Consider the following 224,921-nt stretch of genomic DNA (forward strand, 5'->3'; position numbering starts at 1 on the left):
GGCGACAAGGCAGGTTTCCAGCATGTCAGATCGCCTGTTTACGTTGTAGCCGCTGTTGGACCAAACCGGCGATCCGGGCGGTATCAGGCGCCAGCGGCAGACCTTTCCTTCTCGCCTCCGCCAGCGCCTCGGCCGCTTGCATCAATGGCGCGTCCTGCGCGCAACGCGCCACGCCGCCTACGAATTGCGCGACATAGTCCAACACTTTTTCGTTTGCATGTTCATTCAGCACATCTGCCACATGCGCCATGTCGTCCTGATAGGCCAGGTGGTCGGGGTAGATCTCTTCGTCTTTGAGAATTCGGGGGCCAATTGGTTGCCGATCCTCCGGTAGCCGGGACAGAATGGCCTGCTGAAAACCGGCAAGCGAAGTGATCGGTTTGGCCAGAAAGCCGTCAGCGCCGGCTGCAACGGCCACGTCTTCGGCAAAATCGTCGCCTGAGACTGCCAGGATCACACCGACACGGGGCGTTGCTGTCGACAGCTCTTCGATCAGATCGGCGCCGGATCCATCCGGCAGGCCGAGGTCGACAATTATCGCCGAAGGCCGATAGAGCTGCAGATGACGGCGCGCTGACTTCAGGCAGTCTGCCCGCCGGATGCGGGCGCCGCTGCGCAGGCATAACAGGCGCATGGCTTCGCATGCATAGCGGCTGTCTTCGACCACCAGTATCGTCAGGCCAAGAAGCGGCCTGTTCGAGGTTGCAATGCGATGCGGGGCGGAAAAGGGATCCGAATCTTCCATGGGCTGACTCCTCTCTGCGATGGGGTCACGCTAGGCTGCGACGGCTAACGACAGGTTAATGGGCTCAATGGCGCACTTGCCCTTTTTCGGGCCTGCCCTCATAAACCGGCGCTAACGAGGATTGAGGAGAAATGCCATGATTGGCCGTCTGAACCATGTTGCCATCGCCGTTCCTGATCTGCAGGCGGCGGCAGACCAGTATCGTTCCGCGCTGGGCGCGAAAGTCGGAGCGCCACAGGACGAGCCCGATCACGGCGTGACGGTCATCTTCATCGAGCTCCCGAACACCAAGATCGAGCTGCTTTACCCTCTGGGCGAAAACAGCCCCATTCAGGGTTTTCTCGACAAGAACCCGTCCGGCGGCATCCACCATGTTTGCTATGAGGTCGAAGACATCCTTGCAGCCCGCGATCATCTGAAGGAAACCGGCGCGCGTGTTCTTGGCTCGGGCGAGCCCAAGATCGGGGCGCATGGCAAGCCGGTGCTGTTCCTGCACCCCAAGGATTTTAACGGCTGTCTCGTGGAACTCGAGCAGGTCTGAGCTATGTTCTGACGCCCGGTCCCTGACTGCGGGCGCGGGAAAAAGGAGCCCCCATGTCGATTACTTCTGCGCTGGTTCTCTACGCGGTCATCTGGTTCATGACCTTCTTTGTCGTGTTGCCGATCCGTATCAAAACGCAGGGCGATCTGGGTGAGATTGTTCCGGGAACACATGCAGGCGCCCCGGAGCATCATCACCTGAAAAAAAAGGCCATCATTACGACCGCGGTGGCCTGCGTTCTGTGGGCGATCATCGCGGGGATCATTGTTTCGGGCTGGATCAGTGTGCACGATTTCGACTGGATGAACCGGCTCGATCCGGCGAGCTGATCCGGGCGGGACCCGCTCCCGCCCGCATGTCAGCTTGACCTACATGTCAGCCCCGCTTGTCGAGCTTGTGGTAGATATGTGTGAAAGTCGCCGCACCAAGGATCGGGATCAGCAGGTTCACCAACGGCACTGACAGCGGCACGGCCATCAAGGTGCCTGCCATCCAGATCGTTCCGGAATGCCTGCGGCGTAGCACCTGTGCGTTTTCCCGGCCAACCCGCCGCATAGCGGCAAGCGTGAAGTATTCCCGCCCGAGCAGGAACCCGTTCATGGCCCAGAAGATGAACAGCGACATCGGCGGGAACATGACATAGAGCACAAAAGCGGCGAGGTTGGCGGCGATTAGCACGCCCAGAAACCCAAGCGAATCCCACAAGGCGTCGAGTATCGGAATGCCCTCCACCGGAGGGAGCTGAGGATAGTGTTTGTCTTCGACCGCCTGTGCGACCTCGTCAAGGAACATCGATGTAATTGCCGATGCAACCGGCACCATCAGGAACACCGACAGCACCATCATGAAAATGAAGGAGGACACCGAAAGCAGATCGTTCAGCCACGTGACCGGGCCCAGCACGGGCAGAGTGGTTTCTTCGCCCACGAAAAACTGTATCAACCAGAGAAAGCCGGCATAGGCGGCGACAAGCAGGGCGAATGTAAGCCCTACGCCGAGCATGAGCACCTTGCGAAATCGGGGGTCGCCGATCTGCCCGATCGCGAGCAGGAAGGAATTTACGATCATTCGCTCACCCAATCGGTTAACGCATCAAGATCGGGTCGCGGCCGTTCGGGCGGCTTCGGGCCTTCGGTCGCGATATGGATCAGGCCAGCCAGCCGCTCGTTGGGCGCCAGCCCCAGAGCAGAGGAACAAAACTCCCGGTCATGGGCAATCCATCCGGACAGCCAGTTGGCACCCCAGCCCGAAGCCAGCGCCGCATTCAGCAGCGCAAGGCAAACCGCTCCGGCGGAATAGCTTTGCTCGATGGCGGGGATTTTTTCCGACGGCTTCTGCACCTCGACGACGGCCACGGCCAGATGCCCCTGATCGAACTGGCTGCGGCCCTTGGTGATATCCTCGGCGGATTTGCCAAGCACCTTGCCCCGTTTTTCGGTCAGCGCGGCCAAACGCGGCATTGCGCCGGCTTCCAGCACGATGAAACGCCACGGCTCCAGCTTGCCGTGATCAGGGCTGCGAGCGGCAGCGGTCAGGATCGGCAGTAATTCGGCACGGGTAGGCGCCGGTGCAATCAGCGTTTTGGCCGGACGCGAGCGGCGCGACAGCAGGAATTCGAGCGCGGCTTCGTTGCGGGGCGGGCGTGCGGACATATGTGAAACCCTTTTACATCACGTTTGACTTCCTATCTCGGGCAGAGCGGCGGGGTTTTCAAGGGCAAACACCCATCGCCCGAGCAAGATCTGCTTAACGCTCCACCTGGACTTGAGCAGGATTATTGGAATCAGGGGGCACTTGTTCAACGAGCCGCAAAGACGGGCAAAGGTCAGGATTGGTTCCCAGCAACAGGACGTTGGGTCTTGCCTATGCAGAATCCTGACCGTTTTTTCCGCTGGAAACCTCGCGCAGTTGATAGACCCCTTCGGGCAAGTCCAGAGCGGCAGCAAGATCCCGCAACTGCTCAGGGGAAAAGGTGATCTTCATCACCCTGTCGGTTCGCGGATCGTGCTGCTCCAGCGTTACGCATTCCGCGAAACTGTTGATGACGACATCCTCCTGCAAGGGTGCCGAGCCCTCGTCCATCAGCGTAATCACCGTGGCGTCGAATTCGTGTTCGATGGTAAACATGAAAAAACTCTTACGCCGCTTTGCCGGTATTGCAAGTGCTTGGCGGAAGTCACGCATTCGGGACTGGCGGACGCAGGCCGCTATGCTAGGTTCAGCATCGGTCTTGCAGCAACCCTCCTGTCGGAAAGGTCTAAAACATGCGCCGGATGTTCCTAATGATGGCCTTGTCCGCGCCGTTTCTCGCCGGGTGCGGTCTACCTGCGCCGACGGTGCAGTCGGACTCGGCCTCCGGAGGGCTTTCCGGGGTGACGCCTGCTGCTCAGGAGGCGGCCCGCAACTTCACCGAGGTGTCCCGCGCCGTTGGTGGCGCCGCAACTCAGGAATGCCGGCGTCGCACCACAGACACCAACTGCAGTTTCCTGATTCAGGTCGACCCTGATCCCCGCGCGCCCGCAAATGCCTTTCAGACGATAGATGACAGCGGCCGGCCGGTTATCATCTTTACCGCGGCAATGGTTGTCACGGCGCGCAATATTGATGAGCTGGCCTTTGTGATGGGCCATGAAACCGCGCATCACATTGCGGACCATCTAGACCGGCAGGCCGTCAATGCCGCAGCCAGCGCGGCCGTGTTCGCCGGGCTGGCCGAACTGACCGGTGGCAGCGCACGGGATGTGTCCAAGGCCGAGGAACTGGGGGCCGTCGTCGGCGCGCGCAGTTTCTCGAAAGAATTCGAGCTCGAAGCCGACCGGTTGGGAACGGTGATCACGCACCGGGCAGGATATGATCCGTTGAAGGGCGCGCAGTTTTTTGCCCGTATACCGGATCCGGGAAATCGGTTCCTTGGAACGCACCCACCCAATGCCGCGCGAATGGAGGTTGTCCGCCAGACCGCCCGCGAACTCGGGTTGTCGCCATGACGGCCCCAATCCTGCAAAAGATGGGCGTCATTCTGACCGATCGGGCATCTCGCTACGCAGTCACCGGCGCAACTGTGCAAAGTCGAGAGGAAATTGATGCAACCTTGTCTGCATTGAAGCAGGACCGGGCTTATGCAAAAGCGACGCACAATACATGGGCCGCGATCCTTCCCACCGGAGCGCTCAAGGCAGATGACGGGGAGGGCGGGGCCGCGATGGTCATCCTGCGGATGTTGGAGCGAGCCGGGCTAGAAAACCATCTTATTGTCGTAACCCGTTGGTATGGTGGAAAAAAATTGGGAGGCGACCGGTTTCGGAGGGTGCAGGATTGCGTGCGCGCCTACCTCGAGGAGTATGACCTGGAGGCTGATTGACATGCATCAAGGCTCGATTCGCCGGTCTTGCTAGACTGCCGGGCATGTCTGGAGAACCGGGAGGATCCAACGATGCCTGATCGCGCCACGCTCAAGCGCCATGCACATTTGCTGGAAAGGATGGCCTCGACCTTGAAGGTCGATTTGCAGGAAGAAGCGATCGCGGGCCGGGTTTCAATTGATGGAATATCAGACGCTGTCCTTCGGTGCACAGAGTGTCCGGACCCTGGGCATTGCGTTGTCTGGCTTTCGGAGCATGAAGCTGGTTCCACGGACACACCCGGGTTCTGTCGGAACCGGGACCTTTTGCGCGGATTGCGCGGCTGAAAGGGAATGTGTTGAGGATGCTGGGAAATCTGATGAAGCATGTCCGGTTGGTTTCCGGAATGGCGCGAGTGACCGGAACCGATCTGGTTGGCGCCGCCCGAAAGGGCGAACTCACCCAGGAGGATTGGGCAAAGATGGTGCAGTCTTGTCGCCGTTGCGACTGGGCGGATCGATGCGAGCAGTGGCTGACCGAAATCGATACTACGCCCTGTGCGCCGGATACCTGCGCCAATCGAGCCCGGTTCGAGGCCCTGCGCGCAGATCAAAAAGAACGCTCGGAGGCAAAATAATGGGGCAAACAGTGCGTCTTGGCGAAATTGAGCGCCATTTCTGGCTGACACGGTCGGTGGCGCGGACGATGGGAATCAGCTTGTCCGAGGCAATGGCCGACGGGCGGCTGACCGAGCAGGGTTATGCCGAAATGGTCACCCGCTGCCGGGCAGGTGGGTGCCACAAGCAATGCGAGCTTTGGCTGGCCTGTCAGGCCAACAGTTCAAAGGCCGCCCCGTCACATTGCATGAACGAGAGTATCCTGAACCGCCTGCGCCGCTGATCCCGGTTACAGCTTGGCGTGACTACCGTCGCAAAGCGGTTGCTTGTCGCTGTTTTTGCACCCGCAAAAAAAGACCTTCTTCGAGGCTTCGGCGGTGTATTTGACCGGATTAAACCCCGTATCCTTGTGGCTGCCATCGCAGAAGGGTTGCTTCGACGATTTCCCGCAGGCGCACCAGAAATAAGTCTTGCCCTCTGTGACTTCGACCGGGAAGGGCGCTTTCTGGGCGATCTTGGGTGTTTCGGTCATCTGTCTCTCCGTGATTTATGGGGGTCTCGCTCACTAGATAGGGCGCTCCTCAAAAAGAATAGTGTAATCCCGGTATGCAGGGAACATCCCTTGTCAGATCGGGGCCAGTTTCCTGTCAGGTGCAGGAACTCGCGGATTCGCTCCGCTCTTCGCGCAGCAACCCGGAAATGTTGGCTTCGAGTATGCCATAGCCGACATTGCCATACAGCTTCTGACGCCCCTCGTTCATCAGATAGGTCGGGCTGCCCTGAACACCCAGCGATTGACCCAGTTCATAGTCGGCGGCAAGCCGGGCAATCGCCTCGCCTGTTTCGATTTTCTTGAGAACCTTGTCGAAACTCAGGCCGATCTTATCGCAGACCTGCCTTTGCACCGCCCAGTTTGAAATATCCTGAGCGTCCGCAAAGAACGCCGCCCGAAGCTCCATCGCCGCCCTTACGGATAGCTGATCGGTGAAGTGGGAAGGCCAGGACGCACCCTGCGGCTCTTGTTCCATCAACTCGATCGCCTTGATGAACAGATGCGGGCTGGCAGATGACCTTGGGCGTACATCGGTCCAGACGGAAGGATTGACGGTCAGGCCGTCGAACTTGGCCGCCACATCCTGCACATGTGCGCCATACCCTTCAAAACCACCGCGGTCGCGCCATGCCTTGCTGATCTTCGTTTGCGTGTCGGGAAACACGGAACAGAAATGAACATCGACGACGACATTGTCGCCGAACGTCTCGATCAACTGATACAGATTACGTTGCCCGGCATAGGCCCAGATACACAGAACGTCGGAAAAATGTGCAATGCGGACCTGTGACATGAACCTTCATCCTCAACAAAACGCGGTGCTGAGGTTTCGGTATCGAAAAGCCAGCTTTTGGGCAATGTGACATGAATGAAGATATGACTGCCCAGACAAAACTGCGAGGTCGGACAGCTAGCTTATCCCTGTTTCAGGCGTCCCCAAAGGTCATACTCGCCGGCTTCATCCACCTCGACGGTCACGATATCTCCCGCCCGAAGATCCTCGAAGCCCTCGTCAATGAACAGGTTTCCGTCAATTTCCGGGGCATCGGCTTTGGTTCGGCAGGTTGCGGCTTCTTCGTCGACCCCATCGACAATTACCTCGATGGTTCGCCCAACCTTGGCAGCAAGCTTTGCCTCCGAGATCGCCTGTGCCTTTTCCATGAACCGCTCCCAACGCTCCTGCTTGATTTCGGCCGGTACATGATCGGGGAGATCATTCGAGCGTGCGCCTTCGACGTTTTCGTATTGAAAACAGCCGATGCGGTCGAGTTGCGCCTCATCCATCCAATCAAGCAGCGTCTGGAACTCGGTTTCCGTTTCTCCGGGATATCCAACGATAAAGGTCGAGCGCAGCGTGATATCCGGGCAGATCTCGCGCCATGCCGCGATCTCGTCGAGTGTTCTGGCTGCGGCTGCCGGACGGGCCATCCGTTTCAGCGTATCAGGATGCGCGTGCTGAAACGGGATATCCAGATAGGGCAGGACGTTGCAGCCCGCGTCGGCCATCAGCGGGATCAGCTCCCGCACATGCGGGTACGGGTAAACATAGTGCAGTCGCACCCACGCATCGAATTGACCCAGTTCTCGCGCCAGATCGGTGATGTGGGCACGCACCTCCCGATCTTTCCAAGGTGACAGATCGTATTTTCGGTCCAGTCCATAGGCCGAGGTGTCCTGACTGATGACCAGCAACTCTTTCACGCCATTGTCGACCAGCTTTTCGGCCTCGCGCAGAATGGCGTGAGCCGGTCGGGACGCCAGTTTTCCGCGCATGTCAGGAATGATGCAGAATTTGCAGCGGTGGTTACAGCCTTCGGAAATCTTCAGATAGCTATAGTGCCGAGGGGTCAGCTTGACCCTGGACGCAGGCAGAAGATCCACAAAGGGATCGGGCCAAGGCGGAACGGCCTCATGCACCGCGTCCAGCACTTGCTCGTACTGGTGGGGGCCGGTCACGGCGAGAATGCGGGGATGATGCTCGCGGATGTAATCCGGCTCGGCACCCAGACAGCCGGTGACAATAACCTTGCCGTTCTCGACCAGTGCTTCTCCGATCGCTTCCAGCGATTCAGCCTTGGCGCTGTCAAGAAACCCGCAGGTGTTCACGATCACTGCATCCGCGCCTGAATAGTCGGGCGAGATGCCATAGCCCTCGGCCCTCAGCCGAGTCAGGATGCGCTCGCTGTCCACAAGCGCCTTTGGGCAACCCAATGAGACCATGCCAATGTTGGGCTGGCCGTCACGGCGGCTATCCTGAATTCGGGCGCCGGGCGCCAGATCGGGGCGGAGATCGGGGGGATTGGTGCTCATGGCCGCGCATATAGTGGCATGGGCGGGCATCTGCAAAGGTTTTGAATCGTTGCACGCCACCGCGACCGGGCTCATACCGAAGGAAAAGGGGCAGGCGGAGCATTTCAATGGCGTGGATCGTTCGGATCTTGGTGATCGTTTTGGCGGCCGTGATTCTGGCGCTGGGCGCCTTTATCTTCCTGCCCGGTGAACGCATTGCCCGGATTGCCGCGGATCAGATCGAGCTGCGAACCGGGCGGGACTTGCAGATCAGCGGTGATCTGCGGGTCACGATCTGGCCGGTACTCGGTGTGCAGACGGGGCCGATCGTGCTGGGGAATGCGAAATGGGCGTCTGAGGCGCCGATGCTGCAGGCCGAGGCGCTGTCGATCGGAATATCCACCTCGGACCTGTTGCGCGGGCAACTGAGGGTCCGGCAGATCCTGGCGCAAGCACCCATTTTGCGGTTGGAGCAGAACAAGGGCAGGCAGAACTGGCAGTTCGGAACCGGAATGGCGGAGGTCAAGGGAGAGGCCGCCGGAACAGATGTGCGGAACCCTCCCGGATCAGGGATTGCGCTTGAAGTACTGGAACTACAGGACGCCCGGCTGATCTATGTGGTGGACGGTAGCACTAGACTGGACCAAGGCGGAGTAGACCTGGAGGCCAGTTGGCAGGGCCGTGCCGGTCCTCTCGAGTTTCGCGCAGTTCTGTCGCCAAACGGTGTGCCGGTCGCGATCGACGGAACACTGTCTGACGTCCCGGCCTTTCTCAACGGTGCCGTTGCCCCCGTTTCGGCGAATGCGTCGCTTCCGGACGCCGAGCTTGTCTTTGATGGGCGTGCCAGCCCATCGGGCGAGGGGGCCGGCCATGTGCGGTTGACCGTAAGGGACAGTGCGCCTTTGTTAAAGGCTGCTGGGCATGCGGGGGTGTTGCCGGTCAATTTTGGAAAGTCCGGTGAACTGACTGCAATGGCCACTTACACAGCCGACAGTCGGCTTTCCTTACGTAACACCCTTTTGCGCATCGATGACAACACCCTGCGCGGTGCCATTGACTTCACAGCCGGACAAGTGCCGCAGGTCATGGCAGAGCTGAGCGCCTCGGTGCTGACCGTTCCGCAAAATGCCAGCGACAAGTCTGCCGCCGGGGCTGAAACTGCTGGCGATACCGGATGGAGCGAGGCCCCGATCGATGCCTCACCGCTATCGCTGGCCGAGGGCGTGGTAGGGCTTCGTTTTGAGCGCATCGAGGCTCCCGGGGTGTCTGTTGGTCCGGGTCGCCTTCTGCTCACGCTCGAACGTTCGCGAGCCGTGTTGCAGATGGATCCGCTTGCCGTCTTCGGGGGCACTATACGGGGGCAGCTTGTGGCGAACAATCGGAGCGGTTTTTCCGTCGGCGGCAATATCAGCGCGGAAGGGATCGAGCTGCGGGACGCACTGTCTTTCCTTGCCGGGGTCGACCGTTTGTCGGCTTCGGCGGCGGGCAACCTTCGATTTCTCGGTGTGGGCCAGACCGAAGCTCAGATCATGCGATCGCTGTCGGGCGAGGGGCGGTTGCAGACCGGACAGGGCGAGATCGCTGGATTGGACCTTGATCGATTGATTTCAGGTGATCCGCGAACCGGAGGAACCACCGTTTTCAATAGCCTGACTGGGACATTCACGATGGCAGGCGGGAAGTTGGATAATCAGGACCTTTTGTTGCGTTTGGATAATTTTGAAACCCGTGGATCGGGTGTACTGGGGGTTGGAATGCGTGATTTAGACTACCTGATAACGCCAATTTCCTTGCGGGCGAACGCTGGAAAGGGCCTTTCGGTCCCGGTTCGGATACGTGGCCCGTGGTCTGACTTATCCTATGAGCCAGACCTGCAGCAATTGCTGGAAACAGAACTCGAATTGGATGTCGAAGCGGAAGCCAAGGCACAAATAAGGCGGAAACTCGAGGAGGAACTCGACCGTCCGCTGGAAGAAGGCGAGGATATCGGGGACGCCATCAAGGACAGATTGGAAGAAGAAGCCAAGAAAGGATTTCTAAAGCTGCTCGGGGTGGACTAGCGCGCGCCGACACTGGCTCAATGCGCTGCCGATCTGCTGTGAGATTTCCATCCACAAGGGCACGAGATCCGGCAAGAATTCAACGGTCTGTGAGACGGTCCGCATGTGGATAAAGGGCGCGGGACACTGCCGCGCCCGTGGGTCATTTTGGTCAGTCAGATCTTTTGGTCGTAATCCCCGACGGCGGGTTCCGTGCGGATGACTGCGTCGATCTCGGCAAAGATATCCTTCATCTCCTGTTCGCTGGTGCTGCTTTCGCAGACCACCACGAGGTTGGGGGTATTTGACGAGGCGCGCACAAGTCCCCATGACCCGTTGTCGAGGATGACGCGGGCACCATTCACGGTGACAACTTCCTTGATGGCCCGCCCGGCCAATTTCTCTCCGGCATCAGCCTTGGCAACCAGCTTTGCGACCAGTCGGTCCAACACATCATATTTCTCAGTGTCCGAGCAATAGGGAGACATGGTGGGGGTAGACCATGTCTTGGGCAGAGCCTTGCGCAGATCAGACATTTTCTTGTCCGGGTTGCGGTCCATCAACTTGCAAATCTCAACGGCAACCCGCAGGCCGCAATCATACCCGCGGCCAATAGGCTCGGCCATGAAGTAGTGACCCGACTTTTCGAAACCTGCCAACGCCCCGATCTCTTTGACCCGCCGTTTCATGTGGCTATGGCCGGTTTTCCAATAGTCTGCCTTGATGTCATACTTTTGCAGTTCCGGGTCCGAAGCGAAAAGGCCAGTGGACTTTACATCAGCGACGAAAGTGGCGCCGGGATGCAGCCGAGCCAGATCGCGGGCAAGAATGACGCCAACCTTGTCGGCAAAAATCTCTTCGCCTTCGTCGTCAACGACCCCGCAGCGATCGCCGTCGCCATCAAAGCCCAGCGCCAGATCGGCGCCGCTGGCCTTAACGCTGTCCGACATATCGTGCAGCATGTGCATATCTTCGGGGTTCGGGTTATAGTTCGGAAAGGTATAGTCGAGCTCATTGTGGCTGGGCACGACCTCGACGCCCAGACGTTCGAACAACTCGGGTGCAAACGCGGAAGCAGTTCCATTTCCGGTGGCACAAACAACCTTGAGCGGACGGGTCATGCGGAAATCGCCGACCAGATCGTCAAGATAGGCTTCCCTGACCCCATCGACAAACTCATAAGAACCACCCGGATGTTCGTCGAAATCGCCGTTCAGGACGATATCGCGCAACTCGGCCATTTCGTCGGGACCGTGCGTCAGGGGGCGTTCGAACCCCATCTTTACGCCTGTCCAACCGTTTGGATTGTGCGAGGCGGTGACCATCGCAACGGCCGGCACATCCAGATGAAACTGCGAGAAATAGGCCATCGGGCTCAGCGCAGGGCCAATGTCCTTGACGGCGATACCGGCACGCATCAGGCCCAGCATCAACGCGTTCTTGATCGCCAGAGAATAATCCCTGTAGTCGTTTCCCACGGCGATTTCCGGTTTCAGCCGACGCCGCTGCATCTGGGTGCCCAAGCCAAGACCCAGAGCCGTCATGCCGGGCAGGTTAATTTCGTCCGGGTATTTCCAGCGCGCATCATACTCGCGGAAACCGGTGGGCGTGATCATCGGATCGCGCAAAAAGCTCCAGCTGTTCTGGGTCACCGTCGCGGCGGGTTTGGTCATGATAAATCTCTGGCTTGCTATTGGAATGAATGTCGAAATGCACCGCTTGGTTCGTGCGTGATCATGTGTCGACCAAATGCCCGCCCCCAAGTCAAGGGGAGATACCCGGCCAGTGACACATGTTCAGACCGGCACGCGGCCACCCGGTGGGCGCCGGTGCTTCAGGAACTGACCTGCTCTTTCAGGATCGACGCGGTGAGCGAGATCATAAGATAGATCCCGGCGAAGATCAGAAAGGCAAGTATCGTGTTCTCGAACTTTCTGGGATAACTCGCCTCCTGGCTCGGGACTGGCCGCACGGATGTGGTCAGATAACGGACCTGACGGTTGGCCTCCATCCGGGTCTGTTCGACCTGTTGCAGCGCCGATTGCAGCATCATGTCACGCGTTGCCAGATCGGCCTGCGCCATCTGGATACGGACTGCCAGTTGCGCCAGCGAATTTTCGCCCTTTGAGGCATCGACCATCTTTTCGTTGAGCTCGGTCAGTAATGTGTTCAATCGGCGGATATCGCCCTGTGTGCCTTCTACTTTGGCGCGGTTGGGGCGTGAGTTGTCGAGAAGGGCGGCAAGCGCCAGTTGCTTTTCCTGGATCTGCAGCTCGACATTGTTGATCTGGCTTCTCAATCCGGCGATCACGCCTTCGGGGTCGAGGATCGCTCCCTTTTGCTGCAGTTGCACCAACGCTTCCTGGGCGTTGCGTCTTTCCTGCTGGGCCTGATCGAACCCGTCCAGCGCATCCCGCATCTGGTCGCCGCGCTTTTGCTGCGAAAGGTTGTTCACCCGCTCTTCGGCATAGGAAATCAGGTTCTCGGAAAAATCGGTGGCCACGTTCGGGTCGGCGGCGGTTACCTCCATGCGGATCACGCCTTCGGTCGGATCATATCCGATCTTCACATGTTTGGAATAGGTGCGATACGCTTCCTCGTTGGTGGGGTTCTCGCCCAACCGTTGAATCGGGTCGATCCATTCCTGCGTGAAATGCGTCTTGAAACCCACGTCGCGGTCAAGCCGCAGCATCGCGTCCTTGGATTGCAGGAAGGACTGCACCGCAATCGAATCCTGACTGGTGGCGAATTGTGTGCCCGAAAGCAATCCGCCCAGTCCCGAGCCGCCGGCATTGTCGGCCTGCAGGATCAGAAACTCGGACTTTGACGAATACATCGGTGTGGCGACGACATAGAAATACCATCCGACGATCAGCGTTGGCAGCATCACGAAGAAGGCCAGCCGTGTCATCAACAGCATCAGTTTCTTGCGGCGGCGTCGTGCGATATCCTGCTGGATTTCGCTGATCTCGCGGTTCCGGCGTTCCATCGGGTTCATCTCGGTCGACGGCAGTGTGTTCTTGCCGGTGGGAACCGTCTGAGGCAGCTGCACGCGCTGCTGTGAATCGTCGCCCTTTGCATGAACGTCTGCAAACGCGTCCCGGGCGCCGTCGTGCTGATCGGCACCGCCCTGCGGCACGACAAGCTCCAGCATGTTGGCGCGTTGAAACGGATCTATCCCGCGTTCGCGCAACAGGCGCACCGCATCAAAATCCGAGGTGGCCGGCAGGTTCTGCCGTTGTGCCACGCGCCGGGCCATACGCAATTGACGTCCTGTCAGTCCTTCACGGCGAATGGCGTCGATCGCCTCATCGACCGAGGTTTCGCGTGCCGAGGAAACCTGTCCCTGCATCTGCCGCGCTGCAGCCTGTCCCGAGGCTGGGCGACGGGGTGCAGCCTGCGGGGCCATGGTTGGTTCGGGGTGCGGTTGCGCTCCGGCCTGTGGTGCTTCTGCTGCGCTTTCCGGTCGGCGCGTACGAGTCGCTGCCTGCGCCGCCGCAGCTTCGCCTTGCGCCGGATTCATCGGTGCGCTGCGCCGAATGCGGAATTTCTTAGCCTTGGGTTTCGTAGTCATAGAGCTGTTTCGCTTCTTCCAAGGTGTCATACATGTAAAGCTGGCCGTCCAGAAGGACGGCGGCCGAGCGCGCGAATTTCTCCAAGGTCTCGGGTTGATGCGAGACAATGATGATGGTGGTGGTTCTCAGCCGTTCCTCGAGGATCGCACCGGCGCGTTTGTTGAACTGAACATCGGTGGTGCCGGGCATGCCTTCGTCGATCAGGTAGATGTCGAAATCCAGCGCCAGCATCAATGCGAACGAGAACCGGGCCCGCATTCCTGACGAATAGGTGCCGAGCGGCTGGTCGAAATACTCACCCAGATCACAAAGCCACCGGCAATAGGCTTCGACATAGTCGGGATCAAGCCCATAGAGCTTGGCGATATAACGGGCATTTTCCATTGCCGACACACGGCTGACAACACCGCCCATGAAGCCAAGCGGAAAGGAAATGTTGCAGCCCCGGCGGATCTCACCCTCATCGGGTTTTTCCAGTCCGGCCATCATCCGAATGAGAGTGGTTTTCCCGGTGCCGTTCGGAGCCAGAATGCCAAGCGAATTGCCGAGCTCGACGCGAAATGAAACCCGATCGAGGATTACCTTGCGCTGCGTGCCGGTCCAGAAAGATTTGCTGACATTCTCGAATTCTAGCATTCTGTTTCCCGGCTCACATCCCGGATGGCCCCGGGTGGCCGTCGTCCTGTTTCCTTGCTGCCCGCCGCGTCGGCGACACTGATGGTGCCCGCATGGCTGCTATCTGCCCGTTTTTGCGGTGCATTTTTACCGCCTTTGTGCCGTCTCTCTCCTTACGGAAGATGTCTTAACGGCTTACCCTTCGAATTAGGCCACATTATGTCGGAATATGAAACAAAATATCAATCGGAAACCGGGGAAAGGATGATGCCCTGCAGGTCGATTGCCCGCGTTGGCTTGTTTCCAAGGGCATTCGGACCGGGCTGTGAAAACGGCGGCATTGCGCTACTGTTTCCCTCAGCGCGACGGATGGCCACCCGGGTCGGGCGCTGCCGGAATATGACACGCGGGGACGCGAGGGGAGATGAACGGTCAATCTGATGCTAGGGGCCTCGCGGCTGAAATCGCCCGGTGCAAGATCTGTGCGACCCGTTTTGCGGCGACAAAGACTGCGCATGCTCCGCGACCAGTCGTCTGGTACAGGCCGGGTGTTCGGATACTCGTCGCAGGGCAGGCACCAGGGCTTCGCGTGCATGAAAGCGGCAGGCCCTTCGATGATCGGTCCGGCGATCGGCTGCGGGATTGGCTGGGCATGGATAAGGCCGAATTCTATGACCGCGATCGGGTGGGGGTCCTGCCGACCGCCTTTTGCTTTCCCGGCTACAACGCGGCAGGATCCGACTTACCTCCGCCACCGGTGTGCTGGAAGACATGGCACGCCCGAGTGCTTGAGGAGATCGGCCCGGTCCCCTTGCGGGTGATCGTCGGAGGCTATGCGATAAAGAAGCATCTGGGGGATTCCCGCCCGGTCACCGAGGCTGTGGCCGACTGGAATGCGCGGCCAAATGGGACATTTGTTTTGCCGCACCCGTCTTGGCGCAATACCGGTTGGTTGAAGCGAAACCCGTGGTTTGGTGATGAAATCCTTCCAGCGCTGCGCGAGGCGGTGAGACAGGTGCTGGCGGATTGACCTCTCCGGGCTTGTAAACCGGGCAATTGCGCCCTAACCCGCTGGGTCAAGGCCGCACTGCTTGAGGAAGCCCCATGACCGAAACGACCGCGCTTGATACTGCTCATGCAGCGATGCAGAACGCGCCGGACAACGACGCCGCGCGCCTGCGCTTCTTCGAGAGACTGGCCGATTGCGAATTGTTCCTCATGCTGAGCCACGAAGCGAAGGGAGAGAACCTGTCGCCTGAACTCTTCGAGTTGGCAGACGGGCGCTTTGTTCTTGCCTTTGATCGCGAAGAGAGGCTGGCGCAGTTTGCAGGAAACCCCGCGCCTTATGCAGCGCTTTCGGGGCGTGTGTTGGCTGGAATGCTGGCAGGGCAGGGGATCGGTTTGGGACTCAACCTCGAGGTGGCACCCAGTTCCATCCTGATCCCGTCCGAGGCCTTGTCATGGTTGCAGGAAACACTCGGACACGGGCCACAGGAAATTGAGGCAACCCTTGCTGAAGTCACCGCCCCGCGAGGACTGCCGGAGGTTCTGTTGGCTGCACTGGATACCAAGCTGGCCACAGCGACGGGGTTGGCGGCGGGGGCCTACCTTGTCGGGGTGAGCTACCGCGACGGCGGGCAGGGGCACATGTTGGGGTTTGTCGATACAGTCGAAGGGGCAGAGGGGGCGCTGGCCAAGGCTGCATCGGAGGCGCTCACCTTTACCGGGATCGAGGCCGGCGCGATGGATGTTGGTTTTTTCGCCGCCAAGGACCCAGTTGCCGCAAAGCTGGCAAAAGTTGGCGTTCGGTTCGATCTGCCACAACCCGAGGTCCGGGCTTTTGGCCCCAAGGCACCGGGGACGGACCCGGATGCGCCTCCGAAATTGAAGTAGGCTTGTATCGGACGGGCAGGAAGTTGCCCGTCCGGGACGGCGGAAAGTTTACTCTGCCGCAGGTTCCAGCTTGTCCTGTGTGCGGGTCTCGAAATCGCTGGCATCGTGCCGTTCGCGCAGCTGAAACTGCAATTCCCCAAAGGCCCGATTGACCATGCGCCCTCGGCTTACTGCCGGGCGTGCGTCGATCGCTTCTGCCCAGCGCAACACGTTCTTGTAGCTTGTCACGTCGAGGAACTCGGCGGCGTTGTAGAGACGCCCCAGAACCAACTGCCCATACCAAGGCCAGATCGCGATATCGGCGATGGTGTAGTCCTCGCCCGCAATGTAGGTCTTGTTCGCCAGTTCGCGGTCCAGAACGTCAAGCTGGCGCTTGGCCTCCATGGCAAAGCGGTTGATGGGATATTCCCATTTTTCAGGCGCATAGGCGTAGAAATGCCCGAATCCACCGCCCAGATAGGGCGCGCTGCCCATCTGCCAGAACAGCCAGTTCAGAGTCTCGGTTCGGGCCGGTCCCTCCTTGGGAAGGAATTCTCCGAACTTCTCGGCCAGGTGCATCAGGATTGATGCGCTTTCAAAGACACGCAAAGGTTCCTGCCCTGAACGGTCCATCAGGGCCGGGATTTTGGAGTTCGGATTGATGTCGACAAAATCCGATCCGAATTGGTCACCCTCGCCGATGTTGATCAGCCATGCGTCATACTCGGCACCCTCGTGACCCTTTTCCAGCAGTTCCTCGAACATCACGGTAACCTTGACACCGTTCGGCGTGGCCAGCGAGTAAAGCTGGAAGGGATGCTTGCCTACAGGCAGTTCCTTGTCATGCGTCGCCCCCGCAATGGGTCGGTTGATCGAGGCAAACTGACCACCGCTTTCCTGTTCCCATGTCCAGACTTTTGGCGGGGTGTATGTTGGTTGATCGCTCATGTCGCGCGGCTTCCTTCAATCCTTGGGGGTCGGGCAATTTCACCCAATTCGAGCTAATATCGCGCGGATCAAAGTCCAATCGCGGCTCATGCACAAGCCCTGTGCGGGTATGCTGAAACATTTCTGCCGGTTTCCATCACGAAATCGCGACCACAGTAACAGCCCGGTGAGCCCCCCTTCGCAAGATCGATGCGATGCATATTCTCGACAATTAGCAGCGGCCGGGTCTTTTCTGCATCCGGTCCTCGAAACGGTAACCTATGACACATCAGTGAGGATCCTCGAATATGAAACGTTTTGCCCTGGCCTTTGCCACTGCTGCCGCCCTTGGTTTACCTGCGTTTGCTGGTGAACAGTTCGTCGACCAGACCGGGTATGCGGCGTCAGGTTACGATGTCGTGGCTTATCGCAATCTTCCACAATCCAAGGTCGGTTCGCCGCAACCCGAAGGCATAAAAGGCAATAGCTCGATCACCGCTGACTACAACGGCGCAACCTGGGCGTTTTCGTCCGAAGAGAATCGCGACAAGTTCCTGAGCAATCCAGCCCACTTTGCCCCGCAATTCGACGGTCACTGTGCTTATGGCGTATCCAAGGGCGGGAAGGTCCCCGGGAACCCGAACTTGTGGCGCATTGTGGACGACAAGCTGTATCTAAACATCACCAAGAACGTCGTCAGCTTCTGGGAGGAGGATATTCCCGGAAACATCAATCTCGCCGATGGCAACTGGTCGGGAATCGAGGGCAACCCGGCATCTGAAAACCCGATCCCCAAGTTTACTTCGGAGGCGCCTGTCAAGAACTGAGGCCCCGAGATATCAAACTGGCGCCCGATCGATCCGGGTTCTCGAAACGATGACTGCATGGCAATGATCTGCCATGCAGCTTGCTTTGAAAGCCGTATTGGAGTTTCCTAAGCGGTGCTAGACTTTCGGCGGAGAGGGGCCGTGGAGAAGAACAACTTGATGGTTGGGTGCTCCTCCGGGTTGGCGTGATCCCTTCTCAAGTTCAGTTGTTCAAAGGTTTTTCCGTGATGCCCCGAGCTTCGAAAATTTCCCTAAAATCGATCTCTGGAGCTTGCGTTGCCGCAGTAATGGCAACCAGCGGCCCCGCCAATTCCCAGGACTCAACCGTTGTCTCCGACCGGGAGCCGATCGTCGTTTATGACGAGTCGGAACTAAACCCCAGAGAACCCTCCTATGAATGGGAGGGGCCGGCTCTTTTGAGGGATATTCGCGTGATCGATGGTTTGGGCAACGCGCCGGTCGAGGCGCAGGATGTTCTGGTTGCAGATGGAAAGATTGCCGGTGTCGGTCCAACTGGCAGTTTGGATTTACCCGAAGGCACCAGGATTTTGGAGGGCACTGACCTGACCGTCATGCCCGGGCTAATTGACAGCCACCACCATCTGGTTGGAGGTTGGCGCGGCGGCAACGACAATGGTTACAGGCAGGTCGAAATCAAATGGGCGCTGCTCGCAGATCTGTATAACGGTCTGACACATGTATTCGATATCGGAAACATCCCGGATATCGCAGACGACACCCGCGATATGGTTGAGGCCGGTCTGTGGATGGGACCAGATGTAACAATCTCAAGCTGGTATTACGAAACTGCCCCTGTCGGAGCAGTCGGAGCCAACATGCTTCTGACCCGCCCCGACTATGGCCTTATTTCCGCCGAACTGGCCAAAATGAAAGAGATCTATGATGTCGAAATGATCAAGTGCCATGTTGGGATGAACACCCAGATTCTCCGCCTGCTGGTCAAGGCGGCGCATGATCAGGACATGCGGGTCGTTTGCGATCTATGGCACAACAACGGAAATCCATGGATCGCGGCGCAGACGCATCTGGACGGATACGCCCACAATACGTTTACCGCGTTGGAGCCGACCTTGAGAGATGCCGAAATCTTGCGGGACGAAGGGGTTTTTGTTCTTACAACCACTGTTCTGATGGACCTGTTCACGCGAGAGCGGATCAAGTTGGGGGGAATGGACTATACCGAGGGTAACCCCCTGATCGAGAATGTGACCCCACCGCATTATCTCGAAGCCCACAACGATCCCGAGCAACTGAACGGGACGATGGATCGGTATCATGGCCTGACCGACGCAATTTTGAGCGACGTGGCCGACAACGAAGAGATCCGGCGACGGGCGGTCCGGTTCATTCAGGTGGCGGTTGAGGCCGGAACCATGATCGGATTGGGAACCGACGCACCGTACCCGACGGTTTGGCCGGGGGAGTCCATGCATCGGGAAATGGAAATCTGGGTGAATGAGGCCGGGATCGACCCGGTTCGCACCATCCGTGCTGCCACGGGGGACAACGCCAAGATCCTGAAAATCGACGACCGCACGGGTGCCGTTCTTCCGGGATTGGAGGGGGATCTGCTGGTGGTGCGGGGCAATCCTGCTGAAAACATCTCGGACACGCGAAACATCGTGCATGTCTTTACCAATGGAAAACTTGTCGACCGCGAGTCCCTGACCCGGCAGTGGCGGAATTGATCTGTTCAATTTGACTGGGTTAATCTGTTTGACCGGGTCAATCTGACTGACAATCGGGAACCAACCGCGCAGCGTTGATAATTCGGCAGAGCTCGAACCCACAGGCACTTCGGCAGTTGATCGCAACAGAAAAGGCCGCGCTATCAACGCGGCCAAGCTTGCAAAAATGGTGTCCGCCCCTCAGCGCCGCCTGTCGCGGCGTGCGCTCATCGGCTGGAACGCAACGCCCACATGGGCTTCGCAATAAGGTTTGCCCTGCTGAACCGGCAGCCCGCAGAACCAGAAATCTTCGGTGGCCGGATCGCCAACCGGCCATTTGCAGGTCCGTTCCGTAAGCTCCATGAGGTTGAGCTTTTTGGCCTTCTTTTCGACTTCGTTGACCTTGGCCAGAGCCTCTGGGCTGATCTCGTTTGCCGACGGCTGTGGCGGCAACGGCTGACCTGCGGGAATAATCTGTTTACGTGCCGGAATCGGCGTTGGCTTGGCCTCTGCTGCCGGAGCAGCCTGTGCCGTCGGGCGTGCCGGTTCGGTCTTGGGCTTCGCCTTGGCCTCTGCTTTGGGCGCGGCGGCAGGCTTTTCTTTCGGCTCCGACTTGGTCGAGCCGCCGCCGGAGGCCCGGTTGGAAAGGCCCAGACGGTGCACCTTGCCGATCACCGCGTTGCGGGTCACTCCGCCAAGCTCCTTGGCGATCTGGCTGGCCGATTGGCCTTCGCCCCACATTTTCTTGAGCAGTTCGACGCGCTCGTCAGTCCAGGACATGGCTTGCCTTTCAAAGCTGAAAAGCGGCCCCACAAGCGGCCGCCTTCGGAAATTTCTATCGGGCTCCTATTCTAATCACTGCGGGCCGAGTTACAAGCCGTGTCCGTCTCGGAACGCCAAGTGCAACTGTCAGGACCTGCGCGACTTCGCTGCCGACGGATCTTGCCCAAGGCAGAGATATCAAAAATGCCCGGCTCGCGGCACCGGCGGGACCCGGGCAGCAGCGCATCAAGCGGCGTGCGGGCAATGGGCGCGACATGTATGACCGCTGTCGCCTGAAATGGTCAGATTGAATGTTCTCTTTGCGCAATTGGGGTTTTCAAGGGCCGAATCCTTCGCTATGGGCTGTGCTCATGGTCAAACAGGCTCATATCCCTGCGCTCCGACGCCGACGCCGTTCCGCCTGATCGCGGACCTTTTGATCCCTGGTGTCTCCCCTCGTTCGTGGAACCACACCGAAACCAAGCAAACCAGTTGACGACCTGCCCACCCGTGTCCCAAACCGTGATTCACCCAGTTGTTTCACCCGATGGGCACCAAGAGATGAAAAAGGATGATCCGATGATCCCGTCCGTTCTGCCGACTTATAACCGCGCGCCGCTCAATTTCGTGAAAGGCGAAGGTGCCTGGCTGATCGAGGCGGATGGCCGACGCTTTCTGGATCTCGGTGCCGGGATCGCGGTGAATGCGTTGGGCCATGCCCATCCGGACTTGGTCAAGGCTCTGACCGATCAGGCGAACGCGCTTTGGCACGTGTCGAACCTCTATCAGATTCCACAACAGCAGGCGCTTGCTGACAAACTGGTGGAGCATTCATTTGCTGACACTGTGTTCTTCACGAACTCAGGCACTGAATCCTGCGAACTCGCCGTCAAGATGGCCCGCAAGTACTTTTACGATAACGGCCAGCCGGAGCGTGTGGATATCATTACATTTGACGGCTCGTTCCACGGCCGGTCTTCGGCGGGCATCGCTGCGGCCGGGTCCGAAAAGATGACCAAGGGTTTTGGCCCGATGTTGCCGGGTTTTGTTCATCTGACCTTTGGCGATCTGGATGGTGTGACCGATGCAATCACCGAGCGGACGGCTGCGATTCTGATCGAACCCGTGCAGGGTGAAGGCGGTATCCGCCCGGTGCCTGACGCCGAGTTGAAGGCGCTGCGCCAGATCTGCGATGACCACGGCCTGCTGTTGATCCTCGACGAAGTGCAGTGCGGAGTCGGTCGTACCGGCCGGCTGTTTGCACATGAGTGGGCCGGCATCACTCCGGATATCATGATGGTCGCCAAAGGGATCGGAGGCGGCTTCCCGTTGGGTGCAGTGCTCGCCACCGAAAAGGCGGCCAGCGGCATGACGGCCGGAACACATGGGTCAACCTATGGCGGCAACCCGTTGGGCTGTGCCGTGGGATGCGCTGTGATCGACCGCGTCGCCGACCCTGCCTTTCTTGCCGAGGTCAATCGCAAGGCGGGACTGCTCCGCCAGAAGCTCGAAGGCTTGGTCGCCGCCCATCCTGACATCTTCGAAGAAGTTCGCGGAACGGGTCTGATGCTTGGCCTCAAGTGCAAGCCAGCCAACACCGATTTGGTCGGCGCCGGTTATGACAACATGGTCATAACCGTTCCTGCTGCCGACAACGTGATCCGGCTGCTGCCACCTCTGACGTTGAGCGATGAGGACATCGCCGAGGCGTTGACGCGCCTCGATAAAGCTGCGGTACAGGTTTCGAAGCAACTCGAAACCGCCTGATCCTTTTCTTGTTCAAGAGTTCCGGGGCCGGCGTGGACCGCTTGAGCCCCGGCAATCAAAAGCGATATAGACATGAACCATTTTCTAGATATCCACAAAACCGAAGCTGACGAGCTGCGGTTCATGATCGATCAGGCCGGTGCAATGAAAAAGGCACGCCTCGGTCGTCCAAAGGCGGCGCTGGATGACGACCAGCCGCTCTCGGGTCGGATGGTCGCGCTGATTTTCGAGAAACCGTCAACCCGAACCCGCGTTTCCTTTGATGTAGGAGTGCGGCAGATGGGCGGTCAGACCATGCTGTTGTCAGGCAAGGACATGCAGTTGGGACATGGTGAAACCATCGCCGATACCGCCCGGGTTCTCAGCCGGTATGTGGACATGATCATGATCCGGACATTCGACGAAACCATCCTGACCGAGATGGCCGAATTTGCCGATGTGCCTGTCATAAACGGGCTGACAGATCGCACCCATCCTTGCCAGATCATGGCGGACGTCCTGACCTTCGAAGAGCATCGCGGCCCGATCAAGGGCAAGAAGGTGGTGTGGACAGGCGACGGTAACAATGTCTGTGCATCATTCCTGCACGCGGCCGGGCAGTTCGGTTTCGATTTCATATTCACTGGGCCGGCGCAGTTTGATCCGGAAGAGGAGTTTCTTGGTTACGCCCGTTCCAGGGGCTCCAAAGTGGTTGTCGAACGCGACGCCTTCAAAGCCGTCGAAGGTGCTGATCTGGTGGTCGCCGACACCTGGGTTTCGATGCACGATGCGCAATCGGCAAAGGAGCGTCGCCACAACCTTTTGCGCCCTTATCAGGTCAATGCCGAACTGATGTCGCACGCCAAACCGGACGCGCTTTTCATGCATTGTCTGCCCGCACATCGTGAAGAGGAAGCAACCTCCGAGGTGATGGACGGGCCGCACTCGGTCATCTTCGATGAAGCCGAGAACCGCCTGCACGCGCAAAAGGCAGTAATGCGCTGGTGCCTCGGGGTCTGAGGCTGCCCTGCCGTCACCCCAACCGGTCGGGCCTTGCCCCTTTCGCAATCCGGCTCCAAGCTGTGTCAAAGAACCAGCGGAGGGGCCATGAAGATCACCATTGCCGGAGCAGGCGCCATAGGGTGTTTCACCGGCGCACTTCTATCGTCCCGGCACTCGGTTACCCTGCTGGGCCGTCCCTATGTTCTAGATCCGGTTCGGCAGAACGGGCTGCATGTAACCGACTTTGGCGGTCTGGATGAACATGTCCCTGCCGATCAGATTGCGACATCGACCTGCGCGGACAGTCTTGCAGGAGCCGATCTTGTCATCGTGACAGTCAAATCCGGTGGCACCGCTTCCATCGCCGAAGACATCGCCGGCCATGTCTCGCCTGATACGCCAGTGTTGTCATGGCAGAATGGCCTGAAGCCGGTTCAGGACCTGCGCAGCAAACTGCCACGTCACGATGTTCGCGCGGGCATGGTTCCATTCAACGTGGTCCCGAAAGGTGCGGGCCACTACCATCGGGCGACCTCGGGCGAGATTGTTATCGAGAACGGTTCCGGGGAATTGCCCGGCGCGCTTGATGTGCCTCATCTACCGGTTCTTGGCAGCGACCGGATCGCGGCGGTGCAATGGGGCAAACTGGTGGTCAACCTCAACAACGCGCTCAATGCCCTGTCTGGTATGACACTCAAACGCCAGCTGCTTGACCGGAACTGGCGGCGAGTGATGGCGAACCAGATGGCTGAAGCGCTGCGGATACTCAAAACGGCTGGTATCGAAGTTGCCTCGACAACACCGCTTCCTGCGTGGGCAAACCCCTATATGCTGCGGCTGCCCACGCCACTGTTTTCGCGCATTGCGGCACGAATGATTACGATCGACCCCGAAGCGCGCACGTCGATGGCGTATGATCTGGAAGCCGGGCGGAAAACCGAGGTCGCCGATTTGCAAGGCGAAATTCTTACCTTGGCGCAGCGTCACAGCTGCCAGGCGCCGATCTGTTCTCAGGTAATGCAGGCCGTCAGAGATGCCGAAGGAAAGGGGCCGGGCTGTCCGGGTTTGAAACCCGAGATCTTCGACGCCTCTTGAACCTGTTGGGGCTCTGCTACACTTTGGCCTGAAACCGGGGCGGTCAGCCCCGTTTGAACCAACGAGCGAGATTGGATGACCGGATCCGGGGCAGATATTGGTATTTTCGGGCTTGGCACGATGGGCAGCGCATTGGCGCTGAACTTTGCGGGTCAAGGGTTCACTGTCGCAGTGGCCAACCGCGAAAAAGATCTGGTTTCGGAGTTTCTGAACAGATCAGGCGAGTTGAAGGACAGGGTAGTTTCAGCCGACACCCCGGCCGATCTGGTCCAGGCCCTGACACCGCCGCGGGTGGTGCTTTTGATGATCCCGTCAGGTGCGCCGGTCGAACAGATGATCGCGGTCTTTGAGCCGCTGCTGGAAAAGGGCGATGTCCTGATTGATGCTGGGAACTCCGATTTCCATGATACCAACCGGCGCGCCCGGGCATTTGCTGACAAGGGGCTGGAGTATGTTGGGCTCGGTGTCTCGGGCGGAGAAGAAGGCGCACTGACCGGGCCTTCGATGATGTTCGGAGGCAGCGAAGAAGCATGGACGCGCCTGGGCCCGTTGCTCGAAAAGATCTCGGCCAAATTTGATGGCGACCCTTGTGTCGCGCGCATGGGCCCTGATGGCGCAGGCCATTTCGTCAAGACCATGCACAACGGCATCGAATATGCCGACATGCAGATGATCGCAGAGGCCTATGGTCTGCTACGTGACGGAACCGGATTGGCAGCACCTGAGATTGGCGCGTTGTTCCGGGAATGGGAGGCGGGCCCGCTGGCTTCGTATCTGGTGGAGGCCACAGCGCAGGTTCTTTTGACCACGGATCCCGAATCCGGCAACCCTTTGGTAGATCGGATCGAGGATCGTGCCGGGCAGAAAGGAACCGGGCGCTGGTCGGTTATCGCAGCCCTGCATCTTGGGCAATCGGCATCGACCATCGAGGCTGCGGTTGCAGCCCGTGCTTGGTCTTCGGACAAATCAGGGCGGTTGGCGGCCGAAAGAGTTTTGCCCGGCCCGGATCCCGCAGGTTCCGAATTCCGGGTGCGGCCGATAGATTTGGCAGAGGCGCTCTACGCCGGGCGGATATTGGCGCATGCACAAGGGTTTGAGGTCTTGCAGGCGGCAAGTGCCGAATTCGGATGGTCGCTGAACCTCGCCCGGATTGCCGAGATATGGCGTGCGGGCTGCATCATTCGATCCCGTTACCTTGATGTTCTGGCCACGGCACTGAAAGAACCGGTGCCCGAGGGCGGCCTGCTGCTGACCCCCGGCCTGAGGGCTGAACTGGCCCTTCATCTGCCCGCGCTGCGCCGGGTTGTGACCGCAGCCATGACGGCGGGTCTGCCTGTGCCGGCCCTCGCTGCTGCGGTCGGGTGGTATGACAGTCTGCGCCGGGGGAGGGGAAGCACCAATCTCATTCAGGCCCAGCGTGACGCGTTCGGCCGTCATGGTTTTGAACGGATCGACCGATCCGGGCTGACGCATGGCATTTGGACCGGCGAATAGAATTCAGGAAAGGAACCTGCCATGAAAACCGCACTGGTAACGGGCGCCGCGCGCGGCATCGGGTTGGCTACTGCCCGTGGACTGCTGGACCGGGGGTGGCGGGTTGCAATGCTGGACCGGGACATTCCCGCGCTTCGTGATGCGGTAAAGGGGCTGGACAACGCGGTTTCGGTTGAGGCCGATGTTTCGATCCCCGGAGATGTGAATGCGGTTCGATCGCAGCTCGATACCCAATTCGGGCAGCTTGATGGGTTGGTGAACAACGCCGGTGTTGCCGATTTCGGCCCGATCCGCGACACCTCGTTTGAGCGATGGCGCACCGTCATGGCAACCAACCTTGATGGCCCATTTCTGATGACCCAGGCGCTCACTGATCTTCTGGCGCGGGAGGGTGGCGGATCGGTGGTTAACATCACGTCGATTTCCGGGCTGCGGGCCAGCACGTTGCGGGTGGCATACGGCACATCCAAAGCCGCGCTGGCGCAACTGACATTGCAGCAGGCCGTGGAGCTCGGGGAGTTGGGAATTCGTGTCAACGCAGTTGCGCCCGGCCCGGTCGACACAAAGCTGGCGCTGGCCGTGCACACGCCCGAGATCCGGGCTGCCTATCACGATGCCCTGCCGTTGAACCGCTATGGCAGCGAGAAAGAAATTGCAGCTGCGGTTTTGTTCCTGCTGAACGACGAGGCGAGCTTTGTCACCGGGCAGATCCTCGCAGCGGACGGCGGGTTCCAGGCAACGGGGATCGGTCTTCCGGCCCTGCGAGACTGACCGCCAAGAGGCTGTTTTCCCTCACTTTCGCCGTTTTGCCCTCAATGTCGGATCTTCCTGCGTCGGATCTTCGGGCCAGGGGTGTTTGGGATATTGCGCGCGCATGTCCTTGCGCACGTCTGCATAGGATCCCGCCCAGAAACCGGGCAGGTCGCGGGTAATCTGGATTGGTCGCTGCGCCGGCGAAAGCAAGGTGATTTTCAACGCCACACCGCCCACCTGCGGGTGGCGGGACACACCGAACATCTCTTGCAGGCGCACTGAAATGGACGGAACCTCATCTTCATAGTCGATCGGGATCTTTCGACCCAAAGGTGTCACGAAGTGCGGCGGCGCTCTGCGGTCCAGTTCTTGCGTTTGCGACCAATCCAGCCTTGCGCGCAATGCAGGGAGAAGATCGAAGCTTTTCCAATCACTGGCGCTGCGCAGGCCGGAGAGGTGCGGCAACAGCCAGTTCTCGATATCTGACATCAATCCCTCCGGCGAGAAATCCGGCAGGTCCATACCATCGGCCCGCGACAGCTCTACCCGAGCGGCAAGGCGGCGCGCGGCGGCAGAGAAGGTGAGGCCCAGATCCCGGACACCGTCCAGCATGGCCCATGCAACCATGTCCTCGGGCGCGTCCTTCCAGATCCGGTCCTGCAGGGTTATGGCGCCAAGCCGTTCCTGCCTGCGAGCAGCAACCCGGCGATCCCGCTTTGACCAGATGCAGGTCTCCACCCATTCTAGCTGGTCTTGAAATAGATCCCGCAATTCCGCTTCGGAAATCTGTGCGGCCAATCGCACTTTTGCTTCGCGTGGGTTTCCGTCCGTATCGACAGCCACCAGATACGGCGCGTTTGCCAGCGTGTCATGCGCATCCAGCACGGCCCCCTTGCCGCCAGACAATACAAACCGCGGTGTATCGCCCTTGCGGCGTTGTCCCACGCGGTCGGGATAGGCCAGAGCCGCCATGGTGGCGGGCGCCATGCGCCCATTCGAGGCAGGTGCGGATTTGCGCAGGCGCGCGGTTTCCGTCCTGATCCGGTCCAAAGCGCCAGGGTGGATCTGGTAGGGCCGTTCTTTTCGGAACGCGCGGGCATCCCGCAAAGCTTCCATCCTCAAGGCAAGATCGCTTGGCGCCCCCCTGAGCGGGTCGCGTTCACCCAGCAAAGCCGCCAGAGGCGCGGCCTGCTCACCTGCGGTGGTCAACATATGGGCCAGTCTTGGGTGCAGCGGAAGCCGCGCCAACTCCCGGCCGTGACCGGTGATCCGGTCCTGTTTGTTCAGCGCTCCGAGCAGCCGCAACAGTTTTCGGGCCTCGGACAGAGCGCCTTCGGGCGGCTGTGTAAGGAACGGGAGGTCTTGGGCTTCGGCACCCCATTGCGCCAGTTCGAGCGCCAGCCCGGTCAGATCAGCTGCTTCGATTTCAGCCGGTGGAAATGCAACAAGCGCGCCTTCTTCGCCCTTTGACCACAGCCTGTAACTGACCCCCTGGGCCACACGGCCCGCGCGGCCGCTGCGCTGGGTCGCTTCGGCGCGGGTCACTTTCTCGGTGACAAGCCGGGACATACCCGAACCCGGGTCAAACCGGGCGCGTCTTGCCTGCCCCATGTCGATCACCACACGGATGTCCTGAATGGTCAGCGATGTTTCGGCAATCGACGTTGCCAGAACAACCTTGCGGCTATGCGTTTCGGGTGCAATGGCGGCGCGTTGCTCGGCAAAGGGCAGGGCACCGAACAATGGGCGCAATTGGCAACGGCCGGGCAAGCGGGCATGCAGCGCCTTTTCGGCGCGACGAATTTCGCCTTCGCCCGGAAGGAAGACAAGAATGCCTCCCTCTGTCTCCTGTTCCGCTTTCACGACGAGATCCACCAGCGCATCCAGTTTCCGCGCCTGTGAAGGCAGCGGACGGTCAAGCCAGCGGATCTCTACCGGATAACTCCGGCCCTGCGAACTGACCAGAGGGGCTTGCATCACCCGGCTCACGGGTTCGGCATCCAGTGTGGCCGACATGGCCAGCAGGACAAGATCATCGCGCAAGGCACCGGCGACCTCGAGGCTCAGCGCCAGTCCAAGATCGGCATTCAGTGAGCGTTCATGGATCTCGTCAAAGATCACGGCCCCGATACCGGGAAGATCCGGGTCGGATTGCAGCATCCGTGTCAGGATGCCTTCGGTCACCACCTCTATCCGTGTGGCGCCAGAGACTTTGGTCTCACCCCGCATCCGATAGCCGACCTGTTGGCCCACGGGTTCACCAAGTGTTTGCGCCATGCGCTCTGCGGCGGCCCGCGCGGCCAGCCGACGCGGCTCGAGCATGAGAATGCGGCCGGACACGAGGCACGACTCGAGCATGGCCAGCGGCACACGCGTTGTCTTGCCGGCGCCGGGCGGAGCTTGCAAAACGGCGCGACCGCTTGAGCGCAGCGCCTCAAGCAATTCAGGCAGAGCATCTTCTATCGGCAGGCGGGTCATTGTCAGCCTTATCGATCAAGCAGCAGCAGAGATCTAGCGCCGCACAAGCGTCACCGTCCCGCGCGAGGACCGCACCACAGCACGGTCCATTCGCATGGCGTCTTGCACCGGGGCGTATGTGACTTCGAAGGTGAATTCACGGCCGTCATTCAGTTGTCGTTCGGAATAGCCACCCAATCGGACAAACTTGCCGGAGCAGATAACCTGATCGTCTTCCTTCCGCCTGTCCTTCATCATCAGTCGGGTCCGCCGGGCGCCGTCAAATACGATGCGGTCGATGTTGCAGAGTTCCAGAGTATTCTGGTCGCGTGCAGCCATGAACATCGCGGTCAGCGGGTCCACTGTTCCGCCTTGCTTTTGCGGGTCAAGCACCTCGCGTTCCTCGTCGCCCAACGATCCGCCTGTCAGCCGCGGCACACCAGCGGTGTAGTCCAGACGGGCCGATGATTGCCGCCGCCCGGTATCGAGCTCTTCGGCGTAGAAAACCGGTGTGAACTGCCCATCCTGTCGTGCGCCGCCCGAGCTGAGATCGAAATGCACTCTGCCGACAAGATCGACGATACCAGTCGTTCTAAAGCGGGCCGTTGCGGAATAGCGGTCAACAGAATTCGTGCCGCCAATCTGGAATTCACCCAGCTTGATGCCAAAGATCTTAACGTCGAACAGAGCCTCCGTCGTCCGTTCGGCAGCGGCGGGAAACGCTCCGATCGCGAACAACGCCAAGGGCCACAACAACCGACGCATTCCTGCGCTCCTTTCACCACTGGACAACCCGGACAGCTCTACGGCAAGTATCGCAAAATGCCAAAGGGTAAGACGATGGACATCTCAGAACTCGGTGACAAGATCCTGAACGGCGACCGTCGGGCTCTGGCGCGGGCGATCACACTGGTAGAAAGCAAGCGCGCAGACCACCGCGGGCAGGCCACAGCGTTGATCGAGTATCTGTCCCGGGCCGGTCGACAGGCGCTGCGGATCGGGTTGTCGGGTACTCCCGGAGTGGGAAAATCCACCTTCATTGAGAGTTTCGGCATGGTTCTGGTCAAACAGGGGCTTCGGGTTGCCGTTTTGGCCGTCGATCCAAGTTCGGCTCGGTCGGGTGGTTCTATTCTTGGCGACAAAACCCGGATGGAGCGCCTGTCCCGGGAGCGAAATGCCTTCATTCGTCCGTCACCCAGCCAGACGCATCTGGGCGGCGTTGCCCGTCGAACTCGCGAAGCGGTCGCGCTGTGCGAGGCGGCGGGGTTCGACGTCGTGCTGATCGAAACCGTTGGGGTGGGGCAATCCGAAACCGTTGTAGCAGAGATGTCGGACCTGTTCCTGCTGCTGATTGCCCCGGCCGGGGGCGACGAACTGCAAGGCGTCAAACGGGGCATTATGGAGATGGCTGACCTGATTCTCGTCAACAAGGCAGACGGGGATCTGAAACCGGCAGCAACCCGGACCTGTGCCGATTACGCCGGTGCGCTCAGGCTGTTGCGCAAACGGCCGCAGGACCCGCAGGGGTATCCCAAGGCGATGATGGTTTCCGCGCTTGTCGAGGATGGGCTGGAGGCCGCATGGGACGAGATCCTGACCTTGGCAAACTGGCGAAAAGAGAATGGCCATTGGCAATCCAACCGCGCCACACAGGCCCGATACTGGTTCGATCAGGAAGTCAGGCAGGCGCTGCTGGCCCGGCTGAACTCGTCCGGGGCGCGGGCCGAAATGGAGCGGTTCGGTGAGGATGTGGCTCACGGTCGCCTGAGCCCGGCAGCTGCCGCAGAACAAATGCTCAACCGCCTCTCGGATGTCTGAGACCTCGGCCATCCTGCATAATTCCTGACCGATATTATCGCGCCTGCCGGCCTGAAGGACGCCGTAGAACGGAAAGGCAAATGGGATTCCGGCCTGCGCCACCGAATTCCGGTTGTTGCGGCGGCAAAAGGCAAAGAATTCGTGCCACCCGTCTTGACCCTTCCAGCGATTCCTCCTAAACGCATCCAACCAGTTTTCGGGCGCGTCCACCGGCCGCGCCCCTTGTGATTTGGCAGATAGCTCCGAAGCCTGCCACCAGATACGAAGGAAGAAGCCCATGTCGCGCCGTTGCGAACTGACCGGAAAAGGCCCGATGACTGGCAACAATGTCAGCCACGCCAACAACAAAACCAAGCGTCGTTTTCTGCCGAATTTGAACGATGTTACGCTGCAGTCGGAAACACTGGGCCGTGGCGTCAAGCTGCGCATCTCGGCCGCCGCTCTGCGTTCCGTCGACCACCGCGGTGGTCTCGACGCGTTCCTGGCCAAAGCCAAGGACGAAGAGCTGTCGGCAAACGCGCTGAAAGTCAAAAAAGAGATCGCCAAGGCACAGGCCGCTGCGGCCTGATTCGCACAGCGGATCCGGGACGGTAATCCGACCCACTGGCATCTTTTGGAAACCCCGCCATTGACGCGGGGTTTTTTCATGTCCGTTGCCGTTTTGGACTGACAGGTCGAATTGGTCGCAACCCGATCGGATTGCGGAGGCCGGCGGCAGAGGCCTATATCAGTTCTGATGCATTCGATGCTGCGCATAACGCTGGGCCTTTTCCTTGGCCTCTCGGTCAGCCTGACCGGGCTGGCGGTTGCGTCTACACGTGGTCTGGACCAGTCGCTCGGACAGGTGGAGCTGTGCACCGGCAGCGGGCCTGTCATTGTCTATCTCGACGAAGATGGTCAACCGGCGGCACCGCCGCACTACTGCCCCGAGTTTGCATTGAACCTGCTGGCGGCGCTGGATGTGCCGACGATAACCACCGAAGCGGTTTCAGCCCGTTTGATTCCCGTGGTTATTCCGGTCGTTCTGAGCCTGACCGGAAGGGATGTGATCCGCGCCTCCGCCCGTGGTCCGCCCCAGCCTGTCTGATCAACCTACCTCGAAAAAACTCAGACAGAAAATAGGAGAGACACGATGTCTTTCAAACACAGTTTTGCCGCCGCGATTGCTTGCGTATTCCTTGCGACCTCGGCCATTGCTGGCGATGCGTCAATCATGATCGACGATCCTTACGCCCGCGCCTCGACGAAAATGTCGACATCCGGAGCGGCCTTCATGACGGTCATGAACCACGGCTCGGAAGATGACCGTTTGGTGTCCGTCCGTTCCGAAGTTGCCGACCGGACCGAGTTGCATACCCATCTCGAAGATGCGAACGGCGTTATGAAGATGGTCCATGTAGAGGAAGGGTTTTCCATTCCCGCAGGCGGCAGTCATGCCTTAGCGCGCGGTGGTGACCACGTGATGTTCATGGGATTGCGCCAGCCGTTCGCGCAGGGAGATCAAATTCCGGTAACCCTGATTTTTGAAAAGGCGGGTGAAATCACCATCGACATCCCGGTGGATCTTGAACGCAAGCCGATGCATGGCGGCGGTCATATGAAACACGGTGCCCAGAAAACTGACGGCTAATCCTTTCAGAGGGTGGAGGCCGGGCGGATTGCCCGGCCTGCTCCGTCACAATGGTTTGGGAAACTACCTCGTGCCCATAAGATCGCTTACCCAGCGGGGAACAGTCTCGGTGGCTGGTCCGAAACGTGTTTCATCGAACGCAGACACCACATCGGAGGGTTCAAGGTTGAGCTCGAACGTTTGGGCGCCAACAGCGAGCGCCTCATGCACGAAGGCCGCGGCCGGATAGACTTGCCCCGACGTCCCGATGGCGGCAAAAAGCTCGCACTCGGCAAGGTGCACATAGATCTGATCCATGAAATACGGCATCTCCCCGAACCAGACAACATCGGGTCTAGCGGTCGGCTCCTGGCAGGCAGGGCAGGGCTGTCCCACGCGCATTTCTTCCGGCGCCTGCCATCGGTGACGGCAGGCAGAACACAGCGCTCCTGCAAGGGTGCCGTGCATATGCAGTACATCTTCGGCCCCACCGGCCTCGTGCAAACCGTCAACATTCTGCGTCACAATCACAACCTCATCGGGCCATTCCCGCTGAAGCAGTGCTAGTGCCATGTGGGCCGCGTTTGGGCTTGCTTTGGCTGCATGCGTCCGCCGGGTGTTGTAAAAACCCTGAACCAGTTCGGGGTTGCGGGCAAAGCCTTCGGGCGTTGCCACGTCCTCGATCCGGTGCTGAGACCACAATCCGCCTTCGTCACGGAACGTGCCCAATCCGCTTTCGGCGGAAATTCCTGCGCCGGTCAGTATGACGATCTTTCCCATCGCTGTTCCCTTGGCTACACCGGCGGGCAAAGGAGCCATTGATGACCCAACCTGCCAACTGCCGAATCCTGTTTGTCTGTCTTGGTAATATCTGCCGCTCGCCCACTGCCGAAGGAGTTTTTCGCTCGGCGGTGCCAGAAGCCGATGCCGACAGTGCCGGTACTGCCGGCTGGCATGTGGGAAACCCGCCTTATGGCCCAATGCAGGCGGCAGCACAGGCCCGAGGCTATGACTTGTCCGAATTGCGCGCACGTACGGTTCAGGCCCGGGATTTCTCGGAGTTTGATCTGATCCTGGCGATGGATGAGAACAACCTGGCCGATCTGGAGCGGCTGCGCCCGTCGCCCGATGGGGCACCGGTCAGACTGCTGACCGAATTCGGATCGGGCCTCTCCGATCATGTTCCTGATCCCTACTACACCCGGGATTTCGACGCGGCGCTCGACATTATCGAAGACGCGGTCTCAGGGTTGAAGCAGGCGCTTGAGCGCGGATTAGTTTAAGAAAACTCAAAACTCGAAATTTCTTGGTTCCGATCCGAACAGGCCACAGCTGACCAAACCTGGCCCTCGCACCTGGTCAGGAGTCGATGATCCGCAGATCGCGTTGCAGCCACGGCAGCCGGGCAAGGGCGGGGTCGATCATCTGTGACTGCACCAGACGCCGCATAGTGTCTGCGACATCTCGCGGTACAGTGTCCGACCAGTCGGCACCCGCGAACAGCGAGATTGTGCGCGAAAAGGTGGCAAAGGGCACCGGAAAGGCGTCGATCTGGTCGTGGAACCGACCCGAACGCATATAGCCGAGCGGCGTTGTCAACGCCCAGCCGATGCGGCGCGCGACCATTGCGGTCAACGCGAGATGAGATCCGATTTCGAACCGTTCTTCGAAACTTAACTTGTGCCGGGCCAGTTGCGCCTCGATCAGTTGGCTGATCAACTGCTCCCTGTGGTAACGCAAAAGCGGCAGTCCGGAGAGGGCTTCCATGATGTTGTCGCCCTTTTGAATAGCGCCTTTTGGCGCAATCAGGATGAACGGGTCACGCACCAGAGGATACTCGATGACACCTTCGATCATTTCGCCAGAACTTGCCGCCACTGCGATATGAAAGGCGCGTTCCCGCATGGCCGAAGTGATTTCGAGACTGGGGGCGGTGATGAATTTGAACCGGCATTTGGTCAGGCTGTCGGCAAGTATCGTTACCAGTCTTGGGGTGAGGTCATTGTCGAAATCGTCGATCAGGCCGATGGTCAGGGAACTCAGATGGGTCAGATCCATCACGGTCAACTCACTCTGTGCCAGCCGTAGTTCACTGAGCACCGACTCGGCCCGCGCCAGATACGATCGGCCGGCTGGCGTCAGCCGCATTGGTCGTTTGCCGTGGTCCACCAGATCGATCCCAAGGGCGCGTTCAAGATTGCGGAGCTGTTGGCTGACCGCTGGTTGGCTCAAACCCGTGAGATCCGAGGTCTGAGCCACGGATCCGGTCTTGGCAAGCGCTTCGAACACTTCCAGACCCCGCAATGTAACGCCCTTAATCAGCATCGGGCATCCTTCCGATGTTTTTCATTTATTGAAACTGTCATGCCCTTGGGTCAAGGCCTGATCCGTCAGGAGTTAGACCATGAACACCATCATAGCTGATCTCGAAACCGTTAGGTCACCGTAGGTCGCGCCGGCCCTTACACCAGTGCGGCAACGAAATGCCAAAGACATGGGCCGGGCACTGTTGGATGATGGCGGTGCGGCTGAAGTTCAAACGACAAGCCCTACCCGAACTGGGCCGGACCACTCCCGAGATTGCACAATACCTTGTCATGGGGAGAATTGACCGCACTGCCGGTATTCGGCTGCGGAATTGTCTGACCGAACGGCAAGGCTCGGTCAGACATGTGGTTGGCGAATGAGCCAGTGCGATGAAAATGCGTGCCAATGCCGCGCGCGAAGGCTCTTGCCGCCTGGACGCTTGCCGCGGCTCAGCTACAGGCTTCGCGGGCGCGTTCTCCGAACGCTTTGTAACGCAGCCACAGCTGCTCATCGCTGCGGCGGTCCGACATCCGGACCTTTTGTGCCTCATGCGGTTCCGAGAACCACTTGGCCACCTTGCGCTGTTCGGATTTGCTCAGGCTGGCATCGGCGACCCGCCCGATGCAGCGGCACAGCTGCGGCGTCGCAGCGGTGCGGTTAGACTGACGACAGGCCCGATCAACGGCGCCCGCCTCGACCGACATCGGAAGGGCGGTGGCCAGAACGGAACTGCACAGAAGGAACGAAAAGAAGTGTTTCATCTGATGCCTCAATGCTTGCCTTGGCAGGAATGCCATCGAATTTCCGGAATCTGCCGTCCCGGTATTTTCGCCGGCACTATGACGCAAAGAGTTCTGTCGATCAATCTTTTCGCTTTGGTTTCAAATTGGACCGGGGCTTTAGGCAACGCCTACTTTGGCTTGTTCGAGCATGTCGGCCTGCAGCGTACCGGTCAGATCGTCGCCGGAAGCCAACAGCGATCGCAACAGAACTCTGGCTTCGTGCCGTCGGAGACTGCGGCGCGCCAAAGGTCCAGGCCGCAAGTTGAGCGTTGCCAGGTCCGGAAAAAACAACGCTCCGGCGGCGGTGCCATAGTCCGGCGGGTGCAATGTTTCGGCGGCGCAACCGTTGGCAAGGATGATGGCGTGGCTTTCCAGCGCAATGTGATGATAACTCAAAGCGCCGCCGGGAATGACGCGTGCCAGCGATGTTTCGGCAAGATGAATTGCCGGGACGAATACTTCTGCGGTTCCGAAAAGCAGTTCGGCAATCGGGGAAGTCAGCAGGATCCGGTGTTGCTGGGAAACCCGCAAGGTGCGGTTTGCGCCCAGCACACCCGGTCTGATTTCGACCGGTGCGAACCGCCCGGCGGCGATGACATCACGGCCGCCGGTCCAGCGGATGTCGACAAGACCGTCATCAAGGGTCATCACCCGGTCGCCTGCCCGAAGGTTTTCGATAGGCCGAAGGCCCGTATCCGTTTCGACCAATGTGCCGGCGGCATAACAGATCGGCGTGGCGTAACTCGCCTGTTCAAAGTCCGGGCCTTCCTGCGCCGAAAGCACCGTCAGCGGCACGCCAACTGGTGGGAAACCGCCGGGACCGCCGATAAATGCAAGTCCCTCGATCGTTGCGTAGGACGGCGAGGAATTCCGAACATTGAAGCCAACAACCTGCCAGTTGTTGACACCGTCCGACAGGATCAGCCCGAATTCAGCCTCGACCACCGTTCCGTCCGCAAAGTTCTGGCCGTCGATACTTTGCGCACCGTTCAGTCGTTGCGACGAATCGTTGTCGCGAAAATCGGTGTCGTCGTCGGTGATTTGAACCTCGCCCCATGCTCCGGAGTTCAGCGTGATGGTTTCGCCGATCAGATGCGAACCATCGCCTTGTGTCACGCCGTCAAGGATCGCGTCACCGGAAATCGTCATCTGGGATTCGCCCAGAACGAATATCGAATAATCAGCCATCAGCCGCCTTGCCTCAGAGCGAACCGGGGGGGCCGGTCAGCCGAACAGCGAAGATCGCAGCCAATTGCGCCGAATCTATGGAAGTCCTTGGCCCTGATTTCGACATATCCGGCGTTTCTGGTGGTGTGTCTTCCCGGCTTGACGCTTGCTGCGTTCCCAGCCATATCCCTGCCATGACTGACCTCGCCCATATCCGCAATTTCTCCATCGTCGCCCATATCGACCATGGCAAATCCACGCTCGCCGACCGGCTCATCCAAGAGACCGGGACGGTGAAGGATCGCGATATGAAGGAACAGCTGCTTGACAGTATGGATATCGAGCGCGAGCGGGGCATCACCATCAAGGCCAACACCGTTCGCATCGACTACACTGCCGATGATGGCGAGGAATACGTGCTGAACCTGATCGACACACCCGGTCATGTCGACTTTGCCTATGAGGTTTCCCGGTCCATGCGCGCGGTCGAAGGAAGTCTGCTTGTTGTGGACAGCACGCAAGGGGTAGAGGCGCAGACGCTGGCGAATGTCTATCAGGCCATCGACGCCGACCATGAAATCGTGCCGGTGCTCAACAAGATCGATCTTCCGGCATCGGACTGTGACCGCGTCGCCGAACAGATTGAGGATGTGATCGGCATCGACGCGACCGAAGCGATTCAGGTCAGCGCCAAAACGGGGCAGGGCATCCACGAAACGCTGGAAGCGATCGTTCAGCAACTTCCGGCTCCGCAGGGCAACCTCGACGCACCGCTCAAGGCAATGCTGGTGGACTCGTGGTATGACGCCTATCTCGGCGTGATCGTTCTGGTTCGCATCATGGATGGCACTCTGAAAAAGGGCATGCGGGTCAAGTTCATGTCGAACGGAACCCTGCACCACGTCGATCGCGTCGGCGTCTTCCGGCCAGAGATGCAAATGATCGACAGCCTCGGCCCGGGTGAGATCGGCTTTCTCACCGCTTCGATCAAACAGGTCCGCGACACCCGTGTGGGTGATACCATCACCAATGACAGAAATGGCTCGGAGACGGCACTGGACGGCTTCAAACCCGCGCAGCCGGTGGTTTTCTGCGGGCTATTCCCAGTGGACAGCGCCGAATTCGAAGATCTGCGGGATGCGATCGAGAAACTGGCCCTGAACGACGCGTCCTTTTCATTTGAGATGGAGACATCTGCCGCGCTGGGCTTTGGATTCCGCTGCGGGTTCCTCGGGTTGCTGCATCTCGAAGTGATCCGCGACCGGATCGAACGCGAATACGATATCGAGCTGATTACCACCGCGCCCTCGGTGATCTATCACGTCTATATGAAAGACGGTGAGATGATCGAGCTGCACAATCCAGCTGATATGCCCGATCCGTCCAAGATCGACCACATGGAAGAGCCGCGGATCAAGGCCACCATTCTTGTACCGGACGAATATCTCGGTGATGTGCTGAAACTTTGTCAGGATCGCCGTGGCATACAGGAAGATCTGACCTATGCCGGCTCGCGCGCGATGGTGGTTTATGACCTGCCGCTGAACGAAGTGGTGTTCGACTTCTACGACCGCCTGAAATCGGTGACCAAGGGCTATGCGTCCTTCGACTACCAGATGACTGGCTATCGTGAGGACAATCTGGTCAAGATGTCGGTTCTTGTGAATGACGAACCGGTCGACGCGCTTTCGACAATGGTTCACCGCGACCGGGCCGAGCAGCGTGGCCGGGCTATGTGCGAAAAGCTCAAGGATCTGATCCCGCGTCACATGTTCAAAATTCCGATACAGGCAGCGATCGGTGGCAAGGTCATCGCCCGCGAAACCCTGTCGGCGCTGCGCAAGGACGTGACGGCCAAATGCTACGGGGGCGACGCCACCCGGAAGAAGAAGCTGCTCGAAAAGCAGAAGGCGGGTAAAAAGAAAATGCGCCAATTCGGGAAGGTGGACATCCCGCAAGAGGCGTTCATTTCAGCGCTCAAGATGGACAGCTGACACCACCCGACTTCCGAAATTCAGGAGTTCCGGCCGCTGATTCTGCGTTCGCCGGTTTGGTTTTGACGGGTTTTTGCATGGTGTGACGGCGCACCGGCGGAATTCTGTTTATCCCCAGCCAACCTCGTGCAATGCGAAGCTAATCGGACACTTATCCACAGAAAATCCCCAAGCAATTCCAGTGACTTACCCACAAGAAATTGCTTCACTGCCGTCTTTTTTTCTTGCGCGACTCGGTGTCTTTGAGCCAGCCTGACTACAACGCAAGGGGTCGAATGACCCGGCGCGGGACGCGAAGGTCTCTTGGGGCTGGAGCGAGGAAGGGGAGGCAACGAACCAACCTCGTGACGATGGCACCGGGACGCTGGCCGAAACGTCGAAGCCCTTCGGGGTGACGGTGGGAAGGTGGTGCACAAAGCCTTGGCGTGGGCCGGTGGCAGGGTCCATCCGAAAGGATGTCTCAGGTGACCGGTAGGGGGGACGGATCCATTGGATCTGATCCCGCAGCAAAGGTTCTTTGAACCGGAGCAAACCGAATGTGTGTGTCCTTCGGGATATAGACATTCATTGAAGGCGTCAGGATTGTGGCCCCAAGCCACACTGCGAGGACCGCGTCTGAGCACCTGACGTCTTCATTCATTTCTACTTCTATCGAAATACCCCCGAATAGAAACGGGGCCGGTTTGCCAATCGGCAATCCGGCCCCGCGCGTCAGTTCTGCATACCGCGTCTATGCACCTGTTTTGGTGGATATCTGCAGGCGGCACAAAAATCAACAATATGTTGTGCGCTCCACCACATGTCGGCGGTGATGTGGCCAAAACCGCGGCTCAGATCGCCGGGTTTTCGCCGATTTGAAACATCATGCTAATGTTGACCTCTTTCATTTGAGGAGATTTTTCATGGACCCCCAACTTCGCGTTCAATACCTCACCGGGCGGCTCGACAACTATTACTCGATTATGCGAACGACCGTTTTCGCACTCGCCGGGCTCGCCGCGATCATATCCTTTGCACCAGGCAAGGCCGGGATGATGCTTGCGGCTCTGGTCGTAGCTACCACGGCCTTCGGGATTCTCGCGGGAAGTGCTTCATTGAACGACATCGACTGCTTGCGGCAGGATATCGATGAAACAACAGCTCAGACCAACTATGGCCGAAGTGCTATGTCACGCAATGTTGGGGCCCTGAAGCTTGCATCCAACCTGCTGATAGGTTTGGCGGGTCTGGCCGAGGTGATGACAATCTTCTTCTGACGCCGGGGAGGCGACATTGGAGGGGGAGGCTGCCCCTCAGAACTTCCTCTGAATGTCCCGGGCGACGTCTTCGATCGTGTCGCCGGCTTTCGAGATGTCGCGGCCTGCACCCTTTGCCGTCTCGCAGGCGGCGAGGGTGGTCAGGGTCAGGGCGATCAGGATCGCGCGGGTCATGGGATAGCTCCGTTGCTGCTCGACGGCCCTCTTACCAGAGCGTCACGGCAGCGGCCAGAGCCGCTCAGTTCCTTTGCGAAATCATGCCGGTGAGCATGGTCAGCAGGAACAGGACGGATGCGACACAGACAATGGTTGGGCCGGTTGGCGTGTCCAGCCAAAACGCCGCCCACAACCCTCCGAGCGCGGCCAGCGATCCGATGCCCGCAGCGCCGAGCGCCATTGCCTCGGGGGTGCGGGCCAGTGGGCGGGTGGCTGCTGCCGGAATGACCAGCAATGACGCGATCAGCAGGATCCCGACGACTTTGATGGCGACGGCGACGACCAGCGCCAGCGTGAGGGTCAGGGCAAAGGACTCGCGGCGTGGATCAAGCCCGCTCGCACGGGCGAGGTCAGGGTTTAGCGTCACTGTCAGCAAGGCCGACCATCGCCAGCCAACGATAGCCAGAACCAGTGCTGTCCCACCCCAGATCGTGCCAAGATCGGCTTTGTTCACTGCGAGAATGTCGCCGAAGAGAAAGGCCATCAGATCAAGCCGCACGTCAGATAGCAACGCCACGGCCACCAGCCCGGCAGCCAGTGCAGTGTGGGCAAGCACGCCCAGAACCGTGTCCATCGCATAGCCGCGGCCGGAAAGCGCAGAAACGGCTGTTGCCATAGCCAGAGCGGCGGCCAGAATCGCAGGTAAAACAGGCAGCGAAAAAGCCAGGGCGATAGCGACACCAAGGATGGCGGCATGGGCCGTAGCCTCTCCGAAATAGGCCATTCGGCGCCAGACGACAAAACAGCCGAGCGGTGCGGCTGCCAGCGCCACGCCGAGCCCGGCGAGTGCTGCGCGGACCATGAAATCGTCGAGCATCCCCTCAGGCATCCTGTGTCTCCGCACCATGAGGATGATCGTGAGGATGGTCGTGATAATGATCGTGGTCGCAACCGTCATGGGAATGGGCATGCTGGTGACGGTAAAGCGCCAGTGCCCCTTTGGTCCCCGATCCGAACAGGGCGCGGTATTCGGGCGCACTGGCTACAATTTCCGGTGTGCCCTGACAGCAGATATGTCCGTTCAGGCACAACACTCGATCCGAGGCGGCCATGACGACGTGAAGGTCGTGGCTCACCATCACCACCGCGCAACCCAGTTCCTGCCGAACCGTTTCGATCCTGCGATAGAACGCGGCTGCGCCCGGCTGATCCAGACCTTGGGTTGCCTCGTCCAGCAACAGCAGCTGGGGGCGTTCAAGCAGCGCGCGCGCCAGAAGAACCCGTTGGAACTGTCCGCCGGACAGATCTGCAAGCTGCCGAGATCCAAGATCCGGCACGCCAGCCTGCTCGAGCGCGTTGAAAGCGTCGGTTTCCGAAACCCGGCGGGGCAGGCCAAGGAACCGCTGCACGGTCATCGGCAGAGAGGCATCCACCGCCAGTTTCTGGGGTACGTATCCGATGCGAAGCCCTTTGCTGCGGTTCACGCTTCCCTGTTCCGGCGTCACCGCCCCGATCAACGTGCGCAGAAAGGTTGACTTGCCCGACCCGTTCGGGCCCACCACCGTCACGATCTCGGCGGGGTGGATATCGACACTGACGTCATGCAGCACAGGCGTGCGGTCAAGCCGGACGGCAAGATCCCGAACCGCGATCAGCGGCGCATTCATGTCTCGGCTCCCGCACAGGCAGGGCACAACCCCTCTGCCTCAACCACGATTCTTTCAATGGTAAACCCGGTCTCGGCGGCAGCCGTGCCAAGCCGACCCTGTTCGAGTTCGGTGATGGCCTCGGCGACCAGTCGGCAGTTGCGACAGACAAGGAAAGCCGGCACATGGGCATCCTGAGGATGGGCGCAGGCCGTGTAGGCGTTGAGCCGTTCGATCCGGTGCGCAAAGCCATTCTGAACAAGGAAATCCAAGGCACGGTAGGCAACGGGGGGCTGCGATCCCAATCCATCGGCAGCCAGCAGTTCGAGTATGTCATAGGCCCCTATAGCCCGATGTTCCCGCAACAAGATCTCCAACACCCGACGACGAACCGGGGTGAATTGCAGTTTGCGGTTCGTACAGTGAGCCTCGGCCAGTTCCAAAGCGCTGTGGATACAGCTGGCGTGATCGTGCTGGTCGAATCCGATGGTGGTTACTGGATTTGTCACAGGGCGCAGTTCCGTGGTTCAGATTGTGTATTGATATGTTATAACATCCCGACTATCACCCGGCGGCATCTGTTACAAGATAACATTATCCTGCGTGAATGAGGTCTCCATGTTGCGCCGCCACCTGACTGCCCTGCTTCTAACGTTCGTTGGAGCGGCCCCGGCCGTTGCAGATGTACCGCGTGTGGCTGTCGATATTCCTCCGGTTCACGGGCTGGTTTCGATGGTGATGGACGGTGTCGGCGAGCCGGACTTGCTGATGCGCCCCGGAGCCTCGCCACATGGATACGCCATGCGACCGTCAGAGGCCCGTGCCTTGCAACGCGCTGACGCAGTTGTCTGGATCGGGCCAGAGCTTACGCCTTGGCTGGAACGGCCAATGTCTTCGCTCGCAGGTGGTGCAGTCGATCTGCCCCTTTTGAATCATCCTGTCACCCGGGTGTTGGATATCCGGGACGCTCTGGAAGCGGGCCCGCCATCCGAAAATGAAGGTCATGGTGATCATGATGGTCACAGCCTTGACGACCATGACCATGATCACCACGACCATGGCAGCCTAGATCCGCATGCATGGCTTGATCCAGCCAACGCAAAGGCATGGTTGCCGTTGGTCGCAGAATTGCTTTCCGGTCTGGACCCGGAAAATGCCGACGTCTATGCCGAAAACGCGCGGCGCGCTGTTGCGCAACTGGAGATGATTTCCCGTGACACCGAGCTTCTGCTGGCCTCGATGCAGACCAGGAAATACGTAGGGTTTCACGATTCTCTGCATTACTTCGAAGCCCGTTATGGTCTTCAAACCGCCGGAACATTGGCCCTGAGTGACGCGCAGGATCCCAGTCCGGCACGCATGGCCCGGATGAAGACCGAGCTTGCTGGCTCGGGGATTTCATGCGCCTTCTCCGAGCCGCAGTTTGATCCCGGTCTTTTGGAAGTGGCTTTGGAAACGGCCGAGATTCCGATTGTCGAGATAGATCCGGTCGGCAGGGATTTCGCGCTGGGGTCTGACTTTTACCCGGAATTGATCCGCTCGGTAGCTGCCAGCTTTGCCCGGTGTGCCGACGCTAAATGAAAGCCATGCAAGCTGCTGCAATCCAAGGGTTACAGGGGCGCGATCAGACGGCGATCTTGCCGCCGCCACGTTTGGTCACAACCACGATCGACGGGCGCGGAGGCATGTCGTCCCGGAAATCTGGCCAGCGGGTGGCCGGATCTTCGAATGTCGAGGCGCGTTCGAAGCCTTTGAGTGCGCGCGTTCCATCTGTGCCGGGATGTTGAACCGCAAGAAACAGGGTTTCACCGTCTGGCGCGAAGCGCGGGCCGCATAGCTCGGCACCAACCGGGCACCGAAAAAACAGTTTGGCGTGTCCGCGCAACGCACCTTCGGTCTCGACACTGTAGAGACCGTCTGACTTTCCGGTCTTGTTCCACCTGCTGCCCTGATCGGTCGCCACCCAGAGCCTTCCATCGGCGTCGATTTCGCAATTGTCGGGCGAGGCGAACCAACCGTCGTGGCTGGTTTCGGGGTTCCACATCGCCCCGACATCGGCAGCGGCAGGATCCCCGCATTTAACAAGGATCGACCATGTGCCGCGCAACGCCGCGTGGTCGCCATCCTGCTCGCTGATTGCGATGATATGGCCAAAACGGGATTTTGCCCGGGGATTGGCGGCGTCGACCTGCCCGGGCTTGCGGCGGGAATTGTTGGTCAGCATGACAAAGGCGGTGCCATCGCCGCGTGGCTGGACATCTTCGGGCCGATCCATGGGTGTAGCCCCCAGCGCGTCGGCCGCCAGCCGCGAGTCGATCAGGACATCGGCCTGACTCTCGAACCCGTTTTTTGGTGTCAGCGGCCCATGGCCATGAACAAGCGGCAGCCAGTGCAGTGACCCGTCTGCATCGAACCGTGCCGCATACAGGATACCGTCGCTGAGTAGTCTGGAATTGGCAGAGCGGTCCTCGGACACTGTGCCGTTGGACACATATTTGTAGACATAGTCAAACCGGGCATCATCACCCATGTAAACGACCAGCTGCCCGGTCCGGGCAATCGTGGTTTCAGCGCCTTCATGCCGGAACCGGCCCAGTGCGGTATGCTTTACCGGCGGCGCATCCGGGTTTCGCGGGTCGACTTCAACAACCCATCCGAACCGATTGGATTCGTTCGGCTCTCGATCAATGTTGAACCTGTCGTGGAACCGGCCCCACGCATACCAGCCTCCCGGGATGCCATAGCGTTTCTTGGAAGCCGAATCAGCATGTCCTGACAGGTCGGGCCTGCCCTCGGCATCTCTTGTGTCGGTCCAGAAATAACCGTGGAAATTCTCTTCTGCCATCAGCCAGGTGTCCCAGGGGGTCATCCCGCCCGCGCAGTTGTTGAGCGTTCCGACAACAGAGCGGCCTGATGAATCTTCGCTGGTTGTCATCCGTGCATGCCCTGCCGCCGGACCGTCGATGTCCATCCGCGTTGTCAGAGGCGTGATCCGACGATTCATCCGGCTTGAACGAACCACAGACCATTTGCCATCCGTGGCGCGCGCAACCTCGACAACACTGCCGCCATGGGCGGCCATTTCAATGTCGGCAAGCGCGGGACTCATGCCGGCGAAATTGTCCTTGTCCTGCCTGCCAAGGCCGGGGAACATCATCTCTTCGTTGGTGTATTCGTGATTCACGCAAAGCAGACCACGGCTGCCGTCTTCGTTCAGAGGTGTGAAGCCGACAAAGTCGTTGTTGTACCCGAATTGCCCCAGCTGGGCTTCGACGGTTTGGTTCATCACGTCGAACTCAGGTGCATCAGCAAAAATCGGGTCGCCCCAACGCAGAAGGATGTTGGCGTCGTAGCCGTCAGCCACGTGATGCGTTTCGTCGTTGCCCGCACCCAGCTCGTCAAACCGGAAGCGCGACTCGCTACTACCCGAAGCACAAGCCGGTTGCGGTAAAACGGCCGCGGAGCCGAACAATGCCGCCGAGGCCGATACGCCCAGCACCCCGCGCAACAGGTCGCGACGTCCGAAGCGGTCTTGAATCACGTCCCCGATGGTATTCAATGGGCCGGGGTTGAGCGGAATGTCGTCAAAGGCTTCGTAGGCCTCCGCTTTGTTGCCGATGTCGGGGTCGTTGATGATGTCCTTGCGATCCATGAGGAGTGGTCTGCCCGGTGGTTGATGGATGTCGGATATGTCTAGCGGTCGCGCAGGACCTGTCGAGGTGAATTGGGAAAGCCGGAGGTTTTACTCGGCGATCCGAAAGCCTTCGATCAACTGACGCAAGCCGAAGGCGGCCCCGGCAAAGATCGACAGGAAGGTAACTGGCGCACTGATCGCAAGCAGGCTGAAGGCGGACATGCCTTGCCCGACGGTGCATCCCATCGCCAGAACCGCGCCGACCCCCATGATGCCCGCGCCCAGAATCTGGCGTCGCAGTTCGCGGGGATCCTCACAGGCCTCCCACCGGAAATGGCCTTTGATCAGCGATCCGATGAACGCACCGCACCAGACACCGGCAATCGAGCCCACGGCAAAAGAGATCGGGCGGAGGCTTCCGGTCATGGAATAGAGAATCGTTTCACCCACCGGCGCCGAAAAACTGTGCGACACCACTGGCAAGGCTTCGAACCCGTTATCCGCCACCCATTGGGTTCCTGCCCAGCCCGAGATGATCGCCATCCCCACGACGACGGACCAGAAAACAGCGCTGAAATCGCGACGCAGCTCGCGCGACCAAAGCGCGGCCGCGACGAAGAAAAGGCCCACCGCGACCCCGATTGTTGAAACCGACAACCCGGTCAACACCGCAGCATGATGGGCCAGGCCGGGTGGAACCTCCGACGTTACTTCGACCTGTTCAAAGAAGAAGTTCCGAACCGGGGCCAGCGGTCCGCTGAGCACTACATAGGTCGAGACACCCATCACCAGCACGATCACGAAGGAGCGCAGGTCGCCTCCGCCCAGCCGTGCAATGGCGCCGTAGCCGCAATTTCCGGACAGTGCCATTCCATATCCAAACATCAGCCCGCCAACAATTGAGGCCATCGGCATCCAGCGGATCGACAGATAGAAACTCTGTCCCGGGTCGAGCAGGCCGAAACCGATCAGCGAAAAAGACCCGATCACAGCGGTTCCAATCGCCAGCGCCCACATGCGCAATCGGGTGTCCGAACCGCCATAGAGAAGATCTTCGATCGCGCCGAGCGTGCAGAACCGTCCCAGCCGGGCGGCAAGACCGAGCAATATGCCACCGATCAGGCCGATTGCGGCCACGGTCTGATGATCTGTCAGAAACTCTGGCATGCCACTTCCCCCGCCGGCCTCCGGAACTCATTCACGATGCTGCATACGGGGCAGGTGGTCAAGCCGAGAGGCAGGCGGAGCCAATCAGGGTGGCCGCAAGATCCGTGTTGAAGAGTTGTAGCCCTAGTCGTTCTTTGCCTCGTCCTGTGCGCAGAACAGGTCGTAGACAACCTCGAGAATACGGCGCGGACGTTCGTCGGCGAGACTGTAGTAGATTGCCTTGCCATCTCGGCGCGGCACGACAAGACCTTCCAGACGCAGGCGCGACAGTTGTTGCGATACCGCGGCTTGCCGGGCTGAAAGCAACTCTTCCAACTCTGTCACCGACTTCTCTCCGGTCACAAGATGACACAGGATCATCAATCTGCCCTCGTGGCTGATCGCCTTGAGGAAGTTCGATGCCGTGGTGGCGTTGGTGACCATCTTGTCCAGTTCGTCCTCGGACATGTCTGTCGAAAACTGAGGAAGTCCCATCTGTCCTGCTTTCCCTGACCCGGACCTGTTCCGGGAGTCATTGAGTCTTGTGTCTTGTTGGCGGTCGGCCACCGATCGCCGTTTATATCATAGATATTTTCAGTTCCACCGCTTCGCGGGGAGAAACCCGCCCGTCGATGTAGGCCTGCATCACTCGTACCCTATCCGCCCGTCGCCTCGAATTGCTCGAATTCGGTCGTGTCTTCGAGCAGCTGTTCCAGCAACGGCCAAAAGAAATCCTCACCCGGATATCCTTCGAGCCGTCCGATTTCCTGCTCGTTCTCGACCACTAAGAACGTCGGGGTGAAAACCACCCGCCGCGAAACCTCGAGATCCGGGGGCATGGCTCGCAGGTCGACTCGCCGCAAGGGGGCAAACCGACCCTCACGCGTCTTCGGATAGGCCGGCGCGATCTCTTCGTTCCAGCGGGCGCACCATTCGCAACCAGTCTGTTCGACCATCACCAGCTCTGCCGCAGCCACAGGCAAGGCGAGGGCAATTGCCAGAAGTGGCGAGAGCAGAGTTTTCAGGACCGGCATAGGGAATCCGTTGACGTTTGGTTGACACACAACATAATTTGAATGTGTGAATGATTCAAGCCGCAGGCCGAAACCCGACTGCGGAGCGACACGTGAAAAGGCGCAATCATGCTCGAGATTTCTCTGCTTGGGGCCGGTTTCGCCGGTTTGTTGAGTTTTTTCACGCCCTGCGTTCTGCCCATGGTCCCGTTCTATCTGTGCTACCTCGGCGGGCTCAGCATGGCTGAGTTGCGTGCAGACGGCGGAATAGCGCCGGGAGCCCAGCGGCGTCTGCTCGGCTCGGCGGTCCTGTTTGCGGCCGGTGTCACCACCGTGTTCATGCTGCTTGGCATGGGGGCGACGGCGCTTGGTCAGTTGTTCGGGCAGTATCTGCAGCCCTTGTCCTATGTCGCTGCAGCGATTCTGCTACTTTTCGGGCTGCATTTTCTGGGCGTGGTCAGGGTTCCGCTGCTCTATCGCGAGGCGCGTTTGGAAAGCAGCGCCGAGGCCTCCTCGGCTTTGGGGGCCTACCTTATGGGATTGGCCTTCGGCTTTGGTTGGACCCCCTGCGTCGGACCGGCGCTGGCCGCTATCCTGATGATCGCCAGCGGCATGGGAGATATCTGGCGCGGGGCCGTGCTGTTGTTTGTCTATGGGGTGGGCATGACCGCCCCGTTTGTGATTGCGGCCCTGTTTGCCCGACCATTCCTGGCGTTTGTTCAGCGTCACCGAGCAGCCTTTGCATGGGTCGAGAAGGGCATGGGGGTGATGCTGATCGTGTTTGCCGTTCTCATCGCAACCGGCGGTGTGAACCTGATTGCGGATGCCATGATCCGCTGGGTGCCGGGGTTTGCAAATCTCGGCTGAAGATAAGGGGAGGAGAACATGAAACGGATTGCAATAAGGGCTTTGTCTCTTTGTTTCGCCATCGCTTTTGGGGCATGTGCGACTGCAGCCGAACTGGGGGATGACGGGCTCCACAAAGCCGATTGGATGCGAGACACGTTCAAGGACATTCAGGAGGATTTTGCCGAGGCGCAGGCAGAAGGCAAGCGCCTGATGCTGATCGTTGAGCAACGAGGCTGCCTGTATTGTCGGGACATGCATGAGAACACATTTACCGACCCGAGGGTAAAAGCGATGCTTGAGGAGATCTATTTCCCGGTTCAGATCAATCTGCACGGCGATACCGAACTCGTGGACGCCGACGGCGAAGCGCTTTCGGAAAAGGCGGCGGCCCGGAAATGGGGGGTGTTGTTCACGCCCACAATGATCTTTTTTCCGACCGAACTGGACGAGAGCAAACCTGCGGTGCAACAGGCCGTTGCGGTCATGCCCGGAGCATTTGCAGCCGGAACGACCTTGGACATGCTGACCTGGGTTGCCGAGAAACGCTACCTCGACCAGTCGGAAGAAGACTTCCAGCGTTATCACGCCCGGATGATTCGTGAGCGGAACGACGGGGATACGCGCTAATCGGCGATCCTGATCTTCGGCGAGGACGTGAAACTTTCGGAAAACTGACGCTACCTGCGACAAAAGATTATAATAATTCACATTCGTGAATTTGTTGTTGCGTTAATGCGGTCCGGTAGCCTACGGTATGCAAAGCCAACTCGCCGCGCTGCGCGTGGCAGCCAATGGGAGGATCCATGAAACTAACTATTCTGACAGTGGCCGCCGCGCTGGTCGGCGGGGCTGCAACCGCCGCCGAGGTCAGCCCCAAGGACATCAAGTTCACCGAAGACGGTGCCGTTGAAATGTCGCTTTCCGGTCAGGCCGGCGATGCAGCCAACGGTGCTATGGTCGTCGGATCCAAAAAACACGGCAACTGCATTGCCTGCCATCAGGTATCGGCGCTTGCGGACGTACCGTTCCACGGCGAAGTCGGACCGTCGCTGGATGGTGCCGGTGATCGCTGGACCGAAGCCGAACTGCGCGGTCTGCTGGCGAACCCGAAAGTGGTGTTCGAGGGCACTGTAATGCCTGCCTTTTACAAGGTGGACGGCTTTAATCGCCCTGGCGACGCTTACACAGGCGAGGCGGCCAAGGGGCCTCTCGACCCGCTGTTGAGCGCTCAGGAAATCGAAGATGTGGTCGCGTTCCTCGCGACATTGAAAGAGTAACACGCCCGGTCCGGACAAGCCTGGCCGAATTGAATTGTAAAGGAGAAAGAGAATGGATTTCTCACGTCGTGACACCCTGGGCCTTGCCCTCGGCGCAGCGGCCCTGACCGTGCTGCCCCTGCGGGTGAACGCTGCGACCGATGACATGATCGCCGAATTCACCGGCGGTGCCGACATGGCCGAGGGCGGTGTGACCCTGACTGCCCCTGAAATCGCCGAGAATGGCAATACGGTTCCGATCGAAGTGGCCGCCCCCGGCGCCTCGGCGATCATGCTGCTGGCCACCGGCAATCCGACACCGGGCGTTGCCACGTTCAACTTTGGCGAACTGGCCGCCGTGCAGGCCGCGTCGACCCGGATCCGTCTGGCGGGCACACAGGATGTTGTGGCCATCGCCAAACTCGCCGACGGAAGTTTTGCCAAGGCCAGCTCGACCGTGAAAGTGACCATCGGGGGCTGCGGCGGCTGATTGCCGCCCTGACCACGACCCGAGACCAAGGAGAATTCAGACATGGCATCCGGAGTTAAACCCCGCGTCAAAGTCCCGAAAACCGCCGCTGCCGGCGAGGCGATCACGATCAAAACCCTGATCAGTCACAAGATGGAAAGCGGCCAGCGCAAGGACAAAGAAGGCAACCTGATCCCGCGCTCGATCATCAACCGCTTCACCTGCGAGTTCAACGGCAAGACCGTTCTCGATGTGACGATGGAACCGGCGATTTCGACCAACCCGTACTTCCAGTTCGAGGCCACTGTGCCCGAGGCAGGTGACTTTGTTTTCACCTGGTACGACGACGACGGTTCGGTCTACGACGCCAAGAAATCGGTCGCGATTGCCTGACCCCGAAAGGCAGACCTCGTGCCTTGTTCCGGCCTTCGGGCCGGGGTGGGGCCAACCACCCAAGGGAGGAAATGGGATGAATTACAAGGCAATGACCGCAATTGCCATTTTGGCTGCGGCGCCTCTTTCGGCGATGGCTGGCGCTGATGACGACAAGTTGGTTGTCAATGACGAGATCGAGATGGTTACCAAGACCGCCGCGCCGGCGCATCTGGCGGATGCAGTCGATGAGGTGATGTCGGGCTGGCATTTTCGCTCGGACGAAACACAGGCCCTGCAGATGGATGATTTCGATAACCCGGCCATGGTTTTTGTCGATCAGGCCATGGAGCAGTGGGAAGCCGTTGAGGGCGAGGCCGGCAAGTCGTGCGCTTCATGCCACGACAGCGTCGAGGACAGCATGAAGGGCGTCCGTGCCGTCTATCCCAAGTGGAATGACGAGCGTGAGCAGGTCTATACGATGGCCATGCAGATCAACGATTGCCGCGAGAACGGCATGAAGGCCAAAAAGTGGAAGTATACCGGTGGTGACATGGCTTCGATGGAAGCCCTGATCTCGGTGCAGTCTCGCGGCATGCCTGTGAACGTGGCGATCGACGGCCCGGCCGAGGCCACGTGGGAAGATGGCAAGGAGCTCTACTACACACGCACCGGTCAGCTGGATCTCAGCTGCGCATCTTGCCACGAAGAAAACTATGGCAACATGATCCGCGCTGACCATCTGAGCCAAGGGCAGATCAACGGGTTTCCGACCTATCGGTTGAAGAACGCCAAGATCAACACAGTCCACGCACGCTTCAAGGGTTGTGTCCGCGATACACGCGCCGAGACGTTCAAGCCCGGAAGCCCGGATTTCGTAGCGCTTGAACTGTATGTTGCCTCGCGCGGCAATGGCCTGTCGGTCGAAGGACCTTCTGTCCGCAACTAAACTTGAAACCCCGTGCCGCAACCGGCTCGGGGTTTCCTGCATAGATAAAATTCAAACATGCGAATATGTCGCATCTTAAATCGGGAAAGCTGATCCAGATGATCTCGCGTCGTGATTTTCTACAGGTCTCCATGGCAGCCTCGGCCCTTGTCGGGGCGTCGGGCTTCGGCAACTGGGCGCGGCTCGCTGCGCAACAATCGCTAACGCAGGATCAGCTGCTAGAGTTCGACACGTTCGGCAACATCAGCCTGATCCACATCACTGACATTCACGCCCAGCTCAAGCCGATTTTCTTTCGCGAACCCGAAGTGAACCTGGGGGTTGGTCCCGCAAAGGGGCAGATGCCCCATGTCACCGGCGCGGATTTCCGCAAGGCTTACGGGATCGCCGACGGGTCGCCCTCGCATTACGCGCTGACGTATGATGACTTCTCGTCGCTGGCCAGGGGTTATGGCCGGGTCGGCGGGCTGGATCGTGTGGCCACCATAATCAACGCCATCCGCGCGGATCGTCCGGATGCGCTGCTGTTTGACGGCGGAGACACATGGCACGGCTCTTACACATGCCATCACACCCAAGGCCAGGACATGGTCAACGTGATGAACGCTCTGAAGCCGGACGCGATGACTTTCCATTGGGAGTTCACGCTGGGATCGGACCGGGTGAACGAGATCGTCGAGGGGCTCCCCTTTGCGGCGCTGGGCCAGAACATCTTTGACGCCGAGTGGGACGAGCCAGCCGAACTGTTCAAACCCTACAAATTCTTTGACAGAGGCGGGGCCAAAGTGGCCGTGATCGGTCAGGCTTTCCCTTACATGCCCATCGCCAATCCGCGCTGGATGTTCCCGGAATACAGCTTTGGCATCCGCGACGAGAACATGCAGGCGATGGTGGACGAAGTCCGTGACATGGGGGCCGATGTCGTTGTCGTTCTGTCCCACAACGGATTCGACGTGGACAAGAAGATGGCCGGAGTTGTCAGCGGTATCGACGTGATCCTGTCGGGCCATACCCATGACGCGCTGCCCGAACCGGTGCTGGTGGGCCAGACCCATATCATTGCTTCCGGCAGCAATGGCAAATTCGTTTCCCGTGTCGATCTGGACGTGCGCGACGGCAAGATGATGGGTCTCAAGCACAAGTTGATCCCGATCTTTTCGGACGTGATCGCACCTGACCCGATGATCACCAAACTGATCGACGAGCAGCGCGCACCCTATGCGGACCAGTTGAAAGAGGTGATCGGCCGCACTGACGAAAACGCGCTGCTCTATCGTCGTGGCAATTTTAACGGCACATGGGACGATCTGATCTGCGATGCCCTGATTTCCGAGCGCGAGGCGGACATTGCCATGTCGCCCGGCGTGCGCTGGGGGCCGTCGATCCTGCCGGGGCAGGACATCACCCGCGAGGATATCTGGAACGTTACCTCGATGAGCTATGGCGAAGCCTACCGCACGGAAATGACCGGTGAATTCATCAAGGTGATCCTCGAGGATGTGGCAGACAACATCTTCAATCCCGATCCTTACTACCAGCAGGGCGGTGACATGGTGCGCATCGGCGGCATGGGCTACCGCATCGACATCAACAAGCCCGCGGGTGAGCGGATTTCGGAGATGACATTGCTCAAATCCGGCGAGGCCATTGATCCGGCCAAGACCTACATGGTTGCGGGTTGGGCCAGCGTTAACGAAGGCACCGAAGGCCCGCCGATCTGGGATGTGGTGGAAAGCCATATTCGCAAACAGGGTACCGTCACCCTTGATCCGAACAACTCGGTCAACGTTGTGGGTGCCTGAGCGCCTGCGGCTGCGGACCGAAGTAACATTTGAACCGTTAATTCACGCCAGTGAAAGCAAGAATTTCAGGAGGCAAAACCGAGATGAGTGAGAACTCGAAGAAAATTGCCCCGTCGCGCAGGCAGTTTCTGACCGGCGCTGCGGCTGCGGGGGCAGGGGCCGTCGCCGCGGGGGCAGCTAGGGCGGCGGGACCGGACCCGCTGATTACAGAACTGCAGGACTGGGCCTCGGGCACCGGCGAAGGTGTTGACGCGACCCCCTATGGCCTTCCCATCGAGTTTGAAAAGGATGTCGTGCGGCGCAACGTGGAATGGCTGACGGCTGACACGATCAGCTCGATCAACTTTACGCCGATCCACGCACTGGATGGAACGATAACGCCGCAAGGTTGCGCCTTTGAGCGGCACCATTCCGGAGCCATCGAGCTGCGCAAAGAAGATTATCGGCTGATGATCAACGGGCTGGTGGATACGCCTCTGGTGTTTACCTATGCCGATCTCGAACGCTTCCCGCGCGAAAATCACGTTTACTTCTGCGAATGTGCCGCAAATTCGGGCATGGAATGGGCCGGTGCGCAGCTCAACGGCGCACAATTCACCCACGGCATGATCCACAACATGGAATACTCAGGGGTTTCCCTACGCACCTTGCTGGAAGAGGCCGGGCTGGGCGCTGCGGGCGACTTCAAGGACAAGTGGGTCTATGTCGAAGGCGCCGATGCTTCTTCGAATGGCCGCTCGATCCCAATGGAAAAGGCGCTGGATGATGTGCTGGTCGCTTTCAAGGCCAATGGCGAGGCCTTGCGCATGGAGCACGGTTATCCTGTGCGCCTCGTGGTGCCGGGTTGGGAAGGCAACATGTGGATCAAGTGGCTGCGCCGGATCGAAGTGACCGATCAGGCGATTGAAAGCCGCGAGGAGACCTCGAAATACACCGACACGCTGGAAAACGGCGTTAGCCGGAAATGGACGTGGGAGATGGACGCGAAATCCGTCGTCACCTCGCCCAGCCCGCAATCGCCAATCACTCATGGTCCCGGCCCACTGGTTATCACCGGACTTGCGTGGTCGGGCCGGGGTTCGATAACGGGTGTCGATGTTTCAATCGATGGCGGTAAGACGTGGCAAGAAGCGCGTCTGGGCGCACCCGGGACAGATAAGGCGCTGACGCGGTTTTACCTCGATATCAACTGGGACGGGTCCGAGATGCTGCTGCAAAGCCGTGCCCGCGACAGTTCCGGTTACGTGCAGCCAACCAAAGCGCAGCTGCGCGAAGTGCGCGGATTGAACTCGATCTACCACAACAACTCGATCCAGACCTGGTGGGTGAAGGCCAGCGGAGAGGCGGAAAATGTCGAAGTATCGTAACCTGATAACCGCATCCGGGCTGGCAATGCTGATGGCCGTGCCTGCCTTTGCCGAGAAGTATGGCCTTGGCCGTCCGGCTCTGCCCGAGGAAATTGCAGCGTGGGATGTGGATGTCGCCCCCGATGGAGCCGGCCTTCCGGATGGTTCGGGCGATGTGTTCACCGGTGAGGAAGTCTTTGCCGAGAAATGCGCCATCTGCCACGGCGATTTCGCCGAAGGCGTGGACAATTGGCCCAAGCTGGCCGGTGGCATGGGCACGCTGGACCATGACGACCCGCTAAAAACGGTGGGGTCCTACTGGCCCTATCTGTCAACCACTTGGGACTACGTGAACCGCTCGATGCCCTTTGGCGCGGCGCAGACACTATCGGCCGACGAAGTTTATGCGATCGTTGCCTATATCCTCTATTCCAACGATCTGGTGGATGATGAGTTCGAGTTGTCGAAGGAAACCTTCTTCGATGTCGAGATGCCCAATGCCGAGGGGTTCATCATTGATGACCGAACCACCAGCGAGGCGCATTTCTGGACCGACGCGCCCTGCATGGAGAACTGCAAGGAAAGCGTCGAGATCACCATGCGCGCAATGGTTCTGGATGTGACGCCGGAAGAAACCAATGAAGCAGCCGCGGCAGCACCGGCGGACGAGGCCAAAGCCGAGGAGCCGGTTTCAGAACCGGCGGCAGAAGCGGCGCCCGTGCAGGAGGCCGCTCTTGACCCGGAATTGGTGGCCAAGGGTGAGAAGACCTTCAAGAAGTGCAAGGCCTGCCATCAGGTGGGGGACGGGGCCAAAAACAAGACCGGCCCGATCCTCAATGGGATTGTCGGTGCCCCCGTTGGGCAGGTCGGTGGCTTCAAATACTCCAAGCCGATGAAGGCTGCTGCCGAAGGTGGGTTGGTCTGGGACGAGGCTGAACTGGCGGCCTTTCTTACCAAGCCAAAGGCATACATGAAGGGCACCAAGATGTCCTTTGCCGGTCTCAAGAAAGACGGGGATGTCGAAGCCGTCATCGCCTATCTGAAGTCCTATGCGCAGTAGGGTTTCCCGCATCGTTGGATCCGCGGGGTTGGCACTGGCTGCGTTTTGCGCGCCGGCCGCCGCCGAGGAGCATGCGGCGAGCATTGGCGACATCGAGCGTGGCGAAAGGGTGTTTCAGCAGAAATGCGGAAGCTGCCACGCAATCGGGGACGGTGCCGCCCATGGCACCGAGCCGGGCACCGGGCCGCATCTGAACAATATCTTTGACCGCACGATCGCCCAGTTCGACGATTTCACCTATTCCGAGGGGATCTATCGAGCTCGGCGCGATGGCATGGTCTGGGATCTAGAGCATCTCGATGCCTACCTGACAAATCCCAAGTTGTTGGTCTCTGGCACCAACATGGATTTTCGCGGGATGGATGACCCAGTAGAACGCGGCGATGTTCTGGCCTATCTACGCGGATTTTCATCCAACCCGCAGGACATTCCCGAAGCGGCGCCAACGGCGTTGAAGCAGGATGTGGAACTTGATGCCGATATTTTAGCCATCGTCGGTGACCCGGAATACGGCGAGTACTTGTCGACCGAATGCGTCACCTGTCACCAGACCAGTGGGGACTACGACGGAATTCCGGCAATTACAGGCTGGTATGCAGAAGACTTCGTCCTCGCGATGCATGCGTACAAGCGGAAGATCCGGGTGCATCCGGTCATGCAGATGATGGCGGGGCGGCTGTCAGACGAGGAAATTGCTGCTTTGGCAGCCTATTTTGGCGCGCTGGAGTGATCCCTGAGGCGCGAGACACTTTTCTTTGGGAGGAACACAATATGACAATGAACAGACGTGGATTTCTGGGCGTCACGGTCGGTACGGCTGCGGCACTGTCGGCCCCGATGGTGCTGGGTGCGGGTAAACCTCGCGTCGTGGTGATCGGCGGCGGCGCCGGAGGGGCCACAGCAGCTCGCCACATCGCCAAGGGTTCAAAGGGCGCAATCGACGTTACGCTCGTCGAGCCAACCCGGACCTACTACACCTGCTTTTTCTCAAACCTCTATATCGGTGGCTTCCGAGAACTGAATTCGATTGCTCACAGCTATGGCAAGCTGGCATCGGAATACGGAATCAATGTGGTGCATGACTGGGCGGTGGGGATTGACCGTGATGCCCGGACAGTCACCCTCGCAGGCGGTGCGATGCTGCCTTATGATCGACTGATCCTGTCGCCCGGCATTGACTTTGTCGAAGGCGCGGTCGAGGGCTGGGATGTTTCGGCGCAGAACAAGATGCCCCATGCTTACAAGGCCGGGTCGCAGTCCGAGCTGCTCAAGGCGCAGATCGAGGCCATGCCCGAAGGTGGAACCTTTGCCATGGTTGCCCCGCCGAACCCGTTCCGCTGCCCGCCCGGCCCGTACGAGAGGGTCTCGATGGTGGCGCATGTGCTGAAACAGAAGAACCCGACCGCCAAGATCATCGTAGCCGATCCCAAGCCCAAATTCTCCAAGATGGCCCTGTTCCAGGAGGGTTGGGGCACGCATTACGACGGAATGATCGACTGGATTGGTCCGGATTTTGGTGGCGACGTGGTTTCGGTTGACCCCGAAGCGATGACTGTCACGATCGACGGAGAAGAAACCAAGGTCGATGCCTGCAACGTGATCCCGGCGATGAAGGCAGGCCGGATCTGCGAACTGGCGGGCATCACCGACGGCAACTGGGCACCGGTCGACGGGCGCACCATGCAGAGTCGGATGGACGAGAACATCCACGTATTGGGTGACGCCAGCGCGCAGGGCGACATGCCGAAATCTGGATTCTCGGCCAATTCGCAGGCCAAGGTGGCAGCAATGGCGGTGCGGTCGGCCCTGACCGGATCAAAGATGTTCCCGGCCAAGTTCTCCAACACCTGCTGGTCGCTTATCGGTACCGAAGACGGCGTGAAAGTCGGGGCGACCTACGAGGCAACTGAGGAGAAGATCGCCAAGGTCGACGGTTTCATCAGCCAGACCGGCGAAAACGCCGAACTGCGGGCCGCCACCTACGAGGAGAGCATCGGCTGGTATGCCGGAATTACCAGCGACATGTTCGGCTAATCCGCCCTTAGCCCCTTAGCCTGTTGCCTCGGCGGGACAACAGGCAATCCGTCCCTGACCCGATAATGCGTTTTCATATGCTGTTGCTTTCGGGTCAGGGGCAATTCCTGACGTTCAAAGAACTGTGCGATCCGCCAAAACGCGTCCGGCTCTAAGACCAAGCCTTGCGGAACGAGTGGGGAGAATCCCCGTATTTTGCCTTGAATTGCCGTGACAGATTGCTTGTCGTCGCAAAACCTGTCGCCGCAGCAATTTCAATCACCGACATCTTTGTTTCATTGAGATAGGTGAAAGCACGGGACAGACGCAGATCCATATAGCAGGCCATTGGCCCCTGACCGAGATACCGCTGAAAAAGCCGCTCCAGCTGTCTCCGCGATATATTTAGCCGATCGCAGATTTCCTTTATGGACAGTGGTTCCTCGATTTCCGACTCCATCAGCTCGATCGCCTTCAGCAGAACTGGATTTCTGCTGCCGATTGCCACGGAATGCTGTGATCGCTGCGGCGACCGGTTTCCGGACCTCATGTGGATGCACATATCTGCGACCATGATCGCAAGTTCGGGGCCGTGACGCTGTTCGATCAATGCAAGCATCATGTCGATCGACGCGTTTCCACCGCCGCAGGTGGTTATCCGCCCGTCACGCTCGTAGATGGCCGGAGAGGGGCTCAGATCCGGGAACAGTTCCAGAAAACCCGGCTGGTTTTCCCAGTGCAGCGTGAACTTTCGCCCCATCAGCAAGCCGGCTTTCGCCAAGGCAAAAGAACCGGTGCAAATGCCACCAAGGTCACGGCCGAACCGGGCTTCGCGTCTGAGCCAGTTCAGGATCGCAGAGCTGCAGGTGTCTTCCGGCTCGACCCCGGCGCACACAAATCCAAAGGTATCTGCGGGCAGGGGGGCAAGAGGTCCGTCCGGCGTAATACGCAACCCGTTGGAACACATCACCGGTTCGCCGTCCTCGGTCATTGTGTGCCAAGTAAAGAGCGGCTTCTTGGTCAGCTGGTTTGCAATCCGAAGCGGTTCGATCGCCGCCGCCAAGGCCAGCATCGTCGTCTTTGGAAGCAACACGAAGTAGAATCCGAGCGGCGGGCCGTCGTAGTCGAAGCTCAGGTTAGCGGAAGCGCCTTTCTGAATGAACGGATCTCGAATCATGGCAAAGCTTTTACGGCGCTCGTTGGTTGCGGCCGGGTCGGGACGGCGTGACAAGGGAGTCCCCAGAATGCCCCGGAGGTAAGGCATGGTCAATATTCCCCCAATTGCAGAGCGCCCGCCAGCGGGCCCGGGTTGGGCGATAGTTTCGCGTCGGCAGGATAATCCGCATTGCGGCCCTTGCAGCCCCTCAGAGCCGACACTAAGACTCAGGTAACCCATCTTCGGGTATCGTCCCGATCCATCGCAAAGAGCAGGCAGGATTTCCAATGTTCGATCCAGTTGATACCTACATGAACACCCTCGTCCCAATGGTGGTCGAACAGACCAGCCGGGGGGAGCGTGCCTATGACATCTTCTCGCGCCTGCTGAAGGAGCGGATCATCTTCATCAACGGTCCGATCCACGACGGGATGAGCCATCTGGTGGTCGCCCAGTTGTTGCACCTTGAGGCAGAGAATCCGAAAAAAGAGATCTCGATCTATATCAATTCACCCGGCGGCGTGGTGACCAGCGGTTTGTCGATCTACGACACAATGCAGTATATCAAGCCGAAATGTTCCACACTTGTGATCGGTCAGGCGGCCTCGATGGGATCGCTGCTGCTGGTCGGCGGCGAAAAGGGAATGCGCTTTTCACTGCCCAACAGCCGGATCATGGTGCACCAACCTTCGGGCGGATATCAGGGCCAGGCGAGCGACATCATGATTCACGCAGCCGAGACCCAGAAACTGAAAGACCGGCTGTACGATATCTACGTAAAGCACACCGGACAAAGCAAGAAAGCGGTTGAAAAGGCGTTGGATCGCGACAATTTCATGAGTCCGGAAGAGGCCAAGGAATGGGGCCATATCGACGAAATCGTCGAAAGCCGGGCCATTGGCGGAGAAGCCGAAGAATAAGTGGCAAGGCTGCCGAGAACCGGTGCCCGGCCCGGATTGAACACCCCGGCCGGACACACTTTTGCGATTGTAGAGGTCAAAGCGCTGGCCTAAGCTGTCCCGAACTGGTGGCAGAGAACTTGCGAAGAACTTTTGCGACCCTCCTTGGTGACACGGAGCAGGTTACGAGGCCCGAAAGGTAGATCATGGCGACGAATTCAGGCGGTGACAGCAAAAACACGCTTTATTGCAGCTTTTGCGGCAAGAGCCAGCATGAGGTGCGCAAGCTTATCGCGGGACCAACCGTGTTCATTTGCGATGAGTGCGTCGAGCTGTGCATGGACATTATCCGCGAAGAGACAAAGGCCAGCGGCCTGAAGTCGAGCGACGGTGTTCCGACCCCCAAGGATATCTGCGAGGTGCTTGACGACTATGTGATCGGGCAGGCGATGGCCAAGCGGGTGCTGTCGGTGGCGGTTCATAACCATTACAAGCGGCTGAACCACGCCCAGAAGGCCGGTGGTGAAATAGAACTGGCGAAATCAAACATCCTGCTGATCGGCCCCACCGGTTGCGGTAAGACGCTGTTGGCGCAGACGCTTGCCAGGATTCTGGACGTGCCCTTTACGATGGCGGATGCCACGACCCTGACCGAAGCGGGCTATGTGGGCGAGGACGTCGAAAACATCATTCTCAAGCTGCTTCAGGCAAGCGAATACAATGTCGAACGCGCGCAGCGCGGGATCGTCTATATCGACGAGGTCGACAAGATCACCCGCAAATCCGAGAATCCCTCAATCACCCGCGATGTGTCCGGTGAGGGGGTCCAGCAGGCTCTGCTGAAGCTGATGGAAGGTACGGTTGCATCTGTTCCACCGCAGGGCGGGCGGAAACACCCGCAGCAGGAGTTCCTGCAAGTGGACACCACCAACATCCTGTTCATCTGCGGCGGTGCCTTTGCCGGCCTCGACAAGATCATCGCGCAAAGGGGCAAGGGCTCGGCGATGGGGTTCGGGGCAGATGTCCGTGACAATGACGAACGCGGCGTTGGCGAGATTTTCCAGGAGCTGGAGCCGGAAGATCTGCTGAAGTTTGGCCTGATCCCGGAATTTGTCGGCCGCCTGCCGGTTTTGGCAACGTTGGAAGATCTCGATGAGGATGCGCTGGTTACCATTCTGACCCAGCCGAAGAACGCGTTGGTCAAGCAGTACCAACGCCTGTTCGAACTGGAAGAGACCGAGCTCGACTTCACCGATGATGCGCTGAAGGCCATCGCCAGAAAGGCCATCGACCGCAAGACTGGCGCCCGAGGGCTGCGCTCGATCATGGAGGATATCCTGTTGGATACCATGTTCGAACTGCCGGGTATGGACGATGTCTCCAAAGTGGTCGTGAACGAAGAAGCGGTGAATTCTGACGCGCAACCCCTTATGATCTATGCGGATTCCAACAAGGAACCTGCATCGGTCGGGTAAGGCAAAGCGGACACCCGCGAGGCCGAAACCCTGCGAAGCCTTCTGGAAAATTTAAGAACGGCGCGGTGTAACCCGCGCCGTTTTGCGATTGATCGTTCAGAGACCGGATTCGCCTGCGCTTGCTCCGAGTGATACAAGCGATCTGTTTTCAAACAGAAGGAAAATTGGTTTATGTGGCTATGGCTGCATGAGCGGAGGAAGCATGAAATGCGAATAACCCGGATACCCTCGGGGGGAGAGTTTGAGCAAAAGGTCGGATACGTGAGAACGGTTGTGGCCGGTGGCTTCGTTCATGTCGCAGGCACGGTTGGGCAAGGCGACGGTGTTGTAGAGCAATGTCATTCCGCCCTGTCGATCATCCGGACCGCTCTGGAAAAGGCCGGCGCTTCATTCGCCGATGTAGTGCGGGTGACATATATTTTGCCGGACCGCCACGAGTTCGAACCTTGCTGGCCGATCCTCAGGGAAACGTTCGGGGACAACCCGCCTGTAACGACGATGATCGAATGCGGATTGATCGACCCCAAGTACCGGATCGAGATCGAAGTGACGGCGCTTGCTCCCGATTGACCGGGATGTGCGAATTTGACGTGCAGGCTTGCTCTGGACCTCGGGGCGCACATGGTCCATATCTGCCAGTGACGAATTGCCGGAGAAATCTCATGGGACTCCTGAACACGCTTTTGCGGGCGGTTACCTGGTGGAACGGGTCAACGCTCAACACCGCGATCTACACGTCGCGCAAGGGGATCAGGGTCGGCGAGGATGATCAGGGCAACGTGTTCTACCGCAATGCCGATGACAGTCAGCGCTGGGTGATCTTCAATGGTGAAGCCGAGGCAAGCAGGATCGATGCCAACTGGCATGGTTGGCTGCACCGCACATGGGACGAACCGCCTACTGACAAGCCAATGGCGCACAAGGACTGGGAACAGCCGCATCAGGAAAACCTGACCGGGACCGCGCTGGCCTATGCTCCTGCCGGGTCCCTGCGACGAGCGGATCCGATTGAGCGTCGCGACTACGAGGCATGGAGCCCCGAGTAAGGGCAGAAATGATACGGCGAGGAAGATGAGCAACCATACCACCACCGAAGTTCTGGTCGGCGGCGCGGTTCTGGCCGCGGCGATCGGATTTGCCGTCTATGCAGGGCAGTCGACGGGGTTTGCACGATCGACTGACGGCTATGAACTTGCAGCGTCTTTCCGATCGCTCGAGGGCGTTAGCGTCGGCACGGATGTGCGCCTTGCTGGCGTCAAGATCGGAACCGTTACCGGTGTTGACCTGAACCCGGAAACTTTTCGCGCGGATACAACCTTTTCTGTAGCAGACGGGATCGTGATTCCAGATGACAGCGCGGCGGTCATCTCTTCCGAAGGCCTTCTGGGCGGCAATTTCCTGGAAATCATGCCAGGCGGATCGCCGTTCAATCTCGACGAAGGTGAAGTGATCGAAGACACTCAGGGCGCTGTGAGCCTGATCTCGCTGCTGGTCAAGTTTGTCGCCGGTGACGGGAGCGGCGAGTGATCCGTATTCTCGTCGCATTGCTGGTATTCTGTGCGGGGCCGCTAGCGGCTCAGGACAAGGTCGCATCCGGCAATGGTGCGGTGTTGCGGGGTCTCGACAAGGTCAACGGCAAGACAATTGACCTTCAGGTGAACTCTGGCAGCACGGTTGAGATTTTTGGTCTCGACGTGGCTCTGGGCGACTGCAGGTATCCGGCCGAGAACCCCACCGGCGACGCGTTTGCCTATCTCACCATCTGGAACAGAGGTCAGGCCGAGGCGCTTTTTGACGGTTGGATGATCGCAACGTCGCCTGCGCTCAATGCGTTGGACCACGCACGTTATGACGTCTGGGTGCTGCGCTGTATGACGTCCTGAGGTTTCGGAACAGGCGGGGCCGTGAACGCGGCCGTGTTGTCCAGCGCCTCTTTCAACAGGCGATGATAGGTGCCGCGGGGGATCTCGATACCGCCTAGCGATGCAAGGTGCGGCGTCAGGAACTGAGTGTCAAACAGGGTAAAGCCTGCCTGAACCAGCCGATCTACCAGAAAGGCCAGCGCGATTTTTGATGCATCCGTTCTGCGAGAGAACATGCTTTCACCAAAAAAGGCGCTGCCCAATGTCACTCCGTAGACCCCGCCGACCAGACGGTCGCTTTCCCATACCTCCAGTGAGTGGGCATGCCCTCTTTCGAACAGAGCGACATAGAGACGGCGGATTTCGTCGCTGATCCATGTTTCGGCCCGGTCAGCGCAGCCGTCAACTACGCCTTCGAAATCCCGGTCAATGCTGACTAAATAACCGCTGCGTCGCATGCGACGCGAAAGCGATTTCGATATGTGGAACCCGTCGAGCGGCAGGATGCCGCGCCGCTTGGGATCTACCCAGAAAATTTCGGGATCGTCACGGTGTTCTGCCATCGGGAAAATACCGATGGAATACGCGTGCAAAAGAAGTTCGGGCGTCAGGCTCATGGCCTGTAACCCGGTTCTTGACGGTAGAGGGCCGGGCTGTGCACCCGGCCCGATCCGTTACTCGGGCATGTTTGCCTCAAGCCAGCGCTCCAACCAGTGGATGTTGTAGTTGCCACTGTGCAGGTCCTCTTCCTGCAAGAGCGTGTGAAAGAGCGGAACCGTGGTGTCGATGCCGTCAATGATCAGCTCTGAGAGAGCGCGGTTCAGACGGGCCAGTGCCTCGTCCCGGTCGCGGCCCTGCACAACGAGTTTGGCGATCAGGGAATCGTAATATGGCGGTATCGAATATCCGTCATAGAGCGCGGAATCCATCCGTACACCCAGGCCACCCGGTGCATGAAAGGCCGTAATCTTGCCCGGGCAGGGCGAAAAGTTCGGCAGTCGCTCTGCGTTGATACGAACTTCGATGGCATGGCCGTTGATTTGCAGGTCATCCTGAGTGAAGGACATCGGAAGTCCGGCGGCCACACGGATCTGTTCGCGGACGAGATCGACGCCAAAGATGCCTTCGGTCACCGGATGCTCGACCTGCAGCCGGGTGTTCATCTCGATGAAGTAGAATTTTCCGTTTTCATAAAGAAACTCGATCGTGCCAGCGCCGATATAGTTGATCTTGGCCACGGCATCGGCGCAGGTCTTGCCGATTCTTGCGCGCTCTTCTGCGGAAATGCAGGGGCCGGGGGCCTCTTCGAACACCTTCTGGTGCCGCCTTTGCAAAGAGCAGTCGCGCTCGCCCAGATGCACGGCCTTCCCTTTTCCGTCGCCGAACACCTGTATCTCGATGTGGCGCGGGGTCGTGAGGTACTTTTCAATGTAGACCTCATCATTGCCAAAGGCGGCCTTGCCTTCGGCACGTGCGGTCATAAAGGCGCTTTCCATGTCAGCAGCGGTTTGCGCGACTTTCATACCGCGTCCGCCACCACCGGCGGTGGCCTTGATGATGACCGGGTATCCGATCTCTTCACCGATTTTCTTGGCCGTTTCCAGATCCGGCACACCCCCGTCAGAACCAGGTACGCAGGGTACGCCAAGATCTTTCATTGTATCCTTGGCAGTGATCTTGTCGCCCATGATACGGATGTGTTCGGCTGTCGGCCCGATGAAAGTGATGCCGTGGTCCTCGACGATCTGCACGAAATTGGCGTTTTCCGACAGAAAGCCATAGCCCGGGTGGATCGCCTGCGCCCCGGTGATCTCGCAGGCCGAGATGATGGCCGGGATCGACAGGTAGCTTTGCGGGCTGGGAGGGGGACCGATGCAGACGGATTCGTCGGCCATACGCACATGCATGGCATCCGAATCCGCGGTTGAGTGCACCGCCACTGTGGCGATCCCCATTTCACGGGCGGCGCGGATCACGCGCAACGCGATCTCGCCTCGGTTGGCAATCAGGATCTTGTCAAACATCGGTGTGTCCTTACTCGATGATGACCAGAGGTGTTCCGAATTCCACCGCAGAACCGTCTTCGACGAGGATCCGCTTTACCGTACCGGATTTCGGCGCGTGAATGTGGTTCATGGTCTTCATGGCCTCAACGATCAGCAAGGTATCGCCTTCGTTGACCTGTGCGCCGACACTGATAAAGGCCGGTGCCTCAGGCTCGGGCTGAAGGTAGATCGTGCCCACCATAGGTGAGGTCACCGCGCCGGGATGGCTGGCAGGATCTTCGCCCGCCGAAGGCGCTGGCTCAGCGGCTGGCGCGGCAGCGGGCGCTCCTGCCGGAGCGGGTGCCGGTGCCGCCGCAGCGACGGGAACTTGAATCGGAGCCGCTGCGACTGCAGCAGCCGGGTTCACACGGCTGACCCGGACGTTCAGGCTGTCTTCTTCGCCATATTCGCGCTTAACCTGCAATTCTGTCAGTTCGTTGTCGCGCAGCAATTCGGCCAGCGCCTTGATGAAGGCCACATCCGCTTCGTGTTTGGTCTCTGTCATGAATGTCCTCGACGGTTCCGCTCGGCCCGTCATTCCTGCGGACCTTGTGAGTTATTCTGCGATTTACCCGGCGTTATAGGCCAAGGCGCAGGCCATGAAAAGCGCCCATGATGACCCTGCGCAGGGCGCTATATGGGAAATGTTCCGAAGATTGCGAGATGTCAGAGCGGCATGCCCGAAAGTTTTGCAACCAGTTCCGGCAATTTGCGGGCGCCGAATTTCTCCAATAACCGGGCCCGGTGCGCTTCGACGGTGCGATGGCTCAGCCCCAGTTCTTGCCCGACCTCCTTGGCCGATAGCCCGCGACAGGACAGAATGGCCACATCACGTTCGCGCGGTGTCAGCTCGACCAGCGGTCTGTCTTCGGAGATGTCGGTAAAGCTCCAGATGCCGTGCCGGAAGGGATCATCCGGGGTCAGGGATTTGCCCCGGGCGCGGCACCAGAAAAGGTTCCCGTCGCGTCGTCGCATGATCCGTTCATCAGCGTAGTATCCGGTCTCACGCATGGCTTCGAGCCCTCGCGCTCCGATCCGTTCCCAATCGGCCAGTGAGGGGTAGAGTTCCAGAAGGGGCATGTCCCGATAGTCGCTTTCATCGCCGCCGAACATCACCGCAAATTGCAGATTGCATCGGCGAATAATGCGGTTTTCAAGTTCGACCAGACCAATGGGTGCGTATTCGAATGCGGGGTCACTCATGTGTCCATCGTGCCGGGTATTTCCGAGGATTAAAAGGAGTATCTGTTTCCTAGGAAATTGCGGATCATGGTCGACCGGCAATTGCGTTCCCTGAAGTGTTCAGCGTGGTTGCCCGGATAGGCGCCGATGAGGTCAACGGGTTTAGAAATCCAGTTGCATGCGGATTGGTTCTTTGTCCTTGGCCAAGGCTCCGGGGACCTTGCTGCCGTCCAATGCGCTGTGGGCGAGCATCCATATTGTTGCTCGCATTCTAAGGTCTTCACCCTCAAAGCCCATGTCCGCAAAGATCGCTTTGATCGCCTCGAACCGGGTTCTGTCAACGCGCCCCACGATCTCGGCGACGCCAGAATCCTGTGCGACCCAGCTTCAAAAGGCGACGTCATACCGGGTCAGGTTTTGGCTGTGAACGGCCGACATGATCCAGAACAGCCGCTCACGCGGTGACTCGGTGCTGGCTTCGAGCTGCCTTTTCATCCTCAGGGTATAGTGCTCTTCCCAGAACTCCAGCAGAGCATCCACGAATTCTGCCCTGCTTTTGAATTGATGATAGAAACTGCCCTTTGTTACGCCCAGTTCGGCGGCCAGTTTTTCGACTCGGATCAACGCCTGACCATCGCGGGCAAGAACGTCCAATGCTGCAGTCAGCCAGGCGGCGCGGTCAAACCTTCCGTCTCGATCGGATTTCATGATGTGTGGCCAATCTCAGCAATTGTTCACAGAGCAGAACAATACCAAAAGGTATGCTACATACCGTTTGGTACGGAGAGGGGAGACAAAGGGAGTTCCTGATGATCAAAGTTCCTGCAAAACGTATAGTTGCCGCTCTTGGCCTGTTTTCGGGGCTCGCGTCACTGGCACTGCCTGCCGACGAAGTTTTTGCTCAATAAACCGCAAAAGTGTCGCCGACAATGGTTCGGGATCGCCCGAGAGAGGTGTATTATCCGAACACCGAAGATCTGCACCAAGACGAAATGCGCGTCATTGCATGCGGCACGGGCATGCCGACCACCAGGGCGGCACAGGCTGCGGCCTGTTTCCTCGTAGAACTTGGAAACGGAGACAAGTTCCTGCTCGATATCGGATCGGGGTCCGCGGAACGGATATCTTCGCTACAGATCCCGTATAACTACCTCGACAAGGTCTTTGTCGGACACCTGCACACAGATCATTTCGGCGCTCTTCACGACCTGTTCATTGGCGGTGCGCAGATGGGTCGGACCGTTCCGCTGCGGGTTTGGGGGCCAAGCGGCCCAGTTGAGGAGCTTGGAGCCAAGTATGCACTTGAAAACATGCGTAGAATGCTGACATGGGATCTGGCGGCACGGGCTGGCAACGTCGATTTTCGTGGATACAAGCTCGACATTTCCGAGTTCGATTCCAGGGGTGAAAACCAAGTTGTCTATGAGGACAACGGGGTCGTCATCCGCTCCTTTCCGGCCTTTCACTCAATTGACGGTTCAATCAGCTATTCGATGGAATGGAACGGCCTTAAATTCGTCTACAGCTCGGATACCTATCCGAACAAATGGTTCAAGGAATATGCAAAGGATGCCGATGTTGCGATCCACGAGTGCTTTATTGCTGTTCCCGAGCTTGTCACAAAAATGCGGTTCACGTCCGAATCCGCGCTGCAAGTCGGAACGCAGGTTCACACGGCGCCCGAGGCCTTTGGCAAAGTCATGAGCGACATCAAGCCCCGGACGGCGATCGCCTATCATTTCTTCAACGATTTCGACACTTCTACTGGGGTCTGTGAACGTATTCGCAAGACTTATGATGGCCCGCTCAGCCTTGCCAATGACCATATGGTCTGGAACGTGACAAAGGACGAGATCACCGTGCGCATGGCCGCAACGGAAGAGGCGACATGGTCGCCGGCACTGGCTCAGCCAGCGCAGGCGCCGGACCAGCAGGACAAAGTTACCTTTTCCGAGAACTCTGGGGTGCCACAGGAGAACCTGTTCTTTTCGGAATTCGTGACGAACGGTCTGGACGATGTCGACGACGTTCTGCGGCCGATCTACGAGGAAGCCTCGGAAGTTCTGGGAAAGGACTTCCCATATCTCGGCGACCAAAAATATGTATTTAGGAAACAGCCAATCACGCGGACGACCCGCAGTTTAATGACTGAGTTTGTCGAAAAGGGTGGCACCCGGGCTCAGTGCTCGGGCGTCGTTTTTGTAGAGCAATCCTAAGAAACGAGCGCCCAATGCCGCACCGGTTCAGGAAATGCGGGGGTGCAGTCGTCAGGAGAAGCCGCCAACGGTCGTCCGGCAGGTTGGGTACCGGACGATGAGCCTAGCTTAACAACCGCGCATATTCTTCCCGCAGTTGCTTTTTTTGCACCTTGCCCATCGTATTTCGTGGCAAGGCGTCGACGACAAGAACGCGCTTGGGCTGCTTGAAGCGTGCCAGCTTGCCGGTCAGCCCGGTCGTGATCGTATCGGGGTCCAGCCTGGCGCCTTTTTCGGGGACGACGACGGCGACAACGGCCTCGCCAAAGTCCGCGTGGGGAACTCCGATTACAGCGCTCTCGTCGACGCCCGGCAATTCGTCGATTTCCAGCTCGACTTCTTTGGGATACACGTTGTAGCCGCCACTGATGATCAGGTCCTTGCCGCGTCCGACGATATGCACATAACCGTCCTCGTCGACGCGTCCGAGATCTCCGGTGATGAAAAAACCGTTCTCCCGCAGTTCTTCGGCTGTCTTCTCGGGCATCTGCCAATATCCGGCAAAGACGTTCGGTCCGCGAACCTCCAGCATGCCAATTTCGCCATCGGGCAGCTTGGCGCCGGTTTCAGGGTCGGTGACGATCAACTCAACGCCCGGCAGGGGGAACCCGACCGTGCCTGCGCGGCGCTCTCCGTCATAGGGGTTTGACGTGTTCATGTTGGTTTCGGTCATGCCGTAGCGCTCGAGAATTGCATGCCCCGTGACAGCGTTCCAGCGGTCGTGGGTTTCGGCCAGCAAGGGTGCCGATCCGGAAACGAATAGCCGCATGCCTTTCGCGGCTTCGGCCAGATCATCCTGTTCCAGCAGCCGGACGTAGAACGTCGGAACCCCCATCATCGAGGTCGCCTTGGGCATGTAGTCAAGGATCGTTGCGGCATCGAAGCCGGCCAGAAAAATGCACGAAGACCCGGCCATCAACGAAATGTTGGTGGCCACGAACAGACCGTGGGTGTGAAAGATCGGCAAGGCGTGAATCAGCACGTCGTCTTTGGTGAACTGCCAGTAGTCCTTGAGTGTTTCCGAATTCGAGGCCAGAGCCTTGTGGGTCAGCATCGCCCCTTTAGACCGCCCGGTCGTGCCCGAGGTATAAAGGATTGCCGCCAGATCTTCGGGCGCCCGCACGACCGGGTCGAACTCCGGCTCGGCGCCGTCCCTCAGATTGGGCAGGCTGCCGCTTTCGTCGGAGCCAATTGTCAGAATCTCCGCAACCCCGGCATCCGCCGCGATCGATTTCAATTCGTCGAGCTTTTCCGGATCGCAGACCAGAACATGCGGCTTGGCATCCTTGAGGAAATAGCTGAGTTCCGGACCGGTATACGCGGTGTTCAAAGGCAGGAAAACGCCCCCGGCCAAGACCGTTCCCACGTAGAGCTCAAGCATGGCCTGTGTTTTCGGGGCCTGCACTGCCACCCTGTCGCCCGGCTTCAGTCCGGCTTGGGCAAGAACGCTTGCCACACGCTCGGCATTGGCAAAAAAGGCTCCGTAGCTGACCGTTTCTCCGGTTTGATGGTTGCGCAGAAACGGCGCATCCTCACGCCCGAGGCTGGCCTTCCGCAGGCGATTGGCAAGATAGTTGGCGGAATACATCGGAACGAGCCCTCTTTACTGGCGGTGTAAGTCCATACTTTGCTGCTTATGACCAGTTCCAAACGAGTCGCCTAGACCCGAGAGCGGATCTTGCGAGCTACCGGCCAAGACCGGCACAACCCAGCAGATAGGCGAAGGTTCGGACCGAAGCTCAGGTCCGGGGTTCGAACACAAATATGTTGCCGGTTCGGACGCTGTCGAACATCTCGCGCTGGTGGGCATAGTAGCGATCACGTGCGTCAGGTGCTCCGCCGGTTCCAAAGGTGATCAGAAGGTGAAGAACCATGTCGTCGCCAAGGTTGTCGGTAGTCCGGTGCGGCGCCATTCCGTCGATCAGCAAAACGTCACCGGCACGGGCACGCAACGGAACCCGGGGCAAGGCGTGATAGTCCGCGACGTTGAGATCGTCGCCCTGCGTCTTGAGCCCATTGGCTTCAGAGGGCAGCGATGCAAACTCGAACCCACCGTTCTCAGGACTGGAATCGGACAGGAAAATCCCGACAGACAAGAAACGTTCACCAAACGCGTCCCACCGGGCCGCGTCCTGATGCGGTGCATAGCCCTTGCTGCGCGGATACCGGATGTTGAGCTTGTCCTTGAACAGGCGGGTCGGTGCACCGAGGCACTGATCCGCGTGGCCTTGCAGTCGCGCTCGCAAACCTTCTGGCAGGACCGCTTCGGCCACCCGCTCGACGCGGGCCAGACGCGGCACGTCATTACCCTGCCGGTCAAAAAAATACTGGCTGTCGGGCAGGGCACCCGGCTGTTCAAACAGGGATTGCGTGGCGCGGCGCAATTTCTGCAACTCTGCGTCCTCCACATAACCCGACGCCAGCCCCCAGCCCCGTTGACTTACATCCTCCAGCGCCTGCATCAAAACCCGGCTTTCGAGGGCAGCCACGAGGCCGCATCCAGACCATAGGCTTCACGCAGCATCAGCTCGGCGGATTCAATTGTGTTTTCGACCCATCCATGCCGTTCAGCAACGCTGTCACCACAGCAGTACAGAGCCTGATCGATATGCCCCTGCGTGAAGGGAAGCCGCAGATGGCGGGCGTCGTTGTGGATATCCCGCCCGCTTTTCCATGCGCTCCAACCAGCACCTTCGACCCGCCACTCGTGATACAACGCCAGCTCCGGAAGCGGCATTTCCGAGGGCAGATTGTCCTGATGGATCACCTTGAGAATGCGGTGACAGGCGGCAACCATGCGTTTCGGAGCGCCGAATTCCTTTTGCTGATCCAGCGGGACACCGCGGAACATTTCGGCATTGGGGCTGAGAAAGCTGGTCCAGTAATCCACGTTGATGCTGTCGGTCAACGCCCCGTTGATCAGCCCCTTGCCCCCTTTGATCGCGCCTTTGTAATAGATCGCCCGGGATGGCATGTCGGTACTCGCATAGCCATTCATTGGGTCGTTGCTTCCCAGATCTTTCATGTGCTGCCACCAAGGCTCGGGGTACACCATGTAAAGCTTGCCGGCGGGAATTTTGGCGATCCCTTTGCGCCGGTCGGCGAAATTCTGGGTCATGCCGGGATCGAAACCTTCCAGCTCCACGCTGCCATCGAAGCAGCAAACGGGCGCGCTCATGACCACTGAATGTGCGTATTTGATGTGTGTGCGCCCCCGGGCATCCTCAAAGGCCAGCTCTGTCAGCTTCAGATCGCGCCGCCGCCTGATGCGGACCAGTCGCATTTGCATGTGCCGCTTTGCACCGGCTCTCTGAGCCTCGTCCAATAGCGTCTTTGGCAACTGGTCGAATCCGCCTTCGAGGCTCCAGAATCCCGGGCTTGCCATGCCCATCAAAGCCCCCAAAAGAAGGTTCTCCATCAATTCAACAAAGTTGAAACTGAGCGCCGAAGTATTGTCATACCCCGCATTTCGGAACAATTCATAAGCTTCCTGCCCCAAAACACCGATGACCATCGACCAGAAATCCAGCTCATAGGCCCGAACGGATGACGTTCCGAATTCGTCCTTGAAAGCCTGTGGAACCTGAACCTTGGCGTTCTCCATCGCGTGGATCACGGCGCCAATCGCGTTAAAAATCTCCTCGTTTACGACTTTCAGGGCATTTTCCGGGGTCAGTTCTCCACCCGTGTCGGATGTAAGTTCTTTGATCCGTTTGCCGTAGCACGTCATCAGAGCGCCAAAGGCCTGACCGACTTCGGGCGAGATCACCGTCAGCAAATGGTTGGCAACGGTTTCGAAGGGATCTGTCACCTTGCCGTTCTTTGGAAAGTAGTCGTCCCCGACAAAATACCGCACCTCGGGCAACGCTCTGTCGCCACCTTTGCCCGGAAAGGACTTCAGGTCTTTCAGGGCTTCGGGTTTCATAAGCCGGTTGCGTAGGAACAACCGGTCTTGAGTGTTGAAAGGCTTGTGCGGGATGGTTTTGAGTCGCAGTTCGCGGACGATGCCCGCAACATGGGCATGGGCGGGCGAAAACGCTTCGCCGCCCAGTTCGACCATTGTGTCCGCCTCATCCCATTGGTGGCTGAACAGCCTGCCGCCAACCCGTTTGTTAGCTTCGAAAACCTCCACGGATTTCTTGGTGTCCCGTGTCAGGCGGTAGGCACTGTAGGCACCAGACACACCGGCGCCGATGATGGCCACATCTATGGGTCTTGAACTGTCAGGCATCGTATCTCTCCCATTTTTCGAGTTTGTCGGGCAAAGGGCCAGTCAGGGCGATCTCGCCCACCGGTCCGACATGCCGCGGATCGTATCCAGTGAGTTTGGCAAAGGCCCGGCTGTCGCCGCCGCCGAGAATGCAGCTTCCGAGCCCAGAGGCCGTTGCGGCCAAGTGCAGCGTCTGCAACAGGACGCCGGAATTCTTGAGCACGAGGGCATAGGCGGTGTCGCCGTATTTTGACCCTAGCCGATCGAAATGAGCAGCCAGGGTAACAAGACCGGCGGGGGCTTTGTCGACACCCATTGAAACGGCAGCGTCTTGCAGCAACGGCTCAGGGTCGCCGGCAATAGGATGAAGCGCATGTGTCGTGGCATCATAGGCCGATAAGGCCGGAAGGTTATCCGTGGGGTGAGACAATGCGAGAACCGAAGTAAACAGCGGGGAACTGCCAGCGGTGGGATAAGGGAAATGGCGATGCTTTCCCGAGGCAGTTGTTTCCTTCGCTGCAAGGCCCATCAGTGATCCCAGGGCATCGGCGCTCAAATGGTTTTCATCTCTGACACGACGCAGGCTATTTCGGCGAGACAGCAACGCGGCGAATTTCGGGCTCTCACCCTGGGGCGGGGCGGGCAGTGCAACCGGTGTTCCGGCCGCATGCGGCGGGTGTGGCAAATCGAGCTCCCTGTCAGGTGAACTCTGGCCTATGGCGCCGACCGGTCCCGGCGCACTGCCACGGCGGCTCAACCCGTGCAGGCGCAGCCCTGCGCTCGTCAGAGGGCCGGGTTCCGGCAACTGCTCGGGTGGCAGCATCAGAGCGGCACGCCGAAGCATATGGGCCAACCCGATCTGCATGTCGCCTTTGGGGATCCAATCCTTTGGTGTGTTCAATATGTGGCGCAGGATATCCGGCTCGGGCACGATTACGACCCCCGAAGCCAGCGGCGATGACAGGGTCCAGCCGCGCGGGCCGGGCGCCATCGTGCAATACTCGACCAGTGACAGCGCCTCGGCAGCGATACTCGGTTCGGGACAGGGTGCCAGCCCCGAGCCCGGGGCAACGCGAAGCTCGGCGATCCTTGTATTGTCCTGCCAGAGCCCCTCAACGAGCAATCCCGCCGCTTCGAGCCGTGTCAGCAAAGCCTGGGTCTGGGGACCTCCTTCAGTCCCAACTGCCGAAATTGCTTTGGCAAAAAGCTGCGGGGCGGCGATCCAGTTCCACAATCCGCTAAGCACGACCGGTGTAACCAGGCTCGCGTTGTCGATGACCAGGCGGCGATGTTCGGCCTCGATCAGGAACCCACCCTCGGTGGGAGAGATCCTCAACGCGTGGATCAGCCGCAGCCGTGTTTCGGGGGATATGTCGGGATCAAACGTCATCTCGTCACGGAATGAAACAAGGGTTTTCAGAGGTGGACAAGCGGCGCCAACCCAGGGCGTCTGGAACGGTGTCCAGTCGACCCGGCGCAAAACGGGGCCTGAAGTGTCGCAGGCCTGGAACGATCATGCGAACAACGCGCAGGGGCACATCTGGACGGCTCTGATCCAGGCACCACACTTGCAGGCCGCGCGCGTCAAGGGCACCGGTCAGCTGCCGTAATGCCGTTTCCGCATCCGGACTTGGCGGCGGCGCAAGAGGGGCAAACGCGGTGGCAGCAGCGCCGGCGCCGGGCCGTAAAAAGGTGAAATCGTCCCCTGTGGGCGCGGACGCTTCGGGAAGCAGCGGCAACCCGTCCCAAGGGTTGCCGCCGATCATCTGGGCCAGCTGATCAGGCAGGGCTTGCAGCAGCTCGGTCAGGGAGCGGGACAGTGCCACGTCACGGGAAGGATGTGCGCCAAATCCCATGAGGACGGGGCCGATGTCACCTATGGGCCAAGCCACGGCTGCGGCCACAGGAACCCCGAGATCGTGGGTTAGGTCCCGAAAAGAGAGGTCATATCCCAATCCGGCAAGCACCTGCTCGACCTCGTCGGCCCAAGGATCCCGAAGCATTGAAACGGCAATTTCGGGCAGGTTGGCTCGGGACCACCACCAGATGCCGACCGCGTCGCGTTCGACCAGTTCCAGCAACCCCTGAAGCCGGGCGTCGGTCATTTTCTGGCCGGCTGCACAGCCATTTGAGTCTGCCCAACCAACCACAGCGCAGCCTTCGTCGGGTCGAAACTGGTGCCAGCAGAGCGCCGCTGGTGCCCAGCCAAATCTGCCCGCATCCTCGCCGGTCAGGGCCTCGATCCGGCTCCATTCAATCACGTCCTCTGCACGCCTGGGTGGTGGGACCCGAGCCGAGGCTGCTCCGAGCGCTTGCCATTTCATGTGATCGGCCTGTTGCGCGCTGCTGTAGAGCATCCACGCTTCTGGCAAGATTACCGGCCCATCGAGTGCCTCTGCAGGACAGGTGGCGTGCACATCTTGGGCGCGCGCCAGCCCGGCATAGCGTTCCATGGCTTCGGCTATCGCTCCGACACGAGTGCTGTTCGAGTCGCGGCCCTTGCCGGCCGACCGTCCCTGGCGGTTCCCAATCGTTGCGGCCAGATCCGGAGAACTGAGCGGAAAGGCGTGCCGGGCCCGAACGGTTTGGTTGAGCATTTTTGCTTGGGGGGACGTGGGCAAAGGCCGCAAGTCGCGCACAATACCGCTGACCGGATCCACGAATTGTTCCAGATCGGGCAGCAGGTCCCGTGCGGCGATCGGACGGTATCCGCCTTCACGAATGGAGGCCAGCATTGGTAGATCGGGTCCGAGACCGGCTGCTGGTGTGTTGCACACAGGGCAGCCACCCCGCGCCCGCGCCCGCGCCTGCGTCGTACTTCCATCCGACCTCTTTCGCAGCAGGATCGCCCCAGCCGGAAGCTGAGGCAGCCGTTGCAATGCATCGGCCAGAAACTGCATATCGGCAGATTGCTCGTTTTCAGGCAAACGCGCGGTTTGCAGACTGTATGCCGACGGATGCGCGTCCAGAAATCGACCAAGATCGTCATGTTCGGTGGCGATATGTGACAGGCAATCCAGACAGGGATCTGTCGCAAAACCGTTGAAAAGGGGCCCGACGGCTACGCCTTCGGTGTCAATATGCACAGGGCACCAGGGCGTGGCCGGCAGAGAAAGGCCTGAAAGCGCGCTGAGCGGTGTTGAAACCACAAACATTGCCTCATCTGACGGCCTTTGGTTTGAGCCCCAAAGCGAGAATTCTGCCCGCTCAATTCTCTCTGTGAAACCAAGGGCAGGGTCCGGCACACTTGCCTGATCCGCTTCGTTCTCGCATATCAATCCGCCTTCGCGGAGATCCGTAAGCGCGGAGACAAGCGTCACCGGCGGATGTGTTTGGCAGAGATGAAAGAACAGCTCGTCCGCAGTTGCCGGCGCAGAATGAAGATAGCGGGCGCAATCTATTGCAAGCGAGCCCGGAAAGGCATGCAGCCCATCGGGAAAACGGGTCAGCAGCCCCTCTCCGGGCAACACCCAGATGTCCGCCTCGGGTGGAAGCCCAAGGCGATAGATATCAACGGCGCTTGCGTCCATAAAGAAAAACGGGGCGGGTATCGCCCGCCCCGGTCACCTCAGCAGCAATACATTGGGTGAATTGTCGCCTTTCCTTCGGCGATATCCTTTGCATGCTCGTCCGACATGTTGGACGGCTTGTCCGGGAAGCTGAACTTGGCGTCAGGATCCAGCCCAAGGCTTGCAGCATGTTCGCGCACAGCAGAGCGCGGGTCTTTTTCATAAGCGGCCCGGAAGCCGGGGTCGGACCAGGCTTTTGCGAAAATGCGGCCCCAGTCCTGTTCGGTCAATGCAGTCATTGTATTCACTCCCTGTTGAAAATGGCGTGTGCCAATTGCGTTCTGCCCGTCAATTGCCCAGAGAAAGTCTTCTTTTTGTTTTTGGCTGGTCCCGCTCACACCTTTGCGGGATTTCAAGAGCGTCCATCACGAACCCGTTTCTGTCAAGTGTTTCAACTCGCTGCTGGTTGCGAACCTGAATCCAGTTGTCTCATACGGCGAGCCGCCTCCTGAAACAGACCCGAAGCCGCAGCGTCGCCGGGATTGTCACGGAGCACGCTGCTGAAACTGACACATGCGTTGACCCAATCGCCGCCTTCGAACATCCGAACACCCTGCTCAAAGAGTTCCAGTGCTTCGATTTTTGCCAACCGAACCTGTTCGGGTTCGGCATCAACCAGTTCGTGGATCCGCGTCAGGCTCTGGCGGCCGAGTGTTTCGACCTCACCCAGATACCTGCATTTGTGGGTCGTTCCATGCCGCTTTCCGGTATCATCCAAAGCCTCGTCTGAAATCAGCACCTTTGCCCCGAAACGCTTGGTCAGTTTCTCCAGCCGGAATGCCACGTTTACCGCATCCGAAAGGGCGTCGATCTGCATTCGATTTCCATCGCCCACGACCCCAAACATGATCTCTCCGCAATGGATGGCAATGCCGGCGTTCAGCGGGTCGCCTTCCTGAGGATCCCAGCCCCGCTTTTCCAGCCATCTCTGGAACGTGACGGCAGCGCTCATTGCCGTATCCGACCCGTCCGGGAAAAGGGCCAGAACTCCGTCACCCATGTATTTCAGGACAAATCCACCATGTTCGCGGACCGCCGAAGAGAAACCGCCAAGAAAGGCATTGATCCGGGCGAATGTCTGGCGTGGATCAAGGGTTTCCGCCGCCGAAGAAGACCCTCTCAGGTCTGAGACCATGACAGTCATCCGGCTGGCGCGCGCGTCGGTCAGCTGCACTTCTTCGATGCTGGAGCGATTGAAAAGGCGGGCAAGTTCGGCCGGAACAAACCGATCGGCTGCTTCCAGCAAGTTCGATTGCCGGTCGTAAAGCAACGCGTTGTCCCATGAAATTGCGGCTTGAGCGCAAAGCGCGTCGAGCAGATTCAGGCGCAGGCCAGAAAAGGCATCAGCGACCCCATCGTTTTCCAGATAGACCAGACCAAGGACCCGGCCGCCATTGATCAGGGGGACAATAGCCAGAGATTTCGGAGCCCTTTGGGCAAAGAACGGATCACTCGACAGCCGCGTGTCCGAGGCGACGTCGCTGGTCGAAATTGCCTGCTGCGACCTGGTTACTAGCCGCAACGCGGACAGCGGCGCCATGTCGGACTGGCACAAGCGGGCACTGCCGACATCTGGTTCGCTGGCAAATACCGGCCCCTGATCTCCGGCCTTGAGCTGGGCGATCAGTCGGAAATCGCTTCCGTCAGGTGCCACAACCAGTGCCGAGCTGGCTCCGGCTGTTTCTACCACACCGGCAAGCAGGGCGCGCAGCAACTGCGAAACTCGAACCTCCTGCGAAATCGCGCGTGTGGATTTGAGGAGGGCGCCGAGATCCAGTTGCTCGTCGCGCATCGATAGAGACAAGCTTTCCTGGGCGCCTTCCTTGATCGCCGAGAAGCGGTCAAGCTCCTCGTGATGGGCAGCGGACAGGTCCGCAACCTTGGCTTCGGCGCCGTAATGGACCCACGCACGCCAAGCATCCCGGATGAAATGGGCATATCGGCGCTGCCGACCGCGGGCTCTGCTGACTTCGGCGATACGTTCCAGAATCATTGCGGCATCGCGCGTGAACGATTGCTGTGTGGCGTGATCTGCTGCAGCCTCCATCCCTTCAAGCCACGCCGCGTCATCGCCTTCAGCCAATGCGAGTTCCGCGGATACGACCAGCATGTGATGGCGATAGTTCATCGGTGCCTGCTCAGCCCAATAGGACGTGAGGGCAGTGCCATGCATAAGGATTGCGTGATCCTCGTCGGACAGGGCGACCCCTTCAGCTGCGGGCACGGCAATCATGGCAAAATGTGCAAAGAACGCGGGCTGCGCAGGCGTGCTGGTTATGCCGTCCAGAACCGGGTAGGCCATGCGCCCCTGTTGCAGGGCAGCGTCACGCTGCCCATGGATGTGGGCCAGCAGCATTTGTGCGATATGGAGTTGCGCCATCCCGTTGGCATCATGCCGCTGGCGATAGGTTTCCAGCAGGCTCTCGCCGTCGGTATAGGGTCCGGACAGCTTGTCGGGGTGTTCGGGGCGTTGGCGCAGCCCCGAGAGGGTTTGTCGATACAGGCCGATCAGGTCGGGCATGATGCCGATCTTCAGGTCCTTGCAGAATGCGTCCGCCTGAGCAAAGGCCTCATCGGCCTGCTCCATGCGTTCACCGATCCAGAACAGCTGAAAGGCGTGATCGAAAGAGGCCAGGCCTGCCATGTTGGTATCGCCACAGGCGACGCCTGCGCGTCGGGCTTCTTCGAGCCCGGCCAGCGTATCACGAATCGGATCCCTGCGGTGACGGACAAAGGCGTTGAAGATGGTGTCGACCCTCGGGCGCAACCGGTCCAGCTCGTGGGTTTCGATCAAGCCCCGAGCCAGCATCGAAAACCCATAACCCATTTCGACCTGATTCATGGGTCCGCAGCAAACAAGGCCAAAATCGTTGAAGCCAACGGCCGAGTGTTCGGTGAAGCCGTCAGTGATAGCCCGGGCAGTCAGGCGCGCGGCGACCACGGCAAACATCAGCGGGTTGACGCTGAAAGAGGGGAACAGGGTCGCATCGAGAACCTGTTGAACTGCGACCCGGGCCGGGTCGGACGCCGCAGGCAATTCGGACAGTGTGTCGATGCCTCGTCCGCCAAGAGCGGCAAAGATGCCGCCGACCTCGGCTTCGATCTCGGCCGGGCCGGGCGTGTCGGGCAGGGGGTCTTCCAGTTCTGCCAGCGCAGAGCGCCCGATTTCGATGGCCTGATGGGACCGGTTCTGGCCGACCTGCGAAAACAATCGCAGTGCATGGATGCCGGCGCGGGCTTTGGGCTCTGGGCAATGGTCAAGGAAGGTCTCGAAATGTCCATCGGCATTCTCGAACGCGCCGACCAGCATGGCTGCGGCACCGGCCCCACCTGTTATTTCCAGCGCGCCGCCCGGATCGGCTGCCCAGTCGGTCTCGTCCAAAAGCGCGACGGCCGAGGAAAAATGCTCGTGGCTGCGGCGCAGGTCGCCGGCTGCCAGCGCAGTGCCGCCTGCTGCGGCGTTGAGGTTGCGGGTCATCGAACGCGTGTCGGGATCGGCCTCGGAAGTCAGGGCGCTGGACAGGTGGCGCGCGATATCAAAAAGGATTTCGCCCTTGGGTTCACCACCCGCTTGGTGAAGCAAGTCCTGCGCCAACCGACCGTGGGCGGCCTGACGCACCTCGTGCGGTGCCAATTCCCGCGCCGCATTCCACACTCTTTCATGCACGAATCGCAGGCCCGGATTTTTCTTGCCGTCCCCGGAGGAAAACACCGGCACCAGCCAGCCCATCGCAACTGCCCGTTCCAACGCGTCGGACAATCCACCTGGCTCGACACCAGATGCGGCCTCAGCCTGAGCCATCGTGAACGTGCGGCCAACGCAGGCCGTTGCACCAATCGCGGCCCGTTCGAGTTCCGTCAGGGACTGCCCGCGGGACAGCAGAAGGTCTACGACGTTTTCGCCTGCGTCACCGGCCCTGATTGCGACAAGATCCCATTGCCACTCACCCTTTTGGGGATCGAAGCGGATGATATCCTGATCTACCAGAGCCCCAAGAAACTGGCCGACCGAAAGGGGCACGCCGCCCACTTTAGAAACAAGAGCCTGAGCGAGCGGAAGGGTTTGACGGTTCGGTTGGCGGAAAGTTTCCGACAGGATTTCGGCAACCGCTTCGGCGGAAAGTTCGCCGAGCCGCAAAGTCTGATCGGCGATGATCACGGAGGGTGCGGCCCCGGTAGCCTGTGCATCGGCGTCCGCCTCGGGCATCCGTTCCCGGCGGGTCAGCAGCAACAGCAGATGCTCTGGTCCCTCCGGCCGGGGTAAGCCATTCAGCAGGTTGAGGGTTCCGAAATCGGCGGCATGGACGTCCTCGGCCACCAGCACCAGTGGATGGGCCTGTGATGCCCCCAACCGCAGAAAGCGACGTAGTGCCAAACCCAGCCGTTCGGCATTTTCGCGGGGCTGCAACTGGGTGGCAGGCGCGCTTTCACCGACAAGCGCGGCAAGCTCCGGCCCCAGTCCTGCAAGAACCGAGAGCATTTCGCCCATGCCGTCGCGCAGGATCCGGCTCCAATCTTCGAGTGCGCCATAGCGACCGGTCAGCAATAGCTCGGCCAGCGCCGAAGCAGCCTCGATCAAGCCGCCTTCGGCATCGCCGTGGGCGTCAGCGTCAACATTGCAGACCACGAACAACCCGTCGCTCCGGTCAACATAGCTGCGCAGGGATTCCACCAGGGTCGATTTTCCAACGCCGGCGCGACCTGAGATTTCAAGCGTCATCCCGGAAGGTTTGCCTGTTCGAATCGCATCGAAGGCAAGCCGAAGTTTTTCGCGCTCGGCGTCGCGACCGCGTTGTGTCATCGAGACAGAGAGCCTGCGCGGTATGTCGGACGCGCCCAATTCATACGCTTCGGGAATCGGGGCGCCTTCGACCAGCGCAAGGCAGTATTCGAGGTCTGCCAACAAACCCGACACTGTCTGGTAACGCTGTTCGGGTTGTTTGGCCATCAGGCGGTTCACCACCGATACAAGCGCGTCCGGAACCGTCGGCAACAGGTCCCGCAGAGGCCGTGGTTGCAGGGCCAGATGTGCATAGACCTTCTGCAGCAGATCGCCGGGCGGGAAGGGCAGTTCGCCGGTCAGCATCTCGAAGAGCATGATGCCAAGCGAGTAGAGATCCGCCCGGTGATCTGCGCCCAACGACAGTCGACCCGTCATTTCCGGAGCGATGTAGTCCGGCGACCCTCGCAGGCCTTTGCCCTCGCGCGGTGGCAGGCCGCCGCGCTCGGAAAATCCAAAGTCGATCAGAACCACGTCGTTTGGTGTCTCGCCCACCAGCACGTTATGCGGATTGATGTCTCCGTGCATGATCCCGGCCTCGTGCACTGCCTCGAGCGCACGGGCAAGAGCGATACAGATGCGCAAGGCCTCCGCCATGCTGGGCGGGTTCTGCGAGATCCGTTCACCTAGGATCTGGCCGCCATGATCCTGAAGGACAAGTGCTGGGCAGTTGTTGTCCCATGTCAGTTCCAACGCCTTGACCACGCGCGGCGAGTCGATCTCGCGGATCAGGCGGTATTCTCGTCGCAATGCTTCGACCATGTCAGGAGACACGGCTTCGCGCTGCAGGATTTTAAGGATGACCGACTGATCCCCTTGCTTTCCGCGACGCGTTACAACCGGCCCGCGTTTCTTGAGAGTCTCGGACAGGGTGTATGTGGCAAATTTCATCGTTTCCCTAAAATGCACCGCCGGTGTGGTCAGCTCGCATCCCTGTTTTAAGTTCTTCCTGCGTCGCCCAAACCCTGAGTTTCAGGACAACCCGACCAAGGCGGAAATCAGTTTGTCGGCACGCGGCACTCCCCATCCGGTGCATGCATCAAACCCGTGTTCCGCTTCGTAGCCGGGGCCGTCGGGCGCAACCTTGTTGTTACCAATACGAATAGACTCGAACACGTCACCCTTGTTCCTTGCTACATCATACAAACGTGAATTGAGAAAACCCAAGCGTTTCTTGCCCTTGCGAACGCGCATCTGGTTGGCCATCGTGATCAGGGCCGCGTAAAACGGTGCGACCGCGCTGGTGCCACCGAAGTATTTCTTTGGCGCTCCCGGGATCTCGAAATCCCAATCCTGCATTGCTGCAAGAGCTGAGACATCCGGCAGGATCCGCCCGGTGCCTCCTGCTTGATTGGCTGAGGTGACTTTCAATTGGGCCTGCCAGTCTGGCAGATCGAATTGTTCGCTGACCCCACCGCCTGTGGCTAGGCCGCCAGTGGCGGTGTTGTTCCAGACAATTTCCTGCCGCTTGCCACTTGCTTCAACCAACTCCGTTCCGCCACATGCCAACACGTTTGGGCTGGAGGCGGGGAACATGCAGTTTGCCCTGCTGTTTGGTGTGTTTTCGGGGCGCATTGTCTTGCCGTCGATCAGTCCGACCGCCCCAAAGTCTCCGGCTGCCGCGCAAACGGTGATGCCGGCACCGGTAGCGGCGGCCAGCGCGTCCTCGACCTTGCGGATCGTGCCGGAGGAGACATCCTTTTCTGCCGCGCCCCAGGAAATCGAAATCACGTGGACCTCATCTTTGACCGCCTGCGAAATCGCGTTCGCCATCGCGCTGTAATTGAGCGCGCATCGATAAAGTCTCAGCGTTGCCGCCGGGCAGAGTGTGCCGATTATCTCGAGATCGATATGGGTTTCGATTGCTGCCGGGCTGAGACCCGGCTGAGCAGGGCTGTGATCGTCCACGATCACCAGTTCCGGCATGGGCACGCCGAGCTTTTCGAAATCCTTTCTCAGCTCGTCCGGGTCCACGATCTCGCCAAGATCTATGATCGCCACGATCTCGCCGGTCCCTTCGAGATCACGAGGCGTGTGGTAATGATCGGCCATGTCACGGGGTTTCCAACCCGGGCGGATTTCCTTGGGAGTCATTGCGCGTTTCCCTCTTGGTTTCCGACCTTTACCAGCAGGCCGCATGATTGCCCTCGCTGTCAAGGTCACGATCTTCGCCGCGCAGGTTGATCCCTTGGTGTCGAGGCAATGCCCTGCGCAAGAGGTTTGAACTCTGCAAGCGCAGGGCCGCGCTTGATGCGCAGGCCCTGATGTAAATGATCGCACCCCGTTGCCGGTGGCACCGGGATGTGGCACAAGCCATCGCAACACACAGGCAGAAGAGTGACGCAATGACAGATTTCGCCGAACGCCGCCGCATGATGGTCGACACGCAGGTCAGGCCGTCGGATGTGACTAAATTCCCCATCATTGACGCGATGCTGACAGTTCCGCGGGAACGTTTTGTGCCGGACGGCCAACGCGAGGCAGCCTATGTCGGTGAAAATGTCGAACTCAGCGAAGGCCGCGTTGTTCTCGAGCCGCGTACTCTGGCAAAAATGCTGGACGCGTTGAATGTGTCCAACTCGGAGCTGGTGATGGATATCGGCTGCGCCTACGGCTACTCCTCGGCGGTCGTCGCTCGCATGGCGCAGGCGGTCGTTGCGGTGGAGGAAGACGAAACACTTGCTGCCGAAGCACAGGATCTGCTTTCCGAAGCCGGTGCCGATAACGTGATCCTGCATACCGGGCCGCTGTCGGAAGGTGCCGAGGAACACGGCCCATATGACGTGATTATCGTGCAGGGCGGTGTTGGCACTGTACCGGATCAGATCCTTGCGCAGCTCAAAGACGGTGGCCGGATTGCCTGCCTGTTCGTCGAGGACGCGCTGGGCACAGTGCGGATCGGGTACAAGTCCGCAGGGGTGGTTTCGTGGCGGTTCGAGTTCAATGCCGGCGCTCCGGTCTTGCCGGGATTCGAACAAGTTATGGCATTTGCGCTATAGCTGGCGGACAAAAAATGACCCGGCATTGCTTGAGGCAATGAAAGCGGGCAGTATGCCGCAAAACAATAGAGCCAAGAGAGCAGTGGAGATACAGGTATGCGCTGGGCCGTAGTGAGTGGATTCGCGAAGACCGCGATGCTTGTCGGAGCTGTCTCCGTGGCAGCGTTTGTGCCTGATCGGGCGAAATCCGAAAATCTGGCAGATGCACTGATAAGTGCTTATAATACAAGTGGTTTGCTGGATCAGTACCGTGCCTTGACCCGGGCCGCTGACGAAGATGTTGCCATTGCCGTTTCGGCGCTGCGTCCGGTGATAGACTGGAGCATACGGGCAGGCCGGGATCTTCAACGGATCCGGAATACCGGCGGCACTCTGACCGTGGACAGTCGCACGTCGAATTTCTTTACCGGGCTAAGTTTCGAGCAATTGCTGTATGATGGTGGCGCGGCATTTCTGGGCAAGCAGTCTGCTCAGGAATTTGTTCTGGCCACACGGCAAACGCTACTGGATATCGAACAGGAGGTTCTGTTCGACGCAGTCGTTGCCTATGTCAACGTCCTGCTGCAGGAAGAAAACGTGTCGCTCCGCCAGAACAACGTTCGTGTTCTCGGCGAGGAACTCAGAGCCGCTCAGGACCGTTTCGATGTCGGTGAAGTCACCAAGACGGACGTGGCGCTGGCTGAATCCCGATTGGCCAACGCGCGCGCCAACTTGTCGGTTGCCGAGGGTGACCTGCGTGACGCGCGGGCTCAGTATACAAATGCGGTCGGGCGGGCACCGGGTCAACTGGCCGGCGCGCCGCGCATGCCAAAGTTTCCGGCGTCACTTGCTGAAGCGACGAATATCGCAATGCGGAACCACCCACGTATCCTGCGCTTTCAGCACGAAGTGCGCGCCGCCGAGCTTGGCGTTCAGCAAGCCCGCAAGGCGCTTGGTCCTTCGGCGACCATCCGCGCGGATGTCGGCCTGACCGACGCAATCGGAACCCCGCAATACAACCACAATGGCAGCGTTGCGCTTCAGTTCCGGCAGCCGATCTATCAGGGCGGCAGACTCGCCGCTCAGGTGCGCCGTGCGATGGCGCAGCGCGACTCGCTCAAAGGTGTTTTGATCACAACGCAGCGGGACATCACGCAGCTGGTCAACGCAGCTTATGTGCGTGTGCAGGCAGCCCGGGCGACACTGGTTGCCACCAACGAACGGGTACGGGCGGCTCAGGTTGCATTTGATGGTATCCGCGAAGAGGCGACCTTGGGTGCCCGGACGACGCTGGACGTGTTGACCGCCGAACAGGATCTGCTTGATGCGCAAACCGCCCGCGTACAGGCCCGCGCCGAAGAAATCGCCGCTGCATACCAGCTGGTACAGGCGCAAGGGCTTCTGACTGCGGAACGACTGGGCCTTGCCGTGCAGATCTATGACCCGACGATCTATTACAATCTGGTCAAAGGCGCGCCGGCGAATGTCAGCCAGCGGTCTAAAGATCTCGACCGTGTCTTGGAATCCTTAGGCAAGAAGTAACAATTTTTGCTATCTGTTGTGGGATGGTGGGAGTCGGTCTAAACTCGGTTTCGAGGTGAGAGTGGTAGCAAAGATGTCTGATCCCGTTAAAAGCGCTCAGATTGAGGATGTTCTGTCTTCAATTCGCAGACTCGTCAGTGAGGAAACTCGCCCCGAACCCGCGGCAGAGCCTCAGAACACGGCTCCGGGCCGATTGGTTCTGACACCCGCATTGCGCGTGGCCGAAGTTGACGACACACATTTGGACACGCATGACGAGAGTTCTTCTGGGCAAGAAGCTGCGGAGGCAGAGGTCGATGCCTATGCCGAAGATCTTTCGATGTCGGAATTCGAAACTGCAGATGAGGCCGAAGACGACAGCTTGGACAGTGTCGATGAAGCCATTGCAGACGACCCTCATCCCTTGGATTTTGACCCGCATGTCAATCCGAATACCAGCGAAGCGCCCTGGAAAGATCCAAAGGCGACTCTGTTCAGTGCAGTTCGGGACGAAACCGACGAGTTGATCTGGACCGAGCGCAGCACGATCTCGGAAGAGGCAAGCAAGCCTGACCTGCCGGAATTCCGCCATTTCCGGGCGCGACCTCGTGTCGGAGAAACGGAGACCGCACACGACACTGCAGTCGAACAGGACGTTGCAGCTCGAGAAACAAGTGCTCTGAACAGCGATGCACCTGCGTCAGAGCAAGTGCAGGAACCGCACATTTCGCAAGTCCCGGCCGACGTGGATGCACCCGAGGATACTGTAGATGACGCAACCGATCCTGGGGCCGGGTACGACGAACCTGTATCCAGTCAGCTGCAGGAAGAGCTGCCGGAAGCAGAATTGCCATCTGATGTTGCCGAGCAACTGACCGCAGCGGCACATTCCGATCGATTGAGCTCCAAGATCGAGGCGCTGGAGGCGGCCATTGGTCAAACCGAAGACCAGTGGGAGCCGGACGGGGAAATCGGTGACGACTATGCCGGAACTCCGGTGGAAACGATCGAGTGGGAAGACCATCACGAGGACGCGGCCACCGAAGAAGAAACTCAATCCGAGGTGACGCAGGAGCAACCTGAGACCTTTGCCGAAGCATCGATAGAAGAGGCCGACCAAACCGGCGGCTTCGAAGATCCGGGCACCGGCAAAAGCAATCCTGAACAGGTCGCTGCATATGACCAACCGGACGCAGAAACCGATGACGGCGACATCTACGAAGAAGATCGCCTTGACCCGTTGGTTTCCGACGAGGCGATCCTTGATGAGGATAGCCTGCGCGAACTGGTGGCTGATATCGTTCGCGAAGAACTGCAGGGCGCCTTGGGTGAACGTATCACCCGCAATGTCCGCAAGCTGGTCCGGCGGGAAATCCATCGCGCGATGACCGCTCAGGAACTAGACTGAAACGCCTTACATTCAGCGCGATCAGTTGGAAATGCCCGGCGGATTAGGCTGGAGTTTCAGTCGTTTACCTTTGGGTGGGTGCCTCGGCCAGAGACCACAGAAAATCCAGATCCATATGTTGCTCCAAATGAGTCGCAAGTGCCTCCAGCGTTTCTTCGACGCCCTCTTCGTATGTTGCGTCAGAGCGGTGCCCCAACTCGTTCAGGAACCGGGAGCGAAACGCATCCGAAGAAAACAGGCCATGCAGATAGCTGCCCCGGATCCGGCCGTTGGCAGAGGCCGCGCCCTCGGGGCGACCATCAACCTCAAGCCACGGGCGGGAACAGTCAGTACCGTCAGTTCGTCCAATGTGAATTTCGTATCCGGTCACCGGTTCTCGGCCGGGCAGGGCGATCGCATTCCTCTGAACAACCTCTTTGTCGCCGGTCATCACAGTGTCAACATCCAGTAGCCCAAGCCCTTGAAACTTGCCGGCGCGGCCTTCGATGCCTTCGGGATCATCAATGCTGTTTCCAAGCATCTGGTAGCCCCCGCATAAACCCAGCACGTGCCCACCTCGGCGCACATGTCCCAAAAGGTCGATGTCCCAACCTTGCGACCTGAAGAAGGCGAGATCCCCGATGGTTGACTTGCTGCCCGGCAGCAGAACCAGATCAGCATCGCCGGGCAGGGGCCGGCCAGGCGGAATGATTTCGACACTGACTTCCGGTTCGGCCGACAACGGGTCAAGGTCGTCAAAATTGGCCATTCTTTCCAGCTGGGGAACCACAACCTTGCATGCACCGCCCGGTTGGGACCTGATGTCCATCATGTCCTCTGCCGGCAATCGCCATGCTTCGTTGAACCATGGAACGACTCCGAGACAGGGCCATCCGGTGCGGTCGGCAATGTCGTCGCGGCCGGCATCGAACAATGCAACATCTCCTTTGAACCGGTTCACGGCAAACCCGCGGATCCGGGCTAGATCGATGTCGTCGAGAACGGCTTGGGTTCCAACGATCTGGGCAATGACACCGCCGCGATGAATGTCACCCACCAAAATGACGGGCACACCTGCCGCGCAGGCAAACCCCATATTGGCGATATCTCCCTGGCGGAGATTGGTTTCGGCTGGGCTTCCCGCGCCTTCGATCAGGACCAGATCAACGCCCGCACAAAGCCGGTCAAAACTTTCAAGTGCTGCGGCTAGCAACGTCGATTTGTCTCGTCGATAGTCGCTTGCCCGCATGGTTCCGCGCCGCTTGCCCTGCACAATGATTTGCGCACCGGTGTCGGTTTCCGGTTTGAGCAGGATCGGGTTCATGTCCGTATGGGCTGGTTGCTGAGCTGCTCGTGCCTGCAGGGCCTGCGCCCGACCTATCTCACCGCCATCATTGGTCACGGCGGCATTGTTTGACATATTTTGAGGTTTGAAAGGAGCCACGCGCAATCCGCGCCGGGTAAATGCCCGTGCCAGGCCCGCCACAAGCATCGACTTCCCGACATTGCTGCCGGTTCCTTGAATCATGATGCAGCGAACCATCCTGCGCCTCCACCGTTCGTTTGCAAATGACCCGATTTGCGGAAAAAGGAAAAGCCTTTTCCGCCATGCCCGGTCTTGAGCGATACGTTTGGTCCCGCTACGGGCGGAGGCGCGATGATCTGGTGGTTTGGCAAATTTTCTGTGCGGCAGGCAAGCAAAGTAACGAAAGCCAAATCACCACCAGTCAGACGTGGTGGCAAGGACCGCGAAAAAAAAGCGCGCCCCCCAGAGCGCGCCTTTTTAATGACGGGTTTCCAGTCGGAAACCGATGTTTTCTCAGGCAGCTTCGGCCTGTTGAGCGGCGTTGCGACGCTCGCTTTCTTCGCGCGACAGGGCGACCGAAGTCCGCACTCCGCGTCCCACGAATTCCATCAGCCCCTGAACGACGCGTTCATTGGGGTCAATTCCGGCACAGGACAGAACCTCGCGGCCATCGCGAGAGCGAGCCCAGCGGGCGATCTGTTCCGGGCCGTTGCCATACTTCTTGTCGTCGGCGATGGCGTCGTCGAGTGCGGCCAACACAACGGCCGCGAACAGTTTTCGTGCACGATTGCCCTGTTCATTGTTAAAGGCAGTGCCGTCAACGAAATCTTTCATCTCGTTTTCCTTATTGTTCTTGCTCTTGCAATTTTCGGCGTGACGTTCCTTATGACCTATCCTGCGCGATTCGGATACCCCGAATTTGCATAGTAGCGTTGCGTCAAGCGCATAGCTTTCTGCGAGTGCAGCACTAGGTATCGTTGTCTTGTCAGGTTTAGTCCCGCCATATATAGGAGCGCCAAACGCTGCATCAAGCTTGTGTAAAGGAAATCTCTCATGCCCAAAATCAATGGGAACGAAATTCGCCCCGGCAATGTCCTGGAACACAACGACGGTCTTTGGGCAGCCGTGAAGGTCGATCATGTGAAACCTGGAAAGGGCGGTGCCTTTGCTCAGGTCGAGCTTCGCAACCTGCGCAATGGCTCCAAACTGAATGAACGGTTCCGGTCCGCAGACAAGGTGGAGCGTGTTCGGCTGGAGCAGAAAGATCAGCAGTTTCTGTATGAAAACGACGGGATGCTGGTTTTCATGGACACCGAAACCTATGAGCAGGTCGAACTTCCCGCGGACATTCTGGGCGACCGTCGGCCGTTTCTTCAGGACGGTATGACTATCGTGGTCGAGTTTTACGAGACCGAGGCCCTGAATGCGACACTGCCGCAAAAAGTGACCTGCAAAATTGTCGAGACCGAGCCAGTGGTCAAAGGTCAGACGGCGGCGAACTCGTTCAAACCGGCGATCCTCGACAATGGCGTCAAGGTCATGGTTCCGCCCTTCGTTGGGCAGGATGAAATGATCATCGTCAACACCGAGTCCATGGAGTACTCCGAACGGGCATGACGTTACGTCTTTTTCGATTTCCGGAGGTTCCGGACAGGGCCGTATCGCTTTGCAACGCGATGCGGCCCTTGGTTTTTGGCGCGGCCCGGGTGGTGTTGGAACTGTGCCATTCCCGGGATCGCGCGCGTCAGACGTTCTGACCGGGCGCGGTTCGATCCCTTGCCGCTGCGCCGCGAAACCCGGGTCCGAAGATCTCCAGCAAAAGCTCAAACTTGATCCGGTTTGCGCTGACCTGGCGATAGAACGCGATAAGAAACGCTGTTGGCCCCTGAATCCGGCCAAGACCGATCGTTGCGGCCACGACTGTTCCGACATCCGTTTTCCCGTCGATGACCAACCATCCCCCGAGCAGAAGCAGACCAACCGTGCCTGCACCGTTGATCGCGCTGAGAATGAACTTGCTGGACAGCTTCCAGATAAACATCTTTCGCCGCGTGTCGTAGATTTCATCGAATCTGTGTTCCACGTCCTGCCCGACGGTGGCGATCTGCTCTGCGGTCAGTGCGTCCGTGGCCGCCCGCAGGATGCGAACCCGTTCCGCAACATATTTGTTCACCTGACGCTGCGAGATCAGCACGATCAATATTTGCGGCAGGATCATTGACGCAGCGATCAGGCCGAGAAAGGGCTGAGTTGCTGCAATGAAGCCGATAACACTGATCAGCGTGCCGATCTGCACAACCGGCTCGGAAAAGGCGGCACCGGCAAATTTGCCAAGTTCTTCGGCCTCGGCAGAAATTGCCGTGGTCAGCGTACCCCTGCGCACCCGATCGCCTTCCGCTTCCTGTTCAACAGACCCATGAAATAGCAGGCGTCTGATGTGGCGTATGACATCCTCACCCAAAAGACCGGAGCGATACCCCGAGATCCATTTCAAGACGAGACTGAGAAGGATGGCCCCGAACATTCCCGCGCAATAGAGCAACAGCTCATCTGTGCTCATGCTCTGGTCGGTTAAAAGGTTGACGATCTCTTTCTGGAAATTCAGCGACACCGGTGCCAGCGCCGCGATTCCAATAGACAGCAGGATCAGAATGATCTGGCGGCGTCCGCTAATCCGCCAGATTGCTGCATAGAGTGCTAACACGCGATATTGGCCCGAATTTTGTGGTTCCCGGTGTATCGTTGCTCGGACCTGCGCGGAATGCAACGGGTTGCCGTTGCAATTGCCCTGACCGCGGTATTCTTCACTTGGCGGGCCGGGTTCTGCTGATCACCGTTACCTCCATCCCCGGGCGCAACTGTCCCCTGGGGTTAGGCATCTCCGCCCAAAGCGTCAGCGCTCCGGAAACAGGATCGACCGTGGCCGACACATGGGTGGGCGTCGTTTTCTCTGGATAGGTCCACGTGTCCGTCAACTCAAGGCTCACCTGGATCCGCTCAAGCAGGCTGTCCGGGAAATGCAGGTTTTCAAGATCCAGTTCGTCGATGCGCTCGACGTAGGGCACCTGAAACTCCACCCGAACCGGATCAAGCTGAACGATTGTGGCCAATGCGTCGCGTCCTTTTTTGACGTAAGTTCCGATACTCACTTGCGGAGCGCTGATCACGCCAGATATCGGAGCCCGAATCTGGGTCCGTTCCAGATCGATCAGGGCGCCTTTCAGTTTGGCCTGAGTTTCCGCACGCACAGAATCCGCAAACGCTTGCGCGACTTCGGCCTTGAGAACCTGCACCCCTGTGGCAGAGCCGCGTTCCTGCAATTGTTTGAGCCGCTCGAAATCGTCGCGGGCCGATTTCAATGTTGCCTCCGCGCTCAGAACATTGGCCCGTTCAGTAGAAAGGGCCAATTCGAACTCGGTGGCATCAAGTGAAAAGAGCAGATCACCTTCCTGCACCCGCTGACCCGGGACAAAGTGTATTTCGGTTACGATGCTGGCAATTGCGTTTGAGACATCGGCCTTGTTCTGGGCAAGGATCCTTCCGGCGAACCGCTCTGTGTCCTGTAGTTGAGCCCGTGCGGGTAAGACAGGCATTGACCACGAAGTGAGAGCAAGCAAAAGGAATGTGAGAACCCGTTTCAACATGTTCCAAGCTTGGCAGCAGCCTAGGCAAAGTCAATCGCGTATAGCCAAATCCACTTGTCTGTCGTGCTGGCTCAGCCGGCCCGAGACACCTCGGCGGTGTCCGCCTTCATCTCTCCGTCGGCCCGATCAAACCGCAGGTAAGCAATGCCGGATCCGCCAGATTGCGTGAAAAGCGTTCCGGCCTGCTTGCCGTCTGCCATGATGGTTGTTCCGATCGGCGCGGCCCCTTCGACCGAAACCCGGGCCAGCCCTTTGCGAAGTTCGGTCTTGTGTTTCATTCGCGCGGTCACTTCCTGACCGACATAGCACCCTTTGCGGAAATCGACGCCGTGCAGACGCTCAAACCCGGATTCCAGAATATAGCTGTCTGCCGTCAGTTCGATACCGCTTTCGGGAATGCAATGTGCTACCCGGATTGAATCCCAATCCGTGCCGTCATCGGATTCCGGCGCGTCTGAGTAACTGCGCCACCCGAGATCGGGGTGCCGCGGATCGGCAATGCCGCCATCCGGGGCCGGTCCGGTTCCGCGTTGCAGGTGCAAGTCGGTCGCCTCGATCTCTACCGCTGCTCGCAGTTTGTACATCATCAGTCTTTTGTGCAGGTCAGCGGCCAGGCTTTCCGCGACATCCAGAAGCACAGCGTCCCCGTCGGGCACGAGAAAGAAATCGGCAATGTACTTGCCCTGCGGGGTTAGAAGCGCGGCATAAACCAACCCTTCGGTCAGCCCGGCGACATCATTGGTCACCAGTCCCTGCAAAAAATCGTGGGTGTCCGGTCCGCTCAGGCGAAAGATGCGGCGTGTCGGTGTGGATGTCATGTCTGGGTCGCTCCCCGGGGATTGCGTCGCGCCCTGTGATATAGGAAACCGGGCGCGCCTGACCAGAGGAGTATCCGGTGCCAGCCCAGACCGACCGCGCCCCGATCAGTATCGTGATCCCGACGCTTAACGCGATGGGAAACCTGCCGCGTTGTCTCGAGTCGCTGATGGAGGGATTGCCAGCCGGGTTGATCAGAGATGTCATCGTAAGCGACGGCGAGTCGGAGGATGCGACGTGCAGGTTGGCCGAAGCTGCCGGTGCCAGCGTCGTTTCAGGTCGCGCGTCGCGTGGCGGTCAGTTGCGTCGGGGCTGTGCCCTGGCCAAGGGTGACTGGCTGTTGGTGTTGCATGCCGACAGTGTGCTGCCACCCGGATGGGCCGAGCAGGTTGCAACGCATATACATGAATCTTCTGACCCTGCGGCGTTCCATCTCAGCTTCCGGGCTGCGGGTCTGGCTCCCGTCTGGGTGGCCGGTTGGGCCAATTTCCGAAGCCGGGTATTCGGGCTGCCGTTTGGCGATCAGGGCCTGCTGTTGCAACGGGCCGATTATGAAAGCGCTGGCGGTTATCCGGACATCCCGTTGATGGAGGACGTTGCGCTGGTCCAATCGCTTAAGCGAGCAGGCAAGCCGCCGGTTCTGATATCCACGATCATCAGCTCTGGGGCTGACAGATATCGATCCAACGGATGGGTACGCCGGGGCGCGCGAAACCTGTGGACCCAGATCCGCTACTTTGCAGGGGTCAGCCCGGAAAAACTGGCCCGGGCTTACATGCGCTGAAATCCTGCGTATCCGGTTTCCGGCTCCTTGCGTCGAAATTGCAGTTTCCCTGACCGGCTGGCACCGCTATACGGGCTCGGGTTTGAAATCGCAGTAGAGGACCGGATATGGCCAATGTGGTGGTTGTCGGCGCCCAGTGGGGCGACGAAGGCAAAGGCAAAATCGTCGACTGGCTGAGCGAACGCGCCGATGTGATCGCGCGGTTTCAGGGCGGTCACAATGCAGGACATACACTGGTTATCGACGGAAAGGTCTACAAACTGCACGCGCTCCCTTCGGGTGTGGTGCGGGGAGGCAAGCTTTCGGTTATTGGCAATGGCGTGGTTCTGGATCCGTGGCATCTGATCAACGAGATCGAAACTGTGCGCGAACAGGGCGTGGAGATTTCCCCAGAAACACTGATGATCGCAGAAAACACGCCTTTGATTCTGCCAATTCACGGAGAATTGGACCGGGCCCGCGAAGAAGCCGCCAGCAAGGGTACCAAGATCGGAACCACCGGTCGCGGTATCGGCCCGTGCTATGAGGACAAGGTGGGCCGCCGGGCCATTCGCGTGGCCGATCTGGCCGACCGGGCAACGCTGGAAGCCCGAGTGGACCGTGCGCTGCAGCACCACGACCCCCTGCGCAAGGGGCTTGGGATCGAGCCAATCGACCGCGATTCCTTGTTGGCGCAGCTGGTCGAGATCGCACCAAAGATCCTGCCATTTGCAGCTCCGGTCTGGAAAGTGCTGAACGAGAAACGCAAGTCTGGCAAACGGATCCTGTTCGAAGGGGCTCAGGGCGCACTGCTGGATATTGACTTCGGAACCTATCCTTTTGTGACATCCTCCAACGTGATCGCGGGGCAGGCCGCCACCGGTGTCGGTATCGGTCCGAACTCGATCGATTTCGTTCTGGGAATTGTCAAAGCCTACACCACCCGCGTGGGCGAGGGGCCGTTTCCGACCGAACTTGATGACGCGGACGGCCAGCGCCTCGGCGAACGCGGGCACGAGTTTGGTACCACCACGGGGCGCCAGCGCCGCTGTGGCTGGTTCGATGCCTGCCTTGTGCGTCAGACATGTGCCACGTCGGGGATCAACGGAATCTCGCTGACCAAGCTGGACGTGCTGGACGGGTTTGAAACGCTGAAGATCTGCACCGGTTATGACCTGGATGGCCAGCGGCTCGACTATCTCCCGACCGCGGCCGACCAGCAGGCCCGCTGCACTCCGATCTACGAGGAAATGCCGGGTTGGAGCGAATCCACCGAAGGCGCCCGCAGTTGGGCTGACCTGCCTGCCAACGCGATCAAGTATGTGCGGCGCGTTGAGGAACTGATCAACTGTCCGGTGGCGCTCTTGTCCACCTCGCCGGAGCGGGAGGACACCATTCTGGTGACCGACCCGTTTGCCGACTGATGGCTGACAAGAGCGGTCTGAGCTACAAGGCCCGGCGGCGCTGGTCGCTGGTCATTCTGTTGATCGGATTGCCGCTGTACATCGTGGCGGCGGTGACGGTTGTGAACTGGATCGACAGGCCGCCACTGGTGGTCGAGCTGCTTGTCTATATCGTGCTTGGTCTTCTCTGGATCATGCCGTTCCGGTTCGTGTTCCGTGGTGTCGGAAAGGAAAATGACGACCCCGAATAACGCCGGTTCGCCGTTGGACACAATGGACATGTTCGAATTTCAAAACAAAAAAGCGGGCCGTTCAGGCCCGCTTTTTTGTTGCGCGTTTAGGCGTATTAGCCGGCTTCGCGCTCATCGGGTCGAAAGCCGATGATTCCCGAGGCAGCAAAGCGTCCGCCACCGGTCTTTTCGATCTTGCCGTCGCGAAGAAGTTGGCCGAATGAGCGCAACCCGTCTTCGCGGTTGAATTCCTGATCCTCGACCTGGCGCACCTTGTTCATCAGCTGCGGGCGCGAGAACTGTTCGCGACCTTCGACGAACGACATGTAGGACGCCGCCGCTTCGAGCAGATCGGGCAGTTCGTTGGCACCCATCTCCCGTGCATAGGCGACAAAACCACCTTCGGGTTCGGTTACCTCCATGTCTTCAAGCGGAGTTGCGATGCGACGCGGGCGAACCGGGCCACGCTTGGCCTCTTCGGTGTCGACACGCTGTTCTGCCACCAGCTTCAGCGGTGCCGGGCGGCTGTCGCTTTCTGCTGGGCGGTCACGTCCCGATGTTCCGGCAACCGGCCGGCGGGGTTTTACGACGCTGGCCAGATCGTCACGATACTCTTCGTTGGATGAGCGGGTGCCCATGGTGCCGCCCGCTGAACGCTCGGCTTCTGTGGCAGCGCGAGCGGCGCGCAGATGCGAATAGGCTTCGCGGCTGGAAGAGTTCTCGGGGTCTTCGAGCTTTTCGTCGGCAGTGGCCAGCAGACGGGACAGATCGTCCTCGCTCGCGCCCTCTTCAGAAGCCGCAGCATGGTCGGTGTAAGCCTCCTCAAGAGGTTCGTACCCCATGGTGTCGGCATCAGCCATGTGACCGGCGCCCATGTCAGCTGCGTCTGCAACTGCACCGACTTGATCGTCTTCATCCTCGAACTCATCGAGACCCGCGCGAAGATCGGCTTCAACTTCGGCCAGTTCGCGCATCAGGTCAGCTTCGTCTTCGTCCGAAAGGGAGCTGTCGGCATCCTGCGCATCGGGTTCGGCGATGGCCCCGGCGTCAGAAACATCCAGTTCGCCCGAAGCAACCGCGTCTCCGAATTCGGACCGTTTGACCTTGATCACTTGACCGGGCAGTTCGGCTGCCTGTTCCTGCTGCGCGTCACCGAGGATGTTCAGCAACTCGTCGTCGTCCTCGTCTGCTTCGGCCATGGCGGCCTCGTCGAGATCTCCAAAGATGCTGTCGTCGGCTTCGTTTTTCAGATCGCTTTCGGCAATAGACTCATGCCCTACAAAGGCTTCTTCTTCGAGATCTTCCTCGAATTCGCTGTCGAGGGCCTCGGACAGCTTTTCTTCCGTTTCCGTGGCCATATCCGGCGCGGTCAGGGCGTCCGACGCGTCGGTCTCGGGTTCGTCCAGAATCGGCTCACCGGCATCAAGGCGATCGAACACAGCCGCAAGCTCGGAATCTCCGGCATCGTCTTCGGAGATCTCACCTGCCAGTTCGTGGGTATCGTCCTCAGCCAGCGCATCCGAGATTTCGGCAGCGGTCTGAGCGACATAATCTTCGGCATGCTCGTCTTCGGCATACTCCTCGTCATAGGCTTCATCTTCGGCCTGAGTCTCGGAACTGGAGACCACAGCGCGAATACGCTGAAGCTTGGCGGCAATGCTCTCGGGCGCAGCGGCAGTTTCTGCTTGGGCCACAGGTTCGGCGTCGAGGTCTTCGACCTCATCGTCACCGTCGTCCATTGCGTCGGCAGACAGATCCACGGGTGCTGCAAAAAACGCCTCGGTTGTCTCGGCGACTGGTTCGACGGTTTCTTCTGCAGCGCTCGCTTCGGAAATGTCCGCAGCGGGGCTTTCGACCTCAACAGTCTCAGGCACGTCCGCAGATTCGTCTTCGGCCATGTCGGTCAGGTCGGCGGCCGTCTCTGGCTCGGCCGCTGCGGCAGGTGCGGGCGCAGGTTCTGCGACTGGTGGGGCCGGAGCGATAGCCGGAGCGATCTCGGGTTGCGCAACCGGGGCAGTGTCCTGTGGGGCCTCTACGACAGGTTCAGCAACTGCCGGAGCCGCGGCTGCCGGCAAGGCGGCAGAAGGATCGGCGGCACGCAAAACGATTCCGCTGTCGCCCTGGCGTGCTTCGACCCGCCGCGTGATTTCGCGTTCGGCAATGCGCGCCAGCATTTCAGCATCGGGTTGGGGCGGCTCAGCGCCGAAATACCGGTCATCTGCTGCCAGATCCCGGAAATACTCGGCAATCGCCTTCATGGTGTCGAAGGACTCTTCAAAGCCTTCCAACGTGCAGGAAAACGTGCCGTATGAAACGGTCAATACCTTGTTGTTCTGAACCATAGGATGCTCGTCCTCTACAAGTTTATTGACAAACGCCTACCACGCGTCGCAAGACGATTTCGGCCCGAATCCGTGCAATTGATCGTATCATTTTGTGACCAGATTGTGTCCTGTTTCCAAAATCGGCATTAATGCTGGCATGACTTCCCCGATTGTTCAATCCAGCGATCCAGTAACACTAGTTGGCGGCGGAGATCTGTCCCCTGAGGACATTTCGCAGGCACTTTCGGTCGCACCGTGCCTTGTTGCGGCCGACGGTGGCGCCCGTGCGGTGATTGCCGAAGGGCACGAACCCCGGGCCGTTATCGGAGATTTCGATTCTCTGCAGCCAGAGGATCGAGCGAATTTGCCGCAAGATGTTCTGTTTCCGATTCGTGAACAGGACAGCACCGATTTCGACAAGGCGCTGCGCAACATTCAGGCCCCTCTTGTGCTGGGCGTCGGTTTCCTCGGAGGACGCATCGATCATCAACTGGCCGTCTTCAATGCGCTGGTTCGCCATGCCGACCGACCCTGCTTGTTGTTAGGCGCGCATGAGGTGATCTTCCATGCGCCGCAGCGACTTGAGTTGTCCGTCGAGCCGGGCAGCATCGTTTCTCTGTTCCCGCTTGCATCGGTCACCGGACGGTCGCACGGGCTGGAATGGCCGATCGACGGGCTGCAATTGGCGCCGGACGGGCGGGTCGGGACGTCGAACCGGGCCTTGGGGCCGATTGTTCTGGAAATGGACACGCCGGGCCTGCTGGTGCTGGTCCCGCGTGTCGAGTTGAACACTGTCATCCGGGCATTCGGGATTTCGCAGACGGATTCTGCTGAGCGGCTCGCAGCCGAGCTGTGGCCTGCTCGCGCAAAATGACATACAGCCCCGCGCCTATCGTCACACAGATGCCGATCGCGGACAGCCCGTCGGGCAAATCGTGAAAGATCAGCCAGCCGATCGTGGTCGCAACAGGGATCTCCAGATATTGCATGGGTGCGAGGGTAGCTGATGGTGCATAGCGCAGTGCCCAAGTCATCAGCAGGTGGCCTAGCGTGCCGAGCAAACCGATGGCGAGCAACAGCCAAAACGTCTGCAAGTCCGGCCAGACAAAGGACAGCCCTTCAAATCCGGCGCTGTGCCCGATCAACAAGGCAGGGGTCAGGATAGCTGTTGCAAAGACCCCTGACACGGCCTGCAGGGCAATGGGATCGGTGTCGCGGGCCAGCTGGCGGGTGACAAGCATGAAAAGTGCAAAGACGACGGCCACCAACAACGGCCAGAGCGCGGGCAAGCCAACTTCGGCAAAGCTCGGTTGGATCACCATCAGGGTCCCGGCAAATCCCACAGCGCAGGCAGTGATGCGGCGAATACCCACCTCTTCGTTCAGAACGAACCGGCCCAAAAGCAGCATGATGAAGGGCATGACAAAGGCAATTGCGACTGCATCCGCCAGAGGCAGGTATTTCAAAGCGGTGAACATGGCTCCAATACCGACGATGTGCAGCGCTGTCCGCCAAAGAGTCAGGCGCAGCGGCCGGCCCTTCAGCAACGCCGGGATCCGGTTCTGACGCCCGGTCAGAAAGATAAGCGGCGCCAGCGCCAGTACCTGAACTGCAAACCGCGCGAACAGCAGTTCGCCCAGTGGAATGTATCCGCCCAACAGCTTGGCAACCGCGTCACCCAGCGGGGCAACGACGCAAAAACCAAGCATAAGGAAAATGCCCAGAACCGGGCGATCGTCGGACATGACGGGCAGGCTAGTGTAGATCCCCGTCTGTGGAAATGGGCAACATCAGCAGTTGGGCACGTTGACTGCCAGTCCGCCCAGCGAGGTTTCCTTGTATTTCTCATGCATGTCGTTGCCGGTCTGGCGCATGGTTTCGATTACCGCATCAAGAGGCACAAGATGAGTGCCGTCGCCGCGCAACGCCAGCGAGGCCGCGGATACCGCCTTGATCGCGCCCAATCCGTTGCGTTCGATACAGGGAACCTGCACCAGCCCACGAATGGGGTCGCAGGTCATGCCCAGGTGATGTTCCAATGCGATCTCGGCGGCATTCTCCACCTGTTCCGGCGTGCCACCCATCACGGCGCAAAGCCCCGCCGCTGCCATTGCCGAGGCGCTGCCCACTTCGGCCTGGCAACCCGCTTCGGCCCCCGAAATCGAGGCGTTAAACTTGACCAGCCCGCCGATGGCGGCGGCGGTCAGCAAGAACTCCTCGACATGAGAAGGTGCCGCCCCGGGAACGTGATCGAGATAATAGCGAAGAACTGCGGGCAGCACGCCTGCCGCTCCGTTGGTTGGCGCGGTGACCACTTGTCCGCCGGCGGCATTTTCTTCGTTTACCGCCATCGCATAGACGCTGATCCAGTCGTTGATCGTGTGCGGAGCGGACAGGTTCATACCCCGCTCGGCCTGAAGGGCATCGTGTATCCCCTTTGCCCTGCGGCGCACGCTGAGCCCGCCGGGCAGGATGCCGTCGGCTGCGAGGCCGCGTTCGATGCAATTGTTCATGACCTCCCAAAGCCTTGCGCTGCCCTTGGAAAAGCTCTCTTCGCACCCGCGGGCAATTTCATTGCCCCGCTTCATGGCCGCGATTGATCTGCCTGATGCCTTGGCCATCTCAAGCATCTCGGCTGCGGTCGTGAACGGAAAGGGGACCGGAGCTCCGTCGTCCACGGCCTTGCCCTCGGCCAGTTCCTCTTCGGTCAGAACGAACCCGCCTCCGATAGAGTAGTAGACCTGACGCAGGATCACGTCTCCCTGAGCATCGGTCGCCATCAGAATCATCCCGTTGGCATGGCCGGGAAGGGCATGGTCGTAGTCAAAGGTCAGGTCCGACTTCGGATCGAACTGCAACTGCGGCAGCCCGTCGGGTGTCAGCGTGCGAGTTGACCGATTGGCCGCAAGGGCGGCCTCGGACTTTTCCTGGTCATAGGTTTCGGGAATGATCCCGGCCAGTCCGAGTATGGTTGCGCGATCCGTTGCATGGCCCACGCCGGTAAAGGCGAGCGATCCGTGAAGAGACACGCGAAGACCCGCAAACTCGAACGGAGAGGCGCGCATGAGGTCGAGAAAGCGTGCTGCTGCCACCATCGGACCCATCGTGTGAGAGGACGAAGGGCCGACCCCAACTTTGAACATATCGAAAACAGATAGAAACATGTCAGGTCGCCGATCCTGTCGGAGGGTTGGCATAAGTGGGTGATGTAAACGGCGTCGCCCCGAGCCCTTCGGCCACTATGCAGGCGCGGGTAGCCGGGCGATGTTCCAGCGCCTGAAGGATGCGCTGCAGATGAGGCGTGTCAGCGATGTTGAACCAGTCGCGATCGCCGCCTTTCGGGTAGATCGCCATCCACCGCATCATGCACGCAACATAGTAATTCAGTACCGATGGGTGATCCGGGGACAACCAGTCCGGTCTGCCTCGGGCTTGCTCATCGAGCAGGGAAAGATGCCGCCTCAGCCGCGGTCGGATACCCGCGCGTAGCGTTTCGGCCTGATCAGCAGCAATATATGTTTCCGCATAAAACAGGATGCGCAGGTCTGCATGCAGTGTGTTTGACGCAAAAAACAGCCACTTCAGGAATGTCGCCCGGTCGGGATCTGTCGGCGCTGGCGCCAGTTGATCGTGGGTATCGGCCAGCCACAGCAGGATGGCTGCGGTTTCAAAGAGTGGTCCGTGCGGGGTCTCTAAAACCGGAATAAGTCCGTTCGGATTGAGCTCCCGATAGCTGGCGCTGTCCTGTTCCCGGATACTTCGATCCACTAACGCCGTATCGTAACTCAGCTGCATTTCCTCCATCGCCAAGCGGATCACCAGCGAGGCGTTGTCAGGGGCAAAATGAAGAACGTAATCAGCAGTCATTGCCAGACCATAGGCAGCGATGCCGCGTTCAACCTGTCCAAAGGCGACCAATAATTCCAAAAAACGCGCAACCCGGACGTTCACCCGGATCACGGCATGTCTTGATTGTCAGCCGCACGCGCGTCGCCGCGATAGGGTCAGCCCGTCCCGTAGGTTCAAGCTCAGCAGTGTGATGTTTGTGGCCCCGGCCAAGAGTTCCAAAGCTTGGACTGTGTAAAAGAGGCTATCGAACATTCCGGCCTGCGCGCGCAGCGCAAGAAACACTGCGCTTGGTAACAGGACTAGCAGGCCGTTACCTGCAATGAGCTTCATCCGCCGTGATTTTTCAGCAACCACTGGCAGCTTCATCCGCTTTCCAAGTTTGGCTCCGGAGGCACCGGCGGTCGCCATGGCCGGGATCAACAGAATCATTCCGTAGAGTATCGCCATCTTCGCACTCGCGACTTGTTCGTGGGTGCCGGTTGTCTCGACGATCACGGTGGATGTCCAGAACGTTACAATCGTGAGAAGGGCAACGGTCCCGGCAGCGGCATGCAGTTTGGCAGACATCGTATCAATTCCTTTAATAGCATGCTATGTAAATAAGCATTGTATAGCGTGCTATTCAAGTGTTGTTTTGAACTATGGGATTTGAAAAAGGCAGATCGGCCGGGTTTCTGGCAAACCACATGGCCCGGCTCTTTGCCGCGGGCTTGGCTACGCGCATTGCGCCGCTTGGAATTGCACCCGCCCAATTCATGGTTCTGCTTGAGCTGTGGTCCGAGGACGGTCTGACCCAAAAAGAACTGGTGGAGCGCTTGAGTGTCGAGCAGGCCACGATGGCAAACACGCTGGCTCGAATGGAGCGGGATGAGCTGATTGTGAGGCGCCCGAGCAAAACCGATAAACGGTCAAGAACCGTTTGGCTCACGGACCAGGCGCGGGGCCTCAAGGAACCAGCGACACGGGCGGCCGGGGCCCAGAACGATGTTGCCCTCAAAGGATTCGACGCGGAAGAGCGCGCTCTTTTTCTCAACATGATGATCCGTGTGATCGGGAATATGTCATAGCCAGCGCGCGTTAACCGAACGGTGTGGAAGGGACCTCGAATGAATAGGACCTGTCAGGGTTAACAAAGCCCCTCGCAGTCAGGGGCCGCATTGCCTATAAGGACCGGCAACTGCAATCTGAACCTATCGGGATCACACTCAGGAGTCGCTGCCATGACCGGAGAACTGTCACCCATCGACAAGGCCAAATTCGTGGCCGCCAAGCGTGCCGCCGACATGGTCGAGGACGGGATGCGCGTTGGGCTTGGCACGGGGTCAACCGCCGCTTGGCTGGTGCGGTGCCTCGGCGAAATGGTACGCGACGAAGGGCTCAAGATCCGTGGTGTGCCAACCTCGACGCGCACTGCAGAACTGGCGCGCGAAGTGGGCATCGAAGTGATCAGCCTCGACGAGGCAAAATGGCTCGACATCACCATTGACGGGGCTGATGAATTCGATGGTGAGCTGAACCTGATAAAGGGTGGTGGCGGAGCCTTGCTGCAGGAAAAAATCGTGGCGACGGCCAGCGATCAGATGGTTGTGATTGCCGATATCGGCAAAGAGGTCGAAACCCTTGGCACATTCCCACTGCCGGTCGAGGTGATCCCTTTTGGCTGGCAGACCACGCAGGCGCTGATCGAGGAAACGCTGATCTCGATGGACGTTCTTGGTCGGCAGGCAACCCTTAGGATGAATGGCGATGCTCCCTTTGTGACCGACGAAGGCAACCATATCCTCGATCTGCATCTGGGACGTATCGGCAATGCCCGGCAACTGGCGATGGTATTGAACCAGATGCCCGGCGTGGTCGAGAACGGGCTTTTCATCGACATTTGCGATACGGTGGTCATCGGATTTGGCGATGGCAAGGTCGAGATCCGGGATATCAACGACGGCACTGTTCAGCACGACCGGTTGGATTTCGTGGAAAGCGACAACCTGTTCACCGACCTTGCCGACTGAGTTCCTTCCCGAAGTCGTGAAGCCTGCGCCAAGTGCTTTCAAATCCCCCGGCCAGTTCCTATGTGAGGGCTTCATGGCGTCGATCGAATTTGATAACGGCGCCGGCCAAAAACCATATCCGGCAGGTTCACCCGTGGCTTGCACGAGACTTCAGATGAGGCATAACTGATGAGCTTTGATTACGATCTCTTTGTCATAGGCGGCGGTTCGGGTGGCGTGCGCGCGGCGCGCGTTGCGGCAGGCGAGACAGGGGCCAAGGTGGCTCTTGCCGAAGAAGACCGCTATGGCGGCACCTGCGTGATCCGCGGCTGTGTGCCGAAAAAGCTGATGGTTTTTGCTTCCGAATTTGCGCCGATGGTCGAAGATGCGCAGAGCTTTGGTTGGGACATCCAGCCGGGGTCCTTCGATTGGGGATCTTTCAAGGTAAAGCTTCACGCCGAGTTGGACCGACTGGAAGGCGTCTATCGCAACATTTTGAAAAACAATGGTGTCGAGAGTTTCGATCAGCGGGCCCGGATCGTCGATCCGCATACGGTCGAGTTGGCGGACGGTACCCGAATGACTGCCCGACATATTCTGATCGCGACCGGTGGCCGCCCGGTCGTCCCGGATTTCCCGGGATCGGACCTGGCGATCACGTCCAATGACATTTTCCATCTCGAAACACTACCCGACAGCATCCTGATCGTTGGAGGCGGCTACATTGCCTGTGAATTCGCCGGGATCCTCAACGGGCTGGGCGTGCAGGTCACGCAGTTCTATCGCGGCGCGCAGATCCTGCGAGGCTTTGACGACGAAGCGCGCGGGCTGGTCTGTGAAGAAATGTGCCAGAACGGTATCGACGTGCATCTTGGAACCAACATCATTGAGATGAAGCGCGAAGGCGACAAGATACGCGTCAAAGCCACCAATGGCTCGGAAATGCTGGTGGATCAGGTGATGTATGCAACCGGGCGTGCGCCCAACGCAGATGAGCTTGGGCTGGAGGCGTTGGGCATCGAACGCGGTCGCAAGGGCGAGATTCTTGTTGATGAATACTCCCAGACCGGTGTGCCGTCCATTTATGCGATCGGGGATGTGACCGACCGGGTCAACCTGACCCCGGTTGCAATCCGCGAAGGCATGGCCTTTGTCGACACTGTATTCCGCGGCAAGCCAACCCCGGTGGACCACGAGCTGATTCCGACGGCCATTTTCACACAGCCCGAAATGGGGACTGTTGGCCTGTCCGAGGAGGAAGCTGCTGAACAGGAATCGATCGAGATCTATGCCACTTCGTTCAAGCCGATGCAGCAGAGCTTTGCCGGGCGGTCGCAGCGGGTGCTGATGAAACTGATCGTCAGCAAGGCCACCCACAAGGTTCTTGGATGCCATATCGTGGCGCCCGGGGCGGGCGAGATGATACAGCTGGCCGGAATCGCGGTAAAAATGGGCGCGACAAAGGAAGATTTCGATCGCACGGTGGCGGTTCATCCGACAATGTCGGAAGAATTGGTCACCATGCGGCAACCTGTTCGCTCGGCTTGATTTGCAGACGGGCGCACACAGGTTACAACTGAGGCCGCATGCAGCGGTGCAAAACCACGACGGTCGCATGACGCGGCGCAAAACAAGGGATTGAATACATATGGCGGGCAACAGCGGTGGCCCCTGGGGGGGCGGAGGCTCTTCCGGTGGCGGCGGAGGAAACCGGGACAACAACGGCGGTGGAGGGCAGCGTCCTCCCGAAGGCGATGGCCCGCAGATCCCCGAGATCGATGACCTGGTCAAGAAAGGTCAGGAACAACTGCGCGTGCTGATGGGCGGACGTGGCGATCAGGGGCGTGGCGGTTCGGGTGGCTCTGGTGGCCGGGGCGGCCCCGGTTTCTCGCGCGGAACGGTCGGGCTTGGCATTGTCGCCGCTGTCATTCTCTGGGGCGTGGCCAGTTTCTACACGGTAAAGCCCGAAGAACAGTCGGTCGAATTGTTCCTGGGAGAGTTTTCCAACGTCGGCAATCCCGGTCTGAACTTTGCGCCGTGGCCGCTGGTCACTGCCGAAGTTATCCCGGTGACCCGTGAACAGACCGAAGACATGGGTGGGGCTCGTGGTGCCAATGATGGTCTGATGCTGACCGGCGACGAAAATGTCGTCGATATCGATTATCAGGTGGTCTGGAACATCAACGATCCGGCCAAGTACCTGTTCAACCTCGCTGACCCGCGCCAGACCATCCGCGCGGTGTCGGAATCGGCGGTGCGCGAGATCATCGCGCAGTCGGAACTGGCACCGATCCTGAACCGAGATCGTGGCATCATTGCGGAACGCTTGCAGGAGCTGATTCAGGCGACGCTGGACAGCTATGATTCCGGTGTGAACATTATCCGCGTGAACTTCGACAAGGCAGACCCGCCGGCATCGGTCATCGACGCCTTCCGGGATGTTCAGGCCGCCGCGCAGGAACGTGACCGTCTACAAAACGTGGCGGATGCCTACGCCAACCGGGTACTGGCCGAAGCGCGTGGTGAAGCTGCACAGATCTACGAAGAAGCCGAGGCCTATCGTGCCCAGGTGGTGAACGAGGCTCAGGGTGAGGCAAGCCGCTTTACCGCTGTTCTCGAGGAATACTCGAAGGCTCCGGAAGTGACGCGCAAACGTCTGTATCTGGAACGGATGGAGCAGGTTTTGGGTGACGTCGACAAAGTGATCCTCGACCCGAACACTGGTGGTGAAGGGCAGGGGGTCGTTCCATACCTGCCGCTCAATGAACTGCGTCGAAACACCGAAGAGGGAGAGAACTGATGCGCAAGGCAACCTATCTCCTTCCGGTTCTGGTGATCGCCATTGTAGCTGGTCTGTCCGCGCTTTTCATCGTCGATGAACGTGAAAAGGCGCTGGTGCTGCAGTTTGGTCGCGTCGTCGCGGTCAAGGAAGACCCCGGACTGGCGTTCAAGATTCCGCTCATTCAGGAAGTGGTTCGCTATGACGACCGGATCCTGTCGCTTGACGTGCAACCTCTCGAAGTCACGCCGCTGGACGATCGCCGTCTCGTGGTCGACGCTTTCGCCCGCTATCGGATCAGCAATGTAGAGCAGTTCCGGCAAGCTGTTGGTGTTGGCGGCGTTGCCACCGCTGAGGATCGTCTGGATCGCATTTTGCGTGCGGAAACACGTGAGGTTCTGGGTTCTGTCAGTTCCAAGGATATTCTGAGTTCCGACCGTGCCGCGCTGATGCTGCGGATCCGCAATGCGGCCATTGCCCAGGCCCGTGCCCTGGGGCTCGAGGTGATCGACGTGCGGCTCAAGGCAACCGACCTGCCGAACCAGAACCTCGAAGCAACCTTTGACCGGATGCGTGCCGAGCGGGAACGCGAAGCCACTGACGAGCGCGCCCGCGGTAACGAAGCCGCGCAGCGGGTTCGGGCGCAGGCCGATCGGACCGTGGTTGAACTGGTTTCCGAAGCGCGTCGCGAATCCGAGATCATTCGCGGTGAAGCAGATGCTGAGCGGAACGCCGTCTTTGCCGAGGCCTTTGGCCGCGACCCGGAGTTCTTTGAATTCTATCGCTCTTTGACGGCCTATGAGCGCGCGCTTAAGGGCGGAAACAGCTCGCTGGTCCTCAGCCCGGATTCGGAGTTCTTCAATTATCTGAAGTCGCCGAACGGGGTGGCCGAGTAATGGCATTCGTGCTTCTGGCCCTCGGGCTGGTGCTGATCGTCGAGGGGCTGGCCTATGTGCTGGCCCCTTCGCTTATCGAAAGGATGCTGGAGGTGCTGCGCAGCCTGCCTGAGACTGCCCGTCGGCAGATCGGAGCGCTCTGCGTGGTGAGCGGACTTATCCTGCTTTGGCTCGCCTTTCATCTGGGAGTTTGAACTGAACCGACCGCGCTAATTGAAACACCGCTCAATTGGCCGCGATCTCGAGTTGCGGCCCGGCCCAAAGCGACTACATTGGACCTCAAACAGCGGCTTGTGCCGTTCAGAACGTTCAAGAAGGAGAGCTGCGGTGCAAATCAAGGCACGTTCGAAATCCCTTACCGTTGATCCGGTTCCGATGCGCCTTCTGGCCCTCACGGTGCTGAGCACGCTCTTCTTGCTTGCGCAGGTTCTGATGGTGCAGGCCCGGCCAGAAAGCCTTGCGCCGCTGGCCGAACGGATCAGCCCATCGGTCGTCAACATCACCACCTCCACGATGGTCGAAGGGCAAACGGGTCCACAGGGGATCGTTCCCGAGGGATCGCCATTCGAAGATTTCTTTCGGGAGTTTCAGGATCGCAACGGCGAAGGGGACCGGCCGCGCCGTTCTTCAGCTTTGGGATCGGGTTTCGTGATCTCTGAGGACGGGTTTATCGTCACCAACAACCACGTGATCGCCGAGGCTGACGAGATCCTCATTGAGTTCTTTCCCGGTGAAGGCCAACCCAAAAAGAAACTGCCTGCCAAGGTGATCGGTACCGATCCGAACACTGATATCGCGCTTTTGAAGGTTGAAACCGATCGGCCTCTGTCTTTCGTCACCTTCGGAGACAGTGATACCGCGCGGGTTGGTGACTGGGTGATCGCCATGGGCAACCCGCTGGGGCAAGGGTTCTCGGTGTCTGCCGGGATCGTGTCCGCACGCAACAGGGCTCTGTCCGGAACTTATGACGACTACATCCAGACGGATGCTGCCATCAACCGCGGCAACTCGGGCGGGCCGCTTTTCAATATGGAAGGCAACGTGATCGGCGTGAACACTGCGATCCTGTCACCCAATGGCGGTTCAATCGGTATCGGCTTTTCGATGGCCTCCAATGTTGTGACCAAAGTGGTTGATCAGCTGCGGGAATTTGGTGAAACCCGCCGCGGCTGGCTTGGTGTCCGCATTCAGGACGTGACCGAAGATGTGGCCGAAGCGATGGGTCTCGAAAAGGCGACGGGTGCGCTTATCACGGATGTGCCGGATGGCCCGGCAAAAGATGCCGGCCTGCAATCCGGTGACGTGATCGTCAGTTTTGACGGTGTCGAGGTCAAGGACACCCGCGGGCTTGTGCGGCAGGTTGGCAATACCGAGGTGGGTAAATCGGTCCGCGTGGTGGTGTACCGCGAGGGTGGAACCCAGACAGTGCTGGTCACCCTGGGGCGCCGCGAAGATGCCGAACGGGGAACACCGGCCGCGCAACCGGGCGAGGAAGATGCGCCTTCGGTTGCCGAAAAGGAAGTCCTGGGTCTGACCTTGAGTGTGCTGACCGAGGATATCCGCGATGAGCTTTCCCTGAGCGCAGATGCGCAGGGGCTGGTTGTCATGGCGGTTGACGAAAGCTCGGAGGCCTTCGAGAAAGGGCTGCGAGCCGGTGATCTGATCACCGAGGCTGGCCAGCAAAAGGTCGTGACACTGGCGGATCTTGACGATCGGATCGCCGAAGCCAAGGAAGCCGGTCGCAAATCGCTTCTGCTCCTCGTGCGCCGCAATGGCGAACCGCGCTTTGTGGCGCTGAGCCTCGACGGTTGATCCCGCCCTGTAGAAACAGCCGACGCATTGAGGCCGGTGGGATAATCACCCCGCCGGCCTCTTTGAAACTGGCGGTTTGGGGATGAGCAATCCCCGGTCAATATCCGGGCGTGCGACATAGTGTGGGCCGCTTGGAGCTGGCGTCTGGCCAACTCATCCATGCGTGTCATTTAACTGTGCAGATTTCACGACAACACGCCGCGTCAAGGAAATCGGGCCGGGTGCCAAAGTGGGGAGCGCAAGCGCATACGAATCAGGGGTAAACGCTGACCGGCCCGCGCTGCGACCGCATTGCTGCGGTTGGCACGGAACGTACCGCTGCGGGCCGGCCTGCTGCCACGTAACGGGATGGGCTACGCGGTTTTTTGCTTATTGTTTGGTACTAAAAAGTCTTTGTAAAATTGGCCCCCCGGAAGAGAAGGGCATTGAATGAAGCCAACATAGGCCGATTCCCAAAACAGTTATGTGATCCTGTTCACAGACAGTGAATCGGACAGCAAAGCCGGATCATCAATCGGGGGCGATAGGAATGACAAAAGAAAGGCTGGTGCAGGTCAGATCTGGTCGGGTTCGGCAAGGGCGCTCAGGGCGCTGCGATCCAGAATGGTGATGCCGCCGCGTGAACCGTCAAGGATGCCTTCACGTTTCCAGACCGAAAGGGTTTTGGACACGGCCTCGCGGGTGGCGCCTACAAAATCGGCCAGCTCCGACTGCGACATTTTGATTGTGTCACGTGGGGCCAGTTCCTGCGTCAGATAGAGGATCTTTCGGGCTAGCCGCGTCGGCACCGGCAGAAAGACCTGTTCATTGAGTTGATGCCCCATCAGCCGCATGCGCTGCCCGGCCAGCCGCAACATGTCCGTTGCCAGCTCGGGATGATGGTGGAATTTGGCCAGCACATCCGCATAGCGAATCCGGCTCAGCCGGCCCGAATCCAATGCGGTGACAGTGGCCGTGCGCGGGCCGGGATCAAACAGCGCGATCTCGCCAAAGACCGCGCCGGGTCCGGCAACGTCGAGAACCAGTTTTCGGCCGTTGAGGGAGAGAATGGAGAACTCCAGCGCACCCTCGATGACGGCATAGAGCGAGTCGCCATCATCGCCCTGTTCGAACAGCACTTCGCCCGCTTCCAGATGGATCTCGCGCGCCTGCCCCGTCAGCATCTGTTTCAGACGCTCGGAGGCGGACGCGAGAAACCCGGTATCGGGCAGGGTATTGTTCATCTTCTGGTTCTCAATCTTCCGACCTTTTGGCTTGGGCCTGCCGAGCGTCCTTCTACTCGCGGCCGCTTATGAATGGGTTGCCGGTCAATGATCCTGACCGGGATCTGCCATGTATTTTTGCAGGGCCACGATCTGCCACCACAGAAAGGCGAACAGCAGCAGCGGAAACCCGAAAGTTTCAATCTTGACCCACAGATCCGTGGACATAGTGCGCCAGACGAACTCATTGGCCAAGGCCAAAGCGGCAAAACCGGCGCAGAGCCGCCGTGTGAGGATCATCCAGCCTTCGTTTTCCATCGGCACCAGTTCACCCATCACATAGGCAAGATAGGACCTGCCCTGCAGGAGGCCGAGCCCGAGCAGACCGGAAAACAGCCCGTAGACGATCGTGGTCTTCATCTTGAAGAACCGCTCGTCATTGAACCATGCGGTCAGTCCGCCGAAGAACACTACCATGAACGCGGTAAAAATCTGCAAGCGGCTCAATTTTCCGGTCAGCAACCAGAGGATCCCCATCGCGGCCAGAAGGATTGGCACAAAAACTATGGTTGCGACGATGAAACCGGAATACTCGGTTCCGCCGAAGAGGAATACTTCATCTCGTAGCCTGAGGTAGATCAGGAAAAAGGCGACGGTCGGCCCCAGTTCGAGAATCTGTTTTAGAATCGGGTTGATATCTTTTTGTTCTGCCATGAAAGCGGTCTTATCCTTTATTGGCCACCCATCTCAACTATCACCGCACCCAGCGCGATAAGAGTCATCAGGGCAATTCGGCGAGGGCCGACGGTTTCCTTGAGAACCAGCCAGCCGATCAGCGCGGCGAAGACGGTTGAGGTCTCGCGAAGAACCGCGGCCTCTCCGACCTTGTCCAGTCTTGTGGCAAGCATCACGGATCCAAAGCTGGCAAAGGCCACGAGCCCACCAATCAGGCCGCGCATCATCAGTGGACCAGGCGCAGGGGGATCGGCCAGATTGCGCCACCGCAAATAGGCAAAGAACGGCAAGGTTGCACCGTCGATCATGAAAAACCACGCAAGAAACGTGAATGGATCGGCGGTTGCCCGGATGCCGTAGGCGTCATAGGTCGTGTAAAGTGCAACGAACAGGCCGGTGACAGCTGCAAGCCCAAGGGCTATGGGCAGGGTCTCCCGCGAGGTTTGCAGGAAAATCAGGTTGTAGATCGCCAGCCCGAAGATCCCGGCCAGCAGGACTAGCACGCCCAACCATTGAGTCAGGGTAAAGCTCTCGTTGAAAATGAACGATGCTCCGATGACCGTAAACAGTGGCCCGGTTCCCCGGACAACCGGGTAGACAACGGTGTAAGAGCCCTTGGTATAGGCCAGCGCCTGCAAGGTCTTGTAGAGAATGTGGATCAGCCAAGCGATCGCGAAGATGACCCACATATGCGGTTCGGGCCAAGGCACCACAAACAGCGCAAACGGGGCGGCCATCAGGCAATAGGATGCGTCGATCGCGCCACGCGACAACCACGGGTCATGGCGGCCCTTCTGAAGGGCTCCGAACACGGCGTGCAGAAAAGCTGCCAGCAGCGCCAGCCAGAGTGCTGCCTGATGTCCGGCTTCAGTGCCTTCGAGAGAGATCAGCCAGTCGCTCAAATCCGGGCCCTTGCTGGTCGCAGTTCCCGAAATCGGGAATCAGTGGTGGTTTTCGTCAGCGGGCCTCGAGCCCGGTCAGAGCAGCGGCAAAGTCCTTGGGGTCGAACGGGGCGAGGTCGTCAATCTGCTCCCCCACGCCGATGGCATGGATCGGCAGGCCGAACTTGTCAGCAAGCGCCACAAGAACGCCGCCCTTGGCGGTGCCGTCGAGTTTGGTCATGACAAGCCCCGAAACATCCGCGAGTTTCCGGAATGTTTCGACCTGCGACAGCGCGTTCTGTCCGGTTGTCGCATCAAGCACCAGCAACGTGTTGTGCGGTGCGGTCTCGTCCTTCTTTCTGATGACCCGGACGATTTTCGCCAGTTCTTCCATCAGGTCTGCCCTGTTTTGCAGGCGACCGGCCGTGTCGATCATCAGCAGGTCAGCGCCTTCTTCCTGAGCTTTGGTCAAAGCGTCAAAGGCAAGGCTGGCCGGGTCGGATCCTTCGGGCGCTGTCAGCACCGGCACACCCGCGCGTTCGCCCCAGACCTGAAGCTGTTCCACCGCTGCTGCCCGAAAGGTATCGCCAGCGGCGATCACCACTTTCTTTCCTGCGGCTTTGAACTGCGAGGCAAGTTTGCCGATCGTTGTGGTCTTGCCCGAGCCGTTCACGCCGACCACCAGCACCACTTGAGGTTTTTTCGGATACAGCGGCAGCGGTCGGGCCACCGGTTCCATGACGCGAGTCACTTCCTGCGCCAGCAAAGACTTGATCTCATCGGTCGATAGTTTCTTGCCAAACCGGCCCTCGGCCATGTTCGAAGTCAACCGCAACGCGGTATCGACCCCCATGTCGGATGCGATCAGCAGCTCTTCGAGCTGTTCGAGCATGTCATCGTCAAGGGTGCGCCGCAGGACGGTTTTCGCCTCGGGACGCTTGAACAGACGACCCAGCAGACCTGGCTGAGCTGTGTCGATAGGCGGCGGGGTCTCCACAGGAGGTTGCACCGGTTCCGGATCGACGGGTCGCGGTGTAGGTATCTCCTGCGGCTCCGGTTCCGGGGCAGCTGGCGGGATCTCGGGAACAGGCTGCGGTTCGGGGTCCGGAGCGGGGATGGTTGGTTGCGGATCCGGCTGCAACTGCTCCGCCGGCGCTTCCGAGGGCGAGGTCAACGGTGCCTGCTCTGCAACCTCGGGCTGGTCGTCCATAGCGGGATCAACCGCCGTGTCTGTTCGCGCTTCGGCAACCATCTGTTCGGCTGGCGACGAGGCCCCAGCATCCGCACCAGCGTTGGAGACGACCTGTTCTTTCTCGCCGCCATCCTCGACAATGGCCTCCAGCCCCTGTTCGAGCCGGGAAGAGGATTTAAAAAGCCGGTCTTTGAGCTTTGAGAAAAACGCCATCAGATGGTCTCCGCAAGATCTTCCCTTCACCTAATGCGGATCGACGGCGGTTGCAAAGGCAGAAAGGCGTCAGCTGAAGGCCAGAAGGAAGCCTAGCTGTGCGCCCCAGTAAAGCGGCCAGATAGCAAACGGCGTCAGGCGCAGCGCGGAATGCCCGACAGGTAGCAGGAATTTTTCGGCTGCGAGGATCAGGTCAGACAGGATGAAGGCAAGGGCAGAAGGCAGGACCAGCGCCATCGGCGGCGAGGTCGGCAGCGTGAGCGCCGCCAGCCCCATGCAAAGAATAATCGGAATGTAGGCCAGCACCGGCCCCTTCAACTCCCCTGCGCGCGGGGGCAGGATCCGGGCCGTTACGACCCCGAGGAGCAGAAAGGCAATCGTGCCGAGAAAAACCGGCGATGTCACCAGCCGCGACAAGTCGCTGTCAGGACGAGACAGAAACAGCGCGATATAGGCGATGTGACCAGCGGCAAATGCGCCTATGCCTGCCATGAAAGTGGTGTCGCCTTCCTGTGCCAGCAGAAGATCCCCGATGGCGCAAAGGGTCAGCGCAAGCACAAGCAGCGTTGGGGCGTTGCCGAGGTAAGCCGCAAGGGCCAGCAGCGCCACGGCAAGCGTTTTGGCGAGGCTGCGGGTCAGGCTGGCGCGTTGCGGACTAAGCGGGAGGTAGAGCAGGGCGCAAAGGGTGGCGGGCAGGATCAAGGCAGGCATGAGGTCTCGCAATCGGCTGGTGCTTCGAGATTGGCGGCGAAGGGGACAGATTGGCAACGGTTCCCAAGGGTCACCTGCACGTCTACCCGGATCGTTTGACATGGACCGGCGGGCGGCAGATGTTTGATCTGCGTGGCAGTCATGCAACGTGAGGCGGGCGGCCGCAAAGGCGTCGCTGATACAGGAAAGACACGGATGATCTGGTTTCCACTGGCAAGTCTTCTCCCGGCGCTGCTGGTCATTGCTGGTGCGTTGTTTGGTGGTATCTGGCCCTGGCTGGCGCTGGGGTCCATGACAGCGTGGGTCTATTCCTTGGACCGTGTGCGGGCACCGGGCCTTCGCCGTTTTTCCGAGAACGGTGCGGATCGGCTGGAACTGGTGTTGGGCTTGGTTCATTTTCTGGTGCTAGGACTGACAGTTCTGGCGATTGCCCGAGGAAACCTTACAACTTCCCAATCTGTCGCGTTGTTCTTCGCGTCGGGGCTGTTTCTGGGGCAGGTTTCCAATTCCAACGCCCATGAGTTGATCCATCGATCCGGTCGCGCAGAGCGCGCGCTCGGGGTTGCGGTTTATTCCTCGTTGTTGTTCGGGCATCATGCTTCGGCGCATCGCAGAGTGCATCATGTCCATGTGGCGACGGATCGGGATCCGAATTCGGCCCGCAAGGGTGAGGGGTTCTATCACTTCTGGCCGCGCGCGTGGCTGGGCTCGTTCCGGGCGGGACTGAAGGCCGAGACCGAAGCGCGCCAGCGCCGTTCGCGCAAAGGTGGCCTGCATCCCTATGTAATCTATGTGGGCGGTGGGCTTCTGACGTTAGTGCTGGCCTTCGCGTTCGGCGGGTTGGCCGGTGCGCTGGTGCTGCTGGCTCTGACGGCTCATGCACAGATGCAGCTGTTGCTGGCCGACTATATCCAGCACTACGGGCTTCGCCGGCTGCTGCGTGACGGCAAGCCCGAACCGGTTGGCCCGCAACACAGCTGGAATGCGCCGCAATGGTATTCTTCGGCCATGATGCTGAATGCGCCCCGACATTCCGATCATCACATGCATCCGGCCCGCCGGTTCCCGGACCTGCGACTGGATAAGCAGGATATGCCCATCTGGCCTCGCTCCATGCCGGTCATGGCGGCGATTGCCATGGTGCCGCCGGTCTGGCGTCAGATCATGGACCGGCGCACGGAACGGTGGCTGCCGAACAATGACGCTGTTCAAACCGAGCCGGCGACGGGTGGTTCGACACCGTCTGATCTGACAGAGTTCGAGCATGACGCGATCTAGCCCGATTCTCGCTTGTGCCTTTCTGGTTCTGGCCGGAGTGTCCGCCGGGGCGCAGAACGCAATGTCGGCCGAAGAGTTTGATGCCTACACGCGCGGCAAGACCTTGTTTTATGGTTTCGACGGGACACCGTATGGGGTTGAACGCTACTTGAGCAACCGAAGGGTGATCTGGTCATTTCTGGACGGCGATTGTCGGGAAGGTGTCTGGTATGAGCAGAACGATCAGATCTGTTTTCTGTACGAGGACCGGTCGGACCCGCAATGCTGGGTGTTCCTGCGTAGCGGGTCCGGGCTGATAGCACGGTTTGAAAACGATCCGGAAGCAACAGAACTCTACGAGTCCGAGGACGTGGACGAGGAAATGATCTGCCATGGCCCGGATGTCGGGGTATGAACGGCAGCCTCCTGTAATGGTGCGCAGGCACATCCATCGGCGGGTCATTTGATCGCTGAGTAATCCACCGCAGGATTCAGAACAGGGATCCTTGGCCGGGCGGCTCGGGTTTCGGTTTCTTCGAGCCGGTTTTGGTGCCACCTCCGGTGGAAAGGCGGCCGTCGGAAAACTCGATTTCGAGGCTGGCGTGTTTGCCTGCCTCTTCCTTGCTGGTCACAACGACGCCTTCGGCACGAATGACCGCATATCCGCGCTCCAGAGTCGCCTTGTAGGACAGGGTTTCGCGCAGCCGGTCGGTGGATTCGATCTGCTGGCGCAGGCGGTCGATACGGGTCTGTTGTGCACTGTTCAGCCGTTCGCCGAGCACATCCAGCCTTTCACGGGTCATCAGGATTTCGCGTCGGATCGGGCGCAGGCTGAGCCGCGACGACAGGTTGGCCAGCCGGTCGCGCCGGTTCTCAACAAGACTTCGCATGGTGGCAGGGCGCAGATGCGCCGCTGTTTCCGCAAGGCGCAGGCGGCGCTGCTGCACCCCTTGGGTCAGTGCCACAGGCAGGCGCTCGGCCGCCCTGTCCAATCGCTGACGGGGCGTATCGAGCAGGCTTTCGGCACGCGGCAGGGCGCGGGCGAGATCGGTCAGGCGCTGGGCCCTTCGCTGTACGGCATCCGTAGCGGCGCGGGACAGCCGTGCCCCTTGTTCGCGGGTCCATGCCAGCAGTTCCAGCCGTACCGGCACCGCCAGTTCGGCGGCCGCAGTTGGTGTCGGGGCACGACGGTCAGAAACATAGTCGATCAGCGTCGTGTCCGTCTCGTGCCCGACCGCAGAAATCAGCGGAATTTCACTGGCAGCGACGGCACGGGCAACGATCTCTTCGTTGAACCCCCACAGGTCTTCGATCGACCCACCGCCGCGGGCGACAATGATCAGGTCGGGGCGCGGCAGGGCGCCTCCCGGGGTGAGCTTGTTGAAGCCATCGATGGCACGGGCGACTTCCGGTGCACAGGCATTTCCCTGCACGGCGACCGGCCAGATCAGCACCTTGCGCGGGAACCGGTCGCGCAGGCGGTGCAGGATGTCGCGGATCACCGCGCCCGAAGGTGAAGTCACCACGCCAATGATTTGCGGCAGATAGGGGAGCGGCTTTTTACGTTCTTGAGCAAACAGCCCTTCGGATTCCAGTTGCTTTTTTCGTTTTTCCAACAAGGCCATCAGCGCGCCCTGTCCGGCAACGGCAACTTCGTCCACATTCAGGTTGTATTTGGACTGCGCCCCGAAGGCGGTCAATCGCCCGGTCACGACAACCTCAAGACCTTCTTCCGGCACCACGGACAAACCCGAGATCTGCCCTTTCCATGTGGTGCAGGCCAGAACATTCCGGTCATCCTTGATATCATAGTAGAGATGGCCGGAGCGGGCCTTGAACACGCGTCCGACCTCACCACGCACGCGGACCCGCCCAAATGCTCCTTCAAGCGTGCGCTTCACTTCTCCGGAAATCTCCGAAACGGAGTATTCCGGCATGTTCTGTCCCGGGATCGGATCGTCGAGAAGGTCGGTCATGGGTCTTGCCTCGTGATCGCAATTTGAGGGCCTTGGCGGTAGAACCCGGGCCGGTTTTCCGCCTGTGGACTGTTCAAACGGCGACCGGAGCGGGAACCGGTGTCGTCGTCGGGCATTTTGACTCGTTGCGTCCAAGCCTGCGCCACCCTAAAACGCCGCGCAAGCGAGGCCAAGCAGATCGGAGATCCGAATCCCATGAACATTCTCATTCTTGGCGGCGGCGGGCGCGAACATGCCCTAGCCTGGGCAGTGATGCAGAACCCGAAATGTGACAAGCTGATCGTGGCTCCGGGCAATGCCGGGATCGCGCAGATCGCGGAATGTGCCAATCTTGATATCGAACATGGGGGCTCGGTGGTCAGCTTTGCCGACGAAAACGCGATCGACTTCGTGATTGTCGGCCCGGAGGCACCGCTTGCGTCCGGCGTTGCAGATCGGCTGCGCGAAGCCGGAATTCTCGTGTTTGGGCCGTCGGCCGCTGCGGCGCGCCTTGAGGCTTCAAAAAGCTTCACCAAGGGAATCTGTGATGCCGCAGGCGCACCTACCGCAGCTTATGCCCGGTTCACCGAGGCCGGGCCTGCAAAGGATTATGTGCGCCGGCAGGGTGCCCCGATCGTCGTCAAGGCTGACGGGCTTGCAGCCGGAAAGGGCGTGATCGTGGCAATGGACGAAGCCACGGCGCTGGCGGCAGTCGATGACATGTTCAGCGGTGCCTTTGGCGGAGCCGGGGCCGAGGTCGTCATCGAGGAATTCATGGAGGGCGAAGAGGCGTCGCTTTTCGTGCTCTGTGATGGAAAGGATATCCTTTCGATCGGCACCGCGCAGGACCACAAACGCGTCGGCGAAGGGGATACCGGGCTCAACACTGGCGGCATGGGGGCCTATTCGCCGGCGCCGGTTCTCAGCAGCGAGATCGAGGCGCGGGCGATAGATGAAATCATCCGCCCGACCATGGCCGAAATGGAGCGGCGCGGAACCCCGTTTCAGGGCGTTCTTTATGCGGGGCTGATGATCAAGGACGGGTTGCCCCGGCTGGTGGAATACAATGTCCGCTTTGGTGATCCCGAGTGCCAGGTTCTGATGATGCGTCTGGGTGCACAGGCAATGGACCTGATGCACGCGGCCGCCGAGGGGCGGCTGGCCGTAGCGCGCGTGAACTGGGCTGACGATCATGCAATGACCGTGGTGATGGCCGCCAACGGTTATCCCGGTTCCTATGAAAAAGGATCAGAGATCAAGGGGCTGGACGATCTTCCTGAAGATAGCAGCAACATGGTGTTCCATGCCGGAACCAAGGCCGAGGGCGGTGCGGTAGTGGCGTCGGGTGGTCGCGTGCTGAACGTCACCGCGCGGGGGGACAGCCTGCAGGACGCCCGCGACCGGGCCTATGCCATGGTCGACGCGATCGATTGGCCGGGTGGTTTCTTTCGTCAGGACATTGGATGGCGCGCCCTCTGAGAACAGCCTTATCGAACAGGACAGCCGTGCGGAACACCGACTGACATCCTGCCGGTCCCGACGGAAGGTTTTCTTTCATCAAACCGGCGCGTTAAGGTGGTTCGCAACTGGGAGCGGCTGATGAGCGAACCGATACTGCCATCTGATCTGGACGCGCTTTACCAAGCGCGGGACCTCAGGGCCTTGGCCTTTGACTGGGTTCCTGTGGGCATCGTGGTGACCGAAGCGCGGGTGATCCGAGAATGCAACCGCCGATTCTGCGAGATGTTCGGCTATACGCGCGACGAATTGCTTGATCAGCTGTTCGCCTTTCTCTACCCGACCGAAGCCGAATTTCAGAACGTCCTGCACAGGGGCGACAAAGATCTTGGCGAGGGCAATCTCTATTGGGATGAACGGGTCATGCGCCGCCACGACGGAGATCTTTTCTGGTGCCGCGTCCGAGGGCAGACCTTTACCCCCGAAGACCCGTTGGGGCGCGCAGTCTGGAGCTTTGCAGATCTTTCGGAGACCCGTCCCTATCAACCTCTGACACAACGGGAACGCGAGGTGTTTTCGCTATTGGGCGAGGGCAAGACCAGCAAGGAAATCGCCCGTGAATTGTCGTTGAGCTATCGCACGGTCGAAGTGCATCGGGCGCGCTTGCTCAAAAAGTTCGGGGTCAGCAACACCGCCGCTCTGTTCCAGTCACTCGGAGATATCGACGGCGACCACGTGGTTCGGTCGGCTCCATGAGATTCGTCTGTTTTGCTGGGCGCCTTTCGGATCCGGCGTTTTTTCAACACTCCAACGCGGACTGAACGCTGGATGGCCCTTTGAAAGCACCGCGATCGTTGACCTGCCAGCCGGCCGATCGATCAAAGCTGACCGAAACGATCCGCCGCCAATCCCCGCTGACCAGTATCAGTTCGGGTCGTTCGCCGCATTGGCGCAGGCCGCCGGTGATGAAATCCTCACCGATGCGGTGATTGGTCAGGCCGGGCAGGGCGGCGATCTCACGAAGCTGCCTGTCCGCATATCGCCAGATGCGAAGGGTTTTCGCCAGGTGCGGGCGGTCGACATAGGCCAGCTCGATGTGACCATCGCCGTCGAGATCGGCAATTCCAGCCGGAGCAAGCCAGCGGTTGGACCTGCCGATATGTGGCGTTGCCACCAGTTTGGCCCCCGTCGTATCATAGATCGCTAGCTGTGCGCCGGTATCGATCTGCGTTTCAACGACGACGGCTTCGGGCAGGCCGTCGCCGTCCACGTCGGCAAGCCGCGGGACGAGATCTTCGAAAACGCGGTCCAAGGGCAGGCGGATCTTCACGACCGTGGTTCTGTTTTGCGATGAGGCGTCGCCAACCTTTAGTTCCAGACCGCCATATTCGATGGCGTCGCCCAGAACTTCGTGTGCATAGCGGTCGGTCGGCTCGGTAAACCGGGCGGACACGATCCGGTCGCCAGCCGCCGCGGCTGTCGGTAGCAACAGTTTCAGGGTCAGAAGAGTACCGGCAACCGCACCACGAACGAGCGCGGTGCGGGTTTGGTATCTGAACAGGCCGATCAGATCTGCTTTTCCGGCATTTGCACAACCAGACCGTCCAAAGCGTCGGTGACTTTGATCTGGCAGGTCAGGCGCGAACGCGCGGGATCGGGCTCGTAGGCGAAATCAAGCATGTCCTCTTCCATGTCATCCTTGGCTGGAACCTTCTCGACCCAGTCAGGGTGCAGGTAGACGTGGCAGGTGGAGCAGGCACAGGCGCCGCCGCAATCGGCTTCGATGCCGGGAATGTTGTTGTCGCGGGCGCCTTCCATCACGGTCAGGCCGTTGGCAACCTCGACCACATGTTCGGTGCCATTGTGCTCGATATAAGTGATCTTTGCCATTTTGGATCGATTCCTCTTCACGTATCGGCAAGATCAATAGTCAAGCCTGTGCAGCCATGCCAGCCCCATTTGAAACGACCTCGCGGCGGGTTGGCCTTTGAGGCTGTTTGTTCTATGTTTGTTCTTATGCGTGTCGCCCCTATCCCCCGGCCAGCTGGCAGAGATGATGACTGGCCCCGCCCACCCTCCTGTCTTCCAGCGGCGCGTCTGGAAGAGCCGCCCGATGGCGCGCGCGTTGCCGTGGCCGGGCTGGTGATCCTGCGCCAGCGTCCGGGTACCGCAAAAGGGGTGATTTTCGTGACGCTCGAGGATGAAACCGGCGTGGTCAACGTGATTGTCTGGCGAAAGATCTATGAACGCTTTCGGCGCGCGGTGATCTCGGGGCGCTTGCTTCGGGTGACTGGACGGATGCAACGGGCCCATTCAGTCACCCATGTGATTGCAGAGGAGATCGAGGATATTTCGGCGATGCTGGACAGGTTGTTGCAACAGGAACAAGGCTGAACGTCGCAACCTTTGCGAATGCCGGGAGATTGCGCTAGGTTTTGCCGCAAACAAACGCCCGCAGAAGGCCCGAGCATGATCCCGATCCGACAACACTCCCTGCGCCCGAAGGCGTTTGCGCTGGCAGCCCTGATTGTCGTTGGCGGCCTTGCCGGATGTTCCGCAGACGGAACCGGATCTGTCAGTCGGTTCAGCCAGCAGGCGCCATCCTGGGCTGAGCCCGGAACCTGCTGGGGCCGGTTCAACTCTCCGGCGGTGATCGAAACGGTCACGCATCAGATCCTGACGAAACCTGCCGAACTCAATCCGGACGGAACGGTCGCTCAACCGGCTGTTTACAAGACGGAAACCCGTCAGGAAATCGTGCAGGAACGGAAATACACATGGTTCGAGACACCCTGTGCAGAGGTGATGACACCGGAATTCAACGCATCGGTGCAGCGCGCGCTTGCGGCGCGTGGCTTCTATGATGGTCCGGTCAATAGCGAGATGGACCGTGCCACCCGAGCGGCTGTCCGCACGTTCCAGAAACCCGACGGGGTCGATTCAGATATCCTGTCGCTGGCATCTGCCCGCAAACTGGGCCTTGTCGCGATCGAACTGGACGACTGAGCCCGGGGATCAGCGCCGGAATAGAAGATCTTGCGCCTTTTTGTCCTGCATGTCGCCCCGAAGCTCAGCCGCCAAGGCCCGTCCGCGCTGGACGCCGGGGCGGGCGGCCATCTCCTCGAGCCAGCGCGCGAGATTCGGTTTGTCGTCAAGGCTCTGCTGCTGACCGTTCCAAAGGCTCGCCCAGGGCCAGATCGCGATGTCAGCAATTGTCATTTCGTCACCGGTAACAAACGCCCTACCTTCCAACTGCCGGTTCAGAACTCCATAAAGGCGCGCCACTTCGGCGCGGTAGCGGTCCTTGGCATAAGGCAGGTCCTGCGGCGGATCCATCTTTAGCGCATATTTCAGGAAATGATGCGCTTGTCCCGCCATTGGTCCAACCCCGCCCATCTGCCACATCAGCCATTGTTCTATCTCGATTTGCTGCCGTTCTGTTCTCCCCCCGAACTGACCGGTCTTGCGCGCCAGATAAAGCAGGATCGCCCCGCTTTCGAAAATGGACACCGGTTCGCCGCCCGGCCCGTCCGGATCAGTAATCGCCGGCATCCGGTTGTTGGGCGCGATCCGGAGGAAGTCCGGGTTGAACTGGTCACCCTTGGAGATGTCGATGAGGTTCAGCTTGTAGGGCAATCCCATTTCTTCCAGCGCGATGGAGATCTTCCAGCCATTTGGTGTCGGCCAGTAAAACAGGTCTATCGTCATGTCGTCGCGTTCCCATTACAAAAAGACCCGTCAGGTCCGATCGGTAGCCTTGTCACTTAGCCCTGTCCGCCGGATCATGTCAGTTGGTTTTTTCGGTTTGGCCACAGCCGTAAACGTAATGTGATGCGCCAAGCCGTTGCGGAGCTAGTGCAGCGCCGAGCTCCCGCCAGAGGCGAAGGGAGGCTTGACGTGACGCCGGGGAACGCGTATCTCCGCGCCCAGAACCGTGGCGATTTGTAACCGGATTGCGGGCCACGTTAAACAACACCGCTAAAAGGTCAGGATGAAGGATCCCCTTTCGCTTGGCCGCGTCTGGGGATTTTTTGTTGCCCGAGCCACGGGCGGAAGGACACGACAATGAGCAAGAACTGGAAAACACGCACCCGCGCCGTTCATGGGGGCACCCGCCGCAGCCAGTATGGCGAGGTGAGCGAGGCGATCTATCTCACGCAGGGCTTCGTCTATGAAAGCGCCGAGGCCGCCGAAGCACGGTTCATAGAGGCGGGTGAAGACGAATTCATCTACGCGCGGTATGGCAACCCGACTGTCCGGATGTTCGAAGAGCGGATTGCCTTGCTCGAAGGGGCAGAAGATGCATTCGCCACGGCGTCCGGCATGGCTGCCGTTTCCGGAGCGCTGACCTCGATGCTGAAAGCCGGAGATCATGTGGTGTCTGCTAGGGCGCTGTTCGGCTCCTGTCTCTACATTCTAGAAGACATCCTCTCTCGCTACGGGGTCGAAGTCACATTTGTGGACGGCACAGATCTCGACCAATGGCGGGCGGCGATCCGACCCGACACTCGGGCGGTGTTCTTCGAGTCCGTCTCCAACCCGACGCTGGAAGTGATCGACATTGCTGCCGTGTCGGAACTGGCTCATGCGGTTGGCGCGACGGTGCTCGTGGACAATGTCTTTGCCACTCCGGTCTTTTCGAAGGCGATCGAACAGGGGGCGGACGTGGTCATCTATTCCGCCACCAAGCATATCGACGGGCAGGGGCGTGTTCTGGGTGGTGTGGTGCTCGGAACCAGAGAATTCATTCGCAAGACGCTGGAGCCGTATCTAAAGCATACGGGCGGCGCCATGAGCCCGTTCAATGCGTGGGTCTTGCTCAAGGGTCTGGAAACGATGGGTTTGCGGGTCAATGTGCAGGCCACCAATGCGCTGTCCGTGGCCGAAGCGGTCAAGGGCCATGCTGCAGTCGAGCGGGTTCTGTATCCCGGACTGGAAGAGCATCCGCAAAATGCCCTGTGCCAGGCTCAGATGGGCAAGGGCGGCACGGTTCTTTCGCTGGATCTGAAAGGTGGCCAACCGGCCGCCTTCGCGTTCCTTGATGCGCTTCAGATCGGGGTGATTTCCAACAATCTTGGTGATGCCAAAACGATCGTGACCCATCCGGCGACCACAACCCATCAGCGCCTGACAGAAGACCAGCGCGCCGATCTGGGTATTTCCCGCGGACTGGTGCGGGTGTCCCTTGGCATTGAGGATGCCGGGGATCTGGTCGACGACGTTCTTCAGGCATTGGACAAGGCGGTGAATATCTGACGCTGCAGTCCCATGCAGGGGCCAGTGAGCCGCTGCACGAAACGGCAAGAAACCGGTGAGATTTGGGGAAATCCCCTGAAAAGAACCTAAAGATGCCGCAAGCGAGCCCCGTCGGGTGATCCATTCGCGCCAACTGCCCGTATTCGGTTTTGTTTGGAACACGGGCCGAACTGCCTTATCTAGTGGTTTGGTGCAAATCAGGAAACGCGAACATGAATATCCATTCACGCGACACGATCGAAACTCCGGACAAGGATGAGGCCCAGGCGGCTCTTTCCGTGCTACGGCGTTGGGCGGAGCGCGCCACAGACACCGAGATTGCACAGCTTGATCCGGCCTTGGCACGGCTGCTGTCTGGCGGCGCGCCGGATAACTACCCGCTTCTGGCTCGTTCGTATCCTGAAGAATTTGTCGTCGACGAAGCCTATCGGGCCGATTTGCCTGATTTGCAGAATGGTCCGGCCAGCCTGATCCGTGGGGCCCAACAGCAGATTCAGCATGTAGGCATATCCAATTTCCGTTTGCCAATTTGCTTTCATCGTCGCGACGACATAGACCTGACGCTGGAAACGTCGGTGACCGGGACGGTCAGCCTCGATGCCGAGAAAAAGGGCATCAACATGTCCCGGATCATGCGCAGCTTCTATCGCCATGCCGAATCGACATTCAGCTTTGAGGTCATACAGGCGGCGCTTGAGGACTACAAAACGGACCTCGAGAGTTTTGACGCCCGGATCCAGATGCGGTTTTCCTTCCCGATGAAAGTGGAAAGCCTGCGCTCGGGGCTGTCGGGCTATCAGTACTACGACATCGCGTTGGAGTTGTCTGAAATGGACGGTGTGCGCCGCAAGATCATGCATCTCGACTATGTCTATAGTTCAACCTGCCCCTGTTCGCTGGAACTCAGTGAACATGCCCGCTCGACGCGCGGGCAGTTGGCAACGCCGCATTCGCAACGGTCCGTTGCCCGGATCTCTGTCGTGGTGGACGAGGATGCGGGGTGTCTGTGGTTCGAGGATCTGATCGACATCTGTCGCCGGGCGGTTCCCACGGAAACCCAGGTCATGGTCAAGCGCGAGGACGAACAGGCCTTTGCCGAATTGAACGCTTCAAACCCCATCTTTGTCGAAGACGCCGCACGGCTTTTCTGCGCCGAGTTGCAATCCGATCACCGAATCAGTGATTTCCGGGTTGTGGCCAGCCATCAGGAGAGTTTGCACAGCCATGACGCGGTTTCGATTCTGCTCGAAGGCGAGACATTTGCCGAAGCCAGCCTCGACCCACGTATGTTCTCCACTCTGTTCCACGTTGGTTAACGCTGAATTCCGCTCAATTGTTGGGCGGATACTGGCCTGAAACTGCACCTTTTGCCGCGGCGCGGCATTTTTTGGCTGACCTAACGTCAAGAAGCTGTTTACAGTCTCTCCAGATTCCGGCAATCCGGCATGGTGCCGGAGTCGGTACGGAGATCCGACGCTATGTCGAATGCGGTAGAACAGGGCCTTGCTTTGGCCTGTTACCAGCTGTCCGTCGAACCTTGCACGGGTTCGCGCCTTCTCGTGAACACATATCTTTATGGCTCTGCATTTACGGGCCGTGAAACTGAATGGAGACTAGTATGACCCCTTTTCTGACGACCCCGCTGGAGATGCAGGCTGCAATGATACGAGTTGCGGGCTATGCGGTCAGCACACAGGTCGAGATCATGCAGATTATGACCCGGTCGGCCATTCAGGCGCCAATCTCGCAGGTCCGCAGCCTGCACGCGGCTGCGTCGATTCCGTCGGAAGTCACTCGGGCATTCGCGTCGATTCGAAATGACCGTCTGACAGAGGTGCCTGCGGCCACTCCTGCGAAGCGGGCCAAGCCGGCGCCGCGCAAAGCCTCGGTTCGCAAGAAACCGACGCCAATACCTGCGGCAGTGGCATCTTCTGCAACGGCTCCAGCCCCCAAGCGCACCGCCAAGGCCAAAGCCGTCAAACCCGTCCTGGCCAAGGAGCAGGTGGTGAGGCAGGCCAAAGCGGAGACCGCACCTGCACCGGCCAGCAAGGCCAAGGTTCAGAAGGCGGCGAAACCGGCAGTTGCCAAGCCGGCCGCAGCCAAGGCCGCCAAACCCGCGCCAGCCTCGCCGCGCAAATCGGTGGCCCGCCCGGTCGCCGAGGTTGCGACCCAGCCGGCAAACAAGGCTGGAACAGCTCCGGCTCCCAAGGCCCCGGCCAAGTCGGCGGCAACGACAGGCACCGAGACACAGCCAGCGACCCGTCGCACTCGTGCACCATCCAAGCCGCCGGTCATGCCCGCCCGCAAGCCTGGCAAGCCGACCGGTGGTGACAGCTGAGCCAAGCTTTGGCCCGGCACTGCGGGGGTGCTTGACAGCGCCCCCATCCCGCGCCAACGCTGCGCCTCATGTTTGACCTGCGGCCAGTTGGATATGTGATCGGTTTTCTGGTGGCCCTGTTGGGGGGTACCATGGCCCTGCCGATGATTGCCGATCTTGCAGAAGGGCGCGGCGAATGGCACGTCTTTCTGCAAAGCGGGATCATCACGGTTCTTATTGGCGGGCTGATCGCGTTAAGCTGTTCGAACGGCCTGCGTGAAGGCCTTTCTATTCAGCAGACATTTCTTCTTACCACCGGTGTCTGGGTTGCCTTGCCGATCTTCGGAGCGCTCCCGTTCATGTTCGGCGAAACCGAACTGCGCTTTGTCGACGCGCTGTTCGAGGCAATGTCGGGCCTGACCACGACCGGGTCCACCGTGTTGTCGGGATTGGATGACATGCCGCGGGGCCTATTGTTGTGGCGCGGGATTCTGCAATGGCTTGGCGGTATCGGGATCGTTGTTGTTGCCATGGTGTTTCTGCCCGAGCTCCGGGTTGGCGGCATGCAGATCTTCAAGAGCGAAGGTTTTGACACTATGGGGAAAATCCTTCCCCGCGCCACCGAAATTGCCAGCCAGATCTCGGTTATTTACGTTGGCCTCACAGCTGCCTGCGTGGTGAGTTATGTCCTGCTGGGCATGGAGCTGTTCGATGCCTTGGTACATGCCCTGACCACTGTGTCGACCGGCGGCTTTTCCAATTATGACGCATCCTTTGGCACATTCTCCGGCCCGCTGGAATATGTCGCGGTGGTCTTCATGATCCTCGCAGCGTTGCCGTTTGTTCGCTACGTGCAGCTTCTTAACGGCAACACCAATTCCCTGCTCCGAGATCCGCAGATCCGCGCCTTTCTTGCGACGATCGCGATTCTGGTCCTGCTCGTAACATTGGAATTGCAGCGTGTGTTTCCGCATCATTGGGAGCAGTCCTTTCGCGAAGCCTTGTTCAACATCACGTCGATCATCAGCGGAACCGGCTATGCCAGCGCCAACTACATGACCTGGGGCCCGTTTCTGGTCACGATTTTCTTTTTCGTCGGCCTGATCGGAGGCTGCGCCGGTTCGACCGCCTGTTCAGTGAAGATCTTTCGCTATCAGCTTTTGTTCGCGTCGGTTCGGGTACAGCTGCAGCGCATCCGCAGCCCACGTGGCGTGTTCATTCCCCGCTATGGCGGGCGCCGCGTAGGCGATGATGTTCTCAGCTCGGTCATGTCCTTCTTTGTTTTCTTCGTGGTAACGCTGGGCATCATCAGCTGGGCGCTGGCTCTGACCGGTCTGGATTTCACCACCTCTGTTTCCGGCGCAGGTGCAGCCTTGGCTAATATCGGTCCGGGGCTGGGCGACCGGATCGGGCCTGCCGGGAATTTCGGTGGTCTGAACGACGCGGCCAAATGGATCCTCACGTTGGCGATGCTGATCGGACGGCTGGAACTGTTGGCGGTTTATGCAATTCTGACGGTAAAATTCTGGAGGGCGTGAATGAAGCGACCGCTTGGGGCGCAGATCTCGCATATGTTGCGGGACCGGGGCGTCGAGGTGATCTTTGGCATACCCGGTGTCCACAATCAGGAAATGTATCGGGGTATCGAAGAGGCCGGGATCCGGCATGTGCTGGCCCGGCACGAGCAGGGGGCCGGGTTCATGGCCGACGGCTATGCCCGGGCAACAGGCAATCCCGGGGTGGCTTACGTCATTACCGGCCCGGGACTGAGCAACATCATGACGCCGATGGGGCAGGCCTATTCCGATTCCGTGCCAATGCTGGTGCTGTCATCTTGTCTGGATGAAACTGCCGCTCGGCGCGGCCAGCTGCATCAGATGCGTGATCAGCGCGCTGCGGCCGCCGCAGTCTGCGACTGGTCTGAGCAGGCGTCGACAGCCCGCGCGGCCTACGGCCTTGTCGAACGGGCCTTTGAGGAGTTTGAAGCCCATCGTCCCCGCCCGAAACATATACAAACACCTATAGCTGTTCTTGAGGCCGAGGCTGATCCGGCTCCGCCTCCGAACATGCCCGGCACCACGCCTGAGGTCCGAAAACCGGATGTCGCGCCCTTGCTGTCATTGCTCAATATTGCCCGGCGGCCACTGTTTATCCTCGGGGGCGGAGCCCAAAGCCATCTCTGGGTTCAGATTTTGCGACAACTCGGAGCCGCCGCATTCACAACAGGGGCAGGGCGCGGATTGGTTGGTGCCAACTATCCGCTGGGGTTTGGGTCGATGCTGGCGCGGCCCGGAAGCGCCGAGGTCATAGCATCCGCTGATCTTGTGGTCGCCGTTGGAACCGAACTGGCTGAGGTGGACCTCTGGCGTGATCATCTGGGGCACAAGGCGCCGATGGTCCGGGTGGATCTGGACCCCGAGGTTCTGGCGGATGCGCAGCGTGCGACGATCAAGCTGCGGGCTGATGCAGGTCGCTTTGCGGCGGCGCTCTGGGCCGAAATAGAGGATCGACCACAGCGAGAGTCCGGGTGGACCGCAGAGGAAGTGGCCAAGGCCCGAACCCGCTGGAACGCCGAGGTGGATGCCGAGCGCCCCGGTATCCTGCCGGTTTGCAATGCGCTGCGCGAGGTTCTGTCGCCTGACACGATGATCTATTCCGACATGACCCAATTCGCCTATGTCGCAACGGATATCTGGGACATGCCGAGGCCGCGATACTGGCATCACCCCACCGGCTATGGCACGCTGGGCTATGCTTTGCCGGCGGCCATCGGTGGGGCGGTTGGGCGGCCGGGAATGCCCACTATGGCGATCGCCGGGGACTACGGGTTCCAGTACACCATGCAAGAGCTGGGTGTTGCCGTGGAACTGGGTTTGAGCCTGCCGATCTTATTGTGGGACAATGGCAAGCTGAAAGAAATCGAGGACAGCATGATCGCGGCCCAGATCGCGCCGAATGCGGTGGTTGCCCGCAACCCCGATTTCTGCAAGCTGGCCGAGGCTTATGGTGCCGCCGCAGAAAAACCGAACAGTCTGGGTGAGTTGCAGAAGGTTCTTGAGACCGCATTTGGGGCCGGGCGGCCAACGCTGATCCACATGACACCGGAAATGCTGTAACGTCCTCTGCCGCGCGTAGGGCTGGGATTTTATTGTGTCAAACGAAGACAGGCGCCGGATATCCGGCGCCTGTCTGCATACAGAACTGACTATTGGCTGGGCTGAAGGCTCAGTCCCAGCAGCTGACCAGCACAGTCATGCCGCTGGCTATGCGATTCAGCACGGCCGGAGAAACCGCATCACTATCCGCTTCGGACCCGGAGCTCAGGCCGGCGGCTTCGAGCACATTGCGCAGCGCCTGTGCGTTGGCGGCAAAGCTGACATTACGGGGCAGGGACTGGCTGCTGTCGAGATCCGCCAGCAGCATGCCGACGACATTGCCACCTGTGTCCAGAACCGGGCCGCCGGCATCACCGGGTTGTGCAGCCAACGCGAGGCGCGACAGCTCGGTCTCTCCCCGCAGTCCCTTGACGTCCGAGAGGGTGCCAAAGGTCAGGGTTGGTGCACCGAGAATGCCTTCGTAGGAAAAGCCCGAAACCGCGAGCTCTGATTGCAGACGCGGGGCAGACTGGCTCAGGGCGCCGATTTCCATCGGTGCCAATGACCCAACCGGACGCAGCACGGCAACACCAAGCCCCTCGTCACTGCTGACAAGTTCAGCCTGATGGTCGCGATCAAGCGTTATCCGGGTGCAGCTTTGGACCGCCTGTGTCGACGTCAGCACGGTTCCTGAACGATCGACGAAAAACCCAGAACGCGAATAGCGGGGCTTGCGCACGGTCAGGCCCGAGATCAGGTCGATCGATTGCTCCGCATCTGTTCCGGCCGCGGGATCCAGCACGTTTTCAGTGCGGGTGAATGAGGCCTTCATCTCTTCAAGAACACGGGCCCGGCGGTCCTCGTCACCTGCGGGCCAGACCAATGTGAATCCCTTGATTACACCATCGTCCAGCTTGGCCTGCGTATAGGAGACAATGCCATTGCCGCGACCCTCAAGAACGAAGCTGTCCTTGCCGCGTTCGCGGGGGCCTTCGAGCGGCACGATCTCCAGCGTCTGCATGATTTCATAGAGGCCATACAGGGTAGACCGGTTGCCGGGCTGGCTGATCAGAAGCACCCGGGCCTCAGGGATCTCGTTGCTTTCATAGTGGGCAAACGGAGGTTCGTAACGGGTGAATTTGACCGCCTTCGTCGGCAGTTTCATTTCGATACCCGCCTTGCTGTCCCAAACGGTATCCACCCCGCTGCTGATCAGTGGCGCATTGTATCGGTCCATCAGGATCTTGCGCTGGGCCGTGGTCAAAACCCCAGTCTGCTCAAACCCATTGTACAATTGCCAATCCGCCATCGACCGGCGCGTGCCTGGGCCAAAGGCTCCGTCGATTGCAGCCGAATACAGGCCCTCGGACCTGAGTGCGATCTGCAGACCGCGCCGTTCCTCGGCACTGAGCAGGCGCTCGCTGCGCCGCGCCTCGGCCGGTGTCTCGTCTGCGGGTTCGGTCTGTGCCTCGGGGGCGGCGGCTGTCTCGGTTGCCGGCTCGGTGGGCAGGGCGGGGGCGACAACGGTTCCGCGATTCAGCGTGTCCGCGCCATCGGGCCAGAACTGACGCCCCAGATTGCGGGAATAGGCAATGAAACTGTCCGCCGGGATCTGGCCTTCGCTGCGGTAGATGCGCAGCACCCGGTTCGCGTCTTCCCGCGTGTAGGGGCCCAAAACGATGCCGTACCAGCTACCGCCAAGGGAAAACCCGTTCACATCCGCCAGCTGCCCGGCAAAATCCTGTGCACGTTGCTGTGCTGTGACCAGCGAGGGATGAGCTTCGATCTGAACCCAGACGACATCCTGTGCTGTGGTCTGGTTGAGGCTCTGGGCGCGTGCGACAGGGGTGGAAAACAGAAATGCCATCAGAAAGGCGGCAAATACTCTTATCATTTTGGGGGTCTCTTGCCTTGAAAGTTACATGCTTGCCGCACCTAATCAGGATTTGCGCCGGTTGGCCATGTGTCTTGCCATTCACGATCCGGCGGGCTTGCTGAAAACCCACAGTCGACGCAGTTTGGCGTTCCGGAAAAAGCATCGTTGACCCTCTGGGGCCGCTTGCATAGGAAAGAAGCGATTTCCGCAGGCCGACGGCCTGTAACATTGCCCATTCCGAGGGATGCAGATGACCGATCAGACCAACGCTCCACGCTCGTTCCAGGAGATCATCCTGAGATTGCAGTCATATTGGGCGGCGAAGGGCTGCGCGGTTCTGCAGCCCTATGACATGGAGGTCGGGGCCGGCACGTTTCACCCCGCGACAACTTTGCGTTCGCTTGGCTCGAACGCATGGGCTGCGGCTTATGTCCAGCCTTCGCGGCGTCCCACCGATGGGCGCTATGGCGAAAACCCAAACCGCCTGCAACACTATTACCAGTATCAGGTGCTCATCAAACCCTCGCCGCCGGATCTGCAAACGTTGTATCTGGGCTCGCTAGAGGCCATCGGCATCGACATGGATCTGCACGATATCAGATTTGTCGAGGACGACTGGGAAAGCCCGACGCTGGGCGCATGGGGTCTCGGCTGGGAGGTCTGGTGTGACGGCATGGAAGTCAGCCAGTTCACCTATTTTCAGCAGGTTGGCGGCCATGACTGTGTGCCGGTCTCGGGCGAGCTGACCTATGGGCTCGAACGGCTTGCAATGTATGTGCTGGGCGTCGATCACGTAATGGACATGCCCTTCAACGACCCGGATTCGCCGATTCCGCTGACCTATGGCGATGTGTTCAAGCAGACCGAGGAAGAATACGCCCGCTGGAATTTTGACGTGGCCAACACCGAGATGCTGCTGCGCCATTTCGAAGAAGCGGAAGAGGAATGCGCCACAATCCTGGCACAGGAACACACCGACCCCAAAACCGGCAGGCGGATCGTCATGGCGCATCCCGCCTATGACCAGTGCATCAAGGCCAGCCACATCTTCAACCTGCTCGATGCGCGCGGAGTCATTTCGGTGACCGAGCGGCAAGCCTATATCGGCCGGGTCCGGGCGCTGGCCAAGCAATGTGCAGATGCATTCATTCTGACCGAGGCAGGCGGGTATATCGCCGAGGGTACCGGAGCCTGATGCCGTTCGACGCCGGCCATTCAGCCGGCAAGACCGGGAAGCAGGGATTTGAGCCCGGCTACGATCATGCCCACCGCAATGGCGGCAAGGATCATGCCCATCAACCGGCTCATGATCACGCGCGCGGTGCCCGACAAGTGTTTCGCAAGGGTGGGCGCGTTCCAGAATACCAGCGCGAGAAGCGCCACGATACCTCCGAACACGGTTGCAAAAGCGATCTTTTCTGGCAGGGTTTCGGCCTGATGGGCAAACAGGATCAGCGTCGTGATGGTGCCGGGTCCGACAATGATTGGAAAGGTCAGGGGGTAGAACGCCACGGTTTCGGGATCGGGATAGTCCGACTTTTCCCCGTCCGTCCCATGATGCGAGCTGCTTTCGTTCCCGTTCAGCATGTTCAGGGCGATCAGAAGCACTACCAAACCACCGGCCACACGGAAATCATCTATGGAAATGCCGAACAGGTGCAAAAGCTGACTGCCCGCCACGGCAAAACTCGTCCCCAGGATCAAGCTGTAGAGCGCTGTTTTCAATGCGATTCTACGCTGAGTTTCCACCCAGGTGCCATCGGTCACACTGAGAAAGATCGGAAGGTTCGTCACCGGATTCATGATCGCAAAGAGCGCGCCGAAAAAGCTGATGGCAAAACTGGTGTCCACGGTGCAATTCCTGATATCAGTGCTTGGATCGGGCGCACACTGGCCCAAAAGAGACAACAAGGAAAGGGGCGGCCTTGCGCCTGAGCTCCGCCCCCGAGAGAGAACGGTCATGAACGGTAAGCCCATCGTCATCATTATCCTGCTTTGCGCGGTGCTCGCCGGGGCTGGTCTGTATTATCAGCAGGTCTATGCGTACTATTTTGAGGTCACTCCGTCACCGGGGCAGGATGTGACACTGGTTCGTAAGGGAAGCACCGAGGCAGAGCCGATCGCATATGAGGGGTTTCAGGCAATTGACGCCGACAGCTCGCCGATCCGCTATCGCGCCTGCTTCACCACCGACCTAGACCCGCAAGTTCTGGATGGGACCTATGAACGTGTTCAAGATCCTACACCGCTGGTCGGCCCGCGCTGGTTCGACTGCTTTGATGCAACCGGGCTAGGGGCCGCGCTCGAAGCCGGTGAGGCACAGGCCTATTTGTCAGAAAAGAACGTCCATTTCGGTGTAGATCGCGTGGTGGCCATTCTCTCCGATGGACGTGGGTATGCCTGGCACGAGCTGAATGATTGCGGTGAGAAAGCTTATGACGGAACAGTAGTCGGCGAAGAATGCCCGCCGCGTGAGTGATATGATTTCCGCTGCCCGACAGGGATACCAAAGCCCGAGACTGCCATGACCGAACCCCTAGCCGTCGAACCGATCATCATCCCCGATTTCATAACTGCAACACTTGGTTTTGCGGTTTACCTTGCAGGTGCGCAGATCAATTCCCGTGTGGAGGCTCTGCGCCGTTTCAACATCCCGGAACCGGTCACCGGTGGGCTTCTGGCGTCACTGGTTGTTCTGGCGCTGTATCTTGTCGGCGGGATCGAGTTGTCTTTTGAGTTGGAGACCCGGGATTTCCTGCTTGTTCTGTTCTTCGCCGGCATCGGGCTGAATGCCCGGATTTCCGATCTGATCGCGGGTGGCAAGCCGCTGCTTCTGCTGCTGGTTCTGACACTGATCACGATAGTCGCACAAAACGTCATCGGGGCTATCGGGGCAGGGATATTCGGCTATCCGGTTCAATCCGGAGTCCTGTTTGGCTCGGCTGCATTGATCGGCGGGCACGGAACCGCCATTGCATGGGCCCCCGAAGTTGCGCGCACCACCGGGTTGGAGGGCGCGACCGAGCTGGGGGTAGCGGTGGCCACATTGGGGCTGGTTCTGGCCGCGCTGATTGGCGGTCCGGTCGCCAAGTATCTGGTCGAGAAGTTCAACCTGACACCAGATCGGCCGGACGAGGAACACACGGTCGGTCTCCCGTCAGAGGACAATGGTGCACACACCGACATTGATCACATGACCTTGATGCGGGTGCTGCTGTTTCTCAATATCGCCATCATTCTGGGGTTCGGCGTGCACCAGATCATTCTTGAACTGGGATTAAAGCTGCCACTTTTTGTGCCCTGCCTGATCATGGCCATCTTGATTGCCAATGTCAGAAGTGCCCTGCGCCCGAATGCGCCACCAGTTGCCCGAACGCCGGCGCTTGCGCTGATTTCGGAGTTCGCACTTGGCGCGTTTCTTGCCATGTCTCTGATGAGCCTGCAGCTATGGACCATCGCGGAACTGGGTATCGTGATCGCCGCGATCCTGACAGCTCAGACTCTGTTCACCATCGTGTTCGTGATCTGGGTTTTGTTTCCGGTCATGGGCGGTGGGTACCGCGCTGCCGTATTGGCCGCGGGCTTTGGTGGCTTCGCACTGGGGGCTACCCCGACCGCTATCGCCAACATGACGGCTGTGACCAAGAGATACGGCCCGTCGCCCATCGCATTCATCGTTTTACCGCTTGTCTCCGCCTTCTTCGTGGACATCGCCAACGCAATCGTTATTCAGGCGATCGTGAACTTCTAAGGACCGACCATGCCCGACCTATTGATCGAACTGTTTTCCGAGGAAATCCCGGCGCGCATGCAGACCCGCGCGGGCGACGATCTGAAAAAGCGGATCACGGATGGTCTGGTCGAGGCCGGCCTGACCTATGCAGGTGCCGGCGCCTTTACCACACCGCGCCGACTGACACTGGCGATCGAAGGGCTGCTGGCCGAGAGCCCGACCGTTCGCGAAGAGCGAAAGGGCCCAAAGGTCGGGGCGCCGGACAAGGCGATCGAAGGATTTCTGCGCGGCGCCGGCCTGACCCGCGACCAGCTGGAAGAGCGCGACACCCCCAAGGGTGCGGTCTATTTTGCGACGATCGAAAAACCGGGACGCCCGGCGTCAGAGATTGTCGCCGAAGTGTTAGAAACGACCATCCGCAACTTCCCATGGCCCAAATCAATGCGCTGGGGGACCTCGTCATTGCGCTGGGTTCGGCCTTTGCACTCAATCCTCTCTATCCTGACCGACGAGACCGCGGCTCAGGTTGTGCCGCTGGAGATCGAAGGCATCACGTCAGGCGACAGTACGCGTGGCCATCGCTTCATGGCCCCCGATGTGTTTACTGTCACTTCTTTCGAGGACTACGAGGCCAAGCTGAAGCGCGCGAACGTGATGCTGAACCCTGCCGAGCGGGCCGAACACATTCGGAACGATGCCCAGAATCTGGCCTTTGCGGCCGGCCTCGAGATGGTCGAGGACAATGGACTTCTGGCCGAAGTTGCCGGTCTGGTCGAATGGCCGGTGGTTCTGATGGGCGAAATCGGTGCCGAATTCCTTGAGCTGCCGCCCGAGGTTCTTCAGACCTCGATGAAGGAACACCAGAAATTCTTTTCGGTCCGTAACCCGAAAACAGGCCGAATCGAACGTTTTATTACCGTGGCAAACCGCGAAACCGCGGACAATGGCGCGACCATTCTGGCGGGCAACCAGAAAGTTCTGTCGGCGCGGCTGGCAGATGCCAAATTCTTCTGGGAGAACGATTTGCGCGTGGCGCGTTCGGACTTGAGTTCCTGGACCGATGCGCTTGAGAACGTGACCTTCCACAACAAGCTCGGCTCGCAGGGGGATCGGATCCGCCGAATTGCGACGCTGTCGCGGGAACTGGCCGAGGTGACCGGAGCAGACGCGGATCTGGCCGGGCGCGCTGCAGATCTGGCCAAGGCCGATCTGAGTTCGGAAATGGTCTATGAGTTTCCTGAACTTCAGGGGCTCATGGGGCGCTACTACATCGAAGCCGCAGGCGAAGACGCCGCCGTGGCTGCCGTTGCCGAGGAACACTACTCGCCGCTGGGACCGTCGGACGATGTTCCGACTGCGCAGCTGTCAGCGACGGTGGCCCTGGCAGACAAGCTCGACACTTTGACAGGGTTCTGGGCCATCGACGAAAAGCCGACGGGATCCAAGGATCCCTTTGCCCTGCGCCGCGCAGCCCTTGGTGTGATCCGTTTGGTTATGGAAAACGACCTGCGCCTTCCGCTTGCAGAGTTTGCGGCGCGTGCCTTCTTTCCGCACGCCCTGAAGCGTGATGCAAATGGTGAAACTCCTGAGGAAAAGCGCGCGGAATATTCCCGGATCACCGGAATTGACGCCGACAAGCTGCCGGGTCTGGAGCTGGCCGCCATGACATCGATGATCGCCGAGCACGGAGTATTTGGTGCGCTGTGGAACACGCTCAAAGACAAAAACTCGTCATTCCGTGAAGATGCTGACACGATCACCGATCTGGTTGCGTTCTTTCACGACCGCCTCAAGGTGTTTTTGCGCGATCAGGGAATTCGCCATGATGTCATCGATGCCTGTATTGCGATGGAGGGCAATGACGACCTCAACCTACTGGTCAAACGTGCGCGCGCGCTGGGATCCGTTCTGGCCACCGAGGACGGCGAAAACCTTGTGCAGGGGTTCAAGCGGGCCAACAATATTCTCACGCAGGCCGAAGAAAAAGACGGCGTAGAATACTCTTACGGCGCAGATGCAAAATACGCGGAAACCGACAGCGAAAGGGCACTGTTCGCGGCGTTGAATGGGGCCGAGGCCGCTATCGCTCCGGCGTTGGAAAAAGAGGATTTCCCGGCAGCTATGGCCGCGATGGCAGGCCTGCGTGCCCCGATCGATGCCTTTTTCGAAGAAGTGCAGGTGAACACGGACAATGAGGTTCTGCGCCGGAATCGCCTGAACCTTTTGAGCCAGATCCGCACCATTTGCTCCAGCGTCGCCGATCTTACGCGCATCGAAGGTTAAAGCGAGCGCCGGAGGGACAGGCGGGCAGAAACGGTTCCGGGTCCGAAATTCCCTGCGCCGTGTGCGGACACGGCCCTTGCGTGTCGCTCAAAGGATCCTATCCTGCTGCGGAACACGGAGGTGCTGCGGTGCAGAATGATCCCGATACCACGTTGATTACGCCGACCGCTCCGGTGAGTGCGCGCACGCATGGCGGCCGGGCGAAATGCCTTCAACGGCTGGTGCGTCTGGATCTTCCGGTGCCGCGCACGGTGGCGCTGTCGTTTGATGCCGTGCACGAGATCGCCGAAGGCAACATGCCGGACTTGCGGGCCGTCGTGGATCAGTTTGATGCATCGGCTTTGCTGTGCGTGCGCCCGTCTTCGGAAGATCCGGATTGGGGCGGGCCAGGGGCCGTTTTGAACATCGGGATGAATGACCGGCTTTTCGAAGAATTGAGCGGCACATTGGGAGAAGCGCCCGCAGCCGCTCTCTATTTGCGTTTTGTGCAGTCCTACGCGGTGCACGTGGCCAGGCTTGACCCGGATCTGTTCGTGCTCGAGCCCGGCGACGATGTATCCCGTGCCCTCAAGGAAACGCTCGATACCTACGAAGACGAAGCAGAAGAACAGTTCCCGCAGGATCGCGCCGAACAATTGTCCGGCGTTCTTCAGGCGATGGCCCGAGCCTGGGAAGGCACATCGGCGCGATTGCTGCGGCAGGCCAAAGGCGCACCGGCGGATGCTGGGCTGGGTCTTGTTGTCCAAGAGATGATTCCGGGAATCGGAAAGGGCGAGTGCGGGTCGGGCGTGTTGCAGCTGGCCGACCCGATTACGGGCCTGCCACAGATCACTGGTCGTTACCTGAGCCAGAGCCAGGGTCGCGATGCCTTGGGGGCCGGGGCCGAAGCCCTGTATCTCGAACAGGATCAGCGCGGTCCGTCTTTGGAGGACGAGGCGCCAGAAGCATTCTCCGAGTTAAAAATCCACGCCGCCCTGATGCGCAAGAGGTTGCGCGAAGAGATGCAGGTTGAATTCGTCATAAACGGGGGCAGGGTGCATATCCTTGACGGCATGCGGGTGCCGCGTGCTCCGCGTGCTGCCGTTCGCATGGCGGTGCGGCTCGCCGAGGACGGGATCATCACCCCGCAAGAAGCGGTGATGCGCATCGATCCGCATGCGGTCAACGAGTTGCTCCATCGGCAGGTGGACCCAAATGCCGAGCGGGACGTGCTGACAACCGGCGTTGCTGCCAGCCCGGGCGCAGCCAGTGGACGGATCGTGTTCACCTCGGCCGAGGCGCAGGCCAGCGCAGCCCGCGGCGAACCCTGTATTCTGGTGCGACGCGAAACTTCGCCCGGCGACATCCGCGGGATGCACGCTGCGGCCGCCGTGCTGACAGAAAAGGGCGGGATGACCAGCCACGCAGCCGTTATCGGGCGCGGATTGGGTTTGCCTTGCATCGTCGGGGCATCCTCGTTTCGGTTTCAGACAAAGAACAAACAGTTGACCGCCCCGGATGGCAGAGTCTTCCGCACCGGGGATATCCTGACCATTGATGGTAGCACGGGTCAGGTGCTTGCTGGCGAGCCAGCGATGCTGGAAGCCGCACTGGATGACGCCTTTCTAACCCTCATGGGCTGGGCCGACGAAGCCCGCGACATCGACATTCGCGCCAATGCCGATACCCCTGCCGACGCCCGCACGGCCCGGAATTTCAACGCACAGGGGATCGGTTTGTGCCGGACCGAGCACATGTTTTTCGAGCCGGGTCGTCTGACGGTCATGCGCGAGATGATTTTTGCCCAGACCAGCGAGGGCCGTGCTGCGGTTCTGGCCCGGCTGTTGCCCATGCAGCGCGACGATTTCGCCGAGCTCTTCAGTATCATGGAAGGGCAGCCTGTTTGTATCCGTCTGTTTGATCCGCCGCTTCACGAATTTCTTCCGACCACGCGCACTGGTCAACGCGAACTGGCCGAGGCGCTGGATATGCCGGTTTCAGACGTGACCCGGCGCGTGGAGGCGATGGAAGAGTATAACCCAATGCTCGGCCTGCGCGGCGTTCGGCTGGGTGTTACTGTACCCGAGATCTACGACATGCAGGCCCGCGCCATCTTCGAGGCCACGCTGAGTGCGACGCATGACGGGGAACCTGTCGTTCCCGAGATCATGATCCCGCTGGTTTCAGCCCGGCGCGAGGTCGAGCTGGTCAAGGCCCGAATCGATGCGGTTGCTGCTGCAGTGCGTGCCGAACAGGGGCGCGACTTTGACTACCGGCTTGGCGTGATGGTCGAAACACCACGTGCATGTTTGCGGGCAGATGAAATCGCGCCGCAGACGGCCTTTCTCAGCTTTGGCACCAACGATCTCACCCAGATGACCTATGGTTTGTCGCGTGACGACGCCGGGCGTTTCATGTCCGACTACGTGCAGCAGGAGGTGTTTCCCGAGGATCCGTTCCATGTTCTGGATGCCGAAGGCGTGGGTGAATTGCTGCGGATTGGGGTGGATCGCGGGCGCAAGGCCAACCCGGGAATCACCCTTTCGATCTGCGGTGAACACGGCGGGAATCCCGAATCAATTTCCTTTTGCAGGGACGCTGGGTTTGATTATGTGTCCTGTTCTCCCTTCCGAGTCCCTGTGGCGCGACTGGCTGCCGCACAATTGGCGATTGGACACAAGATCGGCGATGGGCTTGACGCCTGACACAAGATTTTGTAGCCAACCGCAAGATTGATTTTATAAGTCATTGGCAAAATATGACTAATTTATGCTTGCATTTTGACGAAATCTGGACCTTCGGCCCGGTCTGATGTAAGCGATGCCCCGTGGGTGCCTGGGGGGAGCGCCGCTGTTCGCTCGTCGTGGAGTAAGAAATGAAACTATTTGTAGCTGCCGCAACGGTGGTCTTGGCCACCGCACTGTCTCCTATGTCGTCTGCTGATACCGGACCGGAGAAAATGACTCTGGTCTCCACCGGCCAAGAACCGGTCGTGGTCAAACGCACCACTGACAGCGGCCTCGCACGCTTTTTGCGTGGCGTGAATTCAGGCAAGCCCTCTGAGCCGGTCAAGATCAGCTACACCCGCGACTGGGTGGATTCGTTGCCCAAGGCGGAAGGGGACGAAAACTGGAAGTGCCTGGCCGAAGCACTGTATTTCGAAGCCCGCGGTGAAACCGTGCGGGGCCAGTTTGCCGTGGCTGAGGTGATTCTGAACCGGGTCGACAGTGAACGGTTTCCTGACACGCTCTGCGGTGTGATCCGGCAGGGAACAGGGCGCAAGTACCAGTGCCAGTTCACCTATACCTGTGATGGCCACAAGGAAGTCATTCACGAAAAGAAGGCCTATGAACGGGTTTCGAAAGTTGCGCGTGCGGTCATCGACGGCGCCGGCGGTGAACTGACCGAAGGGGCGACCCACTACCATACCAAGTTCGTGAAGCCGAAATGGTCGCGCGTTTACAAGGAAACCGCGCGCATTGGTGTGCACATTTTCTATCGCCACAACTACCGGACCGCATCCAGCGAATGAAGTGTATGCAGCACCGGGTTGCTGGTGCTGCAACGATTGGGCTGTTAAAGAGGCGCGCGGCAGATAATGCCGCTGACCCAATGTTGAGCACAATCGCCGAAGGGCTCCTGTTATGAGCACAGAAATCCGCCTCGCTTTTGCCCATCCCTCGGAGCGAGCAGAGGCCACGGCACAAGAAGGTCCGCTGGATCGCATTTCGCTGCGCGATCATATTGTGGAAATCGAGATCGGTGCCTTTCAGGCCGAGCGTGGTGTTACTCAGAGAATTTGTTTCAACGTGGTTGTCGAAGTGCAGCCGCTGACCGGGCCGATCGACGATGATGTGGACCGGATCCTGTCCTACGACCGGGTGACCGAAGCAATTGCCCATGAGTTGTCTGAAGAACGGCTGAACCTTCTGGAAACTCTGGCAGAACGGGTGGCCGAGCGGATTTTGCTGGAACCGCAAGCCGTTCGCGCATTTGTCCGAATCGAAAAGCTTGACCGTGGACCGGGGGCCTTGGGTGTCGAGATCGTGCGCGGCAAGGACATGGTTCATCACGAGGTCGAAGAGGAAGAACGCCCTCATCCCCGCCTCGTATTTCTTTCCAATGCTGCTATTGCATCGGACAACCTGACGGGTTGGATTGACCAGCTTCAGAATCGCGAACGCCCGCTGATCCTCTGCGTTGGGGCAGCGGATCTGTCGGCGCCACAGACCGGTCACGCCATGACGCAGCGCCGGATCGACCTGTTGGCGATCGAGCAGAATGCCTGGGTTTTGGCGTCCAAGGATGACCGCTGTGTCGTGGTTTCAACCCGAACCGAGCTGAGCTGGGCAATGAAAAACGGACAGATTTGCGTTTGGGCCCCGTCTAAGATCGTTCTCGATGCGGTGGATGGCCCTTCGGCCAAACCGTCCGATGCCGTGGCGCTGGCAGCATGGTTCGCGGCAACCTTTTCGGCAGGCGAAATGCTGGTGATTGGCGCGGACCTGCCTGACAACCCGGGTGTTCTATTGCGCTCGGTTCCGGTGGAGCAATCCCGGCTTTGACCATCTACGCCCGCCCCCTTGTTCAGAATGGCGGTGCGCGTCCCGCCGATGCTGTGCCACTTTTGGGAACGCAGGCGTGGTTCTGCCATGCCGAAGTGTTATCCCGGTCAGAACCGCCTCGCATCGTTTCGGCGTGCGATCTGCCGGATGGAGTATTGGCGCCATTGACCGAACCGCGACCCGCTCTGGCCGGGTTGGACATGAGGCAGCCCCAGATCATGGGAGTGCTCAACGCAACACCGGACAGTTTCTCCGACGGCGGGCAACATAGCGGCTGTCAACAGGCGATCGACCATGCCCTTCGGATGCAGGCCCAAGGTGCGGCCATCGTGGACATTGGCGGAGAATCGACCCGGCCCGGGGCAGAGCGCGTACCTGCCAAGACCGAGATGGAGCGAATTCTGCCGGTCATTGAAGGTTTGCGAAACAAAAGCGATGTGCCTGTTTCAGTGGATACGCGCAAGGCAGATGTGGCAAAGGCAGCGTTGGCAGCTGGCGCCGATTTGGTCAATGACGTGTCCGGGTTCACCTTCGACCCGGCGCTTCTGCCCCTGTGTTCAGAGACAAAGGCGCCTGTGTGCATCATGCATGCACAGGGGGAGCCGGAAACCATGCAGGATGACCCGAACTACGGTCATGTTCTTCTGGACGTCTACGACTTTCTTGCCGGGCAGGTGGCCCGGTTGGAGGAAGCAGGAATTCCGCGCAGCCGAATAGCGATCGACCCGGGGATAGGGTTCGGTAAGACCGAGGCGCATAATCTTGCGATATTGCAGGGGCTGAGCCTTTTTCACGGGATTGGCTGTGCGATTTTGCTTGGAGTGTCACGTAAAGGGTTTATCGGCAGAATCGGTCGGGAGCCAAATGCCGCGGCACGGGCACCGGGTTCCATTGCGGTAGGGCTTGCAGGACTGGCTCAGGGCGTGCAGATTCTGCGTGTTCACGACGTGGCCGAAACGGCTCAGGCGATCAGGCTATGGCAGGCCGTGACCTGAGTAACGGCGGGCCTGCATAATAACGATTGAGATTTGGAGCGGGACTTTGTCAGCAATGCGCAAGCTTTTTGGAACCGATGGTGTCCGTGGGACGGCAAACCAGCATCCGATGACCGCCGAACTGGCGCTTCGGATCGGGGCGGCTGTCGGTCGCTATTTCCGGCGCGACGCCACCGGCGTGCACCGGGTGGTGATCGGCAAGGATACCCGGCTTTCGGGTTACATGCTGGAAAGCGCGCTGACGGCAGGTCTGACCTCGACAGGGATGAACGTTCTGCTGATGGGGCCGGTGCCAACTCCTGCCGTGGGCCTGATGACCCGTTCGATGCGCGCCGATCTCGGAGTGATGATCTCGGCAAGTCACAACCCGGCCGAGGACAATGGCATCAAGTTCTTTGGTCCGGATGGTTTCAAACTGTCGGACGAAGACGAGATTGCCATTGAAGCATTGATTGAATCCGGTGTGGATCTTGCACAGGCCCGGCATATCGGCAGGGCAAAGAGAATTGATGATGCCCGGTTCCGCTATGGTGAGCGGGTCAAATCCTCGCTGCCACGCGGTTTGCGGCTCGACGGTCTCAAGGTGGTCGTGGATTGCGCCAACGGTGCGGCTTATCGCGCGGCGCCCGAGATCCTGTGGGAACTGGGGGCCGAAGTGATCCCGGTTGGCACCAGCCCTGACGGAATCAACATCAACCGCGGGTGTGGGTCGACGCAGCCTGATGCGGCCGCCTCGGCGGTGGTCGCACATCAGGCGCATGTCGGGATTTGCCTCGACGGAGATGCAGACCGGGTCGTGATGATTGATGAGACGGGAACCGTCGCGGACGGAGACCAGATCATGGCGCTGCTGGCAACGCGCTGGGCGGCAGAGGAGCGTCTGGCGGGCGGCGCATTGGTTGCGACGGTCATGTCCAACCTTGGACTTGAACGCCATCTCGAAGCCAGCGGACTGCGCTTAGAGCGCACCAAGGTCGGCGATCGCTACGTTGTCGAGCGGATGCGGGAAGGCGGTTATAATCTCGGGGGTGAACAGTCCGGCCATATCGTCATGAGCGATTATGCCACCACCGGTGACGGCCTTATGGCGGCGCTGCACGTCTTGTCCGAGATGGTTCGATCGGGGCAGCCGGCCAGTGTTCTGGCAAGCCAGTTTGATCCGGTGCCGCAACTGTTAAAAAATGTGAGATTCTCCGCGGGTCAGACCCCGTTGGATCTGCCGGGAGTGCAGTCTGCAATCGCCGGAGCTGAATCGGCGCTCACCGGCAAGGGACGGTTGCTTATTCGCAAGTCAGGCACAGAGCCGCTGATCCGGGTCATGGCGGAATGTGAGGATGCCGACATCCTCAATCAGGCCGTGGACAGCGTGGTGGACGCGGTCAGTGAGGCGGTTTCGGCCTGATCCTGACCCCTGCTGCTGCCTTCAGCCGCGACCGAACAGCCTCCGGAGCGCCCCGTACTGGCTGAGCGCGACCCCGGCGAGGATCAGGGCAAGCGCCAACAAGAGCGACGGCGGCAGGGGCTCGCCCAGAAATAGGCTGCCCATGAGAACTGCCCATACCGGAACCATGTAGTTCACAAGGCTCATGAAGACCGGTCCGGCGCTTCGGACAAGGCTGACACGCAGCAGGTTCGCCGCTGCAGTCGGAATCAACCCCAGAACCGCAAGAACGGCCAGCGTCTGTGCATCGGGCAGAGGCGGCGGCCCTTCGGCGATCCAGGCCGCTGGCAGGATTGCCGCTGCTCCGATAACCAGAAGCACCGCAGACAGCCCGAGGGGATCCACTTCGGGCAGGCGGCGCATGACAATGGAGCTTACCGCATAGCAGGCCGCAGCGCCGAGGCAGGCCAGTCTTCCCGGCATCTCCAGCGCCGCGCCTGTGCTTTCAAAAGCCTGTGCGCCGATCAACAGGCTAACCCCGACAAAGCCGATCAGAAATCCGGCAAAACGGCGCAGGGTCATGCGTTCTCCGGGCACGAAAACATGCGCAAGAGGCAGCACCATTAGCGCAACACTGGCCATCGAAACGCCGGTAAAACCCGAGGTCACATGTTGTTGTCCCCATGAGATCAACGCAAAGGGAAGAGCCGAACTGAGGACTGCGACCAGCACCAGAGCGCGCCAGTTTTCTGGGCTGGGTGGCTGACGAAACAGGCCGCCACCGCGCATCTGCCAAATCGCGACACTCAAGACCCCTCCGAACCCGATACGGTATGCGGCCAGCCAAAACGGAGTGACACCGCGCAGCGCGATCTCAATCACAAGAAATGTGCATCCCCAAGTGAAGCCGAGAATGAAAACCTCAATCCAGTTTTTTCTCGTTATTTCAATTTCATCCATGACGAATCTCAGGTCGGGTGCTGGAGGGGCTGTCGGGAGGTGTCGGATTTCGCAGTGCAGGTAACCGCCATTGCAGAAAAAAGCAAAATGACGAAGACCTTGCCGATCAGAGTTAGATCAATTGTTCATTTCGGGCAAGTTGCGTTTGGATGTAGTTGAGAAATAGCTTTGAAGACATTGAAATAGAAACAAAAAAGGCGACGCCGTAGCTGGCGTCGCCCCCATGGTCAGAACCAGTTGCGGATCAGTTCTTGGCCTTGTCGACCATCTTGCCGGCCGAGATCCACGGCATCATGTCGCGCAGCTTCTCACCGACTTGTTCGATCTGGTGTTCGTCATTGGCACGGCGCGACGCTTTGATGGTCGGCTGGCCAACGGCGTTTTCCAGCATGAAGTCACGGACGAACTTGCCCTGCTGAATGTCGTTGAGGACTTCCTTCATACGCGCTTTGGTCTCGTCGTATTTCAGGATGCGCGGGCCGGTGACATACTGGCCATACTCGGCCGTATTGGAGATCGAGTAATCCATGTTGGCGATGCCGCCTTCGTAGATCAGGTCAACGATCAGCTTCACTTCGTGCAAGCATTCGAAATAGGCCATTTCGGGGGCATAGCCCGCTTCGACCAGAGTTTCGAACCCGCAGCGGATCAGTTCAACCAGACCGCCGCAGAGCACCGCCTGTTCACCGAAGAGGTCGGTTTCGCATTCTTCGCGGAAGTTGGTCTCGATGATGCCCGAGCGGCCGCCGCCGATGGCGGAGCAATAGGAGAGGCCGATTTCCAGCGCCTTGCCGGTGGCATCGGTGTCGACAGCCACGAGGCAGGGTACGCCACCGCCTTTGGTGTACTCGCCGCGCACCGTGTGGCCGGGGCCTTTGGGGGCCATCATGATGACGTCGATACCTTCCTTGGGCTCGATCAGGCCGAAATGCACGTTCAACCCGTGGGCGAAGGCAATCGCCGCACCGGGCTTGATGTTGTCATGTACGTATTTCTTGTAGGTCTCGGCCTGAAGCTCGTCGGGCATGGTGAACATGATCAGGTCACACCAGGCCGCTGCTTCGGCGATGCCCATCACCTGAAGGCCTTCGCCTTCAGCTTTCTTGGCGCTGGCCGAACCTTCGCGCAAGGCAACGACGACGTTCTTGGCGCCCGAGTCGCGCAGGTTCAGCGCGTGGGCGTGACCCTGAGAGCCATAGCCCAGAATCGCCACTTTCATGTCCTTGATCAGGTTAATATCGCAATCGCGATCATAGTAGACGCGCATGTCGCCGGTCCTTCTTGGTTTCGATTGCGGTGGTTCTAACCGGTGGAATCGCTATTGGCGATGCCGGTTGGATTGAGTATTTGGAAAAAAGGTGAAGAATAATTCGCCATTATAGAGAAGGGCGAAAAAAACATGCTTGATGACGTGGACAGGCGCATTCTGCGTCACTTTCAGGCCGATCCCAGTCTGACCACAGCCGAACTGGCAGATCGGTGCAGGATCTCCTCTGGGGTTTGCTGGCGGCGGTTGGAAAAAATGGAGGCGGCGGACATCCTGCAAGGACAGGAGGCGGTCATCGATTGGGCTGCTTTGGGATACGCGGTTGAGGTATCGTTGCGGGTGACGCTGGACAAGACGCAACCCCGCGCTTTCGACGAGTTTACAGCCGCGGCGCGAGACGTACCCGAAGTGTTGGAGATCCACAGTTTTCTGGGCCGTGTAGATGTGCGACTTTCGGTGATTGCCAAGGACATGGGGCATTATCAGCAGATCTATCGCGACCGAATTCTGACCTTGCCGCATATCGCGGATATCGAGGCCTTGATGCATATCGCACGGGTCAAGAGCGAAGAAGGTTTGCCGCTGTGATGGAGCGGACGAGGGTAAGCTCATGATCGAACTGGATGACATCGACCGGAGCATCTTGCGCGCGTTGCAACGGGACGCCGCGGTCAGCGCAGGGGCCTTGGGGCGGCGGATCGGACTGTCACAGCCCGCCACCTGGCGGCGGATCCGGCGTCTGGAAGAGACCGGTGTGGTCAAGGGCCGGCGTCTGCGGCTGAATGCCGAAGCGCTCGGATTTGGTGTTACGGTCTTTCTGGGCGTCAAGCTGGCGCGTAAAGGGAAAATCAGCCTTGAGGACTTTGAACGCGCCGTTAGCGCCATTCCGGAGGTGCAGACAGTAGAACACGTATTGGGTCTCTATGATTACCGCCTGCGCGTGGTTGCACGGGATCTGCCTGATTTCGAAAGGGTGTTGCGCCGCCGGATCATGACCCTTCCGGGTGCCGGCGAGGTTGAGGCCAACGTGATGCTGAGCGAAGAACGCCGACCCGGGCCGATCGGAGCGGACTGAAACAGGTAGGCATTCGGGAATGGTGCATCTTCCCTTTGCACACAATGGCAAGGCCAGATACATCATGGTCAGAGATTTGGAGAACCCGCATGGCTGCTTTGCTCGACACGATTGACCCCGAAGGCCTCGAAGAATTTTCGGTCGTCTTCACCGACCGCTCGCTGAACCACATGTCCGCTGTTTTCCAGCGCGTCATGCTCGACATCTCGGAGATGCTGCGCGAAGTTTACAATGCCAGTTCCGTGACCGTGATCCCCGGCGGAGGCACTTATGGGATGGAGGCCGTTGCCCGCCAGTTTGCTCGTAATGCGAACGTGCTGGTTGTCCGCAATGGCTGGTTCTCGTACCGTTGGAGCCAGATCTTCGAAATGGGCGGTCTCGCCGCGTCCACGACGGTGATGAAAGCGCGACAGACCGGAAACTCCAGCCCATCACCTTTTGCCCCGGCGCCCATCGATGAAGTCGTGTCTGCGATCCGAGAGCAGCGGCCAGATGTCGTGTTTGCACCGCATGTGGAAACCGCTGCGGGCGTGATCCTGCCGGATGATTACATAACGGCGATGGCGGCGGCTGCCCACGAAGTCGGTGCGCTGATGGTGCTCGACTGCATCGCCTCCGGGTGCGTTTGGGTCGACATGGGGGCAACCGGTGTCGATGTGCTGATTTCGGCACCGCAAAAGGGCTGGAGCGCATCGCCCTGTGCGGGCCTGGTAATGATGTCGGAACGGGGCGAAGCGCGCCTTGCGGAAACCGAAAGCGACAGTTTCGCCATCGATCTAAAGAAATGGCGTCAGATCATGCAGGCCTACGAGGACGGAGGCCATGCCTATCACGCGACCATGCCGACCGATGCTCTGCGCGCCTTCAGAGACACGATGGCCGAAACGCGCGACTATGGTTTTGATAAGCTGTGTGAGGCCCAATGGGATTTGGGCAATGGTGTGCGGGCCATGTTGAAAGACAAGGGGATCGTGTCAGTGGCCGCCGACGGTTTCGGAGCTCCCGGCGTCGTGGTCAGCTATACATCGGACCCCGATATCAAGACCGGCAAAAAATTCGCGGCCCTCGGGATGCAAATCGCTGCCGGTGTGCCGTTGCAATGCGATGAACCGGCCGATTTTTCGACCTTCCGTCTGGGTCTTTTCGGATTGGACAAGCTTTATGATGTCGAGGGCACTATCGCCCGTCTGCACAGAGTGCTCGATCAGGTTCTCTGAGGCCTGACACGGGTTTTTGGCCGGTTTTCCGGGCCGCGCATTCAGCGATTGAAAAACCGGCGTACCCTATGGGTTTTGCCGGTTTCCCTATTTGACGCCAAGACCCATCTGCATCAGCGTTTTTCGAACCGGGGCCAATGAGTAAAGCGCGTTCAGGCCCATTGCCCGCGCATCACGCAGCGGGCGGGCCTCCATCATCGAGGCCCGGTTCAACAGGTCGATACCCTTGACCCTCAGTTCAATCTCGGAATGGCGTGCGCGGTGATACTGATCGAGTATAGGTGCAGTTCCGGGATCGTCGCGATGGGCCGCCGCGAGATCCAGCAAGGCCCGCAGGTCGCCCAATGACATATTCAGGCCCTGCGCGCCGATCGGCGGGACGACATGGGCAGCCTCGGCCATCAGCGCGATCCTTTCGCCGGAAAGGCGCTCTGCGGACTGGCTAATGATCGGCCAGATGGTGCGGCGAGACGCCAGCTTTAGCGGCCCGAATAATCCGCAGGACCGTTCCGTCATGGCCGCTTCGAATGCGTGCGGCTCCAGATTCAGAAACTCCAGTGCCTTTGGCCCACGCTCCATCCAGACAATGGCCGACGAAGGCTGCCCTTGCCAATCCGGCAGCGGCACCAATGTGAACGGACCACCTGAGCGGTGAATCTCGGTCGAGACATATTCATGCGCGATCGGGTGGGTCACAGCGAAGGCCAGTGCTTTCTGGCCATAGCGTGTCGTGCGCACGGTGATGCCAGCGGCCTGACGCATGGGCGAGTTCCGCCCGTCGGCTGCCACCACCAGCTTGCATCGAATGCGGGACCCGTCGCTGAGACCAACACGTGCTTCGGTTTCGCGTGTGAACAACGAAGTCGTGCCGGTTCCCGGCCGGAAATCCACGTTGGAGAGATCTGCCAGCCGCGCCACCATCTCGCGCCGTAACAACCAATTCGGCAGGTTCCAGCCAAAGGGCTTTTCCGAAATGTCGGATGCGCTGAAGTCCCTGACGACCCGGGGTTCCGGAATCTCTCCGCCGGCATCAACAATCCGCATGATCTGCAGCGGCGCTGCGTGATCGGCAAGTCTGGCCCACAACCCGCACTGTTCAAGTAGCGCCTGAGCCGGTTGAAGAAATGCAGTTGTCCGCAGATCCGAACCATCGACGTCGCGCTCGGTGATCGGCGGAGCAGGGTCGACACAGATCACATCAAACCCGGCCGCGCCAAAGGCAGCGGCGGCCGTCAATCCGGCAATACCGCCACCGGAAATGAGGATGTCACAGCTTTCCGTCATGGGCCTGTTCTCCCTTTCGCGCAAACACTAGGCCGCGTGTCGCCGTGGCGCCAAGCGACATCCTGTCCCGTGAGCATCACGCCGCCGCGGGTGTCAACGAAGCCGCGACAGGAAATGGCTCAGATCATCAGTGTGATGGTGGATATGGTCGGCCTTGTGCGGATCTGGCGCCACATGCACGGTCTGCATGCCCATTTCATGCGGGGCCGCAAGGTTGCGCGGATCATCTTCGAACATCGCCGCCCGCTCAGGAACCACGCCGTCGCGGGCAAAGACTGCCTCAAAGGCTTCGCGTTCGGGCTTGGGCCGAAACTCCGCATGCTCAACGCCATAGACCGCATCGAACAGCCCAAAGAGACCTCGCGCCGCCAGAACCCGCTCGGCATAGGGCGCGCTGCCATTGGTGTAAACGATGCGCCGTCCGGGCAGATCCCGGATCTGTGCTGCCAGCTCCGCATCGTGCTCCAGATGGCTCATGTCGATCTCGTGCACCTCATGCAGATAAGGATCCGGATCCACGTCATGTTCGCGCATCAGGCCGGCTAGCGTGGTGCCATAGCTGCGCCAATAGTGCTTGCGCAGGTGATCGGCTTCGGTCCGGGTAACGCCCAATGTGCGCATGACATAGGATGTCATCCGCTGTTCGATCTGGTCGAACAGCCGGGCTCGGGGTGGGTACAGGGTGTTGTCGAGGTCGAAAACCCAGTGGCTGACATGAGAGAATGCGTGTTTGACCATGTGTTGGGATCTAGGGCAGTCCACGCCCGGTTGCAACGGCGGGCTTGATCGAGCAGGGCGGCAACCGTTAGACAGGTGCGACCGCAATGCAGCAAGGGACGGGTATGAGCCAGAGCCGACAAACCCAGAAGGACGCTTACAGCATGATCCTCGAGGCGATTGACGTGGGCGTCTACAAGCCCGGCGACCGGCTGGTGGAGAGCGATCTGGCCGAACGCTTCGGTGTGTCGCGAACGCCGATCCGCGAAGCTCTGCAGCGGCTGGAAACACAATCATTGCTTGAGCGTGACGGCAGATCATTGATCGTTGCCTCGCTTGATCACAACCAGATGGCAGAGCTTTACGTCGTACGTCGCGAGTTGGAAGGGCTGGCCGCCCGCCTCGCGGCGCGTCACGCCACCGAAGAAGAGATCAAGGTGCTGCGCGACATGGTCAGGGCCGATGATGGCCTTGTGGATGATCCTGCCGCTTTGAGCCGGGCCAACCGGAGGTTTCACGAACAGATCCATCTGGCGTCGCACAATCGCTATCTGGTGCAGCAGCTCGATCTTGTTCACCGGACCATGGCGCTGATGGCGACCACATCGCTGGCCGCGCAGGGGCGGGGCGAGATCGCACAGGGAGAGCACAAGGGGATCGTCGATGCTATCGAGGCCCGCGACGAGGAAGCGGCCGCGGAAGCGCTGCGGGAACATATCTCTATCGCGTTCATGACCCGGCTCAAGCTGGATGCCAATCAGCGTGGCAGGAGCTAACACCAGCCACGCCAGAACAATTCGGAACTATCGGCAGCGTCTTCGAGAGAGATTGCCCTAGCGTGCTACACGGCTAAGCCACTTGTTCTTCCTCGCCCGCGTGTCCGTGCTGGGTCTTGTCCCAGAAGAACGGATCAAAGGCCAGTTCCCATAGAGCTTTGTAGGCGGCCACGACCCCCAACGGGAAGTAGAGCCCCATGGTTGGGACGAAAGGGATCAGATACCGTCGCCGTGATGCCGAAACTGCGGCCAGCCCCGCTGCAAGCCCCAACACTTCTGCGGTTATGAAAAGCGCTGCGGCGCCGGCCAGAACCGAGGTCGGCAGCACCGTTTGCAGCGGGTGGTCAAGCCCGAGGATTACCAGCCAGAAGGACCACAGAACCGGGGCCAGTAGAAACTGCCCAAGCGTACCCAGAAAAAAGGCCTGCACTCCCAGAAACCGCGCCGTCCCCAAATCCCGCAGCAGACGATGCGGTGCGCGCATATGAACAAGGTAGGTCACCATGAACCCCTTGAGCCAGCGCGATCTCTGCTTGATCCAGGGCCAGGCGCGAAAATTGGCTTCTTCGAAGGTTACAGTGTCGATCATTTCCGTCCGGTAACCGGCACGCGCCAGTCGCACGCCCAGATCCGCATCTTCGGTTACGTTATGAGCATCCCAGCCGCCCAGTTCCTCCAGCTTGTCGCGGCGAAAGAAGAGCGTGGTTCCACCGAGCGGCACAACCAGCCCCAATCGGGCGATCCCAGGCAGAATGATGCGAAACCAGCTTGAGTACTCGATGGTAAAACAGCGCGCGCGCCAGCTGCTGCGAGGGTTGTAGAAATCTAGGATCCCCTGAAGGCAAACCACTTCCTCCGAAACATGAGCAAACCTGTCCACAACACGTTCGATCTGATCGGGAACCGGAGCATCTTCTGCATCCCAGACCCCAACGATGTCGCCGTCACAGAAATCGAGGGCATAGTTCATCGCCCTCGGCTTAGTGGTCAGACCGCCGTGAGCAGGGACCTCGATAACCCGGATCCAGGGTGGCAGGTCGGTCAGCGCGAGGGTTTCTCTGGTTATGGTGTCCTTTTCCTCTAGAACCAGCATCACGTCGAGAAGAACCTTGGGATAGGTCAGGCGGTTCAGCCTGTCGATCAGGTCTCCCGCAATTTCACGCTCCTGAAACAGCGGAACGAGCATGGAAACCTTGGGGAGTTGGTTTTGTGGCGGTTGCTTCGTGTCTCCGGCTTTGGGTGAGGGGGATTTCAGAGGTCCGTGGTTGAGCATGTGAACAACAAAACCCGCCCCCCGCAAGCCAACAAACATCGCGAGTGTCGCTGTTGCGGCAAGAAAGAGGATTGCCAATCCGGCACTGGGAAACATCGCCAGCATTACCAAAACAGACACGGCAGTAGCGATCAGGGGCAGTCTTTGTCGGGCTGTCCAGCCGCGGCAACTGAACTCCGGAGCAACCCGCACGGATGCTGCCCGCGCAAGATCGGCGGAAAACCGATCGGCCAGCGCGGTCATTATGTGTGCTTCGCTGGCCAAAACAGGAATGAGGTTCTGCAAGTCGGGCGGAAGATCACGGCGAAGGGCTTCGAACCGGTCGGGTCGGGCCGTTGCCACACTCAGCACCGGGCCGGATCGCGCCCAAGGAATCGCCCGGTGCCGCAACCAGATGTCCCTGTGTGCCAAGTTCGCAATGTCCGGGTCGGGAGGCGTTATTAGCAGGTCAACTTGCTTAACGCCCTGTTGCCGGGCGAGGGCGTCGCGCACTTGTTCGTCGGTTGCGTGGCCCTCGGCAACGAGGATCTCGCCTAGCGGGGCGCTGAGCCGCATCTGCTGTTCTAGTGCGCGCACCAGCTGAACATTTGTGATTGCCCCGCTTTCCACCAGATGCCTCCCGATCGGCACCCGCGAAGGGGGCGAAGACAGCGCCGGAGGACACTCCGGAGCCGGTGACAGCATCCGAAAAACCGGGTCGCTCATCATACCAATCCACGCAATTCAATTCTGCGCAGGATCACGGGGAAGCGGTTAACGCCCGGTTAACATGCCATAGCGGTCCGAGGAGCGGGTCAACCCGCCTTGCGGGCGGCCATGGCGTCAGCAAACCGTTCGAACAGGTAGAAGCTGTCCTGCGGTCCGGGGCTTGCTTCGGGGTGGTGTTGCACCGAATAGACCGGCCGGTCCTTGATCCGGATGCCGCAATTCGAGCCATCGAACAGGGACACATGGGTTTCCATCACACCGTCAGGCAAGCTTTGCGCGTCGACGGCAAAACCGTGGTTCATCGAGGTGATCTCGACCTTGCCGGTTTCGTAGTCCTTGACCGGGTGATTGGCCCCGTGATGCCCGTGATTCATCTTGACCGTCTTGGCGCCAAGGGCCAGCGCCAGCATCTGGTGACCGAGGCAGATCCCGAACACCGGAAGGTCGGTTTCGAGGATCTCGCGGATCATCGGCACCGCATACTCACCCGTTGCTGCCGGATCGCCGGGGCCGTTGGACAGGAATACTCCATCGGGCTGATGGGCCAGAACCTCCTCAGCCGTGGCTGTCGCAGGAAGTACGGTCACGTCGCACCCCGCCGAGGCAAGGCAGCGCAGGATGTTGCGCTTGGCACCATAGTCCACGGCGACGACCTTGTGCTGAGGTGCCTCCTGGCGGGAATACCCGTCAGGCCAGGCCCAACGCATCTCATCCCAGCGGTAGGACTGGGCACATGTGACGTCTTTGGCCAGATCCATGCCTTCCAGACCGGCAAAGCTGCGGGCTGCTGCAACCAGCGCCTCGATATCAAAGTTGCCTTGGGGGTCATGGGCCAGTGCCACATGTGGCGAACCCTGCTGGCGGATCGCACGGGTGAGACGACGGGTATCCACGCCTCCAATCGCGATCCGGCCGGTCCGGACCAGCCAGTCTTTCAGTTCCTCGGTCGTGCGCCAGTTCGAAGCAAGGGTCGGATCCCATTTGACCACCATTCCCTCGGCAACAGGTTCACCGGTTTCGTCATCGTCCGGGTTCACTCCGACATTGCCGATGTGCGGGAAGGTGAAGGTGACGATCTGACCGGCATAGGATGGATCCGTCATGATCTCCTGATAACCTGTCATCGCCGTGTTGAAGCAGAGTTCGGCCACGGTTTGACCGGTGGCTCCAAAGCCGATCCCGTAAAAGAGGGTTCCATCCGCCAGCGCCAGACATGCGGTAGGCTTGGAAGGGGCTGACTGGGCCATGACGAGACTCTCCTGCAGGTAAATCGGGGGATACGTAAGGGGGTTGAGCGCTGTGGTCAAGTCCGGAGAAAAATTGTCATATCTATATTTATCAATGACTTAACCTGTTACAAGGGTGGTTGTCTCATGCTTTTTCATTGAGTATGTTCGGGATCTTGAATTTCCATGGGGATGGAATGGAGAAAATGGATATGCGTGCACGAGTGGCGGAAGCCCTCAAAACGGCAATGAAGGAAAAGGCAACGGCGCGACTTTCGACCCTGCGCCTCATCAATGCCGCGATCAAGGACAAGGACATCGCTGTCCGGGGTGAGGGTGACGATGTCGTGGTCGGAGACGCCGAAGTTCTGGCGATTCTCGGTAAGATGACCAAACAGCGTCAGGAAAGCGCCCGGGCCTATGAAGAAGGCGGGCGTCTTGATCTGGCAGAGCGCGAGCGTGAGGAGATCTCGATAATCGAGGAGTTCCTACCCAAGCAGCTTGACGAGGACGAGGTCGCCGAGGCGATCCGCATCGCCATCACCTCAACCGGTGCCGGATCCATCCGTGACATGGGTAAGGTGATGGGAGAGCTGAAAGGCCGCTACACTGGCCAGATGGATTTCGGCAAGGTCGGCCCGATGGTCAAGGACCGCCTGTGTGCGGCCAGCGGCCAGTGCTGATCTGAATTCACCTATCTGAGTACAGGGCCGCGCTTGCTGAGCGCGGTCCTTTTTCCTTCGGTCCTCCGGTCGGGATTCCCCGGTTGCCCGGTCACCAGATTTTGTGACGTGTTGCTTCTCACCGATTCCGACAGTTTGCCAGTGGTCCGCGCCACTGTTCAGCGCAAGGCCCGGTCCAGTTCGTCATAGAGAGCCTTGCGTTCGTCTTCTGACAAGAACGCCCCGATTTCCACCTCGCGCCCACCACCTTTGAGCGTGACGTAGAAGGGCACAGGCCCGTCCTTTTCGTGCATTTCGGCCTTGGCCCAGTAGCGGTTGCAGTGCCACACCTGCATGTCTCCACCGGGGTTTTCGCGGGTCAGCCGGGCTATGCGGTCAGTCAGGGTCAGGGTCTCCAAAATGCGCCGGCTCCGGTAATTGGCTTCGATGGCGGCCCATATGCCGGCCACGACGATCAGAACGAAGGGCAGGATCCCCCAGAGCACCACCGACCCGAGAACCGCGATCATCGGCAGGGTGGCAAGGGCGAACAGCGCAAGGATCACCGCAGCGGCCCCGCGCGGAGGTAAGGAATTGTGCGGCCACAGGCGCAGCACACGCGTTGCTTCGGATGATGCCTCCTCGGGCGTGTGTTCTGTCCAACTATAGGGCATGCGGCAAAGATCTAGCAGGTTGGCAGGCTCTGTCGAGGGCCCGTTGCGCCCCCGGAAATGAAAAGCCCCGCCAGCGAGGCGGGGCTTGTCGGTGTCATGGCTTTGGGCCGGATCAGTGCGCGTGCACCTTGTCCCAGTCCTCACGCTTTGGCAGCTGCTCGAACGTGTGCTCGGGCGGCGGCGAGGGCAGGGTCCATTCCAGCGTGTCCGCATACTCGTTCCAGTAATTGTTCTCGGTCACCTTGGCCCCGCGATACAGGGTGTAGATGACAATGCCGAAGAACAGCAGGAACGATGCAAAAGACAGGAACGCGCCATAGGACGAGATCTTGTTCCAGTATGCAAAGGCCTCGGGGTAGTCGATGTAACGGCGCGGCATGCCTTGACGGCCCAGGAAGTGCTGGGGGAAGAAGGTCACGTTGGCGCCGATAAAGAAGGTCCAGAAGTGAATCTTGGCCCAGAACTCCGAGTATTGACGGCCGCTCATCTTGCCGAGGTAGAAGTAGACCCCTGCAAAGATCGCGAACACGGCGCCAAGGCTCATCACATAATGGAAGTGCGCAACGACGTAGTAGGTGTCATGATAGGCGCGGTCCAGCGATGCCTGCGAAAGAACCACCCCGGTCACACCGCCGACGGTGAACAGGAACAGGAAACCGAAGGCGAACAGCATCGGTGCCTTGAACTCGATCGAGCCGCCCCACATGGTCGCGATCCACGAGAAGATCTTAACACCCGTCGGAACCGCGATGACCATCGTTGCCAGCATGAAATAGGCCTGTTGGTTGAGCGACATGCCCACGGTGTACATGTGGTGCGCCCAGACGACGAAGCCCAGAACACCAATCGCGATCAGCGCCCAGACCATCGGCAGGTAGCCAAAGACCGGCTTGCGCGAGAAGGTGGCGATCACATGCGAGATCAGGCCAAAGCCGGGCAGGATCACGATGTACACTTCGGGGTGTCCAAAGAACCACAGGATGTGCTGATACAGGATAGGATCGCCGCCGCCTGCGGGGTCAAAGAAGGTGAACCCGAAGTTGCGGTCCATCAGCAGCATGGTGATTGCGCCCGCCAGAACCGGCAGCGACAGCAGGATCAGCCACGAGGTGACGAAGATGGACCAGCTGAACAGCGGAACCTTGAACAGTGTCATCCCGGGGGCACGCATGTTCAGGAACGTGGTGATCATGTTGATTGCGCCAAGGATCGAGGAGGCACCCGATACGTGCACGGCAAAGATCGCCAGATCCATCGACATACCGCCTTCGAGCGTCGAGAGCGGCGGGTATAGCACCCAACCCACGCCCGAGCCGAGCTGGTCGTTGCCTCCCGGGGTCAGCATCGATGCCACACCCAGCGAAGTACCGGCCACATAGAGCCAGAAGCTGAGGTTGTTCATCCGCGGGAACGCCATATCCGGCGCACCGATCTGCAGCGGCATGAAGTAGTTGCCGAAGCCGCCAAACAGGGCGGGAATGACCACGAAGAACATCATCAGGACGCCGTGATAGGTGATCATCACGTTCCAGAGATGGCCGTTCGGGGTGCAGGGATCGGCCAGAAGACCCTCCAGGCACATATACTGAACGCCGGGATCCATGAGCTCGAGGCGCATGAAAACGGTGAATACGACGGAAATCAGGCCCACGATCGCCGAAACGACCAGATAGAGGATCCCGATATCCTTGTGGTTGGTAGACATGAACCAGCGGGTGAAGAATCCACGCTGGTCTTCATGCTCGTGGCCATGAATGGCTGCGTCTGCCATTTAAGCTGCCTCCTGTTGCAATAGCTACGCCGCAAAGGGAGTCGCCCCTTCGCGTCGGTTTCCTGCTGGTTTTAGAATGCGTGTGCTTCTGCTTCAATGGCCGAGTTTGATCTAGATCAAGATAAATGGCCGCACCCCTCTTGTGGTGTGGGGGAATCCGGCAGGAAGCTGCATGTGTTGGGCCAATTCTGGGATGCGACCGGCAAAACCGGCCTTTCAGGGCGCAGTCGGAACGACGTGACCTTGACCTCGGGAATCGCCCGCAGCAGAAACGGGGCAGTCAGACAGGAGACCAGCATGGCCTATGATCCCGATAACATCTTCGCCAAAATCCTCCGCGGAGAGATCCCGTCAAACCGTGTTTTTGAAGATGATGAGACACTTGTGTTCATGGACATCATGCCTCGGGCCGACGGGCATCTGCTGGTGATTCCAAAAACACCCTGCCGCAACGTACTTGATGCCTCGCCCGAGCAACTGGCCGCCGTTATGAAGACGGTTCAGAAAATGGCCCATGTTGTAACGCAGGCCCTGGGGGCCGACGGTGTCACTGTGCAGCAGTTCAACGAAGCTGCCGGCGGGCAGGAGGTTTTTCACCTGCATTTCCACATCCTGCCACGCCATGAGGGTGTCAGCTTGCGGGCGCCTGGCCAGATGGGCGACATGGAGCAGATCGCTGCATTGGCCGAAAAAATCCGAGCAGCCACCTGATAGATCAGAGATTTCTATTGCAATATTTCAATGATTTACGGGGAGATCTTCAGCCATCCTTGGTTCTGGCCGCCCTAACAGTTTGCCCGCGGTCAATACGGTTCGTCAGTCACCGAATATCTCTTGGAACGTTTTGCGCAGCGCCACGTCCACGTCTGACATGGTGACGGGCAATCCCAGATCCACGAGACTGGTCACGCCATGTTCAGAGATGCCGCAGGGAACGATCCCTGAGAAATGTTCCAGATCCGGCTCTACATTGATCGAGATTCCGTGAAAGCTGATCCACTTTCGCAGCCGTATCCCAATGGCGGCGACCTTGTCTTCGGCTTTTGCGCCGGTTGCCGTCAGCGGCTTGTCATCCCGCTGCACCCACACGCCGACCCGGCCGCAGCGAATCTCGCCCCTGACGTTGAACTCTGCCAATGCGGCGATCACCCATTCTTCGAGCTGTTTCACAAATCGACGCACATCATGCCCACGTTTGCCGACGTCCAGCATGACATAGACAACCCGCTGCCCGGGGCCGTGATACGTATACTGACCGCCGCGCTTGCTGGCGTAGACCGGGAATCTGTCGGGATCGGTCAGGTCTTCGCGCTGCGCCGAGGTGCCGGCGCTATAGAGCGGCGGGTGCTCCACCAGCCAGATGCACTCTTCGGCCGTTCCGGCGGCAATCTGCGCGGCCCGGTCCTCCATGAAGCGGACGGCGTCGTCATAATCCGTCAGCCCGTCTGTCACGATCCATTCCATGGGCGTGTTCCTAACCTGTGGCCGCGGACGAGGGAAGGGGTCAGGCGGCTTCGGCCAGACAGCGTTCGATCACCTGGACATATGTGTCTTCGCCCTGTGCGCCGGTCACAAGGTATTTTCCGCCGAAAACCATTGCGGGCACTCCGCGCACGCCCCGATCGGTCCAGAATTTCTGCTTTTCTCGCACAGCGGCGGCATGATCGCCCAACCGCAGCGCTTCGCGCGCCGCGTCAGGGTCAAGCCCGGCCTCTCCGGCCGCTGCGACCAGAACATCGATTTGGGACACGTCCCTGCCTTGGGTGAAATAGGCGGTGAACAGGGCCAGCTTCAGAGGGTGCTGTCGCCCTTTGCCTTCGGCCCAGTCCAATAGCTGATGGGCTTGGAACGTGTTCACAATGCGGCTGTCGTCGCTGAAATTGAACTCAAACCCCACTTCTTTCCCTAGCCTTGTCAGTTGCTCGCGCGCCTGTTGGCTCTGCGCGGCAGTCGTGCCGTATTTTTCCATGATATGGTCGCGCAGATTCTGCCCCTCGGCCGGCATTGTGGAATTCAGCTCGAACGGGTGCCAGCGAAGGTGCGCAAGAACACCGGTTCGGGACAGGGCGCGATCCAGTTGACGATAGCCCACGATACACCATGGGCACACCACATCTGAAACGATATCAATCTGCAGAACCGGGCGAGATGGATCGGTCGTCATGGGTTGCTCCTGCGGATCACCACGTCGGGATATTGCACCGATACCGGAAATCAATCCATCCCGTGTTTTTGCCTCTTCACATCCCCCAAAGCCTCGTCTATACGCCCCTACACCAAGCCTGACAGTGCGGTCGTGGCGGAATTGGTAGACGCGCAGCGTTGAGGTCGCTGTGGGGTAACACCCGTGGAAGTTCGAGTCTTCTCGACCGCACCATCTTTCTCAGACAATCTGCTGTTGATCGGTACTTTTTGTGCAGATGTCGGTGTTCGATTACCCGTTTTTTGACACACGGATCGGATGAAGAACCCTATGAACCTGGTCGTTACGCCTCGAGATTCGGGTTGTCGGGTCCGCTGTTCCTGTCCCAAACCAATCTAAAGTCCGAGCACGAAGACACTTCAACTGACCACGCCTCACCGGCGGATCAGTTGTAACTTTGCTGGCAGGGCGTTCCATGGTCTGCGGAATTGCACAGGGCGAACCAACAGCGTTGGTCGCGCCCCAGCCCGGGGTTAGTGTTTGTCCGCGCGACCTTGCACCAGAGCCCAGATACGACCGGGGGTAAGCGGGATGTCGATCTGCTTGGTTTCATGGCCCCGCAGCGCGTCGGCGACGGCATTGGCGGCGGCTGCGATCGCGCCAACGGTTCCCGCTTCGCCGCAGCCCTTTACCCCTAACGGGTTTGCTGAGGAGGGCACTGGTTCATTGCAGTAGTCGAAGGCAGGAAAGTCGGTGGCTCGTGGCATCGCATAGTCCATGAAGCTTGCTGTCAGAAGCTGACCATCCTCATCGAACGCGGTGTTTTCAATCAGCGCCTGTCCGATTCCCTGCGCGCAGCCTCCGTGGACCTGCCCTTCGACCAACACGGGATTGAGCAGGTTTCCGAAATCACTCACCACCGTGTACCGGTCGAGCGTTACAGATCCGGTCTCGGGGTCGACCTCGACCTCTGCAACATGGGCGCCGTTTGGAAAGGCCCAGGTGTCAATCTCGCCAACACCTTCGACCGAGAGTAGATCGAGGCGCCCCGCAGCGCGGATCATTTCTGCGGCATCCAGCAGGGAGGGCGTCAGGTTCGAGCCGGGCGCCCGAAATGTCTCCCCATCGAATTCGATTTCTTGGGGATCAACACCCATGGCTTCGGCCAGAACCGGTCGGAACGCCTCGACCGTATTGGCAACCGTCACCAAAGTTGCATTGCCAACGGTTGTGGCCGAGCTTGAGCCGCCGGTTCCCACTCCGATGCCCACCCTGTCGCTGTCACCCTGTTCAATACTGATCCTGTCTTCGGGAAGGCCGGAATGATCCGCCAGGAACATCGTAAACACGCTTTCATGCCCCTGTCCGGCAGATTGGGAGGGAACCGTCAGTTTGATTTTTTCGTCTTCTAAAAAATCCAGCCGCGTGCTGACCTTGGAGCTGCCGATGGCGTTCATGATGTAGTAACTCAACCCGATCCCGCGAAGTCGACCCTGGGATCCGCTGGCAGCCTTGCGCCGCTCGAAACCATCAATATCTGCGATACTTGCGGCTCGGTTGAGAACCTTTTCGTAATCAGCCGGGTCATATTGCTCTCCCATGGCGGTGGAGTAGGGGAATTGACCGGGCTGGATGAAATTCCGGCGTCGCAGCTCCCACGGGTCCACGCCGAGATCATTGGCGGCATAGTCCATCATCCGTTCAAGAAGATAACTCGCCTCGGCACGTCCGGCCCCGCGATAGGCATCTGTCTGTGCCGAGTTGGTGTAGATGCCCTTTACGTTCAGGGCGCAGTTCTGAACGTGATAGGCACCGGTCAGGACCATTGCAAAATAGTCGGTTTGGATGAGTTGACCCAGATCGCTGTTATAGGCCCCCAGATTGCACGCCGTATCGACGCGATACCCGATCAGTCGGTAGTTTTCGTCAAATGCCATCTCGGCCAGGTGCTCCAGATCACGTGCGCCGGCATCGGTCTGCATTGCCTCAATACGCTCGGACATCCAGCGGACGGCGCGTTGCAATTCGTGCGCTGCATAGGCCACGAGAATGGGCTCGGGATAGGACATGGCCTTCATACCGAAGCCACCACCCACATCAGGTGTCGTCACCCGGATTGTCTCCGGTGCGAGGCCAAGGATCTGCGACAGCGAATCCCGTGTGCTGTCGACACCCTGACCATTGACCGCGACATGCAGCCTTCCATCCGAGGGCAGAGCATAGCACCCGCGCGGTTCGATTGAATTGACCGTGATCCTGTTGTTTCGCACGGATCTGGATACCTTGTGCGCAGCCCGTTCAAAGGCAGCCTGACAGGCAGAGATATCCCCCTTGGACCAATGAAATGCACAGTTGTCCGGCACCTCTGCGTGCAATGGGGGTCCACCTTCGCTGAGACGGGTGTGCGCCGAAATTTCTTCGTATTCGAATTCAACCTGTTCGCACGCATCCTTGGCGATATGAGGTGTTTCTGCGATGACCACGGCAAGAGGTTCGCCGACAAAGCGCACCTTGTCTTCTGCCAGCAGCGGGCGACGCGGCGCGGCCCCGGTGCTGCCATCCGGGCATACCAGAACCTCAAAGGGCAGCCCGTCGACGATCCCGGCGGCGTGAAGGTCAGCGGCAGCCAACACCAGATGCACACCCTGCATCTCACGGGCTTCGGACAGATCCAGCTTTGTTATTTTGGCATGGGCGACCGGCGATCTGAAGAAATGGGCATAAAGCGCGTCGGGCGGCGCTGTATTTTCGACAAATGTTCCTTGGCCTTGCAGCAGCCTGACATCCTCGCGCCGAGTCCAGCGGCGGCGGGCTCCGAATTTCTTCATGAGATTCTCCTGCTTGCGACAAGGGCAGTAACTCTGAACATTGTCACCATCGGGACCAAACACCTAGCATTAAGCGACGCCGGAAATGATGTTCCCGGCTTGAGCCGGAAAATCAGAAATTCTCGGGCCGGTGGCAGCCCGTTGTTCGGGCCACATGTCTAATCGGCTTTTTGCTTTCAGCGAAGGATACCGAATACCTGCCGAAACAATTGGCTGGCAAACCGGCGGAACCGGTGCCAAGGTTTTCAACGAGATATGACAAGGATGAGGCCACTGAATGGAGCCAGCTTCGGAAGCCGCGTCTTCGGTGTTGGATGAGACCGGCAAGGAAATCGATTCCCTGCTGTCGTATTTGACGGTGGAGGCCCTGATCTGGCCGCTTGTTGGTGTGTTCTTGGTGTTCATCCTGCGCAAGCGTATCTCAGCCTTGTGCCTTGTCGCCGTGAGGGCGCTTCTGAAACGGTTCGATGTCGCGTTAAGCGACGAGGTTTCCGGGCAGCTCAAAACAGCCGCAGAAATCCTGATCGTGACCTTCTCGGTCTATGTGACCTTTGAGATTCTGGTCCCGGACGGTGTGGCCAAAGTATTCCTGAACAGAGTTTTGGCGTCGGTTGCCATCGTCGCCATCTTCGGGGCCTGGTTCCAACTCAGCGGGCCGTTTGCGTCGCTGCTGCAAAACGATAAATCCAGCCTTGTGACGTCGGAAGCGGGCTGGATCGAGAGGATCACGCAATTTGCCATTTTGCTGTTTGGCCTGACGTCGTTGCTCAAGGTCTGGCAGATAGACATTTCAGGCGCCCTTACCGGGGTCGGTGTTCTGGGGGCAGGGCTGGCCATCGCCACCCAGGACCTGATCCGCAACCTCGTTGCTGGAATGACCAATATCAGCGAAAAGCGGTTCGAGACCGGCGATGCGATCGAGGTCGAAGGTCAGTTTGTCGGGACCGTAAAGAGGATCGATCTGAGATCCACGCTCGTTGTCGGGTTTGACCAGATCCCCCGTCATATTCCCAACTCTGAACTGTCCAACACGATCGTACTGAATTATTCGGCTCGCAGCCACAGGCGGGTCATGTTGAAAGTGCCCTTGTTGCGGTCGTCCACACAGGAACAGATCGAAACCGTGCGTGATGGGCTGCGCGAATACCACAAATCCTGCGGGGACTTCGAGCTTGGCAGCGATGCGCCTGATTACATCTATGTGGCAGAGCTTGGTCCGAGTTCGGTAGATATCCTGATCTATGTCTGGACGATCGGGCCGGATTACGAGCAGTTCCTTGCCGCGACCGAAAGACTGACCTTTGAAATTCTGAAGGTGACCCGCGCCGCGGGGACAGGGCTCGCTTATCCGACTCAGACCCTGAATGTCGATCCGCGCAGCCTGCCGGATTTCAAAGCAGCGGACTGAACAGACGCGCGATGGGCGCTCCATGGCGTTCGCTGAACTTCCTCTCTGACAGTTTCTGCGACAACCGGAACGATCTGGCAAAGTCGGCCTCGAACATGGCGGCAGTCTGATCTGCTGTTTCCTTGTCGAAGATGATCGCGGTTTCTTCGAAATTCAGGCGGCAGGACCGGTTGTCCAGATTGGTCGTGCCGACTGATGAAATCTTGTCATCCACCAGAACGACTTTCTGATGCATGAAGCCTTCGTTGTATCGCCAGACTTCTACACCGGCTGCGATGATTTCATCAAAATAGGCCAGTGCTGCCAGCCACGGGATCTTGTGGTCAATCACTTCAGGTGTCAGGACTTTGACGTCGACACCGCGCATGGCAGCGAGTTTCAGGCTGGTCAGGATGTCATTTTCCGGCACGAAATAGGGCGACGCGATCCACAACCTTTCCGTTGCGGCATTGATCAGCGAACAGAAATAAAGGCTTCCGGTATCGAACCGGTCCCCCGGTCCGGTCGCGACGATGATCCCGTCCTTGTTGGCCTCGGCAAGTGTTATGTCCCAGTTGAGGTCGCCAATCAGGTTTTCGGTTGTCGCCCAGTGCCAGTCCTCGGCAAAAATCAGTTGCAGCTGTTGAACGATCGGACCGGACAGCCGGGCATGGGTATCGCGCCAGAGGCCGAATTTCGGGTCTTCGCCCATATACTCGTCGCCCATGTTCAAGCCACCGGTGAAGCCAACCTTGCCGTCAACCACAACCGTTTTGCGGTGATTGCGAAAGTTGATCTGGAACCGGCTCCTTGGCCCGCCACGTGCGTGTGCGTTCACGACTTCGACGCCCCCTTCGGTCAGGGTTTCAAGATACTGTTTGGGTAGTTTGATGCAGCCCACGGCATCATAGATCAACCGGACCTTCACACCATTCCGGGCCCGGTCCAGCAAAACGTCACGCAGCCGTCCCCCGACTTTGTCGTCATTGATGATGTAAGACTGGACAAGTACGTAATTCTGGGCAGTCTCGATTGCCCCGAATATAGCGTTGAAGGTTTCTTCTCCGTCGATCAGCAACTCAAGATCATTTCCTGCCCCGACGGGAATATCGCCAATGTGTTCCAAGGCGTCATACAATCCCGAGTTTTCTTTCAGGTTCGGTGCATGTTCCTGTTTGAACGCCTGCAGGCCGCTTATGATTTCCTCGCTGTCGCGCCGGCCTGTCAGATACCCATCGAAGTTGAAACTGCCGAGAAACAGAAAGGCGGGAACAGCCACGTAGGGGGCGGCGATCAGAAAGACGACCCAGGCGACCGACCCTTGCGGTGTGCGGGCGTGGCGCACGGCCAGTACTGCACAATACAGGGCGAAAGCTTCGAGCAGTAAAAGAAGAATCAGGCCTATCTCGATCGACACGTGAAATCTCCCTTTCTTGCGCGGTCTAGATCGCAGGTTAGCGCCAAAAACGCCACGGACACAAACATTTGGACACGATCCAGAGCAGACCGGCCTGACCGGGCGAGTGTTGCTGCGTGTCTATTCTCCGATCCTGTCGTGATCGGTCAGGCATTCGGAATGGTCGCGCAGAACATCCAGAACACGGCAGTCGCCAGCCCGACCCCCGGCGCATTCCGAGATCATTCTCTTGAGTTCCTTTTCCAGCGCCTTGAGGCGCAGAATCCGCTGTTGCACCTGCACCAGCTGGCGCTGGGCAATGGAATCCGCCTCGGAACAAGGTTGATCCGGATGATCCGCCAGATCCAGCAATTCCCGGATGGCATCAAGCGAAAAGCCAAGCTGCCGACCGTGCCGCACGAAGGCCAGCCGGTCGAGATCCTCGGAGGTGTAGCGCCGTTGACCGCCCGGGCTGCGGTCCGGTTCGTTCAGAAGCCCGATCTGTTCGTAATACCGGATGGTCTGAACCTTTGTTCCGGTTTTTCGGGATAACGCACCGATGGAGAACATTATGAACCTATAGCGACTGTAGTTTTGTCAATTGAGTAACGGTTGGCAAGCGGTCAGGCAAGAGCCAAAAAAGTGAAAGAAATTGCTTGAAGCTACAGTTGCTAGAGGTCCTATCCTCGGGGAAAGATCAAGATTCCGGAGCAACCAGAATGCCACATGATGGCCAGACCACACACCAACCAGATGCTGCACGTGACAATTCTCAAGGATGTTGCGGGGGGCATACCAAGATCCCGAAACCAACCGCTCTGGGCGGAGAAGGACGCAATTTCCATGTCACGGGTCTCGATTGTGCTGAAGAGGTGGCGATTCTGAACACGGTGCTTGCGCCTGAACTTGGCGGCGAAGCGCACCTTGCCTTTGACGTGATAAATGCCCGGATGACGGTGCTGCAAAGTGCCAAGCCGCTGACCGATGCAGAAATCCAGAAGATCGTCGCAAGCACCGGCATGCAGGCAAAACCTTGGGACCAAGCTGGCGCAAACCAAGATCATGCCGCTCATTTTGCCCGGCAGATAAGGTTCACCCTGTTGTCGGCAAGCTTCTGGGCGCTGGGGCTTGGCTATCACGTGGTCGAGACCGGAGCCTCTGGTCTGTTGAAGATTTTTTCAGGTCATGGCGCTGTTGCGATGCCTGCGGTCGAGACCGCCTGTTTTCTGCTGTCCGTTGTGTTCGGAGCGTGGCTGGTTGCACCAAAGGCATGGTCGGCCGCGCGGCGGCTGGCACCGGACATGAACCTGCTGATGATCGTTGCGGTCGCCGGGGCGATCGCGTTGGGCGAGTATTTCGAAGCTGCCACCGTTGCCTTCTTCTTTGCCCTGTCCCTGACGCTGGAAAGCTGGAGCGTGGGGCGCGCCCGCAATGCGATATCCGCGCTGTTGGATCTGGCACCACCCGTGGCGCGGGTGATCGGGCCAGACGGAACCGAGCGCGATGTCCCCCCGGCAGAGGTGACTGTCGGCACCCGTTTCGTGGTGCGCGGGGGCGACCGGGTTCCACTGGACGGGATTGTTGTCAGCGGGGCAGGGGCGGTGGATCAGGCCCCAATCACCGGCGAAAGCGCGCTCGTTGCCAAGGACGCCGGTGACGAAGTCTATGCCGGAACGATCAACGGCGACGGCACCCTGACGATCCGGGCGACCAAACCGGCGACCGACACCGTGCTTGCCCGGATTACCCGCATGGTCAGCGATGCCCATTCCCGCCGCGCCGAGGTCGAACAATGGGTGACACGATTTGCCCGCATCTACACGCCGATCATCATGGGGTTGGCGGTGTTGATCGCATTGGGCCCGCCCCTGTTCGGCGCGGACTGGGCCACCTGGTTTTACAATGCTCTGGTTCTGCTCGTCATAGCATGCCCCTGCGCGCTCGTTATTTCGACCCCGGTGTCCATCGTGGCAGCCCTGGCCGCCGCTGCGCGCAACGGCGTGCTGATCAAGGGCGGCGCCTATGTTGAGATACCGGGTCGGCTGACCGCGCTTGCGATGGACAAGACCGGGACCATAACCGAGGGCGAACCGGAAGTGGCCGATCTGATCGCCTTGTCGGGCAGCGAGCGGGAATTGCTGGTGATCGCCGCAGCTCTCGAAGCACGTTCTTCGCATCCGCTTGCGCGCGCGATTCTGTCACGCGCTGGCTCCGTGGCCCCTGCCGCCAACACCCGGACCGTGCCGGGACGCGGCGTGGAAGGTGAGATTGAGGGCCGTTCCGTCTGGTTGGGGTCGGCCCGCTTTGCTGCCGAAAAGGGGGCAGAGATACCTTTGGATCTCGCAAGGCGGATCGAGGATGCGGGCAGCACATTGGTTGCGGTTGGCGACGGGGCGGTCTTGTTGGGTGTTCTGGAGTTGCGAGACCGTATCCGCCCCGATGCGGGCTCGGTCATTGCCCGGTTGCATGAGATGGGGGTCGCAAAGATCGTCATGCTGACCGGAGACAACCCCCGAACCGCTCGGGCCGTGGCCGGTGCTGTGGGGGTCGACGATGTTCAGGCGGGGCTTTTGCCGCAGGACAAGGTAACCGCAATCGAAGCGCTGACCCGTGAACATGACGTGGTTGCGATGATCGGTGACGGTGTAAACGATGCGCCGGCCATGGCTCGGGCCGACTTTGCCATAGCCATGGGCGCGGTTGGTTCGGACGCCGCCATCGAAACTGCGGACATCGCCCTGATGAGCGATGACATAAGCAAACTCCCTTGGCTGGTGGGCCATAGCCGCCGCACGATGGGCGTGATCCGTCAGAATATCAGCGTGGCGCTGGCGACAAAGGCGGTGTTCGTTGCCCTGACTGCAATGGGTATGGCGACCATGTGGGGGGCGATCGCCGCCGATGTCGGGGTCTCGCTGGCCGTGGTAGCCAACGCGCTCAGGCTGTTGAACCCGGGCAAAGCTGAATGATTTTCGTCGCCGCACCAAGCAAAGAAAAACCCCGCCAGAGTTGCTCTGGCGGGGTTTCTGTCTCGTCGGATTGCTGTCGGGTTATTCCCGGTTGCCGAACAGCGAGAGCAGCATCATGAACATGTTGATAAAGTCCAGATACAGGCTCAGCGCACCCATGATCGCGGCCTTGCCCAGCCATTCGCTGTCGCCCGAATGGGCGTGCTGAAGATAGGTGTTCTTGATGTTCTGAGTGTCATAGGCGGTGAGGCCGGCAAAAATCAGAACGCCAATCGCCGAGATCGCAAAGGCCATGGCCGATGAGGCCAGAAAAATATTGACGATCGAGGCCACGATCAGGCCGATAAGGCCCATGATCAGAAACGTGCCCATGGCACTGAGGTCTTTCTTGGTGGTGTAGCCAACCAAGGACAGACCTGCAAAGGCGATGGCGGTGATCAGAAAGACCTGAACGATCGATTCACCGGTGAAGACCAAAAAGATCGAGCTGATCGAAAGGCCCATGACCGCTGCAAAAAGGTAGAACACCAGCTGTGCAGCCGAAGCCGATAGCTTGTTGATCGCGGCCCCCATGCCAAAGACAAATGCCAGCGGGGCGAACATGATCACCCACTTCAGAGGCGATGTGTAGATCGCCGCGCCGAGCGAGGTCAGATATTTGTCAACGCCGATCTGGGCCACAGCGGCAGACGGGTCGCTGGTCACGGCAAGGCCGGAGATGGCCCAGGCCGCGGCAAAGGTAATCAGCATGCCTACGGACATCGTGCCGTAGACCTTGTTCATGTGGGCGCGCAGGCCCTCGTCAATCTGGGCGGTGCGCGTGCCGGCTGTTGCCGTTGCCCGGATCGTGTCGAATTCAGCCATCAAGGGTCTCCATTACAACCTGTTGGACCGCCGGCGCGAACCGGCGGTTTCTCAAAAGGGAATATCGGCAAGGGAGGCGGCGAATTCAAGTCTCTCGCAGGCGGGAATACAGTGAATTCGCCCAAAATTCTGCTCCTTCCCGCCGATTGCGTGCCCGAACACGGGAAGGAACTGGGCAGGTTGACCGTTCAGCGCAGCCAGGTTTCGGGTGCATCCCAGATCGGACGCTTGGCCTCGACGGCGGCCTGCGAGCGTGTAAGACCCAGATCCGCAAGGCGCGCATCGTCCAATCGGCGAAGCGCCTGACGTTGGCGCCAGACCGACACAAGGCGGGTGGCTGCAGTCAGGGCAGGGCGGCGCCGGGGGGCGGTGGTGTGGTTTGCGCAAGTATAGGTCATAACGTGTTTCCTTTCCGGGTTTCCTGATGAGTCTCCGTCATCACATCAATTTCCTTGATCTATATGCCGAAGTGTGTTTCATTTTTAAAACGAATGTTTTTGAAGTTATCCATCAAGGTTTGTGATAATGAGAAATCTCGACATCACCACGCTGCGCAGCTTCGTTGCGGTGGCCGACAATGGCGGAGTTACCCGGGCGGCCGGATTTCTGCATCTGACCCAATCCGCGGTTTCCATGCAACTCAAGCGGCTTGAGGAATTGCTGGACGTCGAATTGCTGGACAGGTCGGGTCGTACGATCGCCCTGACAGCCGAAGGAGATCAGCTGCTTGCCTATGCGCGTCGGATGGTTGCGCTTAATGACGAGGTGATCGGTCGGCTGACCGATACCGCGTTTGAAGGCGAGATCGTGCTCGGGGTGCCGCACGATATCGTCTACCCTGCCATTCCGCGCGTTTTGCAGCGGTTTGCGGCAAGCTATCCGCGCGTCAAGGTGCAGCTGATTTCGTCCTTTACCCGCCGTCTGAAGGAGCTTCATGCCAAAGGAGAGTGCGACCTGATCCTGACCACCGAAACCGAGGCCGGCGAGGGATGCGAGGTCATCTCGGAGCTGCCTCTTCGCTGGATCGGTGCCCCGGACGGGTCTGCTTGGCGGCAGCGCCCGCTGCGACTGGCGTTCGGGCGTCACTGCATCTTTCGGCCCAAGGTGATTGCTGCGCTGGATGCGGCCGGAATACAGTGGGACCTCGCGGTGGAGACTGAATCCGACCGGACCATCGAGGCCACGGTCAGCGCCGATCTTGCGGTGCACGCGGTATTGGACGGCACCGAGCCTCCGCATCTCAAGCAGATCGACCACAATGGCACTCTGCCTGACCTTCCGGCGCAAAAGATCCTGCTTTACGTAACCGGGGGCAGCCAGTCCGAGCTGGTCCAGCAGTTGGCTGATCTTGTTCGTCAGAGCTTTGAAGGGCTGAGCCGTCCACAACTTCGTGCGGCGAGTTGAGGCGCCGTGGGATCAGGGTTTGATGACGACCTTGCCGGTTGACTTGCGATCCCGCAGCAGGGCCATGCCTTCTGCCACCTGTCCAAGCGGTAAAACATGGCTCACATGCGGATTTAGTTTGCCGGCCTGATACCATTCGATCAACTTTTCGAAGCTGTTTGCAACAGCTTCGGGGCGGAACTTGAGGTAGCCGCCAATGTAAAACCCGATCACTGTCAGGTTCTTGACCAGCAGGTGATTGGCCGGAATTTGTGGCACCTCGCCCCCGGCAAAGCCGATGGGCAGAATCCGACCCTCGGGGTTGGTCGCGCGGAAGGCAGCCTTGAAAACATCGCCTCCGATTGCGTCATACACTACGTCCGCACCTCCCAGATCCTTAACCCGGGCCCGTAAGTCTTCGCTGTCGTCGATCAGGTGGTCGGCTCCGGCAGCCTCGGCAACGGCAAGCCTCTCTGCGCCTCTCGCATGGGCAATCACCCGTGCGCCCATCAGCTTGCCAATTTCCACCGCTGTCAGTCCCACGCCTCCGGCCGCGCCAGTCACCAGAAGGGTTTCGCCCGGTCGCAAACGGGCCCGGTGGTCCAATGCCATGTGACTGGTCCCGTAGGCGATCTGAAGGGCAGCGGCATGTTCGTCTGTCATTGCATCCGGTATTGGGACAGCCCGTTCCGCGTCGAAAACCCCGTACTCGGCCAGACCACCCTGTCCGGAATAGACCATGACCCTCTCACCGACGGTCCGGGTGCCGATGCCATCGCCCAGACCAATGATTTCGCCCACAATTTCCATTCCCAGAGTAAAGGGTGTTTGCGGGGTGTCCTGATAGGTGCCTTTCTGCATCAGCAAGTCGGCAAAGTTCAAACCGCAGGCGCGGATCCGCACCTTGATCTGGCCGGGGCCGGGATCGGGGCAGGGGGCGTCGACCAACTTGGCAGATTCACCGGCCTCGACCATTCGATATGCGCGCATGCTGCGTCCTCCGGAAACGAACTCGACAGGGTTTCTGCTAATCCGCCTCCGGCTTGGATGCAATGACAGCATTTCAAGTTGCCTTCACAACCTTAAGTTCGCGTTAGGCTTGTTGGAATCAACCGGGTTGAAATAATGCAAAAACCACTTAAAGTAGAGAGCGGTGCGGTTCGGGGCGCACTGGTGGGATCAGGGAAAACAGGTGCCTGACTGGATTGGGTCCTTGTCCTTAGTGTCTGTGCCCGGACGGTTATCAGGTTTATGCATGAGGTGACACCAATGACCCATCCCGTGGATGTTCATGTCGGTAAGAGAGTGCGGCACCGCCGATGGTTGATCGGCATGACTCAACAGCAACTTGCTGAACAGGTCGGCATCAAGTTCCAGCAGATCCAGAAATATGAAACCGGGGCGAATCGTGTCAGCGCTTCACGCCTTTGGGATATTGCGGATGCGCTGGATGTTCCGGTGAGCTTTTTCTTCGAAGGTCTCGAAGAAGAGGCCAAGGCCGCCGGCGACAAGTCGATTCCAACCGATCTGATGGGTGACAAGGAAGCTCTGGATCTGGTTCGCTCCTACTATGCGATCCCGGAAAACCAGCGTCGCCGTTTGTTCGAATTGGCCCGCGTTCTGAGCGACGTCGCTTAAGCAAACCTCGCGCACAGTGTGAACAAGGGCGGGTCCGGGCGGGCTTGGCCTTGATTATTGGCGATCAGAATGGCACTCGGATGCCATGACACAAGATCACCGCTCCGATCTCGAGATCGCTCATCTTCTCGCGGATGCCGCGCGTGCGGCCACTCTCCCCTATTTTCGCCGACCCGATCTGACTGCCGAAAACAAGGAGGCAGACGCGCCGGGCGGGTTTGATCCCGTCACAGCGGCTGACCGGGCGGCCGAGGAAGCGATGCGCTCCATCCTCTCGGAACACCGCCCCGACGATGGCATTCTGGGCGAGGAATTCGGCGCCCACGAGGGGAGGTCCGGCCGGACTTGGGTTCTCGACCCGATCGACGGAACGCGCGGCTTCATCAGCGGAACGCCGACTTGGGGCGTCCTGATCGCATTGTCGAATGGCGAAGGGCCAATCCTCGGAGTGATCGACCAGCCTTACATTGGCGAGCGGTTCACCGGAGGAGCCGGGTTCGCAGAAATGACCGGGCCTCAGGGCGGGAAGGTTCTGGAAACCCGGACAACGGCGTCGCTGGGGCAGGCCGTGCTGTTCACCACATTTCCCGAAGTCGGTAGCGAAACCGAAGCCGAGGCTTTCAGGGCTGTTTCGAGGCAGGTTCAGCTGACGCGATACGGAATGGATTGCTATGCCTATGCGCTGCTGGCCGCGGGTCAGGTCGATCTGGTGATCGAGGCAGGATTGAATGCCTATGACATTCAGGCGCCGATTGCAGTCATTGAGGCTGCTGGCGGTATCGTAACCGATTGGCAGGGCGGCCCGGCCCATAATGGCGGTCGGGCCTTGGCGGCTGCCAATCGGGACCTTCACGCGCAGGCGCTGAGTATCCTCTCCGGGTTCTGAAGGCGTGTCCCGGCAGGCTTGCCGGGGCGGTGGCCAGTTGCTAGACTTGACCCTGCGTCGGGTCTTCTGCCCGTTTTCCCCCGTCGCCTTATAAACTTCGTCTGAGACGGGCGCGACGGACGGAGTACGACATGACTGACCTATTGATCCGCAATGCCCGCACCATCCTGACCATGGATGATGACCGGCGCGAACTTTCCAACACCGATATCCTGATCAGTAACGGCTCTATTGCCGCGATTGGCACCGATCTGACCCATGATGGGGACAGCATTGACGCGAGCAAATGCGTGGTGACACCGGGATTGGTGAACACGCATCATCATCTCTATCAAAGCCTCACGCGCGCAGTTCCGGGCGGACAGGATGCGCTGCTTTTCGGATGGTTGCAGACGCTGTATCCGATCTGGTCAAGATTTGGCCCCGAAGAGATCCACGTCTCGACCCTGACCGGGCTGGCCGAGCTGGCCCTTTCGGGATGCACGCTGACATCGGATCATCTTTACCTTTATCCCGGCGGGTCCCGGCTGGATGACAGCATCGCCGCTGCCTCGGAGATTGGTGTTCGGTTCCATCCGACACGCGGCGCGATGAGCATCGGTGAGAGTGCCGGTGGTCTGCCGCCGGACAGTCTCGTCGAGGCGGAGCCCAAAATTCTGGAGGACATGATCCGCGTCGTAGACGCCTTTCACGACGCGTCCGAAGGATCCATGTGCCGGGTGGGTCTGGCACCCTGTTCGCCATTTTCAGTCAGCCGTGACCTGATGCGCGATGCGGCCCTGCTGGCGCGGGACAAGGGCGTCATGCTACACACCCATCTGGCCGAAAATGACGAAGATATTGCCTATAGCGAGGCGCAGTTCGGGTGTAGGCCCGGTCAATATGCCGAGGATCTTGGCTGGACCGGGCCGGATGTCTGGCACGCGCATTGCGTTAAACTCGACGGGCAGGAAATTGATTTGTTTGCGAGAACTCGGACTGGGGTAGCTCATTGCCCGTGTTCGAATTGCCGCTTGGGGTCGGGAATTGCCCCGGTTCGAGCGATGCGGGATGCCGGCGTTCCCGTTGGGTTGGGCGTCGACGGATCGGCCAGCAACGACATTGGCAATCTCGTACTCGAAGCCCGTCAGGCCATGCTGCTGCAACGGGTGACCCGAGGAGCCGATGCCATGTCTGCGCGAGAGGCGCTTGAGATTGCAACCCGCGGTGGTGCTGACGTGCTGGGCCGGCCTGATTGCGGACGGCTTGCGGTGGGCAAGCGGGCGGACATCGCGCTGTGGGATGTGACGGGCGTCGAGAGCGCCGGCAGTTGGGATCCGGCGGCGCTGCTGCTGGCCGGGCCGACGAGCGTGCGCGATCTCATCGTGGAAGGCCGTCAGGTCGTCCGGGACGGGCAAGTGACAACGATTGACTTGCCGCGTGTCATTGAGCGGCAGAACCAGCTGGCGCAGGCGCTGGCCGGTTAGGTCCCGGTCTGTCGTGGCCGGGCGCCGCCGTCGGCGCTCGGTCATTTTCTTGGGCTTACCCTTAAGGCGTGCAGTGGACGCTTCCGAAAAACCGAATGCCCGACAGGAAAATCGGCGGAAAGAGGTCAACAATTTTGTGTGAGAGTGGTGGGCGACCCTGGAATCGAACCAGGCGTGCGTCTCCGCGAGGGAGTTACAGTCCCCTGCCACACCTTGCGGCCTGTCGCCCACTCTCAGGCGTTGCGCCTGACGTGGAGGCGTGATTACTAGCGTGCAAAAGGGGCGTCAACAGGAAAATCTCCCATCGCGCCAGAAACGCATTACAGGGCCCGGAGGCCGGTCAGATGAAGAAACCCAAATGGGTGGTCGAGAAGGAAAAGGCGCGCAAGACAGCAGCGTCGGAAACGGTGTGGCTGTTTGGTCTGCACGCGGTCCGCGATGCGCTGATGAACCCCCGGCGCGAACGGTTGCGGCTGATCGTGACGCGAAATGCGCAGGACAAACTTTCCGAGGCGATCGCTGTGTCGGGCATGGAGCCCGAGCTTGCCGATCCGCGCAAATTCACGGCTCCGATTGATCCGGGATCCGTGCATCAGGGTGCGGCGCTCGAAGTTCGGCCACTGAATTGGGGTGGGCTTGCAGAAAACTGTATTGGCCGGGAGAATCCGCGGGTGATCCTTCTTGATCGTGTTACGGATCCTCACAATGTCGGGGCGATCCTGCGCTCTGCCGAAGTGCTCGGCGCAAGCGCGGTGATCGGAACGCGCCATCACTCGGCACCCGAAACAGGGGCGCTGGCCAAGACGGCCAGCGGTGCCCTTGAGCGTCAACCTTACCTGCGGGTGCGCAACCTTGCGGATACCATTGTCGAGCTGCAGGGCATGGGCTTCCTCGTGCTTGGTCTTGACGGAGAAGCCGAGCATACGATCGAGGCAGCGCTTGGCGAAGTCAAGGCACGCCCCGTCGCTCTGGTTCTGGGCGCCGAGGGGCCCGGATTGCGCCAGAAGACCAAGGATACAGCTGATCAGCTGGTCAAAATCGACGCGGCAGGGGGATTTGGCTCACTCAATGTCTCCAACGCGGCGGCTATCGCCCTATATGCATCGCAGCCCCGATGAGCGGAAGAGACAGGCGCAGGTTGTAGCGATGCGGCCGTGAGCGGACGCCGAGAGAAGGAGCATTGGCATGGGTAGCCCAAAGATCGCGACCTGCTGTTACTGCGGAACGCGGGCCATGCTTGTCCCCGCGCAAGGCAATCGACACACTCTGTCCTGTGGCTCGTGCGGAGCACCGTTGCAGCAGATCAAGAGGTTGCGAACTGAGCGCGTAATGTCCAAACCAACAGCGACCTCGGTTTCCGAGAAAACGGTCAAAAGGCCGAAGGTGCAAAAACCCAAAAAGGTTTCCAAAAGGCGCCGCAAGGGTATCTGGGCAAAGCTCGTCGAAGAGGCATGGGATACGGTCGAGGACATATTCGACTGATCTGCGACACTCGGTGTGCCGCAGTCCGGCCCAGAGCGCGAGCTATAGCGGTCCTCGTTTCAAACGCGGTCTCTCTCTGTGCCGTGCACGGCACACGTCACGTTCACAACCACGTCAGGCCTCTTGGCGGAAAGCAGCCGAGAATGCATCTTGAATCCACGTTCTGATCTGATCGGGAGATCTATGCCCCTGCGACGCCAAATTCTTGCCAGCCTTGTTGCGCTGCCGGTTCTGATGACACCTTCGTTCGTATTGGCTGATGAGCCGGTATTCTATTCCTCTCAGCAGTCGGCCATAGGCGGGTTCGATCCGGTCAGCTACTTTATGGCCGACGGTCCCCAAAAGGGACGGTCAGGCATAGCCGTGATGTGGAAAGGGGCGATCTGGCATTTTGCCAATGAAGAGAATCGAATCAGATTCGAAGCCAATCCCCGCGCCTATGCCCCGCAATTCGGGGGGTATTGCGCCTATGCTGTGTCACAGGGTTATACGATCGGAACCGATCCGCTTTCATGGGAAATTGTGAATGGTCACTTGTATTTGATCCATTCCCCGGCTGTCGCGGAGCGGTGGAGAGCAGATCGGGCCGGGTTTATTGCCCAGGCTGAGGCAAACTGGCCGGCGGTGCTGGGTGAATAGGCGGAAAATTGCAAATTTTCCGCTTGTCTATGAAAAAATCGTGATCAACCCTTTTTATTTCTCCTTTTGGACCTAAATGACACAGTGACCGCGGAACGGAACTGCCGCGGGTCATTTCACTGTCCCTCGTTCCATACCTAGCGCCCAAAGTTTCGACCTTGGGCGCTTTTTTCTTTTCGTGCCGCGCGATAGGGTCCGGGAATGGAGACGTATTCCGACAACTTTCTCAACGATGTCCTGTCTCGCACAAAGGTGATTGCCGTTGTGGGGGTTTCGCTCAATCCGGTGAGGCCCAGTTACTACGTGGCCCGGTATCTCGGTCTGAAAGGATATCGCGTGATCCCGGTCAATCCGGGCCATGCGGGAAAAGAACTGTTCGGAGAAACGGTTATCGGCTCATTGTCCGAAATCGACGCACCGGTGGACATGGTGGATATCTTTCGCCGCTCCGAGGCGGTTCCCGGCATCGTGGATGAGGCTCTGTCGAGCTTTCCGTCGCTCAAAACGATCTGGATGCAGATCGGTGTCATGCATGACGAGGCGGCCGGCAAGGCGCGTTCACAGGGTATCGACGTGGTGATGGATCGTTGCCCAAAGATCGAGTATCAGCGGCTCTTCGGTGAACTCAGAATGGGCGGTTTCGCAACCGGGATCATCTCGTCCAAGATCTGAGGATCAAGCCCGACATCGACCTGCTCAGTTGGCTGCCGCCGCCTGCCGTCTTTCGCGGGCCAATTGCTTATCATACAGAACGTCGAGCCGGGGCCGCCAATTGTAGCGGGTGTCGGCCAGAGTAGGCGCCCAGTGCAGATCGCCGCTGTTGCGCCAGCCGTCCAGAACAATGCCTTGATACAACGTGTCGCCGCGGCGGCTGATGATTGCGGTGCTGTGATCTACCCGAAACGGATTGTCGGGATCTGCAATGGCACGATGCAATTGCAGCGTGCGAAAGTTCTCCTGCTTTAGCCGCGCCTCGATATCTTCGGCCCAGTGCACGCAGATGCCTCGTTCGCGGATACCGCTGTTCACCTTGGCATTGTGCACCAGCGGCGGGTCCGTGACGTTGTAAGTCACGGCAAGCTGCCGGGCATAATCATATGCGATGCGTGCGGCGCGGTCGGCCTCGGCCGGATCGACACCGGGCCCGAGGTCCCGAATGGCATCAGCAAGCCCTTCTACTTCGGATTGCGAAACCGCGTTGCGGGTCACCGTGGGTTGCCCGGCACAGCCTGCAAGAACCGAAAGGGCCAGCGCTGCGCCAGCAAGAGATTTCAGTATCCGCATAGGCAATATCTTTCGAGGTTGAATTCCGGGCGCCGCTACAGTGCATGATCTGGCATAGCTTGCGTTTCGTCGCTCATGAGGTGGGTCGGGCGGCCTTTTCGTCAATTCCGCTGGTGCCTTGTCGTCGGGCAAGTTCGGTCAGCACATCGTTAAGTGTGACGTCCCGCGCAGCGAGCATGACCAGAAGATGATACAACACGTCAGCCGCCTCGCTTGTAAGCTTCGCCCGGTCGCCCTTGGCAGCCTCAATGATCGCTTCGATTGCTTCCTCGCCGAATTTCTCGGCGCATTTCTCCGGCCCCTTGGCCAGAAGCTTGGCGGTCCAGCTGCTGTCCGGATCTGCTCCCTTGCGGGCTTCGATCGTGGTGGCGAGATCGTGCAGGATGCTCATGTCGGCCTCGGTTCTGTTCAGTTCAGTCTCATCGGGATTCCAGCGGCGGCCATGTGTTCCTTGGCTTCGAGGATAGTGTAATCGCCGAAATGGAAGATCGAGGCGGCCAGCACGGCGCTGGCGCCGCCTTCGGTGACGCCTTCGACAAGGTGATCCAGCGTGCCCACGCCACCCGATGCGATGACAGGAACATCCACCGCGTCGGAAATGGCGCGGGTCAACGGCAGGTTGAAACCGGCTCGGGTTCCGTCACGGTCCATCGAGGTCAGCAGGATTTCCCCGGCGCCCTTGGCGACAACAGTTCTGGCGAACTCGACCGCGTCAATTCCTGTAGGCCGGCGTCCGCCATGTGTGAAGATTTCCCATTTGCCGGGCGACACCGTCTTGGCATCGATGGCCACGACAATGCATTGGCTGCCGAACTGGTCGGCGGCCTCGGCCACCACGTCAGGGCGTGCAACGGCTGCAGAGTTGAACGAGACCTTGTCGGCGCCTGCCAGCAGCAGGTCGCGAACGTCCTCGCGTGAACGAACGCCGCCGCCCACGGTGAGGGGGATATAGCATTGCTCGGCCGTGCGCTGCACCACGTCGTACATGGTGCCACGGTTTTCGTGGGTCGCATGGATGTCTAGGAAACAAAGCTCGTCGGCACCGGCCGCGTCATAGGCCTTGGCCGATTCCACAGGGTCACCGGCATCCACCAGATCGACGAAGTTGACGCCCTTGACCACTCGGCCATCGGCCACGTCAAGGCAAGGTATGATGCGGGTCTTCAGCATGGCTCTGTTATGGCCCGGTTTGCCGGGAGAGGAAAGAGGGAGGAGGCGGTCCGCGACCTGTTCCTGATCACGCGTGCGCTCCGATGGACAGCCAAAATGTGATATGCTGAGCCTATTGTTTGTTATGGGAGGATAGAGTTATGCCCGTTTTGCATTTTCGCATGATATTTTCTGCAACGGCGCTTGCAGCTTTGCCAGTTTTGGCCTCGGCAGCGGATTTCATGACCGAACAGCAGCTTGTCGCGACATTCCCGGGCTCGACATTGTATGGCGTTTCAGAACAAGACGGTAAAACACAGTGGGCTCAGACCTATGGCAAGGGCCGCAAAAAAGGAAAAGTTGTCGGCAATTTCGGTGGCGAGAAGTACAATGCGAAATGGTTCGTCAAAGACGGCATGTGGTGCGAAGATTGGGGCAGTGGTAGCGGATGCTGGCACATCGAAAGGGTCGATGGCAAAACATTCCAACCCTACAAGGACGGGAACAAGCGCAAACAGGTCTGGCGGATGAAGTAGGAAGACCCGCTTCAGGCACACGCTTCAGGACTGGCGCTAGGCCCGTTGCCGCCGTCGTCGATATAGTCGCTGACCCGTGCGGAGCGAAAGGATCAGGAGGCCAGTGTTTTAAGGGCCTCGTTGAGGTCCAGCGCACCGTCGTAAAGTGCGCGCCCTGAAATGGCGCCGTTGAGGTCGGCGCCGCAGTCGCGCAGAGCGACGAGATCGGCCAGAGATGACACGCCACCAGAGGCGATGACAGGGATGGACACCGCGCGGGCGAGATCGGCGGTGGCCTCGACGTTGGGCCCTTGCATGGCGCCGTCGCGGTTGATGTCGGTGTAGATGATCGCGGCGACGCCGGCATCCTCGAAGCTGCGGGCGAGATCGGTGACCATGACATCGGTTTCCTCGGCCCAGCCCTTGGTGGCAACGCGACCGTTGCGCGCATCGATGCCGACGGCGACTTTGCCGGGGAAGGCGCGGGCGGCTTCGCGCACGAGGTCGGGACTTTCCACGGCCACGGTGCCAAGGATCACCCGCGCCAGCCCTTTATCGAGCCAGGTTTCGATGGTTTTCATGTCACGGATGCCGCCGCCCAGCTGGGCCGGGACCTTGCAGGTCTTCAGGATCGATTCGACCGGCGCCGCGTTCACGGGTTCACCAGCAAATGCACCGTTCAGATCAACAAGATGAAGCCACTCGCAGCCAGCCTCGACAAAGGCCAGCGCCTGAGCTGCCGGGTCTTCGTTGAACACGGTGGCCTTGTCCATGTCGCCGCGCAAAAGTCGCACGGCCTGGCCGTCCTTGAGGTCGATTGCAGGGTAGAGGATCATGTCTGGCGGCCTTTCGCTTGGTCTGCCGCGGGATATGGCACGGATGCGCCGGGACATGCAACGCGACCCGAAGTCAGCCTTGATCTGTTTGGGGAACACGCGTCACAGTGTCATCAAATCAGGGAGGAACAACAATGAAGAAAACGGTTCTGGTCGCTGTCGCGACGATCGGGCTGGCAGGCATTGCACAAGCCGATCCGGTGCTTGGGACGTGGAAAACCCAGCCTGACGACGGATCTTACGCGCATATCGAAATGGCCCCATGTGGTGCGGCGATCTGTGGCAAGATCGCGCGGACGTTCAACGATGACGGAGAATACCAGTCACCAAATGTCGGCAAGACGCTGGTGATCGACATGGTGCCAAATGGGGACGGTTCCTATGCCGGCGAGGTCTGGCGACCGTCGAATGACAAAATCTACATCGGCAAAATGGATCTGTCCGGGGACAGCCTTGCCCTGCGCGGCTGCGTTGCCGGCGGGCTGATCTGCTCCAAGCAGACCTGGAGCCGGGTAAACTGATCTCGGTGTAAATGCCGACAGTTGGCCTCTTGAGGGCTATGGCATCCAGTTCAGAAAGTTCGAAATCAGCCGGAGCCCGGTGCTCTGGCTTTTTTCTGGGTGGAACTGCATTCCCAGCATGGTGTCGCGCCCGATTACGGCAGTGACGTCGCCGCCGTAGTCCACATGGGCCAGACGCTCGGCCGGGTTGGTCACGTGAAACTGGTAGGAATGCACAAAATAAGTGTGCTCGCCGGATTTCACGCCGTCGAAAACAGGGTGCGGATGATCGATGACCAGATCGTTCCAGCCCATGTGCGGAACCTTGAGCGCGGAGTCTGTCGGAGTGATCTTCACCACTTCGCCGTCAATCCAGCCCAACCCTTCGGTGTCCTCGTACTCCCGGCCCCAGCTGGCCATCAGTTGCATGCCGACACAGATGCCAAGAAAGGGGCGACCACGGGTCTCGACCGCTTCGCGCAATGCCTCGAACAACCCGGAATGGCCGCGCAAAGCCGCGGCGCAGGCCGGAAAGGCGCCGTCACCGGGCAAAACAACCCGGTCGGCGCGGGCCACGACATCGGCGTCGCCGGTCACAACGACATCACAGGCGCCGGTTTCGCTCGCCATGCGCTGAAAGGCCTTTTCGGCCGAGTGGAGATTGCCGCTTTCGTAGTCGATGATGGCGGTCAGCATTTATTTTCCTTTGTCACGCCGGAGGGGCGAAACCGACAAATTCTGGTTCCAGCGGTTTAGAGCGCGCCTTTGGTCGACGGAATGGCATCGGCCTTGCGCGGGTCGGTTTCGACCGCCATGCGCAGAGCGCGGGCCACCGCCTTGAAGCCGGCTTCGACGATATGGTGACTGTTGAACCCGTGCAGCTGGTCGACATGCAGGGTGATGCCGCCATGCGTGCTGAATGCGGTAAAGAACTCGCGCACCAGTTCGGTGTCGAAACTGCCGATTTTCGGCGTTGGGATCTCCATATTCCACACAAGGTAGGGCCGGGCCGACAGATCGAGGGCACAGCGGACCTGCGCGTCATCCATCGGCAGATGGCATTCGCCATAGCGGCGTATGCCTTTCTTGTCGCCCAACGCCTGCGCAAGCGCCTGACCCAGCGCGATCCCGGTATCTTCGACCGTGTGGTGGTCGTCGATGTGATAGTCACCCTTGGCGCGGACAGTCATGTCAATCAGAGAATGGCGCGACAGCTGATCCAGCATGTGGTCAAAAAAACCCACGCCCGTCTGGTTGTCATAGACCCCGGTGCCGTCGAGGTTGATCTCGACGGTGATCTCGGTCTCGGCGGTCGAGCGGCTGATGCTGGCGCGGCGCATGATATGAATTCCCTATTGGTCGGTCGCACTTATACGCAAGGGTGTCCGAGCTTCCAAGACCGGTCAGGGCAGGTCATGTGCGAGTGTGGCCCAAAGCCGCGATTGTCGTTTTTCAGCGGTAAAACCGGGATTGCGCCGGCCGGGTCTCCGTGCCAGCTTGGGCGCGAAACATCAGATGCGTCTCAAAAGCGTTTTCGTATTGCAATAGAGATGCCCCGTAAAACATCCCGAGGGAAACCCGAAATGAGCACCTGCGTCTTCATTCAGATCCGCTGCAAACCCGGCACCACCTACAAGGTCGCCGAAGAGATTGCGCTGCGGGAAATCCACTCAGAACTTTATTCGACGAGTGGTGAGTATGATTTGCTGATGAAGCTCTACATTCCCAAGGACGAGGATGTCGGCAAGTTCATCAACGATCAGTTGCTGAACATCGGCGACATCGAACGATCTCTGACCACGATGACATTCAAGGTATTCTGACTGACCCGTCAGAGATCGGGCAAAGCAATAGCACCGCTTGTCAGTTGGGCCAGCGGGGATGAAGGTCGTCGATGACCATAGCATGCGAGTGGCGCTGCCCGCCGCTTCCAGCCAGATGCGGGTGATCGGCGGGCAGCTCCGGGTGATCGTGCGCGACCGCTTCGGGGTCCGGGACCGGCCAGAGCCGCCACGCAAGGATGATTCCAGCAATTGCCAGCAATGCCATGCAAGACATGGTCCAGACCGGGCCGGTAAGGCTGATCAGGGCCCCGGTCAGCGGATACGCAATCAGCCAACAGGCATGAGACAGGGTGAACTGCGCGGCAAAGAGGGCAGGGCGATCCCCGGCATGTGCCGAGCGCCGCAACAACCGACCCGAAGGGGTCAGCATTGCTGAGTAGCCGAAACCAATCAACAGCCAGACCGGCAGCAGAGTTGGCAGGCTAAACAGATCCACCGCAGCCAGAAGCGCCCCGAGGATCAACGCGCCCGTGCCCAGCATTGCACCGCCCAGCATAACGGGCCGGTCATCCCATTCGGTCAGCAGGCGCGGAAGCAGCAAGGCTGCAAGCATCGATCCGGCTCCGAAACTGCCCAAAGCGACAGCAACCAATTCTTCGCTCAGGCCAAGAAAAGCCCGGATCATCACAACCGTCCCGACAATTGCCACCGCGCCGATGCTCGAAACCGTCAGGTTCAGCGCCATCAGGGCGCGCAATCGAGGCGTGGCCAGATAAATCCTCAACCCTTTTGTCGTTCGGTGCCAGATCGGCTGTGTGCCGGTTGATGCCAGAACGGGCAGGGTGACACTTGCCACCAAGGCGGCTGAGGCGGCAAAGCCAATTGCAGTCCCGGCAAACAAGGCATTGAAACTCAGCACCGTCAGCAGGGCGGCGGCCAGCGCAGGGCTGAGCAGGCTTTCGAGATCAAAGGCCAGCCGCGACAGCGACAATGCGTTGGTGTAGTCCGCTTCGTCCGTCAACACGTCCGGGATGGTGGCCTGAAAGGCTGGCGTAAACCCGGCCGACGCTGCCTGCATCACGAGGATCAACGCATAGATCTGCCATATGGCATCGACAAAGGGGAGCATGATTACCGCCCCCATTCGGACCAGATCCAGCGTAATCAGCATGCGCCGCCGGTCCAATCGTTCAGCGACAGCTGCCGCAACCGGCGCAAGTGTAACATAGGCCAGCATCTTGAGCGTTAGTGCGGTTCCAAGAACCAGCCCGGCCTGCGCTCCGGCCAGTTCGAACGCCAACAGCCCCAGCGCAACCGTCGTCAGCCCGGTGCCAAGCAGCGCGATGATCTGGGCAAGGAACAGATGCCGGTATGTTCGGTTTGAAAGGACGCTCAACATGTTTCAGACATAACTCAGAATTTTGCGGCCTCTGCGGCTGTATGTGTTCCTCTTTGGATGATCCGGCCCGGCGATCCTGTCGACCGATTGGGGAAGTGTGGAACACAGCGACAAGTGACGGAGACGGGGCTTGCCATGACGTTTCGGATCCTTTCCGGGGGAGATGTGCGGCACATGATGACCAGCCCCGCAACAGGGCCCCGAACTAAACCAATACAGGCATTCTGCAGGGTATCTTTGAACCGGCAAGATAAAAAACGCACCGCCGGGTTCTCTGCGAAATGAAATCGGCCAGCAAGTGATTTGCTGGCCGAACCAAGTTTCTGAACCACGGGCCCGCGAATTGCACCGGGCCGCATCGGGGCTGACCGTTACGACCTGCCTTCGGCCACCTCGCCAGCAGCCGGCGTCTCTCCGCCGGCCGCACCGGAACCGTCGTCAGGGCTGCCCTTGAGGCGTTCGCGCAGCCCTTGCATCACCGCATAGAGAACCGGAACCAGAACGACACCCACGACCGTGGCTGCCAGCATTCCACCAAACACAGCCACACCGATTGCCTTCTGGCTCGCTGCACCGGCGCCATTGGCGGCCAGCAGCGGGACAACACCCAGAAGGAAGGACAGGGCCGTCATCATTACTGCCCGGAAACGCTGATGTGCAGCTTCGCGTGCGGCGTCTCGGATCGACAGACCATTGGCCCTTTGTTCCATCGCAAACTCCACGATCAGAATCCCGTTCTTTGAGGCCAGCCCGATCAGCATGATCATACCGATCTGCGTATAGAGGTTGATATCCGTTCCAACGACCGCAACAGCCGCAACAGCGCCGAACAGGGCAACGATCACAGAAAGAAGGATCGAAACCGGCATCGACCAGCTTTCGTATTGCCCGACGAGGAACAGATAGCCGAACAGAACGGCCAGCCCGAGGATCACCTGAACCAATCCGCCAGAGGCCTGCTGCTGCTGCGCCGTTCCGGTCCATTCAAACGTGTAACCGGGGGGCAGAGCCTCGCCGGATACTTCGGTCATCGTCGCGATCGCGTCACCCGAAGACATGCCCGTTGCCGGCACAGCCGTCACAGTGGCCGAGCGGAACATGTTATGGCGCTTCAGCATCACCGGGCCAAGCACGTTCTCGACGTCAATCAGGGTCGACAGCGGGACCATGCCGCCATCTACCGAGCGGGCATAGAGATTTCCAATATCCTCGACCTTGTCACGATAGCTGCCGTCGGCCTGGATCATCACCCGGTAAACCCGACCAAACAGGTTGAAGTCGTTCACGTAGTAAGAGCCCAGATGCGCCTGCATGGTCTGGAAAACTTCGGATACCGGCACTTGCAGGGTCTTGGCCTTTTCCCGGTCAAGGTCGACGAACACCTGAGGCACGTTGGCCCGGAACGTGGTGTAAGCCGTTCCGATCTCATCGCGCTGATTGGCGGCATAGACAAAGGAGCCGACCGCAGCAGACAGGTCCTGCGCAGTTCCCCCGGCAGTCTGCTGGACTTCCATTTCCACACCGGCTGACATTCCCAGACCAGTGATCGGCGGCGGGTTGAAGGCCACGATCGAGGCCGCGACCTCGGCGTTGGCAATTTCAAGAAGTTTCCGCAGAACACCGTTGTTGCTGAGCTCTTCGGTCTGGCGCAGTTCCCAATTGTCGAGGTTAACGATCAGCATGGCGTTGTTGGAACCCAGCAGGTTCAACATCGAGTAGCCATTGACCAGAACCGTGTTCTTCACGCCCGGAATCTCGAGGATCTCTTTGTTGATCCGCTCGGTGACTTCCTCGGTCCGGTTCAGCGCAGCAGCATCGGGCAGCTGCACGTCCATGAACAGATAGCCGTTGTCCTCAAGCGGCAGAAAGCCCTTTGACGTCTGGGTAAAAATGGTTCCCGCTGCCAGCCCGATCACGGCAATGATGGCCAGCCCGATCAGCGGCACATGCAGCAGTCGTTTGACGATGCCGACATAACCGCCGCGCGTCTTGTCGATGCCTCGTTCAAAGATGGCAAGGATCCCTTTGGGCGGGCCTGAGCGTGCCTTCAGAACAATCGAACAAAGCGCAGGCGACAGCGTCAGCGCGTTGATCGATGAAATCACCACTGCGGTCGAAATCGTCACCGCAAACTGCGAGTATAGCCGACCCGTGATGCCCGGCATGAAGGTGACCGGAACAAACACCGCCAGCAGAACCAGAGTCGTCGCAATGACTGGCCCGGTGATCTGGCCCATAGCCTTGCGCGTGGCATCGGGCGGAGAAAGGCCTTCTTCGGCAATGATGCGTTCCACGTTCTCGACCACCACAATGGCGTCATCCACCACGATGCCGATGGCCAGGACCAATGCGAACAGCGAGATCGTGTTGAGCGACATGCCAAAGGCCAGAAGAAAGGCGAATGTGCCGATCAGCGAAACCGGGATCGCGACCATCGGGATGACGGTTGCCCGCCAAGAGCCGAGGAAGACAAACACGACCGCCATCACCAGTGCAAAGGTCAGCATCAGGGTCGACACCACATCGTTGAGCGACTGCTCCACGAAATCGGTTGAGTTGAACGGCACCTCGTATTCGATATCGTCCGGGAACGTGCGCTCCAGTCTTTCCATTTCGGCCAGAACCCGTTCCGACACGGCGAGCGCATTGGCTCCGGGGGCCTGATAAACGGCCAGAACCGTCGCCGGGCTTTCGCTCAGGAAACCGGATGCCGTGTACAGCTTGGCGCCCAGTTCCACCCGTCCGATGTCCCGCAGCCTGACAATGGAACCGGCCTCACCGGTTCGCACCACGATGTTTTCGAACTCTGCGGCCGTGGTCAGTCGGCCCTTGGTCTTGATGGTATACTGAAAGGTCTGATCGCCCGGAACCGGCGGAGATCCGATTTGCCCGGCCGAGACCTCGACGTTCTGTTCCCGGATTGCACTGATGATGTCGCCGGGTGTTATGCCCAGCCCTGCCATCTTGTCGGGATCCATCCAGACCCGCATCGCGTATTGCAGGTCGGTGAGGATATCGGCCTTGCCGACCCCGCCGATCCGGGCCAAAGCATCCTTGATATTGATGGCTGCATAGTTCGACAGAAACACGTCGTCATAGGTTTCACCCGGAGAGGTCAGGGTAACCACCATCAACATGTTGTTCGACGCTTTTTGCGTCACAACACCCGACGAAGTCACTTCGCTGGGCAGTTGCGCCATAGCCTGCGCGACGCGGTTCTGCACGTTGACCGATGCGATATCCGGGTCTGTGCCGACCTCGAAGGTGACCGAAAGGTTGTAGTTGCCGCTGTCCGAGGAGGTCGACGTCATGTAAATCATGTCGTCCACGCCGTTGACCTGCGCCTCGATCGGAGCGGCAACCGAATTTTCCACGGTTTCGGCATTGGCGCCGGTATAGGTGGCGCTGACAGTGACCACCGGTGGCGTGATGTCTGGGAACTGGGCGACGGGCAGGGCAACATAGCCGATCAGGCCCATGACCGTCAGAACCAGCGAAATCACGATCGCCGTCTTGGGACGGGAAATGAAGATTGAAGAGAACATGCGTTATTCTCCGTCTTCGGGTTTGGTCCCGTCTGCGGAGTCGCCATCGCTTTGCGCGTCGGTTTGTTCTTCGGAACCCTGTTCGACTTCCGGGGTGCTTGTGGTGGCCGAGGCGTCCGCGGGGGCACCGGCCAGAACCGGCTCAACGGCCACGCCGGGACGCACGCGCTGCAATCCTTCGATGATGACGGTTTCGCCTGCGCGCAGTCCTTCTTCGACGATTACCGCCGTCTCGACCTGCTCACCGGTCTGGATATAGCGTTGTTCAACCATTTTCTGCTGGTTAACCACCAGCACGAAATCCCCACGCTGATCGCGCTGAAGCGCCGCCTGCGGCACCAGAGTCCGCTCGACCGGATCCTGGGACTGGATCCGAACCGTCAGGAAAGCGCCGTCAACGAGGAAGCGTTCCTTGTTCTCGAACTGGGCGCGCAAAGCGATGGTCCCGGTCGTGGGATCGATCCGGTTGTCGGCAAAAACGATTGTGCCTCGCTCTTCGAGTTCGGTCCCATTCGGTAGCATGACAACCACATCCGGGCCTTTTTCGGCGAGGTTTTGCGGATTTGGCTCATGACCCAGATGCTGCATGATTGTCACCAGCTGCTTTTCGTCGAGCGAGAAGGTCACGAAGATCGGAGTTTCGCGCACCAGAGTCACAAGCGGCCCGGTCGTCGGGCCGACGATATCACCGACACTGATGTCGATCCGGCCGATGCGGCCGTCGAACGGTGCGTGCACGTCGGTATATGACAGGTCAAGTTCGGCCTGCTCGATCGCGGCTTGGGCGGCCTTCACATCCGCCTGTGCCACCAGCTTGTTGGCCCGCGAAACATCGCGCTCGGCCACCGGGACCGAATCCCGCAACAGCAGCTCTTCTTTCCGCGCCAGATCCAGTTCGGCAAGTTGCAGATTGGCCTCGGCCCTGTCGAGATCGGCGTTCTTGGTGGCCAGCGTGGCCTCGTAAGTGTCCTTTTCGATGCGGAAAAGAACGTCGCCCTCGGAGACTTCCGCACCATTCTCGGCCAGCTTTTCCTCAAGGAAACCGCTGACCCGCGCCAGCAGGTCGACCTTGTCCACGGCTTCGCCTCGGCCAATGAAGGACGCCTCTTGCGTGACGTCCTGCGTGTAAGCTGCGGCGATCCCGACCCGAGGCGGCGCGCCGGCTTCCTCCTGCGCTGTGCCGGGAGATGGCGCAAACAGGCCCAGCGACAAGACCAATGCCGCCGTGCCCCGTGGCAATGCGGTCCATTTGCGAAGGAAACAGGTTTCGGGGGAAATCAGGGCTGCCATTGGAAAGCCTTTGTGCTGGGGCCAATTTCGAGCGCTTGACCCAAGCATGAAAGATCTGCCGCGAGTCAGAGCATTTCGATCAAGCATGGACTTAAAGCGGCGCAATCACAAGGCTTTGGATGGCGCCTTTGCCCGGAAGAAAACGTTGGCAAAACGAAACGGGACCCGCCTTTTCGGCGGGGTCCGGTTTCGTTTCACAGAGGCCAATACAGTCTGCGTTCAGGCCCGCTTTCCGGCGAATCTTGACTGCCACTCTTCACGCTGATCGTCTGTGATTTTTGCAAACAGCACGTCAGGCACCGAAAATTCGTGACCAGCGGGCAAGGCGGTCAGGGCGGCTGCTACGTCATCGGGCCAGCCTGTATCCAGTGTATTCATAGCGCTCAGCATCCGGGCTGCGGCATCGGGGATGAACGGCGCGCTCAGCACCGCATAAAGCCGGATCAGATTGAGGCCCAGCCGAACCTGTGCGGCGGCCATTTCGGGATCTGTCTTGAAGGTGCTCCACGGAGCGACGTTTTGCAGGTACTCGTTGCCTGCCGCCCAGATTGCCCGCAATTCCTGCGCCGATTTGCGAACCTCCATCGCCTCCATGTGGCCCTCATAGGCGCGGACACGGGCGGTCAGATCGGCAATCAGCGCCTGTTCCTGTTCGCCATACTCGCCCTCGGCTGGCACCGCCTCGCCGAATTTGGAGCGGCAGAACTTGGTGATGCGGCTGACGAAATTGCCCAGCACGTCGGCCAGATCCTTGTTGACCGAGACCTGGAAGTTCTCCCAGGTGAATTCACTGTCGGAGTTTTCCGGCGCATGGCTCAGCAGCCACCAGCGCCAATAATCCGAGGGCAAGATCTCCAGCGCCTGATCCATGAACACGCCGCGACCCTGCGACGTTGAGAACTGACCTCCGTCATAGTTCAGGTAGTTGAAGCTTTTCAGGTGGTCGACCATCTTCCATGGCTCGCCCGAACCTAGTAGAGTGGCCGGGAAAGACAGTGTGTGGAAGGGGACGTTGTCCTTGCCCATGAACTGTACATAGCGCACGTCGTCGGCGCCCTTGTCGGTGCGCCACCAGCGTTCCCAACCGGCGTCGCCTTGACCGGTGGCCTCGGCCCATTCGCCGGCGCAGGCGATATATTCGATGGGCGCGTCGAACCAGACATAAAATACCTTGCCCTCCATCCCCGGCCAGTCCTGATCACCCTTTTTGACCGGGATACCCCAGTCCAGATCGCGGGTGATGCCACGATCCTGCAAGCCGTCGCCGTCATGCAGCCATTTCTTGGCAATCGAGGTGGTCAACACCGGCCAGTCGGTCTTGGTGTCGATCCACGCATCCAGCTTGTCCTTCATCGCCGACTGGCGAAGGAACAGGTGCTTGGTCTCGCGCACTTCCAGATCGGTCGACCCGGAGATCGCGGAACGCGGCTCCAAGAGGTCGGTCGGATCGAGCTGTTTTGTGCAGTTCTCGCACTGGTCGCCGCGGGCACGGTCATAGCCGCAATTGGGGCAGGTGCCCTCGATATAGCGATCCGGCAGGAACCGCCCGTCGGCATTGGAATACACCTGCTTCTCGGAGACTTCCGAGATCAGCCCGGCGTCAGCCAGTTTGCCCGCGAAATGCTGGGTCAACCGGTGGTTCTGCTGGCTTGACGATCGGCCATAGTGATCGAAACTGAGGGCGAACCGATTGGCGATGTCGGTCTGCACCTGATGCATCTCGGCGCAGTACTCGGCGACCGGCTTGCCCGCCTTGGCTGCGGCCAGCTCGGCTGGGGTGCCGTGTTCGTCGGTAGCACAGAGGAACAGCACTTCGTTGCCGCGTCCGCGCTGATAGCGGGCAAAGAGATCTGCCGGCAATTGCGAACCGATCAGGTTACCAAGATGCTTGATCCCGTTGATATAGGGCAGTGCCGAGGTGATGAGAATGCGTGCCATGTGCCTTGTCGTGTCCTGATTTGCCCCATTCCGCGAGGCGTTGCGGCCTCCTTTACCGCAGGCCGGTGGAGGGCGGAACCCGCAACCGCGATTTTGCGCCGGATTTCCGGCTTGCAATGGCTATACGTCTTCGCGGGACCGCCGCAACAGACGCCCGATGGTAAACGACGTGCGCGGTGCATAGACATAGCGGGTGCGATCTTCGGGGGTCGGGCGCGCGCGCATGCGGGTCAGGCCAAAGACGATCAGGATCACGTGCCCGGCTGCCACGAAGGTAAACAGGGCGCCGGGTCCGTATGTGTCGATCAGGGCCGAGGCGACATAGGGCGCAGCGATTGCGCCGAGCGCAAAGAAGAACATCAGTGCCGCCGAAAGTTCGACCCGTTGTTCCGAGGTGGCGAAGTCATGGGCGTGCGCCGCCGAGATAGAAAAGATCGGAAAGGTGGTCAGGCCGAAGAACCCGGCCGCCAGCATGACGCCGACCGTGCCGCTGCCCGAGGCGGCAATGGTGATGCCGCAGCTCAGAACCGCGGCGACGGACTGCCAGATCAGAACCCAGCGGCGATCGTATTTGTCCGCCAGCCAGCCCATCGGATACTGCGCAAGCGCGCCGCCAAGAACGAAAGCGGCAAGGAAAAAGGCGATCTGGTCGATGGCAAGACCGACCTCCTGACCGTAGACCGGCCCGACCATGCGGAATGAAGCCGAACTCAGCGCCGCCACGATTACTCCGGCCACGGCCAAAGGCGAACATCGCCACGCCAGCCCCGGCCGCAGGCGGGGCGCCTCCGGAGTTTCGGGTTGGCTGGCACGGGTCAGGGTCAGCGGCAAAAGGGCGGCACAGCATAGGATGGCCAGCAGGTTGTAGGAGACATATGAGGCAGGCGGCAGCACGGCTATGAACAGCTGCGCACCCAGCGAGGCGCTCATGTCGACGATGCGATAGGTGCCGGTCGCCCGGCCGCGGGTTTCGTTGGTCACCTTTGAGTTAAGCCATGCCTCGATTACCGTGTAACAGCCAGCCACGCATGTGCCCGAGGCGATCCGGAGAATGGCCCAGATTTGCGGGTTCTCGGTCAGCGTATGCCCGATCAGCCCCATCGCGCCCAACGCGGTGCAGACCGCGAATGCCCGGGAGTGACCGACGCTGCCCATCAGGCGTGGCGCCCACCAGCATCCGACAAAGAAGCCGAGAAAGTGGGCCGAGCCGAGCAGACCGATCTGTTCCTTGCTGAACCCAAGCGTCAGGCCCGAGATGGCGTCCAGCGGGCCGACACCTCCGGTCGACAATTGCAACAGGATGACGGAAAGGAACAGGGCGGCAAAGGACAGGATCAAACGCATGATGTCGCCCACCATGGCCGGTCGGGCCAATGGTGCAAGCAGGTTCTCGACGCAGAGAATGTCGTTTTAGGCCTTTATCCCGATTTTCTTAGTTCGCCGCGCGGATCGCAGCAGTGATGTCCAGTTCGACCGTATCCGCGACCATGTCGGGAAAACCTGCCGCGCCAAAGGCCGATCGGCTCAACTTACCTGTCAGGCGGACAGTCAGCCGGCTCAGGTCATCGGGTTGCGATCCCTGCGGTCGGAACAGGCCGGCATTCAGGGTTAGGGGGCGGGTCACGCCGCGCAAGGTCAGGTCCCCGGTAATCGTGGCCCCACCGGACAGTCGCCCGTCGGGCGCAAGCTTTATTCTGGTTGAAACAAAGCGCGCGGTCGGGTGGCTGTCGGTATTCAGAACGGTGGGCCCCTTCATGGCCTGGCTGGCCATGACCATCCCTGTGCGCGCCTTGCCGATTCCAAGCGTGACATCGACCCGACTGGCTGCGAGGTTGGTCGGATCGACATGGATGTCGGCCCGGTCCACCGGCATCGTGCCCGATTGCGCGACCCCGCCCAACGTGAACCGAAACCCCACCGACGAGGCGTCGGGATCCAGGACATAGCGCCGTTGTGCAGCGGCCAGAGGCCGGATTGGCGAAAGCCCCATTACCGGCAAGGCGGCAAGCGCGACCAGCAGGGTGCGGCGGGTCGGGGTTTGCCGCCGGGCCTGTCGCTGTTCGTTTTCCGGTTCGGGCATCGGGCCTCCTTTGGTGGCAACTGTACAGGAACAATAGGGCCGAAGGGGAGAGTTTCGCGGCGCGTCACCCGATTGTCAGAAATGCGTGAGCTTGCTGCTCCGGTTTCATTATTGCGCTCCTTTTGCCTTGTGTTGCTGAGGTTCCGCTCAGGTGTCGGGAACTTCGGTGCGGGACAGGTGCAGCCCGGTGCGGGGGCGGGTCTGGCAGGCCAGCCAGCGCGCCGGGGGCAGGGTGCGGGCGCGGCGGCGTTCAAGCCGCCAGCGGCGGGCCTGCCCGTCATGCGCCGGGGTCATGTGCCAACGGCTTTCCGTTCCCTGCGCACCGCCCTCTCCGGGGGTCAGCAGCAGGCCGATCGGGGCGTGGCCCATTTGCCCACCCTGTTCGGCAGCAAGATGCATGCGGCGCACCGGGGTCAGCGCCGGGGCGCCGGGCAGGTCCGCCACCACCAGTGGCACGGCGCCCGAACGCAGCGCCTCCTCAGTGCACCACAACAGGTCCTCGGCCCGGCGCGGTTGCACAAAGAGGAAACGCGCCGGATCTGCAAATTCCATCATCCCGTCGGGGTTGAGCTGCCCGGCCTCCCACGCCGGTGAGATCCACAGAACCGGCCCCGCCTTCCGTTCGCAGAACCGGCCCGCAAGCCAGAGGGCAAAACTGCGCCGCGCCGATCCGCAGGCTTCATGCACCCGTCCCGTGGCGAGGCGGATGTCAGGATGCAGATCGAGCCCGGGCACGTCACGGGACGGTTTGCGGCTGAGCAGGTGAGTCGGCATGATAGAGAGACTATCATGTTCCCCGTTTGTTCCAAGGATGAATTTGAATGAAGGTTTTGTCTTGGGGCTCCATTCGGAGAGTGACGGCAAGGACAAATTGTTACACGGAATTCGCCCTTAAGTCCGAAAATGCCCCTATTATCATAACCTTGCCTATTGTTTTTTGACTGTGGCGCCGCCCTGCTTTACCCATTCGCCAAACCCGCCTTCAAGATGCATGACGGGCTTCAGGCCCATCTCCTGCGCAATTTTTGCGCTCAGGGCAGACCGCCAAGCACTGGCGCAATAAAACACATAGGTCTTGTCCTGATTGAAGATTTCCTTGTGATAGGGGCTCTGAGGATCAATCCAGAACTCCAGCATTCCGCGCGGACATGAAAACGCGCCGGGGATCATGCCCGAACGCTGCAATTCGCGAATGTCGCGGAGGTCGACAAACACGTAATCGGGGCTGTCGAAAAGTTGTTTGGCCTGCGCCACGGAAAGGGTGTCGACCACGGCATTCGCCTCGTCGAGCAGCGCGCGGATCCCCTTGGTAATTGTTTGCGGCATGTCCGTCTCCCAGATGGTTGTTCGCAGGCTGGACCAGACTGGCAATCCGGGCAAGGGGGTTGTTCTCGGGCTGCGCGCCGCTAGGGTTCTGCCAAACCTGCAAGGAGGAAAGCAGATGAAAATGAACCCGCTGGGCCAGACCGGTCTGATGGTGACGGATCTGTGCCTTGGGACCATGACCTTCGGCTCCCAGACATCGCAGCCCGAGGCGCATGCCCAGATGGACATGGCATTGGAGGCGGGTATCAATTTCGTCGATGCGGCCGAGATGTACCCGGTGAACCCGATCAGTGCCGAGACCATCGGGCTGACCGAGCAGATCCTCGGGAACTGGAATGAGGCGAACCCGTCGCGTCGCGGTGACTACATCCTTGCAACGAAGCATTCGGGCGCGGGTTTCAAGCATGTCCGCAACGGAGCGCCGATCTCGGCCGAGACCATTCCGGAAACGGTCGAAGGGTCGCTCAAGCGGCTCAAGACTGACTATATCGATCTCTATCAGTTCCATTGGCCGAACCGGGGCAGCTACATGTTCCGGCAGAACTGGAACTTTGACCCCTCGGGGCAGGACCGCGACGCGACACTTGCGAACATGGTCGGATGCCTCGAGGCGCTCCAGAAGCAGGTGGACAAGGGAAACATCCGTGCCTTTGGGTTGTCTAACGAAAGCGCATGGGGCACGGCGCAATGGCTACGGCTTTCCGAGGCAGGGCATGGTCCGCGAGTTGCCTCGGTGCAGAATGAGTATTCACTGCTCTGCCGACTCTATGACACGGACATGGCGGAACTCGGCGTTAATGAACAGGTCGGATTGATGGCGTTTTCGCCACTGGGGACCGGTTTGCTGACCGGAAAATACCAAAACGATGCCGTCCCGGAGGGATCGCGCCGCTCGATCGTGCCAGAGCTGGGCGGGCGGTTTTCGCCACGGGTTCTCGGCGCGGTGCAGGCATATCTGGACATTGCTGACCGGCATGGGCTGGATCCCGTTCATATGGCGCTTGCATGGTGCCGGACGCGCCCCTTCATGATGTCGGCAATCTTCGGTGCAACCAGCCTGGCGCAGCTGGAGCATGTGCTTGAGGGCATGGATCTCGAGCTTGAGCAGGCGGTTGTGGATGAGCTCAACGCAGCGCATCGCGATCATCCCATGCCATATTAGTTTGTTGCGTTCGAGGCCTTGTAAAAATCCTTCATTTCCAATAGCTTACTTTCCTCAATTGTGTGCATTAGGTGTTTACATTTCATGCACACGACACATTAAATGCACATGTCCAGCACGAACGCAGGACATGAATGGCACGGAAAGTAACGCAGGATTGACACATGGCATCTATAGGAAAGCTTCCATCGGGAAGTTATCGCGCCAGCATAAACCGGAGTGGCGTCCGGAAGACCAAATGCTTCCCCACACGCCGCGAGGCACAGGCCTGGGCGGCATCGGTTGAACAGAAACTATTGGGCCAATCATCTGGTATCAAGGTCAAACCCTCTGGCCTGGACCTGAAAACGCTCCTTGACCGGTATCGCTCCAGTTTCAAGGACACCAGACCGGCTCATGAACACATCAACCGGAGCATCATTAAGCACTTTGGCAACCCTCTGGTCGGCTCCATCAACGAGGCCAGCGTCATGGCCTGGTGTGAAAAGCGCCTGGAGAGCGTGAAGGCGATCACATTGTATCCAGAGGCGAGACAAATCTATTTCGCCCTGAGGTATGCGTTCGAGGAGCATTCATTGGATGTGGATTACGATTGCCCGAACCGGTGCCTGAACCGATTACGGCGTCGAGGATACAGCTTCACAACAGCAAGGCGGGAAGACATTCCGACAGGGGAAGACCTGGACCGCATGTATGAATGGTTCCGGGCAACTGGCATAGTCATGCCAATGGAGCGGATTATCAGGTTCGCGTGTGCAACTGGCCTGCGTGCGGGTGAACTGGTCAGGGTAAGCGTCCAGGACTATGACCGGGACAATCGAACATTGCTGGTTCGTGACCGCAAGGACCCGAATAAGAGGCATAAGAACACCGACCATGTGTTGCCTCTGACACAGCCTGGCATCGACGTCATCGAGGCCATGATTGCTGATGGGTGTGAGGGCCGAATGTTTCCGTGGTGTAAGTATCAAATATCGCGGCATTTCAAGCGTGCAGCTATTGCTGTTGGTCGTCCAGAGCTGGTTTTACATTCGTGCAGACATCTGTGCGCAACCAACCTGGTGGCCGCTGGCTTACCCATCTTCGCTGTCCAGGCGGTGACGAACCACAAGGATATTCGAAACCTACAACGATACAGCCACGTCCGTCCGGCTGATGTGCATGACCTGATGAAGAAACATGGAGTGAATTGAGGCACGATTCGGGTCAAAAATTCCTGCCGTTCTGACGAAATCTTAAGTGTCTGATGTTACGTGCGAAATCAGCGTTTTTTCTGTATCGACAGGTTGTCCGCATCGTGCATGATGCTTGGCCATGTCTGAACAGAACCCATTTCACGCCCTTATGCGAATAGAGCAATTCGCTGACCTGACTGGCCTCAAGGTGGAAAGCGTATTGTCGTTGTCACAGCGCAATAAGCTCCCGCCTGTCATCCGCCTGGGCAATCATCGGTTCATCCACTTTTCAGACGCACAAGCCTGGATTTCATCCAAACTGGATGAAGCAAGGGGCAAACGCTCCAGCGTCACAAAGGCCGCGTGCCATGGAATGCTGGATTAATGAAAGATAAGTTATGAAAATCTCAAAATCGTTCGACCCCGAATGGGTCTTATCACTACCGACGATTTACACGTCCGTTAGGAACACGACCAAACAAGGTAAACTCCGGTTGTGGGCCTATGACCTGATTAAAAAACATGGTGGCCAGGTCAAAATCTGGATGCTGTATGACGCGGCTCAATCTCAACCTGAATTCACAGACAAGATGATTTGGCATGTTCTGAAGGCCAGCATCTACTTCCAGGCAGGAAAACAGTGTGGGTTGAATTGTTTCACTATCACTGATCGAACTGGTCAAGAGGTGACGAAATCTTTTCCTCAATATCATCCACCCATCAGATTTCGTAGTTATAGAGCGGCCTGACGTTTCCATATCATCGTCCGGACCGCCGTTTAAAATTCTGGGCATGATACCTGAGACGCGGAAACAGATGATGCTTAGGCTCCGGATCTAGAACAGGTCCCAGCATCAACGGCTGCTTTGACTCAGAGCGGGCATTGGCAGAAAGCACTGCTATGGCTGGGTCGCGGACTAAACAGACATTCGGTTGGGAAACGCAAACGAGCGCGAACGGCCCAAAGCTGCCGTTGACTAGCGCGCTTGGATGCTGCGTTCGCAGCCTACATTCCGGACATTCGCTGCGACCGCTCGATCTCGTCGTAGCTAGATGTCCGGATCGCGGACAAAACAGCCGTTCGTAACGATTGGACCAACTGAGGCAAGCGGCACATAGCCGACCTTGAGCTTGTCCTTCGGATGCTGCGGACCATCCTGTCAAAGGGCGTTGGTATGGGCGATTGCACCACCCATACCTTGTTCGTACCCGACCTAAAAGGCTCTCACTCTATTCCCGGCAGACCTGTTACGGCTTCGAATGCATCCGAGTGAGGTTCAACGTGCTGCGGATCCCGCGTGCCCGGCAGCACTTCGAAAAGCGGATCGAAGTCCACCATCGCCTGCGCCAGCACACCCAGCATGGTTGGGTCGCCATCAAGCTTGGCGGTGCCATCAGCCATCTGCGCGTCCAGCGTTTTTTCACCGGCCATGGTTAGCTCCAGATCGCTGCGATTTATAGTCAGCGTCAGGTCCGGCACGTCCGACTGGAACCCTTCGATATTGGTCAGGGTGCTGTTGCGCAATTCGACCAGGAACTTCTCGCCATTGTCCGGCGTCACCAAGTTCATCGTAAATTCATGCCCTTCGACCTTGCGCCCGTCCATCTTGATGGCAAGGAAGTTCAGGAACAGTTCAGTTGACATGGCGCGGATAACGTCCGGGCTGGAAGAATCCAGCGTGTCGCCTTCGGGGATTCCCGAGCGTAGCTCGAACGCGCCGGAGAGGAAGGAATTCCGCAGGCCCGGGTTTTCTTGCTGGTATCCGATCTGTTCGTAGACATCCGCCAACAGGTTGCGCGCCGCCATGTTGCGGGGTTCGGCATGCACTAGTTTGTTCAGGATCTCGGTCGCCAGCATGTATTCCCCGTCGTCATGCAGTTCGCGCCCCCTGGCCAAAATCGCATCCGACCCGCCCATCATCTCGACGTATAGGGGGGCGGAATCCTCGGGCGACAGAGGGATCAGTGTGGCCGGGTTACAATCCCAGAACCCGATATAGCGTTGCACGACGCCGCGGCTGTTGTGCTTGGCCGACCCATGAAAGCCGAAGCAATGCCACTTGTCCTGAAGGCCTTTCGGAAATTCGTAGACATTGTGGATTCGGTTGATCGTCACACCCTTGTTGACGAAATGCAGCACCTGGTTGTTTTGGTGGGCATAGACGTCACGCTGGTCACGCAGGATTTGCTGGATGCGGTCGTTGCCCCAGCGCGGCCAGTGGTGCGAATAGAACATCACCTCGGCCTCTTCGCCGTAAAGATGCAGCGCCCGGCTTATGTACTTGGACCAGCGCAGCGGGTCACGCACTGGCGCACCGCGCAGGGTGTAGATGTTGTGCACCGTGGCGGTCACGTTTTCTGCCATCCACAACGCCTTCATGTCTGGCAGATAGGTGTTCATGTTCGAAGGCGCCTCGGTGCCCGGCGTGTTCTGGAAAATCATCCGCACGCCGTCGACCTCGAATTCTTCGATGTCATCCTCGACGATGCGCGTCGGAGCGATCAGGCCGACTGCTCCGGCCGACACGCCCTGTCCAAGACCCTGACCAGCATAACCATGCGGGCTGGCCGGCAGTAGCAAGCCATACTGGTAGAAAAGCCGCCGGTTCATCGCGTTCCCAGCATAGACGTTTTCCGAGATCGTGTGTTCCATAAAATCGCGTGGCGCAATGATCTCGACCTTACCGGCATCCACGTCCGCCTCATCGACGACACCGCGGACACCGCCCCAGTGGTCACCGTGGCTGTGCGAATAAATTACCGCCGTGACAGGCAAACCTTCGCCAACGTATTCTTGGAACAACTCCCATGCCGCGCGCGCCACTTCGGCCGACACCAGCGGATCGATGACGATCCACCCGGTCTTGCCGCGCACGAACGAGATATCGGACAGGTCGAAGCCACGCACTTGGTAGATACCGGGGATCACTTCGTAGAGACCATAGTTCTGGTTGAGCCGCGAAATACGCTGCATCGACGGGTGGATACTGTCGAAGTCTTCGTCCGTGTTCAGGAAGTCGAACCGTTCCATGTCCCACGCCACGTGACCTGCGTCGGCCATGATCTTCTTGTCGGGCATCTCGGCGATCAGGCCGCGTTTTTGCTCGTCGAAATCCTGGGTATCGGAAAACGGCAGAGTGCGCCGGGCTTCGTCCAGAACCCTGCGCGTGTGTTCTGAAGGTCCCTTGCCCTTGGGATGAAAGTGTCCTTCAAGCGGCGCGGCTTCCTGTGTCTGAGCCGCTGCTTCGTCCAACAGCGCGGTTCCGGAAACCGCAAAGGCCGTCCCAACGGTTGGGATTGCTTTCAATATGTCGCGTCTGGTGGTCATGGTCGAGTTCCCCTTAATCCAAATTGAGAGCCGGCCACTCAGCGGCCCGCGCTCCTGTTTCGTTCAATGGCCGACACGGTGATGTCTGGTGTGGCGGCCGTATAATTTCTATATTTTGAAGGTTTCAACGTCTGCAGTCTTGCTCACCAGACCAGATTGCTGGAAAAGTAATGGAAGCGATTTGCAGGCAACCTGCTTTAATATCCGGGGGAGCGACATTGGGGACCGGACACCTGACACCAGAGCACAAGAATATTTTGCGCGGGTCAGGCTGGCTGGCAGGCAGAAGCCCGTCATTTCAGGATGCGTTTCTTGAACTGGGAACCCTCATGAGGCTGGAAGCCGGGCAGGTTCTGTATCAGCGCGGCCGGGTGCCCACCCATGCCTACGGCCTGATCCAGGGGCAGATCGATGTACAGCTGCTTGCCCCGACCGGAGAAGAACTTGTCTATCCTTCGGGCAGCCAGGCCAGATGGTACAGTTTCCCGGATGTCATCACCCAAGAACCTGCAGCGGGAATTACAATCGCCCGCCAGCAGTCCCTTCTGCTGTGCATATCGCGGTCGGAACTCATGCGGTTCCTGAGCGAGGAACCGAGCCGGTACATCGACATGATAGCCCATGACAATGAACTGAGACGGAACCTTCAGGAGGTCGTTGCCGAAGTCGTGTCCGTTGATGGCGTCGAACTTGTGGCCAGACGCCTTGTTTGGATGATTGAAGCGGACAGGCTCGACACTCACAATGCAGTGGCGATTTCACAGCGGGAATTTGCCTCGGCCGCCGGGATTTCGGTCCCGACAGTGCAGCGTGCGTTTCGCGACCTGAAGCGGAAGGGCTTGCTCGAAACCTACTATGGCAAGATCGTGATCAAGGATCCGGACAGTCTGGCTCGTTTCGCCGAAACGCTGGGTGTGGATTGAGCATGGTATCCGTCAGAACGACGATGGCAGATATACGATTTTTGTCGGTCCGAAAGCGCCTGAAGGCTGGGAGAACAACTGGGCGCAGACCATGCCGGGCAAAAGTTTCAATGTGATGATGCGCCTGTATGGCCCGCTAGAACCTTGGTTCGACAAAAGCTGACGTCCTGGAGACTTTGGGCTCGTAGAGTAATTGGGCGGATTTCGAACATCCAAGAAGCCTACGCCTTGCTAGATGTAGATGCTCTATGCACCAATTGCTCTCTGGGATTTCAGGGAAGTAATCTAAGCGGACGTTGTTGGTTCTCGCAGCGAACGACCGCTTAATGCCCTTCGCGACTGATGCTGTGCAAAACACGAATGCATACAATGGTCTCAATGTGGTCACCTGAGTGTTTTTGTCAGATGACTGCAATGCCTCGCTGAGTTGCCTTTGCGATGGTCGCTTCCAATCTTTGCGGCATCGTGACTCATGGCGATAGGAAAATCGCACATGTCGCATCTGTTCTGGCTCGACCAAGAGCACGCATAACGCACCAAACACATGTTCGAAGAGCCACGAGTGTTGCTTGTTCCGAGACCCGGATGCTTTTCGGCGGCTTAGTTCACGTAATTCGCAACTTTGCTCGTTGGCGGGAACCACAATCAGAGCAAAAGATCTAGGTTTACCGACACAGTTTTTCGCCTCGGTTCACTTGAAAAAGAGACACCCCGGAGAGCATGTGGCTCAGCCGGGGCGTGTCCTGGATTATCAGCATAAATAGGATATTTGGTCTGTCGGTGATGTAACCCCAAAAAGTGCACCCTGGGGTATCTTTTTCCATATCATTCTTCACAGAACCTGATTAAGATTTCCAGGTCCGGACTATCAGCTATCCCCGGATAATAGGCTTACGCACGCCACGCTGGAGGTGTGTCCGGAGCCGTATGGAAAGCCAACCAACCAGTTCAACCTTAGGCCGCACATCCGTGTGGCCCGAACGCGTTACTGGAGGGCTTATGATGCCAACGAAAATAGAAAATCCGCCACCCGCGAATGTGTGTGAAACGGAGACGGGTGACGGACATGCTGGAGGAGGTAAAAATGCTCCTAAAAGTAAGATATCCGGACGCAAGCACGAAGAACACCCGCTCAGCGACCTACAACATCTTTTTTTGGTCTCCATTGGCGAGGAGGCTGAGTGATGACAGTGACGCATATTGCCCCGACCACGCCAAACGGGGGAGATCCGGTTGTCATCTTCGCAGGCTGGAAAGAGACGCACACAGGCACACAGAAACCTTACCCGACAGCTCCATTGAAATCGATTTGGAGCATGCTCCGGTCAGGGAACATCGGGAAAGTGTCCAAGGATAAATGTCCGGCCTGCATTCTCAGCACCTACAACGCTCCGGATGCGCGAACCAAGGCGGGACAGTCACAGCATGGCCAATACCTGGCTGTGCCGGTCGATATTGATGAAGGCAACTATGACCTGGAGACAGTCATCAAGGCCGCCGAACAGGTGTTTGGAGGTCAGTTCGTTGTCTATAGCACCTCGTCATCCAGTCACGATGTGAAAAAGTGGCGGGTCATTGCCGCATGGCCGGAGAAGATACCGCCGAGGCGATACAGCTTCCTCGCCAAAGCCGCCGCCGCTCTGATGGAGGAAGCTGGTATCGAAGTGGACGACCTATACGACCGCTTAAGCCAGCCTGTTTTCCTGCCGAACGTTCCACCAGACAGGAGGGACGAGGAGGGCAATCCGCTGTTCTTCCAATGGCACATCAGCGACAAGGCAATGTCACACGAGGAGTTGGCACAGCTGGCCGAACGGTTGGATGACAATGCCGCCAAGGCGGAAAAGAAAGCCAAGGCTGAGCGGGAAGAACGCAAGGCGACTGTCACGACCGGGCAACTATCTATCTATGACTGGTTCAATGAACGGCACCACCTGTCGAAGCTATTGAAAAAGCATGGCTATACGAAGATGCGAGGCCGCTATCTGTCTCCATATCAGGAGGGCGATAGTCCAGGCGTGGACATCTTCGATTGTGGGGAACGATGGTTTTCGTTTTCCAGTTCCGACCAGGATGCAGGTGTAGGCCATGCGTGCGACCGTGGGTGCTATGGCGATGCGTTCGATATTTTCGTGCACTATGAATTCGATGGCAACACTTCCAGAGCCTTGGCCGAAGTCGAACGGATGCGCCGCCAGGAACATGCCGCCATATACGAGGAGAGACGAAGCCAGGGAGAACTTCTGACCAGAAGCGAACCTATTCCGCTGGACGCAATGCCTCACGTCTTCATGGGCCCGAGGGGAGGCATCACAATTCCCCAGACGATTGAGAATTTCGAATACATGGTGAATGCGTATGGCATCCGCATAACGCGGGACGTGATATTTAAGACATTCGAAATCAACTATCCCTGGAAAGACCGACCAAATGAAGGGGCCGAAGAAGCCGACCTGGCACAGCTTTACAGTATCTCTGGATTGAACCGCATTGAGACAGGGAAGCTGGACATGTTCATGAAAGAACTGGCACAGCGGAATTTCACCAACCCCGTTGAAGACCTGGTTCAGAGCCGGACATGGGATGGTGTTGACCGGTTCCCGGAACTATTGGCCAGTATCGAAGTGGACCCGCATGCCGATTTTCCAGACGACATGCTGGAAATCTATCTTAAGCGCTGGATGGTCAGCGCCATTTACGCCGCCGTTCATCCTACTCCATCACAGACCAGGGGCGTTCTGGTGTTTACAGGACCACAAAACATTGGGAAAACGACCTGGTTCCAGTCACTTATCCCGTCCGGGCATAACCACGAACTGTTCAAGGAAATCGAGGTTCTGGACCCTGGCAACAAGGATGACATCATCAGAGCAACAGCAACCTGGATTGCAGAAATCGGGGAACTGGCCAGCACGTTTAAAAAGGCCGATGTAGACCGGCTCAAGGCATTCCTGACACAGACAGTCGACACCATCAGGATGCCATATGGACGCGCCCATATAAGCCTACAGCGCCGGTCGGTGTATTGCGGGAGCACCAACGATACGAACTTCCTTGCCGACCTGACAGGGAACACGAGGTTCTTCGTTGTGCCGGTCAAGGCAATCAACGCATGGCACGGCATCGACATGCAACAGATGTGGGCACAGGTCTATGGGATGTATCTGGCAGGAGAAAGCAAGTTCCTGACAAGGGAAGAGCAGGAACGTCAGGAAGCTATCAACCAGGATTTCGTGACCGTGGAGCCGGTCATGGAAGGCATCAAGGCGTGGATTGAAAAAGAGACGAAAAAACAGGCGGAACGGGATGCTGACCCCGGCACTGTATGGAACCAGATACGTGAAGGGCGATACGGTTCAGCCGAAATTCTGGATAGCCTGGACGACAGGTTCGTTATGCCGCCTTACTCCCCACTTCAATTCCGCAAAGTGAATGAATGCATGAGAGCTATGGGCTATGTGGGCACCAAATACCAGGGTGCGCTCAACGTCTATACGCTACCGTTCAACACGAATAAGTCGAAAAACTGGAAGAAGAAGTCAATGAAATGATTGGTGCCCCTTGGTGCCCCTTGTGGTGCCCCTCAAGTAAGCCCCTGAAAGAGAACAATAATCTATACTGAAAGTAAACAAGGGGTAGTAAGGGGTATATATATTGGAGAAGACTATAGGGATTATAAGAGTGAACAGTCTGTAGTAAGTCTGTGCTCCCGGGAATTTGGTGCCCCTCTACCCCCTGACACACTCTTGTTTGGCGATTGTTGTTATCTATCAAACACATAGCAATCCAGTGACAGGGGGTAGTAATGGTGCCCCTTTATACCCCCTGTGCCCCTTGACTACGCACTCCACCATGCACCACACCATGGTCATATGGCCTTATGATTATCCTATTCACCAACCTGGATGCACACACCGTGCCAATGATGGGGGCTATGTATATAGCGACCGCGCCGTCTGTCATCGAACGCCATACCGGCACGCTCTCAATTTCTGGTCTCAAATTTTCCGGTCACCCCTATGACATAGACCGTCTGGCACCGCCGCTCAGACAATTGCGCATATAACTATCCCCTACGCCTGGGCGTCGCACGTATCGCACGGTGCACACACCTCAGCGTATGGCCTATGCTCCTTGGGGGGCTGTTCAGCCCATACGAAATGCTTCCAGACCCGAGGTCCTCCAGGCACCTGTTTTTTAGTCTGAGGTTTCTGTCAATCTCCTAGGCCATCTTTCATAGGCCCACAGCCAATCAGATTTCTGCAATTTTCCATGTTTATCTCAGCATCACCAAATAAGATATTGTAAACAATGGGTTGCCCTCAAATGACCTCAAATTTCTTCGACAATTCTTCAAGCAGTGGTGAACGACAAATGTGGGCATCCGCATTGAACTTGCTCACCAAAGACCTGTTCGGAATAATCCTTCTCCAACCTGGTCTTATCATAAGAGAAGTATCGACATGCAGGCGATTGGTCAGTGCCTTCGTCAATCGTCCTAAGTCATTCGATGCACAGCATTTATCCAGATTGGTATCCTTCTCCGGACTGGAACTTGATCCGGCCAGAGACTTTTACAGCCATTATTACGAACGCCATTTTATTCCGGACGAACATTTAAGACGAACTCTGTTAAGAGCTAGAACCAGGGTCAACCCATTATCAAAATTGGTCGACCGTGATGGCAACGTCCTGGTTAGCACATTCCCGAAAGACATGAACCTGAACCATGATGGATACGAAGCGTTCGTGAACGACTATTTCGCACAACAGGCCGCATAAGCGAACCTCACCAAGCTGTTGCTACCTTGTGAGGTTCATCACACCCGACCGACCATGAGAGAATGATGATGAAACGGTCAGGCGGATTTCAATCTTTTCAATTTGGAAGCTACAGCGTTGGCGAACATCTGTAGGTCGACCCTGGTTGGTTCACGACCGTAGGCTTCTACGAACATCTTATACAGTTCAATTCTGGGGTCTTCTGGGTCGAAATTTTCCGGGCAATCAAACGCCATCACCCAACGCGGCTTCCAGGAACTCCGCCCCTGCCTCTTCATCAATATGGTTTATGGCATTGAGGAAATCGCGGACCTGGCCGCCAAAGTCTTTCCCTGTCGCTGTCCTGGTGAATGCTGTCCGGTCAGGTTCAACGCCTTCACGCTTCAACAGCAGGCCAATGTCCCGATGAATGTTTATGGATTTCACATGGAACGATTTCCCGTTCACAATCACATCACACTCATACATCTGGCGGGACATGACGACCGAAACTGGCTCCGGCGCGTTTCGGTGCTGAATGATTGGCGTGACGTTGTTCATCTATCTATCTCCTACCAGCTGACGCCTGTCAGATACGCGACCGCTGGCTTCAACATTTTCCATGTGACTGGCATAATCAGTCGGATTGCTGTGCTGTCTGTTTGGAGCGCTGACCGGACGATAGTCGCTGGTGACGTGGTTGCCGCATCTGACACGTGGATTGCACCGTCAGCGACATCGGCTACAGCATCATCGTCATCAGTCACAGCGTCGCCGTATGACATTCGCGGAGCCGCACCTTGTGCATCAGCCATCACCAGCGTTGCCGCCGACGATGTGTCAACTTCAACCGGGTCCATCGCGACAACAACCCTGGCCGCATCAATGGCAACAACATTCAATGCCGGGAAGTGAGGAGATGCCAGGATAGGGACGCCGAACAGGCCGCCTGTGCGCTCTATTTCGTCACGGAGCGGGAAGTCTTCATTCGCGCCCTGGAGCATCTGGAGACCCATAAGTCGGTCGGTATGCATACAGAACACTGTGTCGATAGAATTGGCCGCTGACATCTGGCTCCGGAGCCATTTCAGGTCCGAAATCACGTTGGCCAGTGTGTTGCCAGCGGAGCCTTGATTGTTCGCTCCGTCAGTCAGTGCGGCAGGCCGAACCGCGAGGATTTGGTCATTGTCCGGGTTGAACATGCTGTCATCGAGGCCGGACGATGCATCGTCCCTGATGAACTGTTCAATCATGTCCAGCACGCCCGGCTGACTGGTCCGGATGAGTTCATTGGTAGCCATAGCAATCGCGCCTAACTTATGGCGGGATAGCGTGACGGATGACAGGTTCCCTTCAACGACAGGGATAGTTGCCGCTTCTCCAACCCATGCTGGTTTCATGCTTCCGCTATCACTGTCGGCTCTCATCGGCCATGTGAGGCTGTTGTTGCCTGCGAACGGTGTCAGTCCAGTCCGGGTCATAAGCTGTGCGGCGACCGAGGTTTGGACCAGGTCATCAACGAACCCCATGGTCATGGATTGAGTAAGTTCTGAACCCCATCCCGCCGCCGTTGTCGTGGCAACAGTCGTCGCCGTTCTGGTCACATGCGCATAGTGCTTCCCGGTGCCGAACAGCTCCTTGATGGATTTGGCTTCCTGCTCACCTTCAGCGTGCTTTTTCATACCGGCGAAAGCGGCGGCTGACAGGATACGAAGTGACTTCAATGAAACCTGTTCGGTGCCTTTTCGCTTTGGTTCAGCGGGTGGAAGCGCCTGGACAACGACGTCACGCTTCAGTTGCTTTTCCAAAGCATCCATCTTCGCCATCACGTTTGGCAATTCTGACTGGATGGCTACAGCATCGTCCAACTGAGAAACGGCCTTGTCGTATGCTTTGGCGGCCCTTGCTCGGTCAATGGCTTCATCCAGTTGTTTCTGGACCCGCGGGGACTGGATTTCACCGGTCATGTATCGGTCTCCTTTTTCACCGTCCGCTTACGTGCGGCAGGTTTCTTGGTCATAAGCTTCATCGCGTCGTTGGCGTCGGAGAGGGACTTTTCGATGGTAGTGACCTGCGCTTTCAACTGGCCGTTTTCTTCCAGTCGGTCTTCCAACTCCTCACGGAGTTCGACGACCTTGTCGGTCAGGTCCTTCACGTCATCTTCCAGTGAGGCAATCCGTTTCCCGTATCGCTCCCCTAAGACTTTGGTCAGCATCAACAGGTCCGCTTTGGTGACGGCTCCATCGGCCGGGACATCGACCTTGAAAGGATTGTCAATCACACCGAAACTCATGCCGCTTCTCCATCATTCAAGGCTTCTGATATTTCGTCCTCTGTCATTTCATCACTGGGGATGATTGGCGAAGGCTCATCGCCGAACGTGTCGACCTGGTCGACGGGCCTCATCTGGCTTTGGACCATTGGACTATCACCGCCATCGACAGGCGACAGGCCTTCACGCTTTCTGGCGTCGTTGACAGAATAGATGCCGCTCACAACCCCCCTGGCCAGACCTTCAATCCGTTGCTTACTGTCCATCCGGAGAAGTTCATCAACGACGAATTCAATTGATTGGTCATCAGGTAGATTGAAGAATTTGGTGAAGGTGCTTTCCAGCGATGCAATCAGGAAGTTGAGACCAGATGACAGCCAGAAGCGCATCAGCGTTTCCGCGTTGTTGAACGTGCTGTTTTCCAGTTCCCCGACCATCATTGGCGGCGTATTGAACACGCGGCATATGTCCGAGGTCGACATCTTCCATGCGGACACCAGTTCGGCATCCTGTGCGGAAATTCCCATTGGTGAAAACTTAATGCCCATGCCGAGGATAGGGATGCCACCGGATGCGAGGTCCTTACTCTGTTCGTTCCAGGCTTCACGGAGCATCTTCATCTGTTCGGCGTTCAGCTCCATGTCGGTCGACAGCACACCGGAGGGACGTGACTGGTTCTGGAAGAACGAACCTGACCCCTGGACGATAGCCGCGTTGGCCATGATGGATGACGATGCCGCCTCCAGCGGCGTGACGCCGACGACAGGGTTGGACGGGTTAGGATGAAGCCGGAAGTGTGCGACTTCCCTGGATGGCATAGGCTCCCGGAGCTTCGGGTCAGCCGCGAGGTCTACAATCGGCCCGCTGGTCTGATACCAGATATCGCCATTGCGGATTTCACCAGTCGTCATGGACGGGTCCAGCATCCATATCTCTTCAGCGCGGCGAGGTGTCGGACCGCCAGTTGAGGCGACATAGCCATTGCCTCGATAGAGCATGGCGCGGACGATGTTGGAGATGAATTCCGTTCGGGTCTGAACTGTGTTCGGTCGGTTCAGCAGGTCCAGCGCGTTGCTGGTCATTTCGACCTTGGTGCCGTCTTTTTCTTTCCTGACGTGACGCACTGGCAGGCTGGAGATGACCTTGCTGTTGATGCTCACGCAGGCTTCGACGATTGCGACATTGTGCGTGTTTACATAGGGCGGCGAATACTTCGTGTATTGAAACCAGTTCATCGGCCAGGAGGCTGGAATGCTTCCTTTCTCCACCGTGGAGGATGCTGGCTGGCTCCGTAGACTATCACCCCCGCCAAACATCCCCCCGATACGATTTAAAAGGCCCCGTCTGTTCGCCATGGACTTCATTCCCGTAGTTGTTGGCGCTCAATGTATCAGGCTCAGCAGAAATATTCGGAAAAATTGAAATATTTCTCAATAATTACAGTCGTTTGGTAGGATGCTTCTGTGGAATGGAGGATGATATGAAACACAACCACAAGGACTTCAACGGACCGGACCCTGATGACTATTTCACCTTCGAGGTGATGGTTCACAGGGACAAGGTGAAGAGCAAGGAAATCTGTGTCGGCGGAACCCGCATGATTGTCCTGGTTCCGGATGGCGACTTCATCACCCGCGCTGAATTGGATGCTATCAAGGAGAGCGAACGCTTTAAGGGCCGCCTTGATGAAATCACAGGGCGGTGCGATTGACACAACCTGAACACACGCAACCTTCTAACATATTGAAACTCAACAAACTATTACCAGATGCCATATTGACCAAACCGGTCACAAGGGGCCGGGCGCCTGCATATCAGCGGCCATCCTGCAAGCGTTCGAGCTACTCTGCGGCCGGTGCACGCTGCTGGCGCAGATCCCGCGCAGACAGCCCGTGAGCGGTTCTGAAAGCTCGGGCGAAACTTGACTGTGATGTGAAACCAGTGGCGGCAGCGATATCCTGAAGCGCCATTTCCGTATCGGTCACCAGCCGACGAGCCTCGGCCAGCCGCAGGTGCAGGTAGTGATCCTGCGGGGTCGTGTTCAGCCGCAGTCGGAATTGCTGCTGAAGGGTCCGCGGGCTGGTGCCGAGACTGGCCGCGAGATCCGCAAGCGGGATGGGTTCGTCCAGAGCGGCCTCCATCAGGGCGTTTGCACGTGCGGTAAGTGCGCTGTGCCGGTGATCGCCCAACCTGCTTTGCGGGCGGGCCGGGGCCGTCGGTCCGTCATAGAGAAACAGCCCCGCGACCCGGGCTGCAAAACCGCTGCCATGCCGTGCCGAGATGATCTGCAGCATCATCTCGATCGCCGGGGTGGCCCCGCCGCTGGTCAGGCGGGATCCGGACAGAACGAACCGGTCGGGTTGCACATCGACCTCCGGAAATCGGGTGGCAAAGTTCTCGAGATCTTCCCAGTGCGTGGTCGCGGCATGGCCATCGAGCAGGCCGGCCTCGGCCAGTAGCCACGGCCCACCGTCGATCCCGGCAAGGGCTGCTCCCGTTCCGGCGATCCGCCGCAAGCCGGCCAGCAATGACGGCGTCGCCTGTCGCGCCAGCTGAAAGCCAGCCACCACGATCAGCAGATCGCAGCGCTCCAGCCGCGCTAGCGGTGTGCCCGGCACGCTGAGCCCGCTGGTCAGCATCGAGGGCGCCGTTGTCGGCGTGACATATTCCCAGTCAAAGGCGTGCCGGTCCGCAAGCCGGTTGGCCGCCCGCATCGGATCAACAACTGCGGCAAAGCTCAGGGTATTGCAGTCGTCCAGCACCAGAATAGCTGTCTTCAGCGGTCTGTGCTCCGGTTGCAGAATGTTTTTTGCGGATTTTGTCAAATTCGATTCGCTTCTGGTCAAGTTTCGCAGAGAAGGCTGCGCCACTCTTTGAGTGAACACAAACCGGAATCTGGGGAAAAACCGGGGGATATCCCGGTGGAAATTACCCCGGTTCAACTGTGAGGGTAGGATCACGATGCCTCTGACCATGAACCGCGAGGTTTTCATCACCTGTGCCGTGACCGGCTCGGGCAGCACACAAGACCGCAGCCCCCACGTGCCGCGCTCGCCGAAACAGATCGCCGACAGCGCGATTGCCGCCGCCAAGGCCGGGGCGGCGGTGGTCCACTGCCATGTGCGCGATCCCGAAACCGGAACGCCCTCGCGCGATCTGGCGCTTTACCGCGAAGTGACCGAACGGATCCGGGATGCCGAGGTTGATCTCGTTCTCAATCTGACTGCCGGTATGGGCGGCGATATGGTTTTTGGCGGGGTCGAAACGCCGATGCCGCCGGTTGCGGGGACCGATATGATCGGCGCCTCGGAACGGGTCGCGCATGTTGCCGAGTGTCTTCCCGAGATCTGCACACTGGATTGCGGCACGATGAACTTTGCCGAGGCCGATTACGTGATGACCAATACGCCGGGCATGCTGACCGCGATGGGGCAGATGATGACCGATCTGGGCGTCAAGCCCGAGATCGAAGCTTTTGACACGGGCCATTTGTGGTACGCCAAGCAGCTTGTCGCAGACGGGGTGCTGGAACCGAACGCGCTGGTGCAGTTGTGTATGGGCGTACCGTGGGGCGCGCCGGATGACCTCAATACCTTTATGGCGATGGTTAACAACGTGCCCGACGACTGGACGTTTTCGGCGTTCTCGCTGGGGCGCAACCAGATGGCCTATGTCGCAGCTGCGGTGCTGGCGGGCGGCAATGTGCGCGTCGGCCTTGAGGACAATCTGTGGCTGGGCAAAGGCCAGCTGGCCGAGAACTGGCAGCTTGTCGAACGGGCCGGAACCATCATCGAGAACATGGGCGCCCGGGTGATCGGGCCCGCGGAGGTGCGAGCAAAGCTCGGTCTGGTCAAAAGGGCCCCCGCGTCATGAGCAGGGCAGGGCTGGCGGCAACACTGTTTGGCATGTTGCTGGCCTTCCCGGCGGCGGCCGAGCTTTATCGCGACAGGTCGGTCCCGATGGTATCCGTCGAATCCCTCGATCTGAGCCGTTATCTTGGCCGTTGGTTCGAAATTGCGCGCTTTCCCAACAGGTTCGAAAAGAATTGTGTTGGAGTGACCGCAGACTATGGCATGCGCGAGGACGGCAAGGTCTCGGTGGTCAACACCTGCCGACAAGGCACGCTGGACGGTCCGGTCAAGGCGGCCGAAGGGCGTGCCACGGTTAAGGCACCGGGGCAGCTTTCAGTGACCTTCGTGCCGTGGCTGCCATTCGCCCGAGGGGATTACTGGGTGCTTTATGTGGATCCGGATTACTCACTGGCGGTGGTCGGGGCGCCAAAAGGCACCACCGGGTGGATTCTGGCCCGTTCACCACAGATTTCCCAAGCCGATCGAGACCGGGCCGAGGCCGTTCTAAGATCGAACGGGTATGACACAGACAAGCTGATTGAAGTGACACAGCCATTGCGCTGAGGTCGCGAGACAGGAGGATTGCAGGGTGACTACGGCGACAATCATCGGCGGCGGCGTAATCGGTGGCGGCTGGGCGGCGCGGTTTCTGCTGAACGGATGGGATGTTCGGGTGTTTGACCCCGATTCGGATGCCGAACGCAAAATAATCGAAGTGCTGGACAATGCGCGGCGGTCGCTGCCCGGTCTCAGCGATGTGCCGCTGCCGGATGAAGGGCAGTTGAGCTTTCACGATACGCTCGCAGAGGCCGTTGTGGGCGCCAGCTGGATACAGGAGAGCGTGCCGGAACGTCTCAATCTGAAACAAAGCGTTTACAAAGAGTTGCAGGACGCTTGTGATCCGGATGCGGTGATTGGGTCCTCAACCTCGGGCTTCAAACCATCTGAGTTGCAGCAGGGCGCTTTGCGCCCCGGCCAGATCGTTGTGACACACCCGTTCAATCCGGTTTACCTGCTGCCGCTCATCGAAGTGGTGCCGAGCGGGGAAAACACCGCCGCCTTCGTATCGCGGGCGCAAGACATCCTCATATCGCTCGGGTTTTATCCGTTGCACGTCAAAAAGGAAATCGACGCCCATATCGCGGACCGCTTTCTCGAAGCTGTCTGGCGCGAGGCGCTCTGGCTGGTCAAGGACGGTGTGGCCACCACCGAAGAGATCGACGAAGCAATCCGCATGGGATTCGGCATCAGATGGGCTCAGATGGGCCTGTTCGAAACCTATCGGGTCGCCGGTGGCGAGGCCGGGATGCGACATTTCATGGCCCAGTTTGGTCCGGCTCTGAAATGGCCGTGGACCAAGCTGATGGACGTGCCTGACTTTACGGATGATCTGGTGGACATGATCGCGAACCAGTCCGACGCGCAATCGGGTCAACACTCGATCCGAGAGCTGGAGCGGATCCGGGACAACAACCTTGTCTCGATCATGCGGGGGCTAAAGTATCAGAACTGGGGTGCGGGCACGGTGCTCAACACCCATGACGCCCGGCGCAGACCGGGCCTGCTGCCCACTCTGGACGAGGCAGACTTGTCGCAACCGATCCTGACCCAGGCCCGCGCGGTGCCGCTCGATTGGACCGACTACAATGGCCACATGACCGAACACAAATACATGGAGGCTTTTGCCAACGCGACGGACCGTTTCATGGCCATCATCGGTTGTGATTCCGACTATATCGCCTCGGGCGGCAGCTATTTCACCGCCGAAACCCATGTCCGGCATCTGGACGAAGCCCATGCCGGGGCAAGGATCGAAGTCCGGACTCAGATGTTGCTGGGGCAGGGCAAGAAACTGCATGTCTTTCACAGCATGTATGAGGGCGAGCGCCTGTTGGCCACGGGAGAGCACTTCCTGCTGCATGTCAGTCTTGAAAGCCGCCGACCTTGCGCACCGTCCGAGGCCATCGAGGTGAACATGGCCCGCATCACCGAGGCACAGGCGGGTTTGCCCTATCCCGAAGGGGCGGGCAACGCGATCCGCAAGCCGGGATGAACCAGCGGGTTCTGATTACTGCTGGTGCGTCAGGCGTCGGCAGGGCGATGGCCGAGGCCTTTGCGGCAACGGGCGCGCGGGTATGGATCGCAGACATGGACCAATCCGCACTGGAGACCTGTCCCGAGGGCTGGCAGCGGTCGCGGATCGATGTTGCCGATGAAAATGATGTCGAGTCTCTGTTTGAAGATATTAGTCGCGAATGGGGTGGGCTTGATACGCTCTGCGCAAATGCCGGGATAGCTGGCCCCACGGCATCAGTTGAAAATGTTTTGCTGGTCGACTGGCGCGCCTGTCTGGCGGTCAATCTCGAAGGCGCATTTCTTTGCGCGAAACATGCCGCGCCGATGCTGAAACGGCAGGGCAATGGGTGCATCCTGATCACGTCATCAACAGCCGGCCAGCACGGGTATCCGAACCGGGCACCCTATGCGGCGGCGAAATGGGGAATGGTCGGGCTCGGCAAGACTCTCGCCATGGAACTGGGCCCTTACAACATTCGATGCAACGTGATCTGCCCGGGTTCCGTCGAGGGACCGCGTATGACCGGCGTTCTGGATCGCGAGGCCGCCGCCAAGGGTATGACCCGCGAACAGGTGCGAGACGGGTATGCATCCGGCACATCAATGGGGCGCTTCGTCGAAGGCCGGGACATTGCCAACATGGCGGTATTCCTTGCGTCGGACGCTGCGCGGCTGGTGTCAGGGCAGGTCATCGCAGTGGATGGCCATACGGTGAACCCGGACCCGAAACTCTAGCTGCTGCCGGCCTTTGCCGACACCTGCGACCGGCTCAGTCGGTTGTTTGCGCTCCCGACAACGAGCGGCGCAGCTGTTTCAGATAGGCGGGAAAGTCGCGCGCGGTGAAATCCGCCTCGCGCACAAGCTGGTCGAAATGACTTGCAAACACTTCGATGCGGTTGATGTCCCGAAACGCCAGATAGTGGCTGCCTACATAAAGGACACACAGCAACGGGCCGAATAACGTGATCGGGGCGGAATACAGGCGCTTGGCGTCAAACAGGTAAACCCGAAGCCGCGGATACAGCTGATCGCTGAGCGCGATGAAATGATCTAATTGGTCAAGCCGGGTTTTCAGGGGAAGGCCCGCATAATACCCGGATCCGGATGCAAAGCTCTCAATCTCGAACAGAGGCAGCGCGATCTCGTAATCCGACTGCCCGCCGCGCATCCACGTCAGCCGATCCTCAGAAGCACCAATCGCCTGATCTGCCGTGCGCCCAAGATGCGGGGCATATTCCCATTCCAGCAATGCCCGTGTCTTGAGCATGTCCGGCAGGGCGGCTGGAACATGGCGGATCTTGTAGCCGGCAGCCTCCTTGTGCCATTCAAAGATCCGCTCATCCACCAATGCACGGGCTGCCTCGGTCATCGAAAGAGATCCCGCCAGCAGTTCAGCAGCGCTTTCTGGACGCTCTGACAGGCTCAGAAGCCAATCCGCCGACACCCCAAGAACCGCGGCGCAGGCACCGACGACATGCGCGTTCGGTAGCCGGGCCCCCTCGTCGGTCAACAACTGCGAAATGGTTGACCGGTCGACGCCGGCTTCGCGGGCCAGTTTGCTCTGACTGGTGCGGCTTTGTTCCATTGCGCGCGCTAGGCGGCTTCGGAATTGTGCGGCCCTCAATCGTTTGTCAATTTTTTCCGACATGTGGTGAAAATTATCACATTTGGTGAGTGATGTTAATCATATTCAGAATTCCAGACATCTCCCCGCTCGAGTAACGCTGGAGAAAAGACTGAAAAACTTGGGAATGGAGACGGAATGGAGACGCGATGCAGATCGCTGGTCAAGGCTGTCATCTGGAACATGATGGGCTTGTGCGTGATGACGCTGGTTGGGCTGATCGCCACCGGTTCAGCAGCACTTGGGGGAACGCTGGCCGTGGTCAACACGCTGATCGGGCTGACGCTTTACGTCGTCTATGAGCGCATCTGGTCGGGGATCCGGTGGGGGCGTCATGTCTGACGCTCGGATCCGGAAACCGCAACAATCGATGCCGCCCGAATGGGGGACGTTTGCACTGATCCTCTTTTGCTATGGCACCTGGCTTGCGGTTGCCTTTGGTGTCGCCAGCTGGTCGGTCGGTGTGGCGATCCCGATGATGGCGTTGGTTGCGGCCCTGCATTCCTCCCTGACCCATGAGGCGTTGCACGGTCATCCGTTCCGGAAAAAGTGGCTGAACGAAGCCCTGATGGCGCTGCCGCTGACGTTGTTCATTCCCTATAACCGGTTCCGCGACATGCATCTGGCGCACCACCGCGACGAGACATTGACCGATCCCTATGACGACCCGGAATCGAACTATCTCGATCCCGCGGTCTGGAATGCGCTTCCGGGGTGGAAGCGTCGGGTTTGTGCGGCCAACAACACGCTTCTGGGGCGAATTCTACTGGGGCCGCTGATCGGGCAACTGAGTTTCTCTATCAATGAGTTTCGTCTGGCCGTTCGCGGTGATCGGAACGTTCTGTTGGCCTGGGCACTCCACATCCCCGGTGTTGTCGCGGTTCTCTGGATTGTTTCCCTGTCCGGAATGCCGATCTGGGCCTATTTGATCTCGGCCTATCTGGGGCTCGGGCTGGTCAAGATCCGAACCTTTCTCGAGCACCGGGCGCACGCGAATGCACAGGGCCGGACCGCCATTGTCGAGGATCGGGGCATTCTGGCTTTTCTGTTTCTCAACAACAACCTGCACGTTGTTCATCATCAGAACCCCGGCGCGCCATGGTATCGCCTTCCGTCGTTGTATCGGCAGGAACGCGACCGGTATCTGGCATGCAACGAAGGCTACGTCTATCGCTCCTATGCCGAAGTCTTTCGTCGCTACCTGTTGCAGGCCAAGGATCCGGTGCCGCATCCGCTCTGGCCCAGACATTGAAACAGCGCCATAAGGGGCCATGGCTATCGTAAGTTTGTGGATCCCGGTCACCGTCGCCGCCGCGTCGTTCCAGACGGTGCGCTTCATGTTGCAGAAAGTGCTGAGCAGCAGCACCCTTTCTCCGGCCGGGGCGACCTTTTCGCGTTTTGTCTATTCCGCTCCTCTGATTCTGGGCGCGCTGGCCGTCTACCTGATGGTTTCCGGCCGAAGCCTGCCAAGCCTGCCGGGGGCGTTCTGGGCCTTTGCCGCGATCGGGGGAACCGCTCAGATCCTTGCGACAGTTTGCGTCGTAGCCTTGTTCAAGCAACGCAATTTCGCGGTGGGCATCACCTTCAAGAAAACCGAAGTGATCCAGACCGCGATCGTCGGACTTGTCGTTCTGGGTGACCGGATCAGCGCGGCGGGCTGGTGTGCAATCCTGATCGGTCTGGCCGCGGTTCTGGTTTTGTCGAAGACCCCGCAAAGCGAGGGCCCGTGGTGGAAACACCTGACCAATCGGGCGGCCCAGCTCGGGCTCGGGTCCGGTGTGTTGTTTGCCTTTTCCGCAGTCAGTTACCGTGGGGCATCCCTGCAACTGGCGGAGGTCGAGCCGGTGTTTCGCGCGGCGGTCACGCTGGCAGCTGTCGTGTCGCTCCAGACAGTGTTCATGGCGGTCTGGCTGTTCTGGAAGGACCGCCCGCAGCTGGCCAAGGTCTGGGCCTCGCGCCGAGTGTCCGTCTGGGTCGGTTTGACCTCAATGGGCGGGTCGTTCTGCTGGTTTCTCGCCTTTACCCTGCAGAATGCGGCCTATGTCAAAGCGTTGGGGCAGGTTGAACTGATTCTGAGCCTGCTGGCCTCGGTCCTGTTCTTCAGGGAACGGGTTACTGCCCGCGAGATCGCGGGGATGGGTCTGCTGGCGGTCTCGATACTGGCGCTTGTGCTGGCGATCTGAGACGCGGCAGTCAGCGGCTCAGTCGTTTTCCGGCATTTCCATTCCGCGCAGACGCAGGAACAGGCTGGCCTCGTCATTGTTCTTGAAGAACGGAACCGATTGGGGCGGCGAGGGGTCGCGAACCCGTCCTTCGACCTCAGCCAGAACAACTTCGGTGATGAAGGGCAGGTCGAATCCGCGGGCTTCGCGCAGGGGAATCCACTGCAGGTGCGAGAGCTCTTCGCAGGCGTGGGTGAAATCATCGAGATCGCCGCAGATATGAGAGGCGTCGACCAGAAAGAAACGCGCATCGAAACGGCGCGGACGCCCCGGCGGGGTAATGGCCCGAAATACGAACTGCAAACCTCTGGCAGCGGGCAGATGGCCCGAGGTGGCAAAAGTAGCCCAGTCGGGCGGCGGTGCGGCCTGCCACTCGCCCGGGGTGCCGAGGATCAGCCCGGTTTCCTCCCACAGTTCGCGCACGGCAGCCACGGCAAGAGAGTGGCTGATGTCTGCTGCGGTATCCTCGCGCAGACGCTGCCGGCACAGATCCGTCATCAAAGAACCTAACGGCACATCCGCGTCTTCGGCATCGACAGCACCGCCGGGAAACACGAATTTGTTGGGCATGAAGGCTGCATTGGCCCCGCGCTGCCCCATCAGGATCGCGGGATCGTCATCGCGGTCGCGCAGTACGATAACTGTTGCGGCGTTGCGAATCGCAGTCTTGTCGATTGCGGGTTCACCGGTGCCGGTGTTGGTGCTCATGTCCGTGCTCATGTTCGTGACCGGGTTCCCTGCTATAGTGCGGAAGGGTCAGTCCGGTTTGTCGAACCCGTGCATTCGGCGCGACCACTGATAGGCGACGACCATTCCCTTCAATCTGGGCAGAAGGTAAAGCGACAGGCCGGCACAGCCAACCGCAAAGATGGTGAACAGCGTCAGTGGCTCGGGCCGCCATGCAACAAAAGTCACGTGCAGCAAAGGCGCCATCAGGTGTCCGACGATCAGGATGGTCAGATAGGCAGGTCCGTCATCAGCGCGATGATGGTGCAGCTCTTCGCGACACACACTGCACGTGTCATTGACCTTCAGATAGTTCTTGAGCATCGGGCCCGAACCGCAGTTCGGACACTTGCGGCGCCAACCGCGGGCCAGCGAAGGCCATACCGGACGGTCGTCGCCATGGTCATTCATCCTGGTCGCGGCAGAAGCCCCGGGAATCGGAGGCTGGGGCAGGGTCTGATCGGTCATCGCATCACCTTGGTTCCTAAGTCTGGCAATCTGGGGGCAAACCACGTTTGATCAAAGGGGACAGGTCCGCATTGCGGCGGCATGTCGCAAATCGCGCCTTAGACTGGTCCTCTTTTTTGGCGCCCCCCGGGTTTCGGTTTTTTTTCGACGGAAGTTCGTCCGCGCTCCGTTTGAAAGGCATGAAGACAGCGGCAGGTGGCCGTTGTGTGATGAACGAATGCCAAGGAAGGATATCCGATGAAACGAGCAGATCTTGTTGCCGGGCTGTTGGCCGTGACGATCGCGACAACCGGTGGTGCAGCATGGGCCTTTGGTCCCGGCAAAGGGGCGGGCATGCAGGGCAAGCGGATGAGCTTTGAAGAGCTTGATGCGGACGGCAATGGTGAAGTCACCAAATCCGAGATAGAGGCCCGGGCCAAGGCACGGTTCGACACGGCTGATACAGACGGGGACGGAAAGCTGACACTTGCGGAAATGCAGGCCGCCGCAGCGAAACGGGCGAGCGATCGGGCCGGCGAGAAGTTCAAGCGACTCGATGCTGATGGTGACGGCGCGGTGACTCTGGAAGAAATGCCCAGGCCCAAGCGAGGTGCGAAAATGTTCGAACGCTTTGACAAGGATGGAAACGGCGGTATCTCGAAAGAGGAATTCGAAGAGGCGCGGGCCGATATGCGAAAGCATGGCCGCAAGATGCGCCACGGTCACGGGAGCGCGGATCAGAACTGATGCGGCACGAATTGCCGGCTCGGTCTTTTTGGCATCTCCGGTCGGAGGGTGGGAATGACGCCTGATGGCAGTCAACCGGACGAGGACGCGTTGCTGGTGCTGTTTGCCAATGGTGACGACAACGCCGCGCGGGATCTGACCGCGCGGCTGGCCCCTCGGGCTCATTCGGTCGCCTACCGGGTTCTGGGAAACCGGGCTGAGGCGGAGGATGTGGTGCAGGAAGCGATGATGCGCTTGTGGCGGATGGCCCCTGACTGGCAACCGGGACGGGCGCGGGTATCGACTTGGCTATATCGCGTGGTTCTGAACCACTGTCTCGATCTGAGGCGTCGCGCGCGGACGGTTGGGATCGATACTGTAGCGGAACCTGAAGATCCTGCCCGGTCCGCACCTGAGAGGCTGCAGGACACAGCACGGCTGGATGCCTTGCAGGTGGCTCTGATGCAGTTGCCGGATCGCCAGCGGCAGGCCGTGGTCCTGCGGCACATCGAGGAACTGTCCAACCCCGAAATTGCCGGGATCATGGAAATAAGCGTAGAGGCCGTGGAAAGTCTGACCGCGCGTGGGAAACGGGCGCTCGCCGCCAATCTGGCGGGGCGGCGCGAGGAATTGGGATATGCCGATGGGTGAGCGACACATGAACGAAACGGAACTCGACGCGGTCCTGGCCGCTGCCCGGCAGGAAACGGAACCACTGCCGTCGGGACTGCAGGCAAGAATTCTTGCAGATGCTGCTACGGTTCAGGCCGAGCTGTTCGACCGGTCAGGGGGCAAGGGTAGAGGACAAGACAACCAGCTGTCGCCCCTGCAGCAACTGGCTGCGGCTCTGGGGGGCTGGCCGGCGATGGGCGGGTTGGCGACGGCTGGTGCAGCAGGGCTCTGGGTTGGTCTTGCACCGCCGGCTTTCGTGCCGGATCCGGTTGATATGGTTCTGGCGCAAAGCGAAGTCGAAGAGCTTTATTTCGGGACAGAGTTGACCGGATTCCTTGGGGAGGGGAGCTGATGCAGGATGTATCGGGTGCAAAACCGCCGCGTATGCGGCTGTGGCTGCGGATTCTGCTCGGGGTTTCGCTTGCCCTGAATCTGGCGGTGATCGGCCTTGCCGTCGGTGCGATGCTGCGACTGGGCGGACCGCATGGCTTCAGGCCGCCGCCGCGCAGCGCAAGTACTTTCCTGTTTCGCGAATTGCCCGACGACCATCGCGCGGCTTTGTGGGAAGAGGCCCGGTCCACGCATAGAAAACACTCTGGACGAAGCGGCACGCAGGTTAAAGCGGTGATCGAAATGTTGCGTCAGGATTCGTTCGATGCCGAAGCCCTGCGCGAGACGGCGCGCGCGCAATCCGCCGCCCGGCAGCGGGGGTTCCTCGAGTTGCAGGAGATCTGGATAGAGCGTGTCGCTGCCATGACCGCCGAGGAACGGGTCGCATATGCCGCTCGGCTAGAGCAAGCATTGGCGCGAAAGTGGAAACACCGGCGCGACAACTGAGAATTTTATAATGCTGCTTTTGGGGCTGCTGTCAGGCCGCGCTACGATCCAGCGTGACTTGATTGCGACCGGCGCTCTTGGCGCGATAGAGCGCCCGGTCAGCCTGAGAAACCAGCCTTGATACGGCATCTTCCTGAGCTTTGCCGCAGCATGGCGGGTGGGTCACGACAACGCCAATGCTGGTGGTGACGGGTACCGGGTCCAACTGACCTGTGATCCGGAACGGCGTCCCGTTGATGCAGCGGCAGAGCGCATGGGCGGCCGCACGTGCGCTATCCCGTGTCGCTCCGGGCATGACGATCATGAACTCCTCGCCTCCGACGCGGGCGATCATGTCGGCTGGGCCAAGGCCGGCGCGAAGCCTGTGGGCGGCTTCGGTCAGCACGGCGTCGCCGGCAGGATGCCCGAACCGGTCGTTGATGCGCTTGAAGTGATCGAGATCGACCAGCATCACGGCAAGGCCTTCACCTTGTTCTGCGGTTTTGCGCGCGATGCGAGAAAGTTGTGGCAATGCAAAGCGGCGGTTGTGCAATCCGGTCATCGGATCAAGATGCGATGCGCGCAGATCGTCACGGACCTGATCCCGAAGGTGATCGGTTTTTGCCTTTTGTCTGAGCTGTGCTGTCAGTCGAAGCGCCAGCTCATCGACGCAGAAGTTACGGGTCATCACGTCATGGGCGCCGCGGTCAAGAGCGTCGGCCGCCAGATAAGGGTCTGCCGGGTTGGGCACCGCGATCACCGCTGAATGCCTCGTTGCGCTGCGCGCCCGTAGATCTGCAATCAACCGCAATGCAGCGTCATCGCGCCGGTCAGGCAGTTCGATGACGATGGCATCGGGGACGGGTTCGCTCATCAGCGGTTGAATGTCGCCAGTCTGAAGGGTCAACAGGTCATGCGGCAACCGGGAGCGCAACCGCGCCCGCCATACAGCGCCGGTGGCGGCGGAACGCGTCACCAGAGCGACCCGCGCGGGTGGCATCGGGAATGTGACCGGCGCGACGAATTCCGACGGAGATTCGGAAAACCCGGAAAATCCGCCGCTGTTTCGGTGGCTCAGATCCTCGACCCCGGAACGGACCCGGATCAGGCTGCGGATCCGGGCCTGCAGGATGGTATCGTCCAGCGGTTGGCTGAGCACGTCATCGACGCCGGCCTCCAGTGCGCGAAGCCGCGTGGCCCGGTCGTTTTGTGGCGTAATGGCTATGATCGGAACGCCGGCGCTTGCCTCGTCCTGCATCAACAGCCGTCTAAGATCTGTCGCATCGCCGTCGGGCAGAGCGAAGCTTGTGACGATGAGATCCGGCCGGCAGCGCCGCACCAGCGGCAGGATACCATCAAGACTGTCGCTTTGGACCACGTGATACCACGCCGCGGACAGCTGAACTTTCAGCATGATCCGGTTGGTCGCCACCGCATCTAGGATCAAAATGGTTCCCTGCACCGTTTCCGCCTTTCAAGACGCTTTGCAAACTTCCTTCCCGAACTGTCGGGCAGCTTGGTTAAAGCGCCGTTAATCAACGGCGGAGAGCGAGAGATTTCCGCTCTCCCTATGCAGCGTCAGGGGATCCCGAGGCGCTATCTGCGGGGCAGGGTGCCGGGCGCGGCAGATCGCTGAATGGTTTCAGAACGAGACTTGCCGACCTGCGATCCAGACTTCGGTTACGGCGCGGTCGTCACCCATCATGATGGTCGGGAACACGGCTTCCCACAGGTCTTTGGCAACTGCGGATCGCTGGGCAATAGCCGGGGTCGAGGCCAGATCGAGAACCACGAGGTCGGCTTCCATGCCCGGTGCGATGTTGCCGATCTTGTCGTCCATTCGCAGCGACCGAGCTGATCCCAGGGTGGCCAACCACAACAGCTGTGCCGAATGCAACGGAACACCGCGCAACTGGCCGATCTCATAGGCCGCCGCCATAGTGCGCAGCATCGAGAAACTGGATCCGCCGCCGGTATCGGTTGCCAGACCAATACGCTGTCCTTCGGCCATCAGGCCGGCCATATCGAACAGGCCGGAGCCGATGAAAGTATTGGAGGTTGGGCAATGCACGAGCGAGGCATCGACTTCGCGCAGCCGGTCCCGTTCGCGCGGCTCAAGATGAATCGCATGGCCATAAAGACCGCCGGCACCCAGAAGCCCGAACTGTTCGTAAGTATCCAGATAGTCCCGGGCATCGGGGAACAACCCCTTGACCCATTCGATCTCGTCTGTCTGCTCACTCAGGTGGGTTTGCATCAGGCAGCCCGGATTCTCGGACCAGAGCGCGCCCATTGCTTCAAGCTGCTCCGGGGTCGAGGTCGGAGAGAAACGAGGTGTGATCGCATACGAGATCCGGTCCACTCCGTGCCAGCGCTGCAGCAGCGCCGCCGACTGGTCATAACCCGTTTGCGCGGTGTCACGCAGCCCTTCGGGGGCGTTGCGGTCCATGCAGGTTTTACCTGCAACCACACGCTGCCCGCGCGACTGAGCGGCCTCAAAGAACGCATCGACGCTTTCGGGATGGATGGTTGCAAAGCTGCACATGGTGGTCGTGCCATGCGCGGCAGTCAGGTCCAGATACCGGTTGGAGATCTCGGCCGCATATTCCGGCGATGCGAATTTCATTTCTTCGGGGAACGTGTAGCTGTTCAGCCAATCGATCAGCCGTTTGCCCCAGCTGGCGATCATCGCGGTTTGCGGATAATGCACATGGGCATCGACAAATCCCGCCATGATAAGCTTGCCGGGGTGATCGACGCGTGCTGCCTGCGGGAATTGCGCGGTCAGATCGTCCCGTGTGCCCACGGCCGCGACGCGACCATGCTCAAGCGCGACAGCTTCATGCATGCGAACCGATTCCGTAGGATCCCCGTCAAAGGGGGAACCGTCAAAGGTCAGGACATCGCCTGTCAGGATCGTAACATCAGCCATTCGCATGTCTCCTCTCATGGATTTCGAGCCGCAGGCCAGAATATACATGCGGGTTGGCCCGGTAAATTGCGCTATTGTCATTGTTTTTCAGTAGCAGCTTCTTCTATTTTGCGCCAAACACCGAAGCGGGGGGCAGATAATGGACGGCGATCAGATCACCAGAGGCACACCGTCTTCCGGATCCCGCGATGAGGATTATCTCCTTGATCCCAAGACGATTGCTGCAATTCTTTATGCGGTCGAAGTGGATGAGCGCGAGCAGCTGCTTGAGCTCATGGACCCGTTGCACCCGGCGGATATTGCCGACCTGCTGGAGCAGATCAATACATATGACCGCGCGCGCCTGATCCGCCTCTATGACCGGGAGTTCGACGGCGATATCCTGTCGGAACTCGACGAAAGCCTGCGGGAAGAGGTCCTGAATGTGCTTTCGCCACAGGTTCTGGCCGAAGCGGTTCGGGAACTGGAAAGCGATGATGTCGTGGATCTGGTCGAGGATCTCGACGAACCACAGCAGGAAGCCATCCTTGACGCGCTCGAGGAATCCGAGCGGGTCGCGGTCCAGCAGGCTCTGACCTACCCCGAGGGGTCAGCCGGCCGCCTGATGCAGCGAGAGGTCGCGGTTGCGCCCGAACACTGGACGGTTGGACGGGCCATCGATTACATGCGCGCCTCGGAAGATTTGCCAGAGCAGTTTTATCACCTCTTCCTCGTGGACCCGCGCATGCATCCGGTCGGACAGGTTGCCCTGGGAACGCTGATGGGAACAAAACGCGATGTGCAGCTGCGCGATATCGCGGAAGAAGAGTTCCAGACGATCCCTGTCGAGCAGGACGAAGAGGACGTCGCTTATGCCTTTAACCAGTACCACCTGATATCGGCCCCGGTGGTTGATCCAGACGGCCGGCTGGTTGGGATGATCACTATTGATGACGCCATGGTGGTGCTTGACGAAGAGCACGAAGAGGACATCCTGCGCCTTGCCGGGGTAAGCGACGAAAGCTCCTTGTCGGATAGCGTCGCGGCCACGTCGAAAAGGCGTCTGCCGTGGCTGGCGGTGAACCTCGTCTCGGCGA

218 protein-coding genes, 2 tRNA genes, 1 pseudogene and 1 riboswitch (2 of these 222 cut by a window edge) are annotated in these 224,921 nt (G+C 59.3%); of the genes and pseudogenes, 117 read left to right on the forward strand and 104 right to left on the reverse strand.

Annotation, left to right across the window (positions count from 1 at the left end; translation table 11 throughout):
- Together ACP15U_RS01985 and ACP15U_RS01990 are read right to left on the reverse strand one after the other, a co-directional pair.
- Nucleotides 1-24, reverse strand: partial view of a hypothetical protein gene (locus ACP15U_RS01985; RefSeq protein ID WP_425043445.1) — the start only. Its footprint begins 126 nt before the window's first position; the window shows 24 of its 150 coding nt (coding positions 1-24); the start codon lies at nt 22-24; its stop codon lies off the left edge, out of view.
- 1 nt (nt 25) lies between these two features.
- Complete coding sequence (locus ACP15U_RS01990) at nt 26-745, reverse strand: response regulator (protein WP_425043446.1); 720 nt, start codon at nt 743-745, stop codon at nt 26-28.
- 136 nt (nt 746-881) lie between these two features.
- Between ACP15U_RS01990 and mce the strand changes: the two genes are divergently transcribed.
- Together mce and ACP15U_RS02000 are read left to right on the forward strand one after the other, a co-directional pair.
- A complete protein-coding gene (gene mce, locus ACP15U_RS01995) occupies nt 882-1,286 on the forward strand; it encodes a methylmalonyl-CoA epimerase (RefSeq protein ID WP_425043447.1) in 405 nt (134 codons plus the stop codon).
- A gap of 53 nt (nt 1,287-1,339) precedes the next feature.
- Nucleotides 1,340-1,615 carry a DUF1467 family protein gene (locus tag ACP15U_RS02000; protein WP_425043448.1) on the forward strand — a complete coding sequence of 92 codons (276 nt, stop codon included), beginning with the start codon at nt 1,340-1,342 and terminating at the stop codon, nt 1,613-1,615.
- 46 nt (nt 1,616-1,661) lie between these two features.
- Here the strand turns inward: ACP15U_RS02000 and ACP15U_RS02005 are convergent, their stop codons facing one another.
- The 3 genes from ACP15U_RS02005 to ACP15U_RS02015 all read right to left on the reverse strand — a co-directional run bounded on the left by ACP15U_RS02005 (nt 1,662) and on the right by ACP15U_RS02015 (nt 3,413).
- Nucleotides 1,662-2,354, reverse strand: a complete 693-nt coding sequence (locus tag ACP15U_RS02005) for an EI24 domain-containing protein (RefSeq protein ID WP_425043449.1) — start codon at nt 2,352-2,354, stop codon at nt 1,662-1,664.
- A complete protein-coding gene (locus ACP15U_RS02010) occupies nt 2,351-2,938 on the reverse strand; it encodes a nitroreductase family protein (RefSeq protein WP_425043450.1) in 588 nt (195 codons plus the stop codon). The genes ACP15U_RS02005 and ACP15U_RS02010 overlap by 4 nt, the downstream gene beginning before the upstream one ends.
- Nucleotides 2,939-3,149: 211 nt before the next feature.
- Nucleotides 3,150-3,413 (reverse strand): hypothetical protein, encoded by a 264-nt coding sequence (locus ACP15U_RS02015; protein WP_425043451.1) that lies wholly within the window; start codon nt 3,411-3,413, stop codon nt 3,150-3,152.
- Between the two features lie 137 nt (nt 3,414-3,550).
- On the opposite strand from ACP15U_RS02015, the gene ACP15U_RS02020 reads away from it, so the two are divergent.
- From ACP15U_RS02020 to ACP15U_RS02040, 5 genes are all read left to right on the forward strand, one after another.
- Complete coding sequence (locus tag ACP15U_RS02020) at nt 3,551-4,273, forward strand: M48 family metallopeptidase (RefSeq protein ID WP_425043452.1); 723 nt, start codon at nt 3,551-3,553, stop codon at nt 4,271-4,273.
- Nucleotides 4,270-4,647: a YigZ family protein gene (locus ACP15U_RS02025; RefSeq protein WP_425043453.1), complete on the forward strand. Its 378-nt coding sequence runs from the start codon at nt 4,270-4,272 to the stop codon at nt 4,645-4,647. The genes ACP15U_RS02020 and ACP15U_RS02025 overlap by 4 nt, the downstream gene beginning before the upstream one ends.
- Before the next feature lie 72 nt (nt 4,648-4,719).
- Entirely contained in the window at nt 4,720-4,974 is a 255-nt protein-coding gene (locus ACP15U_RS02030) for a DUF6455 family protein (RefSeq protein WP_425043454.1), read from the forward strand.
- A gap of 32 nt (nt 4,975-5,006) precedes the next feature.
- Complete coding sequence (locus ACP15U_RS02035) at nt 5,007-5,264, forward strand: DUF6455 family protein (RefSeq protein ID WP_425043455.1); 258 nt, start codon at nt 5,007-5,009, stop codon at nt 5,262-5,264.
- Complete coding sequence (locus tag ACP15U_RS02040; RefSeq protein WP_425043456.1) at nt 5,264-5,527, forward strand: DUF6455 family protein; 264 nt, start codon at nt 5,264-5,266, stop codon at nt 5,525-5,527. Before ACP15U_RS02035 ends, ACP15U_RS02040 begins: the two co-directional genes overlap by 1 nt.
- 6 nt (nt 5,528-5,533) lie before the next feature.
- Here ACP15U_RS02040 and ACP15U_RS02045 read toward each other — a convergent pair whose 3' ends face one another.
- From ACP15U_RS02045 to rimO, 3 genes are all read right to left on the reverse strand, one after another.
- The gene (locus ACP15U_RS02045; protein ID WP_425043457.1) at nt 5,534-5,776 is read right to left on the reverse strand and encodes a CDGSH iron-sulfur domain-containing protein; all 243 of its coding nucleotides are present in this window, start codon (nt 5,774-5,776) and stop codon (nt 5,534-5,536) included.
- Nucleotides 5,777-5,891: 115 nt separating this feature from the next.
- Nucleotides 5,892-6,590, reverse strand: coding sequence for a DsbA family oxidoreductase (locus ACP15U_RS02050; RefSeq protein WP_425043458.1), 699 nt, complete (start codon nt 6,588-6,590; stop codon nt 5,892-5,894).
- A gap of 122 nt (nt 6,591-6,712) precedes the next feature.
- Nucleotides 6,713-8,107, reverse strand: coding sequence for a 30S ribosomal protein S12 methylthiotransferase RimO (gene rimO, locus ACP15U_RS02055; RefSeq protein ID WP_425043459.1), 1,395 nt, complete (start codon nt 8,105-8,107; stop codon nt 6,713-6,715).
- 107 nt (nt 8,108-8,214) lie between these two features.
- On the opposite strand from rimO, the gene ACP15U_RS02060 reads away from it, so the two are divergent.
- Entirely contained in the window at nt 8,215-10,146 is a 1,932-nt protein-coding gene (locus ACP15U_RS02060; protein WP_425043460.1) for an AsmA family protein, read from the forward strand.
- A gap of 155 nt (nt 10,147-10,301) precedes the next feature.
- Here the strand turns inward: ACP15U_RS02060 and ACP15U_RS02065 are convergent, their stop codons facing one another.
- The 3 genes from ACP15U_RS02065 to ACP15U_RS02075 all read right to left on the reverse strand — a co-directional run bounded on the left by ACP15U_RS02065 (nt 10,302) and on the right by ACP15U_RS02075 (nt 14,336).
- A complete protein-coding gene (locus tag ACP15U_RS02065; RefSeq protein ID WP_425043461.1) occupies nt 10,302-11,798 on the reverse strand; it encodes a phosphomannomutase/phosphoglucomutase in 1,497 nt (498 codons plus the stop codon).
- Between the two features lie 161 nt (nt 11,799-11,959).
- Entirely contained in the window at nt 11,960-13,699 is a 1,740-nt protein-coding gene (locus ACP15U_RS02070) for a capsule biosynthesis protein (protein ID WP_425043462.1), read from the reverse strand.
- The gene (locus tag ACP15U_RS02075) at nt 13,677-14,336 is read right to left on the reverse strand and encodes an ABC transporter ATP-binding protein (RefSeq protein WP_425043463.1); all 660 of its coding nucleotides are present in this window, start codon (nt 14,334-14,336) and stop codon (nt 13,677-13,679) included. The genes ACP15U_RS02070 and ACP15U_RS02075 overlap by 23 nt, the downstream gene beginning before the upstream one ends.
- 403 nt (nt 14,337-14,739) lie before the next feature.
- On the opposite strand from ACP15U_RS02075, the gene ACP15U_RS02080 reads away from it, so the two are divergent.
- Both ACP15U_RS02080 and ACP15U_RS02085 read left to right on the forward strand, forming a co-directional pair.
- A complete protein-coding gene (locus tag ACP15U_RS02080) occupies nt 14,740-15,345 on the forward strand; it encodes a uracil-DNA glycosylase family protein (RefSeq protein WP_425043464.1) in 606 nt (201 codons plus the stop codon).
- A gap of 74 nt (nt 15,346-15,419) precedes the next feature.
- On the forward strand, nt 15,420-16,208 hold the full coding sequence (locus ACP15U_RS02085; RefSeq protein WP_425043465.1) for an SseB family protein: 789 nt from the start codon (nt 15,420-15,422) through the stop codon (nt 16,206-16,208).
- 48 nt (nt 16,209-16,256) lie between these two features.
- On the opposite strand, the gene yghU is transcribed toward ACP15U_RS02085, so the two are convergent.
- Complete coding sequence (gene yghU, locus ACP15U_RS02090; RefSeq protein ID WP_425043466.1) at nt 16,257-17,135, reverse strand: glutathione-dependent disulfide-bond oxidoreductase; 879 nt, start codon at nt 17,133-17,135, stop codon at nt 16,257-16,259.
- Between the two features lie 287 nt (nt 17,136-17,422).
- On the opposite strand from yghU, the gene ACP15U_RS02095 reads away from it, so the two are divergent.
- A complete protein-coding gene (locus ACP15U_RS02095; RefSeq protein WP_425043467.1) occupies nt 17,423-17,941 on the forward strand; it encodes a YHS domain-containing (seleno)protein in 519 nt (172 codons plus the stop codon).
- Nucleotides 17,942-18,372: 431 nt separating this feature from the next.
- Nucleotides 18,373-19,650 carry an amidohydrolase family protein gene (locus ACP15U_RS02100; RefSeq protein ID WP_425043468.1) on the forward strand — a complete coding sequence of 426 codons (1,278 nt, stop codon included), beginning with the start codon at nt 18,373-18,375 and terminating at the stop codon, nt 19,648-19,650.
- Nucleotides 19,651-19,830: 180 nt separating this feature from the next.
- Here the strand turns inward: ACP15U_RS02100 and ACP15U_RS02105 are convergent, their stop codons facing one another.
- Nucleotides 19,831-20,409, reverse strand: a complete 579-nt coding sequence (locus ACP15U_RS02105; RefSeq protein ID WP_425043469.1) for a GcrA family cell cycle regulator — start codon at nt 20,407-20,409, stop codon at nt 19,831-19,833.
- A 561-nt stretch (nt 20,410-20,970) separates the two neighbouring features.
- Here ACP15U_RS02105 and ACP15U_RS02110 point away from each other — a divergent pair.
- The 5 genes from ACP15U_RS02110 (at nt 20,971) to ACP15U_RS02130 (ending at nt 26,499) form a co-directional block, all read left to right on the forward strand.
- A complete protein-coding gene (locus tag ACP15U_RS02110; RefSeq protein WP_425043470.1) occupies nt 20,971-22,158 on the forward strand; it encodes an aspartate aminotransferase family protein in 1,188 nt (395 codons plus the stop codon).
- 72 nt (nt 22,159-22,230) lie between these two features.
- Complete coding sequence (gene argF / locus ACP15U_RS02115; RefSeq protein ID WP_425043471.1) at nt 22,231-23,157, forward strand: ornithine carbamoyltransferase; 927 nt, start codon at nt 22,231-22,233, stop codon at nt 23,155-23,157.
- An 87-nt stretch (nt 23,158-23,244) separates the two neighbouring features.
- The gene (locus ACP15U_RS02120) at nt 23,245-24,234 is read left to right on the forward strand and encodes a 2-dehydropantoate 2-reductase (RefSeq protein WP_425043472.1); all 990 of its coding nucleotides are present in this window, start codon (nt 23,245-23,247) and stop codon (nt 24,232-24,234) included.
- 75 nt (nt 24,235-24,309) lie between these two features.
- The gene (gene gndA, locus ACP15U_RS02125) at nt 24,310-25,728 is read left to right on the forward strand and encodes an NADP-dependent phosphogluconate dehydrogenase (RefSeq protein WP_425043473.1); all 1,419 of its coding nucleotides are present in this window, start codon (nt 24,310-24,312) and stop codon (nt 25,726-25,728) included.
- Between the two features lie 21 nt (nt 25,729-25,749).
- On the forward strand, nt 25,750-26,499 hold the full coding sequence (locus ACP15U_RS02130) for an SDR family NAD(P)-dependent oxidoreductase (RefSeq protein WP_425043474.1): 750 nt from the start codon (nt 25,750-25,752) through the stop codon (nt 26,497-26,499).
- A 21-nt stretch (nt 26,500-26,520) separates the two neighbouring features.
- On the opposite strand, the gene hrpB is transcribed toward ACP15U_RS02130, so the two are convergent.
- Nucleotides 26,521-28,959, reverse strand: a complete 2,439-nt coding sequence (gene hrpB, locus ACP15U_RS02135) for an ATP-dependent helicase HrpB (RefSeq protein ID WP_425043475.1) — start codon at nt 28,957-28,959, stop codon at nt 26,521-26,523.
- Nucleotides 28,960-28,992: 33 nt separating this feature from the next.
- Complete coding sequence (locus tag ACP15U_RS02140; protein WP_425043476.1) at nt 28,993-29,703, reverse strand: DUF3108 domain-containing protein; 711 nt, start codon at nt 29,701-29,703, stop codon at nt 28,993-28,995.
- A gap of 75 nt (nt 29,704-29,778) precedes the next feature.
- Between ACP15U_RS02140 and meaB the strand changes: the two genes are divergently transcribed.
- The 4 genes from meaB (at nt 29,779) to ACP15U_RS02160 (ending at nt 32,386) form a co-directional block, all read left to right on the forward strand.
- A complete protein-coding gene (gene meaB, locus ACP15U_RS02145; protein ID WP_425043477.1) occupies nt 29,779-30,756 on the forward strand; it encodes a methylmalonyl Co-A mutase-associated GTPase MeaB in 978 nt (325 codons plus the stop codon).
- Nucleotides 30,757-31,033: 277 nt separating this feature from the next.
- Nucleotides 31,034-31,324: a 50S ribosomal protein L28 gene (gene rpmB / locus ACP15U_RS02150; RefSeq protein ID WP_425043478.1), complete on the forward strand. Its 291-nt coding sequence runs from the start codon at nt 31,034-31,036 to the stop codon at nt 31,322-31,324.
- A gap of 177 nt (nt 31,325-31,501) precedes the next feature.
- Nucleotides 31,502-31,843 (forward strand): hypothetical protein, encoded by a 342-nt coding sequence (locus ACP15U_RS02155; RefSeq protein ID WP_425043479.1) that lies wholly within the window; start codon nt 31,502-31,504, stop codon nt 31,841-31,843.
- 45 nt (nt 31,844-31,888) lie between these two features.
- Nucleotides 31,889-32,386, forward strand: a complete 498-nt coding sequence (locus tag ACP15U_RS02160) for a copper chaperone PCu(A)C (RefSeq protein WP_425043480.1) — start codon at nt 31,889-31,891, stop codon at nt 32,384-32,386.
- A 63-nt stretch (nt 32,387-32,449) separates the two neighbouring features.
- Here ACP15U_RS02160 and ACP15U_RS02165 read toward each other — a convergent pair whose 3' ends face one another.
- Entirely contained in the window at nt 32,450-33,145 is a 696-nt protein-coding gene (locus ACP15U_RS02165) for an NAD-dependent deacylase (RefSeq protein WP_425043725.1), read from the reverse strand.
- Nucleotides 33,146-33,186: 41 nt separating this feature from the next.
- Here ACP15U_RS02165 and ACP15U_RS02170 point away from each other — a divergent pair, with 41 nt between their 5' ends.
- The gene (locus tag ACP15U_RS02170; protein WP_425043481.1) at nt 33,187-33,648 is read left to right on the forward strand and encodes a low molecular weight protein-tyrosine-phosphatase; all 462 of its coding nucleotides are present in this window, start codon (nt 33,187-33,189) and stop codon (nt 33,646-33,648) included.
- A gap of 76 nt (nt 33,649-33,724) precedes the next feature.
- Here the strand turns inward: ACP15U_RS02170 and ACP15U_RS02175 are convergent, their stop codons facing one another.
- Complete coding sequence (locus tag ACP15U_RS02175) at nt 33,725-34,690, reverse strand: LysR family transcriptional regulator (protein ID WP_425043482.1); 966 nt, start codon at nt 34,688-34,690, stop codon at nt 33,725-33,727.
- A gap of 158 nt (nt 34,691-34,848) precedes the next feature.
- Here ACP15U_RS02175 and ACP15U_RS02180 point away from each other — a divergent pair, with 158 nt between their 5' ends.
- Complete coding sequence (locus tag ACP15U_RS02180) at nt 34,849-35,052, forward strand: hypothetical protein (protein WP_425043483.1); 204 nt, start codon at nt 34,849-34,851, stop codon at nt 35,050-35,052.
- A 69-nt stretch (nt 35,053-35,121) separates the two neighbouring features.
- Here the strand turns inward: ACP15U_RS02180 and ACP15U_RS02185 are convergent, their stop codons facing one another.
- Entirely contained in the window at nt 35,122-35,433 is a 312-nt protein-coding gene (locus tag ACP15U_RS02185) for a hypothetical protein (RefSeq protein WP_425043484.1), read from the reverse strand.
- Nucleotides 35,434-35,571: 138 nt separating this feature from the next.
- Nucleotides 35,572-36,642, reverse strand: coding sequence for a Hint domain-containing protein (locus tag ACP15U_RS02190; RefSeq protein ID WP_425043485.1), 1,071 nt, complete (start codon nt 36,640-36,642; stop codon nt 35,572-35,574).
- A gap of 173 nt (nt 36,643-36,815) precedes the next feature.
- On the opposite strand from ACP15U_RS02190, the gene lepA reads away from it, so the two are divergent.
- Together lepA and ACP15U_RS02200 are read left to right on the forward strand one after the other, a co-directional pair.
- Nucleotides 36,816-38,615: a translation elongation factor 4 gene (gene lepA, locus ACP15U_RS02195; RefSeq protein WP_425043726.1), complete on the forward strand. Its 1,800-nt coding sequence runs from the start codon at nt 36,816-36,818 to the stop codon at nt 38,613-38,615.
- 902 nt (nt 38,616-39,517) lie between these two features.
- On the forward strand, nt 39,518-39,871 hold the full coding sequence (locus tag ACP15U_RS02200; RefSeq protein ID WP_425043486.1) for a hypothetical protein: 354 nt from the start codon (nt 39,518-39,520) through the stop codon (nt 39,869-39,871).
- A gap of 36 nt (nt 39,872-39,907) precedes the next feature.
- Here the strand turns inward: ACP15U_RS02200 and ACP15U_RS02205 are convergent, their stop codons facing one another.
- From ACP15U_RS02205 to ACP15U_RS02220, 4 genes are all read right to left on the reverse strand, one after another.
- Nucleotides 39,908-40,045, reverse strand: coding sequence for an entericidin A/B family lipoprotein (locus tag ACP15U_RS02205; protein ID WP_425043487.1), 138 nt, complete (start codon nt 40,043-40,045; stop codon nt 39,908-39,910).
- Between the two features lie 64 nt (nt 40,046-40,109).
- Nucleotides 40,110-40,904 carry a metal ABC transporter permease gene (locus ACP15U_RS02210; RefSeq protein ID WP_425043727.1) on the reverse strand — a complete coding sequence of 265 codons (795 nt, stop codon included), beginning with the start codon at nt 40,902-40,904 and terminating at the stop codon, nt 40,110-40,112.
- Nucleotides 40,905-40,908: 4 nt separating this feature from the next.
- Nucleotides 40,909-41,694: an ATP-binding cassette domain-containing protein gene (locus tag ACP15U_RS02215; protein WP_425043488.1), complete on the reverse strand. Its 786-nt coding sequence runs from the start codon at nt 41,692-41,694 to the stop codon at nt 40,909-40,911.
- A complete protein-coding gene (locus tag ACP15U_RS02220; protein ID WP_425043489.1) occupies nt 41,691-42,182 on the reverse strand; it encodes a transcriptional repressor in 492 nt (163 codons plus the stop codon). The genes ACP15U_RS02215 and ACP15U_RS02220 overlap by 4 nt, the downstream gene beginning before the upstream one ends.
- A gap of 109 nt (nt 42,183-42,291) precedes the next feature.
- Between ACP15U_RS02220 and ACP15U_RS02225 the strand changes: the two genes are divergently transcribed.
- Nucleotides 42,292-43,254 (forward strand): zinc ABC transporter substrate-binding protein, encoded by a 963-nt coding sequence (locus ACP15U_RS02225; protein WP_425043490.1) that lies wholly within the window; start codon nt 42,292-42,294, stop codon nt 43,252-43,254.
- 43 nt (nt 43,255-43,297) lie between these two features.
- Here ACP15U_RS02225 and ACP15U_RS02230 read toward each other — a convergent pair whose 3' ends face one another.
- From ACP15U_RS02230 to ACP15U_RS02245, 4 genes are all read right to left on the reverse strand, one after another.
- A complete protein-coding gene (locus ACP15U_RS02230) occupies nt 43,298-45,325 on the reverse strand; it encodes a PhoX family protein (RefSeq protein WP_425043491.1) in 2,028 nt (675 codons plus the stop codon).
- A gap of 90 nt (nt 45,326-45,415) precedes the next feature.
- Complete coding sequence (locus ACP15U_RS02235) at nt 45,416-46,474, reverse strand: YeeE/YedE family protein (protein WP_425043492.1); 1,059 nt, start codon at nt 46,472-46,474, stop codon at nt 45,416-45,418.
- A gap of 123 nt (nt 46,475-46,597) precedes the next feature.
- Nucleotides 46,598-46,948: an ArsR/SmtB family transcription factor gene (locus ACP15U_RS02240; protein ID WP_425043493.1), complete on the reverse strand. Its 351-nt coding sequence runs from the start codon at nt 46,946-46,948 to the stop codon at nt 46,598-46,600.
- A gap of 161 nt (nt 46,949-47,109) precedes the next feature.
- A complete protein-coding gene (locus ACP15U_RS02245) occupies nt 47,110-47,487 on the reverse strand; it encodes a hypothetical protein (protein WP_425043494.1) in 378 nt (125 codons plus the stop codon).
- 108 nt (nt 47,488-47,595) lie between these two features.
- Here ACP15U_RS02245 and ACP15U_RS02250 point away from each other — a divergent pair, with 108 nt between their 5' ends.
- The 11 genes from ACP15U_RS02250 (at nt 47,596) to ACP15U_RS02300 (ending at nt 57,603) form a co-directional block, all read left to right on the forward strand.
- On the forward strand, nt 47,596-48,333 hold the full coding sequence (locus ACP15U_RS02250; RefSeq protein WP_425043495.1) for a cytochrome c biogenesis CcdA family protein: 738 nt from the start codon (nt 47,596-47,598) through the stop codon (nt 48,331-48,333).
- Nucleotides 48,334-48,351: 18 nt separating this feature from the next.
- Nucleotides 48,352-48,942, forward strand: coding sequence for a thioredoxin family protein (locus ACP15U_RS02255; RefSeq protein WP_425043496.1), 591 nt, complete (start codon nt 48,352-48,354; stop codon nt 48,940-48,942).
- A 176-nt stretch (nt 48,943-49,118) separates the two neighbouring features.
- The gene (soxX, locus tag ACP15U_RS02260) at nt 49,119-49,592 is read left to right on the forward strand and encodes a sulfur oxidation c-type cytochrome SoxX (RefSeq protein ID WP_425043497.1); all 474 of its coding nucleotides are present in this window, start codon (nt 49,119-49,121) and stop codon (nt 49,590-49,592) included.
- 52 nt (nt 49,593-49,644) lie between these two features.
- Entirely contained in the window at nt 49,645-50,061 is a 417-nt protein-coding gene (soxY, locus tag ACP15U_RS02265; protein WP_425043498.1) for a thiosulfate oxidation carrier protein SoxY, read from the forward strand.
- A gap of 42 nt (nt 50,062-50,103) precedes the next feature.
- Nucleotides 50,104-50,433: a thiosulfate oxidation carrier complex protein SoxZ gene (soxZ, locus tag ACP15U_RS02270; RefSeq protein ID WP_425043499.1), complete on the forward strand. Its 330-nt coding sequence runs from the start codon at nt 50,104-50,106 to the stop codon at nt 50,431-50,433.
- 76 nt (nt 50,434-50,509) lie between these two features.
- Nucleotides 50,510-51,361: a sulfur oxidation c-type cytochrome SoxA gene (soxA, locus tag ACP15U_RS02275; protein ID WP_425043500.1), complete on the forward strand. Its 852-nt coding sequence runs from the start codon at nt 50,510-50,512 to the stop codon at nt 51,359-51,361.
- 98 nt (nt 51,362-51,459) lie between these two features.
- Nucleotides 51,460-53,163, forward strand: a complete 1,704-nt coding sequence (gene soxB / locus ACP15U_RS02280) for a thiosulfohydrolase SoxB (RefSeq protein WP_425043728.1) — start codon at nt 51,460-51,462, stop codon at nt 53,161-53,163.
- Nucleotides 53,164-53,246: 83 nt separating this feature from the next.
- A complete protein-coding gene (gene soxC, locus ACP15U_RS02285; protein ID WP_425043501.1) occupies nt 53,247-54,530 on the forward strand; it encodes a sulfite dehydrogenase in 1,284 nt (427 codons plus the stop codon).
- Nucleotides 54,514-55,569 (forward strand): c-type cytochrome, encoded by a 1,056-nt coding sequence (locus ACP15U_RS02290; protein WP_425043502.1) that lies wholly within the window; start codon nt 54,514-54,516, stop codon nt 55,567-55,569. Before soxC ends, ACP15U_RS02290 begins: the two co-directional genes overlap by 17 nt.
- On the forward strand, nt 55,559-56,299 hold the full coding sequence (locus ACP15U_RS02295; protein WP_425043503.1) for a c-type cytochrome: 741 nt from the start codon (nt 55,559-55,561) through the stop codon (nt 56,297-56,299). The genes ACP15U_RS02290 and ACP15U_RS02295 overlap by 11 nt, the downstream gene beginning before the upstream one ends.
- Before the next feature lie 41 nt (nt 56,300-56,340).
- Nucleotides 56,341-57,603, forward strand: coding sequence for an FCSD flavin-binding domain-containing protein (locus tag ACP15U_RS02300; RefSeq protein WP_425043504.1), 1,263 nt, complete (start codon nt 56,341-56,343; stop codon nt 57,601-57,603).
- A 151-nt stretch (nt 57,604-57,754) separates the two neighbouring features.
- On the opposite strand, the gene ACP15U_RS02305 is transcribed toward ACP15U_RS02300, so the two are convergent.
- Nucleotides 57,755-58,759, reverse strand: a complete 1,005-nt coding sequence (locus ACP15U_RS02305) for a GlxA family transcriptional regulator (RefSeq protein ID WP_425043729.1) — start codon at nt 58,757-58,759, stop codon at nt 57,755-57,757.
- A 266-nt stretch (nt 58,760-59,025) separates the two neighbouring features.
- On the opposite strand from ACP15U_RS02305, the gene ACP15U_RS02310 reads away from it, so the two are divergent.
- From ACP15U_RS02310 to ACP15U_RS02335, 6 genes are all read left to right on the forward strand, one after another.
- Complete coding sequence (locus tag ACP15U_RS02310) at nt 59,026-59,658, forward strand: ATP-dependent Clp protease proteolytic subunit (protein WP_425043505.1); 633 nt, start codon at nt 59,026-59,028, stop codon at nt 59,656-59,658.
- Nucleotides 59,659-59,843: 185 nt separating this feature from the next.
- Entirely contained in the window at nt 59,844-61,112 is a 1,269-nt protein-coding gene (clpX, locus tag ACP15U_RS02315; protein ID WP_425043506.1) for an ATP-dependent Clp protease ATP-binding subunit ClpX, read from the forward strand.
- 207 nt (nt 61,113-61,319) lie between these two features.
- A complete protein-coding gene (locus tag ACP15U_RS02320) occupies nt 61,320-61,682 on the forward strand; it encodes a RidA family protein (protein WP_425043507.1) in 363 nt (120 codons plus the stop codon).
- A gap of 92 nt (nt 61,683-61,774) precedes the next feature.
- Nucleotides 61,775-62,158: an NADH:ubiquinone oxidoreductase subunit NDUFA12 gene (locus ACP15U_RS02325; protein WP_425043508.1), complete on the forward strand. Its 384-nt coding sequence runs from the start codon at nt 61,775-61,777 to the stop codon at nt 62,156-62,158.
- Nucleotides 62,159-62,183: 25 nt separating this feature from the next.
- Nucleotides 62,184-62,639, forward strand: coding sequence for an outer membrane lipid asymmetry maintenance protein MlaD (mlaD, locus tag ACP15U_RS02330; RefSeq protein WP_425043509.1), 456 nt, complete (start codon nt 62,184-62,186; stop codon nt 62,637-62,639).
- Nucleotides 62,636-62,995, forward strand: coding sequence for a DUF2155 domain-containing protein (locus tag ACP15U_RS02335; protein WP_425043510.1), 360 nt, complete (start codon nt 62,636-62,638; stop codon nt 62,993-62,995). The genes mlaD and ACP15U_RS02335 overlap by 4 nt, the downstream gene beginning before the upstream one ends.
- On the opposite strand, the gene aat is transcribed toward ACP15U_RS02335, so the two are convergent.
- The 5 genes from aat to ACP15U_RS02360 all read right to left on the reverse strand — a co-directional run bounded on the left by aat (nt 62,959) and on the right by ACP15U_RS02360 (nt 66,909).
- Nucleotides 62,959-63,591 (reverse strand): leucyl/phenylalanyl-tRNA--protein transferase, encoded by a 633-nt coding sequence (gene aat / locus ACP15U_RS02340; protein ID WP_425043511.1) that lies wholly within the window; start codon nt 63,589-63,591, stop codon nt 62,959-62,961. The two genes, ACP15U_RS02335 and aat, sit on opposite strands and share 37 nt — an antisense overlap.
- Nucleotides 63,592-63,648: 57 nt before the next feature.
- Entirely contained in the window at nt 63,649-64,998 is a 1,350-nt protein-coding gene (gene accC, locus ACP15U_RS02345) for an acetyl-CoA carboxylase biotin carboxylase subunit (protein WP_425043512.1), read from the reverse strand.
- 10 nt (nt 64,999-65,008) lie between these two features.
- Nucleotides 65,009-65,524 (reverse strand): acetyl-CoA carboxylase biotin carboxyl carrier protein, encoded by a 516-nt coding sequence (gene accB, locus ACP15U_RS02350; protein ID WP_425043513.1) that lies wholly within the window; start codon nt 65,522-65,524, stop codon nt 65,009-65,011.
- A 161-nt stretch (nt 65,525-65,685) separates the two neighbouring features.
- Nucleotides 65,686-66,222 (reverse strand): LuxR C-terminal-related transcriptional regulator, encoded by a 537-nt coding sequence (locus tag ACP15U_RS02355; protein WP_425043514.1) that lies wholly within the window; start codon nt 66,220-66,222, stop codon nt 65,686-65,688.
- A 366-nt stretch (nt 66,223-66,588) separates the two neighbouring features.
- Nucleotides 66,589-66,909, reverse strand: coding sequence for a TetR/AcrR family transcriptional regulator (locus ACP15U_RS02360; protein WP_425043515.1), 321 nt, complete (start codon nt 66,907-66,909; stop codon nt 66,589-66,591).
- A 245-nt stretch (nt 66,910-67,154) separates the two neighbouring features.
- On the opposite strand from ACP15U_RS02360, the gene gntH reads away from it, so the two are divergent.
- On the forward strand, nt 67,155-68,417 hold the full coding sequence (gene gntH / locus ACP15U_RS02365) for a guanitoxin biosynthesis MBL fold metallo-hydrolase GntH (protein ID WP_425043516.1): 1,263 nt from the start codon (nt 67,155-67,157) through the stop codon (nt 68,415-68,417).
- Nucleotides 68,418-68,520: 103 nt separating this feature from the next.
- Here gntH and ACP15U_RS02370 read toward each other — a convergent pair whose 3' ends face one another.
- The 8 genes from ACP15U_RS02370 to ACP15U_RS02405 all read right to left on the reverse strand — a co-directional run bounded on the left by ACP15U_RS02370 (nt 68,521) and on the right by ACP15U_RS02405 (nt 83,109).
- Nucleotides 68,521-70,044, reverse strand: a complete 1,524-nt coding sequence (locus tag ACP15U_RS02370) for a malonate--CoA ligase (RefSeq protein ID WP_425043517.1) — start codon at nt 70,042-70,044, stop codon at nt 68,521-68,523.
- A gap of 151 nt (nt 70,045-70,195) precedes the next feature.
- A complete protein-coding gene (locus tag ACP15U_RS02375; protein WP_425043518.1) occupies nt 70,196-70,945 on the reverse strand; it encodes a phytanoyl-CoA dioxygenase family protein in 750 nt (249 codons plus the stop codon).
- Nucleotides 70,918-72,687: a flavin monoamine oxidase family protein gene (locus tag ACP15U_RS02380; RefSeq protein WP_425043519.1), complete on the reverse strand. Its 1,770-nt coding sequence runs from the start codon at nt 72,685-72,687 to the stop codon at nt 70,918-70,920. The genes ACP15U_RS02375 and ACP15U_RS02380 overlap by 28 nt, the downstream gene beginning before the upstream one ends.
- Nucleotides 72,680-74,056, reverse strand: coding sequence for a SagB family peptide dehydrogenase (locus tag ACP15U_RS02385; RefSeq protein ID WP_425043520.1), 1,377 nt, complete (start codon nt 74,054-74,056; stop codon nt 72,680-72,682). The genes ACP15U_RS02380 and ACP15U_RS02385 overlap by 8 nt, the downstream gene beginning before the upstream one ends.
- 4 nt (nt 74,057-74,060) lie before the next feature.
- Nucleotides 74,061-76,196, reverse strand: coding sequence for a YcaO-like family protein (locus ACP15U_RS02390; protein WP_425043521.1), 2,136 nt, complete (start codon nt 76,194-76,196; stop codon nt 74,061-74,063).
- Nucleotides 76,197-76,234: 38 nt separating this feature from the next.
- A complete protein-coding gene (locus ACP15U_RS02395) occupies nt 76,235-76,474 on the reverse strand; it encodes a hypothetical protein (RefSeq protein WP_425043522.1) in 240 nt (79 codons plus the stop codon).
- Between the two features lie 152 nt (nt 76,475-76,626).
- The gene (locus ACP15U_RS02400; protein ID WP_425043523.1) at nt 76,627-81,906 is read right to left on the reverse strand and encodes a protein kinase domain-containing protein; all 5,280 of its coding nucleotides are present in this window, start codon (nt 81,904-81,906) and stop codon (nt 76,627-76,629) included.
- A gap of 81 nt (nt 81,907-81,987) precedes the next feature.
- On the reverse strand, nt 81,988-83,109 hold the full coding sequence (locus ACP15U_RS02405; protein ID WP_425043524.1) for a S53 family peptidase: 1,122 nt from the start codon (nt 83,107-83,109) through the stop codon (nt 81,988-81,990).
- 251 nt (nt 83,110-83,360) lie between these two features.
- Between ACP15U_RS02405 and ACP15U_RS02410 the strand changes: the two genes are divergently transcribed.
- The 3 genes from ACP15U_RS02410 (at nt 83,361) to ACP15U_RS02420 (ending at nt 86,922) form a co-directional block, all read left to right on the forward strand.
- Nucleotides 83,361-84,014 (forward strand): protein-L-isoaspartate O-methyltransferase family protein, encoded by a 654-nt coding sequence (locus ACP15U_RS02410; RefSeq protein ID WP_425043525.1) that lies wholly within the window; start codon nt 83,361-83,363, stop codon nt 84,012-84,014.
- Nucleotides 84,015-84,110: 96 nt separating this feature from the next.
- Nucleotides 84,111-85,535 (forward strand): TolC family outer membrane protein, encoded by a 1,425-nt coding sequence (locus tag ACP15U_RS02415; protein ID WP_425043526.1) that lies wholly within the window; start codon nt 84,111-84,113, stop codon nt 85,533-85,535.
- A 73-nt stretch (nt 85,536-85,608) separates the two neighbouring features.
- On the forward strand, nt 85,609-86,922 hold the full coding sequence (locus ACP15U_RS02420; RefSeq protein ID WP_425043527.1) for a hypothetical protein: 1,314 nt from the start codon (nt 85,609-85,611) through the stop codon (nt 86,920-86,922).
- A 64-nt stretch (nt 86,923-86,986) separates the two neighbouring features.
- On the opposite strand, the gene ACP15U_RS02425 is transcribed toward ACP15U_RS02420, so the two are convergent.
- Entirely contained in the window at nt 86,987-88,429 is a 1,443-nt protein-coding gene (locus ACP15U_RS02425; protein WP_425043528.1) for a cobyric acid synthase, read from the reverse strand.
- Between the two features lie 291 nt (nt 88,430-88,720).
- Nucleotides 88,721-89,041: a DUF6280 family protein gene (locus ACP15U_RS02430; RefSeq protein ID WP_425043529.1), complete on the reverse strand. Its 321-nt coding sequence runs from the start codon at nt 89,039-89,041 to the stop codon at nt 88,721-88,723.
- A gap of 219 nt (nt 89,042-89,260) precedes the next feature.
- Between ACP15U_RS02430 and efp the strand changes: the two genes are divergently transcribed.
- Entirely contained in the window at nt 89,261-89,824 is a 564-nt protein-coding gene (gene efp, locus ACP15U_RS02435) for an elongation factor P (protein WP_425043530.1), read from the forward strand.
- Nucleotides 89,825-89,951: 127 nt separating this feature from the next.
- Here the strand turns inward: efp and ACP15U_RS02440 are convergent, their stop codons facing one another.
- From ACP15U_RS02440 to ACP15U_RS02450, 3 genes are all read right to left on the reverse strand, one after another.
- On the reverse strand, nt 89,952-90,911 hold the full coding sequence (locus tag ACP15U_RS02440) for an ABC transporter transmembrane domain-containing protein (RefSeq protein WP_425043531.1): 960 nt from the start codon (nt 90,909-90,911) through the stop codon (nt 89,952-89,954).
- 100 nt (nt 90,912-91,011) lie between these two features.
- Nucleotides 91,012-91,851, reverse strand: a complete 840-nt coding sequence (locus ACP15U_RS02445; protein ID WP_425043532.1) for an efflux RND transporter periplasmic adaptor subunit — start codon at nt 91,849-91,851, stop codon at nt 91,012-91,014.
- A 71-nt stretch (nt 91,852-91,922) separates the two neighbouring features.
- Complete coding sequence (locus ACP15U_RS02450; protein WP_425043533.1) at nt 91,923-92,669, reverse strand: YgfZ/GcvT domain-containing protein; 747 nt, start codon at nt 92,667-92,669, stop codon at nt 91,923-91,925.
- A gap of 77 nt (nt 92,670-92,746) precedes the next feature.
- On the opposite strand from ACP15U_RS02450, the gene ACP15U_RS02455 reads away from it, so the two are divergent.
- The 3 genes from ACP15U_RS02455 (at nt 92,747) to ACP15U_RS02465 (ending at nt 95,084) form a co-directional block, all read left to right on the forward strand.
- On the forward strand, nt 92,747-93,451 hold the full coding sequence (locus tag ACP15U_RS02455; protein ID WP_425043534.1) for a TIGR04283 family arsenosugar biosynthesis glycosyltransferase: 705 nt from the start codon (nt 92,747-92,749) through the stop codon (nt 93,449-93,451).
- A 107-nt stretch (nt 93,452-93,558) separates the two neighbouring features.
- Entirely contained in the window at nt 93,559-94,854 is a 1,296-nt protein-coding gene (locus ACP15U_RS02460) for an adenylosuccinate synthase (RefSeq protein WP_425043535.1), read from the forward strand.
- Nucleotides 94,854-95,084, forward strand: a complete 231-nt coding sequence (locus ACP15U_RS02465) for a DUF2842 domain-containing protein (RefSeq protein WP_425043536.1) — start codon at nt 94,854-94,856, stop codon at nt 95,082-95,084. Before ACP15U_RS02460 ends, ACP15U_RS02465 begins: the two co-directional genes overlap by 1 nt.
- A 95-nt stretch (nt 95,085-95,179) precedes the next feature.
- Here the strand turns inward: ACP15U_RS02465 and ACP15U_RS02470 are convergent, their stop codons facing one another.
- On the reverse strand, nt 95,180-97,405 hold the full coding sequence (locus ACP15U_RS02470) for a chemotaxis protein CheA (RefSeq protein WP_425043537.1): 2,226 nt from the start codon (nt 97,403-97,405) through the stop codon (nt 95,180-95,182).
- 139 nt (nt 97,406-97,544) lie between these two features.
- Here ACP15U_RS02470 and ACP15U_RS02475 point away from each other — a divergent pair, with 139 nt between their 5' ends.
- Nucleotides 97,545-98,261, forward strand: coding sequence for a thiamine diphosphokinase (locus tag ACP15U_RS02475; protein ID WP_425043538.1), 717 nt, complete (start codon nt 97,545-97,547; stop codon nt 98,259-98,261).
- On the opposite strand, the gene ACP15U_RS02480 is transcribed toward ACP15U_RS02475, so the two are convergent.
- From ACP15U_RS02480 to ACP15U_RS02495, 4 genes are all read right to left on the reverse strand, one after another.
- Nucleotides 98,182-99,132 (reverse strand): DMT family transporter, encoded by a 951-nt coding sequence (locus tag ACP15U_RS02480; RefSeq protein WP_425043539.1) that lies wholly within the window; start codon nt 99,130-99,132, stop codon nt 98,182-98,184. The two genes, ACP15U_RS02475 and ACP15U_RS02480, sit on opposite strands and share 80 nt — an antisense overlap.
- A 45-nt stretch (nt 99,133-99,177) precedes the next feature.
- The gene (locus tag ACP15U_RS02485) at nt 99,178-100,551 is read right to left on the reverse strand and encodes an L-serine ammonia-lyase (RefSeq protein WP_425043540.1); all 1,374 of its coding nucleotides are present in this window, start codon (nt 100,549-100,551) and stop codon (nt 99,178-99,180) included.
- 1 nt (nt 100,552) lies between these two features.
- Nucleotides 100,553-101,254, reverse strand: a complete 702-nt coding sequence (locus ACP15U_RS02490; RefSeq protein ID WP_425043730.1) for a glutathione S-transferase family protein — start codon at nt 101,252-101,254, stop codon at nt 100,553-100,555.
- A gap of 108 nt (nt 101,255-101,362) precedes the next feature.
- Nucleotides 101,363-101,803: a hypothetical protein gene (locus ACP15U_RS02495; RefSeq protein ID WP_425043541.1), complete on the reverse strand. Its 441-nt coding sequence runs from the start codon at nt 101,801-101,803 to the stop codon at nt 101,363-101,365.
- Between the two features lie 119 nt (nt 101,804-101,922).
- On the opposite strand from ACP15U_RS02495, the gene ACP15U_RS02500 reads away from it, so the two are divergent.
- From ACP15U_RS02500 to ACP15U_RS02530, 7 genes are all read left to right on the forward strand, one after another.
- Complete coding sequence (locus tag ACP15U_RS02500) at nt 101,923-102,303, forward strand: MarR family winged helix-turn-helix transcriptional regulator (protein WP_425043542.1); 381 nt, start codon at nt 101,923-101,925, stop codon at nt 102,301-102,303.
- 153 nt (nt 102,304-102,456) lie between these two features.
- The gene (gene rpiA / locus ACP15U_RS02505; protein ID WP_425043543.1) at nt 102,457-103,245 is read left to right on the forward strand and encodes a ribose-5-phosphate isomerase RpiA; all 789 of its coding nucleotides are present in this window, start codon (nt 102,457-102,459) and stop codon (nt 103,243-103,245) included.
- A 168-nt stretch (nt 103,246-103,413) separates the two neighbouring features.
- Nucleotides 103,414-104,772, forward strand: coding sequence for a glutathione-disulfide reductase (gene gor, locus ACP15U_RS02510; RefSeq protein WP_425043544.1), 1,359 nt, complete (start codon nt 103,414-103,416; stop codon nt 104,770-104,772).
- 100 nt (nt 104,773-104,872) lie between these two features.
- The gene (gene hflK, locus ACP15U_RS02515; RefSeq protein ID WP_425043545.1) at nt 104,873-106,024 is read left to right on the forward strand and encodes an FtsH protease activity modulator HflK; all 1,152 of its coding nucleotides are present in this window, start codon (nt 104,873-104,875) and stop codon (nt 106,022-106,024) included.
- On the forward strand, nt 106,024-106,899 hold the full coding sequence (hflC, locus tag ACP15U_RS02520; RefSeq protein ID WP_425043546.1) for a protease modulator HflC: 876 nt from the start codon (nt 106,024-106,026) through the stop codon (nt 106,897-106,899). The genes hflK and hflC overlap by 1 nt, the downstream gene beginning before the upstream one ends.
- Nucleotides 106,899-107,093, forward strand: coding sequence for a DUF2065 domain-containing protein (locus ACP15U_RS02525; protein WP_425043547.1), 195 nt, complete (start codon nt 106,899-106,901; stop codon nt 107,091-107,093). Before hflC ends, ACP15U_RS02525 begins: the two co-directional genes overlap by 1 nt.
- Nucleotides 107,094-107,274: 181 nt before the next feature.
- Complete coding sequence (locus ACP15U_RS02530; RefSeq protein ID WP_425043731.1) at nt 107,275-108,711, forward strand: Do family serine endopeptidase; 1,437 nt, start codon at nt 107,275-107,277, stop codon at nt 108,709-108,711.
- Nucleotides 108,712-109,265: 554 nt separating this feature from the next.
- Here ACP15U_RS02530 and ACP15U_RS02535 read toward each other — a convergent pair.
- The 5 genes from ACP15U_RS02535 to ACP15U_RS02555 all read right to left on the reverse strand — a co-directional run bounded on the left by ACP15U_RS02535 (nt 109,266) and on the right by ACP15U_RS02555 (nt 113,645).
- Nucleotides 109,266-109,934 (reverse strand): Crp/Fnr family transcriptional regulator, encoded by a 669-nt coding sequence (locus tag ACP15U_RS02535; RefSeq protein WP_425043548.1) that lies wholly within the window; start codon nt 109,932-109,934, stop codon nt 109,266-109,268.
- 84 nt (nt 109,935-110,018) lie between these two features.
- On the reverse strand, nt 110,019-110,627 hold the full coding sequence (locus ACP15U_RS02540; RefSeq protein WP_425043549.1) for an inner membrane-spanning protein YciB: 609 nt from the start codon (nt 110,625-110,627) through the stop codon (nt 110,019-110,021).
- A gap of 17 nt (nt 110,628-110,644) precedes the next feature.
- The gene (locus ACP15U_RS02545) at nt 110,645-111,550 is read right to left on the reverse strand and encodes an EamA family transporter (RefSeq protein WP_425043550.1); all 906 of its coding nucleotides are present in this window, start codon (nt 111,548-111,550) and stop codon (nt 110,645-110,647) included.
- 55 nt (nt 111,551-111,605) lie between these two features.
- Entirely contained in the window at nt 111,606-112,934 is a 1,329-nt protein-coding gene (ftsY, locus tag ACP15U_RS02550) for a signal recognition particle-docking protein FtsY (RefSeq protein WP_425043551.1), read from the reverse strand.
- Nucleotides 112,935-113,003: 69 nt separating this feature from the next.
- Entirely contained in the window at nt 113,004-113,645 is a 642-nt protein-coding gene (locus ACP15U_RS02555; RefSeq protein WP_425043552.1) for a lysoplasmalogenase, read from the reverse strand.
- A 195-nt stretch (nt 113,646-113,840) separates the two neighbouring features.
- Between ACP15U_RS02555 and ACP15U_RS02560 the strand changes: the two genes are divergently transcribed.
- Nucleotides 113,841-114,923 (forward strand): alkane 1-monooxygenase, encoded by a 1,083-nt coding sequence (locus ACP15U_RS02560; protein ID WP_425043553.1) that lies wholly within the window; start codon nt 113,841-113,843, stop codon nt 114,921-114,923.
- Between the two features lie 61 nt (nt 114,924-114,984).
- Nucleotides 114,985-115,317: a hypothetical protein gene (locus ACP15U_RS02565; protein WP_425043732.1), complete on the forward strand. Its 333-nt coding sequence runs from the start codon at nt 114,985-114,987 to the stop codon at nt 115,315-115,317.
- Between the two features lie 76 nt (nt 115,318-115,393).
- On the opposite strand, the gene xseA is transcribed toward ACP15U_RS02565, so the two are convergent.
- Nucleotides 115,394-116,878 carry an exodeoxyribonuclease VII large subunit gene (gene xseA, locus ACP15U_RS02570; RefSeq protein ID WP_425043554.1) on the reverse strand — a complete coding sequence of 495 codons (1,485 nt, stop codon included), beginning with the start codon at nt 116,876-116,878 and terminating at the stop codon, nt 115,394-115,396.
- A 195-nt stretch (nt 116,879-117,073) separates the two neighbouring features.
- Here xseA and purD point away from each other — a divergent pair, with 195 nt between their 5' ends.
- Both purD and ACP15U_RS02580 read left to right on the forward strand, forming a co-directional pair.
- Entirely contained in the window at nt 117,074-118,336 is a 1,263-nt protein-coding gene (purD, locus tag ACP15U_RS02575; RefSeq protein WP_425043555.1) for a phosphoribosylamine--glycine ligase, read from the forward strand.
- A gap of 120 nt (nt 118,337-118,456) precedes the next feature.
- Complete coding sequence (locus ACP15U_RS02580) at nt 118,457-119,071, forward strand: LuxR C-terminal-related transcriptional regulator (RefSeq protein WP_425043556.1); 615 nt, start codon at nt 118,457-118,459, stop codon at nt 119,069-119,071.
- Between the two features lie 43 nt (nt 119,072-119,114).
- On the opposite strand, the gene ACP15U_RS02585 is transcribed toward ACP15U_RS02580, so the two are convergent.
- Nucleotides 119,115-119,768: an FG-GAP repeat domain-containing protein gene (locus ACP15U_RS02585; RefSeq protein ID WP_425043557.1), complete on the reverse strand. Its 654-nt coding sequence runs from the start codon at nt 119,766-119,768 to the stop codon at nt 119,115-119,117.
- A 113-nt stretch (nt 119,769-119,881) separates the two neighbouring features.
- Nucleotides 119,882-120,205, reverse strand: a complete 324-nt coding sequence (locus ACP15U_RS02590; RefSeq protein ID WP_425043558.1) for a 2Fe-2S iron-sulfur cluster-binding protein — start codon at nt 120,203-120,205, stop codon at nt 119,882-119,884.
- Nucleotides 120,206-120,319: 114 nt separating this feature from the next.
- Here ACP15U_RS02590 and ACP15U_RS02595 point away from each other — a divergent pair, with 114 nt between their 5' ends.
- Both ACP15U_RS02595 and ACP15U_RS02600 read left to right on the forward strand, forming a co-directional pair.
- The gene (locus ACP15U_RS02595; RefSeq protein ID WP_425043559.1) at nt 120,320-120,709 is read left to right on the forward strand and encodes an OB-fold nucleic acid binding domain-containing protein; all 390 of its coding nucleotides are present in this window, start codon (nt 120,320-120,322) and stop codon (nt 120,707-120,709) included.
- 75 nt (nt 120,710-120,784) lie between these two features.
- The gene (locus tag ACP15U_RS02600) at nt 120,785-121,321 is read left to right on the forward strand and encodes a peptidoglycan-binding domain-containing protein (protein ID WP_425043560.1); all 537 of its coding nucleotides are present in this window, start codon (nt 120,785-120,787) and stop codon (nt 121,319-121,321) included.
- Between the two features lie 9 nt (nt 121,322-121,330).
- On the opposite strand, the gene ACP15U_RS02605 is transcribed toward ACP15U_RS02600, so the two are convergent.
- On the reverse strand, nt 121,331-122,023 hold the full coding sequence (locus ACP15U_RS02605; protein ID WP_425043561.1) for a glutathione S-transferase N-terminal domain-containing protein: 693 nt from the start codon (nt 122,021-122,023) through the stop codon (nt 121,331-121,333).
- A 216-nt stretch (nt 122,024-122,239) separates the two neighbouring features.
- A riboswitch (SAM riboswitch) is annotated at nt 122,240-122,317 on the forward strand.
- A gap of 63 nt (nt 122,318-122,380) precedes the next feature.
- Here ACP15U_RS02605 and metZ point away from each other — a divergent pair.
- From metZ to ACP15U_RS02630, 5 genes are all read left to right on the forward strand, one after another.
- A complete protein-coding gene (metZ, locus tag ACP15U_RS02610; protein WP_425043562.1) occupies nt 122,381-123,571 on the forward strand; it encodes an O-succinylhomoserine sulfhydrylase in 1,191 nt (396 codons plus the stop codon).
- Nucleotides 123,572-123,783: 212 nt separating this feature from the next.
- Nucleotides 123,784-124,887, forward strand: a complete 1,104-nt coding sequence (gene folE2 / locus ACP15U_RS02615; protein WP_425043563.1) for a GTP cyclohydrolase FolE2 — start codon at nt 123,784-123,786, stop codon at nt 124,885-124,887.
- A gap of 302 nt (nt 124,888-125,189) precedes the next feature.
- Nucleotides 125,190-125,909, forward strand: coding sequence for a hypothetical protein (locus tag ACP15U_RS02620; protein WP_425043564.1), 720 nt, complete (start codon nt 125,190-125,192; stop codon nt 125,907-125,909).
- A gap of 68 nt (nt 125,910-125,977) precedes the next feature.
- Nucleotides 125,978-127,426, forward strand: a complete 1,449-nt coding sequence (locus ACP15U_RS02625; protein WP_425043565.1) for a TrkH family potassium uptake protein — start codon at nt 125,978-125,980, stop codon at nt 127,424-127,426.
- The gene (locus ACP15U_RS02630; RefSeq protein WP_425043566.1) at nt 127,427-129,004 is read left to right on the forward strand and encodes a 5-guanidino-2-oxopentanoate decarboxylase; all 1,578 of its coding nucleotides are present in this window, start codon (nt 127,427-127,429) and stop codon (nt 129,002-129,004) included.
- A 109-nt stretch (nt 129,005-129,113) separates the two neighbouring features.
- On the opposite strand, the gene ACP15U_RS02635 is transcribed toward ACP15U_RS02630, so the two are convergent.
- The gene (locus tag ACP15U_RS02635; protein WP_425043567.1) at nt 129,114-130,877 is read right to left on the reverse strand and encodes a serine protease; all 1,764 of its coding nucleotides are present in this window, start codon (nt 130,875-130,877) and stop codon (nt 129,114-129,116) included.
- A 232-nt stretch (nt 130,878-131,109) separates the two neighbouring features.
- Here ACP15U_RS02635 and ACP15U_RS02640 point away from each other — a divergent pair, with 232 nt between their 5' ends.
- Complete coding sequence (locus ACP15U_RS02640) at nt 131,110-132,054, forward strand: glycine--tRNA ligase subunit alpha (RefSeq protein ID WP_425043568.1); 945 nt, start codon at nt 131,110-131,112, stop codon at nt 132,052-132,054.
- A gap of 20 nt (nt 132,055-132,074) precedes the next feature.
- Here ACP15U_RS02640 and ACP15U_RS02645 read toward each other — a convergent pair whose 3' ends face one another.
- Nucleotides 132,075-132,710, reverse strand: coding sequence for a MarC family protein (locus ACP15U_RS02645; RefSeq protein WP_425043569.1), 636 nt, complete (start codon nt 132,708-132,710; stop codon nt 132,075-132,077).
- 109 nt (nt 132,711-132,819) lie between these two features.
- Between ACP15U_RS02645 and ACP15U_RS02650 the strand changes: the two genes are divergently transcribed.
- The 8 genes from ACP15U_RS02650 (at nt 132,820) to glmM (ending at nt 143,816) form a co-directional block, all read left to right on the forward strand.
- A complete protein-coding gene (locus ACP15U_RS02650; RefSeq protein WP_425043570.1) occupies nt 132,820-133,338 on the forward strand; it encodes a DUF6446 family protein in 519 nt (172 codons plus the stop codon).
- A 45-nt stretch (nt 133,339-133,383) separates the two neighbouring features.
- Nucleotides 133,384-134,610 carry a sodium/glutamate symporter gene (gltS, locus tag ACP15U_RS02655; RefSeq protein ID WP_425043571.1) on the forward strand — a complete coding sequence of 409 codons (1,227 nt, stop codon included), beginning with the start codon at nt 133,384-133,386 and terminating at the stop codon, nt 134,608-134,610.
- A gap of 9 nt (nt 134,611-134,619) precedes the next feature.
- The gene (gene glyS / locus ACP15U_RS02660; protein WP_425043572.1) at nt 134,620-136,875 is read left to right on the forward strand and encodes a glycine--tRNA ligase subunit beta; all 2,256 of its coding nucleotides are present in this window, start codon (nt 134,620-134,622) and stop codon (nt 136,873-136,875) included.
- Between the two features lie 128 nt (nt 136,876-137,003).
- Nucleotides 137,004-139,559, forward strand: coding sequence for a putative PEP-binding protein (locus ACP15U_RS02665; RefSeq protein ID WP_425043573.1), 2,556 nt, complete (start codon nt 137,004-137,006; stop codon nt 139,557-139,559).
- Nucleotides 139,560-139,729: 170 nt separating this feature from the next.
- Complete coding sequence (locus ACP15U_RS02670) at nt 139,730-140,386, forward strand: cell wall hydrolase (RefSeq protein ID WP_425043574.1); 657 nt, start codon at nt 139,730-139,732, stop codon at nt 140,384-140,386.
- Nucleotides 140,387-140,498: 112 nt separating this feature from the next.
- Nucleotides 140,499-141,419: a dihydroneopterin aldolase gene (locus ACP15U_RS02675; protein WP_425043575.1), complete on the forward strand. Its 921-nt coding sequence runs from the start codon at nt 140,499-140,501 to the stop codon at nt 141,417-141,419.
- On the forward strand, nt 141,416-142,414 hold the full coding sequence (gene folP, locus ACP15U_RS02680) for a dihydropteroate synthase (protein ID WP_425043576.1): 999 nt from the start codon (nt 141,416-141,418) through the stop codon (nt 142,412-142,414). The genes ACP15U_RS02675 and folP overlap by 4 nt, the downstream gene beginning before the upstream one ends.
- Before the next feature lie 55 nt (nt 142,415-142,469).
- Nucleotides 142,470-143,816: a phosphoglucosamine mutase gene (glmM, locus tag ACP15U_RS02685; RefSeq protein ID WP_425043577.1), complete on the forward strand. Its 1,347-nt coding sequence runs from the start codon at nt 142,470-142,472 to the stop codon at nt 143,814-143,816.
- A 21-nt stretch (nt 143,817-143,837) separates the two neighbouring features.
- Here the strand turns inward: glmM and ACP15U_RS02690 are convergent, their stop codons facing one another.
- Nucleotides 143,838-144,755, reverse strand: coding sequence for a DMT family transporter (locus ACP15U_RS02690; protein WP_425043578.1), 918 nt, complete (start codon nt 144,753-144,755; stop codon nt 143,838-143,840).
- Nucleotides 144,756-144,999: 244 nt separating this feature from the next.
- Complete coding sequence (ilvC, locus tag ACP15U_RS02695) at nt 145,000-146,022, reverse strand: ketol-acid reductoisomerase (RefSeq protein WP_425043579.1); 1,023 nt, start codon at nt 146,020-146,022, stop codon at nt 145,000-145,002.
- 132 nt (nt 146,023-146,154) lie between these two features.
- Between ilvC and ACP15U_RS02700 the strand changes: the two genes are divergently transcribed.
- From ACP15U_RS02700 to ACP15U_RS02710, 3 genes are all read left to right on the forward strand, one after another.
- Nucleotides 146,155-146,610 carry an Lrp/AsnC family transcriptional regulator gene (locus ACP15U_RS02700; RefSeq protein ID WP_425043580.1) on the forward strand — a complete coding sequence of 152 codons (456 nt, stop codon included), beginning with the start codon at nt 146,155-146,157 and terminating at the stop codon, nt 146,608-146,610.
- Nucleotides 146,611-146,632: 22 nt separating this feature from the next.
- Entirely contained in the window at nt 146,633-147,097 is a 465-nt protein-coding gene (locus ACP15U_RS02705) for an Lrp/AsnC family transcriptional regulator (RefSeq protein ID WP_425043581.1), read from the forward strand.
- A gap of 89 nt (nt 147,098-147,186) precedes the next feature.
- On the forward strand, nt 147,187-148,314 hold the full coding sequence (locus ACP15U_RS02710) for an aminotransferase class V-fold PLP-dependent enzyme (RefSeq protein ID WP_425043582.1): 1,128 nt from the start codon (nt 147,187-147,189) through the stop codon (nt 148,312-148,314).
- Nucleotides 148,315-148,401: 87 nt separating this feature from the next.
- Here ACP15U_RS02710 and ACP15U_RS02715 read toward each other — a convergent pair whose 3' ends face one another.
- A complete protein-coding gene (locus ACP15U_RS02715; protein ID WP_425043583.1) occupies nt 148,402-149,598 on the reverse strand; it encodes a UbiH/UbiF family hydroxylase in 1,197 nt (398 codons plus the stop codon).
- Nucleotides 149,599-149,691: 93 nt separating this feature from the next.
- Entirely contained in the window at nt 149,692-150,336 is a 645-nt protein-coding gene (locus ACP15U_RS02720; protein WP_425043584.1) for a pyrimidine 5'-nucleotidase, read from the reverse strand.
- Nucleotides 150,337-150,440: 104 nt separating this feature from the next.
- On the opposite strand from ACP15U_RS02720, the gene ACP15U_RS02725 reads away from it, so the two are divergent.
- Nucleotides 150,441-151,091, forward strand: coding sequence for a GntR family transcriptional regulator (locus ACP15U_RS02725; protein WP_425043585.1), 651 nt, complete (start codon nt 150,441-150,443; stop codon nt 151,089-151,091).
- A gap of 73 nt (nt 151,092-151,164) precedes the next feature.
- Here ACP15U_RS02725 and ACP15U_RS02730 read toward each other — a convergent pair whose 3' ends face one another.
- Together ACP15U_RS02730 and carA are read right to left on the reverse strand one after the other, a co-directional pair.
- The gene (locus ACP15U_RS02730; RefSeq protein WP_425043586.1) at nt 151,165-153,069 is read right to left on the reverse strand and encodes a glycosyltransferase family 2 protein; all 1,905 of its coding nucleotides are present in this window, start codon (nt 153,067-153,069) and stop codon (nt 151,165-151,167) included.
- Nucleotides 153,070-153,158: 89 nt separating this feature from the next.
- On the reverse strand, nt 153,159-154,319 hold the full coding sequence (gene carA, locus ACP15U_RS02735) for a glutamine-hydrolyzing carbamoyl-phosphate synthase small subunit (protein ID WP_425043587.1): 1,161 nt from the start codon (nt 154,317-154,319) through the stop codon (nt 153,159-153,161).
- Nucleotides 154,320-154,504: 185 nt separating this feature from the next.
- On the opposite strand from carA, the gene ACP15U_RS02740 reads away from it, so the two are divergent.
- Nucleotides 154,505-154,981 carry a GatB/YqeY domain-containing protein gene (locus ACP15U_RS02740; RefSeq protein ID WP_425043588.1) on the forward strand — a complete coding sequence of 159 codons (477 nt, stop codon included), beginning with the start codon at nt 154,505-154,507 and terminating at the stop codon, nt 154,979-154,981.
- Between the two features lie 158 nt (nt 154,982-155,139).
- On the opposite strand, the gene ACP15U_RS02745 is transcribed toward ACP15U_RS02740, so the two are convergent.
- On the reverse strand, nt 155,140-155,634 hold the full coding sequence (locus tag ACP15U_RS02745; RefSeq protein ID WP_425043589.1) for a DUF2244 domain-containing protein: 495 nt from the start codon (nt 155,632-155,634) through the stop codon (nt 155,140-155,142).
- 112 nt (nt 155,635-155,746) lie between these two features.
- A complete protein-coding gene (gene ctaD / locus ACP15U_RS02750; RefSeq protein ID WP_425043590.1) occupies nt 155,747-157,405 on the reverse strand; it encodes a cytochrome c oxidase subunit I in 1,659 nt (552 codons plus the stop codon).
- A 297-nt stretch (nt 157,406-157,702) separates the two neighbouring features.
- Between ctaD and ACP15U_RS02755 the strand changes: the two genes are divergently transcribed.
- Nucleotides 157,703-158,116, forward strand: coding sequence for an HIT family protein (locus tag ACP15U_RS02755; RefSeq protein WP_425043591.1), 414 nt, complete (start codon nt 157,703-157,705; stop codon nt 158,114-158,116).
- Between the two features lie 105 nt (nt 158,117-158,221).
- On the opposite strand, the pseudogene lipB reads toward ACP15U_RS02755, so the two are convergent.
- Nucleotides 158,222-158,872, reverse strand: a pseudogene (lipB, locus tag ACP15U_RS02760) (lipoyl(octanoyl) transferase LipB); the annotation flags it as partial.
- 37 nt (nt 158,873-158,909) lie between these two features.
- Nucleotides 158,910-159,569 carry a DsbA family oxidoreductase gene (locus tag ACP15U_RS02765; RefSeq protein ID WP_425043592.1) on the reverse strand — a complete coding sequence of 220 codons (660 nt, stop codon included), beginning with the start codon at nt 159,567-159,569 and terminating at the stop codon, nt 158,910-158,912.
- 126 nt (nt 159,570-159,695) lie between these two features.
- On the opposite strand from ACP15U_RS02765, the gene ACP15U_RS02770 reads away from it, so the two are divergent.
- A tRNA-Leu gene (locus tag ACP15U_RS02770) sits at nt 159,696-159,782 on the forward strand.
- A gap of 299 nt (nt 159,783-160,081) precedes the next feature.
- On the opposite strand, the gene ACP15U_RS02775 is transcribed toward ACP15U_RS02770, so the two are convergent.
- Nucleotides 160,082-162,376 carry a xanthine dehydrogenase family protein molybdopterin-binding subunit gene (locus ACP15U_RS02775; protein ID WP_425043593.1) on the reverse strand — a complete coding sequence of 765 codons (2,295 nt, stop codon included), beginning with the start codon at nt 162,374-162,376 and terminating at the stop codon, nt 160,082-160,084.
- Nucleotides 162,377-162,653: 277 nt separating this feature from the next.
- Between ACP15U_RS02775 and ACP15U_RS02780 the strand changes: the two genes are divergently transcribed.
- On the forward strand, nt 162,654-163,784 hold the full coding sequence (locus tag ACP15U_RS02780) for a mechanosensitive ion channel family protein (RefSeq protein WP_425043594.1): 1,131 nt from the start codon (nt 162,654-162,656) through the stop codon (nt 163,782-163,784).
- Here ACP15U_RS02780 and cls read toward each other — a convergent pair.
- Nucleotides 163,768-165,180, reverse strand: coding sequence for a cardiolipin synthase (gene cls, locus ACP15U_RS02785; protein WP_425043595.1), 1,413 nt, complete (start codon nt 165,178-165,180; stop codon nt 163,768-163,770). The two genes, ACP15U_RS02780 and cls, sit on opposite strands and share 17 nt — an antisense overlap.
- A 120-nt stretch (nt 165,181-165,300) precedes the next feature.
- Nucleotides 165,301-165,729 (reverse strand): MerR family transcriptional regulator, encoded by a 429-nt coding sequence (locus ACP15U_RS02790; protein ID WP_425043596.1) that lies wholly within the window; start codon nt 165,727-165,729, stop codon nt 165,301-165,303.
- A 149-nt stretch (nt 165,730-165,878) separates the two neighbouring features.
- On the opposite strand from ACP15U_RS02790, the gene ACP15U_RS02795 reads away from it, so the two are divergent.
- A complete protein-coding gene (locus ACP15U_RS02795; RefSeq protein ID WP_425043597.1) occupies nt 165,879-168,128 on the forward strand; it encodes a heavy metal translocating P-type ATPase in 2,250 nt (749 codons plus the stop codon).
- 81 nt (nt 168,129-168,209) lie between these two features.
- Here ACP15U_RS02795 and ACP15U_RS02800 read toward each other — a convergent pair whose 3' ends face one another.
- The gene (locus ACP15U_RS02800; protein ID WP_425043598.1) at nt 168,210-168,992 is read right to left on the reverse strand and encodes a Bax inhibitor-1/YccA family protein; all 783 of its coding nucleotides are present in this window, start codon (nt 168,990-168,992) and stop codon (nt 168,210-168,212) included.
- A gap of 188 nt (nt 168,993-169,180) precedes the next feature.
- Nucleotides 169,181-169,390 carry a DUF1127 domain-containing protein gene (locus ACP15U_RS02805; RefSeq protein WP_425043599.1) on the reverse strand — a complete coding sequence of 70 codons (210 nt, stop codon included), beginning with the start codon at nt 169,388-169,390 and terminating at the stop codon, nt 169,181-169,183.
- A 127-nt stretch (nt 169,391-169,517) separates the two neighbouring features.
- On the opposite strand from ACP15U_RS02805, the gene ACP15U_RS02810 reads away from it, so the two are divergent.
- Nucleotides 169,518-170,396 carry a LysR family transcriptional regulator gene (locus ACP15U_RS02810; RefSeq protein ID WP_425043600.1) on the forward strand — a complete coding sequence of 293 codons (879 nt, stop codon included), beginning with the start codon at nt 169,518-169,520 and terminating at the stop codon, nt 170,394-170,396.
- A gap of 12 nt (nt 170,397-170,408) precedes the next feature.
- Here the strand turns inward: ACP15U_RS02810 and ACP15U_RS02815 are convergent, their stop codons facing one another.
- The gene (locus ACP15U_RS02815) at nt 170,409-171,365 is read right to left on the reverse strand and encodes an NADPH:quinone oxidoreductase family protein (RefSeq protein ID WP_425043601.1); all 957 of its coding nucleotides are present in this window, start codon (nt 171,363-171,365) and stop codon (nt 170,409-170,411) included.
- A gap of 279 nt (nt 171,366-171,644) precedes the next feature.
- Here ACP15U_RS02815 and ACP15U_RS02820 point away from each other — a divergent pair, with 279 nt between their 5' ends.
- The 3 genes from ACP15U_RS02820 to ACP15U_RS02830 all read left to right on the forward strand — a co-directional run bounded on the left by ACP15U_RS02820 (nt 171,645) and on the right by ACP15U_RS02830 (nt 174,365).
- The gene (locus tag ACP15U_RS02820) at nt 171,645-172,013 is read left to right on the forward strand and encodes a helix-turn-helix domain-containing protein (protein ID WP_425043602.1); all 369 of its coding nucleotides are present in this window, start codon (nt 171,645-171,647) and stop codon (nt 172,011-172,013) included.
- An 85-nt stretch (nt 172,014-172,098) separates the two neighbouring features.
- Nucleotides 172,099-172,899 carry a histidinol-phosphatase gene (gene hisN / locus ACP15U_RS02825; RefSeq protein WP_425043603.1) on the forward strand — a complete coding sequence of 267 codons (801 nt, stop codon included), beginning with the start codon at nt 172,099-172,101 and terminating at the stop codon, nt 172,897-172,899.
- Nucleotides 172,900-173,030: 131 nt separating this feature from the next.
- Nucleotides 173,031-174,365, forward strand: a complete 1,335-nt coding sequence (locus ACP15U_RS02830; RefSeq protein WP_425043604.1) for an 8-oxoguanine deaminase — start codon at nt 173,031-173,033, stop codon at nt 174,363-174,365.
- 145 nt (nt 174,366-174,510) lie between these two features.
- Here the strand turns inward: ACP15U_RS02830 and ACP15U_RS02835 are convergent.
- Nucleotides 174,511-174,594, reverse strand: a tRNA-Tyr gene (locus ACP15U_RS02835).
- A gap of 115 nt (nt 174,595-174,709) precedes the next feature.
- On the opposite strand from ACP15U_RS02835, the gene rlmB reads away from it, so the two are divergent.
- The 4 genes from rlmB to ACP15U_RS02855 all read left to right on the forward strand — a co-directional run bounded on the left by rlmB (nt 174,710) and on the right by ACP15U_RS02855 (nt 177,158).
- A complete protein-coding gene (rlmB, locus tag ACP15U_RS02840) occupies nt 174,710-175,483 on the forward strand; it encodes a 23S rRNA (guanosine(2251)-2'-O)-methyltransferase RlmB (RefSeq protein ID WP_425043605.1) in 774 nt (257 codons plus the stop codon).
- 211 nt (nt 175,484-175,694) lie between these two features.
- Nucleotides 175,695-175,847 (forward strand): hypothetical protein, encoded by a 153-nt coding sequence (locus tag ACP15U_RS02845; protein WP_425043606.1) that lies wholly within the window; start codon nt 175,695-175,697, stop codon nt 175,845-175,847.
- Nucleotides 175,848-176,030: 183 nt separating this feature from the next.
- Complete coding sequence (locus tag ACP15U_RS02850) at nt 176,031-176,486, forward strand: YHS domain-containing (seleno)protein (protein ID WP_425043607.1); 456 nt, start codon at nt 176,031-176,033, stop codon at nt 176,484-176,486.
- Between the two features lie 201 nt (nt 176,487-176,687).
- Nucleotides 176,688-177,158 carry a CoA-binding protein gene (locus ACP15U_RS02855; RefSeq protein WP_425043608.1) on the forward strand — a complete coding sequence of 157 codons (471 nt, stop codon included), beginning with the start codon at nt 176,688-176,690 and terminating at the stop codon, nt 177,156-177,158.
- Between the two features lie 24 nt (nt 177,159-177,182).
- Here ACP15U_RS02855 and ACP15U_RS02860 read toward each other — a convergent pair whose 3' ends face one another.
- The 3 genes from ACP15U_RS02860 to hisF form a co-directional block, all read right to left on the reverse strand.
- Nucleotides 177,183-177,770, reverse strand: a complete 588-nt coding sequence (locus ACP15U_RS02860; protein WP_425043609.1) for a hypothetical protein — start codon at nt 177,768-177,770, stop codon at nt 177,183-177,185.
- Between the two features lie 73 nt (nt 177,771-177,843).
- Entirely contained in the window at nt 177,844-178,161 is a 318-nt protein-coding gene (locus ACP15U_RS02865) for a phosphoribosyl-ATP diphosphatase (protein ID WP_425043610.1), read from the reverse strand.
- Between the two features lie 17 nt (nt 178,162-178,178).
- Nucleotides 178,179-178,940 (reverse strand): imidazole glycerol phosphate synthase subunit HisF, encoded by a 762-nt coding sequence (hisF, locus tag ACP15U_RS02870; RefSeq protein ID WP_425043611.1) that lies wholly within the window; start codon nt 178,938-178,940, stop codon nt 178,179-178,181.
- A gap of 140 nt (nt 178,941-179,080) precedes the next feature.
- On the opposite strand from hisF, the gene ACP15U_RS02875 reads away from it, so the two are divergent.
- Complete coding sequence (locus ACP15U_RS02875) at nt 179,081-179,455, forward strand: hypothetical protein (protein ID WP_425043612.1); 375 nt, start codon at nt 179,081-179,083, stop codon at nt 179,453-179,455.
- A 92-nt stretch (nt 179,456-179,547) separates the two neighbouring features.
- Here ACP15U_RS02875 and hisA read toward each other — a convergent pair whose 3' ends face one another.
- Nucleotides 179,548-180,270, reverse strand: a complete 723-nt coding sequence (hisA, locus tag ACP15U_RS02880; RefSeq protein WP_425043613.1) for a 1-(5-phosphoribosyl)-5-[(5-phosphoribosylamino)methylideneamino]imidazole-4-carboxamide isomerase — start codon at nt 180,268-180,270, stop codon at nt 179,548-179,550.
- A gap of 134 nt (nt 180,271-180,404) precedes the next feature.
- Here hisA and ACP15U_RS02885 point away from each other — a divergent pair, with 134 nt between their 5' ends.
- Nucleotides 180,405-180,791 carry a DUF2147 domain-containing protein gene (locus ACP15U_RS02885; protein ID WP_425043614.1) on the forward strand — a complete coding sequence of 129 codons (387 nt, stop codon included), beginning with the start codon at nt 180,405-180,407 and terminating at the stop codon, nt 180,789-180,791.
- A gap of 36 nt (nt 180,792-180,827) precedes the next feature.
- Here the strand turns inward: ACP15U_RS02885 and hisH are convergent, their stop codons facing one another.
- On the reverse strand, nt 180,828-181,466 hold the full coding sequence (hisH, locus tag ACP15U_RS02890) for an imidazole glycerol phosphate synthase subunit HisH (protein WP_425043615.1): 639 nt from the start codon (nt 181,464-181,466) through the stop codon (nt 180,828-180,830).
- 56 nt (nt 181,467-181,522) lie between these two features.
- Nucleotides 181,523-182,110 (reverse strand): imidazoleglycerol-phosphate dehydratase HisB, encoded by a 588-nt coding sequence (gene hisB / locus ACP15U_RS02895; RefSeq protein WP_425043616.1) that lies wholly within the window; start codon nt 182,108-182,110, stop codon nt 181,523-181,525.
- A 243-nt stretch (nt 182,111-182,353) separates the two neighbouring features.
- On the opposite strand from hisB, the gene ACP15U_RS02900 reads away from it, so the two are divergent.
- A complete protein-coding gene (locus tag ACP15U_RS02900) occupies nt 182,354-182,593 on the forward strand; it encodes an Lrp/AsnC ligand binding domain-containing protein (protein WP_425043617.1) in 240 nt (79 codons plus the stop codon).
- A gap of 40 nt (nt 182,594-182,633) precedes the next feature.
- On the opposite strand, the gene ACP15U_RS02905 is transcribed toward ACP15U_RS02900, so the two are convergent.
- From ACP15U_RS02905 to ACP15U_RS02940, 8 genes are all read right to left on the reverse strand, one after another.
- Complete coding sequence (locus ACP15U_RS02905) at nt 182,634-183,953, reverse strand: MFS transporter (protein ID WP_425043618.1); 1,320 nt, start codon at nt 183,951-183,953, stop codon at nt 182,634-182,636.
- Nucleotides 183,954-184,324: 371 nt separating this feature from the next.
- On the reverse strand, nt 184,325-187,498 hold the full coding sequence (locus ACP15U_RS02910; RefSeq protein WP_425043619.1) for an efflux RND transporter permease subunit: 3,174 nt from the start codon (nt 187,496-187,498) through the stop codon (nt 184,325-184,327).
- A gap of 3 nt (nt 187,499-187,501) precedes the next feature.
- Nucleotides 187,502-188,788 (reverse strand): efflux RND transporter periplasmic adaptor subunit, encoded by a 1,287-nt coding sequence (locus tag ACP15U_RS02915; protein WP_425043620.1) that lies wholly within the window; start codon nt 188,786-188,788, stop codon nt 187,502-187,504.
- A 219-nt stretch (nt 188,789-189,007) separates the two neighbouring features.
- On the reverse strand, nt 189,008-190,726 hold the full coding sequence (metG, locus tag ACP15U_RS02920) for a methionine--tRNA ligase (protein ID WP_425043621.1): 1,719 nt from the start codon (nt 190,724-190,726) through the stop codon (nt 189,008-189,010).
- 120 nt (nt 190,727-190,846) lie between these two features.
- Nucleotides 190,847-192,070, reverse strand: a complete 1,224-nt coding sequence (locus ACP15U_RS02925) for an MFS transporter (RefSeq protein ID WP_425043622.1) — start codon at nt 192,068-192,070, stop codon at nt 190,847-190,849.
- A gap of 88 nt (nt 192,071-192,158) precedes the next feature.
- The gene (locus ACP15U_RS02930; RefSeq protein ID WP_425043623.1) at nt 192,159-192,806 is read right to left on the reverse strand and encodes a YceI family protein; all 648 of its coding nucleotides are present in this window, start codon (nt 192,804-192,806) and stop codon (nt 192,159-192,161) included.
- Nucleotides 192,807-192,953: 147 nt separating this feature from the next.
- The gene (locus tag ACP15U_RS02935; RefSeq protein WP_425043624.1) at nt 192,954-193,580 is read right to left on the reverse strand and encodes an ImuA family protein; all 627 of its coding nucleotides are present in this window, start codon (nt 193,578-193,580) and stop codon (nt 192,954-192,956) included.
- A gap of 153 nt (nt 193,581-193,733) precedes the next feature.
- Nucleotides 193,734-194,132: a rhodanese-like domain-containing protein gene (locus tag ACP15U_RS02940; protein WP_425043625.1), complete on the reverse strand. Its 399-nt coding sequence runs from the start codon at nt 194,130-194,132 to the stop codon at nt 193,734-193,736.
- Between the two features lie 115 nt (nt 194,133-194,247).
- Here ACP15U_RS02940 and ACP15U_RS02945 point away from each other — a divergent pair, with 115 nt between their 5' ends.
- Together ACP15U_RS02945 and ACP15U_RS02950 are read left to right on the forward strand one after the other, a co-directional pair.
- The gene (locus ACP15U_RS02945; RefSeq protein ID WP_425043733.1) at nt 194,248-195,294 is read left to right on the forward strand and encodes an aldo/keto reductase; all 1,047 of its coding nucleotides are present in this window, start codon (nt 194,248-194,250) and stop codon (nt 195,292-195,294) included.
- Nucleotides 195,295-195,458: 164 nt separating this feature from the next.
- The gene (locus ACP15U_RS02950) at nt 195,459-196,487 is read left to right on the forward strand and encodes a tyrosine-type recombinase/integrase (RefSeq protein WP_425043626.1); all 1,029 of its coding nucleotides are present in this window, start codon (nt 195,459-195,461) and stop codon (nt 196,485-196,487) included.
- Nucleotides 196,488-197,694: 1,207 nt separating this feature from the next.
- Here the strand turns inward: ACP15U_RS02950 and ACP15U_RS02955 are convergent.
- On the reverse strand, nt 197,695-199,797 hold the full coding sequence (locus ACP15U_RS02955; protein WP_425043627.1) for an alkyl/aryl-sulfatase: 2,103 nt from the start codon (nt 199,795-199,797) through the stop codon (nt 197,695-197,697).
- Nucleotides 199,798-200,015: 218 nt separating this feature from the next.
- Here ACP15U_RS02955 and ACP15U_RS02960 point away from each other — a divergent pair, with 218 nt between their 5' ends.
- The 3 genes from ACP15U_RS02960 to ACP15U_RS02970 all read left to right on the forward strand — a co-directional run bounded on the left by ACP15U_RS02960 (nt 200,016) and on the right by ACP15U_RS02970 (nt 204,271).
- Complete coding sequence (locus ACP15U_RS02960) at nt 200,016-200,720, forward strand: Crp/Fnr family transcriptional regulator (protein WP_425043628.1); 705 nt, start codon at nt 200,016-200,018, stop codon at nt 200,718-200,720.
- The gene (locus ACP15U_RS02965) at nt 200,710-200,883 is read left to right on the forward strand and encodes a DUF1214 domain-containing protein (RefSeq protein ID WP_425043629.1); all 174 of its coding nucleotides are present in this window, start codon (nt 200,710-200,712) and stop codon (nt 200,881-200,883) included. Before ACP15U_RS02960 ends, ACP15U_RS02965 begins: the two co-directional genes overlap by 11 nt.
- Nucleotides 200,884-201,904: 1,021 nt before the next feature.
- On the forward strand, nt 201,905-204,271 hold the full coding sequence (locus ACP15U_RS02970; protein ID WP_425043630.1) for a VapE domain-containing protein: 2,367 nt from the start codon (nt 201,905-201,907) through the stop codon (nt 204,269-204,271).
- A 1,456-nt stretch (nt 204,272-205,727) separates the two neighbouring features.
- Here ACP15U_RS02970 and ACP15U_RS02975 read toward each other — a convergent pair.
- The 4 genes from ACP15U_RS02975 to ACP15U_RS02990 are packed head-to-tail and all read right to left on the reverse strand — an operon-like array spanning nt 205,728 to nt 208,988.
- Nucleotides 205,728-206,042: a hypothetical protein gene (locus tag ACP15U_RS02975; protein ID WP_425043631.1), complete on the reverse strand. Its 315-nt coding sequence runs from the start codon at nt 206,040-206,042 to the stop codon at nt 205,728-205,730.
- An 11-nt stretch (nt 206,043-206,053) separates the two neighbouring features.
- A complete protein-coding gene (locus tag ACP15U_RS02980; protein ID WP_425043632.1) occupies nt 206,054-207,448 on the reverse strand; it encodes a phage major capsid protein in 1,395 nt (464 codons plus the stop codon).
- A complete protein-coding gene (locus ACP15U_RS02985) occupies nt 207,445-207,774 on the reverse strand; it encodes a hypothetical protein (protein ID WP_425043633.1) in 330 nt (109 codons plus the stop codon). The genes ACP15U_RS02980 and ACP15U_RS02985 overlap by 4 nt, the downstream gene beginning before the upstream one ends.
- A complete protein-coding gene (locus tag ACP15U_RS02990) occupies nt 207,771-208,988 on the reverse strand; it encodes a phage portal protein (protein ID WP_425043634.1) in 1,218 nt (405 codons plus the stop codon). Before ACP15U_RS02990 ends, ACP15U_RS02985 begins: the two co-directional genes overlap by 4 nt.
- 245 nt (nt 208,989-209,233) lie before the next feature.
- Between ACP15U_RS02990 and ACP15U_RS02995 the strand changes: the two genes are divergently transcribed.
- Nucleotides 209,234-209,464, forward strand: a complete 231-nt coding sequence (locus ACP15U_RS02995) for a hypothetical protein (protein WP_425043635.1) — start codon at nt 209,234-209,236, stop codon at nt 209,462-209,464.
- Nucleotides 209,465-209,594: 130 nt separating this feature from the next.
- On the opposite strand, the gene ACP15U_RS03000 is transcribed toward ACP15U_RS02995, so the two are convergent.
- A complete protein-coding gene (locus ACP15U_RS03000) occupies nt 209,595-210,578 on the reverse strand; it encodes a GlxA family transcriptional regulator (RefSeq protein WP_425043636.1) in 984 nt (327 codons plus the stop codon).
- Nucleotides 210,579-210,714: 136 nt separating this feature from the next.
- Here ACP15U_RS03000 and ACP15U_RS03005 point away from each other — a divergent pair, with 136 nt between their 5' ends.
- The 4 genes from ACP15U_RS03005 to ACP15U_RS03020 are packed head-to-tail and all read left to right on the forward strand — an operon-like array spanning nt 210,715 to nt 214,415.
- On the forward strand, nt 210,715-211,626 hold the full coding sequence (locus ACP15U_RS03005) for a 3-keto-5-aminohexanoate cleavage protein (protein WP_425043637.1): 912 nt from the start codon (nt 210,715-210,717) through the stop codon (nt 211,624-211,626).
- A complete protein-coding gene (locus ACP15U_RS03010) occupies nt 211,623-212,168 on the forward strand; it encodes a lipocalin family protein (protein ID WP_425043638.1) in 546 nt (181 codons plus the stop codon). Before ACP15U_RS03005 ends, ACP15U_RS03010 begins: the two co-directional genes overlap by 4 nt.
- 25 nt (nt 212,169-212,193) lie before the next feature.
- Entirely contained in the window at nt 212,194-213,657 is a 1,464-nt protein-coding gene (locus ACP15U_RS03015; RefSeq protein WP_425043639.1) for a carnitine 3-dehydrogenase, read from the forward strand.
- A complete protein-coding gene (locus ACP15U_RS03020; protein WP_425043640.1) occupies nt 213,654-214,415 on the forward strand; it encodes an SDR family oxidoreductase in 762 nt (253 codons plus the stop codon). Before ACP15U_RS03015 ends, ACP15U_RS03020 begins: the two co-directional genes overlap by 4 nt.
- Nucleotides 214,416-214,449: 34 nt before the next feature.
- Here ACP15U_RS03020 and ACP15U_RS03025 read toward each other — a convergent pair whose 3' ends face one another.
- Complete coding sequence (locus ACP15U_RS03025) at nt 214,450-215,328, reverse strand: helix-turn-helix domain-containing protein (RefSeq protein WP_425043641.1); 879 nt, start codon at nt 215,326-215,328, stop codon at nt 214,450-214,452.
- A gap of 114 nt (nt 215,329-215,442) precedes the next feature.
- Between ACP15U_RS03025 and ACP15U_RS03030 the strand changes: the two genes are divergently transcribed.
- The 3 genes from ACP15U_RS03030 to ACP15U_RS03040 are packed head-to-tail and all read left to right on the forward strand — an operon-like array spanning nt 215,443 to nt 217,487.
- Complete coding sequence (locus ACP15U_RS03030) at nt 215,443-215,646, forward strand: DUF2061 domain-containing protein (RefSeq protein ID WP_425043642.1); 204 nt, start codon at nt 215,443-215,445, stop codon at nt 215,644-215,646.
- Nucleotides 215,639-216,556 carry a fatty acid desaturase gene (locus ACP15U_RS03035; protein WP_425043643.1) on the forward strand — a complete coding sequence of 306 codons (918 nt, stop codon included), beginning with the start codon at nt 215,639-215,641 and terminating at the stop codon, nt 216,554-216,556. The genes ACP15U_RS03030 and ACP15U_RS03035 overlap by 8 nt, the downstream gene beginning before the upstream one ends.
- A 19-nt stretch (nt 216,557-216,575) precedes the next feature.
- Nucleotides 216,576-217,487, forward strand: coding sequence for an EamA family transporter (locus ACP15U_RS03040; RefSeq protein WP_425043644.1), 912 nt, complete (start codon nt 216,576-216,578; stop codon nt 217,485-217,487).
- 18 nt (nt 217,488-217,505) lie between these two features.
- Here the strand turns inward: ACP15U_RS03040 and ACP15U_RS03045 are convergent, their stop codons facing one another.
- Nucleotides 217,506-218,234 carry an NUDIX hydrolase gene (locus tag ACP15U_RS03045; protein WP_425043645.1) on the reverse strand — a complete coding sequence of 243 codons (729 nt, stop codon included), beginning with the start codon at nt 218,232-218,234 and terminating at the stop codon, nt 217,506-217,508.
- A 48-nt stretch (nt 218,235-218,282) separates the two neighbouring features.
- Nucleotides 218,283-218,663 (reverse strand): DUF983 domain-containing protein, encoded by a 381-nt coding sequence (locus tag ACP15U_RS03050; protein ID WP_425043734.1) that lies wholly within the window; start codon nt 218,661-218,663, stop codon nt 218,283-218,285.
- A gap of 294 nt (nt 218,664-218,957) precedes the next feature.
- Between ACP15U_RS03050 and ACP15U_RS03055 the strand changes: the two genes are divergently transcribed.
- The 4 genes from ACP15U_RS03055 to ACP15U_RS03070 are packed head-to-tail and all read left to right on the forward strand — an operon-like array spanning nt 218,958 to nt 220,934.
- Nucleotides 218,958-219,446 carry an EF-hand domain-containing protein gene (locus tag ACP15U_RS03055; RefSeq protein ID WP_425043646.1) on the forward strand — a complete coding sequence of 163 codons (489 nt, stop codon included), beginning with the start codon at nt 218,958-218,960 and terminating at the stop codon, nt 219,444-219,446.
- A 54-nt stretch (nt 219,447-219,500) separates the two neighbouring features.
- Complete coding sequence (locus ACP15U_RS03060; protein ID WP_425043647.1) at nt 219,501-220,076, forward strand: RNA polymerase sigma factor; 576 nt, start codon at nt 219,501-219,503, stop codon at nt 220,074-220,076.
- A 7-nt stretch (nt 220,077-220,083) separates the two neighbouring features.
- Nucleotides 220,084-220,449 (forward strand): hypothetical protein, encoded by a 366-nt coding sequence (locus tag ACP15U_RS03065; RefSeq protein WP_425043648.1) that lies wholly within the window; start codon nt 220,084-220,086, stop codon nt 220,447-220,449.
- Nucleotides 220,449-220,934, forward strand: coding sequence for a periplasmic heavy metal sensor (locus tag ACP15U_RS03070; RefSeq protein WP_425043649.1), 486 nt, complete (start codon nt 220,449-220,451; stop codon nt 220,932-220,934). Before ACP15U_RS03065 ends, ACP15U_RS03070 begins: the two co-directional genes overlap by 1 nt.
- A 31-nt stretch (nt 220,935-220,965) precedes the next feature.
- Here the strand turns inward: ACP15U_RS03070 and ACP15U_RS03075 are convergent, their stop codons facing one another.
- Nucleotides 220,966-222,375 carry a diguanylate cyclase domain-containing protein gene (locus ACP15U_RS03075; RefSeq protein ID WP_425043650.1) on the reverse strand — a complete coding sequence of 470 codons (1,410 nt, stop codon included), beginning with the start codon at nt 222,373-222,375 and terminating at the stop codon, nt 220,966-220,968.
- 180 nt (nt 222,376-222,555) lie between these two features.
- Nucleotides 222,556-223,845, reverse strand: coding sequence for a guanine deaminase (gene guaD, locus ACP15U_RS03080; RefSeq protein WP_425043651.1), 1,290 nt, complete (start codon nt 223,843-223,845; stop codon nt 222,556-222,558).
- A 139-nt stretch (nt 223,846-223,984) separates the two neighbouring features.
- Between guaD and mgtE the strand changes: the two genes are divergently transcribed.
- Nucleotides 223,985-224,921: the 5' portion of a magnesium transporter gene (mgtE, locus tag ACP15U_RS03085; protein ID WP_425043652.1), read on the forward strand. Its footprint extends 461 nt past the window's final position; the window shows 937 of its 1,398 coding nt (coding positions 1-937); its start codon is at nt 223,985-223,987; its stop codon lies off the right edge, out of view.

Source organism: Primorskyibacter sp. S87, assembly GCF_049801055.1.
GTDB lineage: Bacteria > Pseudomonadota > Alphaproteobacteria > Rhodobacterales > Rhodobacteraceae > JBNAGF01.

Coding starts and splice junctions, on each gene's coding strand:
- ilvC (WP_425043579.1), bottom strand. CDS start 146,022: ATGCGCGTCTACTATGATCGCGATTGCGATATTAACCTGATCAAGGAC.
- ACP15U_RS02850 (WP_425043607.1), top strand. CDS start 176,031: ATGCCCCTGCGACGCCAAATTCTTGCCAGCCTTGTTGCGCTGCCGGTT.
- ACP15U_RS02930 (WP_425043623.1), bottom strand. CDS start 192,806: ATGCCCGAACCGGAAAACGAACAGCGACAGGCCCGGCGGCAAACCCCG.
- ACP15U_RS02370 (WP_425043517.1), bottom strand. CDS start 70,044: ATGTATTCCGCCAACTATCTTGCCAATCGCCTGCGGAAGGCCAGCCTC.
- ACP15U_RS02905 (WP_425043618.1), bottom strand. CDS start 183,953: ATGTTGAGCGTCCTTTCAAACCGAACATACCGGCATCTGTTCCTTGCC.
- ACP15U_RS02590 (WP_425043558.1), bottom strand. CDS start 120,205: ATGGCAAAGATCACTTATATCGAGCACAATGGCACCGAACATGTGGTC.
- ACP15U_RS02295 (WP_425043503.1), top strand. CDS start 55,559: ATGCGCAGTAGGGTTTCCCGCATCGTTGGATCCGCGGGGTTGGCACTG.
- ACP15U_RS03025 (WP_425043641.1), bottom strand. CDS start 215,328: ATGTCGGAAAAAATTGACAAACGATTGAGGGCCGCACAATTCCGAAGC.
- ACP15U_RS02385 (WP_425043520.1), bottom strand. CDS start 74,056: ATGACGTTTGATCCCGACATATCCCCCGAAACACGGCTGCGGCTGATC.
- ACP15U_RS02480 (WP_425043539.1), bottom strand. CDS start 99,132: ATGTCCGACGATCGCCCGGTTCTGGGCATTTTCCTTATGCTTGGTTTT.
- ACP15U_RS02560 (WP_425043553.1), top strand. CDS start 113,841: ATGATCTGGTTTCCACTGGCAAGTCTTCTCCCGGCGCTGCTGGTCATT.
- soxA (WP_425043500.1), top strand. CDS start 50,510: ATGAATTACAAGGCAATGACCGCAATTGCCATTTTGGCTGCGGCGCCT.
- ACP15U_RS02915 (WP_425043620.1), bottom strand. CDS start 188,788: ATGGCAGCCCTGATTTCCCCCGAAACCTGTTTCCTTCGCAAATGGACC.
- ACP15U_RS02255 (WP_425043496.1), top strand. CDS start 48,352: ATGAAACGGATTGCAATAAGGGCTTTGTCTCTTTGTTTCGCCATCGCT.
- rimO (WP_425043459.1), bottom strand. CDS start 8,107: ATGAGCACCAATCCCCCCGATCTCCGCCCCGATCTGGCGCCCGGCGCC.
- ACP15U_RS02830 (WP_425043604.1), top strand. CDS start 173,031: ATGACTGACCTATTGATCCGCAATGCCCGCACCATCCTGACCATGGAT.
- ACP15U_RS02015 (WP_425043451.1), bottom strand. CDS start 3,413: ATGTTTACCATCGAACACGAATTCGACGCCACGGTGATTACGCTGATG.
- ACP15U_RS02940 (WP_425043625.1), bottom strand. CDS start 194,132: ATGCCGCAAACAATTACCAAGGGGATCCGCGCGCTGCTCGACGAGGCG.
- ACP15U_RS02985 (WP_425043633.1), bottom strand. CDS start 207,774: ATGAGTTTCGGTGTGATTGACAATCCTTTCAAGGTCGATGTCCCGGCC.
- ACP15U_RS02170 (WP_425043481.1), top strand. CDS start 33,187: ATGACCCAACCTGCCAACTGCCGAATCCTGTTTGTCTGTCTTGGTAAT.
- ACP15U_RS02790 (WP_425043596.1), bottom strand. CDS start 165,729: ATGTTCTCCATCGGTGCGTTATCCCGAAAAACCGGAACAAAGGTTCAG.
- ACP15U_RS02300 (WP_425043504.1), top strand. CDS start 56,341: ATGACAATGAACAGACGTGGATTTCTGGGCGTCACGGTCGGTACGGCT.
- soxY (WP_425043498.1), top strand. CDS start 49,645: ATGGATTTCTCACGTCGTGACACCCTGGGCCTTGCCCTCGGCGCAGCG.
- ACP15U_RS02755 (WP_425043591.1), top strand. CDS start 157,703: ATGGCCTATGATCCCGATAACATCTTCGCCAAAATCCTCCGCGGAGAG.
- ACP15U_RS02225 (WP_425043490.1), top strand. CDS start 42,292: ATGTTGCGCCGCCACCTGACTGCCCTGCTTCTAACGTTCGTTGGAGCG.
- ACP15U_RS02155 (WP_425043479.1), top strand. CDS start 31,502: ATGCTGCGCATAACGCTGGGCCTTTTCCTTGGCCTCTCGGTCAGCCTG.
- ACP15U_RS02540 (WP_425043549.1), bottom strand. CDS start 110,627: ATGGCAGAACAAAAAGATATCAACCCGATTCTAAAACAGATTCTCGAA.
- ACP15U_RS02160 (WP_425043480.1), top strand. CDS start 31,889: ATGTCTTTCAAACACAGTTTTGCCGCCGCGATTGCTTGCGTATTCCTT.
- ACP15U_RS02325 (WP_425043508.1), top strand. CDS start 61,775: ATGGGACTCCTGAACACGCTTTTGCGGGCGGTTACCTGGTGGAACGGG.
- ACP15U_RS02130 (WP_425043474.1), top strand. CDS start 25,750: ATGAAAACCGCACTGGTAACGGGCGCCGCGCGCGGCATCGGGTTGGCT.
- ACP15U_RS02530 (WP_425043731.1), top strand. CDS start 107,275: ATGCGCCTTCTGGCCCTCACGGTGCTGAGCACGCTCTTCTTGCTTGCG.
- folE2 (WP_425043563.1), top strand. CDS start 123,784: ATGAATATCCATTCACGCGACACGATCGAAACTCCGGACAAGGATGAG.
- gndA (WP_425043473.1), top strand. CDS start 24,310: ATGACCGGATCCGGGGCAGATATTGGTATTTTCGGGCTTGGCACGATG.
- ACP15U_RS02955 (WP_425043627.1), bottom strand. CDS start 199,797: ATGACCACCAGACGCGACATATTGAAAGCAATCCCAACCGTTGGGACG.
- ACP15U_RS02535 (WP_425043548.1), bottom strand. CDS start 109,934: ATGAACAATACCCTGCCCGATACCGGGTTTCTCGCGTCCGCCTCCGAG.
- ACP15U_RS02865 (WP_425043610.1), bottom strand. CDS start 178,161: ATGAGCATCCTGCACGATCTCGCCACCACGATCGAAGCCCGCAAGGGA.
- ACP15U_RS02235 (WP_425043492.1), bottom strand. CDS start 46,474: ATGCCAGAGTTTCTGACAGATCATCAGACCGTGGCCGCAATCGGCCTG.
- ACP15U_RS03055 (WP_425043646.1), top strand. CDS start 218,958: ATGAAACGAGCAGATCTTGTTGCCGGGCTGTTGGCCGTGACGATCGCG.
- ACP15U_RS02580 (WP_425043556.1), top strand. CDS start 118,457: ATGAGCGAACCGATACTGCCATCTGATCTGGACGCGCTTTACCAAGCG.
- ACP15U_RS02630 (WP_425043566.1), top strand. CDS start 127,427: ATGAAGCGACCGCTTGGGGCGCAGATCTCGCATATGTTGCGGGACCGG.
- ACP15U_RS02085 (WP_425043465.1), top strand. CDS start 15,420: ATGACCGAAACGACCGCGCTTGATACTGCTCATGCAGCGATGCAGAAC.
- ACP15U_RS02620 (WP_425043564.1), top strand. CDS start 125,190: ATGACCCCTTTTCTGACGACCCCGCTGGAGATGCAGGCTGCAATGATA.
- ACP15U_RS02080 (WP_425043464.1), top strand. CDS start 14,740: ATGAACGGTCAATCTGATGCTAGGGGCCTCGCGGCTGAAATCGCCCGG.
- ACP15U_RS02730 (WP_425043586.1), bottom strand. CDS start 153,069: ATGAGCGACCCGGTTTTTCGGATGCTGTCACCGGCTCCGGAGTGTCCT.
- ACP15U_RS02795 (WP_425043597.1), top strand. CDS start 165,879: ATGCCACATGATGGCCAGACCACACACCAACCAGATGCTGCACGTGAC.
- soxB (WP_425043728.1), top strand. CDS start 51,460: ATGATCTCGCGTCGTGATTTTCTACAGGTCTCCATGGCAGCCTCGGCC.
- hisN (WP_425043603.1), top strand. CDS start 172,099: ATGACACAAGATCACCGCTCCGATCTCGAGATCGCTCATCTTCTCGCG.
- ACP15U_RS02205 (WP_425043487.1), bottom strand. CDS start 40,045: ATGACCCGCGCGATCCTGATCGCCCTGACCCTGACCACCCTCGCCGCC.
- ftsY (WP_425043551.1), bottom strand. CDS start 112,934: ATGGCGTTTTTCTCAAAGCTCAAAGACCGGCTTTTTAAATCCTCTTCC.
- ACP15U_RS02640 (WP_425043568.1), top strand. CDS start 131,110: ATGACCGATCAGACCAACGCTCCACGCTCGTTCCAGGAGATCATCCTG.
- ACP15U_RS02040 (WP_425043456.1), top strand. CDS start 5,264: ATGGGGCAAACAGTGCGTCTTGGCGAAATTGAGCGCCATTTCTGGCTG.
- ACP15U_RS02020 (WP_425043452.1), top strand. CDS start 3,551: ATGCGCCGGATGTTCCTAATGATGGCCTTGTCCGCGCCGTTTCTCGCC.
- ACP15U_RS02140 (WP_425043476.1), bottom strand. CDS start 29,703: ATGCGTCGGTTGTTGTGGCCCTTGGCGTTGTTCGCGATCGGAGCGTTT.
- accB (WP_425043513.1), bottom strand. CDS start 65,524: ATGACAGAGACCAAACACGAAGCGGATGTGGCCTTCATCAAGGCGCTG.
- ACP15U_RS02460 (WP_425043535.1), top strand. CDS start 93,559: ATGGCCAATGTGGTGGTTGTCGGCGCCCAGTGGGGCGACGAAGGCAAA.
- accC (WP_425043512.1), bottom strand. CDS start 64,998: ATGTTTGACAAGATCCTGATTGCCAACCGAGGCGAGATCGCGTTGCGC.
- ACP15U_RS02290 (WP_425043502.1), top strand. CDS start 54,514: ATGTCGAAGTATCGTAACCTGATAACCGCATCCGGGCTGGCAATGCTG.
- ACP15U_RS02525 (WP_425043547.1), top strand. CDS start 106,899: ATGGCATTCGTGCTTCTGGCCCTCGGGCTGGTGCTGATCGTCGAGGGG.
- ACP15U_RS02360 (WP_425043515.1), bottom strand. CDS start 66,909: ATGAAATCCGATCGAGACGGAAGGTTTGACCGCGCCGCCTGGCTGACT.
- ACP15U_RS02845 (WP_425043606.1), top strand. CDS start 175,695: ATGTCCAAACCAACAGCGACCTCGGTTTCCGAGAAAACGGTCAAAAGG.
- ACP15U_RS02060 (WP_425043460.1), top strand. CDS start 8,215: ATGGCGTGGATCGTTCGGATCTTGGTGATCGTTTTGGCGGCCGTGATT.
- ACP15U_RS02025 (WP_425043453.1), top strand. CDS start 4,270: ATGACGGCCCCAATCCTGCAAAAGATGGGCGTCATTCTGACCGATCGG.
- ACP15U_RS02185 (WP_425043484.1), bottom strand. CDS start 35,433: ATGAAACACTTCTTTTCGTTCCTTCTGTGCAGTTCCGTTCTGGCCACC.
- ACP15U_RS02030 (WP_425043454.1), top strand. CDS start 4,720: ATGCCTGATCGCGCCACGCTCAAGCGCCATGCACATTTGCTGGAAAGG.
- rlmB (WP_425043605.1), top strand. CDS start 174,710: ATGAAGAAACCCAAATGGGTGGTCGAGAAGGAAAAGGCGCGCAAGACA.
- ACP15U_RS02245 (WP_425043494.1), bottom strand. CDS start 47,487: ATGCCGGTCCTGAAAACTCTGCTCTCGCCACTTCTGGCAATTGCCCTC.
- ACP15U_RS03010 (WP_425043638.1), top strand. CDS start 211,623: ATGAGCAGGGCAGGGCTGGCGGCAACACTGTTTGGCATGTTGCTGGCC.
- ACP15U_RS02355 (WP_425043514.1), bottom strand. CDS start 66,222: ATGAGTGACCCCGCATTCGAATACGCACCCATTGGTCTGGTCGAACTT.
- rpiA (WP_425043543.1), top strand. CDS start 102,457: ATGACCGGAGAACTGTCACCCATCGACAAGGCCAAATTCGTGGCCGCC.
- ACP15U_RS02650 (WP_425043570.1), top strand. CDS start 132,820: ATGAACGGTAAGCCCATCGTCATCATTATCCTGCTTTGCGCGGTGCTC.
- ACP15U_RS02745 (WP_425043589.1), bottom strand. CDS start 155,634: ATGCCCTATAGTTGGACAGAACACACGCCCGAGGAGGCATCATCCGAA.
- ACP15U_RS02805 (WP_425043599.1), bottom strand. CDS start 169,390: ATGACCTATACTTGCGCAAACCACACCACCGCCCCCCGGCGCCGCCCT.
- glyS (WP_425043572.1), top strand. CDS start 134,620: ATGCCCGACCTATTGATCGAACTGTTTTCCGAGGAAATCCCGGCGCGC.
- hisF (WP_425043611.1), bottom strand. CDS start 178,940: ATGCTGAAGACCCGCATCATACCTTGCCTTGACGTGGCCGATGGCCGA.
- ACP15U_RS02925 (WP_425043622.1), bottom strand. CDS start 192,070: ATGCGTTTGATCCTGTCCTTTGCCGCCCTGTTCCTTTCCGTCATCCTG.
- ACP15U_RS02465 (WP_425043536.1), top strand. CDS start 94,854: ATGGCTGACAAGAGCGGTCTGAGCTACAAGGCCCGGCGGCGCTGGTCG.
- ACP15U_RS02720 (WP_425043584.1), bottom strand. CDS start 150,336: ATGGTCAAACACGCATTCTCTCATGTCAGCCACTGGGTTTTCGACCTC.
- ACP15U_RS02010 (WP_425043450.1), bottom strand. CDS start 2,938: ATGTCCGCACGCCCGCCCCGCAACGAAGCCGCGCTCGAATTCCTGCTG.
- ACP15U_RS02065 (WP_425043461.1), bottom strand. CDS start 11,798: ATGACCAAACCCGCCGCGACGGTGACCCAGAACAGCTGGAGCTTTTTG.
- ACP15U_RS02625 (WP_425043565.1), top strand. CDS start 125,978: ATGTTTGACCTGCGGCCAGTTGGATATGTGATCGGTTTTCTGGTGGCC.
- ACP15U_RS02875 (WP_425043612.1), top strand. CDS start 179,081: ATGCCCGTTTTGCATTTTCGCATGATATTTTCTGCAACGGCGCTTGCA.
- ACP15U_RS02820 (WP_425043602.1), top strand. CDS start 171,645: ATGACCCATCCCGTGGATGTTCATGTCGGTAAGAGAGTGCGGCACCGC.
- purD (WP_425043555.1), top strand. CDS start 117,074: ATGAACATTCTCATTCTTGGCGGCGGCGGGCGCGAACATGCCCTAGCC.
- ACP15U_RS02710 (WP_425043582.1), top strand. CDS start 147,187: ATGGCTGCTTTGCTCGACACGATTGACCCCGAAGGCCTCGAAGAATTT.
- ACP15U_RS03035 (WP_425043643.1), top strand. CDS start 215,639: ATGTCTGACGCTCGGATCCGGAAACCGCAACAATCGATGCCGCCCGAA.
- ACP15U_RS02990 (WP_425043634.1), bottom strand. CDS start 208,988: ATGAACTGGTTTCAATACACGAAGTATTCGCCGCCCTATGTAAACACG.
- ACP15U_RS02725 (WP_425043585.1), top strand. CDS start 150,441: ATGAGCCAGAGCCGACAAACCCAGAAGGACGCTTACAGCATGATCCTC.
- ACP15U_RS02885 (WP_425043614.1), top strand. CDS start 180,405: ATGAAGAAAACGGTTCTGGTCGCTGTCGCGACGATCGGGCTGGCAGGC.
- aat (WP_425043511.1), bottom strand. CDS start 63,591: ATGAGCCTGACGCCCGAACTTCTTTTGCACGCGTATTCCATCGGTATT.
- ACP15U_RS03060 (WP_425043647.1), top strand. CDS start 219,501: ATGACGCCTGATGGCAGTCAACCGGACGAGGACGCGTTGCTGGTGCTG.
- ACP15U_RS02415 (WP_425043526.1), top strand. CDS start 84,111: ATGCGCTGGGCCGTAGTGAGTGGATTCGCGAAGACCGCGATGCTTGTC.
- gltS (WP_425043571.1), top strand. CDS start 133,384: ATGACCGAACCCCTAGCCGTCGAACCGATCATCATCCCCGATTTCATA.
- ACP15U_RS02860 (WP_425043609.1), bottom strand. CDS start 177,770: ATGCGGATACTGAAATCTCTTGCTGGCGCAGCGCTGGCCCTTTCGGTT.
- ACP15U_RS03020 (WP_425043640.1), top strand. CDS start 213,654: ATGAACCAGCGGGTTCTGATTACTGCTGGTGCGTCAGGCGTCGGCAGG.
- ACP15U_RS02430 (WP_425043529.1), bottom strand. CDS start 89,041: ATGAAAGATTTCGTTGACGGCACTGCCTTTAACAATGAACAGGGCAAT.
- ACP15U_RS02075 (WP_425043463.1), bottom strand. CDS start 14,336: ATGCTAGAATTCGAGAATGTCAGCAAATCTTTCTGGACCGGCACGCAG.
- ACP15U_RS02445 (WP_425043532.1), bottom strand. CDS start 91,851: ATGTTGAAACGGGTTCTCACATTCCTTTTGCTTGCTCTCACTTCGTGG.
- ACP15U_RS02765 (WP_425043592.1), bottom strand. CDS start 159,569: ATGACGACCGATCCATCTCGCCCGGTTCTGCAGATTGATATCGTTTCA.
- ACP15U_RS02900 (WP_425043617.1), top strand. CDS start 182,354: ATGAGCACCTGCGTCTTCATTCAGATCCGCTGCAAACCCGGCACCACC.
- hflK (WP_425043545.1), top strand. CDS start 104,873: ATGGCGGGCAACAGCGGTGGCCCCTGGGGGGGCGGAGGCTCTTCCGGT.
- ACP15U_RS02935 (WP_425043624.1), bottom strand. CDS start 193,580: ATGCCGACTCACCTGCTCAGCCGCAAACCGTCCCGTGACGTGCCCGGG.
- ACP15U_RS02450 (WP_425043533.1), bottom strand. CDS start 92,669: ATGACATCCACACCGACACGCCGCATCTTTCGCCTGAGCGGACCGGAC.
- ACP15U_RS02470 (WP_425043537.1), bottom strand. CDS start 97,405: ATGGTTCAGAACAACAAGGTATTGACCGTTTCATACGGCACGTTTTCC.
- ACP15U_RS02200 (WP_425043486.1), top strand. CDS start 39,518: ATGGACCCCCAACTTCGCGTTCAATACCTCACCGGGCGGCTCGACAAC.
- ACP15U_RS03030 (WP_425043642.1), top strand. CDS start 215,443: ATGGAGACGCGATGCAGATCGCTGGTCAAGGCTGTCATCTGGAACATG.
- ACP15U_RS02395 (WP_425043522.1), bottom strand. CDS start 76,474: ATGACTGCATTGACCGAACAGGACTGGGGCCGCATTTTCGCAAAAGCC.
- ACP15U_RS02175 (WP_425043482.1), bottom strand. CDS start 34,690: ATGCTGATTAAGGGCGTTACATTGCGGGGTCTGGAAGTGTTCGAAGCG.
- ACP15U_RS02555 (WP_425043552.1), bottom strand. CDS start 113,645: ATGCCTGCCTTGATCCTGCCCGCCACCCTTTGCGCCCTGCTCTACCTC.
- lepA (WP_425043726.1), top strand. CDS start 36,816: ATGACTGACCTCGCCCATATCCGCAATTTCTCCATCGTCGCCCATATC.
- ACP15U_RS02215 (WP_425043488.1), bottom strand. CDS start 41,694: ATGAATGCGCCGCTGATCGCGGTTCGGGATCTTGCCGTCCGGCTTGAC.
- ACP15U_RS02310 (WP_425043505.1), top strand. CDS start 59,026: ATGTTCGATCCAGTTGATACCTACATGAACACCCTCGTCCCAATGGTG.
- gor (WP_425043544.1), top strand. CDS start 103,414: ATGAGCTTTGATTACGATCTCTTTGTCATAGGCGGCGGTTCGGGTGGC.
- glmM (WP_425043577.1), top strand. CDS start 142,470: ATGCGCAAGCTTTTTGGAACCGATGGTGTCCGTGGGACGGCAAACCAG.
- ACP15U_RS02095 (WP_425043467.1), top strand. CDS start 17,423: ATGAAACGTTTTGCCCTGGCCTTTGCCACTGCTGCCGCCCTTGGTTTA.
- ACP15U_RS02715 (WP_425043583.1), bottom strand. CDS start 149,598: ATGACGGAAAGCTGTGACATCCTCATTTCCGGTGGCGGTATTGCCGGA.
- ACP15U_RS02390 (WP_425043521.1), bottom strand. CDS start 76,196: ATGGACGCAAGCGCCGTTGATATCTATCGCCTTGGGCTTCCACCCGAG.
- xseA (WP_425043554.1), bottom strand. CDS start 116,878: ATGACCGACCTTCTCGACGATCCGATCCCGGGACAGAACATGCCGGAA.
- hflC (WP_425043546.1), top strand. CDS start 106,024: ATGCGCAAGGCAACCTATCTCCTTCCGGTTCTGGTGATCGCCATTGTA.
- ACP15U_RS02045 (WP_425043457.1), bottom strand. CDS start 5,776: ATGACCGAAACACCCAAGATCGCCCAGAAAGCGCCCTTCCCGGTCGAA.
- ACP15U_RS02230 (WP_425043491.1), bottom strand. CDS start 45,325: ATGGATCGCAAGGACATCATCAACGACCCCGACATCGGCAACAAAGCG.
- ACP15U_RS02705 (WP_425043581.1), top strand. CDS start 146,633: ATGATCGAACTGGATGACATCGACCGGAGCATCTTGCGCGCGTTGCAA.
- ACP15U_RS02210 (WP_425043727.1), bottom strand. CDS start 40,904: ATGCTCGACGATTTCATGGTCCGCGCAGCACTCGCCGGGCTCGGCGTG.
- ACP15U_RS02035 (WP_425043455.1), top strand. CDS start 5,007: ATGAAGCATGTCCGGTTGGTTTCCGGAATGGCGCGAGTGACCGGAACC.
- ACP15U_RS02995 (WP_425043635.1), top strand. CDS start 209,234: ATGAAACACAACCACAAGGACTTCAACGGACCGGACCCTGATGACTAT.
- ACP15U_RS02410 (WP_425043525.1), top strand. CDS start 83,361: ATGACAGATTTCGCCGAACGCCGCCGCATGATGGTCGACACGCAGGTC.
- ACP15U_RS02595 (WP_425043559.1), top strand. CDS start 120,320: ATGTTTGTTCTTATGCGTGTCGCCCCTATCCCCCGGCCAGCTGGCAGA.
- meaB (WP_425043477.1), top strand. CDS start 29,779: ATGGACATCTCAGAACTCGGTGACAAGATCCTGAACGGCGACCGTCGG.
- soxX (WP_425043497.1), top strand. CDS start 49,119: ATGAAACTAACTATTCTGACAGTGGCCGCCGCGCTGGTCGGCGGGGCT.
- ACP15U_RS02945 (WP_425043733.1), top strand. CDS start 194,248: ATGAAAATGAACCCGCTGGGCCAGACCGGTCTGATGGTGACGGATCTG.
- ACP15U_RS02250 (WP_425043495.1), top strand. CDS start 47,596: ATGCTCGAGATTTCTCTGCTTGGGGCCGGTTTCGCCGGTTTGTTGAGT.
- ACP15U_RS03005 (WP_425043637.1), top strand. CDS start 210,715: ATGCCTCTGACCATGAACCGCGAGGTTTTCATCACCTGTGCCGTGACC.
- soxZ (WP_425043499.1), top strand. CDS start 50,104: ATGGCATCCGGAGTTAAACCCCGCGTCAAAGTCCCGAAAACCGCCGCT.
- ACP15U_RS02070 (WP_425043462.1), bottom strand. CDS start 13,699: ATGACTACGAAACCCAAGGCTAAGAAATTCCGCATTCGGCGCAGCGCA.
- metZ (WP_425043562.1), top strand. CDS start 122,381: ATGAGCAAGAACTGGAAAACACGCACCCGCGCCGTTCATGGGGGCACC.
- ACP15U_RS03045 (WP_425043645.1), bottom strand. CDS start 218,234: ATGAGCACCAACACCGGCACCGGTGAACCCGCAATCGACAAGACTGCG.
- ACP15U_RS02425 (WP_425043528.1), bottom strand. CDS start 88,429: ATGATTCAAGGAACCGGCAGCAATGTCGGGAAGTCGATGCTTGTGGCG.
- ctaD (WP_425043590.1), bottom strand. CDS start 157,405: ATGGCAGACGCAGCCATTCATGGCCACGAGCATGAAGACCAGCGTGGA.
- ACP15U_RS02675 (WP_425043575.1), top strand. CDS start 140,499: ATGAGCACAGAAATCCGCCTCGCTTTTGCCCATCCCTCGGAGCGAGCA.
- ACP15U_RS02970 (WP_425043630.1), top strand. CDS start 201,905: ATGACAGTGACGCATATTGCCCCGACCACGCCAAACGGGGGAGATCCG.
- ACP15U_RS02050 (WP_425043458.1), bottom strand. CDS start 6,590: ATGTCACAGGTCCGCATTGCACATTTTTCCGACGTTCTGTGTATCTGG.
- ACP15U_RS02600 (WP_425043560.1), top strand. CDS start 120,785: ATGATCCCGATCCGACAACACTCCCTGCGCCCGAAGGCGTTTGCGCTG.
- ACP15U_RS02775 (WP_425043593.1), bottom strand. CDS start 162,376: ATGAAGAAATTCGGAGCCCGCCGCCGCTGGACTCGGCGCGAGGATGTC.
- ACP15U_RS02500 (WP_425043542.1), top strand. CDS start 101,923: ATGGCCCGGCTCTTTGCCGCGGGCTTGGCTACGCGCATTGCGCCGCTT.
- ACP15U_RS03040 (WP_425043644.1), top strand. CDS start 216,576: ATGGCTATCGTAAGTTTGTGGATCCCGGTCACCGTCGCCGCCGCGTCG.
- ACP15U_RS02740 (WP_425043588.1), top strand. CDS start 154,505: ATGGATATGCGTGCACGAGTGGCGGAAGCCCTCAAAACGGCAATGAAG.
- ACP15U_RS02815 (WP_425043601.1), bottom strand. CDS start 171,365: ATGCGCGCATATCGAATGGTCGAGGCCGGTGAATCTGCCAAGTTGGTC.
- ACP15U_RS02950 (WP_425043626.1), top strand. CDS start 195,459: ATGGCATCTATAGGAAAGCTTCCATCGGGAAGTTATCGCGCCAGCATA.
- hisA (WP_425043613.1), bottom strand. CDS start 180,270: ATGATCCTCTACCCTGCAATCGACCTCAAGGACGGCCAGGCCGTGCGA.
- ACP15U_RS02495 (WP_425043541.1), bottom strand. CDS start 101,803: ATGTCTGCCAAACTGCATGCCGCTGCCGGGACCGTTGCCCTTCTCACG.
- ACP15U_RS02485 (WP_425043540.1), bottom strand. CDS start 100,551: ATGTTTCTATCTGTTTTCGATATGTTCAAAGTTGGGGTCGGCCCTTCG.
- ACP15U_RS02180 (WP_425043483.1), top strand. CDS start 34,849: ATGCCAAAGACATGGGCCGGGCACTGTTGGATGATGGCGGTGCGGCTG.
- ACP15U_RS02005 (WP_425043449.1), bottom strand. CDS start 2,354: ATGATCGTAAATTCCTTCCTGCTCGCGATCGGGCAGATCGGCGACCCC.
- ACP15U_RS02855 (WP_425043608.1), top strand. CDS start 176,688: ATGGAGACGTATTCCGACAACTTTCTCAACGATGTCCTGTCTCGCACA.
- ACP15U_RS02380 (WP_425043519.1), bottom strand. CDS start 72,687: ATGCCTGACAGTTCAAGACCCATAGATGTGGCCATCATCGGCGCCGGT.
- ACP15U_RS02475 (WP_425043538.1), top strand. CDS start 97,545: ATGACTTCCCCGATTGTTCAATCCAGCGATCCAGTAACACTAGTTGGC.
- ACP15U_RS03065 (WP_425043648.1), top strand. CDS start 220,084: ATGAACGAAACGGAACTCGACGCGGTCCTGGCCGCTGCCCGGCAGGAA.
- ACP15U_RS02670 (WP_425043574.1), top strand. CDS start 139,730: ATGAAACTATTTGTAGCTGCCGCAACGGTGGTCTTGGCCACCGCACTG.
- hisB (WP_425043616.1), bottom strand. CDS start 182,110: ATGCGCCGCGCCAGCATCAGCCGCTCGACCGCCGAGACCGAGATCACC.
- soxC (WP_425043501.1), top strand. CDS start 53,247: ATGAGTGAGAACTCGAAGAAAATTGCCCCGTCGCGCAGGCAGTTTCTG.
- ACP15U_RS02320 (WP_425043507.1), top strand. CDS start 61,320: ATGCGAATAACCCGGATACCCTCGGGGGGAGAGTTTGAGCAAAAGGTC.
- ACP15U_RS02800 (WP_425043598.1), bottom strand. CDS start 168,992: ATGGCTGAATTCGACACGATCCGGGCAACGGCAACAGCCGGCACGCGC.
- ACP15U_RS02165 (WP_425043725.1), bottom strand. CDS start 33,145: ATGGGAAAGATCGTCATACTGACCGGCGCAGGAATTTCCGCCGAAAGC.
- ACP15U_RS02490 (WP_425043730.1), bottom strand. CDS start 101,254: ATGACTGCTGATTACGTTCTTCATTTTGCCCCTGACAACGCCTCGCTG.
- ACP15U_RS02975 (WP_425043631.1), bottom strand. CDS start 206,042: ATGAACAACGTCACGCCAATCATTCAGCACCGAAACGCGCCGGAGCCA.
- metG (WP_425043621.1), bottom strand. CDS start 190,726: ATGGCACGCATTCTCATCACCTCGGCACTGCCCTATATCAACGGGATC.
- efp (WP_425043530.1), top strand. CDS start 89,261: ATGCCCAAAATCAATGGGAACGAAATTCGCCCCGGCAATGTCCTGGAA.
- ACP15U_RS02420 (WP_425043527.1), top strand. CDS start 85,609: ATGTCTGATCCCGTTAAAAGCGCTCAGATTGAGGATGTTCTGTCTTCA.
- guaD (WP_425043651.1), bottom strand. CDS start 223,845: ATGGCTGATGTTACGATCCTGACAGGCGATGTCCTGACCTTTGACGGT.
- ACP15U_RS02700 (WP_425043580.1), top strand. CDS start 146,155: ATGCTTGATGACGTGGACAGGCGCATTCTGCGTCACTTTCAGGCCGAT.
- ACP15U_RS02565 (WP_425043732.1), top strand. CDS start 114,985: ATGTCGGCCGAAGAGTTTGATGCCTACACGCGCGGCAAGACCTTGTTT.
- ACP15U_RS02000 (WP_425043448.1), top strand. CDS start 1,340: ATGTCGATTACTTCTGCGCTGGTTCTCTACGCGGTCATCTGGTTCATG.
- clpX (WP_425043506.1), top strand. CDS start 59,844: ATGGCGACGAATTCAGGCGGTGACAGCAAAAACACGCTTTATTGCAGC.
- ACP15U_RS02400 (WP_425043523.1), bottom strand. CDS start 81,906: ATGAAATTTGCCACATACACCCTGTCCGAGACTCTCAAGAAACGCGGG.
- hisH (WP_425043615.1), bottom strand. CDS start 181,466: ATGCTGACCGCCATCATCGACTACGAAAGCGGCAATCTCCACTCGGCC.
- mlaD (WP_425043509.1), top strand. CDS start 62,184: ATGAGCAACCATACCACCACCGAAGTTCTGGTCGGCGGCGCGGTTCTG.
- ACP15U_RS02305 (WP_425043729.1), bottom strand. CDS start 58,759: ATGATTCGAGATCCGTTCATTCAGAAAGGCGCTTCCGCTAACCTGAGC.
- ACP15U_RS02810 (WP_425043600.1), top strand. CDS start 169,518: ATGAGAAATCTCGACATCACCACGCTGCGCAGCTTCGTTGCGGTGGCC.
- argF (WP_425043471.1), top strand. CDS start 22,231: ATGAACCATTTTCTAGATATCCACAAAACCGAAGCTGACGAGCTGCGG.
- mce (WP_425043447.1), top strand. CDS start 882: ATGATTGGCCGTCTGAACCATGTTGCCATCGCCGTTCCTGATCTGCAG.
- ACP15U_RS03070 (WP_425043649.1), top strand. CDS start 220,449: ATGCAGGATGTATCGGGTGCAAAACCGCCGCGTATGCGGCTGTGGCTG.
- ACP15U_RS02980 (WP_425043632.1), bottom strand. CDS start 207,448: ATGACCGGTGAAATCCAGTCCCCGCGGGTCCAGAAACAACTGGATGAA.
- ACP15U_RS02240 (WP_425043493.1), bottom strand. CDS start 46,948: ATGGGACTTCCTCAGTTTTCGACAGACATGTCCGAGGACGAACTGGAC.
- yghU (WP_425043466.1), bottom strand. CDS start 17,135: ATGAGCGATCAACCAACATACACCCCGCCAAAAGTCTGGACATGGGAA.
- hrpB (WP_425043475.1), bottom strand. CDS start 28,959: ATGACCCGCCTGCCGATAGAAGATGCTCTGCCTGAATTGCTTGAGGCG.
- ACP15U_RS02105 (WP_425043469.1), bottom strand. CDS start 20,409: ATGTCCTGGACTGACGAGCGCGTCGAACTGCTCAAGAAAATGTGGGGC.
- ACP15U_RS01990 (WP_425043446.1), bottom strand. CDS start 745: ATGGAAGATTCGGATCCCTTTTCCGCCCCGCATCGCATTGCAACCTCG.
- ACP15U_RS02690 (WP_425043578.1), bottom strand. CDS start 144,755: ATGGATGAAATTGAAATAACGAGAAAAAACTGGATTGAGGTTTTCATT.
- carA (WP_425043587.1), bottom strand. CDS start 154,319: ATGGCCCAGTCAGCCCCTTCCAAGCCTACCGCATGTCTGGCGCTGGCG.
- ACP15U_RS02190 (WP_425043485.1), bottom strand. CDS start 36,642: ATGGCTGATTATTCGATATTCGTTCTGGGCGAATCCCAGATGACGATT.
- rpmB (WP_425043478.1), top strand. CDS start 31,034: ATGTCGCGCCGTTGCGAACTGACCGGAAAAGGCCCGATGACTGGCAAC.
- ACP15U_RS03050 (WP_425043734.1), bottom strand. CDS start 218,663: ATGAATGACCATGGCGACGACCGTCCGGTATGGCCTTCGCTGGCCCGC.
- ACP15U_RS02120 (WP_425043472.1), top strand. CDS start 23,245: ATGAAGATCACCATTGCCGGAGCAGGCGCCATAGGGTGTTTCACCGGC.
- ACP15U_RS02605 (WP_425043561.1), bottom strand. CDS start 122,023: ATGACGATAGACCTGTTTTACTGGCCGACACCAAATGGCTGGAAGATC.
- ACP15U_RS02110 (WP_425043470.1), top strand. CDS start 20,971: ATGATCCCGTCCGTTCTGCCGACTTATAACCGCGCGCCGCTCAATTTC.
- ACP15U_RS02635 (WP_425043567.1), bottom strand. CDS start 130,877: ATGATAAGAGTATTTGCCGCCTTTCTGATGGCATTTCTGTTTTCCACC.
- ACP15U_RS02780 (WP_425043594.1), top strand. CDS start 162,654: ATGGAGCCAGCTTCGGAAGCCGCGTCTTCGGTGTTGGATGAGACCGGC.
- ACP15U_RS02910 (WP_425043619.1), bottom strand. CDS start 187,498: ATGTTCTCTTCAATCTTCATTTCCCGTCCCAAGACGGCGATCGTGATT.
- ACP15U_RS02405 (WP_425043524.1), bottom strand. CDS start 83,109: ATGACTCCCAAGGAAATCCGCCCGGGTTGGAAACCCCGTGACATGGCC.